Genomic DNA, 230,686 nt, shown 5'->3' with positions numbered 1-230,686 from the left:
TATCAAAATGGACAAGTTTCAATATAACCGAAGTTAGAATCGTGATGTATAAAGCCCCTAAGTACTTTTGTATTTGTTCGTTTGAATAGATGGTTGTTAGTTTTGCTCCTAGCTGAGTACCAACTAATGCTCCCAAGATTAAGAGGATGCCAAGTTTGTAATCGAGCTGAATGGATGCCGCGTACGTTAAGAACCCTGCGGTTACGATCAAGAAAACGCTGACCAAGCTTGTGCCGACTGCTTTTCTGGAAGGGAAGTTCATCATTGAAATCAGCAATGGCACCATTACAAAGCCTCCGCCAACACCTAGAGTGGTAGAAATAAAACCTCCTGTAAATCCAATGAAAACCGCTTTCACTAAAGAAAAAGAAATTTGCTTTTCACCTGATTCAATACTTTTGTTGTGTTTTGATTGTTTATAAAGCAGGGAAAGTGCAAAGTATGCAAGAAGCAAAATATAGAAAACCGGGATGATTGTATCGTCATAACCCATTTTCTCAAGCCATACAACAAGCGGATGAGCTACCTGTGTCGCTAATACACCAACAAAACCGATGACAGCAGCTGTTTTCCAGATAATATTCTTATAACGCAGGTGAGCAGCTACTCCTGATACACTCGTTCCGATCGAATACATCAAACTCGTTCCAATTGCAGAGAGTGGAGGAATACCAACCAAAATAAGAACCGGTGTCAGAATAAATCCTCCGCCAATGCCGAAGAATCCAGAGAAAATACCAATGCACAATCCAAGTAATATATAGAAAAATTCCAATTTAAAAAGCATCTCCTTTTGGGGACACACTTACAATTTCCCCGAAACCGTTGATTCAGCTGATGGGAAATGGGGTCAGACCCCAAACAATTTATTTCCCAACAAGCGCCTGCCTTTAAGTATACCACTTAGAATTCTTTCCAGAAACTTCTGCGAATATTTGTTCGTAATTATTAGGTTTTTGGAACGGTGCTGTGCTATAATTTGAGTAACCAGAAATTAGGAACGGAGGTTCGGTTTTAGTGAGTCAAAGTCAAATGTTTGAAATCAAATCTGATTATCAGCCACAAGGAGATCAGCCCGCAGCGATCAAACACCTTGTGAACAATATTAATGCAGGAAAAAAGAGCATGACATTGCTCGGTGCGACAGGAACAGGGAAGACGTTTACCGTGTCGAATGTCATTCAGGAAGTGAACAAACCGACTCTTGTCATTGCGCATAACAAAACATTAGCCGGCCAGCTTTACAGCGAGCTGAAGGAATTTTTCCCTAACAATGCGGTTGAATATTTTGTATCGTACTACGATTACTATCAGCCTGAAGCATACATCGCTCATTCAGACACTTACATCGAAAAAGATGCCAGCATCAACGATGAGATCGATAAACTTCGTCACTCCGCAACCTCTTCTCTTTTTGAACGAAAAGACGTTATTATTGTTGCCAGTGTTTCTTGTATCTACGGTCTAGGTTCTCCAGACGAATACCGAGACATGGTAATCTCGCTCAGAGAAGGAATGGAAAGAGACCGTGATCAGCTTTTACGTGATTTGGTAGATATTCAGTACAATCGAAACGATATCAATTTCACTCGTGGTACGTTCCGTGTTCGCGGTGATGTTGTGGAAATCTTCCCGGCTTCACGTGACGAACATTGCTTGCGAGTGGAGTTTTTTGGTGATGAGATCGACAGAATTACAGAAGTAGATGCACTTACAGGCGAAATTTTAGGTGAACGTAAACACGTTGCTATTTTCCCGGCATCTCACTTCGTAACCCGTGAAGAAAAGATGAAGCTTGCGATCAAAAGAATTGAAGCTGAACTTGAGGACCGCCTTAAAGAGCTTAATGAAGCAGGGAAGCTGCTTGAAGCACAGAGGCTGGAACAGCGTACCCGCTACGATCTTGAGATGATGGCTGAAATGGGTTTCTGTTCAGGCATTGAGAACTATTCGGTTCATCTAACACTTCGTCCTTTAGGATCGACTCCATATACATTGCTGGACTACTTTCCAGATGATTCATTAATCGTTATCGATGAGTCGCATGTTACACTTCCGCAGATTCGTGGAATGTTTAATGGAGACCAGGCGAGAAAAAGTGTTCTTGTCGATCATGGTTTCCGTCTGCCTTCAGCAAAAGACAACCGTCCTTTAACGTTTGATGAATTTAAAAGATATACAAAATTTCAGCACATCTATGTATCAGCAACACCGGGACCATACGAGCTTGAACACGCACCTGACCCTGTTGAGCAGATTATTCGTCCAACAGGGCTGCTTGATCCTACATTAGAAGTGCGTCCTATTAAAGGACAGATCGACGACTTGCTTGGTGAGATTAACGAGAGAATTGAACGAAATGAAAGAGTGCTAGTTACTACATTAACAAAAAAAATGTCCGAGGACTTAACCGATTATTTTGTTGAGCTCGGAATAAAAGTCCGTTATCTTCACTCAGAAATCAAAACTCTTGAGCGGATACAGATCATTCGTGATCTGCGGCTTGGTGTCTTTGATGTTCTTGTCGGGATCAACCTTTTAAGAGAAGGACTTGATATTCCTGAGGTATCACTTGTTGCTATTTTAGATGCAGATAAAGAAGGTTTCCTGCGTTCAGAGCGTTCACTTATTCAGACGATCGGACGGGCAGCGCGTAACTCAAACGGACACGTTATTATGTATGGAGATAAAATTACAAAATCCATGCAGATTGCGATCGATGAAACACAGCGCAGACGACAAAAGCAGATGGAACATAATGAAAAGCACGGCATCACACCGACTACAATTAAGAAAGAAGTTCGTGATGTCATTCGAGCAACACAAGCTGCTGAAGAAACTGAAACATATACAGGCGCACAAGCTCCAAAGCAAAAGATGAGCAAGAAAGATCGCGAAGCCTTTATCGAGCGTATGGAAAAAGAGATGAAGGACGCTGCCAAGAATCTTCAGTTCGAACGAGCAGCAGAGCTTCGTGACCTCATACTTGAGTTAAAAGCGGAAGGATGATTGCAGTTGGCAACCAATCAAAACATTATTGTTAAGGGTGCAAGAGCCCATAATCTAAAGAATATAGATATTACGATCCCGCGTGATAAGCTGGTTGTCTTAACCGGCTTATCTGGTTCGGGTAAATCTTCACTTGCGTTTGACACGATCTATGCAGAAGGTCAGCGCCGTTACGTTGAATCTCTATCTGCTTATGCCCGTCAGTTCCTTGGACAGATGGACAAACCAGATGTAGATTCTATCGAAGGACTATCACCGGCTATCTCAATCGATCAGAAGACGACAAGCCGAAATCCTCGTTCAACGGTTGGAACCGTTACGGAAATTTATGATTATCTGCGTCTTTTATTCGCACGAATCGGGCGTCCGGTTTGCCCCGTTCACAACGTGGAGATTACATCTCAAACGATTGAACAAATGGTGGACCGAATTTTAGAATATCCAGAACGAACGAAGCTGCAAATTTTATCACCAGTCGTTTCTGGACGAAAAGGCGAACACGTGAAAGCCTTAGAAGACATAAAAAAGCAAGGATATGTCCGTGTTCGTGTCGATGGAGAAATGCGGGAAGTTTCAGAAGAAATTAAGCTCGAAAAAAATAAAAAACACTCTATTGAAATTGTAATTGACCGAATCGTAGTTAAAGAGGGAATTGCAACTCGTTTAGCAGACTCTCTTGAAGCTGCTCTTAATCTTGGAGGCGGCAGTGTTGTCGTTGATGTAATAGGAGAAGAAGAACTTTTATTCTCTCAAAATCACGCCTGTCCACATTGCGGATTTTCTATCGGCGAACTGGAGCCCCGTCTGTTTTCTTTTAACAGTCCTTTTGGCGCTTGTTCATCATGTGATGGACTTGGCGTTAAGCTTGAAGTAGATCCAGACCTTGTCGTTCCTGACTGGAGCCGTACTTTGCGTGAAAACGCAATTGCCCCTTGGGAACCAATCAGTTCACAATATTATCCGCAGCTTCTGGAGAGCATCTGCAACCATTTCGGCATTGATATGGATGTACCCGTAGAAAATCTCTCTAAAGACCAAATGGATAAAATCTTAAATGGAAGCAAAGAGTATCTTACTTTCCGCTATAAAAACGACTTTGGACAAGTCCGTAAAAATGAGATTCAGTTTGAAGGCGTATTAGGTAATATTCAGCGCCGATACAGAGAGACAAGCTCTGATTACATTCGTGAACAGATGGAAGGTTACATGGCACAAAAACCGTGCCCTACATGTAAAGGACATCGTCTGAAAAAAGAAGCATTGTCAGTCTTAATTAACGGAAGACACATTGGAGAAACAACGTCTCTTTCGATTACGGAGGCAAAACAATTTTTCGATAACCTTGACCTGACAGAAAAAGAGCAAGCCATTGCAAAATTAATCTTACGAGAAATCGTAGACCGTTCTGGTTTCCTAATTAACGTTGGACTCGATTATCTGACTCTCAGCCGATCAGCTGGAACGTTGTCAGGCGGGGAAGCACAGCGTATTCGTCTTGCTACACAAGTGGGTTCACGTTTAATGGGTGTTCTCTATATTCTGGATGAGCCTTCTATCGGTCTTCATCAGCGTGATAACGACAGGCTGATCCGCACACTGGAAGAAATGCGTTCACTTGGAAACACGCTGATCGTAGTTGAGCATGATGAAGATACGATGCTTGCCGCGGATTACATCATTGATATTGGTCCTGGTGCGGGTGCTCACGGCGGTGTAATCACTTCACAAGGTACACCGCAGGAGATTATGGAAGACCCTGAATCACTTACAGGTCAGTATCTGTCTGGAAAGAAGTTTATCCCTCTTCCGAAGAAAAGACGTAAACCGGATGGCCGTTACATCGAGGTGAAGGGCGCGACAGAAAACAACCTGAAAAATGTATCTGCTAAAATTCCTCTAGGATTGTTCACTGGCGTTACGGGTGTTTCTGGCTCAGGAAAAAGTACACTTGTAAATGAGATCCTTCATAAAGCGCTAGCGCAAAAACTTCACCGTGCAAAAGATAAGCCAGGCGCGCACAAGTCGATCAAGGGTCTAGAGTATATCGATAAAGTTATTGATATCGATCAGTCACCGATTGGGCGTACACCACGTTCGAATCCGGCAACTTACACAGGCGTTTTTGATGATATTCGTGATGTGTTTGCATCTACGAACGAAGCCAAAGTCCGCGGATATAAAAAAGGCCGTTTCTCTTTCAATGTGAAGGGCGGTCGTTGTGAAGCTTGCCGCGGAGACGGAATCATTAAAATCGAGATGCACTTTTTACCGGATGTATATGTACCATGTGAAGTGTGTCATGGTAAGCGATATAACCGAGAAACGCTTGAAGTGAAATACAAAGGGAAGAACATCGCAGACATTCTTGATATGACTGTTGAGGATTCTGTTGAGTTCTTTGCGAATATCCCTAAGATAAAACGCAAGCTTCAAACCATTCTTGATGTTGGACTTGGCTATATCAAACTAGGTCAGTCAGCAACAACATTATCTGGCGGGGAAGCGCAGCGTGTAAAATTAGCTTCGCAGCTCCATAAACGATCCACCGGCAAAACCATTTACATTCTCGATGAACCTACCACTGGACTTCATGTGGATGATATTTCACGTTTGCTCGTTGTCCTTCAGCGCCTCGTTGACAATGGAGATTCTGTTCTAGTCATTGAGCATAACCTTGATGTCATCAAACAGTGTGATCACCTTGTCGATTTAGGACCAGAAGGCGGGGACAAGGGAGGCATGATCGTTGGAGCAGGAACTCCTGAAGAACTTGCTGAGGTTGAAGAATCCCATACAGGCCGTTACCTTGCACCAATCTTAAAACGAGATAAGAAGCGCATGTCGGGTAAAATCAAAGAAAAAGAAAAGTTAGCTAAATAAGCACACCGAAGAGATCAAATCATAAACAGATGGTTTGGTCTCTTTTTTAATGTTCTACTTAAAAGATTGATGCCTTTAAGTTTTTTTCTCATCGATGCAAGTTGATTGGAGTGTAAGGTGCGAGACTCCTACGGGACGAGCGGTCAGGTGTAGACTCCTAATGGCGCAAAGCGGAAGGAGGCTCACCGGACGCCCCGTGGAAAGCGAGCAACCTGGAGTGGAAATCAACTACTTTCAAGAGCAACAGTTTTTGCTAAAACAGGTTTTGATTTAAACAACAAAAAACAGCGCCTCGTTTAAGCAAGGCACTGTTTCTTTTATTACTTGTATTTCTTCTCACTGGACGAAGAATCTTTCGTCCCCTTCTTATCTTTTTCTTCTCGCTTTTCTTGCTTCAGATCCTCCATCGGAATAGGATCTACATTTTTTTCGCTTTCAAATTTATCAAATAGGCTTTCTTTATCTGTGTCGTATTGTTCAGGATTGTCCATTTTTCCTCTTTGTTTCTTCTTTTCTTCAGACATTAGACATCACTCCTGTTCTCGTTTATACGTATCATTCCCTTTTTTACTCGAAATTCAAACAATTTCTCCTCAAATCGACAATTTTCATATAAAATAGATGAGTGAATTATTTCCATATCCTAGAAAGAAATTTGTATACTACATAATTTATTGCTGCAGCAATAATCGAGCCGATCACACCGGCAAGGATTCGATCAGCTACACCTAAATTCCTATCATTCTCAGCCATGACACCGTATACAATGCTAGTGATCATTAGCATGGTTAATACTATAAAAAGTACCTTTAATGTTTTTATGTTTTTCAAAATGGAAGACGCTCCCTTTGGGGTTTTTGTCATTATCATACGGAATTTTAGAAGTTATGTCGAATGGGTATAGGGAAAAAGGAAGTTTGTTTCATGAGGTCGAAGTAAAAAAAGGCACATGCCTTTTGCTTGCATTCATGTTCGGTTTTCGTTTTTCATTCAGAGCAGGAGGTCATGTTATGAAAGAGGGCACGAAAAAAGCAGTTTCTGCTATATGTTATTTTAGTTTGTTCTTTGCACCGTTTCTGTTTCCGATCGTCGTCTACTTAGTTGTAGATGATTCTGAAGTAATGGAGCATGCAAAAAAATCATTCTTATCGCACTTATTACCAATCGTCGCAGTACCGCTAGGAATTATTATCGTTTTTGAAACACAATATCATTTAGCTGCAATTATAATTAGCGCACTCATTTTTGGTACTTTGACATTAATTGTGACCATCTGGAATATTGTTAAAGGGATAAAGGTTATTCTCTCATAAATCGTACAAGTAATACCGGAAACGTATCGGACACCTTAGAATCAGCCGGCGCCGGTGACGGAATCCAAAAGGGAGGCGTCAATGCATGGAAGAACGGAAAATGATTTTAAATATGCTGAACGAAGGGAAAATTTCAGCGGAAGAGGCTGAAAAGTTGCTATATGCCTTAAATGACAAGAAGAAAACGCAAATCAGCTCACTAAGTCCGATCAGTCTAAAAAAGAAAGCCGTGAACGGAGCCACGGCTGTGAAACTACCGTCATCCGGTTACAAAGTGGCAAAGTTTTTTGACCGAGTTGTAAAACGAATTAAGACCGTTGATTTTGACTTAAACTTTGGGCCATCAGAACCCGTGCAGTATGTTTTTCAAGACAGTCATGTAATGTTTCAGGAGATGGACATCGAAGTCTATAATGGATCAGTTACGATTGTGCCATGGGATCGAAAGGATGTCCAAGTGGAATGTGATGCCCACGTTTACAAGGTGCCTGAAGGATCTTCAGCAAAAACAAAGTTCAGAAATGAGACGTTCTACGATTGTGACGCTACAAAAATGCGTTTTTATTCTAGAAACAAACATCAAAAAGTGAACGCTGTTATCTCGGTTCCAAGAGATTCATATGAAGTAATCAAGATTACGACTTTTAATGGTCCTGTTAAAATCAGTGATTGCCAGGCAAAAACACTTACAGTAAAAACAACAGTTGGTGCTATTGCCGTTAATCATTGTTCGGGAGAAGCAGTAAAAGCAACAGCTGCAAATGGTTCATTAACACTTAAGGATTGTGCGTACAGAGATGTTGAAGCAGACACGATGAATGGGCCAGTCAGGCTTACAGTTGATGCAACACAGGTACGTTCTGAAACCATTAACGGGTCAATCTACTGCCGTTTTGCTTCACCTGTTGAAGGGTATGCATCTTTTAAAACGGTGACGGGAAAAATAGAAACTGAATTCCCGGAAACACTAGAACTTGATGCGGTGCTGAAAACAATTGTTGGAGGATTTATTTGTGACTTTGATTCGGTAGAAGTTAGAGAAGAGAAAAAAGAAGTCACGCGTAAGTTCCTTTCTTTTATCGCGAATAAAGGAGCAGCATGGCCGCCGTTCAAGCTTGAAGCTGAAGCGAAAACAGGTTCAGTTGCGGTGTTAAAAGCCAAATAGAGGTGATTTTATTTTATGAAAAAGCTTAAACGGTCTAATGATGCGAAAATTGCTGGAGTTTGCGGCGGACTCGCTGAATATATGAATGTTGATCCGACTGTTGTACGACTCGGAACCGTAGCTCTTGCTATTTTTACAGCTGTCATTCCTGTAGGACTATCCTACATTATCGCTATGGCAGTAATGCCTGAAGAAAGCGACGTTTAAATGAAAAGCTGGCTGGCTTCCTTACTTATTAATACGATTGCTTTAATGGTTGTCGCTGGGTATTTCGACGGATTTCATATCGAAAACATCAGTGCTGCACTATTAGCCAGCGTATTGTTGTCGCTATTTAACGTTTTCTTAAAACCGATCTTAGTACTATTGACGCTGCCGGTAACCATTATTTCTTTAGGATTATTTCTTATCGTCATTAATGCTGCACTTCTATCACTGACAGCAGAATTAATGGGTGATTCCTTTGATATCGATGGGTTTGGGATGGCACTCCTTGCAGCAATTATCATCTCTTTGCTCAATATGTTCCTGACAAACTTTATCCTGGAGCCTATGAAAAAAAGAAAAAAGAAAAGAAGATAATGATTCGACACCTCTCATTGCAGAGGTGTTTTTATTTTGGGGAAAAAGCAATGTTTTTAATGTAAAAATAAGTATAAAGAACTAGTTCAAAACGCACAAATTGTTCTTTTTATAGTACAAAAGACCAATTTAAAATGATGGATAATATGGTAAATTTTAATAGCAAAACAAATCTGAATATTAATACTATTCAATCAGGAGGGGTAGTTATTCATGGGGAAGAACAATAGGTCTTGGGGGAAAGCCCTGCTTGCTACAAGTTTGTCGCTTGGACTAGCTTCGTCATCTTTGTTCGCGGGGTCAGTGGATGTTAAAGCACAAACAGCATTAGATAAAGTATTGAAAGGAAAGCACAGTCATTCGCATTCTAGCCTTGATCTAGCTATCGTTAACGAAGATAGATTACTAGAATCGCTTATCAAAAGAGGGATTGTTTCTAAGGACGCTTCAGCGAAACAAAAAGAAACCGCTCTACATAATTACCTTGAACATAAAGGGAAAGAAACTGGAGCAGAAGCATCTGGAAAGGACCCGCTTGCTCCAAAAGTAAAAGCATCTAATGCTGCAAAATTAAGTGAATTTAATAATGGTTTTATGAAGGGAAAAGGGAATAAGAATGGTCACTCTGTTAAAGAGAAAAAGTATAAAGGAGAAGTAAGAAAAGATAACGTACTAGTTCTAGCGGTAGAGTATTCTGATTTTGCACATAATAATATCCAGTCAGGGGAAACAGATAACTATTATAAAGATTACACTCTGCAACATTATGAAGATATGATTTTTGGTGACAAAGGTGTTGAAGGCCCAAATGGGGAAGACCTTGTATCTATGAAACAATACTATGAACAGCAATCTGGGGGAACATATTCTGTTAAAGGTAAAGCTTATGGCTGGTTGAAAGTTCCTGGAACAGCTGCATATTATGGAGCTGATAAAGCCACAGGCGGACATGATAATGTAAATCCTGGTGGATCTAAGCAACTTGTTGTGGATGCTTATAGAGCAGCTGTTGCAGCCGGCGTCCCTCTTGAAAATTATGATGTAGAAGATCCTCATGATTTTGATGGAGACGGTAATAAACTTGAGCCAGACGGTCTTGTGGATCACTTAATGATTATCCACTCTGGAGTTGGTCAAGAAGCGGGCGGCGGTTCACTTGGAGATAATGCAATTTGGTCTCACCGTTCTGCTAAATTCATTGACGATGATGGTTTTGATGGTACATTCCAAAATCCTATAGGTAAGCCTGGTTTCTATGATTACACAATGATGCCTGAGGACGGTGCAGTCGGGGTATTTGCACACGAATACGGACATGATCTTGGCTATCCAGATGAGTATGACACAATTTACTCTGGTGCAGGTGAAGCTGTAGCATACTGGTCAATCATGGCTAGTGGTTCATGGGCAGGGAAGATTCCTGGTTCTGAACCAACTGGATTTTCACCTTTAGCAAAATCATATTTCCAATCTACTTTAGGTGGGAATTGGACAACTCCAACTGCTGTTGAATGGGAAGAAGTATCTTCTAAAGGAACACAATTTTTACTTGATCAGGCAAACTCACCAAACGGAAAAAATAATCAAGCAATCCAGGTGAAACTGCCTCAAAAAGCAACATTTATTACTGCTCCAGCTGAAGGCTCTTATCAATATTGGGGTGGGCAACAGGATGAAATTGATACTAATATGGTAACGGATGTTGATTTGACAGGTAAATCCTCAGCAACATTAACATTTGATTCTTGGTACGATATTGAAGAACAATGGGATTTTGCGTTTGTACAAGTATCTACAGACGGTACTACGTGGAAATCTCTAGGAAACACAAATACCCGTTCTGACGTAGTAAGTAATGGATATCCAACAATTATCAACTCAATGCCAGGCTTCACTGGAACTTCAAATGGATGGGAAGCACAATCATTTGATCTATCTGAATTTGCAGGAGAAAAAATTAAGCTTCGTCTACGTTATGCAACAGACTGGGGAACAAGTCAAAAAGGTTTCTTTGCAGATAATATAAATGTAGTTGCGGATGGGCAATCAGTAGTTGAAGATGGTGCAGAAACTGAAACTTCTCCATTTACATTCAATGGTTTCGAAAAGAACGATGGGAACAAGTATAGTGACCATTATTACTTGTTAGAGTGGAGAAACCATGCAGGTGTGGATATGGGACTTAAACATATCAAACGTGGTAATTCTATTATGAGTTATGATGGTGGATTAGTAGTCTGGTATGTTGATCCAACATACACAGATAACTGGACGGGTGAGCACCCAGGTGAAGGATTCATAGGTGTCGTTGATTCACACGTGAATTATGACCTAAATTGGAGCACAGGTGTAAAAGCAAGCTCGCGTTACCACATTGCTGATGCTGCATTCGGTTTAAATCCAACATCAGGATTAGATTTAATCTATCCTACCCAAACATTATCGCTTGCAAGCCAGCCGGCTGTCTCACTATTTGATGACAGCAAGTCATTTGAGAATCCATTCATGCCTGACGCTGGACGCAAACTAGGAAACTACGGCTTAAAGGTTCGTGTAAACGGACAAGCAAAAGACAAATCCGTTGGATCTGTAGTCATCTACAAATAATATCTAATGCCTCTCGCCAAAAGCGGGAGGTATTTTTATTTCCATTGTAACTAATCTGTTTGAAAGAAAGGAACTCAGTGACCTGTATGCCAACATTTAATCTGTAATGGAAAACAATTGGATCGCTTCTCAGCCGTTAAAAAACAACGTGTTTTTGACCACGGGAGAAGTCTGTCTACATCCCATTACAGAGGAAATACAGCAACTGCAGTCTGTTGCGTTTTTTAACGATGCGTTCCGAGCCCTCCTTGTATAGGGGGGCTTTTTTTCGTTCTGCAAGATCTTCAAATAGAAGTTGTATTCCCTCGCTACTATTACGAGGTGAATTTATAATGCAAACTAAAAAATACTCTTTATTGCTTCTTAAAAAACAAGAAAGAGACACAGTGAAAAAACAATGTAAGATGTGTGGAAAGGTCACGATTTTTACAGATACGACGATACGGAGACATAACGCGAACGGTAAAAACATTTATCAGTTTGCTATTTATAAGTGCCCGAAGAATCATTCGTGGAACAAAAAACTCGATATTTATAAATCGTTTACCAATCACGTCGATCCTCAGACACTTGTTCCTTCTGAGTTTAAGGCGATAGAAGATGGTGAAAAATTATCACTTTCAGCCGGCATCGAATCCTATGAAATTAGCATTACAGGAGCTGAAGGGAACTTCCGCTTAGACCGTACGCTTGCTGATCATATCGAAGGATGGAGCCGAACAGAAATAGCTCAAAAGATTAAAAGCGGCACTATTCTTTTAAACAATTGTTTAACGAAACCGAGTCAAAAGCTAGCTGTTCATGATAGAATTTCAATAACTATAAAAAAATAAGGCTGTTTTCATAAACTTTGTTGCAATTGGAAGTGTTGATTCCGTTCCAAGTGCTCGCTTTCCGCGGGGCAGGCAGTGAGCCACATTCGTACGTTTCACTCTTAAGTGTCTCACCTGCTCGGCTCAAGGAAGTATCCTTGCTCCTACGTCTACAAGTTAATGCTACTGCAGTTAGCTTCCTCGTCGCATGCCTTGCGAGATGCTTCTCAAGTGGTAGGCACGCACCTTCTACTCCAATCAAATGTCATAGAAAAAAATAAAAAAGAGGTTTGAAAGCAACATTCTTTTAGAAAGGAACCAAAAAAAACAACAAATCCAAGGCCGTTTGTACTTTTCAAACGGTCTTTGTTTTTAAAAGGGGCAAACCAAAATGGAAACAGAACGTCTTCAATTCAGGTGCTACACACATGATGATTTTCCTTTTTTTGCCTCATTATGGGCTGATTCTGAGGTTGTCCAATTTATCGGAAAAGGTGTGACAAGGTCGACAGAGGAAGCTCAAAAAAGTTTTCAAGAATGGCTTCTGCCAGGCTATCGGGAAGGAAGAGGTCTGTACCTTATCCTTCACAAAGAAACCGGGCAGCCTATAGGGCATGCCGGAGTGATTCAGCAAGCGGTAGATGGGAAGAAAGAATTCGAAATCGGTTATTGGCTCGCCAAAGAACATTGGGGAAACGGTTATGCAACAGAAGCAGCAGTGTTCTTTAAACAGTATGCATCTCAACAACTAGGATTAAAAAGAATTATCTGCCTCATTCAGCAGCAAAATAAACGGTCCATCAGTGTTGCCCTTAAACTTGGTATGGTACATGAGAAAAACACAACATTTAATACGATTCCTGTAAATGTTTATGCGTGGACGTCTGACCAATAATTTTCAGACGCTTGCCTTTGGTTAATACCGTTATGAAGTGATACAATAGAATCATTGGAAAATGTCAAGGAGGACCCTATGGCGAAGGTACATATTCATGAATTAATCAATAAGTTTCAACTTGAGCTCGTCAGCGGTGAGGAAGGCATCCACCGCACGATTCGTACGAGCGATATTTCACGTCCTGGTCTTGAGATGGCTGGGTATTTTACTTTTTATCCGGGAGAGCGTCTTCAATTATTAGGAAAAACAGAGCTGTCGTTCATTTCAGAGTTGGATCCTGAAACGCGCATGGAAAGATTGAGCCTGCTGTGTACAGATGAAACACCTGGAATCATCGTTTCACGAGATATCGAGGTGCCAAAAGAGCTATTAAAGGCTTCACACAAAACAGGGGTGCCGATCATGCGCTCACCTGTAACGACTACACGTCTTTCAAGCCGTATCACGAACTTTCTTGAGAGCCGTCTCGCACCAACGACTGCGAAGCATGGTGTGCTTGTCGATATATATGGTATTGGTGTGCTGATTACCGGCAACTCCGGAGTTGGTAAAAGTGAAACGGCGCTTGAACTTGTAAAGCGCGGCCACAGACTCGTTGCTGATGATTCTGTGGAAATCCGCCAGGAAGATGAAGATACGCTGATTGGGAGTGCACCTGAACTGATTCAGCATCTTTTAGAAATTAGAGGTCTTGGAATCATTAATGTGATGACGCTGTTTGGTGCTGGAGCGATCCGCAACTATAAAAAGATCTCAATTGTTATGAACCTTGAAGCTTGGGATTCTAAAAAGGTGTATGACCGACTAGGATTGGAAGAGGAGACAACAAAAATCATCGATACAGAGATACCAATCCTGACGATTCCTGTTCGTCCTGGACGGAACTTAGCGGTAATTATTGAAGTAGCAGCTATGAACTTCCGATTGAAGAGAATGGGCATGAACGCTGCACAGCAATTTTCCGAGAGGCTGACGGATGTAATCGAAGCCGGAGACGATGACGATCTATAAGAACTAAAAGGAAGTGGAGAATGTGGAACAAACGATTCAGCCATTGGACCGTGTAGCGCTCGAGTTAGGCCCTATTACGATCTATTGGTACGGACTTATTATTGGTTTAGGTGCGATGCTCGGGCTATGGCTCGCAGTAAGAGAATCAGAGCGCCGGGGGCTTTCGAAAGACACATTTGTAGATGTGGTTATGATTGCTGTTCCTGTTGCGATTCTTTGTGCAAGACTTTATTATGTTGCGTTTGAATGGGATTTTTACAAAGATAATCCGGGTAAGATTCTTGCAGTATGGGAAGGCGGCATCGCCATTCATGGTGCATTGATCGGTTCTTTCTTAACTGGGCTTATTTTCTGTAAAAGAAAAGGGATCTCGTTTTGGAAGCTTGTTGATATTGCGGCACCTAGCATTCTGCTCGGTCAGGCGATCGGCCGCTGGGGCAATTTTATGAACCAGGAGGCTCACGGCGGACCTGTCACAAGAGATTTCTTGGAGTCTTTGATGCTGCCTGACTTTATCATCAATCAGATGTACATTGATGGAACATATTATCACCCGACATTTTTATATGAATCTCTTTGGAGTTTCGCAGGTGTTATTATTCTTCTTTATTTACGCAGAGTAAACCTTCACAGAGGGGAACTGTTCTTAACTTATATCATCTGGTACTCAATCGGCCGATTCTTTGTGGAAGGGTTGCGTACAGACAGTTTGATTGTGTGGGATACTTCTCTTCGAATCGCTCAAGTCATGAGCTTGATCTGGATTGCTGCTGCAGTTATCATCTGGATTTATAGAAGAAAAGCGGGCTTGGCTGAAAAAAGATATTTAGAGAGCTAAGGGAGGCGAATGAAAAGTGGAGACACTAAAAAAAGGCACACTTGCAGGCTTGAAAACCACTTGGACGCTTGGGAAAATCATATTCCCTGTAACACTGATCATTACATTATTAAGCCATACACCTGTGCTCGATTGGCTCATTTCAGCAATCGCACCAGCGATGAAGTGGATTGGGCTGCCTGGTGAAGCGGCTATCCCGCTCGTACTAGGGAATTTCCTTAATCTTTACGCGGGTATCGGAGGGATTTTAACTCTTGATACTTTAACGGTTCAGGATGTTTTTATCCTGGCTGTCATGCTCTCATTTTCTCATAACCTATTTATCGAATCAGGTGTTGCAGCGAGTGTCGGCATTAAGTTATGGGTAATCTTGCTTGTCCGAGTCGGTTTGGCTCTATTTTCCGCATTTATGATCAATCTTTTTTGGGATGGCGGAACGGAAAAGGCTCAGTATGGTTTTATCTCAAAGCCTGAAGCTGCACCGAACGGATGGGGAGAAATCACCTTAACTGCTCTTGAAAAAGCGTCACTGGGCATTCTTCAATTAGCCCTTATCGTGATTCCGCTTATGATTGTCATGCAATATCTGAAAGACAAAGGCTGGCTGAACCGGTTCTCGAACTGGATGGCGCCCGCTATGAAACTTTTAGGTATGAAAGAAAACACGTCGATGACGATGGCAGCAGGACTGACAATCGGTCTGGCTTATGGAGCAGGCGTAATGATGCAGGCGGCTAAAGAAGACGGAGTTTCGAAAAAAGATCTCTATCTAGCATTTATATTTCTAGTAAGCTGTCATGCTGTTGTTGAGGATACATTAGTTTTTGTTCCGCTTGGTATCCCGGTGTTACCACTTCTGATTATCAGGGTTGTAACAGCTGTTGTTCTTACCATTCTGGTCGCATTTATTTGGAACAAGCTAGAGCGGAAAAATAGTTTAAGAAAAGAGGAACTGCAACATGAAACGAGACACCATACTATTTGATCTGGACGGAACGTTGATCAACACGAATGAGCTGATCATCGCTTCTTTTCTATATACGCTTGATAAATATTTTCCTGAACAGTACAACCGTGAGCACATCCTGCCATTGATGGGAACTCCGCTTGTCGAAACGATGGAACTATTTGATAAGGAACGTGTTCAAGATCTCGTTCAAACCTACAGAGAGCATAACATTGCACATCATGATGTGCTTGTAACCGAGTTTAAAGGAGTTTTTGAAACAGTAGAACAATTGTATAAAAAAGGCTACAAATTGGGCATTGTAACAACTAAAATGAGGAACACGGTTAAGATGGGTCTTAAGCTTACAGGGCTTGATCAATTCTTTCAAACGGTTGTGACGCTTGATGATGTTGAAAAAGCGAAGCCTGACCCAGAGCCGGTTCAAAAAGCGTTAGCGTTGCTTCAATCCACTCCAGACCGTGCCATCATGGTAGGTGACAGCAAGTACGATATTCTTGCTGGCCAGAATGCCGGCACACAGACTGCAGGCGTTTCGTGGACGATTCGAGGCAATGATTATTTGCAGCAGTTTAATCCGGATTACATGCTGAATGAAATGACGGATTTGCTGGATGTTTTAGGGGAGAGATAAGTGCGTGATACAGAGCGTTATCCTGTAAAAGGCAAGAACTCGTTATATCAGGTATATGACACGGTTCCATTTTGGAAAGTCGTGAAAAATTTTGTTGCCATTCAAGCTGCTAGATACACTCCCTTTTTGCCGATGAAAAATTGGCTGTACCGCACTTTTTTAAGAATGAAAGTCGGTGAGGGAACAGCTTTTGCCTTAATGGTGATGCCGGACATCATGTACCCTGAGCGGATTACGGTCGGCAAGAACTGCGTGATCGGCTATAATACAACGATTCTTGCTCATGAGTATTTAATAAAAGAATATCGCCTCGGCGATGTGATCATCGGAGACGAAGTGATGATTGGAGCTAATTCAACAATCCTTCCGGGCATTACGATAGGTGACGGAGCGATTGTATCGGCCGGCACGCTTGTTCACAAAAGCGTCCCTGAAGGTTCATTTGTCGGAGGCAATCCGATGCAAGTGATTTATACAAAAGAAGAGCGATCCAAGAGGGAAGCGGAAAACATCTAAATTTGTCGGATGTTCCCCTCTTGGGTTTTCTGAAATTTCGTCGTATACTTAAATTAGGCAAAAAAGCGAAAGCTGGAGGCGCATACTATGAGAAGGAAATCATTCTCGATCGTTTATATGAAGAATTCATTTAAGATTGGACACCTAGTAGAAGACAGTTGCCAGTCTCAGCATGCACCGAAAGCAGCACATCCGCAAAACAAGGCCGAACAATTAGCAGCCCGTGATACGTATCGTTTCCGCACGGCTGTTTCCAAAATGAAAGGCGCGGGCCTCGTTAAGCACTATGAACTTCAAAGCACACGTGCAAAGCTGGTCTTTTACGGCGATTATTCTACCTGCAAGCGTTACGTACCCCATACTTCGCTTACTCGCGAACATTTTCAACACTACTTTGGTTCAGAAGATTTAATCTGTGAATTTCTCCTTGATACTTCTATTTATTTATTTAAAGAACTCCATTTTTTAAACGAGATTCAACTTGATATTCCGAGTCGCGGCAAACTATACACAGTTGAGCTGACTCGACAAGAGATGGATCACTACATGAACTGTGAACTCACTGAGATGAAGGATGGTCATCATCATCGTTTTTTCTATATCTATCGCGATCAGGAGCTGGATCAGTTCACAAATCAATTTGTAAAAGTGAAACGTTTAAGACGTAAAAAGCTATAATAGAATTCTTGCGAAAACTGGCGCCCAAACGCCTTATGACTGGGTGCCGGTTTTTTTGTTGTTTTTTGTAAGATGGTGGGTAGCAATGATAGCAAGCTGGAGAGCGGCGAAGTTTGTCGAGGATTGTAGACTCGTGGATAAGCAGCCAAAACTTTTGGATTCGGCATCAAAACTTTTGGATTCAACACCAAAATTTTTGGATTCACAGCCGAATCTCGTGGATTGATTAATCCTTTAGAGGATTATAGTTAACTAGCCTTCTGTTTGCCCTCTCGCACACACTCCCTAACCGATGATTTGAACCTTGGCGACCGCCAAGTCTTCTTATTGCGTTCGATTTCGTCGCAATTTCACTCAGAAATTAATGTTTTTCCCCTATCAAGCACCAATGTAATCCATTTCCAAAAAAATTATATTCCTTTTGTCGAAAAATGTATTTATAATAAAAATGTTCCTTTTTCTAATTTTTAAAAAATTGAAAGCGTTTTAACAACATGTGAGGGCAGGAGGAAAAATGAATATGGATTATGGTGTTATTTTTTCTATCAGTGTTTATATGATCGGGATGCTGCTGATCGGTTTGTATGCTTATCGCAAGACGGATAACCTTACCGATTACATGCTCGGAGGAAGAAACCTCGGACCAGCTGTAACAGCGCTTAGTGCAGGGGCTTCTGATATGAGCGGATGGCTGTTGATGGGTCTGCCGGGTGCGATGTATATGTCGGGTTTAAGCAGCGGATGGATCGTTGTTGGTTTGAGTGTAGGGGCATATTTAAACTGGCTGTACGTTGCTCCGCGATTAAGAACGTATACGGAAGTCGCAAATAACTCTATTACGATTCCTGATTATTTTGAGAACCGATTCAAAGATACTTCCCGAATCTTAAGAATCACTTCAGCTTTAGTTATCGTTATCTTTTTTACGTTTTACTCTTCTTCCGGAATGGTAGCAGGAGGCCAGCTTTTTGAAACAGCATTTAAGCTGGATTATATGTGGGGAATCTTGCTTACAGCAGGTGTCGTAATCATTTATACATTATTTGGCGGATTTTTAGCTGTAAGTTACACAGACTTTGTTCAAGGTGCGATCATGTTCGCAGCACTCATACTTGTTCCATTGGTAGCGATTATGAAAGTTGGCGGCTGGGATACAACGTTTAACGAGATTGAAAGTGTAAGCCCTGCTTTATTGGATGCATTTACAGGGACAAGCTTAATCGGCATCATCTCTTTACTAGCTTGGGGACTTGGTTATTTCGGCCAGCCTCATATTATCGTTCGTTTTATGGCGATCACTTCCGTAAAAGAAATGAAGAGTGCGAGACGAATCGGAATGGGCTGGATGATCTTCTCGATCGTTGGCGCGATGTTCACTGGTTTAGTTGGTATCGCTTATTTCAATCAGACAGGCGCGCCTTTAAATAAGTCAAATGCTGAAACTGTATTTATTTTATTATCAGATGTATTGTTCCACCCGATTATCACGGGCTTCTTGCTGGCTGCGATTCTTGCGGCAGTTATGAGCACGATCTCGTCTCAGTTGCTTGTTACTTCAAGTGCACTGACAGAAGACTTTTACAAAGCGTTCGTAAAACGTTCAGCTTCTGATAAGGAACTTGTTTTTGTAGGGCGTTTAGCCGTCCTAATCGTTTCAGTGATCGCTTTTGTTTTGGCGTTAAATCCAAGTGAAACGATCTTAAATCTAGTAGGTTATGCATGGGCAGGATTTGGAGCTGCGTTTGGTCCAGTCGTATTGTTAAGTTTATATTGGAAACGCATGACGAAATGGGCTGCTTTTGCAGGTATCGTAGTTGGTGCTGTTACGGTTATTGTTTGGGAGCTGATCCCAGCGTTTGCAGATGTCTATGAGATCATTCCAGGTTTCATTGCATGTACGATTACAATCGTAGTAGTAAGTCTAATGACAAAGGAACCGAGTGAAGTCATCAAGCGCGAATTTGAGGAATCTAAAAGATTAGTAAATGAATAAAATATAGGAATCTCTCTTTTTTAAAAGAGAGGTTCTTTGTTTTATATGAAAGGGGTTGTTGTCATGGAGGTTAAGTACATGCTTTTTGATACGATACCTGATGAAGAGGCTATTTTAGAGGGAATTATAGATTTGCATAAACGTATCTTCGGAGAATCAGATGATCTGGTTAAAAAGATGGAAAGTAAGCCTCAAATAATAGTAAACGTTGCATTGAACAACAGCCAAGTCATCGGTTATAAGATTGGCTATGAACTCGATAAAAGAAAATTTTATAGCTGGCTAGGCGGAGTGGACCCTCAATTTAGAGGTCATGGTGTCGCTTCAAAACTAATGGAACAACAGCATTATTATTTAAAGGAGAACGGATATCATATTGTTCAAACGAAGACCATGAATAAGTGGCGAAGCATGCTGATCTTAAATATCAAATCAGGGTTTGAAGTCATTAGTACTTACACGAACAAAAAAGGATTACATAAAATTATTTTAGAAAAAAATTTGCTTGAGTAAATCAGATGTAACATTCAGCAACGCCCGCATATGATGAAATAAGCGAGGTGGGTGACATGGGTATAAAAGAAAAAGTAAAGCAGTGGTTTTTAGGGCCGCTTTATACGCAGGAGTCATTAATACCAATCGAAAATCGAGAGCAGTTCACGCAAAGTTTGAATCTTGGCTGTCCAGTTATTTTTAGGATGAGAGACGGATACGGGCTGATTTTGTTCGAGGAAAAAGATCAGCTAGGCATCGTTTACGTAAAAGACGTTTTCGGAGTCAATGAGGATTATCGCAATTATTTTACACTGCCTGACCTCATCACCTTCTTCAAAGATCATATAAGTGAAGGAATTTCATTTTATGCGTGGAATAACTAAACTATAAAATGTGCAGCACCTCACTTTGTGGGGTGTTGTTTTTGAATCAAATGAAAGTGAGAGATTGCAATGCCAGTTATTACGCATCAGGAATACATAAAAGCCCCCATCGAAGTTTGTTTTGATCTTGCTAGAAACATAGACGTACATACAAAAACTACTTCTCATACAAAGGAAAGAGCAGTCGGCGGAGTTACGACAGGATTAATAAACGAGGGGGAATCAGTGACTTGGGAAGCCGTTCATTTAGGGGTAAAACAACGGCTGACTGCCAGAATCATCGAAATGGACAGACCTTATCGATTTGTTGATGTGATGGTAAGAGGAGCTTTTAAGTCCTTCACACATACGCATACATTCGAGCTGAAAAATGAGGCAACTTTGATGACAGACCATTTTGATTATAAATCGCCATTCGGCGTGATTGGAAAAGTAGCAGACCGGCTTTTCTTAGAAAAATATATGACAGATTTTCTTGTAAGACGAGCTAAAGCCTTAAAAGAGATAGCGGAAAATCAACAAAAAAATAGATAGAGGACAGCGGGTGGAAAAATGAAAATTGGATTAGTCAGGCATTTTAAAGTAACAAGGGGATATCCTACCGAAAAATGGATCACTCCTTCAGAATTTGATCAATGGATGAGGGAATATGAAGAATCTGATGTGGAAGAATCCGAAGTGGACTTAGGCGGAATTGAATGGCGGAAATGCTATGTTAGTACCGTTCGGCGAGCAACGATTACGGCTGAAAAAATCTATCAAGGAGAACTGATCAGGACTGATGAGCTCCGCGAAATTGCAGTATATCCTTTTTTTAAGCGGGACATCAAAATCCCGATGATTCTGTACCCTCTTTGCATCCGCACCGCTTGGTTCTTTAACCACAAATCACAGCTGGAACGCAGAACAGATGTGGAGAAGCGTATTTCTAAAATTATCGACCGAATTTTAGATGAGAGTGAAGAGAACGCTTTGGTCGTCAGCCACGGGGCACTTATGATGTTTATGCGAAAAGAACTGATCCGCCGCGGATTTAAAGGACCGAAGCTTGGACGGCCGGAGAATGCAAAGCTTTATTTGTTTGAGAAGATATAGGGCACATAGTCGAGCTTTGTCGACTCGTGGTTTTATTGTTTTTAACGTGGGATTATTTCATTTAGCGTGGGATTCTTAAATTAAGAGAGCACTTTTGCTGCAAAAGCTGGTTCCTGCGCCTTAAAAAGGCGATGGAGAACCAGCTTTCTTTATTCCTTATTAAAAATGTACACGTTTGTTTTACATACGCTCCTTATTTGATCTCTTTTCATTGCGCTGCCTTCACAAACTCCTCCATCATCTCGTAGCTCATCGGACCGATGTGCTTTTCGCGAATGATTCCTTTTTTATCTACAATGAAAGTGGTCGGGATGGATACGGTTTTGTACAAATCACCGACTTTGCCTTCAGTATCTAGCAGTATAGGGAAGTTAATCTTATATTCATCGGCAAACTGTTTCACTTCTTTTTCTGAATCACTATCAGTCAGGTTTACTGCGAGAATTTCAATTTTTTCTGATGAGTGTTCATTATAATAGCGCACCATCTCAGGCATTTCTGCCCGGCATGGCGGACACCATGTTGCCCAAAGGTTAATAAACACGACATTTCCTTTTAAATCAGAAAGCCGTATCGTTTCTCCATCGATCGTTTTAAGGTCAAAATCGGGTGCTTTGTTTCCTGGCTTTATACCAGTAGCAACTGTTTCAACAGCCGCCGTGTCTTCTTTTTTGCCGCCGAGCGGAGTATTGTTAATGACTGAAAAGAAAAGGGCAGTCACAAGCATAGAAAGGACGGTTTTTTTGAGCTGAAAGGATCCATATGTGTAAAGATAAAAAGATAGAATCATAAAAAATAAAGAGATCAGACCGTCTGCTGCTGCTTTTTCAGATGCAAAATGAGCACCGTAATAAACCGCAAAGAATATCGTCAGACCTAAAATACCGCTATAAAAAATGCGATTTCGATCAAGCTCTCTTTTTCCTGCTGCTCGTAATAAATAGAGAACAGATGCAATAATGCCAAGAACGACACCTGTTTCACCGCCGTTAAAATACAAAAGATTAAACGGATGTTTAACAGTGAGAATCGGGTGGAAGAGCACATAGCTGATTTTCCATACAAACCAGCAGATTACAATGGCATTGGTTAAAACATCGAGAATCTGCTTTTTATCAGGTTCTTTTCTTAATTTAAATGACAGTATTCCATAAGCGATCAAAGCAGAGCCAAGAATCGCAAGCCAAACCATTTTTACAGGAAAAGATCCAATTGAAATGTAGTTCTCCATCATCGCACCATCCCTAAACTTGTCCTTATTTTAAACTTTATCAAACTGGCCACCTTTTTATTCCTAATTTGCTCAAAAGAAAAACGGCAAAGGATTAAATCCTCCGCCGCCAGTGGTTTCAATTTATAGAAGATAAAATCCAACACCCATGATAAGGTAGGCTGCTAACAAGGTCAGACCCTCGAACCAGTTCGTGTCGCCATCGTTAGTTAAGGAGATCGTTAAGAATACGGCGAGAACCATCGCTACGAGTTCGGGAAGCGTGAACACGAGCGCCATCGATTTCTCAAAGAAAAGAGAGATCAATACGAGAACTGGAGCAACGAACATGGCGATCTGCAGAGTAGAGCCGATCGCGATTTCGACAGCTACATTCATTTTGTTTTTATAAGCCATAATGATCGCGGATGCGTGTTCTGCGGCATTCCCGACGATCGCGACTATGATTACCCCGATGAATACTTCACTCCAGCCGAGTGTTTCACCAACCTCTTCGAATGTATGAACCAATTTTTCAGAAACATAAGCAACAGCAACAGTGGATAGGGCAAGAATAATAAGTGCCTTCATCTTGCTCCATTCTGCCGTCTCGTGTTCATGTCCCTCATCATGCTCTGTTTGATAAACACCTCTATGCGTAACAAGCTTAAACAAAAGAGCTGCGATATATAAAACAATCATGATTACAGATACCCAAACGCTTAAAGTGAGTGAATCGGCATCGTTCAGTTTATAGGAAAACACCTCAGGGAAAACAAAAGCGACAACGACTCCAAAAATGAGCAATCCAGCGTTATGCCGGGCGTCATAAACATTGAACTTTTGCTGTTTGAACTTTAGCCCTCCGACAAAAAAAGACAGTCCTCCTACGAGTAAAAGGTTTCCTAGTACGGAACCTGTTAATGATGCCAATACTACACTTATGAGTCCTGCTTTTAAGGCAAAAATAGAAATGATAAGTTCAACGGCATTTCCGAATGTGGCGTTTAAGAGTCCGCCGATCCGCGGCCCGGCAACAATCGCCAAACTTTCTGTTGCGCGGCCCATATAACCCGCCAGTGCAACGATGGTAGCACAATAGATAACAAATAAAATAACGGCTGGCCAGTGCTGCATGCTGCCGAAAACAGATAGCGGAACACCGATTATGATGGCAAGAAAAAAGATGCGATTAAACATGGTGCATTCCATCCTTTCATATGTATGTATTTTATTTTTACATACTATTCCCTGAAATCGATTTTCTTAACTATAAGATTTTCAGGTAAATCGGTTGACATGTTTCGAGGGTACGTGTAGACTAACAACTAAATCTTTATCATGGTAGTATATTAGCGAACTAAAGTGTTTGAGCGTTTTTTCTTGAATTGCTTCCATGTTTTGTTGATTGGAGCGTAAGGTGCGAGACTCCTGCGGGATCAGCGGGACAGGAGAGACTCCTAAAGGCGCAAAGCGCGAGGAGGCTCACCGCCCGCCCCGCGGAAAGCGAGCATCCTGGAGCGGAGATCAACCACTTCCAAAACAACAACATTTACGAAACTGCCTATAAAAAATAACTTCACATATAAAGGATGAAGGAAAATGTCTAAACCATTTGTTTTCGAAAAGCCTGCAGGCATGCGGGATACACTCCCTGCTTTTTATCAAAAAAATGAAGATATAAAAAATACAATAAAAAAAGAGATGGAGTCTTGGGGCTATCAGTTCATCCAGACCCCAACACTGGAGTATCACGAGACGGTTGGAGAAGCTTCAGCTATATTGGATCAGCAGCTGTTTAAACTTCTCGACATGGAAGGGAAAACACTTGTATTAAGACCCGACATGACGGCACCTATAGCCCGTGTAGTTTCTTCGAGCATGAAAAATGTAGCCTATCCGCTTCGCTTGGCCTATAGTTCTCCTGTTTTCCGCGCTCAGCAGCGTGAAGGAGGAAGACCGGCTGAATTTGAACAAGTAGGGATCGAACTGATCGGTGAGGGAACATCCAGTGCAGAAGCTGAAGCTCTAGCTTTAATGACGGAAGTAATAAAAAAGAGCGGAATCCAAGCTTTTACGGTAGCTGTAGGTCACATCGGCTTCGTTCAAGAGCTTTTAGCAGATATTTTAGGAAACGATAACAGAGCTGCGGAACTTCTTCGCTACCTTAATGAGAAAAATTATGTGGGGTATACATCTCATGTAAAAGAGCTTCCGTTATCTTCTATTGATTCACAACGCTTGTTAAAACTTCTAGATTTAAGAGGTGGAATCGAAGTGCTGGGTGAAGCTTCTGCACTGACTCCCAATATCAAAGGTCAGCAAGCATTAGAAGAACTCAAAACGTTATATAAGCTTCTGCAGGATTATGATGCAGCACAAAATATCGTTTTTGATTTCACACTGTTCAGCCATATGAGCTATTACACAGGTATTGTCTTTGAAGGATATGCGGCAGGAATCGGTGCACCAATCGCAAGCGGAGGCAGATACGACGACCTTTTGAGCCGTTTTGACCGCAAAGCGCCAGCAATCGGTTTTGCGATTCGAATGGATTATTTTATAGAAGCATTAGGCAGTAAAAATGATTCAATTAAAAAGGATTGCATTTTATTTACACCAGAACGCAGAAAAGAAGCGCTGCTGCTAGCAAAATCAAAAAGATCAGAAGGCGGCAATGTGGTGATGCAAGATCTATCTGGTGTTAGAAATGTCGATGAGTTCAGCAAACGTTTCGATGAAATTCATTATTTGATCGGAAGTCAGCAAGGAGAGGACTTGTAATGAGCACAGTTTTAACGATGGCGATGCCTAAAGGAAGAATATTTGAAGAAGCAGTCGACCTGTTAAGACAAGCAGGATATCCGCTGCCTCCTGAATTTGAAGAGTCACGTAAACTGATTATCGATGCACCAGAAGCTGGTCTTCGTTTCATTCTCGCAAAGCCGATGGATGTTCCTACATATGTGGAGCACGGGGTTGCAGATATCGGAATCGCGGGTAAAGACGTCATGCTCGAAGAAGAGCGGGATGTTTATGAGGTTCTTGATCTGAAGATTTCCGAATGTTACTTGGCTGTAGCAGGTTTGCCAGGTGGGAACTATCAAAAAGTCGCTCCAAAAATTGCTTCAAAGTATCCGAATGTTGCTTCTCATTACTTTCGGGAGCAAGGTCAGCAGGTGGAAGTGATCAAACTGAACGGATCCATTGAGCTTGCGCCGTTAATTGGACTTGCAGACCGCATTGTAGATATTGTTTCCACGGGACGAACGCTTAAAGAAAATGGTTTGGTCGAACTTGAAAAAATTGCAGACATTACATCGAGGCTCATTGTAAACCCGGCAAGCTACAGACTTCATGCGTTGAGAATAAACGAACTGGTGGAACGTATGCGCAAACTCGTAGATAACAAGGGGGATGTTAAGTGAAAATCCAGCCTTTATCTGAACTGAAAACGTTAGAAAGAAGTGTTGAACAAAATACAGAAGAACAGCGAAAAGCGGTTTTGGAAATTTTGAAGAATGTAAAACTTGAAGGTGACAAAGCACTTTTAAACTATACGGAAAAGTTTGATGGTGTTTCGCTCAGTTCTCTTGAGGTAACAAAAGATGAAATTGATGAAGCCGTTGCATCTCTTGACCAAGAGATGATCGATATCATTTCTGAAGCGGCTTTAAACATCCACGAATATCACGAAAAACAGAAGCGCCAGTCTTGGTTTTTTACAAGAGAAGATGGAACGATGTTGGGACAAAAAGTAACCTCTTTAGATTCTGTGGGAGTATACGTGCCTGGCGGAACTGCGGCATATCCTTCTTCTGTATTGATGGGTGTCATTCCGGCAGCTGTAGCTGGTGTTGAAGAAATCATTCTTGTATCTCCACCTGGGAAAGACGGTAAGCTTCCTGCAGCCGTTTTAGCAGCAGCATCTATCGCTGGCGTTAAACGGATGTTTAAAATAGGCGGCGCTCAAGCGATCGGTGCACTCGCATACGGAACCGGAACCGTTCCAAAAACAGATAAAATCGTGGGTCCGGGAAACATTTATGTAGCACTCGCAAAACGTGAAGTGTTCGGAGTTTGTGATATTGATATGATCGCGGGTCCTAGTGAAATTGCAGTACTTGCAGATGAAACAGGAAACGCTAAGTATATTGCAGCTGATTTGCTTTCACAAGCGGAACACGATCCTCGTTCTGCAGCATTTTTAGTAACGACTTCAAAAGATCTTGCGGAAAAAGTAGCAGCAGAAGTAGAAAGCCAGCTTAACGACCTTCCGAGAAAAGAAATTGCTGCTCAAGCGGTACGAGATTACGGGGCTATTTATATCGTTGATTCGCTCCCTGAAGGTGCCGAAGTCATAAACCGAATTGCACCGGAACACTTAGAGATAATGACGAAAGATCCGATGAGCCTGCTCGGTAAAATCAGGCATGCTGGAGCGATTTTTCTTGGTGAATACAGCTCTGAACCTGTAGGTGATTATTTTGCAGGAAGTAACCATGTACTTCCTACAAGCGGAACAGCACGTTTTTCAAGCCCGCTGAACGTAGATGATTTTACGAAAAAATCTAGTGTGATCCGCTATAGTGAACAAGCAATGAAAGAAAACGGCCATAAAATTTCTGCATTTGCACGCTTAGAAGGACTTGAAGCCCACGCGAGAGCGATCGATTACCGACTGGAGGATAAATAAATGGAAAATAGACGTCAGCATGCGATCGAACGAAACACGAAAGAAACACAAATAAGCTTATCACTCGATATTGATGGAGAAGGGCAAGCTGACATCCAGACGCCTGTACCATTTTTAAACCACATGCTCGATGCGATTGCGCGTCACGGGCATTTCGATCTGACGGTAAACGCAGCTGGTGATGTCGAAATTGATGACCATCATACGACTGAAGACGTGGGTATCTGTCTTGGACAAGCTATTCAAGGTGCATTAGGTGATAAAAGAGGAATCAAGCGTTACGGAAACGCCTTTGTACCGATGGATGAAACTCTTGCTCAAGTGGTTATCGATCTTTCAAACCGTCCGCATTTAGAGTTTCGTGCAGAGTTTCCAAGTCAAAAGGTCGGTTCTTTTGATACAGAACTCGTCCATGAATTCTTTTGGAAACTGGCGTTAGAAGCGAGAATGAACCTGCATGTGATCATCCATTACGGAACGAATACACATCATATGATCGAAGCGGTTTTTAAAGCTTTTACAAAAGCATTGGACGAAGCCACACAGATCGATCCGCGAGTTAAAGGAGTGCCTTCAACGAAAGGAATGTTATAGATGATCGGAATTATTGATTATGGAATGGGCAACCTTCACTCGGTCTGTTCCGCATTAAAAAGAATCGAACAGCCGTACATTCTTTCTGGCAATCCAGAGGAACTTCATGAAACAGATGGCTTGCTGCTTCCTGGGGTTGGATCTTTTAAAGATGCGATGAATGAGCTTAAAGAAACAGGTCTTATCGATTTTATAAAAAAAGAAACTGAGAACGGAAAACCGCTTATGGGAATCTGTTTAGGCATGCAGCTTCTGTTTGAAGAAAGCACAGAGAACGGGTTAACAAAAGGACTCGGACTTTTGCCGGGGAGAGTAGATCGTTTTAGTGGTGTTACTGCTGAAGGCAAAGCCTATAAAGTCCCGCATATGGGCTGGAACAACCTTCACTTTTTACAAAAAGAGCAGCCTTTGTTAAAAGGGCTGAATGAAGGCTACGTATATTTCGTTCATTCATTTGTGGTGCAAACAGACGACAGAAATGTCTTAGCTGCGGCCGCACATTATGAAGATGTGGAAGTGCCAGCAGTTGTTGGACGCGATCATATCATGGGTACGCAGTTCCACCCTGAAAAAAGTTCAGAGACTGGCATGGGGATGCTGAAAAATTTTTGCCGTTTCGTTGAGGAGGGAAAACAAAGATGAGTTCATTCACACTATATCCTGCGATTGATATGCGGGGCGGAAAATGTGTAAGACTTTTGCAGGGTGACTACAACCAGGAGACTGTCTATGGCGATTCACCGTTTGATATGGCAAAACAGTTCGCAGATCAAGGTGCCGAGTGGATTCATATGGTAGACCTCGATGGTGCTAAGGACGGCAAAAAAGTGAATCATGAACATGTTATTCGTGTGGCAAAAGAGCTGCCTGCAAAAGTGCAGATCGGCGGAGGTATCCGATCGATGGATGACGTTTCGTATTATTTAGATGCAGGTGTTGACCGTGTTATTTTAGGGAGTGCTGCCGTTTCCAATCCTGATTTTGTGAGAGAAGCATTAAGGAAATACGGCGGTTCTAGAGTTGCGATCGGACTTGATGTGAGAGATTGCTTTGTTGCGACTGAAGGCTGGCTTGAAACTTCTCACATCATGGCAGTTGATCTTGCAAAAAGACTAGTAGAAGAAGGCGCTGAAACATTTATTTTTACGGATATCTCAAAAGATGGCATGTTGCAGGGTCCAAATGTAGAAGCGATCGGTGAACTCGCACGTATTACTGGAAAAGAAGTGATTGCATCAGGCGGTGTCAGCTCGATTGATGACCTAGTGAGCTTAAAGAAAGATGGACGGAACATTGCAGGTGCAATTATAGGAAAAGCCCTCTACACGGGACGATTTACTCTTTCAGATGCGTTAGGAAGTGTGAAGTAATGCTGACAAAACGAATTATACCTTGTTTAGATGTAAAAGAAGGCCGGGTTGTAAAAGGCATTCAGTTTTTAAACTTAGTAGATGCAGGAGATCCCGTCGAGCTTGCCAGGTTTTACGATAAAGCAGGCGCCGATGAACTTGTTTTTCTAGATATTTCAGCCAGCCACGAAGGCCGGGATACGATGGTTGAAGTGGTGGAACGCGTTGCGGCAGAACTCGCCATCCCTTTTACAGTCGGAGGCGGCATTAACAAATTAGAAGATATGAAAAGAGTCTTAAGAGCAGGTGCTGACAAAGTTTCCGTAAACACAGCTGCATTATTAAGACCCGAACTCATTACAGAAGGATCTGATTACTTTGGCGCCCAATGTATCGTCGTTGCGATTGATGCTAAGTATGATGAAGAGCTTGGCTCATGGCGTGTATACACTCATGGGGGGCGCAAACCCACTCAGTGGGAAGTCACTGAATGGGCGCAAGAGGCAGTTAAGCGAGGTGCTGGAGAAATTCTTCTAACCAGCATGGACAAGGATGGAGAAAAATCTGGATTTAACCTTGCTCTTACAAAAGCAGTCAGTGAAACAGTGACTGTTCCTGTAATTGCATCAGGCGGCGCCGGAAACGCTAATCATTTTTATGATGCGTTCACAGAAGGTAAAGCAGATGCGGGTCTTGCCGCTAGCATTTTTCATTATAAAGAAACATCAATCGGAGAGCTAAAGTCAGAATTGCAAAAGTTGGGGGTGTTTGTACGTTGAAATGGGAAAACTTGAAATTTGACGAAAACGGGCTGATCCCTGCTGTGGTGCAGGATTATCAGTCAAAAGAGATTTTGACGGTCGCATACATGAGTGAAAAGTCGCTCGAAAAAACGGTCGAAATCGGCGAAACTGTATTTTTTTCAAGATCACGAAAAAAATTGTGGCACAAAGGTGAAACGTCCGGAAATACACAAAAAGTGAAGAGCATAAGGTATGACTGTGACCAGGACGCACTAGTGGTTTTAGTGGAGCCCAAAGGACCTGCCTGCCATACAGGAACGTACAGCTGTTTTTCAGAAACTATTTATAGTGCTGATGATAAGAATGATGGACCGAGCTCTGACCGATACGCGATATTAAATGAGCTGCAGGAAATTATCGCGCAGCGGAAGCATGAGATGCCAGAAGGTGCATACACAACGTATCTTTTTGAACATGGCGTCGATAAGATTTTGAAAAAGGTAGGGGAAGAAGCGGGAGAAGTCATCATCGCAGCGAAAAATCGAGACCCCGAAGAGCTGAAGTGGGAAGTTTCCGATCTCTTTTATCACGTATTGGTGCTTTTGCAGGAGCAAAAGGTACCATTGGACGATGTTTTAGCAACATTGAAGGAAAGACATACAAAAAAGGACAACTGAGGAGTAATTTCTCGGTTGTTTTTTTGTTTTGATAACGGATATGCGCGCTCACAGTGGGTTAATGCGCGTTTGTCGGGATTTATGCGCGCTCGCCGGGGGTTTATGAGCGTTCGTCGGAATTTATGTGCGCCCCGCGGGATTTATGCTCGCTTACGGAATGTGCGCTAATCTGCTGTAAGCCCGTCCTTCATATCTATATCATCCTTCAATCATTTTTTGTCGAAAGTTTCCTGCACATTATTTACAGTCAAAGGGGTGTTAGTATTTTTAGCCTGTGTTATAATTTTTGGGTTGAAAACTTTGTGAACTGAACGATAAAGAAGTAAAGAGTTTACATAGTAGATGGGGGAACTAATATATGTATAAAAGAAATAGGGCCACTGAAGCAGGCGGCCGCGTTCTTCCCTTTATTCAGGATGGGGACTATTTTTTTGAAAAAGGAATTAAAGCCTACAACAGGCGTGATTTATATACAGCAAAAAAAATGTTTGAGCGGGCCGTTACCTTCCAGCCGGAAGAGCCCTCTTTTTTATGTCAGCTGGCGTCAACGCTTGCTGAGATAGGTGAATATGAAGAATCTAACAGGCATCTATTGAACGTAATCGAGAATGGATCTGATATGTCAGAATGTCATTTCTTCCTTGCGAACAATTTTGCTCATTTAGGCATGTATTCTGATGCAGAAGAACATGCTTTGTTATACATTCAATACGATCCAGACGGTGAATTTGTCGATGACACGCAGGAACTGCTTGATCTGATCAGTCTTGAAACAGGCAGCAAGTCAGCAAACGGTCTGCCTCTTTCGACAGAAGAAGAGCTGATCAAATCTCATGATGAGGCAAGACAATCGATCGAGCGCGGAGATCTTCCTCTTGCACAAGAGCAGCTTCGTGATATTATCGAAAATCACCCGAAGTTTTGGGCAGCATACAATAATCTAGCTCTTACGCATTTTTATAAAAGCGAATTTGATGAAGCAATGGATGTTCTTCAGGATGTATTGGATAAGAATCCTGGTAATTTGAACGCTTTATGTAATTTAGCGATCTTTTTATTCCATTTAGGAATGGACGAACCTGGCGGAAAGCTTGTAGAACGGCTTAAAATGGTGCACCCTATGCACCCAGAGCACAGATACAAGCTCGGAAACACGTTTGGTCTTCTAGAAGAACATGTTTATGCGAATAAATGGCTGCAGACATTACGAAAATCTTCGTTCGTCTATGATCCTGTAACGACTCACATGCTTGCCGTTTCTTATTACGCGCTCGGACATAAAGAGCTCTCTTTAAAAACGTGGAAAAAGGTACTCGAATTAGATCCAGAAGGCAATGTTGCACCATTTTATATAGAAAAAGCACAAAACGGTGATCTGACGGTTTCAGGCGGAGACTATCAGTACCGCATTCCTGCGAACAATCAGAACAAGCCGAAAAAAGACCGTCAGATTAAAGCGCTGGAACATATCCAGCATGTACGTAAAGGACTGGAAAAAAACAAAATCACGCATTTATTTTTACTTAGAGGGAATAAAAATGAAGAGGCCTACGAGACTCTTCGTGATTTTTGCATGCGCAAAGAAGAATCTCTTTTCGTAAAAGAAATTGCTGCAAACATCATGCTTGAGCATCATCCGGAGCTCCCGGTTAAACTAGCACATGAAGAAGCACTCGTAGAAGTAGGGAGTCCTTCTGCTCTATTAATTCAGGCACTGGATGTTCTTCAGATTGTTAAAGAAAGCGGCTCTGCAATCGATGAGCAAGTTCTTTTTTACTGGTCAGAAGCTATAAAACTGTCAGAAGTTAACGGCGAAAAAATCTTTGATAACGAAAAAGCAATCGCTGCGGCAATCGATCACTTAGCACGTAAGCAAAGAGGGAAATCGACTCAAAAAGCAATCGCTGAATTGTACGAAGTTTCGGTTTCCGTCCTCTCCTTAAGAATTAAAAAGCTGATCAGCTGGGTAAATCGTAACGTATGAGCAGAATCTTGGACTTTGCTCCTATGAGCCGATAGGATAGACGTATAGTAAATAAGAATTTCCTTATATAAGGAGTGTACTTTAATGAGTGAAGAAAAAATTTATGATGTAGCAATACTAGGTGCGGGACCAGCAGGTATGACTGCTGCGGTTTACACATCCCGTGCGAATTTGGACACAATTATGATTGAACGCGGAATTCCTGGCGGACAGATGGCAAATACAGAGGACGTTGAGAACTATCCTGGATTTGACCATATTTTAGGACCGGAACTTTCAAACAAAATGTTTGAGCACGCAAAAAAGTTCGGTGCTGAATACGCGTATGGCGATGTAAAAGAAATTATCGACGATGAAGAATATAAGACGATCAAAGCAGGAAGCAAAACATACAAAGCCCGCTCGATCATTATTTCTACAGGTGCAGAATATAAAAAGCTTGGAATACCTGGTGAAAAAGAACTATCAGGCCGCGGTGTATCGTATTGTGCGGTATGTGACGGAGCGTTCTTTAAAGGCCGTGAACTAGTTGTTGTCGGCGGTGGAGACTCTGCAGTTGAGGAAGGCGTGTACTTAACACGTTTTGCGACAAAAGTAACGATCGTTCATAGACGTGATAAGCTTCGAGCTCAAAAGATTCTTCAGCAGCGTGCGTTTGACAACGACAAGATCGAATTCATCTGGAATCATTCTGTAAAAGAAATCCACGCTGAAAATAACAAAGTGGGCAACGTAACCCTTGTGAATACTGAAACAGGGGAAGAGTCAGACTTTAAAACAGACGGTGTATTCATTTATATCGGAATGCTTCCGCTAAATGCAGCGTTCAAAGACTTAGGTATCACGAATGAGAACGGGTATGTAGAAACGAACGAACAGATGGAAACGAAGATCCCAGGCATCTTTGCTGCTGGTGATATTCGTGAAAAAACTCTTCGTCAAATCGTTACCGCAACAGGTGATGGAAGTATCGCCGCACAGGCTGCACAGCACTATGTGGAAAATTTGGCTGAAAAGTTAAAAAACGTAACTTCTAATTAATCAACTTGTAACAGTGGTGAAACAATTGTGGGGTAATATAAAAATAAGAAATTGACCCCCTTTTTATAAAGGCAAGACTTTGACACGGAGCTATGCTTCGTGTCCTTTTTTTATGTGTTCTGTTTTCGTAATTTTTGTTGCTTTGGAAGTGGTTGATTTCCGCTCCAGGATGCTCGCTTTCCGCGGGGCGAGCGGTGAGCCTCCTCGGCGGATTTCCGCCTGCGGGGTCTCACCTGACCGCTTGTCCCGCAGGAGTCTCGCACCTTGCGCTTCAATCAAAGCACAAAATTACTCTAAAGCTACAATCTTTTTGAAAAGAACCTTTAGAAGAGTAGCTTTTTTATTTATCAGATTTTTTCACATAATAAAACAAAAACGATACTTTAAAAATAAGAATACTAAATACGATAAACCCTTGAGGCGTCAGTATTGTGAGGGGTTACATAATTTAGTATACTAAACGATATAGACAAAGCCCTGAGGTGAAATAAGTGCAAAGAGTAACAAACTGTGTGTTAATCAAAGATAATCAAGTGCTTTTGCTTCAAAAGCCTAGACGGGGCTGGTGGGTAGCACCCGGAGGTAAAATGGAGTCTGAAGAGTCGATTCGTGACACTGTTATCCGGGAATACCGGGAAGAAACAGGTATTTATTTAAAGAACCCGCAATTAAAGGGTGTTTTTAATTTTATTATTAAACAAGGTGACAAAATCGTATCGGAATGGATGATGTTTACCTTTTTAGCAACAGATTCAGAAGGTGAAGCGCTAGAAGAATGTGAAGAAGGAAAATTAGCCTGGAAGCCGGTTGATGAAGTAAGAGAACTGCCGATGGCACCAGGGGATCATCACATTTTGGATTATGTGACAAAAGGAAGCAATATGATTTTTGGTACATTCACATATACACCTGACTTTGAATTGCTTTCTTATCGATTAGATCCGGCATAAAATAGAGCCGACGCATAATTATTGAACATAGTTACAGGGGGGATACGGCATGGAAAGACAAGACGTACAAATGGTGATTATTACAGGAATGTCAGGAGCCGGAAAAACGGTGGCCATGCAGAGCTTCGAGGATTTAGGCTTCTTCTGTGTAGATAATCTGCCGCCTGCACTACTCCCTAAATTTGTAGAATTGATGCAAGAATCTGCCGGTAAGCTGAACAAGGTTGCGCTCGTGATGGACCTTCGCGGCCGTGAATTTTTTGATCAGCTGTTTTCAACGTTGGATCAGCTCGCGGTCTCATCAGACATTCAGCCGCAGATTTTATATTTAGACTGCAAGGATGCTACACTTGTCCGCAGATATAAGGAAACGCGCCGTTCGCATCCGCTGGCGAAAAGCGGGAATCCTCTTCAAGGGATTACGCAGGAACGTGAAATGCTGGAAGAGTTAAAGGGAAGAGCTCAGCAAGTGCTTGACACATCAGACCTTAAACCGCTGCAATTGCGTGAGCGTATCATTCAGCGCTATTCTGCAAACGCTGCTCATCCGTTTACGATCAATGTCATGTCATTCGGTTTTAAATATGGCATGCCAATCGATGCTGACTTGGTGTTTGATGTTCGTTTCTTACCGAATCCTCATTACATTGAGCATATGAGACCGAGAACAGGACTCGAGCCGGACATTTCTGAATATGTTTTAAAGTGGCCGGAAACGAACAAATTCTTAGAAAAGCTGCTCGATCTTCTTCATTTCATGGTTCCGCAATACAAACGAGAAGGAAAGAGCCAGCTTATTATCGGAATAGGCTGTACGGGCGGAAAGCACCGTTCTGTAGCCCTTGCTGAATATATTGGAAACACGCTATCAAAAGAGTACGTTACTTTTAGCAGCCACAGAGATATGGGAAAGGATAAAGTATAGATGAAGAAGCAGCCGAAAGTGGTAGTGCTTGGCGGAGGAACCGGTCTTTCCGTTCTCCTTCGCGGTTTGAAGCACTATCCTGTAGATATTACTGCTATCGTTACGGTTGCAGATGACGGCGGCAGCTCAGGAAGACTGAGGAGAGATTATGACATGCCTCCTCCTGGCGATGTCAGAAACGTGATTGCCGCGCTTTCTGAAGTAGAGCCGCTGGTAGAAAAAATGTTTCAGCACCGGTTCAAGGTGGGTGACGGAATAACCGGCCACTCGCTCGGGAACCTTCTTTTAGCTGCTATGCATGATATTACGGGAGACTTTTTAACAGGAATCCGGGAACTTTCCCGCGTTTTAAACGTAAGAGGTCAAGTACTGCCTGCAGCGAAGAACAGTATTATTTTAAGTGCTGAATTAGAAGATGGGACGATTGTACAGGGGGAATCTAAAATTCCGCTGTCGAATAAAAAGATTAGAAGAGTTTTCTTAAATGATGAACTTATCGAACCGCTTCGTGAAAGTGTTAAGGCAATTCAAGAAGCCGATCTGATTGTTATCGGACCTGGAAGTCTTTATACGAGTATTCTGCCGAATCTTCTCGTTGGCGGAATTTCAAAGGCTATCCGCGAGGCAACGGCACCTAGAGTGTATGTATGCAACGTCATGACACAGCCAGGTGAGACAACGGATTACACAGCAGGAGATCACATTCAGGCTTTAATTGACCATGTAGGGCATAAATTTATAGATGTTGTCATCGTAAATAACGAAACGATACCTTCAGAGTTTTTGGATCTTTATCTGGAAGAAGGTGCGTCACAAGTTTTATTTGATGAGGAGCGTCTAAAGTCGTTCGGCATCGGATTGGTTTGCGATAATATCATCCAGTACGGGACCCTCGTCAGACATGATGCAAGACGAGTATCTGATCTGCTGTTAGGACTTATTGAGAAATAGTTAAGGAACAAAAGAGAGGTGGTGAAGCAGATGTCATTCGCTGCAGATACAAAGAAAGAATTAACGCAGCTTGAACTGAAGGACTGCTGTAAAAAAGCAGAGCTGGCTGCATTGATTCGAATGAATGGCTCCATCTCTTTCAGCAACAGAAAGCTGATTCTAGATATTCCAACTGAGAACGCTGCAATTGCAAGAAGAATTTATACGCTGATCAAGCGTGTGTATCCTTATCACGTTGAGCTGTTAGTACGAAAAAAAATGCGCTTGAAAAAGAACAACGTTTACATCGTACGTGTTTCAGAAGAATCGAGAGCATTGTTGGAAGATTTGAAGATTATTGACGGGTCGTTCACGTTTACCCGCAACATTGCAGAGGAATTTAATAAAAAAAGCTGCTGCCGCCGTGCATATATGAGAGGCGCTTTTCTAGCAGGTGGTTCAGTGAACCATCCTGAGACAAGCTATCATCTTGAGATTTTTTCCATGTACGAAGAGCATACGGTTGCATTGGCTGAACTGATGAATAAGTTTAAGCTGAAAGCCAAGGTGCTAGAGCGTAAAAAAGGGTATATCATTTATTTAAAAGACGGTGAGAAAATTTCAGAGTTTTTAACACTGATCGGCGCTCACCATGCTGTTCTATTCTTTGAAGATATTCGTATTTTAAAAGATATGCGAAATTCGGTTAACCGCCTGGTAAACTGCGAAACGGCAAACTTGAACAAAACCGTCGGAGCAGCTATGAGACAAGTGGAAAATATTAAGTACATCGATGATCAAGTAGGACTAGAAGTGCTTCCTAACAAGCTGCGGGAAATCGCACAGCTGCGTGTAACCCATCAGGAAATCACGCTGAAAGAGCTGGGAGAAATGGTATCATCCGGCCCTGTCAGCAAATCCGGTGTAAATCACCGATTACGAAAAATTGATGAAATTGCAGAAAAACTTAGAACAGGTCAACCCATCAATTGATGTTTCGATATAAAGAGAAGAAGGCTAGAGGAGGTAGAATAGAATGGTTGAGAAAAAAGTAACTGTGCAGTTGAAAAGCGGACTTCAGGCACGTCCGGCAGCACTTTTCGTTCAAGAAGCAAACCGATTCACTTCAGATGTGTTCGTTGAAAAAGAAGGCAAGAAGGTAAATGCAAAAAGCATCATGGGTATTATGAGCTTAGCCGTCGGCTCTGGATCTGAGCTTGTGTTAGCAGTGAATGGCCCTGATGAAAATGAGGCGATCGAAGCCCTCGCAGATTTTGTTTCAAAAACTGAGTAGGGGTCTGACCCCAGACAAATACAAACCGCCGTTTTGTCCATATCAGGAGGACAAACGTGCGGTTTTTTTATTTTATAGGGTTGGCCATACACCGTTTCTTAATATAGTGATATAGAGGAAAGGGAGGCGATTGCTTTGGAGCATACGAGTATTATGTATGACTGGTCGTTTGCCGCTGGTTTAACAATAGTGAATATCCTCTTAACCCTTTATATCCTTAAACCTAAGAAGAGCACGCTGAGGAGAATCTATTGGGTGTTCATGCTGACTTTTATTATCATCTATCCTCTCGCATTGCTCAGTTATTCATTTGCAGATCCCTCAAACCCAGGTCTATTCTTAAGCCTTGCTTTCGGAATTACCGCAACCTTCAGCATCCTATTATTTTTCAGTGTGTGCTGGATCTGGGTCATCAGGCATTCCTTTTATCGCTGAAATCCGTTCAAAGTACTGCAAACAGTTGACAGACAAAGGTCTAGCCTTTATATTAATCACTAATCAGGAGAATAGCAGTTAGTTGAGATGAGTGGAGAGAAGAGAGCATAGCTTGAGCTGAGTTGAGAGTATTTAATCCTGGATTAAACCTCTTTCTTAGTTTATTAATGTTGCATTTAAACAAGCCTCCGCTGTAACAAGCGCGAGGCTTTTATTATTTGAAAGAGGTGGTTGAAAATGTTTACCCCATCAATAGAGGACGTCGTATCTCTTATAAAACAAAATTATAATGTTATTCCGGTCGGTTTTACGTACCTTTCCGATCATGAAACGTGCATCTCACAATTTGAAAAGGTGCGTCATGAAAATTATTCGTTTTTACTCGAAAGTGTAGAAGGCGGGGAACGCTGGGCAAGGTACTCTTATATTGGCAGGAAGCCTTTCCTAGTAATCTCCTCAAAAGGGTATGATGTGAATCTAACCTACTTAAATGATAATGAAGACAAAACAATTCATGAACACGGTTCTCCTCTAGATATAGTAAAAAAACACATATCACGCTACAAATCTCCCAAACTCTCTGAACTGCCGCCATTTACAGGAGGTGCTGTCGGATTCTTCGGCTATGATCTTATTCATACTTTTGAAAATGTCCCTTCACCGCCAACCCCATCCAATCAGTCGAATGAAATGGAATTTTTATTTACAGATGAAATGATCGTTTTTGATCACCTTAAGCAAAAAACAACGATTCTCTGCAATATGCACATTGATCCTGAAGATCAAGAAGACACCATTCAAAAGAAATACGAACAAGTTTGCGAAAACATCCGTAAAACCTATCGGGAATTGCAGGAGCCTTCAAAAAAGACTTCAATAAAAAGCGATTTTGCATTTGAAAATAATAAGCAAACCGGAAATGTCCGTTCTTCCCATTCGAAAGAAGAGTTCTGCTCAATGGTGGAAAAAGCAAAGGAATATATCCAAACAGGTGATATCTTTCAAGTCGTTCTGTCACAGCGGTTCGAGCAGGAAACAGAAGCAGATCCCTTTGATGTGTACAGACTGCTTCGTTCGATGAACCCTTCACCGTATATGTACTATTACAAATCGAAAGATACCTTTATCGTCGGGGCGTCACCTGAACTTCTTGTAAAAGTGGATAACGGCTGCATTGAAAACCGGCCGATCGCAGGAACACGACCTAGAGGAAAAACAAGAGAAGAAGACTTAGCGTTTGAAAAAGACCTTTTGGCAGACGAAAAAGAACGCGCAGAACATGTGATGCTTGTTGACTTAGGCCGGAACGATGTTGGCCGGGTGAGCGAATTTGGCACAGTGGAACTTGATTCATATATGGAAATCGAACGCTATTCCCATGTGATGCACATCGTTTCGCATGTAAAAGGAAAAATGCGAGAAGATAAAGATTTCTTTGATGCGCTTCGCTCATGTATGCCAGCAGGTACCGTATCTGGTGCTCCAAAGGTAAGAGCGATGCAGATTATCTCAGAGCTTGAAAAAGAAGCACGTGGCGTCTATGGAGGTGCGATTGGGTATCTAGGTTTCAATGGCCAAATGGACTCATGTATCGCCATTCGGACAATCGTTTTCCAAGACGGTAAAGCGTATGTCCAAGCTGGGGCAGGAGTCGTAGCAGACTCTGTACCCGAGCGTGAATACGAAGAAACCGTCAACAAAGCCAAAGCCATGCTCAAAGCAATCGAAAGGGGGACAGACCCCGCACAAATACAAATCCCCAGTTTGTCCATTCGGTGAGGACACCGTTCAATTAATGCTCTGAGCATTTTTCTACTCGCTTGCTAGGAAAATGGATATACTGTCCCTTGTATCAATTTTTCAATTAACTATTTTTAATCATAAAGGGGACTTATATATATGAAAGCTTTACTGCTTGAAGATAAAAATATGTGGCGTGAAATGAAGGTAAGCGAGACGGAGAAACCTGCTCCAGGATCAGGTGAAGTCCTTGTAAAGATAAAAGCTGCGGGTCTTAATCCGGTAGACTACAAGACTGCAACCAATGGCAATCCAAATTGGTCATATCCACACATTCTGGGAGTGGATGCAGCAGGCGTTATTGAAGAAATAGGAGAAGATGTGACAGGTTTTCAAAAGGGAGACCGTGTATTTTATCATGGCAATCTGACGAAAAAAGGCGGATTTGCAGAATTTGCTGTAACAACTGCTCACACTGTTGCAAGAATACCTGATGAGTTATCTTTTGAAGAGGCTGCTGCTCTTCCTTGTGCAGGTATGACAGCTTATCAAGCATTAATCCGCAAAATGAACCTTCAGAGTGGAGAAACGATCCTTATTCATGGCGGAGCAGGTGGAGTTGGCGGATTTGCCATTCAACTCGCTAAAAATATCGGTGCAAAAGTAATTACAACATGTTCTCCTGAAAATGAAGAGTACGTGAAAGAGCTCGGCGCAGATTACGTAATCTTTTATAAAACAGAAGATGTTCATGCTCGTATTTTGGAAATAACAAAGAATACAGGTGTGAACGCAGTACTTGATACAGTAAGCCGTGATAATGCTACACAATCACTTCAAAGCATAGCGTTTAATGGCAGAATCGCTTTCATTGCCGGTAATCCAGATTATTCTTCTGTAAAACCCTTTAGCCAGGCTCTGTCTTTCCATGAAATCGCACTTGGCGCAGCTCATTTTTCGAACAATTGGGAAGCGCAAAAGGATTTAGCAACAATGAATGAAGAGTTAGCTAATCTCGTTGTTGAAGGTGAGCTATCTAGTATGATTTCTGAAAAAGTAACGTTAGAAGAAGTGCCCGTTGCGCTTATCAAACTTTCAGAAAGACATGTTAAAGGAAAAATTGTAGCTGTCATCTAAATATTTGCAAACAAAAAACAGGATCGCCTTAGCGGTCCTGTTTTTTTAAACGCTTATTTTTTAATATCTGTGCTGTCTACTGAAGTGATGAGCTTATCAACTAATCCGTATTTAACAGCATCTTCTGCAAGCAAGAAATTATCACGGTCTGTATCGCGCTCGATAACTTCAAGCGGCTGGCCAGTTTTTTCAGCCAAAATTTTGTTTAGCTGTTCACGCATCTGGATAATGCGGCGAGCGTGGATTTCGATGTCGCTCGCTTGACCTCGAGTTCCGCCAAGCGGCTGGTGAATCATTACTTCTGAGTTTGGAAGAACATAACGTTTTCCTTTTTCACCTGCAGCAAGCAAGAATGCACCCATAGATGCAGCCATCCCGATACAGATTGTTGATACATGCGGCTTAATGAAGTTCATCGTATCATAGATCGCCATACCAGCTGTGATGGATCCACCTGGGCTGTTTATGTATAACGAGATGTCTTTATCAGGATCTTCAGCGGCTAGGAATAAAAGCTGTGCAACGATAGAGTTTGAAACGTTATCATCAATCGCACTGCCAAGCATAATAATCCGGTCTTTTAATAATCGGGAGTAGATATCGTAAGCGCGCTCCCCACGGTTCGTTTGTTCAATTACTGTTGGAATTAAGTTCATGGAAATCCTCCTTCTCCTTTTTCACTTTAAACTGTACTGTCATCATACAAAAAAGGTCAAACAAGGTCAAACGATATGCTGTTTAACTTTTCATTTCGCCAACTCATGCTTAATATCCTTCTTAAACCTTATGTATGGGCTATCATCATAATGCCCGCGAGGAGTAGGATTTTAAACCTCTGGATGTGAAAACATTACCCTTTTTCTTATATAAGTAAGCTTAATTTTGATTTTTAATTTCGATATAAGCCATTTCTAAATTACGGATACGGCGAACGATCTCGCTGTTTTTATTCAAGTTGTCGTTGATCAGTGTGCCAACTATAGAGCGGTAATAGGCGTTCATCGCGTGTGTTTTTGTAAAAACATCTTTATTTCTTTCTATAAATTGCTGAAAGTTTTCTTTAAAATAAGGAACTGAAAATGCTTCGCTCATGTTTATCCTCCTAAATTTAAATGGAAAGTAAATATCATGTATATAAAACCCTTAACTATCATAGCCTATTCTTGTGCCTAATTAAAATTAAATGAGAAAAATCATCCCTTGTTTTGACAATTGAATTTGGGCATGTTATAGTTTATTTAACCATTTACGGTGTGAATATTTGTGGATTTAAAGCGGTCGTACTTTTTGAATAAGAAGTGGAACACTTAAATCCGCTTCTGATTATTCAGATGAGTACGCATTTTTTTATGTCTTTTTATTTACATAGTAATACGGTTAAAAGAGTTAAAACGCGAACACTCGCGTTTGTAAGGAGGAAACACCCATGCAAAATGGTAAAGTAAAATGGTTTAACGCTGAGAAAGGTTTCGGCTTCATCGAAGTTGAAGGCGGAAACGACGTATTCGTTCACTTTTCTGCGATTCAATCAGAAGGCTTCAAGTCTCTTGAAGAAGGACAAGAAGTATCTTTCGAAATCGTTGATGGCGAGCGTGGACCACAAGCTGCTAACGTAACAAAACTTTAATAGTAAAGTTTAGAATGCCAGACTGCCCCCGGGTGGTGCTGGCATTTTTTTGTGCCCTAAATGTATTATAAATTGTGTGAGAATTGACTGGGGTCTGTCCCGGGACAGACCCCAGTCAATTCTCATGTCAAGTTATTTCTTCGCCAAATTTTGTAGGATGTATAGCGCTTACATCTATAGTATTATGAATAGGGGGAGGGATACAAAATGGAAATGGGTTTGTACCAACAGCAGAGCATGAATCTAGTCATGACAACTGAACTACGCCAGGCCATCGCCATTTTACAAGTTCCTAGTTATGAACTTACTTCCTATCTGCAAGAGCAGGCGCTAGAAAATCCGTTAATCGAAATTTCTGAGCCAAAAGGCATGTTTACAACGCTGAAAAAAAGCGGACGAAAAAATGGAGTCAGCAGTCAATCAGAAGATAAACAGAGTTACGACCATCTGATCATCGAACAGGAAACACTGTATGACTATCTATATAAACAAGCCATCCTGCTTCCTCTTCTGGGACAGGACCGCAAAATATTTAATTATCTTTTATTAAGCTTGAATGAAAGCGGTTATCTGACTGTAACTGCGCAAGAAACGGCAGCACGATTTACAGTCTCCATAGAGAAGTGTGAAGAACTTATATCGATGCTGCAAAAGTTAGAGCCGACTGGCATCGGTGCCCGCAGTTTAAGAGAATGCCTTTTGATCCAGCTTTCTGAACAAAAACTCGAACACACATTAAGCTACATAATTGCAGATCAGCACTTAGAACTTCTAGGAGAAAGGAAAATCAAAACCTTATCTGAATTGCTTAATGTCCTGCCGCAGCAGATTGAAGAAGCGGCAGATTTTCTGCAGACATTAGATCCACGGCCAGGGGCAGCTTTTTCACCAGCAGATGAGCAGTCTTATTTATATCCGGATGTGTCCGTGTCAATGGAAAACAGGAAACTTCATATTTCGATCAACGAACAATATTCACCAGTCATGAAGCTGAATGACAGCTATGCATCCCTTTTAAAAGATAAAAATAAAACGTCAAAATTTATACATGAATCGTATCAAAAGTTTAACTGGCTTAAAAAAGCTTTAGAACAAAGAAAAGAAACCCTTCTCAAAATTACATCTGAGATTGTTAGGGTCCAAGAGAGATATTTTTATACGTTCGAGAAAAAGGACCTCATACCTTTAACGTTAAAAGATGTAGCTGATCAAATAGGCGTGCATGAATCTACTGTTAGCCGTGCGGTGAAGAATAAAGTTTTGCAGACTACGAAAGGCGCAGTTGAGCTAAAGTCTTTTTTCTCAGCAAAAATATATACACAAGATGGCGGGAGTGCTTCAGCAACATCAGCTAAAACAGAAATAAAAAAGCTGGTAGAAAGCGAGAACAAACTGAAGCCATTGTCTGATCAAGTTCTTGCAGCTCTATTAGAACAAAACAGCGGACTAAGCATCTCGCGAAGAACAGTTGCAAAATATAGGGAAGAATTAAACATTCCGTCCTCTTCAAAAAGAAAACGCTACTCTTCATAAATGTGAGCCAAGATCTTTTCCAGACGGAAGAGGTCTTTTTCTTTGATTCATCGAAAGATTATTGCTCAGTACATTTTCTATTGAGTAGTCTTCTTTGACTAGTTGATTGAAGCTCAAGGTGTGAGACTCCTAATAGCGCAAAGCGGCAGGAGTCTCACCGCACGCCCCGTGGAAGCGAGCAACCTGGAGCGGAAAACAACCACAATCAAGAGCAATAGTAAATACGAAAGCAGCCTTTCCTAAAGGATAAGATTTTTATTCTTTTTATATAAGTTCTGCTATCATCTAAGTTAAACAATCGTTTAAAAAGGAGAACCAAAAATGGGCGCAAAAAACTTGATTTTTTATACAAAAGAACATTGTCCACTCTGCGATAAGGCGCATAAACTATTACAAGACCTGCAAAAGGAAATACCGTTCACAATTGAAACTGTAGATATTTATAAAGACGACGTACTTCTTGAAAAATACGGATTAATGATTCCTGTAATAGAAGTGGAGGGCGTACAAATCGATTACGGTATGATCTCCATTGATAAAGTAAAGAAAGCGCTTACTAATTTTTAATAAGTAAAAGTTGTTGAAATCTAGTGAAAGTATTTGATAATATAAACTTGCCAGAAGGAAATTTGACTTTTTTATGACAAAAAGCAGTTTCTGGCACGTTTGAAATTCATGCGATCAGGGAATTATACAAATGGCAATAACATACTTGGGTAACACCAAGTTATTTTCTTACGCTAATGGGACAAAAAATGACTAACCGGGACGAAATTTGTCCATAGAGACATTTTTTTACCCCACATGAACAAAAAGTACCGTAATCCCATTGGATCAGGAGAATGTGCAATGAAGAATCTATTAGATGTTCAAAAGAAATTGCTGCCAGACCTTCTGGAAACGATGCGGAAACGTTACAACGTTTTAAATGTGGTAAGAATTCATGAGCCCATTGGCAGAAGAAGCTTAGCTTCGACCCTGAACATGACAGAACGGGTTTTGCGTTCTGAGGTTTCCTTCCTAAAAGATCAAGGGCTTCTGACCATTCAGACGTCTGGCATGTCATTAACTTCAGAGGGACATGATATTTTAATAGAACTCTCTGAGATGATGAAAGAATTGTCAGGTTTGCATGTTTTAGAATCAGATCTTAAGGAAATGTTAATTCTGTCTGAAGTCATCGTTGTACCAGGTGACAGTGATCAAGATCTGTGGATTAAGAACGACATGGGTAAAGCTGCGGCTGACAGGCTAAAACGTCAGCTGTCAACGAAAAACATCATTGCCGTAACTGGAGGGACAACTCTTGCCTCTGTTGCAGAGATGATGACACCAATCCAAAAAGGCCAGCAATTGCTGTTTGTTCCAGCTCGCGGAGGACTTGGGGAGAAAGTTGAAAACCAGGCAAACACGATCTGCTCAACAATGGCTCAAAAAGCCAACGGCGAATACAGGCTGCTTCATTTGCCTGATCAGCTTAGCAAAGAAACCTATCTTTCTTTAATGGCTGAACCTGGTGTGAAAGAAGTGATGGAGCTCATACACTCCGCTGGTATAGTGCTGCACGGGATTGGTGATGCTAAAACAATGGCAGAACGCAGGAATTCCAACCCATCCCTATTAGAAAAACTGGATGAAGAAAAAGCCGTCGCTGAAGCGTTTGGCTACTACTTTAACCAGCAAGGGGAAGTCGTTCATCGCGTCCGTACGATCGGACTGCAGCTTGATGAGCTTCACAAAAGTGATTTCATCATGGCAGTAGCAGGCGGTTCATCTAAAGCAGATGCGATTGCAGCTTTTATGAAACATGGTCCAAAAAAGGTACTCATTACAGACGAGGGAGCTGCCCGAAATCTATTGGGTCGCCCGTAAGTCTATTTTCATTATGTTATTAAGGGGTTTTCCCTTTATATAAAAAATAAATTCTCTCTTAAATCAAGGAGGTCATTTTACATGGCAACAAAGATTGGTATTAACGGTTTCGGTCGTATCGGCCGTAATGTATTCCGCGCAGCATTCAACAACCCTGAGGTAGAAGTTGTAGCTGTAAACGACTTAACAGATGCAGACACTCTTGCTTTCCTTTTAAAGCATGACACTGTTCATGGCAAGTTCGCTGGTTCTGTAGAAGTTAAGGAAAATGCACTAATTGTAGATGGCAAAGAAATCAAAGTTTTAGCTGAACGCGATCCAGCACAACTTGGCTGGGGAGATCTTGGTGTAGAAGTTGTTGTTGAATCAACTGGACGTTTCACAAAGCGTGCTGACGCTGCTAAACACTTAGAAGCTGGCGCTAAAAAAGTAATCATTTCTGCTCCTGCTTCAGATGAGGATATCACTGTAGTTCTTGGTGTTAACGAAGACAAGTACGATGCTGCTAACCACGATGTTATCTCTAACGCATCTTGTACAACTAACTGTCTTGCACCATTTGCAAAAGTTCTTCACGAGAAATTCGGCGTGAAGCGCGGTATGATGACAACTGTTCACTCATACACTAACGATCAGCAAATTCTAGACCTTCCACATAAAGATCTTCGTCGTGCTCGTGCGGCTGCTGAGAACATCATTCCTACTTCAACTGGTGCTGCAAAAGCGGTATCTCTAGTGCTTCCTGAACTTAAAGGAAAGCTTAACGGTATGGCAATGCGCGTTCCAACTCCAAACGTATCTCTAGTTGACTTAGTTGTTGAATTAGACAAAGAAGTTACAGTTGACGAAGTGAACAATGCACTTAAAGCTGAAGCTGAAGGCAATCTAAAAGGAATCCTTGGCTACTCTGAAGAGCCGCTTGTATCAACTGACTACAATGGCGACACTCATTCTTCTACAATCGATGCTCTTTCTACAATGGTTATGGAAGGAAACATGGTTAAAGTTGTATCTTGGTATGACAACGAAACTGGATACTCAAATCGTGTTGTAGATTTAATTGACTATATCGCTAAAAAAGGACTTTAATAGATAGAGAAGAACAATAAGGAGGGGGAGAAGTCATTTTTCAGGGCTTCTACTCCTCTTTCCCATGTATAATCTGGGATTGTCATTCTTTTAATCTTTTTGACTGTCAGGAGGTTTCATGTACTTATGAACAAAAAAAGTGTTCGCGACATCGATCTAAAAGGCAAAGTCGTTTTTTGCCGCGTTGATTTCAACGTGCCGATGAAAGATGGAAACATTACGGATGAAACGCGTATTAACGCTGCTCTTCCAACCATCAAATACTTAACAGAGCAAGGTGCAAAAGTTCTTTTAGCAAGCCACTTAGGACGTCCAAAAGGACAAGTTGTGGAAGAGCTTCGTTTAGATCCAGTTGCACAGCGTTTAAGCGATCTTCTTGGAAAAGAAGTTGTGAAAACGGATGAAGCATACGGGGAAGAAGTAGAAAAAGCATTAGCAAGCCTAGACGAAGGCGGCGTAATCTTATTAGAAAACGTGCGTTTTTACCCAGGTGAGGAAAAGAACGATCCTGAACTAGCAGAAAAATTCGCAGCTTTGGCTGATGTTTATGTTAACGATGCTTTCGGAGCAGCACACCGTGCACATGCTTCAACAGAAGGGATCGCAAAACATCTTCCTGCTGTATCAGGCTTGTTAATGGAAAAAGAACTTGAAGTGCTTGGGAAAGCTCTATCAAACCCTGACCGTCCTTTCACTGCGATTATTGGCGGTGCAAAAGTTAAGGACAAGATTGATGTAATTGACAATCTTTTAGACAAAGTAGACAACTTGATCATCGGCGGTGGCCTTGGCTACACATTCATTAAGGCTCTTGGCCATGACGTAGGGAAGTCTCTTTTAGAAGAAGATAAGATCGAAACTGCAAAAACATTTATGGAAAAAGCAAAGAAAAACGGTGTAAACCTTTTGATTGCTGAAGATGTTTTAGTAGCAGACGATTTTTCAAATGATGCTAACACAAAGAATGTAGACATCGATTCCATCCCTTCAGATTGGGAAGGTCTTGATATCGGTACGAAAACAATCGAAAAGTACGTAAAGGTTATTAAAGAATCGAAGCTTGTAATATGGAACGGACCTATGGGTGTGTTCGAAATTGACGCATTTGCAAATGGTACTCGTTCTGTAGCAAACGCACTTGCGGAAGCAACTGATACTTACAGTGTAATCGGCGGCGGAGATTCAGCAGCAGCTGTTGAAAAGTTTGGTCTAGCTGACAAGATGAGCCACATCTCAACAGGCGGCGGAGCTTCTCTTGAGTTCATGGAAGGTAAGGCACTTCCAGGCGTCGAAGCACTTAACGACCGTTAGAAAAACGATTAGAGGCGAACTTCTTTTTTGCCTCTTTGACAAGTTGATTGGAGCGTAGGGTGCGAGACTCCTGCGGGATCAGTGTGACAGGTGAGACCCCCCAGCGCAAAGCGATAGGGAGGCTCACCGCACACCCCGCGGAAAGCGAGCACCCGGAGCGTAAATCAACTACTTGCAAGAACTACAGTAAAAAGTATGAAAACTCTTTAAAGAGGTGAATTTGAATGCGTAAACCTATTATTGCAGGTAACTGGAAAATGAATAAGACGTTAGCGGAAGCTCGCAGTTTCGTAGAAGAAGTGAAAGGTCTTGTGCCTTCAGCTGAAGCTGTTGATTCTGTAATCTGTGCTCCTGCTCTTTTCCTTGATTGTTTAGCAGACGAAGCAGAGGGGACACCTCTTGCGATTGGTGCTCAAAACATGCACTTCGAGGAGAGCGGTGCTTTCACAGGTGAGATCAGCCCTGTTATGCTAAAAGATCTAAACGTTCAATATGTTATTCTTGGACATTCTGAACGCCGTGAACTTTTTGGAGAAACAGACGAATTGGTTAACCAAAAAACACAAGCTGCATTCAAACACGGATTAACTCCGATCGTTTGTGTGGGTGAAACACTGGATCAGCGTGAAGCTGACAAAACAAAAGATGTTGTTAAAGAACAGACGGAAAAAGGTCTTCAAGGTCTTTCAGATGATCAGATGAAACAAACGGTTATCGCTTATGAGCCAGTTTGGGCAATCGGAACTGGTAAGACTGCATCTTCTGAAGATGCAAATGAAGTTTGTGCTTACATCCGCAGCGTTGTTGCAGAACAATTCTCACAAGATGTAGCAGATGCTGTTCGTATTCAATACGGCGGCAGTGTAAAACCTGACAATATTAAAGAATTAATGGGCATGTCTGACATCGATGGCGCATTAGTCGGCGGTGCAAGCCTTGAGCCAAAATCTTACCTTCAGCTTTTGGAGGGCGTTAGCCGATGAGTAAAAAACCGGTAGCTTTAATCATCTTAGACGGCTTTGCTTGCCGTAATGAAGACAAAGGTAATGCTGTCGCACAAGCGAAAAAGCCCAACTTTGACCGCTACTGGGAAACGTATCCGCATGCACAACTAACTGCTAGTGGGGAAGCTGTTGGACTTCCTGATGGTCAAATGGGAAATTCAGAAGTGGGTCACTTAAACATCGGTGCAGGACGTATCGTGTATCAAAGTTTGACTCGCGTGAATTTATCCATTAAAGAAGGCGATTTTTACGAAAATCAAACCTTTATCGAAGCTATGGACCATGTGAAGAAGGAAGGAAAAGCACTTCATATCTTTGGGTTGCTATCTGATGGCGGAATCCACAGCCATATCGAACACATCTTATCTTTGCTTGAACTTGCTAAAAAGCAGAATGTAGAAAAGGTATATCTGCACGGATTCTTGGACGGGCGTGATGTACCGCCTCAATCTGCAAAGAGCTATATTCAAACAACAGTCGATAAGATAAATGAACTTGGTATTGGTGAGATTGCAACATTATCAGGCCGCTATTATTCAATGGACCGTGACAAGCGCTGGGATCGTGTAGAAAAATCGTACCGCGCGATGGTTTATGGTGACGGCCCTGATTACACAGATCCGTTCGAGGTCGTAGAAGACTCTTACAGGAACGGAATTCATGACGAGTTCGTGTTGCCGTCTGTTTTGAAAAAAGAAAATGGCGAGCCAGTAGCGACTATTCAAGATGGAGATGCAGTCATCTTCTGTAACTTCCGTCCTGACCGTGCCATTCAAATCTCGCAAGTGTTTACGAATGAAGACTTCCGTGGTTTCGACCGCGGTGAAGCGTTCCCTAAAAACCTTCACTTTGTATGCTTAACACATTTTAGTGAAACAGTAGATGGTGATGTGGCGTTTAAGCCGACTAACTTGGACAATACGCTTGGAGAGGTTTTATCACAGCAAAACTTCAGACAGCTTCGTATTGCCGAAACAGAAAAATACCCGCATGTTACGTTCTTCTTCAGCGGAGGACGTGAAGCTGAGTTTCCTGGTGAAACACGTATCTTAATCAATTCGCCGAAAGTCGCAACGTATGACTTAAAGCCTGAAATGAGTGCTTATGAAGTGACGGATGCACTTTTAGGAGAAATTGAAGCGGACAAGCATGACGCAATCATCTTAAACTTTGCCAACCCTGATATGGTAGGTCACTCTGGAATGCTTGAACCTACGATTAAAGCAGTTGAAACAGTTGATGAATGTTTAGGAAAAGTAGTAGATGCAATTATTGCAAAAGGTGGAGCAGCGATCATTACAGCTGACCATGGTAACGCCGATGAGGTTATTACGATGGAAGGCAACCCGATGACAGCTCATACCACAAATCCTGTACCGGTAATTGTTACCCAAGAGGGAGTAGACCTTCGCCAGGACGGAATCTTGGCCGACCTTGCACCAACGGTTCTAGCTCTTTTAGGAGGCAATCAGCCGAAAGAAATGACAGGTAAAACGTTAATTAAATAGGGCAGCTTAGGTGCATAACGCTGCAAAGGGCCCTTGTACGTCTGGATTAGTTGTGGAAGCAGTTTATTTCCGCTCCAGGTGTTCGCTTTCCACGGGGCGTGCGGTGAGCCTCCTTGCGCTTTGCGCCTTTAGGAGTCTCACCTGTCCCGCTGATCCCGTAGGAGTCTCACACCTTGGGCTCCAATCAACTTTCCTTAGAAGCGTACTCATGCTTCAAAGCAAGAACCTTTTTGAAATGAGCCTTTACATTAAACTTTTTATTAAAAGGAGAGAATTTTATGTCAACGATTATTGAAATTTATGCTCGCGAAGTCCTCGACTCTCGTGGTAATCCAACAGTTGAAGTAGAAGTTTACACTGAATCAGGCGCTTTCGGTCGTGCAATCGTTCCATCTGGTGCTTCTACTGGTGAATACGAAGCAGTTGAGCTTCGTGATGGCGACAAAGAGCGCTACCTTGGAAAAGGTGTTATGAACGCAGTAAACAACGTAAACGAAAACATCGCTCCCGAGCTAATCGGCTTCGATGTTTTAGACCAAGTTGGAATTGACCAAACATTGATCGAACTTGATGGTACTGAAAACAAAGGCAAGCTTGGTGCTAACGCAATCCTTGGTGTTTCCATGGCTGTTGCTCACGCTGCTGCTGATTTCTTAAACGTGCCTCTTTACATGTACCTTGGCGGATTCAACTCTAAAACTCTTCCAGTACCAATGATGAACATTCTTAACGGTGGAGAGCACGCTGACAATAACGTTGATATTCAAGAATTCATGGTTATGCCTGTTGGTGCTGAAAGCTTCCCTGAAGCACTTCGCATGGGAACTGAAATCTTCCACAGCTTAAAAGCCGTTCTTAAAGAAAAAGGCTTAAACACAGCTGTTGGTGACGAAGGCGGATTCGCTCCTAACCTTGGTTCAAATGAAGAAGCTCTTCAAACGATCATGGAAGCAATCGAAAAAGCTGGCTACAAGCCAGGTGAAGAAGTACGTCTTGCAATGGACGTTGCTGCTTCTGAATTGTTCAAGAAAGAAGACGGCAAATACCACCTTTCTGGTGAAGGTGTTGTTAAATCATCTGAAGAGATGGTTGCATTCTACGAAGAGCTTGTTAACAAGTATCCGATCGTTTCAATCGAAGATGGACTTGATGAAAACGACTGGGATGGCTTCAAGCTGTTAACAGAGCGCATCGGTGACCGCGTTCAACTAGTTGGTGACGACTTGTTCGTTACAAACACAACAAAGCTTTCTGAAGGTATCGAAAAAGGAATCGGTAACTCAATCCTTATCAAAGTTAACCAAATCGGTACGCTGACTGAAACATTTGACGCGATCGAAATGGCTAAGCGTGCAGGCTACACTGCTGTAATCTCTCACCGTTCTGGTGAATCAGAAGACAGCACAATCGCTGACATCGCAGTTGCGACAAACGCTGGTCAGATCAAGACTGGTGCTCCTTCACGTACAGACCGTGTTGCGAAGTACAACCAGCTTCTTCGCATCGAAGACGAGCTAGGCAACCTTGCTGTATATCCAGGAATGAACGCATTCTACAACCTAAAGAAGTAAATAGTACAAAAGTAGGGGTCTGACCCCAAACAAAGACAAACCGCCATTTTGTCTTTCTGACAAAGACAGCCCCCGGATAGGCGCCTCAGAGCCGCATCCGGGGGCTGTCTTCATTTAAAACTGCGAAACTGGCACAAGCTGTTTAACAAACGAAAAATCCTGCTGTTTATCGAGAGCGGCCGTTAGAATGAAGGATAGTAACAATGAGCATTGAGAAACTAATCATCAGTGACATCGTTTCAAAAACAGTCATTTTTGATCCCTCCAATCTTGTTACCTTTAAGATTTGTAAAAGCAGGGTTGTCCTATACGGTACAAACTAAAAATTTTAAAAATATTTATAAAATTTATAACTGTAAAGAAATGATTTACATCATAATAAAGAAAATGCCCCAAAAGCAAAAACTTTCGGGGCACCTTCATTCAAAAAAATTAGAACCTAACGGCGATGTTCAACAAGGTCAATTACACCAAGTACGACGTGAGCAAGACCAAAACCAAAGATTGTATTGGCAACCATCTTGTTCGTACCGCGTGACTGTTTTAGCGCATAACCAGTAGCGGTTACTGCTGTTCCTAAAGTTGCAGGAATGAAGCCTTCACGAATATTCATCGTAATATCCCTCCGACATCTTGAGTTGTAGGTTCTGCGGTATCATTAAGACACCATTGTTATTGTTGCCATGTCGGAATAAAGGATACTATCATTTTTTCCATATCCTTATTTCTTCTAATTTGAGTCATTATCATATAAAATGCTAGTAACAAGTTATTGTTTTTGTACGGGGGAATTAATATGAAACAAAGCTTATACATACGAATAGAAGCGGGAGACCCTTATGATACGGGGAGCTTGATTCCGCTAAAGTCTGAAGGTGAGTTTTTAACCTTTGGAAGGTCATCACATACCAATGAAACAGATATATCATTGCTAAGTCCATATGTTTCACGCAATCACGCTGAAATTTTTATACAAGATGGTCAGCCTTTTATTCGTGACTTGGATTCCAAACACGGGACTGAGCTAAATAATGTAAAGCTGGCGAATGTACCCAAACAGCTGCAATCAGGTGATGTAATCAGCTTGGCAAAAGGTGTTGTTCTGCTAACCTACTTAAATACCGAAACAGCAGAAACAGACTTAACGATGGAGTTTACATCACCAATTGAACCCACTGAAAAGAAAATCACGAACGGTCTGCACATCATACCTGAACGGCGCCAGATCTCGATCGATGGTGAACCTTTATTTTTATCAGGAAAACATACGGATCTGCTTGTTTTTCTCTACAGAAAAAAGAATCAGGCTGTGAGCAGCGACGAAATTAAGATTCAAATCTGGCCGGAGAGAATGGTAGCAGGGTCTAATACGCTGCCTGATGTAGGGAACGATGAGATTAATGCTCTTGTATATCGTTTGCGAAAGAAGTTAGGACCTTATGGTGATTCTATTGTTACCGTTCCAAGATACGGCTATATGCTGCAAATTAAATAAATTCCGACCACTTAGAAACCTGCACAAGTTTTAAACTCATGCAGGTTTTTTTAATTAGTCACGTCGACTCATTAAACATTTGTTTAATTTTCAGAAACTTATCATGTTCGTATGAGAGAAGAATCATGTAAAAGCCATTTTAGAGTTGATGAAAAGAGAGTAAATTAATTAAAAGGAAAAAACTCCTTAATTATCGATGTTTCTTCCAAATAGGTGTGGTGAAGTAAAAATGAGGGTAGAGGAAACTGTACAGCATCGAAGAGACAGGGCATTTCGTTTTCAGCTATATTTTGGATTTATTATTCTTTTATTTATTATTTTGATTCTGAGAACCTATGACCTGCAGATTACAAATGGTGAAAAAGCCCGTTTGAAATCAGAAAACTATGAAGATGTTGTTATAAAAAAATCCATATTCAACGACAACTACTATTCCTCACAGAAGGACACACCATTAGAAACAGACATAAAACAACCAAAAGATCAGTAAAATGAATATGGGGGATGTCCCCATAATGCGAAGAGGGGATGTTTATGATGCAGCCACTTAAACAAGAATCTTCGGATGGTGCAGAAATCAAACAAGAAAAATTGAATCCAATCAGCTTTGTTGGAAAAGTGAAAGAAGCAAAAGGAAGTATGTTTACGATTCATCATAAAAAAACGATGATGAGAGTACAGCTGGACTCCACAACAGAGTTCCTTGACGGAGATAAGACACTTGATATTGCGCCAGATGAAGCAGTTCAGTCTGGAGTTACGGTTCAAATTGTGGGGCTACTGAATAAAAGGCTTAACGTAATAAAAGCTGTCAGGCTTTATATCTTTCATAAGGAATTTAATCTCAACTACTCTGGAACAAATTAAAGAAGGTTCAGAAAAAAACTTTGCCTCGTCCCTTCCACTATGATACATTTATAGTAATGTAACGTGGAACGGTGGAGGTGTAACATTCATGCTAACAGCAGCAAAAATCCTTCTTATTTTAGTATCATTATCTTTAATTGTTGTCGTTGTTCTTCAGTCAGGTCGTTCGGCCGGATTATCTGGAGCGATTACAGGTGGGGCTGAGCAGCTTTTTGGTAAACAAAAAGCACGCGGTATTGATGCATTGCTTAGTAAACTTACAGTGATTCTTGCAGTATTATTTTTCATTTTGACAATTTCAGTAGCGTATTTCTTACCTACAAATTAATCAGTACTTAAGAACAGCAGGCGAAACAATCGCTTGTTGTTTTTTTATGCGCAAAAACCGTGGCTCACCATTTCTTATATTGGTTGTGATATGATTTGATACGTACATAAAAGGGTAATCTAAAGTCAAAAAGGTGGTAGCATGATCGGTTGTCTTTGTTTGCATGGCTTTACCGGAGGACCCTATGAAATCGAGCCCATCACAGAATATCTGCAGAAAAATACCGATTGGATACTTTCTGTTCCGACTTATCCCGGACATGGGACTGAGCTTTCATTAAAGGGCAGAACACACAAAGAATGGCTGCAAGAAGCGGAAAACGCATATCTGGAACTTCGAAAAAAAGCCGATAAAATCTACATTGTCGGGTTTTCAATGGGCGGAATAATCGCAGGTTATCTGGCATCCAAATATGGCTGCGATAAATTAATCCTTTTGAATGCAAGTGCGTATTATTTTAATCCCGGACAGATGATTAAAGATATCGCAAATATGATGATCTCAGGGTTCAATGGGCAGTTAAAAGACCATGAACTCTATAAAAGATACAGAAAAAAGCTGCTTGATACCCCTTTAAGTGCAACAAGGGAATTTCGAAAGCTAGTGAAGATGCTTAAACCAGAATTAGCACAGATCTCAGCACCTACGCTGATTGTACAAGGAGAGTGTGACGGACTTGTACCAAGAAAAAGTGCCGAGTTTTTATATGGGACGATCGCGGCATCCAATAAACGAATTTGCTACTTTAAAGAATCGAAGCACATGATCTGCCATGATGTTGAAAAAGATCAGCTTATTGATGAGGTTTATCAATTTTTAATGAGTGAATAGGAGAGAAACAGCATGAAAATTACAGCACCAAAACCGTTTTTCTTTGAAGGAGGAAAGCGGGCAGTCCTCATGCTGCACGGATTTACCGGCAGTTCAGCGGACGTTAGAATGATGGGGAGATTCCTTCAAAAGAAAGGCTACACGTGTCACGCACCTCAATACAAAGGACACGCGGTCCCGCCCGAGGAGTTAGTTCACACTGGTCCGGATGACTGGTGGGAAGATGTAATCGGCGGATACAATCACTTAAAAGAAAAAGGGTATGACGAAATTGCAGTAGTCGGACTTTCCCTTGGAGGCGTATTTTCACTTAAACTGGCAACTGAACACCCTGTAAAAGCGGTTTTACCCATGTGTGCACCTATGTACATCAAAAGCGAGGAAGTCATGTATAAAGGGGTTTGCGAGTACGCCGAAGAATATAAAAAGCGGGAACAAAAAACTCCTGAACAAATTAAACAAGAAATGGAAGAGTTCAAGAAAACACCGATGAATACGCTAAAAGCACTTCAAGAGCTCCTTCAAAGCGTAAGAAATTCAGTTGACCTTGTATACGCACCTACGTTTGTGGTGCAGGCTAGACATGATGAAATGATTAACACAGATTCTGCAAATATTATTTATAACGAAGTTGAAAGTGAAAAGAAAGATTTAAAATGGTACGAAAATTCAACACACGTCATTACATTAGACAAGGAAAAAGAACAATTGCATGAAGATGTATATGCATTCCTAGAAGACCTGGATTGGTCTGAATAGAACCTTTTCCTTAAAAAAGGAGGTCAGTTTTTGGATAAACTGCAAATACTCCAGCTCATGAAAGAATCGGAAAAGCCGATGACAGTAACCGAGATTGAAGAAGCACTTCAACTCTCGGACGCTGAAGCTTTCAAAGAACTGGTTTTAACATTAAACCAACTAGAAGATGAAGGTTCCGTAGTCAGAACACGAACGAACCGCTACGGTCTTCCAGAAAAAATGAGTCTTATTAAAGGGCGTGTTCAAGGACATGCCAAAGGTTTTGCTTTTTTAATCCCTGAAGACAGCGAACAAAAAGATGTTTATATCTCACAATCAGACATGAATGGCGCGATGAGCGGTGATACCGTTCTAGTCCGTTTAAACAATACCTCTTCAGGATCACGTCCTGAAGGAACGATTATCCGAATTTTAGAACGCGGTGTTACTGAAGTAGTCGGTACATTCCAGGAAAGCCGCAGGTTCGGTTTTGTTGTGGCTGACGACAAACGAATCCCGAACGACATCTTCATTCCAGCAGACGGCGTGAATGGTGCTGTAGAAGGACATAAAGTTGTTGTAAAAATAACGAAATACCCTGAAGGCCGAAACAGTGCTGAAGGGGAGATCATCCATATTATCGGACATAAAAACGATCCGGGTGTGGACATTATTTCTGTTATTTTTAAGCACGGTCTGCCAAGAGAGTTCCCTGAAGAAGCATTAGAACAAGCACACAATACCCCAGACGAAATCGATCCGAAAGACATTGAAGGACGCCGCGATCTGCGAAATGAAACGATCGTAACGATTGATGGTGCTGACGCAAAAGACTTGGATGACGCGGTTCATGTAATAAAACTGCCAAACGGTCATTATAAGCTTGGCGTTCACATTGCTGATGTTACTCACTATGTAACGGAAGAGTCAGCAATTGATAAAGAAGCACGCGAACGCGGAACGAGTGTGTACTTAGTAGATAGGGTTATACCGATGATTCCGCACCGTCTATCAAATGGAATCTGTTCATTGAATCCGAAAGTTGACCGCTTGACGATCTCTTGTGAGATGGAAATCAATCATGACGGTGAAGTCATCAAACACGATATCTTCCCGAGTGTCATTAAAACAACAGAACGAATGACCTATACAGATGTGCGGAAAATTTTACAGGACGAAGATGAAGAAGTTTCGAAGCGCTACGAGCCCTTAATTCCATTCTTTAAACTCATGGGTGAGCTGGCAGAAGTTTTGCGTAAAAAGCGTTTTGCCCGCGGTGCGATTGACTTTGATTTTTCAGAAGCAAAAGTTCTCGTAGATGAAAACAGCGATCCGCAAGATGTCGTTCTGCGTGAGCGTTCAGTTGCTGAAAAGCTGATCGAGGAATTTATGCTTTGTGCTAACGAAACCGTTGCTCAGCATTTCCACGAGCTGGAGCTTCCGTTCATGTATCGTATCCACGAAGACCCAGACGAAGGCAAGCTTGAACGTTTCTTGGAATTCATCGGGATGTTCGGTTACGCGCTAAAGGGTACTGCAAGTGACATCCATCCGCGCAGTCTTCAGCAGCTTTTGGAAACCGTTAGAGGCGAACCAGAAGAGATGGTTATCAGCAAGATCATGCTCCGATCAATGAAACAAGCGAAATACGATCATATGTCACTCGGTCACTATGGCTTAGCTACTGAATTCTATACCCACTTCACATCGCCGATCCGACGTTATCCGGATTTGATCGTTCACAGGCTGATCCGAACATATCTGTTTCAAAAAGATACCGGCCCAAAAACGGTAAGCCACTGGAAAGCAGAGCTGCCAGGGATCGCTAAACACTCTTCAGCCATGGAACGCCGCGCAGTTGATGCAGAGCGTGAAACGGACGAGCTGAAAAAAGCCCAGTTTATGCTTGATAAAGTTGGGGAAGAGTTTGATGGTGTAATCAGTTCCGTTACGAATTTCGGGCTTTTTGTAGAGCTGCCTAATACAATTGAAGGTCTTGTGCACGTCAGCTACTTAACAGACGATTATTATCGTTTTGATGAGAAGTTTATGGCCATGATCGGAGAGCGAACAGGTAACGTGTTCCGAATCGGTGATGAGATTTCAATCCGGGTTGTGAACGTTAACGTTGATGAACGTGCGATTGATTTTGAAATCGTCGGTATGAAAGGAACACCGCGCAAGCGTCATAAAGATCGCCAGCAAGTTATCGATATCGGCGATACACCTAAAAGCGGACGAGGAAGACGCAGCAAGAGCCGCAAAAGCGAGTCTGATCGTTCCAGCGGACCTCAGGATTCCAAAAAGGGCAAGAAAAAGCCGTTTTATAAGCCTGTGGCTAAAAAGAAGGGCAAGAAAAAGAAGAAATAAAAGATATGATGATCAAGGTTCATCAAAAATGGTGAACCTTGACGTTATTTGACCAAATTGTTATAATTATAGTTCACTTGCTGTGGGGAGGATTGAGTTTACATGCCAAAAGGAGAAGGGAAAGTAGTCGCACAAAATAAAAAAGCGCGGCACGATTACCACGTCGAAGAAACATTTGAAGCTGGAATTGTCCTTCAGGGCACGGAGATAAAATCCATTCGCGCAGGACGTGCAAACCTTAAAGATTCATTTGCCCGTGTACAAAACGGCGAGTTGTTTCTGCACAATATGCATATCAGCACGTACGAACAAGGAAACCGTTACAACCACGATCCGCTTCGTACACGAAAGCTGCTTTTGCATCGCAAGGAAATAAATAAGCTTTTAGGCGCAACAAAAGAACAAGGGTATTCCATAGTTCCTTTGAAGATGTATCTTAAAAATGGTTTTGCCAAGCTTTTGATAGGTCTAGCTAAAGGTAAAAAGCATTATGACAAACGAGATGATCTTAAGAAGAAAGATGCAAAGCGGGAAATCGAGCGCGCCTTCCGCGATCGTCAAAAAGTCTAAATTGGCTGTTCTTACAGGAACTTACAATTGAGACGTTGTAGTAAAAATGTTATACTGAGTACACAAGTGAATAAGAGCAAATAAGCTTTTATCTCTTTCCGTGGTTCGGCAGAATTAAGTTTCTGCACACCATTTTATAATGGGGACGTTACGGATTCGACAGGGGTAGTTTGAGCTTAAGTTGCGAGTCGAGGGGGTCGGCCTCGTTAAAACGCCAAAGCCAATAACTGGCAAAACAAACAACAACTTAGCTTTAGCTGCGTAATAGCACTTTAGCTGTTCCTCCCTCCATCGCCCATGTGGTAGGGTAAGGGACTCACTCTTAGTGGGCTACGCCGGTTGTCCTCCGCCTGAGGACGATGGAAGAGAATAATCAGGCTAGCGATCTGGACGCCTGTCGGCTGGCAGATGGATTCGCGAAACGCGAATAAACCGACTACACTCGTAGAAGCTTAAGTGCCAATATCTTTGGACGTGGGTTCGATTAGGATTAGTCGCCTTATGTGGTAACACATAAGTGAAAATCCGGCTTTATCGGTGAAACCTAACCAGTGGAAATTCCGCTGTAAGGCAATGCCGAGTGGTATGTGGAGTAATCCAACAGCCATGTATCGACTTATAGGCTGCCAGAGTTTTTGGTAGTACTAGGATACGAAATTCTGCTTGGATACAAGTAAATTTATATTTCGTATAATACGCCGGGGGACCTGAATAACAGGTTCAAGATATAGTCAGTGCCATGACGAAAGCATGGAACAACATGTCCCACCGTCTCCACCAATACATAGGTGGATACAGACCAACATTTATTTGTTGGTCTTTTTTATATGTCAAAAAAAGCTTTTTCAAATAGCAACTTTGCTTTTAACATTTCGGGTGTGTATTTTCCATTACGTGGAGTAACTATATTGTAATTATTAAGAATCCATTTTGTTCGTTTTATTTTTCTTTCAATTTTTAAATAAGGTAATATTTTTGATAATACGAACATAACAGATTCTTTTCTCTTAATAGTTAAAGTATAAGAATTTTTATGCTTATCTGGATAATAATTTTTTTTATAGTTTATTCTGCTACTAACCATTGAATTAATATAAGAAAGAAGCTCTAAGTCAGTAGAAGCAATAGAAATACAAGGACGTCGAAATTCATTTCTATGCATTCTTGTTAACGTAATACTGCCTTCTCCATCAATAATCCCAGCTAAATAAGCAGCCTCCACGTTTTCCATTTTATCCTCCCTTACATAAATAACATTCTTACTAAATTATAACATAAATAAGAACACTTGTTCTAATTTATGTCTTATTTCCTAAAAAAAATATACGTATATTTTTATTTTCCTTTTTTTATAAACAATCGTGCACTGTAGCCAATTTTTTAATAAAAACAAATCATATGACTTAAAAAATTGAAATATAGACAAGTAACTATGCCTTTTAACGCGGTGCTACATATAATACATGGACAAGAGATGTCAATAATATTTTCAGGAGGAAATTTTTTGAGTTGCAAAAAAAATACACTCTCGGCTCGAGAGGTAGCACAGTTTTTATGTAAGCGTGTCATAGCCAACGAAGGGTTTGATGACATTGAAATAGAGGGTAAGCTTGTCTGTGTTGGAAGAGATTTTATCGCGATCAAAACAGACGACAGAGAAGTATTCTATTTGCCGTTAAACAATGTTAGAAACATTTCAGTTGTATCTGACAAAAGTTGCTGTCACAACGATCGTAAAAGAGTATGTAATGATACTTTCCGTGGTATTTTAAGGAAGTTAATCAATTGCAAAGTAAAGGTTAACGATGGTGGCGATGAAGAAATTGAAGGCGTTCTTACAGCTGTTAACCGCACATCTATTCAAATCGTTGAAGAAGAAAGCTTAAATATTGTTACGATTCCGATTGGTTCCATTAACTTTATTGCTCAAGCTGGCGAACTTAGCGACCACGAAAGCAGCAATTGCAGAATTTTATGCTGTAAAAAAGAAGATCCTTGCGGGAAAAAGAAAGACGATTGCAAGAAGAAACACGATTGTAAAAAAGAATCTTCTTCCTCTTCTTCTTCTAAATGTAAAAAGAAAGAATCCTCTTCTAGCTCAGTCGAGTTTTGGTGTAAAAAAGAATCTTCATCATCAAGTTCATCTTCTAGTTCATCCTCACTTTGGTGTAAAGAAGTATCCTCTTCTTCAAGCCAAGATCATTGGAAGAAAAAGAAAAAACAACACAAGAAAAGAAATTGTGCTGATTTAGAATCTAGAGGCTGGTTTAAACTTTAATATGTGTATGCCCTGTTTTTCGTAAACAGGGTATTCTTTTACATATCTTTTTATTCATAAGTAATAATTTACTAATTTTTCTCCATCCTATACCTATAGGACGGTGATTAAGGTGGATTTATTAAAAGAGTTAACAGAAACGAATGGAGCACCAGGTTTTGAAAAAGCAATAAGAGCAATTATGAAACGGGAAATTGAAAAAACGGGAGCCCATCTGGTTACTGATAACTTAGGCAGTGTTTTTGGGGAGAAAAAAGGATCCGGCGATGATGGTCCAAAAATTCTTCTTGCCGGGCACATGGATGAAGTCGGGTTCATGGTAAGCGAGATTACGGAGAATGGCTACCTTCGCTTCGTTCCACTAGGCGGCTGGTGGTCTCAAGTTCTGCTTGCACAGCGTGTGCATGTACAGACAAAAGATAAAACATTCACAGGGGTCGTTGGTTCAAAGGCTCCTCATATTCTTCAGCCAGAAGAACGAAATAAAGTTTATCCGATGAAAGAAATGTTTATTGATATTGGGGCGAATGATAAAGATCAAGTAAAAGAGTGGGGAATTAAAGTGGGTGACCCTATTCTTCCAATTTGTCCATTTGAGCTGATGCCCAATAATGACACGATTCTTGCAAAAGCTCTCGATAATCGAGCAGGATGCTATACCGCACTGACCGTACTTAAACAGCTTCAAGAAGCAGAACATCCAAACACCGTATATAGCGGTGCAACGGTACAAGAAGAAGTTGGCTTAAGAGGAGCAATTACAGCACCTTATATTATGGAACCAGATGTTGCCATTGCACTTGATGTAGGGGTGGCTGAGGATGGGCCAGGGGGCAATACTAATAAAGCAAAGCTAGGAAAAGGTCCGCTGATTACGTTCCTGGATTCATCCATGATTCCGCACACCGCTTTTCGTGATCTTATTATTGAGGTTGCGGAGAAAAATAATATTCCATATCAAGTAGATGTTATGCTTGGCGGAGGTACAGACGCTGGTAAATTCCATCTGTTCAAAAAAGGTATTCCAAGTATCGTAGTAGGTGTTGCTGCCCGTTACATACACAGCCATACTTCGATGATCAGTAAAAATGATTTGGAAAACAGCGCAAAACTAGTAGTAGAACTTGTTAAGGTACTAAATAAAGATAAACTTAATTCGCTGCTGGATTATTAACAGCAAAAAACCCCGCCAGATAAATATCTGACGGGGTTTGTCCTATCTTTTAATACTGTCCGAATCTGCGGTGCCAGTCATCGTACTCACGTTCCGCATCTTCTCTTGTTTTTCCGTGTCTTTCCTGAATCTTTCCGATCATTTTCTCACGATCGCCTTGCGCTTGATCGTAATCGTCATCGGTTAAATTTCCCCACTGTTTCTTAGCTTCGCCTTTGAGTTGTTTCCACTTGCCTTCCATTGTATCGTTTTTCATCTTTAATCATCCTCCATTCTAATATTTATTGGAATAAGAATCTTCATAACGATGAGCATTTGTAGAACGATACGTACGGAATGTATCGTTTACTTGTCTGTGACGATCAATTTCACTGGCATCAACAAGTACGAGAATATCACCGCCTTCAACGGCTTCTTCATATTCTTTCGCTTCTTTCTCAGGAATACCTAAGCCTACAAGAGCTCCTACGATTCCTCCAGCACCTGCACCAACTGCAGCACCGCCTAGAGCAGCTGCGATTGGTCCAGCAGCTACAATCGGTCCGATTCCCGGAATAGCAAGTGCTCCTGCTCCAAGAAGCAATCCGCCTAAGCCTCCGAGAACTCCGCCTGTAGCCATTCCAGTGGCAGCCCCTTGTGGAGCCTTCGTGCCTGTTTCTTCATGAATTTGTTTAACTTCCTTTTTATCCTTTGCAATTACCGAGATGTCATTTTCGTTATACCCTTGCGCTCTTAATTCTTTGATTGCGTCAATTGCATCATCTTCTGTACGGAAAACGCCTACTACTTTGTTATGCTTATCCATTGACTTCCTCCTTTGTGAGATGATTACTACATAAGTTTTGTTCCCAAAGACGGATGCAATGAAACGTTTTAGTACCTTTTTGAGTCGAAGTTACCACGAATTATTCCATCAAATGTAAACTAGCATAACGAAATGGTTATTATTTACATCTTAATGTGTATTGTCTTTATTTACATTTTATGGTTTGATGTCTATATTAAGGTAATTTTAAATAACTCTTAGACAATAAATAGTGAATTGGTGATTGAGAAATGGATATTTTTATTGGCAGACAGCCTATTTTAGATAGAGATGAGAATGTTGTAGCTTACGAACTTTTATATCGAAACAGTACTGCGAACAGGTATGAAGGCTTAGACCATGACAGTGCCACGGTGGATGTTATGGTTAACAGCTTTGCTGGAATCGGAATAAAGGAAGTCGGGGATCGCAAAAAGTGTTTTATTAATTTTACAGAGAACCTTTTATTAAATCGGGTACCTACTTATATTTCACCAGAGTATATTGTGGTGGAAATCTTGGAAACTGTGAATCTGACACAAGAAATTTTAAACGTTTGCAAAGAGCTGAAAAGCAAAGGATATATCATTGCATTAGATGATGTAGCTTTTAAACGGAATCTTTCACCGCTTCTTCCGTACATTGATATCATTAAGATTGATTATTTAGCAATGAGCCGGGAAGATATTAAAGATATGGTTGAGACATATAAACATAAAGTAACTTTCCTTGCCGAGAAGATTGAGAGCAGGGAGGAGTATGAAGAAGCCAAAGCTATGGGGTTTGAGTACTTTCAAGGGTATTTCTTCAGTAAGCCCATCATTCTCCATGGGAAAGATATTAACCCAATCCCAACAAATTATTTGCAGCTGTTGAATAAATTAAGTTCATCCGATCCGGATATTGATGAAATCAGCAACATTATTCAGCAAGATTTATCCCTTTCATATAAGCTGTTGAAGGTAATGAATTCAGGAACGTTTTTCTTTAAGAGTAAAGTAACCTCCATTAAGCAGGCTGTGGTGCTTCTAGGGCTTTTTGAGATCAAAAAATTGATTATGATCCTTATGATGTCCAGCATGAAAAAAGCAGACAATCAGACAGAACTTTTGAAAATGAGCTTAACGAGAGCTTCTTTCTTTGAGCGAACATCACGTATTTTTGGATTAAACAAAAACCAGCTTTATATGTTCGGTATGTTTTCATTGATCGACACGATCCTTAACAAAAATATGAAAGATATCATTGAAGATCTTCCGATAACTAATGAGCTGGCTGAAGCTTTAGTTGGTAACAATGAAAAGTATAATTTGGCTCTTTCTGCAGTAAAGTCTATTGAGCACGGGGAGTGGGACGAATTACAAACACTATGCCGCCCACTTCAGACATCAGGTGCTGAATTGCTGATGAATTATCAAGCAAGCACTTTATCAGCAGATCAATTTATTCAGGCACACACGGAAAGTACAGTTCAATAAATTTTAAAAGGGACTTCCGTTACTGGAGGTCCCTTTTAGGTTACTTAAATATGCCGACTGCTCTTTGGGGATCTGCAGGTCCTTCATAATCGAGTGCATCAAAGACAAAATGAAAAGCAAGTGGATCTTGAGCAATGTTCTGATGCTCAATCTGATCATATGGGTAATAATCCTGAATGGTGATATTAGTGATCTTCTCTTCCTCTCCTTTTAAAAAGGCTGAGGTGAAAGGAACAACAATTTCATCATTTCGGGTTGTGACCACTGTGTATGAGACATCACCAGGTGTTTCGTCATATTCATTCAGCTTCAGTAGAAAATCCGATCCAGCTGCTTGCTGCTGGCACGCTGTGCAAGATGCAAGATCTGCTCCTGTTGATGTAAGCTTCGTAAGACCTGCAACACCTTCCGTTCCATGATTTGATGGTACAAGCCCGATCAAATCCTCTACTTTTTCAGCTCCACCTAGGTTCTTCATATAATAACGCGGCATCATTCCACCTTGGCTATGTCCGACGATAGAAACTTTTTGGGCTCCTGTTAAGTTCAAAACGTTATCTATAAAAGTCTTAAGTTCGGCAGCTGAATCCTCAATAGGACCAGATGCAGGTACAGCACCGGTATACCCGTAATTTAAGGAATAAACACAATATCCTTTTTCTTTTAACAGGGGCGCTAGATTAACAAAGTTTCTTTCCATCGTTTCAAATGTTCCGGGGACGAGGATAACAGGTTCTGGATGCTCGGCACTCGGCTTGCAGGAAGCATCATTGGCGCCAGGAGGAGGAAGTCCTTCTTCTGTCAAGAATCCACTGGCAGATGAATCATTTGCTATCGCTGTTGTTTGGCTGCCACTTATCGATAGAATTGAAACGAGTATTACGGTAAAAATTATACTTAACCACTTTGACATTACACATCCCTCATTTCTAATTTTTAATAAAAAAAGACATCGCAAACTTCTCTCATACGGGATTGATTCGTGTCTCCAGATTCCTGCATAATCTAATAATTAACTTAGATAACATTAAACTAGAGTATGTAAGCGTTGTCAACGGTAAAAATATAGTTTTTGACGTAAAATACTAGTTAACAAAACGAAGGAAGGGAGGAGTTATTATGAAATTATCGATATTAGATCAATCACCAATTTCTTACGGTCATACTCCTCAACAAGCATTAATTGCCTCCATGGAATTGGCTAAAGCAGGTGAACGATTAGGCTATGAAAGATATTGGATTGCTGAACATCATAACTACTCTGGATTGACCTGTTCAGCTCCCGAAGTGATGCTAGGGGTGATCGGCACCAGCACAAAATCAATAAGAATCGGTGCTGGTGCCGTTTTGTTGCCTCATTACAGGCCATACCGCGTTGCCGAAACGTATAACATGCTGGCTACTCTTTACCCAGGCAGGATCGATCTTGGAATCGGACGAGCTCCTGGAGGTTCAGCTGAAGCAACGATGGCTTTATCAGATAATTATCTGGAACAAGTACGTCGAATGCCCGCATCTATTAAAGAACTTCTTCATTTTCTTTATAACGACTTTCCAACGGATCATATGTTTTCTAAAGTCTCGGCATCTCCTGTTCCAAAAATTCCACCTGATCCCTGGATTCTGGGTACAAGTGAAAAGAGTGCTATTTCAGCTGCTAAAAATGGTGTAGCATACGCCTTCGGTCACTTTATGAGTGATAAGCCAGGACAACAAATAGTAGAAACATATCGAAAACATTTCCAATCAGGGAGGGTTCTAAAAACACCTAAATTGATTATTGCAGTTTCAGTTATTTGTGCAGAAACAGCAGAAAAAGCTAAGGAATTAGCTTTGCCCGCGCTTTTTTGGAGAATACAAAATAACAAGGGTGAAGAAGGCAAAGGAGTACCCTCTATTGAAGCAGCAAAGAGTTACTATTCAATGGAAAAATGGTCACAGATCATCAATGAATCAAGTGACAAGATGATAATTGGCACTCCTAATCATGTGAAAAAAGAGCTTTGTAAACTGAAAGAACGGTATAAGACCGATGAGATAATGGTCGTTACCATTACACATCGATATGAGGATCGAATTCGTTCTTATGAGCTGCTGGCAGAAGAAATGATCACTAAACATAATTGAACGTAAGCATTATTTTTTATATCACAAACGTATCTTGTTATACTAATAGCAATTATTAAAATATAGTAGCTAATTTTTCGTTGCTTTATATAAAAGGAGGACGCAAAAATGTCCAAACACAAAAAGAGTATGAGTGATATTCCATTTTCTGTATTAGACTTGGCTCCTTTAGTCGAAGGTGGAACGGCATCAGATTCTTTTAATAATACGTTAGATCTTGCTCAGCATGCTGAGAAATGGGGATACAATCGGTATTGGCTTGCTGAACATCACAATATGCCAGGAATTGCGAGTTCCGCTACATCGGTCGTAATCGGCTATGTGGCTGGGGGAACATCAAAGATTCGTGTAGGGTCAGGTGGAATTATGCTTCCGAACCATGCACCGCTCGTCATAGCTGAACAGTTTGGAACTTTAGAGTCCATGTATCCTGGCCGGATTGACCTAGGGCTTGGACGTGCTCCAGGAACGGACCAGCTGACAGCACATGCTTTGCGCCGTGAACTTAGCATGAGCGGCGATGAATTTCCGATGCAGCTTGATGAATTGCGTACGTACTTGAATCCGGAATTGGCTGAAGGAAGTATGAAGGTAAGAGCAATACCGGGAGAAGGACTTAATATTCCAATCTGGCTGCTCGGTTCAAGTGGATTCAGTGCAAGACTTGCTGGAAGGCTTGGTCTTCCTTTTGCATTTGCGAGTCACTTTTCACCGGAAAATACGTTGCCTGCACTAGAGCTGTACAGAAATACCTTCACACCATCAGAAGTATTGGATGAACCATATGCGATGGTGGGAGCGAATGTAGTAGCTGCAGATACGGATGAAGAAGCAAAGTGGCTTGCGACTTCACTGCAGCAGCAGTTTTTGAATTTAATCCGAGGTACTCCGACGCCTCTTAAACCGCCTGTAGAAAGTATGGAAGGTTTTTGGAGTCCATTTGAAAAAGCTACAATAGACAAGCAGCTGCGTACAACGTTTGTTGGCAATAAAGAGACAGTAAAAGAGAAATTACAATCGTTTCTTGATGAAACAGAGGCAGATGAAATTATAATTAACAGCCAGATTTATGATCACCAAGCACGGCTTCGTTCGTTTGAATTTTTATCAAGTGTTTTAAAAGAAAAGTAAAAGAAAAGCGTACGCCGTAAATGTCTATGGTGTACGCTTTTTCGTGTTTTCTTATGCTTTTTGATAATTTAGATCCCATGAAATCCCAAAGCGGTCTTTCACTTTGCCATACTTTGCACCCCAAAATGTATCTTGCAGCTCCATTAATACAGTCCCGTTTTGGCTTAGTTTTTCATAAAGATTTTGAATTTCTTCTTCACTATCAGCCTCTAGAACGAGTGAGATGTTATTACCCTCTGTAATTTCATGGCCAGGAAAGCTGTCAGAGGCCATCAAGAAAAGATTCCCTTTTTTGAATTTTGCATGCATAACACGGTTATCTGCCTCTGGAGGATTAGGGAAATCAGCTTCTCCAAATGTTTGAATTTCTGTGATTTCACCGTTAAAAACGTCTTTGTAAAAATTCAAAGCGTCTTTTGCATTGCCGTTAAATGATAAATAAGGAACAGCTTGATTTTTCACGAGAAACACTCCTCTTTTAATCTTTAGTCAAATTACATGTTCATCTTACTATAAGCTATAATTAAGAACAAGAACATTTGTTCGACAAATCTCTATTTTATGAAAGGAGATTAACTAATAGTTATAGAATTTATGAGTGGTTACTATTTTGCTTTTTTAAAATTATAGGAGGTCAGGAAATGGATAAAACGGTACAGCTGCAAAAGTTTAATGTATGGGCAAATGATAAGGTATTCGAACATTTGAAAACTCTTCCATTAGAAATCTACCGTAAGGAAACTCAGAGTGTATTTCCATCGGTTTCAGCAGTGCTTATACATATGTATCAAGTCGATTATGTTTGGCTTAAGGCAATAAAAGGAGAAGATTTTAATGATATTGTTGCAACGCTTGGACAGCTAACGGATGATTTACAGGCTGCAAGTTTGGATGAACTAGAATTTAAATTTAAAGAATTGAGCAGAAAATACGACTCTTTTATTTCGGGTCAAACGGATATAACCTCACAAACAACGATTCGTCATCCTCATTTTGGAACACTTGAATCTAATTATGCTGAACTCATCCAGCATGTTGTAAATCACGGAACCTATCATCGCGGTCATATCTCAGCAATAATAAATCAGCTGGGACACAAAGGTGTATCAATTGATTATATTTTTTATCTATACTCACTCCAGCATCAATAGAAAACGAAGTAGAGACCACCACACTAGGAGGTCTCTATTTTTATTTCTCTAAACTTTCATTGACAATGAGAATCGTTCTCTATTATAATGACTTTGGCAAATGAAAATGATTATCATTACATATCACAGGGGGATATAAGAAATGTCAGTTAAATGGACTGCTTTAGCATTATCACTTTCAACAGCACTTATTTTTGCAGGGTGTTCAAATTCTGCAGACACAAATAAAGAGGAAACACAAAAGAAAGAGCAAACCGAAGAAAAAGTGGAGAACGAATCAGCTGAAAAAGAAACAGCTTCTCCAGAGTCATCTGTTCAAGCATACAAAGATGCTGTTGCTGAACTTGAAAAAGCAAAAGAAGGCAAAGAAGTCGATTTCGATAAAGTAACAAAAATTTATGAAGAACAGCTTCAAGAACTGGTAAAACAGCGTGATGCTGAGTTTGATGAGCAGATCGATCCTGCGATTACAACTGCATTAGCTGCAGGTAAGAACAAAGAGATGGACGCAGTTATTGTTAAACAATTGTTTGATAAATTGATGCAAAAGGAATTCTTCCAAACGATGCGCCATGAGTTCGCTGAAATTGACGAGCATTGGGGCGACAAAGAAGAAGTAATGGAAGAATATGAGGAAGCTCAAGCTTTTTATACGGCTGTACAAGGAACAGTACAAAAGCGTGATGCTGCATACGGAACAAAAATGGAAGACGCGATCGCTGGCGGCTTCAGTGAAATGAAAGATGCGATTGAAAAAGAAGATAAACTTGCGTTTGGTTTAGGCAAGCAAGTTGTTGATAAGACCTTGATGAAGACATTTTATCTAGCTGCTGGAGCGAAACCGCACGGATATGCAACAAAGCTATCTGAAGCTGCTAAAACAGATGCAGAAAAAGCAAAAGTGGAACAAGCTGAAGGATGGGCATTCTATCAATCTGTTTATCCTTATTTGAAAAAGAATGCACCAGAAGAAGCTGACGTTATTTTAAAGCAATTCGATCTTGAAACAGATGTAAAATCAGTAGATCCTGAAGCGGTTAACAAAGCATTCGTTCGCGGATTTGCGAAAATTGCACTTCATGAATATGAAGAAAGCACGGAGAACTTCGGTAAAGAAAAAGGTCCTATTTATGCAATTGAAGGTGCGCTATTCATCAACATGATCGAAAGTGACCTGAAAGAAATTATAGGCGAAAAAGAAACAACTGATCTTTCTGCTGCAGCTCAAAGCTACTTAGAAGCAGTGAAAGCAAATAATAAAGAAGAAGCAGATAAAATTCTTCCGCAACTTGAAGAAACGCTTAATAAAGTTGTAGAACAAGCAAAATAAGTTTTACGAAAGAACCTTGTCCCTTGGAATGAGGTTCTTTTTTATGAATTTTTTGTGTTTTTTAAGTCAAGATTAAACATGAAGGCAAAGTTCGTATTGACAACGACATTGATAATCATTATCATTATCAATGGGTAAGGAGGAATTTATAATAATGAAGAAGATCATAACCATAATGACACTAACACTGTTAACATTCTTTTCGTTACATAACACAGCTAACGCCTATTCTTACGGTGATCCGAATGAAGAAAAGATCGCTGAAGCTTATAAGAAGATGGTGGTCCAGCTTGATAAAAAACCTCCTAACTTTACCGAGACTGAAAAGATTTATAACACCGTAAAAGAAGAAATTGACCAGCATATGGGTCCAGAACCTTCTAAACTGATCAAGGAAAATCTTGAGAAGGAAGAAAAAGAAGAACTGATTGAAAATATGCAAAAAATATTAGCATTGAATATTGACCGCCGTTTATCTGGCGTAGATAAAAATTTTGAAGACTATGAAACAAGTAAGCGTTTGCTCGCAAAGGGGCATGCTACATACCAATCGTTATCTCCTGTTATAGCTGAAAAAGATCCTGAAATGGATAAGCAGATTAAAGCAGAGTTTGATAAAGCATTAGAAGCTTTAGGAAATCCGGGACTTTTTGGTGTCGGCAAAAAAGAAGCAAACAAAGAAGCTTTTAAACAAAGCAAAAAGATTATTATTGATGATCTGCAAAAAGAGTTTCAAACACAAAACTTTGAATTGGGTCATTTTAACGTAGATCAAGAGGAAGAGAGCACAGCTTCTGAAAAAACGGAATGGACCGATCTTTCAAACATTAAAAACTGGCTGCCGCTTATCGTTATTATCGCGATTATTGCCGGAGTAGTCATCTACGTTATTAGAAAAAGAAGATAGATAAGGTATAGGGGAGGGAACAAAGTGCAATTACAAGCTTTTCTTATTACGTTTCGTGAAGTGTTGGAAGCATTGCTAATAGTAGGAATCATTACGACATACTTAAAACGTACGGATAACAAGAAATTTGTTAAGTTTGTCTGGCTCGGGGCCGGAATGGCAGTTGCAGCTAGTTACCTGGTAGCTTTATTGTTTCAGGTTGTTTTTACAGGCTTCTCAGCCATGGGAACTGAAATGTACTTAAAGATCTCGATTATCTTTATCTCTTCACTTCTATTAACGCAAATGGTGTTCTGGATGGCAGAGCACAGCAAGAATATTAAATCGAATGTCGAAGGTAAAATCAGCAAATATATCTCAACAGGAAGCATCATCGGAATGATAATCCACTCTTTCCTTGTCGTTATGAGAGAGGGGATTGAAACAGTATTTTTCTTTGCAGCGATTACTGGCGGAAACATTGGGGCTGCATTAACAGGATGGGGTGCAATTTCCGGATTGATCGCAGCCTCTGTAGTAAGCTACTTGTTCTTTAAGGGAACAATGCGCATTTCACTCAAAGCATTTTTTAGAACGACTGGTGCGTTTATTGTCCTTATTGCAGCCGGTTTAATGGTTCAAGGTGTATCGATGATGCAGGATTTGAAGATCTTAGGAAGTGTCGTTCCACACCTTTACGATATAACTTGGTTCCTGCCTGAGCATCCGATCGATTATGCGCATTACGTGCGTGATCATGGGGTAGCACCGCTTCTTTCAGGGGATGTCGGAATCTTCCTGAAAGCATTCTTAGGCTATTCATCCATGCCGTCTATTGAGGAAGTTCTCGTTTATCTTGGTTATTTCGCTGTAATTTATATGCTGATCTTTTTAAAGAAACCAGCTCGGAAAATTGAAAAAGTGGAAAAACCGAAACAAAGTCAAAAACAACCGTGGAAGCAAACAGTCGCTTCAGCTAATGAATAAAAGTACAAGGCGGATGCCTTGTGCTTTTTCTTTACATAGGAATAAAAGGAGAAATTCGGAGAAAGGGATAGACAATGTTTAATAAAAATAAACTTTTATCAGCAACTGTCATAATATTATTCTTCTATACCTTTTTCATTCGGTTTATGTATAGCGTTTCTTTTCCGAGCACTTGGGATCAGGTGGATTTTGTTTTAGCTCTGGACCGTTATGATTTACTAGCCATGCAGCCGCATTTTCCGGGCTATCCGATTTTCATTTTTGGAGGGATGCTAGTTTATCTCTTTATAGAAAACCCATCATTATCGCTATCTGTTTTTAATGGCATTATAACGGTTTCAGCTGCTGTACCGATGTATTTATTAGCTAGAAAGTATGTTAATAGCGTTTCAGCTCTTACAGTTACACTTGTTCTTCAGTCCAGTGTCTATTTCATGATACTTGTCAGCCAGCCGATGTCTGAAGGCTCTGCAATTGGGGTCTTATGGTGGTTCCTTTGGAGCTTGTTTATAGGTCTTCACAATAATAAAATTCGTTATCAGCTTTTGCCCTTAATCCTATTTTCAATTCTGATGGGAATCAGGCTGTCGTATCTTCCCTTTGGATTTGGGTTGCTTTTCTTATGGTGGTTTGATTATAAAAGAAACAGAGATTCAATACGTTTAGCAGGCTTTATTTTCTTAGCTGTTTTATTTCAGATGATTTGGGTTGTAGCTCTCATTATGACTGAAGGGAGCTTGAAAGGGTTTATTAAACTCTCCATGGCTTTCGTTTCGGGTCATTTCACATCTTGGGGAGGAACAGTTGTTGATACTCATGAACCATTCTTTACGAGGCTGTACGAGCTTGTCATAAATAATATCATTTATGTAGGAATGTTTGCGAAGTCAACAATTCTTCTTATAGGTTTTGTGGGGATTTCTATTGTTGCTTTGCTGAAAAATAAAAAAGAAGAGGCAGGGATCTTCCTAAAAAAACACTATGTGATGCTGACGCTTCTATTAAGTTATTTTTTATGGAATCTGTTTGCACAAAATGTGGAGAAACCAAGACATTCTTACCCGATAACACTTATGCTTCTTTTCTTATGGCTCGTGTCAATTGCAGGGAAACACACACTTTTAAAGTGGGCGTGTATGGGTCTTGCTGTTATGCAGCTAGTCATCGGTTTCCCAATCCTAAAAGAACAGACGAAAAAAAATCCGGCTGTCTACCAGACTGCAAACTATCTCGCTCAAAAAGATGAAGAGACCGTTGTATACACGTGGGAAGAAACCCGTGTCTTTCAGTACTTGGATGTTCCTTTTGAACATAAGCGGTTTTACACGTATGATTTGTTCTTACAGGACAAGAAGTACAATGAAAATAAGAAGATATATGTTACGAATCATCTAATTGAAGGGTTTAAGGAACAAGGGATAGATGTATCAGATCATCTTGAGGAAGTTAAAACGTTCAAATCCAATGAACTCTTTGATCCTGTGTATGATGAAATCACCTTGTATCAGTGGGAAGAAAAATAAGGTTTTTTGGAAGTGGTTGATCTCCGCTCCAGGATGCTCGCTTTCCGCGGGGCGTGCGGTGAGCCTCCTCTGCGCTTTGCGCCGTTAGGAGTCTCACCTGTCCCGCTGATCCCGCAGGAGTCTCGCACCTTGCGCTCCAATCAACTTGTCAACGATGAACTTTACAAAAACCATCCAAAAACAATCTTTTAGAAATAGCAACAAAGATTGAAAAGGACAAATCCAGTTCGGATTTGTCCTTTTATTCCTTATTGTTCTTTTGAATTTCTTCTTTCAGCTTATTAATATAATTCTGCTTTTCCTTTTCGTCCTTTAAACTGTCAGGTCCAGGTGCTTTATCTTTTAAGTATTTTTGAAGAGCTTTAGTGATCTCCTCTTGTGAAGCATCTTCAGGTATTTCTCCTTTTTTCTTTAACATCTCTATGATCTTTTCATCGTTAGCTATCATATTGATCGCCTCGTTTGTTGGTTCTTTGTCAACGGGTTGTTCACTTTTAGAGTCTTCTGTGTTCGAACAAGCTGTAATTGCAACTGTTAATAGAACAGCTACTAGCAGCGTCAGCCATTGTTTCATAGGATCTCCCCTATACGCTTGTTTATTATTTATTATGACACAAAACCCAATTGCGTAGGAGCAATTGGGTTTAGCTGATGTACTATTTATCTGCGAGAAATCTTAATTTTTCCTACTGAATCGTCCTTGCTGGAACCAACTACTTCAAATTGAAGTCCGTAAGTCGGTACATTACGGCCAGCATGTGGATTACCAGGGTTGCTGTAATCTTGTTTATCGTTAAACTTAGGGTTTGGACTAACGTTCTTATCTGTCATTGTTAACCCAAGCAATTCACGATAATCAAGGAACATTTTTTCGCTCTTTTTCTTGCTGAACGCTGCATCATGTACGAGGTAACGAGCGGATGCTACAGAGTTGTCGCTCCATTTAAGTGTCTCCTGATTTGCATCAACGACTCCTAAGAATCCTTCACCAGGGTGGATGCCTGTCCAGTTATCGCTATAGCTATCATCAACATACCAAACTACCAATCCGCCATCGTATTCCATCAAGCTGTCGCCACGGCGGATATGTGCTAAACCTTCGTCAACGCCTTCATGATTTCTCCACTCTAATAGATAGTAGTGATCAGAAAAGAATTTACCTTGGTCTTTCTTAAAACCTTCTAAAGTAAACACAGGCTCACCTTCAGCATCATCAAACAGTGTTTGAGTGCCATCAACATTAACTGCTACGTCATCTACATAAAAACCAGGTTCAACAGCAGCAACATCTGTCCAGTAGTTTAGTTTTACATTGATCTTTTTGCCTTTATAAGATGAAAGATCAAATGTTCCGTCAACCCATCCATCAGAGTTACCCGTAATACCATGTCCTGGATTCTGGTCATGAGGATCAGTTTCTGTAGTTAAATTACCAGGGAGTGAAACCCAAGTGTCAGTGCCTTCTTCTTGTACTTGAACGGATGCATAATCCCAATCTTGTTCAATTTGATACCAAGTTTTAAAAGTAAGCTCTGCAGATGTTGCATTTGTTAAATCTAGAGAAGTTACCATTGAGTTATTCAGGTTGTTGCCTTTTCCACTATGGTACTCATAATCACCGCTGAAAGGAGTATTAACGACCGTTTCCTTTTGAGGTAGATCTACTCGAACAGCGTCGTTATTCGTTCCTTTTGTATTGGCTTGATCTAAGAGTATTTCAGTACCTTTAGAATTTAAATCATCAAGATGATACGTTTCACCTGTTAACCAGTTAGATTCAGTCATACTGGATTGTAAAAATTCTTTCGACCATGCACTGAATCCAGTAGGCTCAGTTCCAGGAATATCCCCAGCCCAGCTTCCGCTAGACATGATCGACCAATATGCTACAGGCTCACCAGATCCAGAGTATTGTGTGTCATATTCATCAGGAAGCCCTAAATCGTGGCCATATTCATGTGCGAATACGCCAGCTGCTCCGTCAGCAGGTTCAATTGTATAGTCGTAAGCATACATTGTATCTGCTCCCCAGTAGTCAACTTCCGGAGATGGAGATTCTGGAATAGAGAAGATACCTCCTAGATTCCATCGGTGGCTCCATACTGCATCGCCACCTAGAGAACCTCCGCCAGCTTCTTCACCAACACTGGAGTGAACGATCATCAAGTGATCTACTAATCCATCTGGTTCACGAAGGTCGCCATCTTCGTCTAAGTCATAGCGGTCTTCTTGGTCGAACTCACTTAAATCAATCTCTGGGTCATTAGCTGCAGCAGTTAATGCCTCTTTAACCAGATCACGCGGCTTAGCGTCACTTCCGTCTGGATCAGGAACGTTTCCGCCATAGTAAGCTGCAGGATGTTGTGCCTGGTACCAGCCGCCGACTTTACCTGTGATCGAATAGCTGCCGCCTGATTGCTGTTCATAATACTCTTTTACTGAGACTAGATCTTCTCCATTTGGACCTTCATATCCATCTTCACCGAAAATCATATCTTCATAGTGTTCTTTTAAGTATTCATCATAATGCATATCTGTTTCTTCAGGTGCAATATCTTTTGCCTTAAAGTCAGGATACTCTACAAGAAGTACAAGTACGTTATCAATACGCTTGCCGCCCGTCCATTTTTCTTCTTCAACCGGCTTGATGTCTTTGCCTTTACCTTTCTTGCCATGCTTTAATCCATCTTTTTTATGCTTCTTGTGTCCTTTTTCATCCTTTTTAGCATGCTCGTCTTCAAGCTCTCCTTTTGGAAGAGATTCAGCATGCTCTTGTTTGTTCTTCAAAAACTGCTGAAGCTTTGCTTGTGCCTGTGCTTCACTTGCATTCTTTGAAATTTGTCCGTTCTTCTTGAGCATTTCTATTAATCTTTCATCGTTGGCCACTGCTAAATCGAATGGACCTCCCGTGTGTTTATGGCTTTTTTCCTCGAATGATGATGCCTTGACATCTGACAGAACTTTGACTGGTGCGGCGCTTACGCTCGCAAAAGTGCTGCAGCTTAACATCGCTGCAAGGGCTGCTGAAACCCATTTTCCCTTTTTCACTAAAATCCCCCCTAGAAGTAATTTCACGGCTGGAAATCAACATTGATTATTGTCGAATAATTCCGCATATTCAAAATGTTACCACGTGATGTCGAATACTAGAATAGGAGATATATCCCTTGTTTTCTTTCTGTAATGGGTAATTTTTACTATTAAAAGGACTATTTTTTTGTAGTCGAAAATTGGGAAAAAATATATAAAAAGCTAATTTAATGCTATTTTATGATAGGTCTTTAGAATCACAGAAATGAGACGAAAATAATTTAATATTAACTGATTATAAAGATGTTTTATTTTTATAATGTAGGGAAAATAGTTAGTTAGAGTATTGAAATATACATAAACAGAGCCTATTCATGAAAGGTCGGTCAAGACATTGTCAATTTCTATTCACCCTAAATCAGTAAAGAATTTTGAGGAAGCAACGGAAAATATCCTTAATTTTATGAGTAAGCTGATTAATATCAACACGTTGTTTATTGCAAAAAACGATCAAAAAGTGAACGAAATTAAAAAAGTAATCAATAAAGAACAAACATTATTAGAAGAAGGATCCACTCTGCCTTTTCATGAAACCTTTTGTAAAGTTAGTGTAGATCAAGGCAAGGAAATCTTGCTTATTGAAGATATCTTGGAGAATGAGCATACTAAACATCTGAATGTTACAGCTAGTTTAGGAAGCGGGAGTTTTATAGCAATCCCCATTTATTACGAGGACGGAGAAAATTACGGTACAATTTGCGGGCTTGATACAAATCGCTTTGAGTTTACTGAACAGCATGCGGAGCTCTTCCAGACGATGTCTTCACTCTTAACTTATGTTTTAGAACTGGACAAAGCCAACAAAGAAATTAAAGATTTATCAGTGCCTATTGTTCCTCTTACAAAGGGTATTGCCATTTTGCCGATCATTGGTCATATAAGCGAATACCGAGCTGATATCATCATACAAAATACATTAAACAGCAGCATGAACTTAAATTTAGAGTACATGATCATCGATCTATCTGGTATTAGTCAGATAAATAATTCGGTCAGCAGCTACCTTCTTAATATCGTAAAGCTTTTAAAACTAATTGGTGTAACGCCGATTCTTACTGGGTTTAGACCTGATCTGGCTATAAAAACGATGAAGGTAGATGTGGATTTTCACGATATCATCATTACGAGTAACTTAGAGAGCGCGCTCTCTCATATAGGTTTTGTATTAAACAAAAAATAATAGAGATGTAAAGCTGGGGCCGTGAATAAAAAAGTGGTCCTTTTTTTAGTTTTAATTAGTCTAAATTTTCTTTTTACTTTATAATGTATATTATAAACTTATCAGTCGTTTTTATTTGAACCAACTGGAGGGGAAAAAAATGAAGTCATTTGAAGAAAAATTAGATCAATACGCTGAACTTGTTGTAAAAGTTGGATTAAGCATGCAAGAGGGACAGAAGCTATTAATTAGTTCTCCGATCGAAGCTGCAGAATTTACTCGTAAAGTAACAAAACACGCCTATGAGAATGGTTGTAAAAGAGTGATGGTGGACTGGGTTGATACCCAAACCAACCGAATTCATTATACGAGCGCGAAAGAAGAAGTACTGAAAGATGACCTTCAATCTTGGGAGATCGAAAAATATAACAGTCTTGTAGAAAATCACGATTGTTTTTTGATGGTAACAGGAAATGACCCGAACGCTTACAAAGGTGTTCCTTCTGAGCGTATGATGTTTGTTCAAAAGAACAGAGGCGAAAAGCTGCAGGCCTTTTCTGCAGGCCAGCTTAGAGGGGATATGCACTGGGCGATTGCTGGTGCACCGACAGCAGGCTGGGCAAAATCCGTGTTCCCTGAAAAAAGTGAAGAAGAAGCAGTTGATGCATTATGGGAAGCGATTTTCAAAACGGTTCGTGTAGATCAGGCGGATCCAGTTGCGGCATGGGAAGAGCATGTTAAAACACTTTCAGAAAAAGTGGATTACTTAAACGAGCAGAGATTTAAAACACTGCATTATAAATCAGAAGGAACAAATTTAAGCATTGATTTGCATCCTGACCATACATGGATTGGGGGAGGACATAATTCTACTTTCGGTACTTACTACATTCCGAACCTGCCAACAGAAGAAGTGTTCACTACACCTAGAAAATATGGTGTAAATGGAAAAGTATCAAGTTCGAAGCCGCTGTCAGCTATGGGCAACCTTATCGATAATTTCAGCTTAACGTTTAAAGACGGAAAAGTAGTTGAATTTACAGCTGAAGAGGGATACGACACACTGAAACAGCTGCTTAGCATCGATGACGGTATGGGGTATTTAGGAGAAGTAGCTTTAGTGCCTTATGACTCACCAATCTCAAACTCGGGCATCATTTTTAACAATACACTGTATGATGAAAATGCTTCTTGTCACTTGGCAATAGGTACTTCGATCACAATGTCTGTTAAAGAAGCAGGAAACCTTACACCTGAACAGATGGAAGAAAGAGAAATTAACCACAGCCGCGGTCATACTGATTTCATGATTGGTTCTGCTGATCTTGAAATTGAAGCAGAATATGAAGATGGCAAACGCATTCCGCTATTCAAAAAGGGGAACTGGGCTATCTAAATACGAAAAGACTCCAATGACTGGAGTCTTTTTTTACGGACAATTTACGAATGCGTTAGGCAGACCTCAATCAACAGGATACCAAATTTTTGAAAAACAGTCTATTTCTTTTTTGATTTTCTCCGTATATTTTTTATAGCTAGAAATTAAGGAGGTTGTATAATGAATGCTTTTTTTGATCAATCGTCATATGAGATTAAAGTAGAGTGGGGAATAAGAGGAGCAAGGGAAGCGGCAAAAAGAGAGGAAATCTTAATTATCGTTGATGTGTTAAGTTTTTCTTCAACTGTAATAGCCGCTATGGAAAACGAAGCGCTTATCTATCCTTTTCCTCCTCCTATTAATGAGAAGGCGAACAAGTACGCAGATCAGCTCGATGCTGAGCTTGTTGTCGGGAGAGAAAAGGCGTTTAAAACGGGGAAGCATTCACTCTCACCGAACTCTTTCACTGCAGTTGATCGGGGGAAATCGTATGTACTTTGTTCCCTAAATGGTGCGGCGTGTGTAGAAGCAGCTAAAAAAATTCCTGCACTACTGTTGGGTTCTTTACGAAACGCCGAAGCTGTTGCAGAAGCCGCTTTAGAATTGAAAAAGAAGACTGGAAAACCGATCACGATTATCGCTTGCGGTGAACGCTGGGAAAAAGCCTCTGGTAATGAAAATGAACTAAGGCCGGCTATAGAAGATTATTTAGGCGCAGGAGCCATTATCTCATCATTCGAAGGCTCGTTATCTCCGGAAGCTTTCGTTTGCAAACAAGCATTTCAAGGATCAGAGCATATACTATCTAGTTTGATAAGAAATTGCGGAAGCGGCAGAGAATTAGCAGAACGCGGCTTTGCGAAGGATGTAGATTATTGCCTGCAATTGAATGTCAGTTCTATTGTGCCCGTTTTATCTGGAAATAAATTCATCAGCTTTGAACCATCTTTGACCCTTTTTTGAACTTCGTTGAAGTTGATTGGAGCGTAAGGTGCGGGACTCCAGCGTGCCAGCAACATGAACGTACCTCTTGCAAGGCATGCGACGAGGAATAAACTTCGATGCTTTTTTCTTGCAGTCGCAGGAGCACATATCCTACCTTGAAGGTGACTCCAACGCACATAGCGCGAGGAGGCTCACCGCACGCCCCGCGGAAAGCGAGCATCCTGGAGCGGAATCAACCATTTTCAAATACTACAAAGTTTACGAAAGCAGCCTTTCTTTTAAAATAAGTAAGAATATTACTGACCTCCTCATGGAAAAATAACGAAAACAGAGGAGGTTTATGTATGAAAAAATTAGTCGCGCTCTTTGCGGCGGTCACGATTATACTTGCCGGCTGCGGCGGAGGCTCTAATGAAATGAAAGAGAGTGAAGCTGCACCGAAGAATATGAACAATGAAACAAGAGAAAGTCCTCGGCTTGAACAGATTAATTCACCTAAAAAGACACAGCAGGATACTTCAAAAGCTGAGATCAAACACGGAAAAACAAAGATTGAAACACTTGGTTTTTTAGAGCCGCTTGAAGCGAAACAATCGGTTAAAGATGTTAAAGAAGCAGAAAACGACCTTACTTATATTGCTTTTTTCAGCTACCAAGTCAACAAGAACGGTACATTAAAACCGATCAAGGACTGGGCTGCACTTAAAGAGATCAAAAAGACACGTGCGATGCCTATGATGGTCTTAACGAACTTCGCAGAAGGAAACTTTTCTCCGGAGATCGCACATAACATTTTTACTGATAAACAAGCGTCCAAAACACTTATTGGCAGTGTGATCAGCACGATGAAGCAGAAAGGCTACAAAGCGCTAAACATTGATTTTGAACATATTAAAGAAAAAGATCGCGAGCTATACAATGGATTTTTAGAAACGATCATCCCTCAGGTACAGAAAGAAGGATTCAAGGTTTCAACAGCACTTGCTCCTAAAACAAGTGATGAACAAAAAGGACCTTGGCATGGAGCTCATGATTACAAGCGACATGGAGAACTGGCTGATTTTGTTGTACTTATGACTTACGAGTGGGGCTGGTCTGGCGGACCTCCAATGGCTGTAGCACCTGTGCCTCTAGTAAAGAAAGTTGTTGATTACGCGGTTTCTGTAATACCGCCTGAAAAGATTATAATGGGTGCACCGCTTTATGGCTATGACTGGACACTTCCATATAAAAAAGGTAACAAATTTGCCAAGCGTATTGCTCCAGCAGAGGCACACGACCTAGCCTTAAAAGAAAAAGCCACAGTAAAATATGATAACGAAGCACAAGCTCCGTTCTTCAACTATAAAGACGACAATGGAAAAGAACACGTTGTCTGGTTTGAAAATGAACAAAGTGCCGAGGCGAAAAATAAGCTCGTAAAACAATATAAGCTTAGAGGTCTTGCCTATTGGGTACTTGGGGAACCATTCCCGGAAAACTGGACACTACTGCGAGACGAATTCCAGATCGCAAAAAAACAATAACGAAAAGGGCCGACTAAAGTTTTAGTCGGCCTTATTCTATATGATGAGGTCATTTAGGCGGGAATCCAAAAGTTTTGACTTTGAATCCAAAAATTTCGGGCTCGAATCCAAATATATTGGTCTAGAATCCACGAGATTTACCCATCAATCCACATTTCTTTTCCTGCATGAACATTTGAGAATCCTCATCTTTTCTGAGTATCAATCATCCGGTTCTGTTCATTTGGAATCCGCTTCGTCTGATCATACTTTGCTTGTTCTTTTTCCTGTCTCTTTTTTTCCTGCTCTTTGAAACTTTCTTTAACCTCTTCATTCTTTTCTTCCGTCACTTTTATCCCTCCTAATGGATTTGATATAGTCCTTTACCACGCTGTTGTGAAACGAAACGCGATCTGAAGGAAAAGTATCGTAAGTCCTATAAAGCAGCTGCAGATAAAGACTTATTTACCACTACGCCTTTTCTGTCAGGGAAAACCGTTTCGAAAAGGTAGTCTGGATACAAATATGAAAGCTGTTCTGTTATAGAAGCTGCTTTTTGATGAGGTGTAAAGAATACGATCGCAGGACCAGACCCGCTGATCGCTGCACCATATGCTCCGAGCGAGACAGCCTTCTCTTTTAGTTCAAAATAAAACGGGATGTTCTTTGTCCTGAATGGTTCATGAAACAGATCACGGTTCATCATATCTGCAGCCTTTTTCCAATCGTTTTTAATTAAAGCTCCAACAAGTACATTGCTGATTGCACTTGCTTCAACCGCTTTATTAAAAGGAAGAAGATTCGGTAACGACTTTCGTGACTCTTTTGTATGGAGTACCTCATCAGGAATCGCGACAATCATTTCAACAGCAACATCAGGAACATGGACCGTTTCGACATCTTTTCCATTAAAAAAGCTGATTGTCAGCCCGCCATAAATAGCAGGTATCACGTTGTCAGGATGCTTTTCTAACGAGCATGCCAAAAGTGCTTTTTCTTTATTTGAAAGCTGCAGATTTAAAAGGGTATCAGCCAGTTCTATACCTGCAACGATTGCTGATGCGGAACTTCCCATTCCCTTTGAAAGCGGGAACTCGCTCTCAACTTCCAACCTGCAAGGAGGTAGATCTTTATCATAAGACTCCGCTGTATAGTGAGCTGCTTGAACGATTAAATTCTTTTCTTCACCATTTAAAGATTGCAGTTCTTTGCCATAAAAAACTGTTTTCCATTCTGAAGCCGGCTGGACATGAACAGATAAGTAACGATTCAGTGCGAGCCCTACAGAGTCAAAACCCGGACCAAGATTTGCAGTGCTGGCGGGTACATGAATAGAAAAAGCATCAAGCTTCATTTATACTGCACATCCTTTCAGCTGCTGACGTAATTGATCAAGATCATTTGGAATCACAACAGGTTCTTGTGCAACAGTTTTTAATGCGATGTCAGGATCTTTCAATCCATTGCCTGTTAATACTGCAACGATAGAAGCTCCTTTTGGCAAGAGTCCTTGCTTATGCTGTTTATATAATCCTGCGATTGTACTGCAGGAAGCGGGTTCTGCAAATACACCTTCTTTTGAAGCGAGCATCTGATACGCTTCTAAAATTTCTTCATCTGTTACACTGTCGATGATGCCTCCTGACTCCTCTAGAGCCGCAGTGGCTAGCTGCCAGCTTGCCGGGTTGCCGATTCGGATAGCTGTAGCGATCGTATCTGGATTCTTAACGGCGCTGCCATTTACAATGGGCGCAGCACCGGCTGCTTGAAAGCCATGTATCCTTGGCAGACCTGAAGCTTTAACCGAATCGTATTCTTTAAACCCTTTCCAGTAAGCACTTATGTTGCCGGCGTTTCCAACAGGGATCGCAAGAATGTCTGGCGCTTTTTCGAGTGTATCAACAAGTTCAAACGCAGCTGTTTTTTGACCTTCTAACCGGTATGGATTTACCGAATTAACAAGTGTATAGCCTTCTTCTTCACTCATTTGTTTTACCATTTCAAGCGCTTCATCAAAATTACCTTGAATAGCAAAAATTTCAGCTCCGTACATTTTGGCTTGTGCAAGCTTGCCTTGCGCGATTTTTCCGTCTGGGATCACGACGATACAGCGCAAACCTGCGCGGGCTCCATATGCTGCCGCAGCTGCTGAAGTATTGCCTGTTGATGCGCAGATAATCGCATTGCTGCCAGCTTCTTTCGCTTTGGCAACTGCAAGCACCATACCGCGATCTTTAAATGAACCCGTTGGATTGGCACCTTCATATTTCGCGTATAGCTTGATGCCCCATTCCTTTGATAGATGATCCAGTGGAATGAGGGGAGTATGACCTTCGTTTAAAGAAAGCAGGGGAGTGGCGTCAATTACAGGCAAGTATTCTTTATATTGCTGCAGCAATCCATTCCAGTTCATATCAAGCACCCTCCACTCTATAATGACTTTTAATTTCCTGAACAACATCTGAATCACGCAGCAAGTTGTATACGTGGTTATCTTGCTGCTTGTTTGTGCCATGAGTAACGATTACGACTTCCGCTAAACCCTTTTCATCAACGGGACTCTGAATCAATTTTTCCAATGAGATCTCATGAAGGGCGAAGAGGGAAGTGATCGCAGAGAAAGCGCCAGCCTCATCTTTAATGTGCAGTCTGTAAAAGAACTTTCCATCGATCTCTTCAGGCAGCTTTAATTGTTTATCAAATTGCGGAGCAACCGCGCTTTTACCGTTAACACCTAAACGCATATTTTTGACTACAGCAACTAGATCTGACACGACGGATGTAGCTGTAGGAAGCTGGCCGGCGCCAGGTCCGAAAAACATCGTCTCACCGACAGATTCTCCGTATACATAAACAGCATTATATTCATTCTGCACACTTGCTAATGGATGCGAATCCGGCAGCAAAGTAGGTTCTACACTGATCTCCACTTTTCCGTTATCCTTTTTTGCGTTGCCGATGAGCTTAAGGGTATAGCCAAACTGTCTCGCGTATTCGAGATCTTCTTGTGTCACTCTTGATATACCCGTTACATCTACATCATCCAGGTGAATATGCATTGAAAACCCGAGCGTTGAAAGAATAGCCATCTTCCTTGCCGCATCAATTCCTTCAACATCGGAAGTTGGATCGGCTTCTGCATATCCGAGTGATTGTGCTTCTTTTAAAACCTCTTCATAATTTCGCTGCTGCTTATCCATTTTAGTAAGGATATAATTTGTTGTACCGTTTACGATCCCCATCATTTTAGTGATGCGGTCAGATGCAAGTCCGTCGACGAGAGAACGGATAATCGGAATACCACCTGCAACACTTGCTTCATAGAAAAGGTCGCATCCATTTTCTTGAGCAACTTGCAGAAGTTCAGCCCCATGAAGTGCCATGAGATCCTTATTCGCTGTAATGACATGTTTTTTGTTTTGCAGAGCAAGCGTGATATATTCACGGGCAAGTTCGATGCCTCCCATTACTTCAATAACAACATGAATATCGGGGTTTTCAAGTACTTCCTGCGGCTGCTGTGTCAGCCAATCATTTTTGATTGCAACCAAACGTTCTTTTTCGGTGTTTTGAACTAAGATTTTTTCAATATAAACCGGACAGCCAACACGATGCTGAAGTTCTTCACGGTTTCCTTCAATCATTCTAACGACACCGCTGCCCACTGTACCTAATCCTAAAAGTCCTACAGAAACATGATTTACCATTTGCTCCACCCCTTATGTTTTTCTGAGAAATACACTTGTATGTTTGATAGGGACATTTTACATGGTGTTAAGAATAGTTACAATAGATATCTTTGTAAAGATTAAGAGAGCGCTTACATATTGAGTGGAATGTGCTGGGAAACTTGAGAATATAGAGGAAATCTATAGAAGATTTTGTCGAACTCCGATATGATATATACAGGAATGAGAGAAGGGGAGCTTTTATGGTTTACCATTTAGAGGATACCATTACAGATACACTTAATTGTTTAGAGGAAAAAATTTTTATTATAGATTTAGACTACAAGGTTGCATGGATGAATGATTCAGCAAAAGGATTCATTGAATCTCTTAAGACCTATTTTAGGCTGGATAAAGCGGAAGATCTGATCGGCACTCCAATTGCCCGGTTTCATAAAAATCCTTCTTATCAAGAAGAAATGCTTCAAAAAGGTGATTTTCCAATTGATATGCAGCTTGTTCTATTTAACAAATTTATTGCCCGACTGGTCGTAAAAGAACTCATTGTCAAAGAAGAAAAACTTGGTTTTATCTTGACATGGAGAGACATTACCGAACGTGAAAAAGAAAAAGAAAAAACAAAAGCGATCATTAATGAATTATCTACTCCCATATTGCCGACGATCGCCGAAAATACACTTCTCGTACCGCTTATCGGTGAGCTGACATTAGAGAGAATGGAAAACCTAACAACTAAATTGTTAAACGAATGTTTAAATTATCAAGCTGAATATGTCATTATAGACTTTTCAGGAATTACTACGGTAGAAGATCCTGACTTAGGCCAGGAAATTCAGAAACTGACAACTACGGTTGAACTAATGGGGGCTGAAGTCCTTTATTGCGGATTTAAGCAAGACATGGTTAAGAACATGGTGACACTCGGAATTGATACAAATCAGAAAACCTTTGTGTCATTCCGTAATGCGATACGATACGTTGTCTCTAAATTAGGAAAACCTTCATAAATAAACATGAAAAAGCAGCTGTTAATCATAACGGCTGCTTAGTTTTTTTAATATTTTTGATTGCTTCTTTATAAGAAAGAGGGCTTAATTCTTCTGTATGTACGAACTCCCACACCCAATCTGGATTTACCTTTGCGTATTCCCGTAATGCCCACCCGATGCCTTTACGAATAAAAAAGTCTTGTTCATATTTCGTCTCTTTAATAATATATGCTAACAGTTCTTTATCGGTCTTTTCCTTATACCCCAATTGAAACAGGATAGCTGACCTCATCAGCCAAATATTTTTAGATGCGATCCATCGCTCAGTTACAGGGTGTATTTCTTCAGGAAACTTTTTAAAATAATAGCCCGCTATGTTTTTAGCTATGTGATCGATGGTGTCCCACCAGCTTTTATTTACAATGGTATATTCAATCCACTCGATATCACTTTTCTTCATATGCTTTTTTAGCTTGTCAGCAACCGCTAGTCCTGCATATTGCATTTCTCGTTCTGGCTTAGACCAGATTTGTTTTAAAAATGAAGGAAGGTCTTCGGGCAGAGGCAGTCCGTTTTCTTTTATGAAAACATTAAAGTGTTCATTTAAAACAGGAGAGCGCAAACCAAAGAATTCAAACTGATCTCTCATATATTTTTGCATAGGTATAGCATCCTCTTTGTTGGCATGTTTTTCCAAATGTATCCACAAATCTTCTGTATACATATATCCCATCCTCTCATTAACAAAATTATACAAAAAATCGTTAACAAACTGAAACTTTTTATTTAGGTATCCGTAAATTAACATATAAAACTAATATTGGAAATTTTGACACCGTCGACAAAATTTTACATTTTTTTCATTATCTTTTTGATATGGTTAAAGAAATTCGACATGGGGGGCTTGTTATCTAAAAATAATAGTTCAATAAATGGATAGGGAGAGATGACCTTGGAACTGTTCGGGTATCCGTTATCAACCATATACTTAGGAAGTTTCATCGTTTTTGGATGTATCACGTTTGTTTATATTCTTTTTGGTGACATGCTTGATGCAGCAATGGAATTTTTGCATCCGGCACTTATTCTTTCCTTCTTTACAATCGGCAGCGCTTCAGGTTATCTGCTGGAGGTCATGACAGGCATCAACAGCTGGTTCATCCTCGTGTTCAGCTGTCTGCTTTCTCTATTACTCGTCACCCTTTTAAATGTTTTTGTTTTAACACCTATTCGATCAGCAGAAGAATCATTGGCTTATCGCGATGAGGATTTAAAAGGAAGAGTGGGAACAGTCATTACGTCAGTTCCGGCTGATGGTTTTGGAGAAATATTAATAGAGGGAATAAGCGGTAGAATCTCAAAAACAGCAATAAGTATGGATAACAAACCGATTCAGCAAGGGGAAAAAATCTTAATTATTGATATCCAAAAAGGTGTCGTTTCGGTTATGCGGTATGAGCAAGTAGAACAAACATATTTTCATTAATCTGGAGGGGATTTCATGACTTTTTCACCATTATTTATTGTGATTGGGATTGCGGTTTTTTTGCTAGCAGCACTTATTAGTGTTTTTATAACAAAGTACCGAACTGCAAGTCCTGATGAAGCATTAATCGTTACAGGAAGCTTCTTAGGAAGCAAAAATGTGAATATCGATGAATCAGGCAATAGAATCAAAATTGTACGCGGAGGCGGTACGTTCGTTCTGCCGGTATTCCAGCAAGCAAAGCCTCTAAGCTTATTAACGAGCAAGCTCGATGTTCAAACGCCAGAAGTGTATACAGAACAAGGTGTTCCTGTTATGGCTGATGGAACGGCGATCATCAAAGTCGGAAGCTCAATCGGTGAAATTGCGACTGCAGCTGAACAGTTTTTAGGGAAGTTAAAAGAAGATCGTGAAAACGAAGCACGTGAAGTATTAGAAGGACATTTACGTTCGATTCTAGGTTCCATGACTGTTGAAGAAATCTATAAAAACCGAGAAAAATTTTCTCAAGAAGTTCAGCGTGTGGCTTCACAGGATCTAGCAAAAATGGGATTAATCATCGTTTCATTTACCATTAAAGACCTGCGTGACAAAAACGGCTATCTCGATGCACTCGGTAAGCCGCGTATTGCACAAATCAAGCGTGATGCTGATATGGCAATGGCAGAGGCCGAAAAAGAAACTCGCATCAAACGCGCAGAAGCAGATAAAGAAGCTAAACAATCCGAGTTAGGACGCGCGACAGAAGTAGCGGAAGCTGAAAAGATGAACCAGCTGAAGGTAGCCGAATTCCGTCGTGAACAAGATGTTGCGAAGGCGCGTGCTGACCAGGCTTATCATTTAGAAGAAGCCATCGCTAAACAACAAGTTACAGAAGAACAGATGCAGATTAAGATCATCGAGCGTCAAAAGCAGATTGAGCTTGAAGAAAAAGAAATTCTGCGCCGTGAAAAACAGTACGATTCAGAAGTGAAAAAGAAAGCTGACGCAGACAGATACGCAGTTGAACAATCAGCAGAAGCGGAAAAGCGCAAGCAGGTCGCTGAAGCTGATGCACATAAGTACCGTGTAGAAGCAATGGCAAAAGCGGAAGCAGAAAAGGTTCGACTCGACGGTCTTTCTAGAGCAGAAGCAGAACGTGCTAAAGGGGAAACTGAAGCTGAAGTTATCCGCCTAAAAGGTCTTGCAGAAGCAGAGGCGAAACAGAAGATCGCCGAAGCATTCGAGCTATACGGTCAGGCAGCCATGATGGATATGATGATCAAGATGCTTCCGGAATATGCGAAACAAGTTGCAGCACCGCTATCTAATATTGACAAGATCACTGTCGTAGATACAGGCGGCGGTGAAAACGGCGGAGCCAACCGCATAACTGGCTATGCAACAAACTTGATGTCCACATTGCAAGAATCCTTGAAAGCCTCCTCTGGGATTGATGTAAAAGAAATGCTGGAAAACTTCTCAGGTAAAGGGAACGTTCGTCAAAGCATTGACGACCTTCGCATCGAATTTGCTAAAAAAGAACCAAGCGCTGCAGGAACAAAAGAAAAAGCAGAAGTAACTTCTACTAAAGGAGAATAATAGAAGAAAAGCTTACTCTAGCGGGCTGAAATGCCAGTCGAGAGTAAGCTTTTTTCTGAATATGACGTTGTTATGCCCGGTCGTGAAGGTTTTATGCGCGCTCGCGGGGTCTTTCTGCGCGTTCGCAGAGATTTATGCGCGTTCGCAGAGATTTATGCGCGCTCGCAGAGATTTATTCGCGCTCGCAGAGATTTATGCGCGCTCACGGAGATTTATGCGCGCTCGCTGGGAAATTATGCGCGCTCACGGAGATTTATGCTCGTTCAGCGGAGTTTATGATCGCTGAACGAGTGGTTCCTGGGATTTACGAGCGGTTCAGCTGCTCCTCAACCGCTTGCAGTTTACCTACCATCGTCGATTTTTTATCTCGGCGGTCATCGATGCGGATGTTTGTAGCAACACGTTGAATGCCATTTGTAAATGGAACTTCGTGAAGCTGCTGGATCACGTCGAAGAGGTCGGAAAGCTCACCTTCAATCAATGTGCTCATCGGTGTGAGCTGATATTTTACTTTACCTTCATTTTGCTGAAGTACCTTTTGAATTTCTGCCACATAAGAACTTACACTTGGTGTTTCGGTGCCGATTGGAATAATGGTAATATCTGCGATAGGCATATTCTCACTCCTATTCTTTTTTATTATTGTAGCAAAAGTGAGAGAAAGAACAAAAATGAAAAAAGGAAAACAATGAAAATAGTAAGGGCGTAAAAGACAGATTTGGAAAATATCGTTTTATTGGATAAAGAAATGATAGGAACCGACCGAAGAAAAGAAGAAATAGGAGAAGCGGTCGTACAGAGGAGATGTTTGCTAGTCTTTCAGGAATCAGAGCTGGCAGGTTTTCTAATCTACCACATCTTCTTTTTTGAATGCTGTTTTATTTCACTGATCATGATTAAGCCTTTTTTCCAAAGAAGGGTACTTGCGGGTGCACTGCTGAAACATATGGCTGATATTTCACCGACTGAGAAGCTTTTCTCATCTACTAATCAATCAAACGATGCAATGCATAATGTGTTTCAAACTAGCGGCTTTACCAAAAGCTGTTTTATAGACAATCTCGATGAAGGGGATCCTGAAGTTATTTATTTTACGGAAAAGAGGAGAGCAAATTAAATGACACAACTGCAAAAAATAGATGAAGCGATTGATAGGCTTTTTCGGTATAGAGAAATAGGCAAAGACCCAGCGTTCAGCCGTTTTATTCCAATGGTCTATGATCCTATTAAATACAACTGGCGTGAAGAATTCGAACCGGAATTTAATCAGTTGTTTAATGGATTTATGTTAAAAGGTGAAGAGGAAGTGGGGCGCATATTCTTAGCTGTTTTTCCAACTGACGAAGTACTCCAACGGTTTAATGAAGAAAGCCATCCAGGAGATCTTCTCTTTATGCATCATCCGCTTGTGATGGAATGCGGGGATCCTCAAGGGAAATGGGGGAGAGGATTTCTGCCTATCAACCCAGATTTAATCTCACAAATGAAAGAAAAGCGATTATCTGTGTTTACCCTTCACGTTCCGCTGGATTATTCGAGAACGATCAGTACAAGTGATGCGATGGCAGAAGCATATGGTGCGAAGGTTGTGGGTGAGTTTTTTAAAGATGAAAAAGGAGCATGCGGAGTTATTTGTGAAATCCCACCTGCAACAACTAAGAATCTCATTGAGAAATCCAAAGAAATCTTTCAAATCCCCTATGCAGACGTAGAAGGACTGATGCACAAATCTATTACGAAAGTTGCCATTGCTGCCGGATGCGGCGATAAAGTTTATGCGATGAAAGAAGCTGAGAAGCTCGGAGCACAAGCTTACATAACGGGTGAAGTGCATTGCCATATAGATAATGAATACGGCAAGAAAAAATTTGATGAAATGAAAGAATACTGCCAATCCACGACGATGAGTTTAATAGGTGTTTCACATGCGGCATCAGAATATTTAGTTCATGCCACACAGCTGAAAACATGGTTTGAGGAACATTTTAAGTTGTCAGTTACCTTGATTCCTCAAGATAAGTGGTGGATTTAGAAATGCATATTCGTCATGCTGAAGTAAAAGATGCAGCGAAAATAGCGGAAGTTCAAGTACGAAGCTGGCAGACATCATATAAGGGAATAGTTGATTCTAATTATCTGGCGGAAATGTCAATCGACGAAAGGACCTTTAGATGGAAAGAATGGCTTTTGCAAGGTCCGTCTTATATCGTTTTAGTCATGGAAAATGATAAAAAAGACATTTGCGGTTTTATATCAGGAGGGTGTATTCGTTCTGATCATCCTTATGATAGTGAGATTTATGCTTTCTATCTTCTTAAAGAAGTTCAGAAAAAAGGTTATGGAACTAAAATGATTAAAAGATTCGGTCAGCAACTCGCAAAACAAGGGAAAAAGAGTATGATCGTATGGGTTTTAAAAGATAATCCCGCAAAAAAAGCATATATTTCACTTGGCGGGATAAAGATAGATGAAGAATTGATTACAGTTGGAAATCAGAAACTTTCTGAGGAATGTTATGCATGGAGAGATATGTCGTTAATTTTAGATTAGTGGCCATCTCGTCCAAATTAGCATATGTTAAGATAGACACATATTCTTAACAATTTTTGTTTTCCTCTTTCCAAATACCCTATATTATCGTTACAATGGTAGAAGGTGTAAAAAAAGAAGTTGGTGACGTCATGGAATTTGACTTAATAAATATTATTTATCAATATAGCTATTTCGGTATTTTCCTTTTATTAGCTTTAGGCATAATCGGATTGCCGATTCCGGATGAGATTCTTTTAGCTACGGTCGGCTATTTTATATTTGCTGGTGACCTGCCTATGGTGCCTGCTGTATTAAGTGCATTTTTGGGAGCGCTAACAGGTATTACAGGAAGCTATTATTTCGGGAGCATATGCGGAAGACCATTGTTGTACAAAGTTGGTCCTAAAATCGGAATCTCTGATGAAAAAATAAATAAAACGCAGCGTTTCTTTACGAAATACGGAAAAACAGCTTTGTTCTTTGGCTATTTCGTTCCTGGCGTCAGGCATCTCACTGCTTATTTCGCAGGCATGTATTCTTTAAAATTTAGACATTTTGCTATCTACGCATATTGCGGAGCTGTTTTTTGGTGTTCATTCTTTATTTTAATTGGATATCAGCTTGCAGGACGCTGGTACATTGTGATGGATGTTATTCATAAAATCAGTATTTACGCATTCTCTCTGCTTGCACTATGTTTAATTGCTTGGCTGATCTTCAAGCCGAAAAATAAAAGCACATACTCAAATGAATGGTTTAAATAATACGCTTCCTTAATGGTAGCGTTTTTTTATTCGATTTTATTTACTGTTAAAACTTTTCGTCATGTATATTTTCTCTCATCCCTACAAATTTTATAGATGACAGTCAAAAAAATTAACAAAGGAGTGTCATCTTAAAATGAAAAAGACAATTTTGGTTACTTCTATGGCCGTTATTCTGTCTTCTTTCCTTGGAGCTTGCGGGATGAATAACAACGATAAAGACATGGGTGAAGAAGCACGCGATAACATGACGGAAGTAAACTACGACAATCGTGCAGACCGTGACATGGACATGGATATGAACATGGGTACGGACAATCAATACGACGAGAACGCACGTATGGATGTTGCAGATGAAGCTGCAAATAAAGTAACCGACCTTAAAGAAGTTGAGGATGCTACTGTTATCGTGACTGATAACAACGCTTATGTAGCAGCTAAGCTTGAAGGCGGCGAAAGCATGAAGCTTACAAAAGAGACAGAAGAAAAGATTGGGGATGCTGTCCGAAATACAGATCCCGATATTAATGACGTTTTTGTTTCTACAAACCCTGACTTCATCGACCGTATGAATGGCTGGGCAGATGACATAAACCAAGGTAATCCAGTTTCAGGATTCATTAATGAATTCAATGATATGATCCGTCGCATCTTCCCAACCAACCGTTAATAGCTAATAAAAAGGGCTGAGAATTCTCAGTCCTTAACTCTTGTTAGAATTTGTTAGAAAATTCATTATATCTGAATATTGACTCCAATCGCTAATCGTGATACAAATACATATGGTATTTAAATAATTTCGACATTTTTCGATATAAATAGATATTTTTCAAAGCCACAGAGGAGGAACACTACATGGAGAAACGAACACTCTCGGTGGGGTTAATGTTATTTGCATTGTTTTTTGGAGCAGGAAATTTAATTTTTCCGCCGGCATTAGGTCAGGCATCAGGGGAAATGGTCTGGCAGTCAATGGCTGGCTTTTTCATAACTGGAGTGGGTCTGCCGCTTTTAGGTGTTATCGCACTGGCAAGAGCAGGCGGGGGACTGCAAACTCTTACTGAGCGCGTTAATCCCTTATTTGGATCAGTTTTTGCAATTATATTATATTTAGCGATCGGACCGTTCTTTGGAATTCCAAGAACCGGTACAGTAGCATTTGAAATGGCTGCATTGCCATTCCTTCCTGAAGGAATGAATTCTGGACTGGCATTATTTATCTTTACCGTTGTATTTTTCGTGATTACGTATTGGCTGGCGTTAAATCCCTCTAAACTAGTGGATCGAATCGGAAATATTTTAACGCCGCTATTGCTGTTTATTATTGGTTCAGTACTTGTAAAAGCACTAATTACACCAGTCGGAAAACTTGGACAGGCTTCACCAGCATACGAGAGCAGCCCATTAGTTAAAGGATTCATGGATGGTTATTTAACGATGGATACGCTTGGTGCTCTGGCTTTTGGAATCGTAGTAATTTCTGCCGTGAAAAAACCGGGCATGAAAAAAGAAAATGTAACGAAGATGGTTATAAAAGCTGGTGTCATTGCAGCTCTATGCTTAGCAAGCGTTTATGGCATCCTTGCATATCTTGGCGCAACAAGCCAGACTCTTGGTAAATCGGAGAATGGCGGACAGATTCTGACGAATGTGGTTTTCCAGCTATTTGGAGAGCCGGGGAACCTGTTACTCGGTGTAGCAGTGGCACTCGCATGTTTGACAACATCTGTAGGACTTGTAACAGCTACGGGCGAGTTTGCTCATAAAATGTTTCCGAAGCTGCCTTATAAACTTGTCATTCTTGTATTAAGTATTTTTAGTGCAGGAGTAGCGAATGTTGGTCTTAGCCAGTTGATCACCATATCTGTTCCAGTCCTAACAGCAATCTATCCAGTAGCCATTGTGCTAATCATCTTATCGTTTTTCCATGACGCATTCTCAGGGCGCCAGGAAGTATATCTCGGTTCAATAATTGCAACTGCATTAGTATCGATCGCAGATGGATTAAAAGCGTTTGGTATGAACTTAGGGGCGATCGATCAAATTTACTCCTATATTCCTTTGTATGCCGATGGGATCGGATGGCTTATTCCAGCAATTATAGGAGCTGTTGTTGGTTTTATCATTGCTTTGATCAGAGGAAGAATTGCCATATTTTCAACATAAATAAACAAACACGATGCAGAGGGAGTTATCCTTCTTGCATCGTGTTTTTTGTTTACACCATAGCCGGCACTTTTTCTTTTAACTTGGCAGCAACATTTTGAGCAATCCATACACCGCAAGCACTTGCTTGGGCAAGACCGCGTGTGATTCCTGCTCCGTCTCCGCCAACATATAATCCACCGATTTCAGATTCAAACTTATCATCAAGCTTTGGACGTGCTGAATAGAATTTAGCTTCTACACCATAAAAAAGCGTATGTTCCGATGCAATTCCGGGGGTTACTTTGTCTAGAGCTTCGGTCATCTCAATCAGGCTTTTCATTGTGTTGTAAGGAAGTACAAGACCGAGGTCTCCAGGCACTGCTTCTTTTAAAGTAGGACGCAGAAAACCTTCTTTGATCCGTTTTTCAGTTGAACGGCGGCCTTTTAGAATGTCCCCATACTTTTGTACAACGAGACCGCCCATTGAAAGCTTATTGGCTAATTTTGATACCTCATGCGCATATTCTGTTGGCTGGTCAAAAGGTTCAGCAAACTGATGCGATACAAGCAAAGCAAAGTTTGTATTCTCGCTTCCAAGCTTAGGGTCTTTATATGCATGGCCGTTTGCAAGCATGACCCCTGAATGGTTTTCAACAACAACATGTCCAGAAGGGTTGGAGCAAAATGTTCGGACTTTTGTTCCCACAGAAGTATTGAAAACAAACTTTCCTTCGTATAAATGCTCATTGATCTCTTCCATCACAAGGTTTGATGTTTCTACACGTACACCAATATCCACTTGGTTAGCAGTCATTTTAATGCGGCGCTTCTTTAAAATCTTTGTCAGCCATGAAGATCCGTCACGTCCTGGTACAATTACTGTTTTTTCAGCAGTCAGCGAAGTCCCATCCTTTAAAAGAATGCCTTTTGAGGTATATCCCGACTCTGTTCGCTCGGTAAGGATATCTTCAACTTCTGCTTTGTATCTCATATCAATTTTTGTTTTTAAATACTCATATATACTTTTAAGAATCTCTAAGTTTTGTTCAGTTCCTAAATGACGGACTTGTGCACGCAATAGCTTTAAGCCTGCAGCATAGCCGCGTTTTTCAATATCTTTTACTTCTGATGTAAGAGGATCAGTAATGGAATCCGTTGCACCGTGATCTAGATTAATTTCATCAACATATTTAATCAGTTCCACTACTTTATCTTCTGAAAGATAATCTGTCATCCAGCCGCCGAACTCGGAAGTAATGTTAAACTTCCCATCTGAATAAGCACCGGCACCGCCGAAACCATTTGTAATAGAGCAAGCAGGCAGACAGCCAGCGAATTCTTTTCTTCCAGCTGCAGGCGGACATTTTTTAATTTTCTTTTCTAAGATAGGACATGATCTTGCATAAATATCGTGACCTTTATCAATCAATAAAATTTTGGCTTCTGGCAGTTGTCTTGTTAGTTCATAACTCGTAAATATCCCTGCTGGACCTGCTCCAACAACGATCACATCATAATGGGTATTCATAATATCCCCCTTGGAAAAATAGATGAATTCTTTAAATTGTTTTATCCCTTGGTAAATATAACAATTATTCGATTGGATTTCAACTAAAAACCGAACAATTAACGATAAAATTTATAAATTATTCGTATTCATGAAAAAGGGACTGCCAAAAGTAAGTTTACCTTCCTTTTGGGACAGTCCCGTTAGTACTTAATCTTTATAATTTTCCATCCATCTGTCATGGATTTGCGCTCTAAAGAGAATTTATAAACCTTATTATGCTTACCATCCTCATCATAATGTTTAACATTTGCAGCGATCTCAGTACGAACGATAGGCGGGTATCTTGTACTCTTTTTCTTAATTTCGTATTGCATACTTGTTATACCTTTAAATAGGTCCTTAATCTGAGCGTTGTTTAACAAAGCTGAACTCAATATTGGCTTGGCGATTTTAATATCCTGCTGTTTCATGCCGACAAGGAACATTGATACTGCTTGCTTTGCACTTGCGCCTGAAGCATATTGATTCAGCTGGTCACCAGCTTTTAAAATCATCAGTTGATGAGAGGGGTCAATATTTCTCGAGCGATGTGTTGAACTTCCTGAAAAATGAATGCAAAAGTGTCCAGGAAAGCCGTTCTCTAGCGCACCAGCTCCATGAGGCATACCGTGCATGCTTCCCGCAATCATTCTCCCTTTCACGGGAATCAATACAGCCCTGCGGTTCCAACTCCATTTTCCGTTATATAGATGCTTTAAAACGGCAGTATCATCATGTGTTAAAGGCTGAACATCTGCATGCTGATTTCCGGCTCTTCGCTGTACTCGAAAATAAAAACCAGTTTCCAGATCAATTACTTTAAAAGTTGAACCTTTTGGAATTAGTTCGCTTACTTTGTTCCATTGCAGGACCTCACCCTTTTTTACGATCGGAAAATAAGTTAACGGTTCTTTAGCAAAGTAGGGTTCAGGGTACATAAATAGACTGCTGGTAAGTAAAATTCCTATAACAGTTTTCTTCCACATATCGAATCCTCGATTCCATAGTTTCTCTTCCTTAATATGGGTTGTTTTTTCGTTTTTATCCTTCTATTGGAAAAAGTGATGAATGATTTTCAGCAGGCTAATCGTCTATAAAAGTAACAGGGAGGAGGAGTGTAATGAAAATAGCAAAAAAATTGCTATTACAGCTTTTGTTAACTTTTTTATCCATCATTTTGATAAGCGGTTTACCCGAACTTATCATGAATAAAAACGCATCAGCTTATTTTGAAAAAGTTAAGGCTGTATTCATAGAAATGCTTAGCTTGCATGAAATGACCTATCTTAATCAAGGCATAAAACGTCCATTCCTAGAAGATATATGGGAACCTTACTTCTATTCACTTACTATTCTTTTTGGTGCATTATTCATTGCTTTTTGCTTCGCTCAGGTTCTAACATGGGGCACTTTGATGCTGCCAAACTTCTTAAGAAAAATAATAAAAAATATCCTTACTTTTTTGGAGTCTCTACCCGATCTGCTAGTATTTGCACTTGTACAAATGGGCATTGTTCTGATCTATAAGAAGACAGGTGTATTGGGATCAAATGTAGCTTCATTAGGTGCAGAAGACAGAATTTATATCGTTCCTATAACCTGTCTCATGTTATTGCCTTTCGTATACTTTTACAAAATGATGATTCTGATGACAGAAGAGGAAATGGGAAAGCAGTATGTTGAAACCAGTTTAGCTAAAGGCATGAAGAGGCTGTATGTCCTTATTTTCCACGTAACGAGAAACACGAGCGAGGGAATATTCCATTTTTCTAAATCAGTGCTTTGGTTTATGATTTCAAATCTTCTGCTCGTAGAAATCATCTTTAATATTCACGGCATCACGCACTATATGTATCATGATTTTAGACCGGAAATGCTTGCAGCCTGCTTGATTTTTTTAGTCATTCCCTTTTTTCTTATCTTCGCATTTTTCGAGTGGACCATTATAAGATATTCGAAAAGGAGTGAGGCATTATAATTAAAAGTTATAAATTTTGGGTTGGGTTTTTTATGATCGCAGGCTTAATAGTGGCAAGTCTGATTTTCGCTTTCTTCTTCGACAGCACAATCCGGCAAGTGCAGATTCTTTATGACGATGATATGAATATGATTGGTGCGGCACCATTCAATCCCTCACTTATGTTTCCGATGGGCACGGATGCTCTAGGGTATGATACAACGATGAAAGTGCTGCAGGGAGCAAAGTTTACGCTGATCAGTGTAATTGCAATCGGGCTGCTGCGCGTATGTACGGCCTTCTTATTCGCTATACCGCTGGCAATGTATACACCGGATCGTCTAAGAAAAAATTTAGAACAGCTGCTGAGCTCATTTTATTTTGTACCGTTAACAATCGTAGCCGTTTTCATACTAACTCCTGTTCTCTGGGAGCAATTAAGGATGCCTGGCTGGGAAGAGTATTTTCTTTATTCTTATAAAGCAAGGATCGGAATCGAGATCCTTGTGTTGACATTGCTGGTTGTCCCGCTGCTCGGATCTTTAATTGCAAATTTGATTGTTTCTTCTTTAAAGGAAGATTTTATCGAAGGGGCTAAAGTGCTCGGAGCAAGTAAATGGAGAGTATTTTCCAAACATATTATGCCGCATGTACTGCCCAAACTGGTAATCGTATTCTGCCAGCAATGTGTTCAGGTGCTCGTTATTTTTATTCATCTTGGTTACTTTAAACTGTTCTTTGGAGGGACTGATGTTGATTACAACCCTTATGAGGCTGACCCTCCATTATCAACAACAAACGAATGGTCTGGCTTGATTGGTGATTATTATAATCTGCTGCATGCGAATCCAGCTATTGCACTTGGACCTATATTCATGTTTGGGATATGTATTTATGCCTTCCAACTGATGGCAGAAGGTTTTCAGCATCATCTTGATACAAGAAATGTTATGGGAATGAAGAGAAGTAAGATTAAACAAGATGATTTTGCCGAGCGAGCCCGAATAAATATGAAATTTGAATTCCTCTCTAAAAGAGGTGATTATATTGATAAAAACTTTTATTGAAAGAACGAACATGAACAGGCGGGAATGAGGATTCTATCGGCGAAAGTTTGTCGACTACCGGCAGAAACAAACAATCTATAGGCGTAAACTCCACTTTTATCGGAAAACGTGTAACAGACAAAATAGTGGCACTTAAAAAACACCAACTTTCTTCCTTTGCCATAGTATGTAATATCCTGTGCAGACAGGGGGGAGAGAATTGATATTTGTTAATGGCTATTCAGTAGATACTGCTCAAATCTCTGGTTTCAACAAGCTTACAGCTACCCAGAAACAGATCGGCCAAAAGCTTAAAAATTCTGGGGAATCGTTTTATTACAGAAGTCCTCACCAATTCCTGTTTGAAGTGATTATGCGTTCGAATATTGTTGCTGCCGCTTACGCCATGCGTGACAGCGGTGCTGGATTTTCCACTTTTGTAAATGCACGCTGTAACCCTCGATATTGGAGGCGTACAGCATATGGCGGATTTTTACTCCGGCCTGATGTCAATCCGTCTGATGCCATAACGGATATTTTCATTAATGGAAAAAGGTATGGCTTTGAATGTACAACTGCTATCATGATTATGTTCTATAAGGCAGTGCTTGAGACAATTGGAACGAAAATGTTTAATCAATTGTTTAATGGATTGCTTCTATTTAGTACAGAACATGATGCGGATCTGCAGATAATTGCCGTGCCATCCGGAGATTCATTGCCAGGTGATGTAAGGTACGTTAAGAACCCTGAACATCATCCAAATACGCCGCAATGGCAAGGTGAAAATGTGATTGACCTTGGGAACGGCCAAGTGTTCGGACATGGAATTGGAACGGGTACGATCGCTGAGATTATTGATGTACTTAACAAAAAAAGAATTCCTGGTGCAACAATACCGGCATTCCTCACAGCTGAAATTATCCGGCCGAACTACCGCTTGATGTCAGAGTACACCCGGCATCCGGTCCGCCGCCTTCTCGGGGGGGTCATTTGAAAAAGACGCAGAGAGTCAAATATCTCTGCGTCTTTATTGTTTTATTATTGAATATACGGTCTTGGGTCAACCGCGTTTGATTTTGAATCATTCCATGGCCCTTTATGAAGCTCAAAGTGAAGATGCTGACCGCGTGAAGCGCCAGTGTTTCCTTGATAGCCTAAGAACGTACCTTGAGAAACAGATTGTCCTGATCTTACAGCAGGAGTTGATCTCATATGCGCGTAAATCGTTGTATATAATTGACCGTTAATATAGTGAGTAATATAAACAACATTTCCGTAACTACTTGAATAATAAGCCTTTGATACTGTTCCTGAAGCTGCTGCTACAATCGGTACAGTGCTTCCGCCTTTAGCGATATCCATTCCATAGTGCATGCCAGAGCTTCTGTATCCAAAGTTAGACGTGATTATCCCTTGTGATGGGAAAATGAAGTCACGGTATACAGGAGCAGGAGCAGGTGTTGGTGCAGGCGGTGGTGACACTGGTCTTGAAGAACCAGAGTTTGAAGAGCTCTTCGCTCTTGCTGCTGCTTCAGCTTTTGCTTTAGCTGCCGCTGCTTCTGCCGCCGCTCTTGCAGCTGCTTCTCTCTTTTTGCGCTCTTCTTCTTCTTTCTTCGCACGTGCAATTTCTGCCTTAATCGCAGCTTCTTGAGCAGAGAGCAAGTCGTTCTTTTCATCTAGTTTCATGATGTGGTCATGTAAATGTTCTTCTTCTTTTTCCAACTGTGCAAGAAGAGCATTTTTTTGTTTTTTCTGAGCAGTCAGTTTCTGATTAAGTCCTTCAAGCTCTTTTAAATCTTTATTAAGGGATGTAAGTTCACTTTCAACTTTCCCTTTTTTCTCTTCAACAGCCGCTTTATCTTGTTTGTGCTCTTCTAAGATTGCTTTATCTTGCTCGGCGATTACGTTAAGAGCAAATACTCGATCCAGGAAATCACCGAAATCTTTTGCCCCTAATAAAACATCAAGGTAATTTACTGCTCCGCCGCTTTCATACATAGAACTTACGCGTTCTTTTAAAAGCTCGTCACGCTCCTTGATTCTTTTTTCGAGAACTTGAATTTCTTCCTTCAGCTTTTCAATGGAAGCTTTCGTTTCTTTAATAGATTCTTTTTTGTTACCGATCTGACTTAGAGTTTTATCAATGGAAGACTCTAAATCTTCTATTTGTTTAACCATATAATCTTGCTGGTTTTGATTTTCTTTTAATTCGCTCTTTGTTTGATTCTGTTCAGAGCGGTTTTGTTCTTTCTTTTCCTTTATAGAAGACAGGGTTTCTGCCGATACCGTATATGTACTAAAAGCTAGACTGAGAGACAGTGTAGCCATCACAAGCTTGCGTTTCAAAATGGGTACTCCTCCTTGTAAGTGCAAATGTTGCCAATTTCTTTACAAAAGTGATTATAACATTCTTCGGGGGTCAATTATCGCGAAATAATATTACATTTATATTTCAAAATGTTACACAATGAAACATAATTCGACTTAACTGTGTAATGATTTGTATTTTAATGGGATTAAAATGGTATATTTAGATTGATAGATTAATATAAAAAGTAGGTATAACTATGGAAGTTACATTACAAAAAAGTCAAACTTTAAATAAGGTTCACCGTGAATCTCTTTATCCTCTTTTTGAACAGGTCTTCGGCATTCCATCTCATATGCTGCAAGACTACTATGACAGGGGTTTTTGGAATCCTCATTATTGTCCCTATACCCTTTTTAAAGAAAACCGTGCAATAGCTAATGTTTCAGTCATTCCAATGAGTTGGATAATAGACGGTGAGCCCGTTGCGGCAGCTGGGATACAATCCGTTATGACCTTGCCTTCTGAAAGAGGTAAAGGGTATATGAAGAAATTGATGAATCTGGTATTAGAGGACCTAACTAACCATTACTCTTCTATATTTTTGCAGACAGAGATCCCAGCTCTTTATGAAAAGTATGGGTTTAAGAAAGTAGAGGAACATATATTTGTTACTGAAGCGTTTCAAAATCCAAGTATAAGAAACAGCTCCCTTAAGAAACTGGATTTTTTAAATAAAAGAGATGCCGAGATCATCCATTCGTGTTTTGCCAGCCAGCATCCCAACTCTCATGTTATTACACCATTAAACTATGAACATTCATTGTACTTGAATCTTTACAACCCATTTTTTTCTGAGATATTGTTTTACAGTGAATTTTTGGAAACACTGCTAGTTTACGAGGTTAAGGGTCAAGTATTAAAACTCTATGATGTGGTCTCAAAAAGTTCTATAGGTCTTGCTGACATTTACCGTGCCATTCCTGAAGTTTTCGAAAGTATAGAAATCCATTTTACGCCTGACCAATTGATACATACAAAGGACCTTAAAACCAAAGAAAAGGAAGGGACTTTAATGGTAAAAGGGACGCTGCCAATGAACGGCCATCCAATCGCGTTCCCTGTTACTGCATCTTTTTGAAAGTTTATTTTAGTAAACTCTGATGCTAGAAGCAGTTGATTTCCGCTCGTGGATGTTCGCTTTCCGCGGGGCGTGCGGTGAGCCTCCTCTGCGCTATGCGCCGTTAGGAGTCTCAACTGTCCCGCTGATGGAAGTATCCTTGCTCCTACGTCTACAAGTAAATGCTGCCGATGTAAGCTTCCTCGTCGCATGCCTTGCGAGAGGCATCTCATGTGGTAGGCACGCACCTTGCGCTCCAATCAACTTGTCAATGAAGCGGATGGACAATAACCCTGAGCAACAATCTTTTGAAATGACAATAAAAAATGAATAAAAACGATACGTACAATCGTCTAATTATTATGTAAGGGTGGAAAGGGGGAGAGGGCTTGAAAATGATACGCACTAGTAGCGAACAAGAGCTTTTTTCACAAGGGCTCAGTCAAGAAGAATGGCTGATCCAGATCATGGAACTGTATGAAGACAAAGTGATCAGACTTGCTTATACTTATGTTAAAGACAGAAAACTTGCAGAAGACTTGGCTCAAGAAGTGTTCGTTAAATGCTTTGTCCATAAAGATAATTTTCGGAGTGAATCATCTGTTAAGACGTGGGTTTATGCGATTACCGTGAACATCTGTAAAGACTACTTAAGAAGCGGCTGGAAAAAGTACATTCATATTATTGACCGCTTAGGAAAATCTAAACAGTCCTCTGCTTTAACGCCAGAACTTACGATTGTACAAAAAAGTGAACACGAAGCTTTAGCAGATGAAGTTTTAAAACTGCCTCTCAAATACCGGGAAGTCATACTTCTCTTCTATTATAAAGAACTATCCGTCAGTGAAATCAGCCAGATTTTACATAAAAAAGAGCCGACGATCCGAACATTGCTTCAGCGCGGACGAGAAATGCTGCGGCGAAAATTGGAGAAGGGGAGATGAAATCATGGAAGATCCTCTAAAGCAGCTGCCTGAAATATTAAACAATGGCCGAATGAAAAATATTACGTTTAAAGAAGAACATAGGCAGAAGGTTTTGCAGAAGACCCGTGATCTAAACAGACCTCCTGCTCCAAAAAACTGGTTATATCATTGGTTTCACCAAAGTCTGAGTTTGGCACTTGGAGTAGCCTTCATTTTTATATTTATTCAGTTCGCCCAAAGCACACCGTCAAATGTGGAGCAAAAGGAAGCTGAACAGATGGTGAAGATTCCCTATGCGAATCAGGCTATCTTGACAAAAGCAAGGCACGATATGAGAAATCATCATGATGTAACAGGTATAGATGCTTACCAAAAAGGTGATACACTATCGGTACACATTATTTTTCCCGACAATTTGACGCGAGATGAACAGATCAACTTGACGAAATCCTACTTGAAAGAAGTGTCCCATCTAACATTGAATGAACCATACGAAGCACAAGAATACTTGGGAGAGCTTTGGAATTATGTTAATGTAAAAGTCTATACAGCTGGAGAAACCGAAGATGACATGCTTGCTGAAAGACTTCAGATTGAATTCGGTTTTGACTGGCTTGGTTCAATTGACAAAAAAGAAGGTATACTGAAGTGGGAACAAATTTCTGATAAACAACCATACACGGGAACAGGAAATATTCATTAAGAATAGAAGATACTAAGGAAACAAACAAAAGCGGTGAAAAGCATGAAAAATACACATATTACTTTCTTTACTGATATAGGAGCTCAAAAACCTAACAGCATTAAGAACAGAGAAACTCCTTGTCCTTTTTGCCGGATCGATGAGCTGGAAGAAGTCCTCGATCATAGCGGTTCAATTATTTTAGTAAAAAATAAATATACAGTGCTCGATCAAGCCTTTCAAACCGTTCTGATCGAAACAGACGAGTGCGAAGGGGAATTATCTGAGTACACAAAGGATCACCTCTATAAAGTCTTGAATTTTGGAATCGAACATTGGGAGCGGATGATTCAAAGCGGAAAATACCGTTCCGTCATGTTTTTTAAAAACCATGGTCCATTATCAGGAGGAACAATTAGGCATCCTCATATGCAGATCATTGGGTTGAACGAGGTTGATTGTCAGCATGACTTTTCAGAGAGTCAGTTTGAAGGTATACCTGTCTTAGAAAAGGAAGGCGTCAGATTGACCGTTTCAAATAAGCCGCGTGTAGGTTTTTATGAGCTTAATGTGATCTGGGAAAAAGATGCCGAGCTTTCGCTATTTGCTGACTGCATACAAGCGTGCACGCATTTTTTGCTGAATCATTTTCATAGGAACTGTACAAGTTACAATTTATTTTTCTATAAAAATAACGAAACAACGTACTGCAAGATTATGCCGCGCTTTGTTACTTCACCTCTATACATGGGATATGGCGTCCAGCAGGTTGCAAACAATATAGAAAAGATCGCAAATAAAATCAAAGAAATCTATTTTTCCGCATAATAAAACCAGATCTGTTGATTGCAGATCTGGTTTTTGATTTTACTATGCTATAAACGGTTCATTAATTTCTGCTGCTGTTCTCAAACAATGTTTCCATGGCATAAACGATCAAAGGATGAGTTTCATCCATCACTCTATTAATCTCAATCCGTTCGGTCCATTGATGAGCATCCTTCCCGAGAGGGCCAATGTTGATTACCGGTATGTCGATCTCTCTCATGTCATCAAACGGAATGTTATACCTGGATCCTAATAGAGGAAAATTGCTTGTGAACGAGGACAGGTCACTTGAATCTCCTTTAAAACCGATGTAACTCAAATCAGATAAGCCGCTGAAATAATGCACGTTCACCAGATTGCTGTTGAACTTTTCCTGAGCATGCTGTACCACTTTTTCGGTAGTGTGTTTAATCAATGGATGGTCGCTTGAACATACAGCCGGATAAAAAGGCGGTGTATAGAATAGTACCGTCATTGGCGCTAAGTCCCTGCAGAGGCTGGCAAGTTCGAACACATATTGAATGGTTAATTCTCTTTCGTCTGCGTTAGGATTGTTGCTCTGAAGCATGTTTTCTCTTCGATCGAGCTCTTCCTGACCGTACTTTTCAACCGCATGTTCATAAAGTTCATTAAATGTTATTACTTTGATCCTCTCTTTTTTAGGTGTAAAAGGAATGATCTTAGAGACTTGCTGGCTTTTTTTATACAGTCTGTTCTCAAGCGATGAGGCTGCTTTTTGTGCACTTTTAATGAGCATATTCGTAATCTCAGAAAGCGGTCTGTTGAACAACATTAAATTAAAAAGCGTCACAGCTGCGTGAGGTATTTGCACAGAATAATGATCTTTTAAATCTTTTTGAATGAGATTAGCGGGTACTGGAGTTGCTTCATCACGAAAGGTTTCAACATAATCAACGTTCCATTCTAGTTCTCTCGTAATTTCAGCTGCCATCGCATTTCCGTTCATACCGGCAAGAGGTTCTCCAACATGCGTTTCCTTTCCGTAGCAAAGAAAACCAGGCAAAATCTTGCCTGTAGAACCGGTATACATATAAGGAGAGGTATCTCCAGGGAATTTTGTGAAACTCGGTTCGCCGTTTAAACATGCGATATATTTCATATCATATTCTTCTTGAAGCTGACGTAAAACACTGACCCCTGCCAGCATCCCCGCTGAATGAACTTCTTCATCTGGAACAGAAATCATCAGTACATTTCCTTTGAAATGACCAGTTGCCGCTTTTTCAATCATCGATATATGAAGAGCAACTCCTGCTTTCATGTCCATTGTTCCGCGACCGAACAGCCACTCGCCAGAGTTTAAATCATCCTGCACAAAAGGATGGAGAAGCTTTTTGTTCTCTATTATCTTTTCAGTCAATTCATCAGGACGAAAAGCTAGGTGCTTCCATTCGCCAAAGTCTTCAACTGCAACAACGTCAAAATGACTTAAGAGAATGATCGTTTCTTTTACAGAAGGATCATTCTGAACGAAAGCTGTTATCAATTTCCGCCCATCAGGGGTCGGGTGATGACGAAGGTGATCCGGGTTCTTCGTAAAATATTGAAGAGAAGAAAGAGTATGGTAGAGATGCTCGGCCATAAACATTTCTCCGTCTTGGTTTGTAATGCTCGGAATAGATACAAGGTCTTTTAATAGTTTCGTATAACCCTCTTTAGACTGCCACTTTAACATGTATGTCCCTCCTTGATGTATGCCTTTGTTTACTATACTACTCTTTCCCTTTAAATCCTTTTTTAAAAAAGGGTGACTGTGAAATTTAAGGTGCAGGATGTTTGTGAGAGTTGTTGATCTCCGTTTCGGGATGTTTATGAGAGTGGTTGATTTCCGTTCAACAATTTTTTATGAAGAGCCTTTTTTTTAAAAAAAAATTTGGAATGTATTGACAGTTAATGGGCATACATGGTATATGTGTATTATACTAAATAGTACACTTAATACATAAGGGGTGGGGAAATGATTTCTGTTAGCAATTTATCTTATGCTTTTAAGATCGGAAAGAAAGGAAAAGAAAATATTGTTCCTGTACTGCATGATGTTAATCTTCAAGTTGCAGAAGGTGAAATTGTTGCTGTTGTGGGTAGAAGTGGCTCTGGTAAATCAACACTATTAAACTTGATCTCTGGTTTTATCCAGCCAGAGGTAGGAAACATCACGATCAATAGAACAAATCTAAGCAAGTTCTCTGAATCAAAATGGGCAGAGTTTCGTCTGAACCATCTTGGTTTTATCTTTCAAAGTTTTCAGCTGATCCCATCTATGTCAGCTTTCGAAAACGTGGAACTCCCGCTTGTTTTAAAAGGAGTAAGCGTGCCCGAAAGAAAAGTGAGAACCGAAGAAATGTTAAAACGTGTAGGTCTTGAATCTTTCAAAAATCATTACCCAGGGGAGTTGTCAGGCGGACAGCAGCAGCGTGTAAGTATTGCTAGAGCATTAATCTTGAATCCCCCTCTTATTTTGGCGGACGAACCTACTGGAAGCTTAGATTCGGAAAATGAAAAACAGCTATTATCTTTTATAAAAGAACTTAATGAAAAATACGGAATCACATTCTTAATGATTACACATGACCATGAGGTAGCTTCCATCGCTCATCGCAAAGTTGAAATCATTGATGGGTACTTAAGAGAGGGGAGAATGCTTCATGAAGTTCAAAGATAAACACAGGTTTGTAAGAAGCAATATGAAGAAAAACAGAACACGTGTCTGGATGACGATCCTAGCATCAACAATCGGATGTGCTTTCCTAATCATGCTGGCATCCATCGGATTTGCAATTCATAAAACAGCTGTAGATGATGTGATGAGCTTTCGCATGGTAAACGAAATTCAAGTTCAAAAAGAAAGCGGCATGATGACAGAAAACGATGTGAAGAAGCTTGAACAGATTGAAGGAGTTAAAGCGGTAACGAGGAAAAAATATACGCCGGCAAACCAGTTATCGATAGGTGAATATAATACATTTGCAAACGTGATAAGTGCTCATATGCCTTCTGAAGAAAAAGCGGGTTTCGAACTTGATAAAGGCCGCATGCCCAAGAATAAAAATGAAATTGTTGTTGGCTATCATTTTGCAGAGGAATTGCGAAAAGATCAGCCGGAAAACGCTTTGGAAGGTTTAAGTGAAGAAGAAGCTCAAAAAAGGATGAAGGAACTTTCCTATAAAGGGAATTTGTTGAACGAAACGCTGAAGTATCACTTGAAGACAGATAATCCTGAAATAAAGATTGAGGGACCTGTACAAACTGTTGATGTTAAAATCGTCGGAATCGGAAAAAAACCAACACGAGATTGGGCACATGATAATTCCGTATTTATCACAGAGGATTTATATAATGAAGTAATTTCAATTTTAGGAAAACAAGATCCGAAAATCGCATCAGCTGATGAATTAAAAAACTATGGTGATGTAAAAGCGTTCACTGCATCAGCGGATGATGTAAAAGAAGTAACAGATCGAATCGAAAAGCTGGATTATATGACGTATTCCATTATCAAAGAGTTAAAACAGATGAACGTTTACTTCACCTTATTTAAAGCAGGACTGATATTTATCGGTGCCATTGCAGTTTTAATCGCTTCTATTGGTATTTTTAATACGATGACGATGGCGGTTACGGAAAGGTCGCAGGACATCGGAATCATGAAAGCGATCGGAGCTACTCCGAAAACAGTTAAACGAATCTTTCTATTAGAAAGCGCCTATATCGGATTGTGGGGTGTAGGATTAGGAACACTTTTAGCTTACATCACCAGTTATGGTGTGAACTTTGCTCTTCCCATTATTATTGAACAGTTCGTTAATGAAACACCTCCGGAAGGATTCATGCTGTCTTATATTCCTTGGAGCCTGACAGCAATAGCGGTAACAATCTGTATGGGCGTTACCTTGCTTTCTGGATGGCGGCCGGCTGCGAAAGCTACAACGGTAGATGTTCTAAAAGCTTTAAGAAGAGATGTTTAAAGGTGGACACCAGCCTGTAGCGGCTGGTGTTTTCTTTTTAGAGGATGTGTCTGTCTGAGGCGTACATTTTCAGTCGGAAAAAGTAAAAGTTTCAATATATCATGTGATTTAGTCAAATTAACGTAGATGTTTGTCAAATTATCCATCCTTTCTTTCAAATTATTGACTTCTTTCTTCAAATTATTATCATTCTGTTTTTTCTAGAAAGATAGAAAGCTTGATTAAAGAGGAATTAAACGAAAGATAAGCGAAACAGTAGAAAAGGAGCTGAAAACAACATGAAACAGATTATCGCAATGGGTGGCGGAGGATTTCCGATGGAACCTGAGAACAAAAAGCTCGATCATTATATACTTTCGCAATCAAAAGCTGAAAAACCTCATATTTGTTTCATTCCGACTGCAAGCGGAGACTCAGAAGGCTATATCGAACGCTTTTATAAAGCATTTGAGTCGGAAAACTGTGTGCCAGGACACCTTTCTTTGTTCTCTCCTCCTCAAAACTTAGAAGAGTTTGTTATGAAGCAGGATGTTTTTTATGTAGGCGGAGGAAACACGAAGAACTTACTTGCACTCTGGAGGGAATGGGGGTTGGATCAGCTGCTCAAAAAAGCATACGAAGAAGGAAAAATCTTAGCAGGTTTAAGTGCAGGGTCTCTTTGCTGGTTTGAAGAAGGGGTAACAGATTCCTTTGGACCGCTCCGAGGACTTTCATGTTTAGGGTTTATCAAAGGAAGTCACTGTCCTCATTATGACGGAGAAGAAGAAAGAAGACCCGCTTACCACCGTCTAATAAAAGAAGGATTAAAAGATGGATATGCAGCGGATGATGGGGCGGCGCTGCATTTTATTAACGGAAAACTGAACAAGGCTGTGAGTTCCCGAGAAAATGCTAAAGCCTATTATGTACAACTAAATAACGGAGAAGTTGCAGAAGCAGTACTTGAAACCCATTTTCTTTAAAATGATGTTTAAAGTTCTGATGATTGGGCGGAGAATAGAATATCGCTAATCATCAGGAGGGAAATACTTTTGAAAAAAATATTAAAAATCATGATGCTTATGGTATTAGTAACCATACTAGCATCATGCGGAAACAAAAAAGAAGATGAGCATAAAGATCATGAAATGGAAGAGTCGCAAGCTGCATCCAGCAAAGTAAAGGGTGGATCGTACATTGTGAATCTAGTAGACACGAAAGGGAAAAAAGCGGGTGAAGCAACGCTGACCCAGACAGTGGAAGGCGTCAATGTAGAAGTAAATGCCACTGGTCTAAAGCCAGGTGAACACGGAATTCACTTTCATGAAAAAGCTATATGCACACCACCAGATTTCAAGTCAGCAGGTGCCCATTTTAACCCGACGGGTAAAAAGCATGGTTTTTTAAATCCAAAAGGGCCGCATGTTGGAGATATTCACAATATCACTGCTGACGAAAGCGGTGTCGTTCACGGAGAAGTTCTTTCAACTATGGTTTCACTTGCTGAAGGAAAATCAAACTCGCTGTTTTCAAACGGCGGGACGGCGCTCGTCATCCACGCTGACGCAGATGATTATAAAACAGATCCAGCTGGAAACTCGGGGGACCGCGTTTTGTGCGGAGCAATTAAAAAATAAAAGGCTGTTTTCGTATACTTTGTTGCTCTTCGATAGTAGTTGATTTCCGCTCCAGGAATGTTCGCTTTCCACGGGGCGTGCGGTGAGCCTCCTGCCGCTTTGCGCCGTTAGGAGTCTCCACCTGACCGCTTCATGGGAGTATCCTTGCCCCTGCGTCTATAAGTAAACTCTACCGATCTGAGCTTCCTCGTCGCATGCCTATCTAGAAGCTTCTCAGGTGGTAGGCACGCACCTTGCGCTCCAATCAACTTGCATAGGAGAAAAAGAAAACATCCAAAACCAACAATCTTCTAGAAAAACAGCCCGAAAAAAGAAGCTGGCTTCATTATCCGCTTAAAGAGACGGATAAAAGCCAGCTTTTTTCTTAACTTCCTGTACTCGTAAAGGCTTTAAGCCCTCGATTCCAAAACCAATAGGCTAAAGCACACGATACGATTGCAGCAACAGGTGTCAGCAATGCAAGATTTTCAAATCCAGAACCTTTTATAAAATATGCGGCAGGATAAAAAGCTGTAAATCCATAAGGAATGACCCAAGTTAATAAATGTCTGATTCCTTTATGGTAGATCGTAAGCGGATAGCGTGCAAAATCGCTTAAATTAAAAATCGTCCACACGATTGGAAGGCTATCAACCATCCAGAAAGACAATGTTGCAAAAAAGAGATTCACCGCTACGAAAATAAAACCAGAAGCAATGATCATAATGACAAGAATAAAATATTCCATGAAGCCCCAATAAAGATCTAAGTGCGGCATCGCCGTTCCGAGAACGATAATTCCGATAAAAAGCTGGCCGAACCCGTCTTGCTGAAGGCGGTCTGCGATAAAATGAAATAGCGGATTGACCGGCCGTATTAGAACGCGGTCAAACTTTCCTGGCCGTATGTATTGCCAGCCGAGTGTCCACAGGTTATCAAAAAAATATGGTGAATCGATCTTCCTGTAGCTGCGATACCATAAATGAATAAAATCTCATAAAACGTCCAGCCGTTCAGTTCGTGAATATGGTCAAAAACGATTTTCACAAAGAATATACCGGCAAATTGCTGAAGCATAACAGACAATACGCCGAGCAGAAAATCCATTCGGTATTCCATCATAACTTTCAGATTCTGTTTACAAAACAAGTAATATAACTTCATGTACCGTATCAAGAATGTCCCCTCCTATCCTCCAAAGATCGTTACTTTCTTCATCGCCACCGACCATAAAACTCTAAGTAAACCAAATAATAAAATGGCCCATATTAACTGTGATCCCAATGCAAGCCAAGCTTCTGTTCCAGTCAAAATTCCAGTGTAGATTGCTACGGGCACATACACCATAGCCTGAAACGGCAAGAAGAGACTTATTGTCTGAAACCAGTCTGGAAACAAAATAAGAGGAACGAGTGCACCAGAGAAAAAAGAAACAACGGCTTCTTTCATAACTTCCAGTCCCCATAGATTAATTGTCCAAAAAGCAAGAATAGCGATTAAGAGATCAAAGAATGTTCCGATCCAGATTCCCATTAGTGCACTAAGTAAAAATAAGATTCCAGATTGCCAGGTTGAAGGCATTGTTACATCCATAAATACAAATGCGAGTATTCCTAAAGGCAATGCACCACGGATAAAATAGATTACTTTATCGCCTATATCCATAGCTATCAGGCGGGTGATCAAATGGTAAGGGCGCATAAGTTCAATAGCTACGTTACCATCTTTAATCGTATGAGCAAGTTCCCGGCCGACACCAGAAACGAACATTTGCAGAAACATCGCGATAATGATGTAGGTGATCATTCCATCAAAAGACATGCCTTCAATTTCTGAACGGTTGCTATACACTGCCTTCCAGAAGAAATAGATAACAAGCATTCTTAACAGAACGGAAAATGTATTTGCCCAAAACCATGCAGAATAGGCCGCATGAACTTGCATCTGAACACGGGCGAACTCAATGTACTTCCTCATTCTGCACCTCCTTTGTCATCCCTTTGCCGTATATTTCTTCAACGATTGTTTCGATTTTTGGATCTGCAATCGTAAGGTCGGCAATGGTATAATGATTCATCATAATACTGATCAATTCTGCTCCAGATAGGTCTCTGCTGCTGAAAGTGATCGAAATTTTGTGCAGATCTTCTTCTTCACGAGGCTGGACCTGAGCAACATTTGCAAGTTCTCGGGGCAAAGTAAAATCATCTGAGTTTTCTAGTTCAAAATGAATAACGCGCTTATCGCCGAATTGCGATTTGATATTTTGAATAGACCCGTCATAAATAACCCTTCCATCATCGATGATGATAATTCGCTGACAGATCTCTTCTATGTCCTGCATGTCATGAGTCGTTAAAAGTACAGTCGTCCCATATCTAGAGTTCATCTGTTTAATAAAACTGCGGATTCTTACTTTTACCGCAACATCCAGTCCGATTGTCGGCTCATCGAGATAGACCACTTTTGGACGGTGCAAAAAGGCAGCTGCAAGCTCACATCGCATCTTTTGTCCTAATGAGAGCTGCCTGACGGGTATGCCAAGCAATGGTTCGAGATGAAGCACTTCAACAAATTCAGCAAGTGTTTCTTCATATTGTTTTTGAGGAATCTCGTAAATATGCTTTAACAGCTCATAGCTTTCCCTAACAGGTATATCCCAGAACAATTGAGTACGCTGGCCAAACACAGCACCTATGTGAGAAGCATTTTGTTTACGATTTTCATAAGGTATGATGCCGTTTACTTTTACTTCACCTGAGGTAGGGGTTAGGATACCAGTAAGCATCTTGATCGTTGTCGATTTTCCAGCTCCGTTTGCACCGATATACCCTACCATTTCACCTGCTTCAATATGCAGATTAATTCCTTTAACCGCTTCTTTTGTTTCATATTTTCTATAAAACAATGATTTAACAGCACCGCGGAGACCCGGGTCACGTTTTGCAATTTTATAATGTTTTGCAAGATTATTAACTTCGATCATATGTGTCACTCCTTAAAAATGGGCACAAAAAAACCACAGACAAATTCCTGCGGGCATGTGTGCATATTAAATTTTTGCTCACGATGAGGCGTCAGGTCATAAAGGGATATGAAATTACTTTGAGTCTATGTATAAAGTCCACATTTAATCCCTCTCCTTTTGTAAACGTTTGCACTAGGCAATAATCGTATTATATCTGAATCATTAAAAATTGTAAAATATATCCTCTTGTCAGTTTTTTAAGTATGTAGTTTAACTGATAATCGCAATGGGAAAGTAGAGCTTATGAAGAGATATTTATATCAAGCATAAAAGGAGGAAGAAAATGTACGATTACAATGGAGTAACTGATTCTTGGATGGCGTATTTAGGTAGATTGCCAGATTTGCTTCTAGCTATTCTTGTTTTATTAATTGGCTGGCTGATCGCCTCATTAGTCTCAAAAGCAGTGAAAAAAGCACTGCATAAAACAGAATTTGATAATAAAGTAGCAAGATGGATGAAACCTGACACAGATGGTGAGCATACAGAAAAAACGAGGTCCAGTAAATATTCCCCAGAAGAAATCATAAGTAAAGTGGTCTTCTGGATTCTTATGGCTGTTGCTATTGTTATGTTCTTGAACATGCTTAGTCTTCCATATGTAGCTGAGCCGATTTCAAATGCTCTTGGTGTTATTGCAGCTGCAATTCCAAATCTATTAAAAGCAGCGTTAATTGCAGCGGTTGCTTGGCTGATTGCTTCTGGATTATCTATCTTAGTAAAAAAACTAGGTCAGAATACAGCTTTTGAAAGACTTCTTAATCGCTGGAAACTGACTCGTGAACCGGGTCAGTCTAACAAAGCCGTACTTTCTGCATCAAAAGCAGTATTCTATCTTACACTTCTCTTGTTCTTGCCCGCAGTATTAGCTGCGCTAGGTATTGATGCCATTTCAGAACCTCTAGAAGGAATGCTCTCTGGATTCTTTGCATTCTTACCTAAACTTCTAGGAGCTGCTATTATCCTGTTTGTTGGCTGGATTGTAGCAAAGGTTGTAAAAGAGATCTTAGTAAACTTTTTACAAAGTATCGGTACAGATCGCTTAGCATCAAAATTAGGTGCTGAACGTGCTTTAGATAAAACATCATTATCACAGATCATTGGTACGATTGTTTACGTATTTATTTTAATTCCTGTCGTGATCTCAGCGCTTGAGACGCTTGATATTAATGGAATTTCTGGACCTGCTATCGGAATGCTTGGACAGATCATGGATATGATTCCAAATATCATCGTTGCAATCATTCTTGTCGCAGCAGGGCTATGGATTGGTAAATGGGTAAAGAATGCAGTAACTTCCTTATTGGAACGTGTTGGCTTTAACGGCATCTTCCATAAGATGGGTCTTGGATCTCTTCATAAGAGCGATCAAACACTTACCATTTCACAAATTATTGGTTACGCTGCACAAATTTTAGTAGTATTGTTATTTACAATTGAAGCACTTCAGCTTGTTAACCTTGAAAGCTTAGTAAGTATCTTATCAGTTGTTCTTGCGTATATCCCAATGGTGTTAACTGCCGTTCTTGTCCTTGGAATCGGATTCTATGCAGGAGACCTTGTGAAACGCGTGGTTATGAGCATGGTAAAACAACAAACAGAGGGCAAGCTGCTTGGCAACATTGCGAAATATACGATCATTACGCTTGCGTTCTTCATGGCACTTGACCAGCTTGGTGTTGCGAAGACCATAGTAAACGCTGCGTTTATCCTGATCTTAGGCGGATTCACCATTGCGTTTGGACTTGCTTTCGGATTAGGCGGACGTGAAGCAGCAGGACGCACGCTGAATAAATTAAGCAGAAGAATGGAGCAGACAACGATTCAAAGTCCCGACCCGGCCGAGTGGAAAGATAAAACAAGCTTAAAAGATTTCCGCACGGACAGCTCTAAGACTGAAAATGAGTCTGGGAACGTTGATTTAGAAAAACCTCATACGATCGCACGTGATCGTCAATTTAACCATTTAAATACGCCAAGTGATGAATTTGGCATTAATAAAAACAACGATCCTAAACGAAACGACTTTTAAAAGCATAACTTCGAATAGTGGATGTGCCCTTAGCATATCCACTATTCTTTTATATCTTTGTATAGAAAAAATGCGATTAGGAAATGGTGATAAAAAAAGAGAGGGGATGAAGCATGCTGCAAGCCGCCTTTTGGGGAGGTATAGCAGGTTCTGCTGTATTGCTGGGAAGCTTTACAGGACTTGCCTTTCCTATTCCTAAAAAATGGACAGCTTGGATCATGGCGTTTGGAACAGGTATTTTAATCGGTGCTGTTTCATTCGAACTGCTGGTTGAAGCTGTTGAACAAAGCAACTTAAAGGTAACGGCGATAGGTTTTATTCTTGGGGCTGCCATTTTTACTATTATAAATAGTATTCTTGCAAAAAAGGGTGGTCATGAAAGAAAGATGTCAGGCATTAAAAAGGCAAAAGGAGTAGGCATGGCCATTTTCTTTGGCACTCTGTTAGATGCTATTCCTGAATCTGTTTTAATCGGTGCTAGTTTGATTGAACAAAGCAAAGTAAGCTGGCTGCTCGTGATAGCCATTTTTTTAAGTAATTTTCCAGAAGGATTGTCCAGCTCGATCGGATTGTTAAAAGAGGGTTTTTCCAAAAAGAAAATTATAGGAATGTGGATATCCGTCTTCATTATTTCTGCTATTGCGGCTCTGCTTGGCTTCGTGTTATTAGAGGGAGCGTCTGTAGCGTTTCTTTCATTAATTGGTGCATTTGCAGGTGGAGCAATCATGGCAATGGTAGCCTCGACGATGCTGCCAGAAGCACATGAAGATGCAGGAGCTGCAGTTGGTTTGATCACATCATTAGGTCTGTTAAGCTCATTAGTCTTGACCCATTTTTCATGAAAAAAACTTCGTCGATACGAAGTTTTTTTTACATTAAGGAAGGTGAAGAGTTTTAATGTGCTGGATATTAAGAAATACATTCTTATTTCTTTCGATGGTAAGCTGCAGTTGGCCATTATCCATCTTAACTAATTTGCCAATTTTGTTTGGATCTTTTCCTAAATCGAAAATAACAAGCTTACCTTCGTATTTTTTACATTGTTCGGTAAATGTTCTGGCCAATGTCATGTTGAAAGGAACTAATGGCAGCTCTTCGTTTGACAGAGTATAAGGCCTCTCACTTTCTTTATAAGGGATCAGCCACTTTAAATGCTGCATAGGAATAAGCATCATCTTATAGACGGGAGAATAAAAGATAAAGTAATCATTCATAATGTTTGTGATATATCCATGAATAGATTGATTACTTGTGATAAACACCTCGGAAAACAGCCCTTTTGCGTTCATCAAAATCTTTCTGAAAGAAATGGTTTCCTCTTCAAAGTTAATAGGTACACTTTTAGGCTTTTCGATCTCTGCATCATTATCTGTACTGTTGCTGATAAGGTGAATGTGCATTTTAGGTATATATATAAATTGCTCTCCGTCATAAACAACTATGATATCTGAACCAATATCGATCACTATTCCTGTAATACTCTTTTTACCGCTGATTGAAAGCTCAACCGTTTCACCAATAAATCTGTTGAAAATACTCAAAACGATCCTCCTGTCATTTAAGGATTTCTAGAAAAAATAACATCTAAATAGACAGCCTTTAAATAAAGCAAATAAATGTCCTGTTTTTATACAAAAACAGGACTATTCATTCTTACAGTCTGAACCAGCCTTGTTGCTGATCAAGACCTGCTAATCTTGGCTGTTTAGAGCGCTTTTTTGATTTCTTTTTTTTCTTCCAATGGTGGCTGGATGAAGAAGAAGATTCACATTTTTTTATGAGAAGACTCTTTCTTGTGAGAAGACTCTTTCTTGTGAGAAGATTCTTTCTTGTGAGAAGATTCTTTCTTATGGGAGGACTCTTTCTTATGAGAGGATTCTTTCTTGTGAGAAGACTCCTTCTTATGAGAAGATGATTCACACCATGAAGATGAAGAAGATTCCTTTTTGTCATTAGAGGATTCTTTTTTATGAGAAGACTCTTTTTTGCTAGAGGACTCTTTCTTATGGCTGCTTTCTTCACGACATCCGCCGATTTGGCTAAAGCTCTTAATATGGAAGATTGCGATGATAATAACTTCGTCGCCTTTAATTACTTCAATCGTGTTGTGGTTAACAGCTACAAGAACTCCCTCTACGCTATCTGGACCTCCGCGATTAATTTTCACCTTATGGTTGATGAAATGCTTTAACACATTGTGGAACGTATCGTTAGTGCATTTTTTCTTGTTAGTCCATTTGCAGCAGATTTCATCCGCTTCTAAAACGATTGCTTTTACATGGAAAAGCTGATAGAAGATTAACTCTTTATCGTGTTTTCCGTCTTTGCCTCTGCCCTTCCCTTTCCCTTTACCATCTTTATCGAATGATTCGATGGCTAGGAAGTCTAAGCCTACACAGACTAATCTTCCAACTCTTGATTCTGGACCGCCAGTATTAACTTTGATCTTTTGGCCCAATAATTTGCATAGCTCTCTTTGAGAGAGTACGGGTTTATGTTTATCCAAAAATGTTTCCTCCTGATAATGATTTTGACTACTCTTGTCCATGCATTATATGTATCCCTTTATGGAAAAGGCATAGGTAACCTGTCTATATTTCGTAAAAATGGTCAAACGTTTAATAAAAAATTCATATGGCGAGTTATATTTAAATTTCACTTACACAAGCTGGTAAGTATATAATGGAAGAAGAAAAAAGAGGAGGCGGATTCTGATGGTTCTTGTACAAAAAATAGTGCAGCAAAATTTAAAGATCCGCCGACTTTACCGTGAAAGAACAGATGACTTATTCATTGTCATTTGTTCTTTTTTTATATAGAGGAGGAGAAGAAGATGCGTTATAGACGGGTTTTAATTAAACTAAGCGGCGGAGCCCTTGCTGGGAATCAGGGAACAGGGTTTGACCATCTATCTTTAAATCACATTGCAAAAGAAGTTTTATCCGTCATTGAAAAAGGGATTGAAGTGGCAATAGTCGTTGGAGGAGGCAATATATTCAGAGGGAATTTAGCGGAATATTGGGGAATTGAAAGAGTAGAAGCAGATCAGATTGGTACATTGGGAACAGTTATTAACAGTTTAATGTTAAGAGGGGTTTTGAAGAGCAAGATGGACCGGGAAGTAAGAGTGATGAGTTCTGTTCCAATAAGTGCAGTTGCGGAACCTTATATCAGGCTGAGAGCTGTTCATCATTTAGATAAAGGTTATGTCCTTATCTTTGCAGGCGGCAATGGTCAGCCTTATGTAACAACCGATTATCCTGCTGTTCAAAGGGCCCTAGAAATGAACTGTGATGCCATTCTTTGTGCAAAACAAGGCGTTGACGGGGTGTACGACAGCGATCCAAACCGATTTAAAGAAGCGAGGAAATATGCTACGCTTCACTATGATGAAGCGATAAGAAATAATTTAAAAGTTATGGATCAATCCGCACTTATTTTGGCAAGAGACTACGGTTTGCCGATCCACCTTTTTGATTTTAACCAAGAGGGCTCATTTTTGAAAATATGCAGTGGTGAAGATATCGGGACGTTTATCAGCAATAACATAGAAACAGCACTTGTTTAAACAAGTGTTTGAAAAGGCATTCTGGCGCTAGCCCTGGAATGCCTTTTTGTATATTTACTCAATCCTTTTCTCATATTAAGGAAGAGAAAAGAGGTGACGGACATCATGATGAAATGGCTGAAAAAAAAGCCAAAAGAGCAGAGCCATACAATTGACTTGTCAAACAATACATATGCAAATATTGTGGAGCTTATTGATAATGCGAAAGACTCGGCAGACTTTATTCATTATCCTCAGAAAACGGTTCATCACAATGTGTATATCTCTTATTATAAAGCTATGATTGACGGTGAACTGCTGCATCGTGATTTTCTTCCTTACCTTATTCACAGCAAGGATTTCAAGGCTTTAAAAGACTTAAAAGATATTTTGCCGATTGAAAGTGTAACGATCACAAATGATATAAAAGAAATTCAGAACAAGCTTCTGCGAGGATTTATTGTCGTACAGTTCGGTGAATATGATGAAGAATGTGCTATTGTACGCGCTGAAAATTTTTCTACTAACCGTCCAGTGTCTGTTTCAGAAATTGAGTTTTCCGTTATCGGACCAAAAGAAGCTTTCATAGAAAACTTGGATAGCAACATCTATTTAATTAGAAGAAGACTGCCGGTACCCGAGCTTCGATTTAAAGAAATAATAATTGGCAAGTTTTCAAAAACCCGTGTAATTATTGCTTATTTAGAAGGAATAGCAGATAAAGAAAATATCAATACTGTCACTCAAAGGATAAAAGATATTGAGGCTGAAGTGATTCCAGACAGCTCATATTTGGAACAAATGATCTCTGACAACACAAAATCAGTATTCCCGCAACTTGTTACCACAGAACGTCCAGACCGGGTTGTTGCTATGCTGAATTATGGACAGGTAGCCATCCTTTCAGAAGGCTCACCTCAAGCATTGCTTGGTCCGACAGGAATTACAGAGTATTTTGTATCACCTGAAGATTATTATTTATCGTGGGTGCTTGGTTCACTCTTCCGGTTCATCCGGTTTATTTCTGTTATTTTTTCTACCTTCGCCACGCCTATTTACGTTGCTGTGTTAACGTTTCATTATCAGATGATTCCTAAAGATCTTCTTGCTCCTTTAATTTCATCACGTGTAAATATTCCATTTCCTCCCATATTAGAGGTATTATTTCTCGAGTTGACCATTGAGTTACTGAGGGAGGCGGGTGCACGTTTACCGACTAAGGTTGGTCAGACACTTGGTATTGTAGGAGGTATTGTAATCGGACAGGCATCGGTTGAGGCTGGATTGACAAGTAACATCTTGTTAATCATTGTATCGTTATCAGCTCTTGCTTCATTTACTACACCTATCTATAAAATGGCTAATACAATCCGTATATTGCGTTTCCCATTTATCTTTCTTGCAGCAATGTGGGGCGGGGTTGGGATCGTTCTTGCGATGAGTTTTATACTGGTTCACCTGTTAAGACTAGAATCACTCGGAAGACCATACATGGCACCGCTCTATCCGCCACGGCTTTTAGACATGACAGACACAGTAATCAGGCTTCCTTACAATAGGCTGTTAAAACGGCCAATAAGCCTAGGTACTCAGCTTCTGTCTAAAGACAAGATAAAAGAAATGAGAAAAAAGAAGGACATCGATGAATGATGAAAATAAAGAGTCTTTTCATAGTTTCTATTCTTTTTTTATTAATTGGCTGCGTACCAAAACAAATCATTGATGAAGTACAGCTCATTCATGCTATTGGCTTTGATGAGCTTTCTAATCAAAATATTAAAGGAACGATCACCTATCCTATCTTTGATCCAGATGGTACGGTTCGAGTTGAATCACTTTCAGATGTTTCACATACTAGCCGGTTTATTCGTTCAAAGCTAAACACAAAATCACCCAAAACGCTGTCTACAGGACAATTAAGAATCGTACTCTTTAACCACAAATTCGCAAAAAAAGGAATATTGGATATCGTTAACTCTCTTTACCGTGATCCTAACGTAGGGAATCGTTTATATTTATCAGTTGTTGAAGGCAGTGCCAACGAATTATTAACAACAAAATATACGGCTACACCTCTTCCTTCCATATATCTTATGGATTTGATCGAGCAAAATATTGAAAGTGAAAATCTCCCGAAAACAAATTTGCACGTTTTTCTCTACAGTTATTATGGAGAAGGAATTGATCCGTTTTTGCCAATCGTTAAAACAGAAAAAAAGGCAATGCGTCTAGAGGGCATCGCTCTTTTTAAGGATGATAAATATGCAGGCAAAATTAGCCACATTGAGTCTTTTGTATTTAAAGTTTTGGTCGATGGATCAAAAACCGGAAACTATGAAGTTGAACTGAAAAAAGGAAAACAAAAAGGCCATGCTGTTGTTCGCAATATTAAAGGAACTACCTCCTATAAAGTAAGAAAAGTAAATGGAGTCCCTGAATTCGATGTTAAGCTAAAAATTTTAGGGGAGATCCACGAATATCCTCCTTGGTTAAACTTAGAAGAGAAGCCGAATATAGACCTTGTTGAAAACACATTTAAAAAACATATTAATAAAGACGCCAAAAAAATAATCGCTAAGTTTCAAAGGTTAAATGTTGACCCGCTAGGATTTGGGGACCAGGTGAGACGGCGGGAAAAGAATTGGGATTTTAAAAGATTTCAGAAACAATACCCAGATATGAAGATAACCGTATCAACAGAAGTTGAAATCGTTGAATCGGGAGTAATTGAATAATGGAATTTGGTCAGCAGCTGTTTGTGACGCTGGTTTTCATTTTTTAAGGGTCTCTCATTCTCTTCTTTGACAAGTTGATTGAAGTGTAAGGTGCGAGACTCCTGCATGCCAACTACCTGAAAATACTTCTCGCAAATTACTACAAAGAGCATTTGAGAAATTCTTCATTGAATAGTTTATTGGAGCGGAAAGGCGAGACTCCAGCAGGATGAGTGGGACAGGTGAGACCATTCAATGTCGCGAGGCGACGAATGGGCTCACCGCACACCCTGCAAAAAGCGAGTTTAGATGCGGAAATAAACCTCTTTCAAAAGCATCAAGTATAGGAAAACAGCCTTTTAAAAACGCGGACAAAAAAACAGATCTCTTGCGAATAGTTATAAAGTTATTCCTATATAGAGATATAGAATAGCGAGAGTTTAAAGGGGGGCAATAACTTTGAAAATTACAGATGAGAAAATTAAACTTCGCAATCATTGGTTTAAAATTATTTTAATCAGTCTTTTTTCAATGGTCTTTATGTACAAAATTGCTGTAACTAAATTCACGTTTCATTTTTCTGATTTGCTGGCGTTTATTCTAGCCATCTTTGCAATCGGGATCTGCAGCATGTTTTATGTGAAAATAAATGAAGCACTTCAGGCTTTTTCAGCAGCCGGAAAATCATTACTGCCTGTTATGCATAAGAGCGTGACAGAAGAAGCAGAAGAGATGGCTGAACCAGAAGTTACATTAAATGAATCAGACAAAGAAGAGATGGAGCATCAATTATTAACGTTAGAAGAACAAGTGAAACGAATGAAACAAGTACAAAAAGAAATTACGAACAGATTAATTGATGAAGATCTTCATGAAGATGATAAGCGAGACTATATTGAATATCTCTTACAGAAAGAAAAAGAAATCATGCTGGCAAAACAAGAGATCGTACGAATTACTTCGTTGCTAGAACCAGAAGAAATGATTGAGGAAGAAGAATACGAAAATGATGAGCAGCAGCTGGAAGATATTCAAGACGAACAGTCGGTTCATACGGCCACTGCTAAAGATGTAGTACAGCTTTTAGGAAAAGAATTTGTCTTGAATGCAAGTCTGGAACAGTTCAACCATAAGATGAGAGAGATCCAGCATTCGATTACTTTAGAAACTGCTAACCACCTGAAGGAAGAGGGATTGATTGATCCATACTTTAATGTAACACGCAAAGGTTTAAAAGAATTTAGACGTGCTGCAAAGAAATTTAGTTATGAAGACGGTGTAAAGTTTCTATCGAAAGTCGTTCAAAGAGGAAATAGATAAATAAGAGCTGATTCATTAAAAAGCTGTTTTGCTTGAGTGAATCAGCTTTTTATTATGAATTCGCTATATTGTCAATCTTATTTTTTCGTCTTTTTCCAATCCCTGCTACAATAGATATAGATTTGTTGTGAAGGAGTTTATTTGTATGTTCATAGTTGCTAAGGCCATGCTGTATTTGTGTTTTTCTATTCTGATTGGTACATTTATACTTTATTCTGTCCAAAAAACAAAACGGCCTGAAGTTTATATAAAAAAACCATGGCTGCTGATGCTTATAGCCTTAGTACCTGTTTTCGGCATCGGAGAGCTTATGAGGCTTACTATTCATTTAGGAGAGGGGATCGGTTATTGGCTTACCTTTCAAAATATCGTTTTTAGTTTTGAAATAGGAAAAGGATGGCTTTTTTTAACCGGCATTTCGATATTATTATTTTTCATGGTCATGTTTAACGATGTAGGTGAAGAACGGTTCTTTGCAGGACTTTCTTTAATATTGTTAACAGGGATGGCACTATCCATCGGTTATGCAAGCCATGCGGCAAGTTTAGACTCATTAGGTATTTTTGCGCATTCTCTTCATTTCTTAGCTGTTACTGCATGGTCAGGTACCCTTCTTGCAGTTGGTTTTTTTAGCAAGGATAAGGGACCAGGGTTATCTTTTTATAAATGGTTTACACCTTTCGCGCTTGTTTGCCTTTTCATCGTAATCGGGGCTGGAATATGGCTGATGTCTTACATCGTACCTGAATATGTGAACGGGTATTTGCTGAATTATGGGCAAGCGTTATTGATAAAGCATATTTTGCTTTTTGTTGTTATCTTTTATAGTCTGATTAACGGTGTGTGGCTAAAAAAGAAGCTTAAAGATGGGGACGGCTCTTTTTCCTTAAAGAAATGGATCAGAGCAGAAGGCATCCTGTTGTTCTTTGTATTTGCAGCTACAGCTGTGATGAGTCAGCAGACTCCTCCGCATGATGTAGCGGAAACTCTCAAAATGGAGAAACCTTCGCCATTATTTTCGTTTATTACTGAATTGAATCCTGGGGACAATCCAATGTTGAGAATCGAAATGTCGCTGCTGAGCCTTGGATGGCTGTTTGCTTGTTTGATTCTTTTAACAGGAGTATTCATTGGCATTAAAAGAAAAATAGGGTTCCTGCCCGTGTTCGGCGGTTCTATTTTGGCTGCATGTTCACTTTACTTAGCGGTGATGTCATCACTATCCCTATAAAGAGAAAGTGAGGAGTTAATCTTGGATAAAAAACTTCAATCTCAGCTTGACGGGCTGATTGAAAAATATGCTGAACTTTTGATCGGCAAGACAGAACCAGAGCATGTTGAAATGGTAAAAGCTTATGTGTTGTATTCTAGTATTGCTAAAAGTATGCCGCCGCTAGCCAAGCACTGGAATGAGAGTTATCCTGATGCGAAAGAAGCGATGAAGGAATTGATCAGCGAAATTAAAAAGTTGAATGAAGAGCATCGTGAAACGAAAAATAAATAAGGAGGAAAACAGCAGTCATTTAGGCTGCTTTTTCTTTTGTCTTTTAAAAAATTTAAATTTTGCAAAATCGACAAACTTTGCAAAAAGAATGATATATTTAAAGCGGTTACATTGAAAATGAAATTAACCAAATTTATATAAATTAGAATGTGTAATAGGGGGCAATTAGATTGGAACAAGCAATGCGTAATTTTTTCTTATTTTTAGCTAAAAACAAGTCTATGACGAGCTTGGCTAAAAAGTATGGTCTGCGTTTTGGAGCAGCACGTTTTGTAGCAGGAGCAACACTTGAAAGCTCGATTTCAGCAATTAAAAAACTAAATGAAAAAGGTATGCCTGTTACGATCGATCATTTAGGTGAATTTGTAGATAGTGAACGTGAAGCTGCTGAAATGACAGAACACTGTATTCAAGCGATCAAAGCGATCGCAAAAGAGAAGCTTGATTCACAGCTTTCATTAAAAATGACTTCGATGGGATTAGACATCAGCGATGAACTGGTTCTTAGCAACATGAAAAAAATCATGGATGCAGCTGTAAAGCATAATGTATTTATCACGATTGATATGGAAGATTATTCTCGCTGTGAAAAAACATTGCAGATCTTTAAGCAGCTTAAAAAAGAATACGATAATATCTCAACTGTAATTCAGGCGTACCTTTACCGCTCATTAGAGGATGTTCAAAACCTTAATGAATATCAGCCTAACCTGCGTCTTGTTAAAGGTGCTTATAAAGAATCTCCTAAAGTGGCTTATCCTGAAAAAAGTGACGTGGATAACAACTTTAAAAAATTGATTGAGACTCATCTTTTAAACGGAAATTATACGGCAGTTGCCACTCATGATGATGAGATCATTCAGTATACAAAAGAACTTGTTGATAAGCACAACATTCCTTATGATCAATTCGAATTCCAGATGCTTTACGGTATTCGTGTTGAACGTCAGGATCAGCTGATGCAAGAAGGCTACAAGATGCGTATTTACGTACCTTACGGAAATGACTGGTATGGCTATTTCATGAGAAGACTTGCAGAAAGACCAGCAAACGTTATGTTTGTGCTAAAAGGTGTGTTCGGAAAGTAATTTAGTAAAATAGATTGTAAAAGAACTCTCTAAATGGGAGTTCTTTTTTTGTAAAGACTTTGTTGCTATTGATAGTAATTGATTTCCGTTCCAGGATGCTCGCTTTCCGCGGGGCGGGCGGTGAGCTAGATGATGTGATGCTGAAATGACAGGGGTCTGTCCCGGGACAGACCCCTGTCATTTTAGAAACTATTTAAAGAAATAGTTCAGAACTATTGCTAAAATTCTGAATATATTTTATATTGAATATAGGCTAATTAATTTTTTTATGGATAAAAAATGAATGAGTATTCATTCAATAAAGGGGGAAGTCTATTTTGTCTCGTCAAATCCGAAAAGCCGCTGTACTGGGTTCTGGTGTAATGGGATCGGGCATTGCTGCTCATCTAGCCAACGTCGGAATCCCAACCTTGTTATTGGATATTGTCCCGCCTTCTTTAAGTGAAGAAGAAAAAGCAAAGGGAATCACGGAAGATCACCCGGCATTCCGAAACAAATTTACCTTAACAGCAACACAAAAATTACTTAAACAAAAACCAGCCCCGCTTGCGGTGAAAGAAAACCTTGATTTAATTACAATTGGAAATTTAACAGACGATCTAGAGAAGCTGAAAGATGTAGACTGGATCATTGAGGTTGTCGTCGAACGTCTCGATGTTAAGCAAAAGCTTTTTGAAAAGGTTGACCTATACCGTAAGCCTGGAAGCATCGTAACATCTAATACATCTGGTATCTCCATTCATTCGATGGCTGAAGGCCGATCAGAAGATTTTAGATCTCATTTTTTAGGAACTCATTTTTTCAATCCTCCAAGATATTTAAAGTTGCTGGAGATCATTCCTACTGAAGACACAAAACCAGAAATCGTACAGTTTATTAGAAATTTTGGTGAGAACGTTCTTGGAAAAGGTGTAGTTGAAGCAAAAGATACACCGAACTTTATCGCGAACCGCATCGGCACATATGGACTTATGGTAACGATGCAAGAAATGATGAAACAAGGCTACACTGTCGGTGAAGTGGATTCTGTAACTGGACCTCTTATCGGCCGTCCAAAATCTGCAACGTTCAGAACGCTGGATGTCGTTGGTCTAGATACATTCCTTCATGTAGCAAGAAACGTTTACGAACAAGTGGACGGCAAGGAAAAAGAAGTTTTTGAGATTCCTGATTTTCTAAATGAAATGGTTGATAAAGGGTGGACAGGGAGCAAGAATGGCCAGGGCTTCTATTTAAAGCAAAGAAGCAAAACAGGCAGCGAAATTCTAGAGCTTGACCCTAAAACACTTGAATACAAGCCGCGTTCAAAGATGAAAACTGCAACCCTTGAAGCTGCTAAACAAATGAAAACAACGAACCAGAAAGTGAAAGCGCTTTTATATAGTGAAGACCGTGCAGGCAAGCTCCTTTGGGACATCATTAAACCTGTTCTTCTATATTCGGCAGAAAAATGCTATGAAATCGCGGACGATCTTGTAGCGATCGACCAGGCGATGAAATGGGGATTCGGCTGGGAACACGGACCGTTTGAGATTTGGGATGCAATCGGGCTCCCCGAATCAGTAGAAAGAATGAAATCTGAAGGAGAGACGATTCCGCAATGGGTGGAAGAACTGCTTCAATCAGAGAAAACATCATTCTACTCAAAAGCTGAAGGTGATGTGTCGTACTACCACAATGGAACTTATTTGCCTGTAGAAGAAAATAAGAAAGTAATTCACTTAAGCCGTCTTAAAGAAAAGGGCAATGTGATCACGAAAAATGGCGGAGCTACCTTGATCGATTTAGGAGATGATGTAGCGGGCTTAGAATTTACATCACCGAATAATGCGATCGGACCTGAAATCATAATGATGCTTCATCAGGCGATCGACGAAGTAGAGAAAAACTACAAAGGGCTTGTTATCGGAAACCAAGGGAAGAACTTCTGTGTTGGCGCAAATCTCATGCTCATTTTAATGGAAGCACAAGATGATAACTTCTTTGAACTCGATATGATGGTTCGCCAGTTCCAGCAAGCGATGGCAAGAGTGAGATACAGTTCAAAGCCTGTTATAGCTGCTAACTTCGGAATGACGCTCGGCGGCGGAGTTGAAGTATCATTGCCTGCTGCAAGATTGCAGATGTCTTCTGAAACTTACATGGGTCTCGTTGAAACTGGAGTCGGACTCATTCCTGGGGGAGGCGGAAACAAGGAGCTCTATATCCGTCTATTAGAACAGCTTCCGGAAGGTGCAAGAGGCGATTTGCAAAAGGTAGCGAATCAGGCATTTGAAACAATCGCGATGGCGAAAGTTTCAACATCAGCCCAAGAAGCTCGAAAACTAGGATTCTTAAGAAACGAAGACAATATCTCAGTTAATGGCGATCATCTTTTACATGATGCGAAAAGTCAGGTTATTGCACTTTCAGACCTTGGCTACAAAGCGCCTGTTAAAAAGAAGATTCCAGTGGTTGGGGAAGCTGGATATGCAACGCTTGCACTCGGTGCACAAACGATGCATTTCAGCCAGTACATTTCTGAACATGATTTAAAGATTGCTAAGAAACTAGCATTTGTTTTAGCAGGAGGAAGGGTGCCTGAAGGAACATTTTTAGATGAACAATATCTGCTTGATCTTGAAAGAGAAGCATTTTTAAGCCTTGCAGGGGAACCGAAGAGCCAGGCGAGAATGCAGCACATGCTTGTAAAAGGCAAGCCGTTAAGGAACTAAAGGGGGGAAGAAACGGATGTTAAAAGATGCAGTCATAGTAGCAGGTGCACGAACAGCTGTCGGGAAAGCGAAAAAAGGATCTTTTGCACATATGAGGCCGGATGAATTAGCGGCAGTAACGATTAAAGAAACACTGCAGCGTGCTGGAAATTACAATGGTCCGATCGATGACCTGATCATTGGATGTGCTGTTCCTGAAGCAGAACAAGGAATGAACATGGCTCGTTTGATCGGAGCACGTGCTGGTCTGCCTGAAACGGTACCGGCTATTACAATCAACCGGTTCTGTTCTTCGGGTCTGCAAAGTATTGCTTATGGGGCAGAAAAGATTATGCTTGGCGCTGCTGACGCTATCATTGCAGGCGGAGCAGAATCTATGAGTCTTGTACCTGTTGTTGGGCACGTCGTTAAACCAAATCCTTATTTGGTAGAAACAGTTCCTCAATATTATATGGGAATGGGACACACCGCTGAAGAAGTGGCTAGAAGATTCGGCGTTTCGCGTCAGGATCAGGATGAATTTGCAGTAAGAAGCCACCAAAAAGCTGCAGCGGCAATTAAAGAAGGAAAATTTAATGACGAGATCGTTCCGGTTTCCGTAATGAAGCGCTGGCTGGATGAACAATCGAAACTTGTTGAAAAAGAAATCGCGGTTTCTGTCGACGAAGGTGTTCGTCCTGATACTTCTTTAGAAGTGTTAGGCAAACTGCGCCCGGCATTTACTCCGACTGGTTCTGTAACAGCAGGAAACTCTTCGCAGACAAGTGATGGAGCAGCCTCTGTGTTAGTAATGAACAGAGAAAAAGCGATTGCAGAAGGATTAACACCTCTGCTGAAATTTCGTTCTTTTGCGGTGGCTGGTGTAGCACCGGACATTATGGGAGTCGGTCCTGTTGCTGCTATTCCAAAAGCATTGAAGATGGCAGGTCTGGAGCTATCAGATATTGGATTGTTTGAATTAAATGAAGCTTTTGCCTCGCAGGCCGTTCAGGTGATCCGTGAACTTAATCTGGATGAAAGCAAAGTAAACGTGAATGGCGGAGCAATTGCGCTTGGACATCCGCTTGGTTGCTCCGGAACGAAACTTACACTTACATTGCTTCACGAAATGAAGCGCCGAAATGAGCAGTTCGGTATTGTGACAATGTGTATCGGCGGCGGAATGGGTGCAGCAGGCGTATTTGAACTTGTTGGATAAAAAAGGAGGAGAATAATGATGTCAAACACAGCGGAAAAAGAGATTATCGGCGGAAGTTTTTTAATCGAAGACCTTGCTGCAGCAGATATTTACACACCGGAAGATTTTTCAGAAGAACACTTGATGATCGCAAAGACAACAGAAGACTTCGTTGCAAAAGAAGTGGTGCCGCAGCTTGAAAAGATGGAAGACCATGATTTTGAAGTATCACGCAAATTGCTTACAAAAGCAGGTGAACTTGGCCTTTTAGGAGCAGATGTCCCGGAAGAATACGGCGGACTTGGTCTAGATAAGATTTCATCATCACTGATCACTGAAAAATTTGCTCGTGGACGCGGGTTTTCAATTAGTTATGGAGCTCATGTAGGGATCGGTTCTCTTCCTATTGTTCTTTTTGGAAACGAAGAACAAAAGAATAAGTATCTGCCAGAGTTAGCAACTGGAGAAAAGATTGCAGCTTATGCTTTAACAGAGCCTGGTTCAGGGTCTGATGCGCTTGGTGCTAGAACAACGGCGAAGCTTAATGCTGAAGGTACTCACTATATTTTAAACGGTGAAAAGCAATGGATCACGAACTCTGCATTTGCTGATGTTTTCGTTGTATATGCTAAGATCGACGGCGAAAAATTCTCTGCTTTTATCGTTGAAAGAGGGTTCGAAGGCGTCTCTACTGGACCTGAAGAAAAGAAAATGGGTATCAAGAGTTCATCTACACGTACATTAATTTTGGAAGATGTGGCTGTACCAAAGGAAAATCTTTTATGGGAAGCTGGAAAAGGCCATTTGATCGCATTTAACATTCTAAATATCGGCCGATACAAGCTAGCTTTAGGTTGTGTAGGAGCTGCCAAACGTGCATTCGAAGTTTCTGTAAAATATGCAAACGAACGCCAGCAGTTCAAACGCAAGATCAGTTCTTTCAGCTTGATTCAAGAAAAGCTTGCAAACATGGCGATTTCGACTTTCGCATCTGAAAGCTCTGTTTACAGAACAGTAGGTCTTTTCGAAAACCGCTTAGGTGCACTTTCAGATGAGAAGCAAAAGGACGGACGTGAACTTGCAAAAGCAATTGCTGAATACGCGATCGAATGTTCACTGAATAAAGTATTTGCTTCTGAAACACTGGATTACGTAGTTGATGAAGGCGTTCAAATCCATGGCGGATACGGCTTCATGTCAGAATACGAGATCGAGGGAGCATACCGTGATTCCCGTATTAACCGTATTTTTGAGGGAACAAACGAGATCAACCGCTTGCTTGTTCCAGGTACACTCGTTAAAAAGGCGATGAAGAATGAACTGCCATTGATTCAAAAAGCAACTGCTCTTCAGCAAGAACTGATGATGCTTATGCCTGTAGAAGTCGGTACTGAACCACTGGATCAAGAAAAGTACTTAGTCTCTATGGCTAAGAAAATTTTCTTGATGACTGCTGGTCTTGCTGTCCAAAAATTTGGTCCTAAGCTTGAGCAGGAGCAAGAAGTATTAGCGAATCTTGCGGATATTATCAGCGAGATTTACAGCATGGAATCTGTACTGCTGCGTACGGAAAAAGCCATCAGTAAGTTTGGAGCAGAAAAGGCAAAACAAAAGCTTCTTTACACTGAAGTGTATTGCCAGGAAGCCTTCAACCGCATTGAAGCACATGCGAAGGAATCCATCATTGCTGTTGAAGAAGGGGATATGCTGCGCATGATGCTTTCTGCATTAAAGAAGCTGACACGCCATACGCCTGTGAATGTGATCAAGAAGAAGCGCGAAATCGCTGTATTGCTTCTTGAAGAAGAACGCTACGTTGTTTAATTAATTTTTATTTACGCCAACCTTCAAAAAAACCTTTTCCCTCTTGCTTTGCAGGAGGGACTTTTTTTATTTAAGGCTTTTTCGGTAAAGAAGTGGTTGATTTCCGCTCCAATTTTTAGTGGAAATGAGGTGATTCTACAAAAAACTAATTATATCAGGTTGACACAGCGTAAAGCGCTCAAATCAGGTACACTTTAGGGTGCCGAAACTGTTTTCAAATGATACCTACTAGGGTATTCAATCAAATCTAAGAGGGCGATTCCAGAAAAAATCAGCATCAATCCAGAAATTCGTTCAGTTTATCCACGAGATTTAGGTCGCAATCCAAAAATTTAAGGTATTTATCCGCGAGTTTACAACCATCGACAAATTCTGCGCCTCCATATACCCTCGCCCAATAATGGAACCCACCAAGAAAGCCACTCTGCTTCATGGTAGGGAAAGACTTATTATAGAATGAGTTTAAGTTGTGTAAAATTTCTTGTTTTATTGGTGACACTAGTTTGTGGTACTATGAAAAGGGGTGATATAATGCTACTGACAGTATACGAATATCCAAAATGCTCAACATGCCAAAAAGCAAAAAAATGGCTTAAAGAAAATGAAGTAGCCTTTCAGCCTGTACATATCGTGGACAACCCTCCGTCAAAGGAAGAACTTAAAGATTTAGTTCAAAAGAGCGGGTTGGAGATTAAAAAATTCTTTAATACAAGCGGCATGAAGTACCGTGAATTAGGTATGAAAGAGAAAATGAAAACGGCTTCAGATGACGAACTTCTTGAACTATTAGCATCTGATGGCATGCTGATCAAAAGGCCGATTGCAACAGATGGAAAAAATGTAACAGTGGGCTTTAAGGAAGAACAGTACGAAAACACTTGGAAAAAGTAAAATTGTTGCTGACTATGATAAAAATATTTATTGTAGTTACTATAAAAACAAAGAAAAGCTGGAGGGATTACACATGGAATTTCCAAAAGAGTTACGCTATTCAGAAGAGCACGAGTGGACTAAAACAGAAGACGGCAATAAAGTTCGTATCGGTATTACGGCATTTGCACAAGACGAACTTGGAGATATCGTGTTTGTTGAGCTTCCTGAAGTTGGAGATGAGCTTACAGCGGACGAGCCTTTCGGCAGTGTAGAATCTGTAAAAACAGTTTCTGAGCTATATGCTCCTGTATCAGGAAAAGTTGTAGAAGTAAATGCAGACCTTGATGACAGCCCAGAATTAGTTAACGAATCTCCATATGAGAAAGCATGGATGGTAGTTGTTGAACTTTCAGATTCCTCTGAGCTTGAAAAATTAATGACAGCTGAACAATATGAGGAATTAATTAAAGAAGATTAATGAAATTAATCTCTTCAGGAAAGAATAGGCTTATTGCTCATTTCTTTTTTGGAGGGATTTTTTTATGAACGATAGAAGAGATGTAACTTCACGAGTATTTGGCAAAATGAAGGGCGGCTCAATGTCGCTTTACCTCGATCAAAATGAGATCGGTCAGATTCGATTTACGAACCAAGGGAATATGTATGAAATGGCTGAGGGTTTTGAATTCGATGCAGACAAAATCTATAAACGCGAAAAGCCAGCTGAAATTCCTAATCCAACAAAATATGTAGACGAGTGCGATAAAGGCTGGTGCTAGCAAACGGATAGGATGATATTGAAATCATCCTCTTCTTTTGTTAAGGCTGTTTTCGCAAACTTTGTTGCTCTTTTAAGTAGTTGATTTCCGCTCCAGGTTGCTTCGCTTTCCGCGGGGCGTGCGGTGAGCCCCTTGCCGCTTTGCGCCATTAAGGGTCTCACCCGACCGCTCGTCCCGCAGGAGTCTTGCACCTTCCACTCCAATCAATTTTTCAATGATGAGAAAGAACAAAATTACTTAAAAGCAACAATTTTTTAGAAAAGAGCCTTTGTTAAAAATAGATTGGTGAAATTAAAGAGTAATTTGGTGAAATTAATGAGCGATTAGGCGAAATTAATTGTGCAATTCGTCAAATTATCCAAGAAAGTGGTCAAATTATCAGTACCTACCTTCAAATTAATTCAAAAAATCCCACGATTGAACCGTGACTAGACATTTACCGCCCAGCGGTTCCGCCTTTGGCACCGATGTTTTGATAAAAGCTCTTGTCATGGGTTTTCGAGGTGGCTTGTCCGCCTTTTTGTCCGATTTTTTGATAAAAATCTTTGTTATGTGATAGGGAAGTTGATTTCCCGCCTTTTCTGCCGATTTCTTGATAAAATGCTTCCTGATGAGTTTCTGCGGTTGATCTTCCCCCTTTTTTACCGATCTGCTGGTAAAATTCCTTGCCATGTGATTTTGAAGTCTTTTTTCCACCAAGACGTCCTGCCTCTGCTCTAGTCATTTTTTCTGTCATAGCCATTGGTAATCTCCTCCTTTTATACGAATTAAATTTCTCGATGTATTCCTTGATTAGCCTTTATGGAAGAGATTAAAACGCGATTGCACGCAATTAGGCCGATTAGCATACTGCTGTAAATTTGGGGTAGTAATATAGTAAAAAGGGGAATAGTAATAAAGAACATCTCTTGCAGGATTTTAATAATATAAAGCAAATATATATTTAAGCGATGCATTCATTTAATAGTTCTTCAATGTATAGGAGAGATGAGTAATGAATGGAAGCATGAATAAAGTAATCATTGTCGAAGGGAAATCAGATAAGGATAAGCTTTCTGCAATCTTAGATGAACCGGTTGAAATTATTTGTACGAATGGCACGTTAGGTTTAGATAAATTAGAAGAGCTTGCATTAGCAATTGAAGATCGAGATGTTTATATACTTGTGGATGCCGATGAAGCAGGTCATAAATTACGAAAACAGCTTCAGCGAGAGCTCCCGAATGCAGAGCATTTATATATTAATAAGATGTACAGAGAAGTTGCAACAACACCTCTTATGTACTTGGCGAAAGTATTAGTTGGTGCTCATTTTAATATTCACAAAAATTGTTTAGGATGAAATGATGCTATCTTCACATGAATTAAATATATCTTTGCAAATTAACTCCTCCCGAAAAGAAATTGACAAAAAAGGGAGGCTTGTTTCAATAGGTTGTAGGAAATCCTCTTATCCCCCATGCGTTTTCAACGTGTTTATTATAAAGGGAAAGGAGGATTTCTTTTTTAATTACAGGATTTAAAAAGGTGAAGTGATTCTTAAAAATGACACAAAAACAAAGCAAGCCGTTAACCATCATCTAAGAATTCGTGATATCCTTATTTCAGAATCGAAATAAAAATCACAATTGATGGAAGAAGGCGGCCATCTGGTGAAGATGATAGGCTGCTTCATACCATTTTATAAATAACGAGGTTATATATGAAAGAAATCAATAGAACGAATTGGGAACATATTATCGAGCAATCCATACATAAACCTTTCTTTCTCTACTTGGAAACACCATTATGCGGTACATGCAAGATGGGTAAAAAAATGATGGAAGTAGCCATAGAGACTGTTCGAGCTCAAAGAGGAATCAACCTGCAGACTGGAGTATGCAATATAAATGAGATGCCGGAACTTGCAGACCAATATGGAATCACGAGTGTCCCTTGTTTAATGGTTTTATCGAGAGGGATGGCAGTAAAAAAGATTTATGCTCTTCAATCGGCCGGAAATATTTATCATATGATGATGGATTTCTTAAATAAGGAAAAATAATTTGTAATAAAATGTGGGAAAAGCCCCATATTTCATTAAGGTTCTCTTAATTCTTTTGAAAAATGATTTTTTAGGGGGTTTTTCCTTAAGAAAAATATGGTAAATGAATGTCTCCTGCACACTTCTCTGTAACATAAAGAAGTGTGTATTTTTAATTCGAAAAATTAGTCAGACCTTGTCGGAATAAGGGGTTTTTAAGTTAGAGAGTTAGTTATCAGTTTTTTTCGTCTATTCAGTTATTTAACAAGAAAGTCACAAATGTTACGAGCCTTGTAATATTGTTATAGAACTGTATCCTACAAATGTCAAAAGTCGTGGTATAAATGAATAGGAGAGCTTGTTACATGTTTGCTCCCGAACGATTAGTGGTAAATAAGAATGATTTTACGAAAACAAAAAAAACGAAGACGAATGAAAGCAGAAGTAATTTTTTTAGCAGGGGTGATTGATAATCATGGCATCTTTAAATTTAAATGCAGTATTTCCTATAGCAAAGAACAAAATGACAAGCATAGAAGATAAAGTATTAACGATCCAGGAAAGAAATGATGAAAAATTAAGAAATGAACTGATTGGCGATTACCAGCCATTCATTAAAAAAGTTACATCAAAAGTGTGCAGTCAATATATAGATCGAACAATGGATGAGTTTAGTGTAGGTCTTTTTGCCTTTAATGAAGCGATAGATCAATATCAAGAAGGACAAGGAAGCCGCTTCTTATCCTTTGCAGATATGGTTATTAGACGACGTGTCATTGATTACATCCGTAAAGAAGTTCGTCAAAATCGATTAATTTTTCTTCAGCCGGATGAAGAAGACGAAGAAGGCCGTTTAGAAGAAAGCTATGCTGAACAAAAAGCAGCAATGGATCATTTTGAAGATCAGATCCAAGTAGAAAACCGTGTTTATGAAATAGAAGAATATCAAAAACTTTTAAAAACTTTTGGACTAAACTTTAAAGTTCTAAGCAAACATTGTCCAAAGCATGTGGACGCACGTGAAAATGCAAAAGAAATTGCTCGTCTTTTAGCAGAAAATGAAGAACTTGCCGCATTTTTAAAGGAAAAAAAGCAATTGCCGATAAAAGATTTATTAAATATGGTATCCTGTAGTCGTAAAACCATAGAGAGAAATCGAAAGTATATAATAGCGGTATCATTAATATATTTAGGCGATTTCCAAGCGCTGAAATCTTACATTCAGCCTTAAGGTGAGGTATACATGATTACACGGCAGGGGAATTACTCCTCTTGCCTGTAATTACTACTGATCCTGCAACTAGCGGGAGGGATACAATTGAAAAGCGGCAGCGGCATTGTAATAGAGGTTAACAACAGAAAAGCAACTTTGCTTATGAAAGATGGAACATTTGTAACATTACGAGTACCAGCAGGCAAAAATCCATCAGTGGGCAGAGAGTATCAGGCTTCTTATTTTTCGGAAAACAGAAAAAGAAGTCTTTTTGTGTTGCCATCCGTAGCCGCGATACTTGCTGTTGTTCTTTTATCAGGATTGATCCCGACTGGAACCCAGTCAGCAGCAGCGGCCTATGTAAGCTTTGATATTAATCCGAGCTTAGAAGTAGGCGTTAATGAGGAAATGCAGGTTATCCAAATAGATGCATTTAATGACGAAGCCAGAAACATCATAAAAAAATATAATTTGAATGTTGATAGGGATTTTTCATTTGAGAACTTTGCTGATCAACTAATAACAGCTTACGAAAAAGAAGGCTATATGAAAACCGAACACTCGATGCTCATTACAACAATTTCAAGTGAAGAAGGCAATGATAAAACTGAAGCAGCACTTGATAAAGCCGTAAATTCAATCGTGAAAAAAACTGTTGTAAAATACCCAGTCGCAATTACGGTATCAGAGTCTGATTCTGACACTCGTGAAAAAGCAAAAAAGCTTGGAGTGTCTCCAGGAAAATATAAAGCATTCCAAACCGCAAACATAAACGGCAAGACTTTAAAAGAAGAAAAAATAAAAGAAGTCAATTTCCAAGAGCTTAAAGTGAATACTTTATCCTCTAATGACATAAAAAGCATACCACATCCAAGAAAAATTAAAACTGACGCTAATGAAAGTAAGAAGGAATTAAAGATAGCTGTGCCTAAAAAAGCAGTCAGTAAACAAAAAGAAGTTAAAAAGCTCAAAGAGAATCATCACAATCAAGACAATCACCACAACAAGAAACAAGAAAAATTAGTACAGCCTAAAGAAAAAAAGTTAAATAACGATGGTAAAAAGCATCAAAATCGTCCTTTTAACAGCAATAAACAAAAGAATAATGGACAACATAACCGAAACCCGGACAAACATCACAAGAAAAATCAGCAGGATCGCAATAAACAGGGTAATAATAAACAGGATCGCGACAAACATAGAAACAAACATTAGCACTAAATATGGTTTATAGTGTCGGAAATACAAAAACGAATTTTCCAGACTGTCGAACACTTTATAAAGGTAAACAATAAGCTCCTCTCGAAAAAGGTGAAGTAACAACCTATTCGGGGGGATTTTATATGCTGGATGTCACCTTCTTTGAAAGACAGATTGGAAAAAGTCCATATTTGCCATTGTATAACATTCCGGTTAAACCTAGATTTAGTTTAAATGATGAAACCACATTGAGGATCGATTACAGTGAAGGTGAACGTAATCGCATCGTCGTTTTCAAAGGGAATCCTAAGTATCTGTCAATGATGCTAGAGGGGAAAATGAAGCTTACAACACTCCTTCGACAAGAGATGATCGAATTTCACGGAACGTTAAGGCAGCGGCTGAAATGGGAAGCTATATTTTACTTAAGTTCTCATTGGGAACAAATATCTGCAGGCATATTGATTAAAAGTGTTAAAAATGTTTGACACGAATCGACAGTGGTGATATTATTCTTCACAGTGATTCAAAAAAAATGCAACGCTTTAACTTAATAACGCAACGCTTTAACTTATCACGAGAGGTGGAGGGACTGGCCCTATGAAACCCGGCAACCGCTAGTTGTATGTGTCGTACATACTGACTAGAAAGGTGCCAATTCCTGCAAGGCATTAAATGTCTTGGGAGATGAGGAGAACGAGCATAGAATATTATATGCCTTTCTGCTCATATTGAAGCAGAAGGGCATTTTTTATTTAGCTGTTTTCGTAAACTTTGTTGCTTTTGAAAGTAGTTGATTTCCGTTTCAGGATGCTCGCTTTCCGAGGGGCGTGCGGTGAGCCTCCTTTACGCTTTGCGAAATTAGGAGTCTCACCTGTCCCGATGATCCCGCAGGAGTCTCGCACCTTGCACTCCAATCAACTGGTCAATGAAGAGCCATTAAGCGACAACTTTTTGAAAAGAGGCTTTAATATAACGAATTACGTACTAGGAAATGAGGTTAGTTCTTTGATTAATTTACATTCAGTCCGTAAAGTCTTTCAAACCAAAGATGGTGAAGTTAAGGCTGTTGATACGGTAGATTTAAACATAAAACAAGGTGAAATTTACGGCATTATTGGGTACAGCGGAGCAGGTAAAAGTACTCTGATCCGAATTCTCAATATGCTGGAAAGACCGACAAGCGGTACGGTTACCATCGGCGGAAAAAATATGTCTGAGCTATCTTCAAAAAAACTAAGAGAAGCTAGACAGGAAATAAGTATGATATTTCAGCACTTCAACCTTTTATGGTCAAGAACCGTTAGAGAGAACATTGCTTTCCCGTTAGAAATTGCAGGATATCCGAAAGACAAAATTAAGAAGCGTGTGGACGAGCTGATTGATCTAGTCGGATTAGAAGGCAGAGGCGGCTCGTACCCTTCACAGCTCAGCGGAGGTCAAAAACAGCGTGTTGGTATTGCGAGAGCACTTGCTAATAATCCGAAAGTTTTATTATGTGATGAAGCGACTTCAGCACTTGATCCAAAAACAACGGACAGCATTTTAGATCTTTTAGTAGAAATTAATCAGAAGTTAGGTTTAACCATTGTGTTGATCACTCATGAAATGCATGTTATACGAAAGATCTGTCACCGCGTTGCGGTAATGGAAAAAGGAAAAGTTGTTGAAGAAGGCGATGTGCTGAACGTCTTTAAAAATCCTAAAGAATCCATTACGAAGGATTTTGTAAAACAGGTTACAGAACCAGAAGAAACAGTGGATACAATTAAGCAGTTTATAGAGGAGTTCCCTGAGGGCAGAATTGTTCAGCTTACATTTGTGGGAGGGCGTGCTGGCCAGCCTTTAATCACAGAGCTGATTCGTAATTTTGAAGTGGATGTTAATATCCTGCAGGGTAAAATTACTCAAACTCAAAATGGTCCATACGGTACGTTGTTTATCCAAATTAAAGGTTCTGAAGCGGCACTTTCTAACGCTATGGAATTTTTAAATAGTGTTCAGGTAGAAGTTGAGGTGATTCATAATGCTTAGTTCATGGTTCACAAACGTTCAGTGGGATGTTGTTTTAGAAGCAACGAAAGAGACTTTATATATGTCAGCTATTTCAGTACTTGTAACATTCGTTTTAGGTCTCGCTCTTGGGCTTGCATTATATTTAACAGCTCCCGGCAACCTATGGGAAAACAAATTCTTAAATAGCATCATTGCAATTATTGTAAATGTGTTCCGGTCTATTCCGTTTATTATATTAATCATTTTGCTGATTCCTTTTACGCGCTTTATTGTAGGAACAATGCTTGGAGCAGAAGCAGCATTGCCGGCTTTAATTGTCGGAGCAGCTCCGTTTTACGCACGTATGGTTGAGATTGCTTTGAGAGAAATTAATAAAGGAGTAATTGAAGCAGCGAAATCAATGGGTGCCACAAACACTCAAATAATTTTTAAAGTCCTTATTCCTGAAAGCACTCCAGCACTTGTTTCTGGTATTACCGTCACTGCGATTGCTCTTGTAAGCTACACAGCAATGGCTGGTGTAGTTGGAGCAGGTGGACTTGGAAACCTTGCTTATATGGAAGGCTACCAGCGGGATAATGCAGATGTAACTTTAGTTTCAACTGTTCTGATCTTGGTCATCGTATTTGTTATTCAATGGATAGGAGATCGATTCACAACAGCTTTAGATAAAAGATAAGCACAAACAACAAGGAGGAAATCACATGAAAAAAGTATTTTCTATTATTTTGCTTGCTGTAGTTGTTGCAGCTCTAGCAGCTTGCGGCAATAAAACTGAAGGCGGCATCAGCGACGAAAAACTGATCGTCGGGGCATCAAACGTACCACATGCTGAAATTCTTGAAGAAGCAAAACCACTTCTTAAAGAAAAAGGTGTAGAGCTTGAGATTAAAACGTTCCAGGATTATGTACTTCCAAACAAATCTTTAGATGAAAAAGAAATCGGAGCAAACTACTTCCAGCACGTTCCTTATTTAGAATCACAAATGAAAGACCATGGCTATAAATTTGAAAACGCAGGCGGCATCCACATTGAGCCGATCGGTGTTTATTCTAAAAAGTATAAGTCACTAGATGAATTGCCAGAAGGCGCTACAATCATCATGTCTAACTCAGTAGCTGACCATGGGCGTATGCTTGGTCTTTTAGAAAAAGAAGGCTTAATTAAGGTAAAAGAAGGCGCTGGTACTGAAGCGCAAGTTAAAGATATTGTAGAAAATCCAAAAAAATTAAAGTTTAAAGCAGACGTTGATGCAGGAATGCTTCCAAAAGCATATAAAAACGGTGAAGGCGATGCAGTACTGATCAACACTAACTATGCGATTGATGCAGGTCTTAATCCTCAAAAAGACGCTATTGCAATTGAAGGCTCAGATTCTCCATTCGTAAACATCATTGCAGTGCGTGAAGGAGATAAAGATAAGAAATCTATTAAAGCTCTAGTTGAAGTATTGCGTTCAAAAGAAATTCAAGATTTCATTGAAAAGAAATACGAAGGTGCAGTAGTGCCTGTAACTAAATAAATGAATGAAGGGTGTCTCCGCATGAGTAGGCACTCTTTTTGTTTTGTCTTTTTCAGACGGCCCTATAAATGGATTAAAATGGAAAGATGTGTGATGAAGACGTATTTTTATGTGATCGTGTATTTCTTTAAAGAATCCTTTCTCCTTACATATCAGCCACAAAAATAACCCATACTAATCCTGTTTACTAAAACGTGACAGGAGTGTAGCGACGACATGAAACAAGAAGACCAACAGATGCCAGGATCAAACTCTGCACAGTACCACCTTATCCGGTATAAAGAAGGTTTAGGAAAATATAACGAAAATATGCCTGAATTAACGCATGCATACAATGAATTTACGCGCCACTGTTTCAAGGAAGGCGAAATTTCCGAAAAATATAAACAGCTTATTGCACTGGGAATCAGTATTTATTCTCAAGATGAGTATTGCATCATTTATCATACAAAGGGATGTCTGGATCAAGGATGTTCTGAAAATGAAATCTTGGAAGCTGTAGGCGTTTCTGCCGCATTTGGCGGTGGAGCAGCTATGAGCCAGGGAGTAACCCTTGTTCAGGAATGTATTAAAGAGCTAAATAAACCACGCCATTAAATTTTCCATACATTAACAGGTTTTATTCATGTTTAAAAAGGTAATGGAAGTAATGTAGCGGATTCAGCAGGATTCTAAAGGGATGTTTATAGTCTATAGATGAAAGCACGCATTACCCTTTCACAAAACTTTGCATTGCATCACATGCAGGTTGTGGATCTGATGAGTTGCTGATAAGCTATAACTATCTAAACTCGAAAGGATTGATTCATTATCCACCCCATAAAAATAAAGCATACATCTGAAATGGAAAAAGCAATGCACCAATCACATGGTTGCGGTTTTGCAGAGTATGAAAGGGACTTGGAGAAGCGGTTAGATGTTGAGAAAGACCGTGAAAAGGAATATAAAAAAGGTTTAGAAGTAGCGGCTGATGCAACTAGAAATCATACGCCGTAAAGATAGGGAATAAAAACAAAAGGCTGACTCAAAAGGTGAAATTATGCCTAATGAGTTAGCCTTTTTTCGAATTTCACAACTAAACAAGGTATTATATGAACACAATGTTAAAGTTCATGGCTCGTTCCCTTGAACATACTTTTCATTTGTTATAAGATTAGAATGAGAATAAATTGAGAATGGCTATTTGATGCCTTACTTCAAAAATCTTAAGAATGATTTCTTAATGGAGGTTGTATTATGTCAGCACCTAATTTAAAGATTGAAGATCTTCGTGTATCGATTGAAGATAAAGAGATTATTAAAGGTTTAGATCTCGAAATAAATGGTGGAGAAATCCATGCAATCATGGGGCCGAACGGAACAGGTAAGTCTACTCTTTCTGCAGCGTTAATGGGGCACCCGAAATACGAAGTAACATCAGGGAAGGTTACATTCAATGGTGAAGACCTTTTAGAAATGGAAGTTGATGAGCGTGCACAAGCTGGTCTATTCCTAGCTATGCAATATCCATCAGAAGTAAGCGGTATTACGAATGCAGACTTCCTTCGTTCTGCAATTAATGCAAAGCGTGAAGAAGGCGACGAAATTTCACTAATGAAGTTCATCCGTGAGTTAGACAAGAAGATGGATCACCTTGAAATGGATAACGCTTTCGCTCACCGTTACTTAAACGAAGGATTCTCTGGCGGAGAAAAGAAGCGTAACGAAATTCTGCAAATGATGATGCTTGAGCCGAAATTAGCAATCCTTGATGAAATCGACTCAGGACTAGATATCGATGCTCTTAAAGTAGTAGCAAAAGGTGTTAATGAAATGCGCAGTCCTGATTTCGGATGCTTAATCATTACTCACTACCAGCGTTTATTGAACTACATTACACCAGACAAAGTACACGTAATGATGCAAGGCCGTATTGTGAAATCTGGAGGACCTGAACTCGCTCAGCGCCTTGAAGCTGAAGGTTATGACTGGATTAAAGAAGAGTTAGGTATTAAAGACGAAACTGTCGGTCAAGAAGCGTAAGCAATAAGGGGGACTATACATGTCAGTTGATACGAGCCTAAGATTTGATAAGGACTACGTAAACGGTTTTTCAAGCAGCAGACAGGAACCCGCTTGGCTGCAGGAGCTTCGTTTGCAGGCATTGGAATTGGCTCAAAATCTGCCAATGCCTAAACCGGATAAAACAAAGATTGATAAATGGAACTTTACAGATTTCAAACATGAAGCAACGGGAAATGCTGTAGCTTTCAATGAACTTCCAGAAGACGTTAAAGCATTGATTGGTTCTGAAGAAGATGCGAAAAACGTTCTTGTTATCCATAACGGTACACCAGTGTATTTTGCATTGGAGCAAGAAGTTAAAGACCAAGGAGTTATTTACACGGATCTCTTAACAGCTGCAAAAGAACATGAAGACTTAGTTAAAAAGTACATCATGAAAGCAGTTGCTGTTGATGAAAACCGTTTAACAGCATTGCATGCAACATTATTTTTGAACGGTGCGTTTCTTTACGTTCCTAAAAATGTAGAACTGTCTGCACCGATTCAAGCTGTTTATTATCAAGATAATGAAGCAGCACTGTTTAACCATGTAATTCTTGCAGCAGAAGATAACAGCTCAGTAACTTATGTAGAAAATTACCTTTCTACTAACGATAATACGGAGTCAGCAGCAAACATCGTTTCTGAAGTATATGCAGGCGCTGGTGCGAAAGTGGTTTATGGAGCAGTGGATAACCTTGCAAAAGGAATGACAACTTACGTGAACCGCAGAGGCAGTGCAGAAAAAGATGCTCGAATCGAGTGGGCGCTCGGTCAGTTTAATGACGGAAATACCGTTTCTGATAACACGACACACCTTATTGGAGATGGATCATTTACTGATACGAAAACTGTTACGATTGGACGCGGAGATCAAAAGCAAAACTTCGTTGCGCAAATCTTTAACCACGGAAAACATTCTGAAGGTTACATTTTGACTCACGGGGTAATGAAAGATAATGCAAGCTCTATTTTTAACGGTATTACAAAAATTGAGCACGGCGCTACAAAATCTCATGGTGAGCAGACAGAACGTGTTCTTATGTTAAGTGAAAAAGCACGCGGTGATGCTAATCCGATTCTTTTAATTGATGAAGATGACGTTACAGCAGGGCATGCTGCATCTGTAGGCCGAATCGATCCGCTGCAAATGTTTTATCTAATGAGCCGCGGAATTTCGAAAGCGGAAGCAGAACGTCTTATCATTCATGGATTCTTGGCACCAGTTGTTAGCCAAATGCCTTTAGAATCTGTTAAAAATCGTCTAGTAGAGGTTATTGAAAGGAAAGTGCGCTAACATGAGTGCAAAGGAATGGAGAAAGCTGTTTCCTATCCTCGATCAGGAAGTTAACGGCAAACCTCTTGTCTACCTTGACAGCGCAGCCACTTCACAAAAACCGATACAAGTTATAGAAGCTTTAGATAAGTACTATAAGGAATATAATTCGAATGTTCACCGCGGTGTGCATACTCTTGGAACTCGTGCAACTGATGGATACGAAGGAGCACGTGAAAAAGTTCGCCGTTTTATCGGTGCTAAATCAACGCAAGAGATTATTTTCACACGCGGAACAACTACCGCAATAAATACTGTTGCAAGAAGCTATGGAATGGCAAACCTTTCAGAAGGTGATGAGATTGTGATTACTCCCATGGAGCATCACAGCAACATCATCCCATGGCAGCAAGTTGCGAAAGTGACTGGAGCAACGCTAAAATACATTCCTTTACAGCCAGATGGGACGATTGATCTCCAAGATGTTGAAAAAACGGTAACAGAGCATACTAAAATTGTCTCAGTTATGCAGGTTTCTAACGTGTTGGGAACAATCAATCCAATTAAAGAGATCGCAGCGATCGCTCATAAGAACGGTGCTGTGATGGTAGTTGACGGTGCTCAAAGTGCTCCGCATATGAAAGTGGATGTCCAAGATCTTGACTGTGATTTCTTTGCTTTCTCTGCTCACAAAATGTGCGGACCAACAGGCATTGGTGTTCTATACGGGAAAAAAGCACTTCTTAATAAAATGGAACCAGTGGAATTCGGCGGAGAGATGATCGATTTTGTTGGTTTGCAGGAATCAACGTGGAAAGAGCTTCCTTGGAAGTTTGAAGGCGGTACTCCTATTATCGCAGGCGCGATTGGGTTAGGTGCAGCAATCGATTTTCTCGAAGACATCGGATTGGATAACATTTTAAAACTAGAGCATGAACTGGCTGATTATGCGATGGAACGATTATCTGAACTTGATGGAGTTACGATTTTTGGACCTAAGCATCGCGCTGGTCTTGTAACCTTTAACCTGGACGATGTGCATCCGCATGATGTAGCTACAGTCCTTGATTCGGAAGGGATTGCTGTCCGTGCCGGCCACCATTGTGCACAGCCGCTTATGAAATGGCTTGATGTAACAGCGACAGCTCGTGCAAGCTTTTACCTGTATAACACTGAAGATGACGTCGATGCTTTCATAAAAGGACTCACAACAGCAAAGGAGTATTTCGGTCATGTCTTCTAATTTAGATCAGCTTTACCGGCAAGTCATTATGGACCATTACAAAAATCCCCGCAATAAAGGGATTTTAGAAGATGGTGCCTTAAACATTAATATGAATAACCCGACATGCGGCGACCGTATCCAGCTTACTTTAAAAGTAGAAGATGGAAAGATCGAGTCTGCTAAATTTGACGGTGAAGGATGTTCCATCAGTCTGGCATCAGCATCAATGATGACGCAAGCAGTAAAAGGACTTCCAGTCGAAGATGCTTTAAAACTTGCTAAGGTCTTTTATGATATGATGTTAGGGAACGACTATGACGATGCATCCTATGATCTAGGTGACATCGAGGCTCTTCAAGGAGTTTCAAAATTTCCTGCCCGCATTAAGTGTGCTACACTCGCATGGAAGGCGATGGAACAGGGAGTAGGAAAAAAAGAGGAAGAGTAAGTTTCTCTTGATATTGAGAATTAGAGTGCCAATCCAGTAAGGAGGGATTCTGCAATGGCTAAGAAAATGCCGGATATCGGCGAATATAAATATGGTTTTAGAGATAAAGACGTATCCATTTTCAGATCTAAGCGTGGTTTGACAAAAGAGATCGTTGAAGAAATTTCACGCATAAAGAGTGAACCAGAGTGGATGCTTGAATTCCGTTTGAAGTCATTAGAGCAGTTCTACAAAATGCCGATGCCGCAATGGGGCGGAGACATGAAGGACTTAAATTTTGATGATATTACGTATTACGTTAAGCCATCTGAAAAATCCGAGAAATCTTGGGATGAAGTACCTGCTGAAATCAAGGCTACTTTTGACAAGCTTGGAATTCCAGAAGCTGAACAAAAATATCTTGCAGGTGTATCTGCACAATATGAATCTGAAGTTGTTTATCACAACATGAAAGAAGACCTTTCTGATTTAGGGATTCTTTTCACAGATACAGATACAGCTTTAAAAGAGCACGAAGAGATCTTCCGTGAGCATTTCGGAACGATTATTCCGCCATCTGATAATAAGTTCTCAGCACTAAACTCTGCAGTATGGTCTGGTGGATCTTTCATTTACGTACCTAAAGGCGTAAAATGTGATACTCCGCTTCAAGCATACTTCCGAATCAACTCTGAAAACATGGGTCAGTTCGAGCGTACGCTTATCATTGCAGATGAAGACAGCTCAGTACACTACGTAGAAGGTTGTACAGCGCCAGTTTATTCGACAAACTCACTTCATAGTGCAGTAGTTGAAATAATCGTTAAAAAGAACGCTTATTGCCGTTACACGACGATTCAAAACTGGGCGAACAACATCTACAACCTAGTTACAAAGCGTGCTGTAGCTGAAGAGAACGCAACGATGGAATGGGTTGATGGAAACATCGGATCTCGTCTAACGATGAAATATCCAGCTGTTATCATGAAAGGCCGTGGTGCGAAAGGTACTATTCTATCGATCGCAATCGCTGGTAAAGGACAGCATCAGGATGCAGGGGCAAAAGTATTGCACCTTGCACCAGACTGTTCGTCTACAATCGTATCGAAGTCGATCTCTAAGCATGGCGGTAAAGTAACTTACCGTGGTATTGCTCACTTCGGACGTAAATCTGACGGATCTAAATCAAACATTAAGTGTGACACGCTTATCATGGATAACCAATCCACATCAGATACGATTCCGTACAACGAGATTTTAAACAACAACATTACGCTTGAGCACGAAGCAACTGTATCTAAGGTTTCAGAAGATCAGTTATTCTACCTCATGAGCCGTGGTGTTTCTGAACAGGAAGCAACAGAAATGATCGTAATGGGCTTCATCGAGCCTTTTACAAAAGAGCTTCCAATGGAATATGCAGTTGAAATGAACCGTCTTATCAAGTTCGAGATGGAAGGTTCAATCGGATAAAGTCTGAAAAGCCTTGGTATATAAGGAATATACCAAGGCTTTTTTGTGTGTAAATTAGTGTCGTGCCCCAATTTGAAATCTTTTTTTGCTTTTTAAGTTTAAAAAATCTTCTTATTCAACAATGCCAGTAATAGAAGGTCAATAGATAAGCCTAAAAAAGTTTAAAACGATATGTTGCAATAAAAATGAACAAACTAAATAAGCTTCAAACTTGAATTTTAATTTATTGTAATTAAAGGAATTTATTAGTTTGGTTTATTTATACTTTAAATGCATTTTTACGATGTAATGATGCATAAATTCAATGGATAAGCTTGTATGCACAAGCAATAATAGCCGCTTTATGTGGTTTTCCTTCTTCGCGCTTTTTAAGTTCTTAGTTTTGGATTGCGATTTCTCCTCTTTTGTTTTAGCCGGCAGTCCCTTATCCTAACTGATAGTTTCATAGCTTCGCTTTTTATACGGGATCACGGTCCCAACCAGCCTCAAACTTGTTTCTACAAGTAGGTGGTGAACAGTATTACGGACGGGATCTTGGTCCCACGGGCCAGACCCTTGAAGCACAGTTGAAGTACTTATGACCAATATCTGAAAACTCACCTTTCATTGCAATCGTTCTAAAAAAAGGGGATTAAAAACCACAAGTTGTGGTCTTTTTATTTGCAATGATCCAGTGCATAAAGGAAATAAAGGAGTACAATCTGGAAAAAGGTGAATAATATTCCTGTGTTGTAAAGGATTTTAGCCGAACTGTTTTATAGTAAGGAATCAAGAATAATACCTATTTAAAGGTGAGATGATGAAAAAATTTGTTGAGTATGTTTTTTTAACTTTGGGGGCGTCAATTGTTGCTATGGGATTAGAAACGATGTTAGCACCAAACGGGCTAGTAGATGGTGGTGTAACAGCGTTATCAATTATGGCCAATGCTTTATGGGGAATCCCAATTTATGTTGTATTTTTGGGCTTAAATATTCCTATCTTAATTTTTACAGCTAAAGAAGTGGGTAAAACCTTTGTCATAAGAACTCTATATGCAAATATCATTACTACCGTTGGTTTAGTACTATTTAAATCGATTCCTCCTATTACTCAATCTGAAGTATTAATTGTTTTATACGGTGGGGTAATCTTAGGAGTTGGGATAGGAATCGTTGTAAAGTTTGGCGGTGCAATAGATGGCACTGAAATGCTGGCGATTTGGTTTAACAAACACTATCGATTTCCGATTGCCTCATTTTTATTAGTCGTGAATGCTTTCATATTTACGATTGCAGCGCTTGTCTATTCATTGGAACAGGCCATGCTTTCTCTGGCGGTTTTTTATATAGTGACGAAAATGATTAATTATGTTTTAGATGGATTAAATCGTGGGAAATCTGTCATGATCATTTCAGAAAAACCGGATGAAGTTGGAGATAATATTATCAATCATTTAAATATCAGCATCACATTTTTATATGGAGAAGGCGGTTTTTTAGGGGAAAGAAAGAAGGTTATTTATTGTATAACGAACAGGTTTATTTTTTCCAAATTACAAAGTGTCGTTTTAGCAGCAGATCCATCAGCTATTATGGAGGCATCCTATGTTTGTGAAACATCTGGTATAGATAGGTCGCTTATATTACCGAAAGCCCCCCCTTCTAACAATAAATCGTAATATTTGCTTACATTAGTTAGCATCCTATTTGATACTAGAGATTAGAAAGTTTGTATATTATATATGAATAAAGGAGGTTATGACGTTGTCATTAAAAGGAAAAAGAGTGGTTGTTTTAGGAGGTACATCTGGTATTGGTTTAGCGGCTGCTAAGGCGTTTCTCGATGAATCCGCTCAAGTCATTATTGCTAGCCGTTCTGCTTCAAAATTATCTGACGCAAAAATGAAGCTTGGTGGTAACGTAGAGGGCTATGAAATCGACTTTCGCAGCGAGGAAAAGGTTGCAGACTTTTTCAAGAAGGTTGGGAAATTTGATCACCTGGTGGTTACTGCAGGTGAAGGCGCTATGGGTCACTTTAGCGAACTGCCTGTTGCAACCGTAAGAGAGGCTTTTGATAGTAAGTTCTGGGGCCAGTATATTTCGGTTCGTGCTGCTCTTCCATACTTAAATAATGAAAGTTCTATTACATTAACTTCTGGTGTATATGGTGTTCGTCCTCCTCAAGGTGCAACGACTCTAGCTTCCATTAATTCAGCAATCGATGGATTAGTACGAGGACTTTCGGTAGACCTGGCACCTATTAGAGTAAACGTGGTATCACCTGGTATCGTTGACACTCCTCTTTACGGCGGAATGCCAGAAGATCAAAGACAAGATATGTACCAGGGGATTGCTAAGCAATTACCTGTCGGACGTGTTGCTCAACCTAAAGATATTGCTGAAACCTATGTTTACCTAGTGAAAAATGGGTTTACAACTGGCTCATCGATACTTATCGATGGAGGAGCTCATCTGATCTAATCCATTTGATATCAAAGTCGATTGATAAATTGGTTTAGAATAGAAGTGGTAAGGATGACTCAAAGTGTCAGACACTTATAGGCCATCCTCACTTCTTTGTTTTTTAGCACAGACGTAAGCAGAAATGGCCATAAAATGAAACAAAGAAGGATTTCTTTGGTTGTGGAAATTCTAAATTTATGCGTACTTTATTCGAAGAGACGTTAACATTCTACTTCTATGATACCCAAATACATAAAAGAAAGGGTCAGCCTAATGGATGAAAAGAAAAGAGCGGAAATTAAATATGCATTAGCCAAACACGTGGTAACCCTGCCTGACGGCACTTCTTTACCTAGTTTAGGACAAGGAACATGGTACATGGGGGAAAATCCCCAAGTGAGAGACAAAGAAATAAAAGCCTTGCAGCTTGGCTTAGAATTGGGTATGAAACTTATTGACACTGCTGAAATGTACGGAAATGGCGACTCTGAACGCTTAGTTGGCGAAGCCATTAAAGGACGCAGAAATGAAGTCTATTTAGTCTCAAAAGTGTATCCCCATCATGCAGGTTTAGATAAGATTTCAAAAGCATGTGAAAATAGCTTAAAACGACTCGGAACAGACCACTTGGACTTATATCTTCTCCACTGGAGAGGACGTGTTCCTTTAGAGGAAACAATTGAAGGAATGGAAAAACTACGTGAAGAAGGGAAAATTTTAAGATGGGGCGTCTCTAATTTTGACACGGTTGATATGGAAGAGCTATGGAAAACTAAGAATGGAAAAAATTGTGTGACGAACCAAGTGCTATACCATTTAGGTTCAAGAGGAATCGACTTCGATCTCTTACCATGGCAGCATGAACATAACATGCCAATCATGGCCTACAGTCCCCTTGCTCAAGGAGGCTCATTAAGAAGACAGCTTTTAAACGATCCAACCATTCATGATATTGCTGACAAATACAATGTCCAACCATTACAAATCGCTCTTGCTTGGACCATCCGTTCGAATAACGTCATCGCTATTCCAAAAGCGGTTCAAGAGGAACATGTTTTAGCAAATGCTGAAGCAGCAACAATTGAGTTTACTGAAGAAGATCTCAATAGAATTGATCAAGTATTTCCTAAACCTACTAGAAAAATGCCATTGGATATTATTTGAAAATTCACTTTTAAAAAGGACTCTTGTTGGAGTTGCTGACAATCTAATAGGATTTTAGAAAAACTGTGTAGAATTTATTCCATACAGTTTTTTTCTCTTTATTTTATTGGCAAAAAAGACCCGATTTTTTGTATTTATCAAATTGAACTTTTACGAACGGTTTATACATTCCAATTTTATATTAAGGCCTTTAATGAATTCTGTCGATGATTCCTCATCTCATCCCAAATGAAAGGGACTTTTTTACAGCACCCTCTGTAATAGTAAACTTGTTAGGCAAAAGCATATTTGAATATAAATTTCACCATAATATAGATAACCATGAATGGCTCTTAATGATGAGGTGATTATATGTCCTTCAAACAACAGTTCTTAAATAAAATTTTAATTAAAATCAAGGATGAAGGGGTAGGAATAGGGGAGGAATAAGATTTATTTAACATATTATGTGGGAAAACTATCCTATACTGACTTTGAGGAGTGAGAGGATGTTCGTAAAAGGGAACATTATTGCAGGTGAATTTGATTCGACTATCAATGAATTTTCCTTACAGAAAGTTAAGAATTTCGAAACAGAGTCGGTCCTTAATGAAAACCAGTTAAATAATATCTATCATTATTTAATAAAACATCAGCATGAAGAGGATGGACAAATTATTACTTTATACGATCAAATGCTTGTACGCTTAGCACAGAATGAAGTTAACCAGTTAATTGTTGATTTAGAGAAAGTAATGTCCTTGTATCACTGATACATATAAGAGTATTTTGTACGAACTAAAGAAGCAGACCCAACTGGATCTGCTTCGTTTTATGATGGATTTGTTGACCATAATCCAGCTGTTTTAACGAATACTCTTGGATTAAATTTCAAACTAGCCACGACTAATTCTGCAAGGTCTTCTGGGTGCATCACATTTTCTTCATTGCCTTTAACAAGATTTGAATCAATGGCTAAATCTGTAACGACTGTACTTGGTGTTAAAGCAGTAACACGGACATTATGTTTTCTTACTTCTAGCATAAGTGATTCTGTTAGCCCTAAAACAGCGAATTTAGAAGCACTATATGCACTTGTAACAGGAGCACCTTTTTGGCCAGCAGATGAAGAGATATTGATGATATCTCCTGATTTTCTTTCGATCATTCCTGGTAATACTGCTCTTGTTACATTATACACACCCATTAAATTGACTTGGATGATTTTTTTCCATTCTTCTGGTGTTAGATCAAGGAACCCTCCAAATTTAGCAACACCAGCATTGTTGATTAAGATATCAATTGGGCCTAAGTCTGATTTGATATGCTCAACAGCATGGGTAACGGATTCAAGGTCGGTCACATCTGCTGTTGCTGCAGAAACCTTTACATCAAATTGTGCTAGTTCAGCAGTTACCTTTTCTAGATTGGACATATTTAAGCCGATTAGGCCTAAATGAACGCCTTCTTTTGCTAAGGCAATAGCAGTAGCACGTCCAATGCCTCTTCCTGCGCCAGTAACTATTGCAGTTTTTCCATTTAAAGAAATCATTTTATCACTCCTAAAATTATTACAAATTGAAGTAGTTCATTCTAACAGAAAGACCACAATCTTGCATTGAAACAGCTTGCGGTCTTTCATATTTAGAACTCGAGGAATAATATGTTTATTTTGTTGGCGTGTCTACCGTACATTTTATTGATTTCCAAACCTTTTTTCTCCATGAACCGAAGAATCACAGCGTCGTAAAATAGTAAAAGTGTTTGCTCAAATAATGAGCACATTGGTTGAATCGTCTTCAAATCACTTTCCGACTGGTATTTTTGATTCAAGAATCCCATTAACTAATATTTCAGCTTCATCATTCGAAATTAAATCTACGGAGCGATTTAACTCTTTTATGATTTCAGCAAGTATTGAGTTGTATTCATGATCTGAATTACCCTTGATTAATCATTTGTTGCATTTTGGCAGCAACAGCCTTTTTATCAGCTTGTCCAGTAATTCCGCCACCAACAATGACAAGGTCTGGTTGTACTTTGATGACTTCTGGAAGTGTGTCTAACTTAATACCACCTGCGATTGCAGTTTTGGCATTTTTTACAACACCTTTGATGGTTTGTAAATCTTCAAAAGAGTTCTTTCCAACTGCTTGAAGATCGTAGCCAGTATGAACACAAATATAATCAACGCCCATAGCGTCCACTTCTTTTGCACGTCCAGCAAGGTCATTTACAGCAATCATATCAACAAGGATTTTTTTACCTTGTTTTTTCGCTTCTTCAACAGCACCTTTGATTGACATATCTTCAGCAGTTCCAAGAATTGTGACGATATCTGCACCTGCTTCAGAAGCTTTCATTACTTCATAACCAGCTGCATCCATGATTTTTAGGTCTGCTAATACCTTTAAGTTAGGGAATGCTTTTTTAACTGCTTTTACAGCATGAAGACCTTCATTGATTACAACCGGTGTACCGATTTCAACGATATCAATGTGCTCCTCCACTTCTTTAACTAACTCAATTGCTTCTGGGATATTTACTAAATCTAATGCTAATTGTAATTTCATTTATATTCACTCCTATAATTTTTTTATTGTTATACACTGATAAAGTCTCCAAAGTGTAATAATACTTTTTCAGTAATATAATCCTTTAAGCTTTATCTGTGCCTGCGATCAATAAGGAATATCATGTCCTCTCGCTGAACAATTGCAAGTATACAACGTATGATTCAACATTAAAAGTACGCACTTTTATTTTACATAGTGTTAAAAAGTATACTATAAGACAAACTGCTTATAATATTAACTTTAGAAGAAACAATGCACTATTCCGCATGGTCTATTTTCTGTATAAGTTGCTTGATAATTGCCCAATTGTCATTGTTGATGTTGTTTATAAAAATCTCTTATTAATAAAGACATTTCTAGCTCGGGGATTGAATAATAAATTTTTGATTATATTCTTTTAACAGTAGGAGCGGCTATTGTAGCAATGGGGTTAGAAATGATATTAGCGCCAAGATGATGGGGTAACTGCCTTATCAATTATGCAAATGCCATGTGGGACTTACCAATATTTGCACTTCTTTTAGGTTTAAATATCCCTATCTTACCCTTTACAGCTAAAGAAGTCGGAAAAACATTTGTGATTAGAACATTGTATGCAAACATCATTACTTCTTTTAGATTATTTCTTTTTGAATCCATGCCTGTTATTACACAATCGGATGGGTTAATTGTAATTTACGGCGGAGTAATTTTAGGTGTAGGGGTAGGAATTGTTGTAATTTGTGAAAGGATAGTCACAGAATTGAATATGAGTATTACCTATTTATATGGTGAAGGTGGATTTTTAAGTAAAAAGTAGAAAATAATCTATTGTACAAACCAATCCATTTATTTATTCGAAATTAAAAAGGCTCTTCTTCTTGATGCAGATAATTTTCTAATTCGTAAGCAACGCGTTATTCCTGGAACAGGAACATTGAACGATAAAAGTGAATAGATGAATAACAGAAAGCAGACGAAACAATCCGTCTGCTTTTCTAACTCTATTGTAATGCAAACTCCCTTACTGCTTCCTCAGGAATCGCTCCTGTTACTCGGTCAATTTCGTTGCCATCTTTAAATAAAATCATCGTGGGAATACTCATTACTCCAAATTGTTTAGGAAGATTAGGTGATTCATCAACATCCACGCTGTAAAAATCAATTTGATTTAAATCCTCTGAGACACTGCTTACAACTGGACCCAGTTGTTTACAGCCTGGTCACCAATCTGCTGTGAATTTTAAGACAACGGGTTTTTCTGAATTTTTAACTGTTGTATCAAAATCTTTTTCATTTAAGTTCTTTAACAAATATAAAACCTCCTTGCTTCAAACTATTTTTTTATTATTTCCTGAAGCTAAAAAAATAAACATGAATTAGTCTTAATCGTATTTTATTAAAAAATATTTTAAAGGAAGCCTGAAGTAGAACCGACATGGGAAGATACTTCGAAATTCATAGTTTTGACCTATTTTAGCTGAGTAATTTCTGCCAATATTTCATAGGAATGGAGGCGGGCCTTATGATCGTAAACCTGGGCGATTGCCATGATTTCATCGGCTTGACTTTCATCCTGAAACTTTTCTAGCTTTTCTTTTACGGTTTGAGGACTGCCGACAATCGAAGTTCCTAATTGATTCTCAAGGGCAGCTATTTCATAGTCGCTCGCTATATCATTAATATTATCCACTGGCGGCTGCAATGGGACTTCCTTCCCGCGCATCAAATTCAAGAACTGCTGCTGCAATGTTGTAGCGAGCCGCTCAGCTTCTTGATCTGTGTCGGCCGCAATGATGTTTAGCCCTACCATTGCATGCGGCTTGTCCAGTACTTTAGAAGGCTTAAACGAACGGCGATACAGCTGGATAGCCGGCAGTGTGTTATGTGGCGAGAAATGGCTCGCAAATGCAAACGGCAGTCCAAGCTCTCCTGCCAGCTGGGCACTGTATCCGCTTGAACCTAACAGCCAAATAGGTATATTTAATCCCTCACCCGGAATTGCTTTAACATGACTATATCCTTGTGCCAGGGAAGGGTCGAAGTAATTCCGGAGCTCAGCCAGCTGCTCAGGGAAATCTTCTCCTGAACTTCTCAAGTCACGTCTTAATGCACGTGCGGTAAGTTGATCAGTGCCTGGAGCACGGCCCAAGCCAAGATCAATACGTCCTGGGTATAATGATTCCAAAGTACCAAATTGCTCAGCAATAACAAGAGGTGCATGATTTGGCAGCATAATGCCGCCTGAACCTACCCGGATTTTTGATGTACCTGCTGCAACATGGGAAATGACTACCGATGTGGCAGAGCTGGCGATAAATGGCATATTATGATGCTCAGCGAGCCAATATCGGTTATACCCCAGGTTTTCAACAAGCCGGGCCAGCTCCAAAGTATTGCGAAAAGAATCTGCCGGCGTACTTCTATCTGCAATTGGAGAGAGATCCAAGACCGAGAATGGAATATCTGTAATTTGTTTTGTATCATTTTTAGGCATATGCTCATCTTCTTTCTTTAAAAATTTCGTTTCAATCCTATAAAAGAAATTACAGGTTGTTTTCTTTGTCATCTTTTACTGCTTCAATCTAAATCACATTAATATAACCCGTTAAATATCTGCAGAAAATACATCCTTCATTAGACTAGACACTGTTTAATTTACTGCAGCCTGAGCCAAAATTTCATAAAATCGCTCAGCCGCGAAAAGATGAAAATAATAGTAAGCAGCATTGCGCCATTCAATACGGATTTTTTCCATGACAGAGGCTGCTCGTCCAACTAGAATCGGGGTGACTAAACTCGCCATTCCTGCCCAAATATGATGTTCAGCAAGCCAAAACGTTTTTATCTCCATGCTCTGATTTCTTTGCGTAGATCAAGCATGTTTTGAAGGGAAAGTTCTTTTTTCTTTGTCATAATTCTTCTTGCTTATACAATTGAATTTTTAAAGCTGGCCTGTACCTTTATGGGTTGGAAAGCAGGGTAAAACAAATTCTCCAAGTTCCTGGATTACTTCCTCTGGAGAGCGCTTGGAAAAATACAGAACAAAAGCCAAATGGTTAACACCAATCGCTTGAAATTGATGAAGTAGGTCAACTAAACGGTTTCTTCCCACGGAATAACCTAAAGGTATGGGGACAGGTATTTCATCGGGATTTTCCGATAAATCGATGAATAAACTTTGAGAGAAGGGTTTAAAATCTCCTGGAGCATGAACTTCAGTTAAAGCACGATAATCCTGGATAATCTGCTCCTGTTGAATAATGCTTCTTGGGTATTGAATCCACCCATCCCCATTCCTGGCTATCCAATTGATAGACTGATTGCCAAATCCAGTCATCATGGTCGGAATGGAAGATACGGGCTTTGGAATTAACCTCATATCTGTACCATCGATCAGCCCGGTGTGGCTGTGGATTGTCGGCTGATCCTCTTTTAAAAGCCGGTCGAGAATTTCGAAATTTTCTTTAAATAACAGACCGCTTTCTTGCTTGGATATCCCCAAAGCTGTAAAGTCTTTTTCCCTGTCCCCGGATCCCACTCCCATAATCAATCGACCTGGAAACAATTGATCGATTGATGCAGCTTCCTTGGCTACCCTGACGGGGTGGCGCAAAGGGAGAACTACACTTCCTGTCACTAACGCAATGTGCTTCGTATAGGCAGCAAGATACGTCAAATAAATCCATAAATCGTACTTTTGGCCGTTATCATCAATATTCAAATTCTGCATCGTAATATCACGGAGCCATAATGAAGCAAAGCCATATTCCTCAATTTTACGGGCAAGCTCCAGCTGATTCTCCATAATCGGATTTTTAGACATCCTGGCAGTCGGGAGGACAAATCCGAGTGTCATTTTGTCTTTCTGGTACATGCTGCTATAAGCACGGTGATTTTGAAAACTCACTGTTGGTCCTCCTTAAAAGGTTATATTTTTAAGCCTATATACTTTTCAAACTGTTTAATCGTTTTTTCATTGCGTCGATAATAAGTCCATTGTCCGATTCGTTTCATTTCCACCAGCTCGCTTTGCAATAGGATAGACAAGTACTGGGAGGTAGTGGACTGTGATAGTCCTACTTTGCTGCAAATATCACTAACACAAACCCCGCCATCAAAGCCTTTACCTTTGATGACATGGGCCTGCGGGGAAAAATTATTATCTGGTTCTTTCAACATTTGCAGAATATTTACTCTTATTTGATTTGACAGAGCCTTGAAAATATCAACCGCCTGTTCGTCATTTATCATATTTGATTCCCGATTCAACGGTACCCGCCCCTTTCTGATTTTATTAAAAGCTATTTTGCTTGGAATGCGTATAAACTAATCGAACAAAAGGATATTGATAATTTGCGATATCTCTATATTATTTTCCTTTATACCCAAAATCAAATTTTATGCTTTAGACAGACTAGGAAACGGCTTTTAAGGAACTACACAAATTAGCTTAGAGGTTATGTTTTTCGGTGTCATCCAAAAACACGTTTTGATTTCAAACAGATGTCATTGATCATAGATGAAGCTTCTAAATTAGGAGATAAATCTTCGGAAGTATTGCTATATGCCACTTATCCTACTCTTATAACCAAATCTAAACATTTTAAAAGTATAACAGAAACTAATATAGACAGGGGTCCTACCAGTAATATTGGTGATAACCCAAATAAGGCTCATAATGTGAGTGATGGCTAAATTATTGGCTGTGCTCTACCAATATTGATCTCAATCCGGCCAAAGAAGGGACTGAATTAGTGGCTATTTTTTATTTCCTGTATGGGCTGTGTTATTTGTAATGCATTAAAGACCGCAATTCATAAAAGAAATGAATGCGGTCTTTATGATGTTTCCATATTTTATAAAGTGTACTATTCGAGATTGGCATGTTTGCCGTACATTTTAGTAGAGTCTAAGCCTTTTTTTTCCATGAAACGCAAGATCAATGCATCATAAAATAATAACATCGTTTGCTCAAAAAGTGACCCCATTGGCTGTATGGTCTTATATTCACTATCAGATTGATCTTTCGGTGATCCAGGCAATTTAATGATAATATCAGCTATTTTTCCAATCGTGGAGTCAGGGGAAATCGTTACAGCTGCGACCGTCCCACCTAAACTTTTTGCTTTTTCAGCGATTGAAACTAAGGTTTTCGTTTCACCTGAACCTGAACCGATGATCAACAAATCATCTTTTTCTAAATTTGCTGTTACAGTTTCACCGACTACATAAGCATCGATCCCCATGTGCATCATTCTCATCACGAAAGATTTGCCCATAAATCCAGATCTGCCCGCACCTGCAACAAAGATTTTTTTAGATTCCAGAATCTTATTAACCAACTTCTCTGCTTCTTCGTCAGAGATTAAGTCGACTGTACGACTTAATTCTTGAACGACTTCAGCTAAATATTGAGTAGTTTTCATAGTTATAATTAACCTTTTTTAATCAATTCTTGCATTTTTGCTGCAACTGCTTTTTTATCGTCTTTGCTTGTGATACCGCCACCTACGATGATAAGATCTGGTTGTACTTTAATCACATCTGGAAGTGTTTCTAATTTGATTCCGCCTGCAATAGCCGTTTTCGCATTTTTTACAACGCTCTTAATGGTTGCAAGGTCTTCGAAAGAATTTTTTCCTACAGCTTGAAGATCATAACCTGTGTGAACGCAGATATAATCTACTCCAAGTTCATCCAGTTTTTTCGCACGACCTTCAATGTCTTTAACTGCGATCATATCAGCAAGGATTTGTTTACCTTGTTTTTTTGCTTCTTCTACAGCACCTTTAATGGACTCGTCCTCAGCTGTACCAAGAATGGTGATGATGTCAGCGCCTGCTGCAGATGCTTGGCTAACTTCATATCCAGCTGCATCCATGATTTTAAGATCAGCTAATACAGTTAAGTTAGGGAAGGCAGCTTTCATTTCCTTTACTGCTTTAAGGCCTTCATTAATCACAACCGGCGTGCCTATTTCTACAACATCTATATGATTTTCCACTTCTTTCACCAATTCAATGGCTCCTGGAATATCTACAAGATCTAATGCTAATTGTAATTTCATATATTACTCGCTCCTTATATAATCTTATAATTGTGCTTATATAGTTTTAGTTTGCACGGTGTTATTGTATCCGATTGATAGCTATTTACTAACGGAACGATACTCAGTATACTGGGTATGTTGATAAATTAAAAGTATGCACTTTTTTATCATATAGTAACAAAAAGTATACTATGGGACATAATAAGAATTGGAGGTGAAAATAAATGCCGAATCTTGGAGAAAAAGTGTTTAATTGTGAAAAAGAATTGACTCTTTCGATTATTGGCGGAAAATGGAAAATGCTGGTATTGTGGCATCTAGGAAAAGAAGGAACCAAACGTTTTGGTGAACTAAAGGCCCTCATGCCTGGTATCACTCAAAGAATGCTTGTTAATCAATTGCGTGAACTTGAAGACCATTTGATTGTTCATCGTGAAGTCTATCCTGTCGTTCCGCCAAAAGTTGAATATTCACTCACTGAGTATGGAAGAAGTCTGATGCCTATTCTGGCTGCTATGTATGACTGGGGTAAAGATTATATTGAGAATGTATTGGAAAAAGAAACAGAAAAATAATTGTCTATCCAGTAAAAAAAAGAGTTTCTCTTAGGGCTTCGAAAAAGTGTAAACTCTGCACGATATAATGATTTAGTTGCCAACGCAGTAATATTCCAAAATGTATGTGACATAACACTTATTTTGTGGGAACCTTCTAAAGAAGGCTATGTATTTTCAAAAGAAGATATTGTCATGCTTAGCCCATATTTGACTAGGCATATAAAACATGCCGGAGACTTTATGAACTCATTGTTACAGGAGTTGCGGTAGAAGCACTCGAGGTTTTTTATCCTTATTACCGTTGTTTAGAGGAGGGGTATGATGTAACGATTGCTTCTCCTGCAGTCAAGAAGCTGCATACGGTTGTCCATGAATTTATAGAGGGAATGGAGACGTTTGTGGAAAAACCAGCTTATGATCTTAAATCTCATGCCGCATTTACTGATATTAGCCCAGAGGAATTTGATGGCCTGATTATTCCAGGAGGTCGCGCACCTGAATATATTCGTATGAATGAAGCTGTAACACCTATTATCAGTCACTTTTTTCGGGAAAATAAGCCTGTTGGAGCAATTTGTCATGTGGCTCAGTTATTGACTGTTATTCCTGAATTGATGCAATGGCGAGAATATACAGCTTACCCTTCTTGTAGACCTGATGTGTTGGCCTGTGGAGCAAAGTACATCGACGAACAGATACATATACATCAAAACCTTGTATCGGGTCAAGCTTGGCCGGATCTACAGGATTTATGCGGGAATTTCTTAGTTTACTGAAATAGGTGTCCATATTCAATTGAATATGGAGAACAAATTAATAGACGTAATGGGTTTCCTGACCCCAACAGACTTCATACTTTAACCGTAAAGCTTTTGCTCTGCGGTTCTATATTTTATCTAAGTTCACGATAGGCATCTGTATAACTTAATCACTATGCCATTTTAATTTCTTCAAACACTTTACGCTCATCCTAGAAGCTCAATACCTTGACATCCGTTTTTGGTGAAACTAAAATGGTTACATCGAGAGGGTGAAAGATATGAAAAAAATTAGCAGTCGTTTTTCCGTCGCTGTTCACATTCTATCTCTTCTCGCATTAAGCCCATCTCCATGTACATCCGAGTTTATTGCAGAAAGCGTCAAGACAAATCCAGTTATCATTCGTAGGATTATCGGGAAGCTGAAAAAAGCTGGATTAGTCAATGTACGACCTGGAGCTGGAGGGGCATACTTAACGAAAGAGAAGGATGAAATAACGTTGCTTGATGTGTATCGGGCAGTCGAAGTGGTCGAGGAGGATGAACTCTTTCATTTTCATGAGAATCCCAATCCTGAATGTCCAGTAGGTGCTAATATCGAATCTGTATTTCGATCCAAGATGCTTCAAGCCCAAATGGTCTTAGAAAGGGAATTAGCTAACGTTACTCTTGGTCAAATGGTAACGGAAATAAGCAAAAAAACTAGCTCATTAGAGAGCTAATTTTTTCATATGTGTTGTAACCACTTTGGTTATAGTGAAATTTTTTTAAGTTCGTTGTAACCATTTCGGTTATACTACCATCTCTTGAAACCATTTTTTTAAAGAAGGGAAGGATTTACGAATGTCAATCGTTGTAACTGGTGCAACTGGATTATTAGGAAATCTTGTAATTCAACACTTACTAAAAAAAGTGCCTGCCAATCAGATAGTGGCAAGTGTTCGAAATGTAGAAAAAGCTTCCGATTTAGAAAAGCTTGGAGTTGAAGTTCGTCATGGAGATTATATGGATTTTGAATCGATGAAAAAATCCTTTGACGGAGCATCGAAGCTATTATTCATCTCTAGCCCAGACATGGATGATACTCTTCGTGTACGACAGCATGCCAATGTTGTCCAAGCAGCAAGAGATGCAGGTGCCAAACATATAGCTTACACTGGATATGCTTTTGGTGAAGAGTCTAAGATACCGCTAGCACTTGTCCATATGGCTACAGAATATGCCATCCGTACAACAGGCATACCCTTTACTTTCCTGCGTAATGCTCTTTACACAGAGGTATTCGTCAACCCAGGACTTGGTGGTGCCGTAGAGCGAGGAGAACTCGTAACAAATGCTGGAACAGGAGTCCTTAATGCTGTGACTCGGAATGACCTTGCTTTGGCAGCTGCAACAGCTCTGACGGAGGATGGCCATGTAAATAACACCTATAATCTAGTAAATTCAGAGCCTTGGAGCTTCGATAAGCTTGCACAAGTTCTTACTGAAGTCTCAGGTAAAAAGGTTGTTCACCGCCCTGTTTCCTATGATGAAATGAAAGATTATCTTATCAATGTAGGTTTGCCAAAACCAGTGGTTGAAATGTCGGCCGGTATTTATCAAGCAGTTTCTGAAGGGGAGACCTCCAGAACGTCTGAAGATTTGCAAAAACTGATCGGTACACCAACTTCACTAGAAGATTTGGTAAAACAAGCTCTACAAGCTTGATGATTTTTACAAAAAAAAGATCACAGTAGGATTTTGGTTCATTCAAGTGGTCTGTTTTTACTTATATTTTGCTTTAATATGGTTATGTATAAAAAGATATGATGATTGTAATAAAGACTGGTATAGAAAGAGAGATCCCATATGTGATTAAGTATTTTAGATCAATCCCCTGATTTTTATGGCAAAACCGCTCATAATTATAGAGTGTTAAGCCTTTTCACAAAAGGAACACTCAATCCAGGAATGCGGAAATAGCCTCTATAGCCGGCAAAATTTTATTTAAGAGATTGTCATGAAAGAAGGTCATTTTAATGAAACTGAGTGTACTCGATCAATCTGTCATAAGTAATGCACAAAATGCAAATATTGCCCTACAAAATACAGTACGATTGGCTAAAATTACAGAGGAATTGGGATACACTCGATTTTGGGTAGCTGAGCATCATAATTCAAATGGAATCGCGGGTACATCACCAGAGGTGCTGATTTCAAGTATTGCTTCACATACAAATAAGATACGTGTAGGTTCAGGTGGGGTTTTGCTTCCACAATATAGTCCTTTTAAAGTAGCAGAAAATTTCAAGGTTCTCGATGCATTGTATCCAAATAGAATTGACTTGGGAATCGGGCGTTCACCCGGAGGTTCTTCATCGACTCGGTTAGCCCTCACAGACGGATTGCGAAAAAGTATGAATGAATTCCCAAGACAAGTCACTGACCTACAAGGCTTTATTTATGATCAATTACCCGATTCACACCCTTATCATGATGTGATTGCTTATCCTTCTGTTGAAACAAAACTGCAATTATGGCTTTTAGGTGTCACACATCGAGGGGCAAGATTAGCTGCTGAGAAGGGAACAGCTTTTACCTATGGTCATTTTATCAATCCAATTAATGGGAAAAGAACGATGGAAACCTATAGGAATAACTTCCAACCGTCTAGATCTTTAGCTAAACCAAAAACAATCGTGTGTATATTTGTGGTATGTGCTCCAACACAAGAACAAGCAGAAGAAATGGCGCTTAGCCAGGACCTGTGGCTGTTAGCAGTTGAAAAGGGGAGGGATACCCAAATTCCCTCTAAGCGTGAGTCAAAGAGTATATCATTATCAAAAGAAGACCAGGCAAAAGTAATCGAAAATCGGAATCGAATGGTAATCGGAACTCCTGAGAAGGTAAGAGAGGAACTCCTTCGATTAAGTGAATTTTATCAAACAGACGAATTCATGATCCTGACTAATGTCTATGATTTTCAAGACAAGATTCAATCTTACTCCTTACTGGCGGAAGCATTTCTTTAAAGACTTAAAAAGTTTATCTTCTTTCCTTGCAAAACGTTGAATCCATATTAAAAGACTTTATGCTATGGTATATGAGGATATCAAAAAATAAACACCTAATTGTTTGGAGTGAGGACAGTGTTTATACAACAACCATTTGATGAATTCTTAGGTCTTCAATATGAAAGAATTGACGAAAAAAGCGTTAGAGTGGTTTTACCTATTAAACGACTATATTTAAATAGTTTAGGAGTGGTACATGGGGGTATCATATCATCACTCGCTGATGTCGCGATGTGCAATACAATTGATGCTGATGAAAACAATATACAAAAAGTAGTGACAGTAGACCTTAATGTAACCTTTTTAAAAGGCGCAAAAGGGGATTGTTTACTCGCGCATGCACATGTAGTTAAGGAAGGGAGAAACCTTACGCATGCTGATTGTTTAATTTATGATGAGGAGGACCAATTGATTGCAAAAGCTAAGGGAGTGTTTTTCAATAATTCTTAAAACAGCTTAATTACGAACTTACAACAGAACTCTATGAAAAAATAAACCCCTTCAGGACTGACCAAGGTTGGTATTCGGATACATCCGACCTAAAGATAAAGGTTTTGGTTAAAAAAGAAAAAGGGACGATAAACCGCTAAAATACTTGGCGGTTTTTTTGGTTCTTATGTCATTTTCTTATGTGTAAATTGTCTGAATCTGAACATAATAACAAAGATTTATATACATTATCTTATTAGGAGATTGATGTTTATGTTTAGGAAGAGGAAGTGTATAGGGGTAGGAAAACGAATGGAAAACAGCACAGGGAAAGCCCAAAATACTTCTATCACCCTAGAGGTTCTCCGTAAACGCGTAGACAATATGGAAGACGCTGAAGTAATCGAATATCAAACCCAAAACAATAAGATATTTGTATTGATATTTATAGGAACATTGATTGATAAAGCAAGGTTGAATGAAGCTGTAATTGAACCTTTACGGCTCTGCAATTATGAAAATATTTCAGCTTGCATTTCTGTCTCTAAAATTACTGATATTTCAACGTTGGAAGAGGCTGAAAAGAAATTGATGCTGGGAGCCATCCTTCTTTTTGACACCATTGAAAATCAATGGTGTTCCGTCGATCTGAAAGATCCAACGGGACGTGGGATAGAAACTTCTGAAACAGAAACAATCCTTTATGGCGCCAAAGACAGTTTCAGTGAAAACTTAGATCAAAATATTACATTGATCCGTAGAAGGCTACCACTAACAGCCTTAAAATCAGAGAAATTCACGGTAGGATCACTAACTAAAACAAAAATTGTATTAATGTATATTGAGGGTTTAACGAATCCTGATTTCATTTCAATTGCTAGGGAAAAAATCAAGAGTGTCGACTTTGATCAGATTCTTGACTCCTCCCAATTAGCAGCGTTTATGGAAGATCATAATCATAGTGTATTTCCACAATTTCAACATACTGACCGTCCCGATGTGTGTGCATACGCACTAGGTGTAGGCAAACTTACCATTCTAGTGGATAATACACCGTTTGCCCTGAATGCTCCAATCAACTTTTTCCATTTATTCCAATCACCCGAGGATTATATTAATCGCTGGATCGTTGCAAGCTTCTTGCGGATCATAAGATATTTAAGTTTCATGCTCTCCTTGCTGATGATTCCACTATATGTTGCTTTAACGACACATCATTATCAGATGATTCCCTTGCAAATTCTATTCGTCCTTGTGGAAACGAGAAGTCAATTGCCACTAACTCCGTTTTGGGAATCGCTCATTATGTTGGTAACACTTGAGGTCATTAAAGAAGCAAGTCTAAGAATGCCTACGAAATCTGGCCAAACGTTAGGAGTGATCGGTGGTATTGTCGTTGGACAAGCTGCTGTAGAAGCAGGATTCGCTAGTCAAGTTCTGATTGTTTTGGTTGGTATTTCTGCTATTGCTTCGTTTCTTGTGCCGAATTACTTGATGACCAAAGCGACCACATTGATACAGTTTGTGCTATTGATCCTTGCTTCATTTCTTGGAGTAATGGGCATCTTTATGGGCATCATTTTACTTTTTGTCCATTTGAATGCACTTACTTCCTTGAAACAACCATATTTTACCCCTATTTCACCTTTTTATGGGAAAGATTGGCTTGATCTATTTATCCGTGGACCATTGCAATGGATGAAAGCAAGGCCAGAGGCTCTTCATCCTTTACAGAAATGGCGTTATAGCCGAAGGAGATGATACCTTGCCTGATTTTTCATTGTTCGAGAAAACCTCTTCGTATCAGGGTATTTATATGACTTTAATGGTCAATAGGATACAAATGTTATATTTTGCGATCATCATGCCCGTTTTTCTTATATATCCCTATATGATATGGATGATTATCATTGTAGGAATATTATCGCAAATCAGTATATTCATGTTATCGAAATGGTTTAATTCCATGTATGCATCTAAAGGCTACGAAGGTTTTGTAGAAATTTTCGGTGAACGTATGGTACGGTTACTAGCTTTCTTCGGAATCGGTTTCATATTATTAAAAGTAATTGTAATTATACTCGGATATATAGAAGTAGCACAACAATTCATCTTCCCTTCAGTGAATACGAATTGGATGCTTCTGTTCATTTTGCTTATTTGCTGGTATGTTGCTTCACTAGGGATGGCCAATACGATCCGTTTCATCGTCATTGCCTTTTTATGTACAGCTTGGATGCTATTGCTATTATTGAAATTCCCTTTTCAGCCTTTTGCTACTATACATGATCTATTTCCGTTAATACCATATGAATGGACGATGAAATCATGGAAAGGTGTGCTATTCATCTGGTCAGCCTTTTCGGGTCCGGAATATTTGGTTCTACTTGCGCCTTGGTTCAATAAGAGAGAAAAAATCCTGAAATACATGACAATTGGAAATGCATTTACCATTTTTGAATATCTGTATTTATTTATTGCATCTTTGTTTTTTTTCGGATCACATTATCTTGGAGAAAACAAATTACCGGTGATGGAAATGATACGTTACTTGCAGTCTCCAGTGTTTGAGCGAATCGATATAATTTTAATCTCTGTATATTTATTTCACTTTGTATTCGCCATATCAATCTTCCTGCTACTTTTTTATGGTGCAACTCGTATCACTTTTAAGAAATCGAAAGATCAAACGACTCGATTAGGGTTTGCACTATGTTGTGCTATTTTCTTCATTTGTATAATGATGAGTAATGAATTGTTGTGGGAAAAGGCAGCTAATCAAAATATTTTGTTAGAGCTAGAGATATGGGCAGGTGCACTCACTTACTTATTCGTACCATTGATTCTTTTCATCTCTTTAAAGCGAAAGGGCCGTTCCTAGTATGAAACATAAACATACCAAAATACTTTTGGTCATTTTTGTTAATATGATCGTTTTATCTGGCTGTTCACCGATTAAAGAAAAAAATCTGATTGAAGAAATTGCACCTGTGACGTTTTGGTCGATTCAGAAAGGGGAGGATGAGAACTTCCGAATGAGCACTTTAATACCTCCCCTTGTAAAAGAAAAGAAACGCCTTTTGAATGTTCAAGTCGACTTGTTAAAAGAAGGTATGAAGGGTTTCAATTTAAAGTATTATAGAGAATTGAAAGTTGGGCAACTCCGGATGCTGTTGATCAGTGAAGAAATTGCAAAAGAAGGGATCAGTCCATTGATTGATACGATTTTGACAGATCCTGATATTTCTAAACGTTTATATCTAGCCGTTGTCAGAGGGAATTTCGATGAGTACATCAATAATCAACTGAAAATGCAAGAAGACCTAGATTATTATCTCTATCGGATGTTCAAGCATTACGATAATCAGGGGAAGTTGACAATTATAAATTTGCATCAATTCATGAAGACACTTCATTCACCAGCGCATTCTCCCGTAGTGCCTGTATTTGAAGCGAGTGAGGAAAATTTCCAATACCTAGGTACTGGCATATTTAAAAATGACAAATTGATCGAAGCCACGAACAACATGGAAGAGCAAATATACCAGCTTATCGACAACGATCACTTTTTAAAATATTTTGCGATCCGTGACTTATCTATTGTTCTAGGCCATGTGAAAGCCAATGTCCACTTGAATATGGATAACACATATTCTGAACTAAAGCTGAACGTTCAATTGAACGGGCGGCTTGACGAGATTGCCAGGGAACATAAATTGCTCACCCGGGATGAACTTTCAAGATTCGAGTCGGAAATTGAATTGTATTTAGAAAAACAGACTACCAAGTTTTTAAAAAAGCTTCAGAAGAATAATGTTGACCCTTTACAATTAAGAAAGTATACCTTGAGACCTTTCTCAAAACCTCTGAATGGGAGAGAATGGTCCAACAGATGGGAGCGGATGGAGGTCAAAGTCGATTATGACCTTAAAATCCAACCACTAACAGATACCAAAAACTGATTAACCCATCTCTTCCCGTGCAACGGATGAACAGGTGTGGTTAATATACGAAGAGAATGGAGACTTATTACTATTTGAAGATGATGGAGACTATCCTTTTTACTACCTGTTTGGCCAAGTCGAAGCTTTTCTAAAATGGAAGCTGCCAATTTGGAAGAGACATAAGAAGGAATTCAACCTACCACTTTCGATTTTTTTACTAGTTGATAATGAAAATGACGGTAATAGCTTATTTACACATGCAATGACGGCTACTCGAAAGGGTTTACCTTCCCCTTACGCATTCAGGATTTTTAAATGGAGAATCGAGAGACAAGCATGAAGATGCCTGGCCATTAGTGCTCGAACATCTAGACAAATGAATGTTAAGCAGTTCCTGAATTATCCTTGAATTCTATATGTCATTTCAAAGCAATCCAAATCCTTGGGTTCGCTTTTTTGCTTTGAAAAAGTATATAATGCAATCAATAATTACTATTTTATAAAGGAGCCTACAACATGAATGAAGTGATAGAGACTATATTAGCTCACAAATCAATTCGTAAATTTAAAGACAAATCAATAAGTGAAGAAATGATCACGACACTTGTTGAATGTGCACAGGCTGCCTCAACATCAAGCTATCAGCAGGTATGCACCATAATCGGGATTGAAGATCAAGAAAAGAAACAAAAACTTGCAGAGCTTGCAGGCAATCAGTCTTATGTTGCTGACAACGGCTATTTCTTTGTTTTTTGTTTAGATTATAACCGTCATAAGGTTGCTGCTGAAATGCTGGACAAGAATATTAACGATACCATTCAATCAACAGAAGCTTTTATCGTAGGTACAGTTGATGCTTCCCTTGCTGCACAAAATGTGGCGGTTGCAGCTGAATCCCTAGGACTGGGAATCGTATACATAGGCGGAATCCGAAACAATCTTAAAGAAGTCTCCGAATTGCTCGATTGCCCTGAACATGTGCTGCCTCTGTTTGGCATGGCAATAGGATATCCAGATGCCGATCCAGGTAAGAAACCTCGTTTACCTATGCCGGCTTTTTTTCATAAAAACGGGTATAAGAAGAATGAGGAAACGAAAAAACTTTTAATGCAATATGAAAAAGAAACAGCTGAATATTATACGAAGCGCACTGGGGGCAAACGCACGGAAGGTTGGGTGACACAAATCACCACTTCAATGTCATCGCCGAAGCGTGCTTATATGAAAGAATTTGTTCGTGAAAAGGGATTAAATAAAACGTAAAAACTTACAGGCAGGTGAGTTTAAAGAATGATTAAAATAGGTGTAACAGGATGGGGAGATCATGATTCTCTATATCCGGATGGTACTCCTGCTAGAGATAAACTGGCTGTTTACAGCGGTCATTTTCCAGTTGTCGAAGTGGATTCTTCTTTTTATGCGGTTCAGCCTGTAAAAAACTATGAAAAGTGGGTTGCTGCCACTCCGAAAGACTTCTCATTTGTTGTAAAGGCGTATCAAGGAATGACCGGTCATTCAAGAGGGAAACTTCCTTTTGATTCTGTTAAACAAATGTTTGAAGCGTTCCTACAATCAATCCAGCCGGTGATCGCTTCAGGAAAACTGGAGATGGTCCTTTTTCAGTATCCGCCATGGTTTGACTGTAAAAAAGAGAATGTTCAGGTCCTTCGATATGCAAAAGAGATGATGGGTGATGTTCCACTAGCTTTAGAGTTTCGGAATCAGACATGGTTTAGTGAAGAAATGAATGAGAAAACACTCCGGTTCATAGATGAAGAAGGATGGATACACACAGTTTGTGATGAACCGCAGGCTGGGAGCGGATCAATACCGATTGTTATGCACACCACATCCGAGAAAACACTGATTCGCCTGCATGGCAGAAACGTATATGGATGGAACAACTCAGGGCAGCCAAACTGGCGAGAAGTGCGATATTTATACCGTTATAATCAAGCAGAACTGCTGGAGTGGAAAGAGCGTATTCAGACGTTAGCATCCGAGACTAAGAATCTTACAATCTTGTTTAACAACAATTCAGGCGGGGATGCAGCTGATAATGCAAAGGAAATGATCGATCTTTTAAATATACATTACGATTTTCTGGCACCGCGCCAGCTCGATTTATTTTAGTATTCATTTCCTTATATTACAAATTAGTTTCAAAAAGTAATAAATGATTCAATTTACGAAATAGCCTGATATACTATTAAGGTGAATTAAATAACGTGAGCTGGATGAAGAAAGTGGGGATCACCTTGGATTTCAAAAAATTGATTCAGATGATGTACTACTTACAGATTGCCTTTGTCGTCAGTGGCGTTTATTTGCTGTTTATCTACATATTTACCAACAACTCTGAACGGATTCAATTTCTGACACTGGTGTTATGTATTAATTTGGTTTCATTAAAAGTCACCAGAGACCGTTTTAAAACATAAAGAAAACTGCGCGCTCCTGCGCAGTTTTTTATTATTAAAGCATCTTTAAAAGTGCTTTTCTCCCTTGCATACCAACCTCAATACCTTTTTCCCTAGCTTCAAGTGTAATAGATTCTAAAGGTGCATCCAGCAGCTGTTCAATCGTTCTAACTCCTACAGCGCGCCCTGCAATAATTTTACGGTCTGCTAACTTTTCGTTCAATAAGGCTACATCTAAAGCTCCGCACATGATATATCCATTCTCGTTAAAAACAGCCATAAAATTTGTTTTTGGCAAACGAAGGGTGACAGCGGTAAACGGATGTCCTTCTATCAAAATCGGGTTCATCTCTAACATGCTTCCACTCCTTTCTCCTTACTATTTTTATGTGCAAAAAAGGAAAAAGTGTTAGGTATTGACGCTAATTTTAAGGCGAAATAATGAACAAAAAAGATATTTCACCTGAAGATTGGACAGGACTGCCGTCTGTGATACGATAAAAAGAAATGGTGGATTTGTAATGGGTTATTGGAAGAAGTTAATTTCCGTTCCAGGATGCTCGCTTTCCGCGGGGCGTGCGGTGAGCCTCCTGCCGCTTCGCGCCATTAGGAGTCTCCACCTGACCGCTCGTCCCGCAGGAGTCTCGCACCTTGCACTCCAATCAACTAAACAATGAAGCCTAATCCACAAAAGAATGTTCAAGAACAACAATCTATTTAATGAATCTAAGAAAATTAAGGAGGCGATAAAGATGAAACAATACTTGGATTTTCTTCAAGATATTTTACATAATGGCACGAAAAAAGAAGATCGGACAGGCACTGGAACGGTCTCAGTCTTTGGCCGTCAAATGAGATTCGATTTAGAGGAAGGTTTTCCTCTCGTGACAACGAAAAAGCTTCATCTAAAATCAATCATTCATGAACTTTTATGGTTCTTAAAAGGTGATACAAATATCGCCTATCTAAAAGAAAACAAAGTTCGAATCTGGGATGAATGGGCAGATGAAGAGGGAAATTTAGGACCAGTTTATGGCCATCAGTGGCGTTCATGGTCCGCTCCAAACGGTGAAACAATCGATCAAATCTCAAACGTTATTGAAGACATAAAAAATAACCCTGATTCCAGAAGGTTGATTGTATCGGCATGGAATCCTGCAGATGTGCCGAATATGGCTTTGCCACCATGTCATTTGCTGTTTCAGTTTTACGTTGCAGACGGTAAACTTTCATGTCAGTTATACCAGCGCTCTGCTGACAGCTTCCTGGGTGTTCCATTCAATATTGCTTCTTATGCCTTATTAACAATGATGGTTGCTCAGGTGACAGGTTTAAAGCCTGGAGAATTCGTTCATACAATAGGTGATGCTCATATCTACCTGAATCACATTGAGCAGGTTGAGCTACAGCTGACACGTGAGCCTAAGCCATTGCCTAAAATGAAATTGAATCCAGCTGTCACGGATATCTTTGATTTTACCTTTGATGACTTTGAACTCATAGATTATGAAGCGCATCCTCATATTAAAGGTGAGGTGAGTGTATGATTTCTTTTGTCGTAGCGATGGATGAGAACCGGGCAATCGGAAAAGATAATGATTTGCCTTGGTACCTTCCTAATGATTTAAAGCATTTCAAGAAAACAACGATGGGTAAGCCAATCATTATGGGCAGAAAAACATATGAATCGATCGGCAAGCCGCTGCCTGGACGAGAAAATATCGTAGTTACCCGAGATCAAAGTTATGAAGCAGAAGGGACAACGATTGTTCATTCTGTAGATGAAGTTCTTAAAATGAATGCTGAAGAAATATGTGTTATAGGCGGTTCAGAGATCTTCAAGCAGTTCCTTCCTGTTGCAGACCGCTTATATATTACTGAGATTCATCATACGTTTGATGCTGATACTTATTTTCCAAAGCTAAACGATGATGAGTGGAAAGAAGTATCGCGAACAGCTGGTATTATAGATGAGAAAAATAAATACCCGCACGATTTTGTTGTTTACAAAAAAATAAACAGGTAAAACTCGAATGAGCCCCCCTCTTGTCTGCATACATTGTAGGAAAGGGGGGTTACCTTTTGTTGAAACGAAAAAAAATGAGACTTCGAAAAGGGCCGCTTCCGTTTCGATACGTTGTGCTGATTTCTTTTACTCTTTTTGTACTTATCACACTTCAAGGATTGTGGCTGGTAGACCGGGGAATCGAGCCTACTTTGATACATGTCGCTCAAAGAAAAACAGAAGAGATCGCATCCTTGGCGATAAATGAAGCCATTATTAATAAATTGTTCGATTCTATTGATATGCAGGATATTCTAATCTCTAAAGAAGACAAGGATGGCAATATTGTTTATGCCGGAGTAAACCAAAAAATAGTTAACAACGTTCAAAACCAATCGGCAATCGTTGTCCAAGAGTTTTTAAAAGAAATCGAAAAAGGACGTATCCCTGAGAGTATTGCTGCATCAGAAGATCTTAATCTGAAAACCAGTCACTCTAATGAACCAGGAGTAATTATGGAAATACCTTTAGGGCAAGCCACTGAAAACTCCCTGCTCGCTAACCTGGGTCCTAAGATTCCGATTAAGTTTACGATCGTTGGCGATGTAAACACAGACATTGAAGAGAAAATTGAAACGGTGGGCATCAATAATACGTGGATCTCCATTAATATCATCGTAACGGTAAAGGCCAAAGTAGTTATTCCGTTTGCTACTGAAACAGCTACAGTGACGAGACCCATTCAGATCATGGGGCAGTTTATTCCTGGAGAAGTACCGATTTACTATAATCAATCAGGAGATCCTATTCAGCCGGCACTCCCGATCGATCCTAATATTAAGGAAAAGGAAGATGCTAAAAAGAAGAAGGAAGATAGTGCAGAGGCAGTAGAGGAAACTGCTGCAGATGATGTTGCAGAAGAATCAGCTGAATAAAAGTTTTCCTTAAATTAACAACTCCTTTCAGGGTTGACCAATAAGTGAACTTTGTTATAATGAAAAGTGAATTTTAAATTTTATATGTCTTTAAGCCTATCACCGATGGGGTAGAGGAGCGGATTTTAAGAGTACTTTTTCAGAGAGTGACGTCTGTGAAGAAAAAGGAAAGGAACTTCCGCCGAAGCAAAATAAAACGGTCTGTTTATTTTTGCTGGGTTTACACTAAACAAGTGTAAAACTGTCACTGCGAGGGTAACTACGCAGTGGAGGACTACTGATCGATGAGGAAAACCATAAATTACTTAAGTGATTGATAGCAGGTTATTTCCTTGTCTATTGATCGCTTTTTATTTTGTCTTTTTTTCCTCAGCGTCCTGTATAAACTCCTCAAATGGATGGCTAAATACAAGAAGGAGGAACATTATGGAATTTGAGAATTCGATTTATTCATTAATACCGCCAGTGTTAGCCATATTAATGGTTATTTTAACTAGGCAAGTACTTATCTCGCTTGGGGCGGGGATTGTTGCAGGTGCATTACTGCTTCATGACTTTAATTTTGGAGCAACATTGAAAGAGATTGGAACGATTATTAAAGGGCATTTTATTTCAGATGGAGCCCTGAACGAATGGAACGTCTATATTTTATTGTTCCTATTGATCTTAGGAATGATGACTAGCATTATCTCCATGGCCGGCGGAAGCCGTGCATTTGGAGAATGGGCGATCTCGAGAGTTAAGACTAGACGAGGGGCTCAAATTTTGACAGTAGTTTTTGGTCTAGTCATTTTTATCGATGACTATTTCAACTCATTAGCTGTCGGAAATGTAAGCAGACCTATTACGGATCGCCACAGAATTTCACGTGCTAAGCTTGCTTATTACTTAGATTCAACGGCTGCACCTGTTTGTGTCATCTCTCCGGTATCAAGCTGGGGCGCTTATATTATCGGTATTATTGGAACGATTTTAGCAACTCATGAGATCACAAATATTTCAGCTTTTAGTGCTTTTATTCAAATGATTCCAATGAATTTTTATGCAGTTTTTGCACTTATTTTAGTTTTTGCAGTTGCTTATTTTCAATTGGATTTTGGTCCAATGAAACAACATGAACAGCGTGCTCTAGCTACTGGAGAAGTCATTGATCCAGAGAAAAAAGGAGCAATTGGTGAAGGCATTAAGCTTGAAGAAAGTGATAAAGGAAAAGTTGGTGACCTTGTGTGGCCGATCGTTCTTTTAATTGTTGCAACAGTTGGTTTTATGTTCTATACAGGGATTGAAAATGTAAAAGGTCTAGAAGAACCTACTAAGGTTACTCTCCTATCCATTTTTGAAAATACAGATGTACCAAAATCACTGCTTTATGGGGGATTAATCGGTTTAGCAGCTGCGATCCTTTTCTTCTTGCCTAAAAAGATGGGTGCTTCTGCTTTAGGAAGAGGATTGGGCAGAGGTATTCAATCAATGATGGGTGCTGTAACGATTTTAATTTTTGCGTGGACGATTATTTCAGTCATCGATGGTCTCGGAACAGGAAAATATTTAGCTGGATTAGTGGATCAGCATATGAACCTTGCTTATCTGCCACTTGTATTATTTGTTTTATCAGGTCTTATGGCCTTTGCGACAGGTACATCTTGGGGAACATTCGGTGTAATGCTTCCTATTGCTGCAGAGATTGCAGCTTCTACAAATGTCGAACTAATGCTGCCTGTATTAGCTGCAGTACTTGCTGGATCAGTATTTGGAGACCATTGTTCACCAATTTCAGATACGACCATTCTTTCATCAACCGGAGCAGGAAGCCATCATATTGATCACGTGATGACGCAGCTTCCTTATAGCTTGTTGGCTGCAGGAATCTCGGCTATTGGTTATTTGGCTCTTGGTTTAACTGAGAGTGTCTGGATAGGATTATTAGCTTCAACAGCGGTATTTGCTGTTGCATTAGTCCTACTAAAGAAATGGTTGGGTAAAAATCATGTAAATGAGAATACATTTAAAGCTTAAAATGGAAGTGCCCGGTTTTAAACCGGGCATTTTTTCTTATATTTATACGACTTGTTTCCCTATATTACGACAAAATTACTAAAAACACTTTGACAGGATTCATTTAATTGTAATATACTAAACCCAGAATAGTCAGAAAAAAGTAACAATTGTAAAATTTTTGACTTTATCAAAAAGGGGGAAACAACGATGGAAGATCGGCAACAATGGGGAAGCCGCTACGGTTTTATTTTAGCAGCGGTTGGTTCCGCGATCGGATTGGGTAACATCTGGAGATTTCCAGCTGTTGCTTATGAAAATGGTGGAGGAGCATTCTTTATCCCTTACTTAGTAGCACTATTAACGGCAGGTATTCCCTTATTGATCCTGGAGTTTACACTAGGACATAAGTATAGAGGATCGGCACCGCTTTCTTACTTCCGTCTTCACAAGAATGCGGAATGGCTTGGATGGTGGCAAGTTTTTGTAGCATTTGTCATTTCAACTTATTATGCGGTTATTATCGCATGGGCTTTAAAGTACTCCATCTACGGCTTGAATTTATCTTGGGGAGAAAAGCCATCTGACTTTTTCTACGGTGAGGTAATTAAGCTGAGTGCAACGCCTGGTGACATCGGCGGTTTGGTACCAGGAGTAGTGATTGCTCTCTTAATCGTCTGGGTTGTCACACTATTAGTACTTTATAAAGGTGTTTCCAAAGGTATTGAAAGGTTCAATAAAATTTTTATTCCTGCTTTAGTTATTATGTTTTTACTAATTGTTATCCGTGCAGTAACTCTTGATGGAGCTGCACAAGGATTGAACACTTTCTTCACACCAGATTGGAGTATGATCAATAACGGTAAGGTATGGGTAGCGGCTTACGGTCAAATTTTCTTCTCGTTATCTATTGCATTTGCAATCATGGTGACGTATTCAAGCTATCTTCCTAAAAAATCAGATATTAATAACAATGCTTTTATAACAGGTTTTGCAAACTCAGGTTTTGAACTTCTTGCAGGTATCGGAGTTTTCGCTGCATTAGGATTTATGGCTATGCAGCAAGGATTGCCAGTTGCAGACGTTGTAAAAGGCGGAATCGGACTAGCATTCGAAGTATTCCCTGCGATTATTAATGAGTTCCCGGGCGGTAATGCCTTCTTTGGTACAATGTTCTTCTTAACGCTTGTATTTGCGGGTATGACATCTCTAATCTCGATCGTAGAAACGTATGTTGCAGCATTACAAGATAAGTTTGGTATCTCCAGAACAAAAGCTGTCCTTATGGGCGGTGGTGTAGCCTCTGTTATTTCATTGCTTTTCGCTACAAAAGGCGGATTATATATGCTTGATATCACAGACTACTTTATCAACAACTTCGGTATTACATTGGCAGGTCTTGCAGAAGTAGTTCTTATAGCTTGGTTCTTCAAGCAGCTTAAGGGACTTCAGGACCATGCGAACGGTATTTCTGATCTAAGAACTGGCATGTGGTGGAAAGTTTGTCTTGGTGTTATTACACCGATCCTTCTTGGCTACATGATGTATGATAACATCAGACAAAATATTGCTGAAAACTATGGCGGATATCCTACTGGATTAGTCGTAACATATGGTTTAGCAGTTGCTGTTGGCGTTATCGTCCTCGGATTCCTGCTAAGTTTAGTGAAATGGAAAACAAATGCTGTACAAGAGAAAAGGGAGGTCAGCTGATATGACAGGCAGTGCGATTGCAATGATGGTTATCGGCATGGTGATCCTTTGGGGTGGCTTGCTGGCTAGTATAGCAAATGTGGTACGTGTTTCTAGAAAAAAATAAGAAAAAAAGCTGATTTCTCGTATGAGGAATCAGCTTTTTTACATATTAAGATCATAAATCAGAGCGAAGCTCGAGATTTATGCTCGCCATACGGAATTTATGATGTGTTCAACTGAACGAAAAAGAAGCTGCCCCCAGCTTCTTTTTTACCTTCTTCTGCTATCTATTCTTTCCTGTCGTTCCCATGCTTTTAAATAAGGATACGGATCAAATGCCCACTCGGTAACCCCGTTATCTCGGTACATCCCAAAATGAAGATGTGGCGGAAACTTTCCGGACGTCCCTGGAGGACCGTATCCCGTACTGCCTACGTAGCCAAGTACTGTACCCGGTTCTACGATCGAACCTTTTTCAATGCTTTTATTAAAACTCCCTAAATGTGCGTAGTAATGATACACGTTATTAATATCACGAATCCCGATTCTCCATCCGCCAAAGCGGTTCCATCCTTTAACTTCTACGACTCCATACGAGACAGCTTTTACAGGAACACCATAATCAGCAAAAATATCCGTTCCTTCATGGATACGAAGTCCGCCAAAACCACGGCGGTCACCCCAAGTGCTTCGATAGCTGTAGTTGGATCTTAAAGGCACAATAAAGCTATGTTTATCTAAAGAAACAGTACCATATGTCTCATAGATCTTTGCGTTTTCCATAATGATATCCACGGCTTTGTCTCTTTGATAATAACTCCAAAGCCCGATTCGGAAATTTTCAATATCGTGACCATGTTCTTGGATGATATCAGCGAATGTAAACAGAATATCTTCATCGTTGTTACGATCAGCAATTCCATCATTGTTGCCGTCTTTTCCTATTCCCCCAAACATGGCAATTCGCTCAGGGTTTGTATCATCCATTATTGGATTGATTGGTCCTGACCATTGAATAGGGGAAAAGTATATGCCCACAAGACCTTTTCTTGCCGGAAGGTCTCTTCTGGCTTTTCGGACGCTTCTTTCATACTGGTCGACACCGGCAAAATAATGCCATGGAATAAGTGTGACTGACTCCATCTTTTTATAAATGCTCAGCCTGTCAACATCTTCTTTTGTAAATCGCTCGGCTGCCTCGCTGCTTCTTTCGGGAAGAAAGGTCATTAGAAGGGCTGCCAGAGTGAGGAACAGGACTGTGAATTTCCTCATACGTCCCAAACCACTCCTTTCTCTCATTTACCATTAGTTTGTTGAACTTACAAAAAAACATGAAGGAAAAATGTTGGAAAAAACTCATGTTTGGACTTTTGGCTGTCATATGGTAGAGTATTGATGGGAATATTGTTTAAATCTAAACAAAAATGTGACTTTCAGACCAAGAAAATTTGGGGTGATGATGATGGCAAAGAAAGAAGAATATGTACGTAAACCGGAATGGTTGAAAATAAAGCTAAACACGAACGAGAATTATAAAGAACTTAAGAAGATGATGCGTGAAAAGAAGCTACATACCGTTTGTGAAGAAGCGAAATGTCCTAACATTCATGAGTGTTGGGCTGTCCGTAAAACAGCAACATTCATGATCTTAGGAGACATCTGTACCCGAGCTTGCCGTTTTTGTGCCGTGAAAACTGGCTTACCTACAGAATTAGATCTTCAAGAACCAGAACGTGTTGCTGAATCAGTAGAGCAAATGGGGCTTAAACACGTAGTTATAACGGCTGTTGCCCGTGATGATCTAAAAGACGGCGGAGCACATGTCTTCGCAGAAACTGTACGTGCAGTACGCGCACGAAATCCATTCTGTTCAATCGAAGTTCTTCCATCGGATATGCTGGGAGACATTGATGCACTGAAAACATTAATGGATGCAAAACCTGATATTATGAACCACAACATTGAAACAGTAAGACGACTTTCTCCAAGAGTTCGTGCACGTGCTACTTATGATCGAACAATGGAATTCTTGCGCCGCGCAAAAGAAATGAATGCAAACATTCCAACTAAATCAAGCCTTATGATCGGACTTGGTGAAACATGGGAAGAGATCATCGAAACAATGGATGATCTGCGTGCAAACAACGTGGATATCATGACTATCGGTCAATATTTACAGCCAACGAAGAAACATTTAAAAGTACAAAAGTATTATACACCTGAAGAGTTTAAAGAGCTTCGTGATATTGCCTTCAGCAAAGGATTTAAACATTGTGAATCCGGTCCGCTCGTGCGTTCTTCTTATCACGCGGATGAACAAGTAAATGCCGCAGCTCAAAACATCTAACACAAAAAGACCAGAAGCAAAAATCTGCTTCTGGTTTTTATTTTCCTTCCATTTCACCGCGCATTGGATTTGTTTCACCATTCATTTCTCCGTTTTCATTTTCTCCGTAGTTCCATTTCTTACCCTGTGGAGATTTCTTCATTTCCTGAATCAGGCGGTCGATGATTCCTTCAATGTCCTCTGTATCGTTATTTAAAGATTGATACTGTTCAATTTTATCAATCATGCCTTTTTCATCACTCACATATACGTGATAATATCTTGGAACAACAGAGAATCCAGTCATTTTAACCTGGTCAGCTGCAGCAACTCTGTCTTTGTTCGTCGTCTTATATCCGATTAATACTTCTTCATCCGTCACTAGGGTCCCTACATCTTTTATGTCAGGAAGCTGAAGAACCATGTCTGAGATCATATCTGCAAGTTTTTGACGATTTAAGTAAGGTACAGCATTTCCTGTTTTAACTCTGTCCCCGGACATATGGCGCATATATCCAAAATCCCCGTAATTCTTGTTGTTGCCAATCCGATTTTCATCTTTAACATTTGTTTTTGAAAATTTATATTCCTGACCCATTTTCTTTTGATCACCGCCGCCGCATGCAGAGAGAACGATGACTAAACATAAAAACACTCCTAATTTTTTCACAGGTGTTTTCACCTCCTTATTCTTTAGAATGACCTTAAACGTAAATAGTTTACAAAGAAATTGTTGGCTGTTAATGGGCGAAACATGGTAAAATAAGTATCAGGAAATGAGGTGAAGCATTTTTGATTACAGTTGGTAATTATTCCTATGAAGTGATTGAAGATGTACGGGAAGCCTTTAATGAGGAACAATTTAAAGCGCGCTATAGTGAAATTTTACATAAATACGATTATATTGTTGGTGACCTCGGTTACGAGCAACTTCGTTTGCGTGGTTTTTTTGAAGATAATCACGAAAAGGCTACGTTCGATACGAAAATCAGTACTTTGCCGGAATACATTTATGAGTATTGCAATTTCGGATGCCCGTATTTTGTGTTGAAAAAAGTAAACCCCTGAGAATTCAGGGGTTTTTTCTTTGCTTATGAGCCGCGAGAATCATCATAAGGCTGTTCAGAATGAGATTCTGGGTCATCGTGGGTTGGATGCGCGCCAGGATCATGTCTTTCAAGACCTTCGTGCAAGGTTTTATTTTCGTAGTTAAAAGCACTATAGTAACGCTGCTCTTCTCTCCACGGAGTTGATTTACCTAAAGCCCGCTTTATCGGGGAACCGTATGGACCTTCAGGCAAATCTTCAGGAAGCACATAGTTGCGACCGGTCTCTACATTCGAAAAATCAGTGTACTGCTCTTTCTCTTTTTCGAACAAAAAAACCATCCTCTCGGGCCAGTTTAGGATAAAGGAAATCTCTATCCTTACTTTAAAGTCTTTCCCGTAGAAGATGATTCTTGCTTGGTACATTTTGAGTAAAACCTTACTTGTGAAGTAGTTGATTTCCGTTCCAAGTTGCTCGCTTTCCACGGGGCGTGCGGTGAGCCTCCTGCCGCTTTGCGCCATCAGGAGTCTCCACCTGACCGCTCGTCCCGTAGGAGTCTCGCACTTTGCACTCCAATCAACTTGCATAGATGCTTTTTACAAAACTAAAAGCAACAACCTTTAATATAACTAAAGATGCTGCTTCAAGGTATTTAGTAATATTCTTCCTTGAAAAATTAATTGAAGAGGAAGGGCGAGACTCCTGCAGGATGAGTGGGACAGATGAGACCAATCAATGTCGCTAAGCGACGATTGGGCTCATCGCACACCCTGAGGAAAGCGAGCCCTGCAACGGAAATTAATCTCATTCAAGAGCAACAAAGATTCCCCAAAAAGTCTTTAAATAACCTCCGCTAAAAATTCACGGAGCTCCATAGCATCCTCTTCCGTTAAGTTAAAAGCATGCTCCAAATAGCCTTCTTCTTCTAAATCATCCTGTCCAATAATGGCAAAGTGACTGCCAAGCATATTCAGCACAAGTGATTTTCCGTAATGACGGCTTGTTTTCGTAATAGCTAAATCGAATCGTGTATTTTTCCCCATAAAGCTTACAAAGCGGGTTTCCGTTTTTTCTGTATCGTCATACAAGAAAAATCTTTCATCTGACATGTATGAAGCCTCCTCAAAGTTCTTAGCGATAATTTTCATTTTTAGGATAAATGAATTCTCTTCTTTTATGTTACACTTTACTTGAGAAACTTACAAAAGGTGATGACTATGTATTTTGTTGACCGCAAGAAAATCAACGAGCATTTAGTGTATATGAATGAATTAATAACAACATTTGAAACAATGTCTTTTCCAGAAAATCGTATTGAAGTTCTTGCTGTAGAACGAATGGGACATATGCTTATTGAATCCATGATGGACGTTGGAAATATGATCATCGACGGGTTTATTATGCGTGACCCAGGCAGCTTTGAAGACATCTTGGATATTCTTATTGATGAGAAAGTATTGCCGAATGAAGAAGCAGCTTCTTTAAAAAATGTAGTGAACCTGCGTAAATCGCTTGTTCAAGATTATCCGCAATCAGATGTTGAACTAACATACAATACGATAAAAAAATATATACCGGAACTGTCAGCTTTTCCAGCTCATGTTAAGCGTTATTTAGAAGAAGAATTAGGACCAGTGTCTGCATTTTTGCCGGAATAAATGAGAGAGAAAATAGTTTTTATACATTTTTATTTAAAAATGTACGTTTTCTACTATTTACGGTAAAATGGTAAAAAAGGATGGTGATGACTGTGAAGAATCACACCTCAACACGTGATGAGATCATCTATCTTTTAAAAAGAAATAAGCGGATGACTGTTACGGAAATGGCTAAATCCCTTGGAATTACAGAAATGGCTGTTAGACGGCACCTCAATACATTGGAGAGGGACCACGTTATTGAAACAACGCTTGTACGTCAAGCCATGGGAAGACCAATCCATTTTTATCATTTGACAGCAAGCGGTGATGAACAATTCCCGCGAAACTATTCCGGATTGACCGTTGAGTTTTTAAAAGATATCGAAGAGCTGAGTGGAGCTGAAACGGTAGATGGCTTGTTTAAAAGACGTGAAAACCGACTGCAGGATAAATATAAAGAACGTATGAACAGCCTGACTCAGTTTGAGCAAAAAGTAAACGAACTTGCTAACATTCAAAATGAAGCAGGTTATATGGTGGATTGGCAAAAAGGTGAGGATCCCGATACTTATGTGCTGACTGAGTATAATTGTCCGATCGCTATGGTAGCCAATGAATATCAGCAAGCTTGTTCATGTGAACTGTCTTTGTTTAAAAGAATGCTTCAAACTGATGACATTGAACGGAAGACATGTATGGCAAAAGGCGGCGATTATTGCTGTTATGTCATTAAAGAAAAAAGAGCTGCATCTGAAGTATAACCTGCTTCAGGTGTGTTTTTTTTGGGTAATGGGCAGAATGATAAATGTACATAAAGGAGAGAAATGAATGAAAGCATATAAAGGATTTTTGATTGATTTAGATGGCACGATGTACAGAGGAACGGAAAGAATCCATGAAGCGGTTGAATTTGTTAAGAAGCTGAACGAACTTAATCTGCCATATTTATTTGTTACGAATAACTCATCGAAAACCAAGAAGCAAGTTGCAGAAGTATTGAAAGATTTTGATATACCTGCTTCATCTGACCATGTTTTTACTTCGAGCATGGCAACAGCCAGCTATATATCTAATCTAAAAGAAAGTGCGACGGTTTATTGTATTGGTGAGGACGGCATTAGGGAAGCTCTTACGGAAAAGGGCTTAAAGCTAGTGGATGAAAATCCAGACTATGTTGTAACTGGCATCGATCGCTCTATAACATATGAGAAACTGGCTAAAGCTTGTCTTGCGGTTAGAAACGGGGCTATATTTATCTCAACCAATGGAGATATTGCGCTTCCTACAGAAAGAGGACTTCTGCCTGGCAATGGTTCACTGACTTCTGTTATCACGGTTTCAACGCAGACCGATCCTGTTTTTATCGGAAAACCAGAGCCGATTATTATGGAGATGGCACTTGAAACATTAGGAACTAAAAAAGAAGAAACACTCATGATCGGAGATAACTACCAAACCGATATTTTAGCAGGGATTCGGACAGGTCTGGACACCCTTCTCGTTCATACAGGGGTAACAACTAAAAAACACCTCGAAGATATCGATATCCATCCAACGTACACGGTTGATGGTTTAGATGAGTGGGAGATTAAATAAAAAAAGGCTTAAGGGCAAAAGAGTATCTCTCTTGTTCTTAAGCCTTATTATTATTCTGTGTTTGCAGCCCTGTGCGCGAGACGGCTGGATGCCGCTGCTGCGATTGCACCAACTATATCATCTAAAAACGTGTGAACTTTGCCAGTAGACTTATCGTTTAATTTTTCTAAAATTCCCGGTTTTTGTTTGTCGATGAACCCATAGTTCGTAAATCCGATCGATCCATATATATTTACTATAGAAAGTGCAATAATCTCATCAATTCCATAGAGACTTTCATCTCTAGCTAATATTTCTTGAAGAGGCTGTTCTAACTTCTTTTCTTCAGCAAGTACATCAAGTCCAATGCCTGTTAAAATAGCATTTTGAACTTCACGCTTTGCAATAACCCTTTCAACATTTTCTCTGCATACATCCATTTTTAAGTCAGGATGGTAGGGGACTTGGAGAAAATAAACGAGTTCAGCTATATCGTTTACCGTAACGCCCCGTTCATTCAGCAGTTTGCGTGCTGTTTCTTCGACATTTTCCACTTTTTTATTTTGCATCCCTGTACTCCTTTTCTCTGTAGTCTCCTTAGCTTTGTATAGTATATGTTTTGACGATAAAGTTATGAATTTATCAAAAAAAGCTAACCACTTCGCCTATATGGGCATACAATGGTGTATCCATATATGCGGATGTTATTGATCTTGCAGCCGCTGGAAAGCTGATAGGTGGGGGGATCGCCTTTGTTTGAAAGAGATATTTTTCATCATTATCAACTTGTTTGTGAAGACAGACGATCGGAAGCCGGGTACCGGACATTTACCTGCAAAGGAGACCAGTATATAGTTATTCCTCAGCAGCAGATGACATATGAAAAATTGCAGGAAATGATATTCATCAGTGATTTATTGCAGCAGCGTGGAGAGAGCAACTTGCCTGTACTCCATCCAACGATTTCAAACATGCCTAGTGCATATGTAGATGGAGAATCCGTAATTATTTTCAAAAAGTCTCATAAGAAAGAAGAACAGCGAAATGTTTCGTTAGGAATGGAACTGGCGGAATTTCACAAACGGGGTAAAGGACTCGAGCAATATTACCCGGTTCAGCAGGTTGCTTATGGGCAATGGCCGCTCTTATGGATGAACCGTGTGGATGAAATGCATAACACCTATGCTGAAGTGTCAGCAAGAAAACAAAAAAATGATTTTGACCATCTATTTTTAACGACTTTTCCTTATTATGAGGGACTTGCAGAGAATGCCATTCAGTACATCACAGATTATCAATTAGAGAGAGGACCAAAGGGAATCGGGTCAGCGGCAATCTGTTATGACCGTTTTAGTGAACGCTCCTGGCTGAGATCTTCAAATGGTTTTATTAAACTTCCTGTCGGCTGGGTGATTGACAGCCCGATGAGAGATGTAGCAGAATGCATCCGTGAAAAGATTTATCAGCCTGAGTTCAGAAGTGACGAAGTTTTAAATTTAATTGATGACTACGAAAAGGTAAAACCTCTGTCAAAAGGTGCATGGAGATTGTTGTATGGAAGACTCTTATTCCCTTCACAATATTTTGATACAGTTGAAGGCCATTATAAAAATGAGAGGGATATAGGAAAAGAATTATATGTACGCCGCTTTACTGACTTAATCTCGTATGAAAGACAGAATGAGTATTTTCTTAAAAGTTTTTTCAGGTCGATCGGTTTGCCTGTACGTGAATTAAATATTCCGATGGTTGATTGGCTCGTTCCAATGATCTGACGATAAAGGGCTCTCCTCAAGAGCTCTTTTTTGTTTTTTCTGTACTCACATGCGAAAATAAAAATAAGGAGTGAAAACGCATGCAAAAACCATATGTATATGTTACAAGAAAGCTGCCGGAAGAAACACTTAAGGCGTTAAAAGAAATTGCTGAAGTCGGTATGTGGCCGCATGAGGAGAAAGCCGTTCCTCGTGACGTACTTTTAAAGGAAGCACAAAAAGCTGAAGGGTTATTAACGATGTTGTCAGACAAAGTGGATGGTGAACTATTGGATAATGCCCCATCTTTGAAAGTTGTAGCTAACCTCGCAGTAGGCTATGACAATATTGATATCAACAAAGCAAAAGAGAATAACGTAACAGTATGCAATACACCAGATGTTCTGACCGAATCAACAGCTGATTTAGCCTTTTCATTAATCTTGGCGACAGCAAGACGTGTTGTGGAATCAGCCAACTACGTGAAAGAGGGAAAATGGAACAGTTGGGGTCCCTTATTGCTGGCAGGAGCTGATGTTCATCACAAGACGATCGGAATCGTAGGCATGGGGCGAATTGGTGAAGCGGTAGCGAGACGTGCAAAGGGATTCGATATGAACATCTTGTATCATAACCGAAATCGCAAACCTGAAGCCGAGAGAAATCTCGATGCCGAATATAAAGACTTTTACGATCTTTTGAAGGACTCTGATTTTGTTGTTTGTCTCGCTCCGCTTACCTTTGAGACGAAAGGCATGTTTAACAGGGAAGCATTTCAGGCGATGAAAAACAGCGCAATTTTTATTAATGCTGGACGTGGAGCATCAGTGGATGAAGAAGCATTGGTAGATGCTCTTCAAAACGGTACGATAGCTGGAGCTGGATTAGATGTTTTTGAAAAAGAACCAATTGCTTTGGATCATCCTCTCTTAAAGATGAATCAAGTTGTGGCTTTGCCTCACATTGGAAGTGCAAGTGTGGAAACGAGAATGAAGATGGCAGAGCTGGCTTGCCGCAACATCGCATCTATTTTAAATGGGAAAGCGGCTGAAACCCCTGTCAGCTAAGGAGGAAAACAAATGACAATCCGTCCTTTTGAAGGAAAAACAGCCATAATAACTGGAGCAAGCCGGTTGAATGGAATCGGGGCTGCAATCTGTTTACAGCTCGCTGAAAAAGGGGCAAATATCTTCTTTACTACATGGGGCACATATGACAAACAGATGCATGAAGGAAATTATCAAAGTGATCCAGATATTTTGGTTGAGAAGCTTCAAAATTTTGGCGTTCAAGCTGTATATAAAGAGATTGATCTAGCTGATTCGAACCAGTTTCCAAATCTCTTTAAATTGATCGAACAAAAACTTGGCTCGCCAAGTATTCTTGTTAATAATGCATGTTTTTCACAAAACCATTCTTGGGAAGAAACGACAAGCGAAATGCTGGACAAGCATTATGCCATAAATCTTCGCGCGACTTCCCTTTTAAGTGTGGAATTCGCAAAACGTTTTCAAGGAACAAAAGGAAGCATCATTCATCTGACTTCTGGCCAGTCAAAGGGTCCGATGACAGGTGAACTGGCGTATGCCGCTACTAAAGGTGCGATTGAAGCTTTAACGGTAACGATGGCTGCGGAACTAGGATCTAAAGGAATTACAGTCAATGCTGTTAATCCTGGACCGACCGATACCGGATGGATGACTGAGGACTTGCAAAAAGTCTTATTGCCGAAGTTTCCTTTAGGAAGAATCGGCAAACCAGAAGATGCAGCAAGGCTGATCGCATTTTTAGCTTCACCAGAAGGCGAATGGATTACCGGACAAATCATCCATTCTGAAGGCGGATTTTTAAGACAATAAAAGTATTTTAAGTAAAGCTGCTTAAGTTAGGTGTTAGATTACCTAACTTAAGCAGTTTTTTTATTATTGGAAACTGTACTTGGCGCAGCAACGAAAACACCCTCTTTTTACAGAAATAAAAAAGTGAATTTTATAATTAATTAAAAATTAATAAATATACTCTTGAATTAATTTTTATACAGTCCTATAATGAACCTTAACTTATTAAAGGAGTGATGTGGTTTGAGAGCTGGAATTATTGGAGTAACCGGATATGGTGGATTAGAATTGTTCCGGCTGTTAACCGCACATCCAGAAATCAAGGAGTTATTCTTATATTCATCCTCAAAACAAGGTCAATTACTTTCGGATGAAGCACCTCACCTGTTTGAAATTAACCAGGAAAAACTTCGCTCATTTGAGCAGATAGAGACAGATGGACTTGATGTACTGTTTTGTTCAGCTCCAAGCGGCATATCTTCAGAACTTCTTCCCCGTTTTCTTAACCAGAAGATGAAAGTAATCGATTTAGCAGGAGATTTTCGGTTAAAGGAGGCAGATTCATATCGAAAATGGTATGGGATGGAGCCTCCGAACAATTCATTTGTAAATAAAGCGGTATACGGGTTATCGGAATGGAACGAGAAGGAAATACAAGAAGCGGCTTTGATCGCTAACCCAGGGTGTTATCCTACTGCAGCACTGCTTGGAATATTACCTTTAATAAAAACAAAAATGATAAACCCGAAAACCCTGATTATTGATGCGAAAAGCGGACTATCAGGCGCTGGGGCTTCACCTCAAAAAGCATCTCATTTTACAAAAGCAAATGATAGTCTGAGTGTTTATAAGATGAACAAACATCAGCATATACCAGAGATAGAACAAACTTTGAAAACTCTTGCTGATACAGAAGTTAACATTACCTTTACGACTCATCTTATACCGATGACTAGAGGAATCATGGCTACTATGTATGCAGAGCTGGCGCACGATATCCAATCACATTCTGTTAGTGAGATTCTCAATGAATTCTATCATTCTAAACCTTTTGTTCGTGTTTTTAAGGAAAATACAGATCTCTTTACTAAGCAGGTGTACGGTTCAAACTATTGTGATGTAACATTTGCGATTGATGAACGGACAAATCGAATCACTGTTGTATCTGTAATCGACAATCTAATCAAAGGCGCTGCCGGGCAAGCAGTGCAAAATATGAATATCATGTTCGGCTTAAAAGAATCAGAGGGACTGCAACAATCACCATTGTTCCCATAAAAAGAGGAGGCAGGATAGATGCAGGCTACAAAACCATCCATACACAAGGTAACAGGAATAAACATCGCAACACCAAAGGGCTTTTACGCAAGCGGACTGCATTGCGGAGTAAAACATAAGAAGCTGGATCTAGGGCTGATATACAGCTTGAAACCTGCCAACGCAGCAGGAGTTTACACGACTAACCAAGTACAGGCGGCTCCGCTAAAAGTAACACAGGAGAGTATAAAACAAGAGGGGAAGCTTCAAGCAATTATCGTCAATTCCGGAAACGCCAATGCATGTACAGGTAAAAAAGGACAGGAAGATGCAAAAGAAATGCAGCTCCAAATAGCGAATAAGCTCGGCATTCCTCCACACCTTGTTGGAGTAGCGTCTACCGGAGTAATCGGTGAACACCTGCCGATGGATAAAATCACAGCCGGCATTCAAAATCTTGAGCTGGATTCCGAGCTGAAGGGATCTATTGATTTTTCTCAAGCCATTTTAACAACAGATACGGTATCTAAAAATACAGCTTATTCTTTTAAAATCAATGATAAAACGATTACGATCGCAGGTACTGCAAAAGGATCGGGGATGATTCATCCGAACATGGCGACAATGCTTGGATTTGTTACAACAGACGCAAACATTCATCAGGATGATCTTCACGAAGCGCTGTCCTATGCTGTAGAGCGGACATTTAACTGCATTACAGTAGATGGAGATACCTCAACAAATGATATGGTTCTTATGCTTGCCAACGGTATGGCTGAGAATGAGGAACTGAACAAAAACCACCCAGAATGGGATTTATTCTTGGATGCGCTTGTCCTTGTTTGTGAAGATTTAGGCAAACTTATTGCTAAAGATGGTGAAGGTGCGAGCAAACTTATTGAAGTAAGCGTAAGAGGTGCAAGAACTGAGAAAGAAGCTAGAATCATAGCCAAAACGGTTGTAGGATCACCCCTTGTTAAAACGGCTGTCTTTGGATGTGACGCGAACTGGGGAAGAATCCTTGCAGCTGCAGGATATAGCGGTGTGTCTTTTAACCCAGACCAAATGAAAATACTGATTGGCGATCATGAAGTAGTGGCTGATGGAGAGCCTGTTGTCTTCTCAGAAGAAGAGATTCGAAACTACTTAAAAGGCCAGGAGATTCATATCACAGTCATCTTGTCAGAAGGCTTCGGAAACGGAAGAGCCTGGGGATGCGATCTAACCTATGATTATGTGCAAATTAATGCCAGCTATCGAACGTAAAAGGATGTGAGAAATTTGTTGTCTGTATTAAAAATCGGCGGAAGCACGTTAGAAAACTTACAGCCAGCCTTTTTTAACAGTCTGCGCTGCAAGATTCATAATGGTGAAAAAGTAGTCATTGTTCATGGCGGGGGACCTGAAATAAATAAAAAGCTGCAAGAAAAAGGTTTGCCGATTCAAATGAAAGACGGAATAAGAATCACATCACAAGAAGCCCTTTCTTGCGTAAAAGCAGCATTAAAGGACACAGCAAATAAAAAGCTTGTAGAGAGATTAAATCAAGAAGGAATTCAAGCTGCAGGCTTATGCGGTTCAGAGAATACACTCATTCAATGTGATTTTTTAGACGAAGAGAAGTATGGGCGTGTCGGTAAAGTTAAAAAAGTGAACATAGACCTTTTAGAAAAATTACTGAAGTCAGGGAAGGTGCCGGTCATTGCTTCTCTAGGTGTTACCGAAAACGGGGATGAAGTGAACATCAATGCAGACACTGCAGCTGGTGAAACAGCAGCAGCACTTTCAGCCGTATCAGTCTGTTTCGTTACAGATATATCAGGAATTCAAGTTGAAGGACAGAAAGCCAAACAGTTAACCATTACTCAACTAAAGCGAGGCATAAATGACGGTCACATATACGGCGGAATGATACCAAAAGTTGAAGCAGCTGTGAAATGTCTAAACCTGAACATCGATGAAGTGTTAATAACGGACCAAACATTGTCAGGTACACGTTGCTATAAGGAGGTACTTGCGATATGAGTTTCTTGTTCCCTACGTATAAAAGAAAAGAGTTTCAGCTTCAAAAGGGAAGCGGGACATATGTATACGATGAAAACAACAATCGCTATCTAGATTTCACAAGCGGAATTGCTGTAACGAGCCTTGGTCATTGTCATCCGGAAGTCGTCTCGGCTATCAAGGATCAAAGTGAGAAAATATGGCATACATCAAATCTATTTAAAATCGAACAGCAGGAAGTTCTTGCTGAGACACTTGTAAAAAACACACTTTTAGATTTAGCTTTTTTTTGCAACAGCGGTGCTGAAGCCAATGAGGCAGCAATTAAACTTGCAAAAAAGTTTACTGGAAAAAATAAAATTATAACGTTTAAGGATTCTTTTCATGGGCGTACATTCGGTGCTATGTCCGCAACAGGACAGCAAAAGATTAAAGACGGGTACGGCCCGCTTGTTTCAGAGTTTGTACATCTGCCATGGAACGAAACCGAACAGCTAAAAAAAATCGCAGATGAGGATACTGCCGCGATCATGATGGAAGTTTTTCAAGGTGAAGGCGGAGTGCGCATGGCAGATCTTGCATTTTATAAGGAAATACAAAAGATATGTGATGAGTATCATATACTGCTGATTATTGATGAAGTACAGACAGGGATCGGAAGAACAGGGAAAAGGTATGCATTTAAACATTTCGATTTAAACCCAGACATCGTTACACTTGCAAAAGGGTTGGGAAATGGATTCCCGATTGGAGCAATGCTTGGCAAAGATAAATTAAAAACTGCATTTGGACCAGGAAGCCACGGAACAACATTTGGCGGCAGCCCTCTAGCTTGTGCAGTGAGCCAGTCGGTTCTTAATATCATTTTCCAGGATGACTTTTTAAAAGAAGTTGAACGTAAAGGAAATCAATTTAAGGAAACACTAAGAGACTCGCTGCAATCACATCCACTCGTGAAAGAGATCAGAGGCAAAGGTTTATTAATCGGGATAGAATGTGAGAGACCTGTGGGCAGATTGATAGAGTGGCTTGAAGAGCAAGGATTACTAACCGTTCCGGCAGGAGAGAAGGTCATTCGCCTGCTCCCGCCATTAACCGTTTCTGACGAAGAATTAGAAACAGCTGCAGCAATTATTAATGGATTGTTTAAACAGTTTCATACGGTATCAAACGCAAAGGACGAATAATCCTTATTTTTTATACGAATAAATGAATAAAAATACGAATAGATATAGGTTTTATACAAGGAGAGGAATTTACTATGAAAGGCTCTATAACATTAGCTAATGGGACTTCGTTTGCAGGAGACTGGCTCGGCGATCATCAGTATTGTTCTGGTGAAGTTGTATTTTATACAGGAATGACTGGATACGAACAAGTGCTGACAGATCCATCTTATCAGGGACAAATCGTTGTATTTTCGTACCCGTTTATCGGTAACTATGGCTTCATGCCGGAAAGTATGGAATCTGCTCAAATTCAAGTTTCAGGTGTTATTATGGCTGACTGCTATCCCTTTCAGCTCGAAGACGAACAACACTCATTAACAGCGTACCTTAATCATCATCAAATTCCTGCTTTAACAAATGTCGATACAAGAGCTCTCATTCAACAGATTCGTGAAAAGGGTTCAGTCCCTGCTGTTATGCATGCAAGTACAATACTTTCCGATTCTTTTCAATTAAAAGAATGCTGGCCGAAAACAGCACTTCAGAAATTCGGTACTGGTAAAACACACATTGTTCTTATTGATTTTGGCTATAAGAAATCGATTGCTAATGCACTTATAGATCAAGGCTGCACTGTCACAGTTGTTCCATACGACTATGAGTCTGCCGAAATAGAAAAATTGAATCCAGATGGTTTCGTGTTCTCAAATGGTGCAGGTGACCCTATGAGATTTTCAAAGTATTTTTCTCGTTATAAAAATATTGCTGTCCAATATCCCGTATTGGGAATTTGCCTTGGCCATCAAATACTGGCACTCGCATTTGGCGGAGAAACAATGAAACTAAAATTTGGTCATCGAGGAGCAAATCATCCTGTAATGAATGTGAAAACAGGAAAAGTATCGATGAGTTCACAAAATCATAGTTATGTTGTGAAAAAAGAGAGTTTGGATTCAACCGGATTTAACATTTGGTTTGAGAACGTAAACGATAAAAGTGTGGAGGGGCTTTGGCACAGCCAATACGATATTTCAAGTGTTCAATTTCATCCCGAGGCAGCACCTGGTCCTCAAGAACACGCACAAATTCTTCAAGATTTCATCCAGACTGTAAAGCATAAAGAGAAGGTGAGAAGCTATGCCTAAAGAATCCGACATCAAAAAAGTTCTTGTTATTGGTTCAGGTCCCATCGTTATCGGGCAGGCAGCTGAATTTGATTATTCAGGAACTCAAGCATGCAAAGCATTAAAAGAAGAAGGAATTCAAGTTGTATTAATCAACAACAATCCCGCAACCATCATGACGGATAAGACTTTTGCCGACGAGATTTACTTTGAACCATTAACCGTTGAATACGCAGAACAGATTATTCAAAAAGAAAAGCCTGATGGTCTGCTTGCGACAGTAGGAGGTCAAACAGGCTTAAACCTTGCGATGGATCTCTATGAAAATGGGATTTTACAAAAATACGGAGTTAAGCTTTTAGGTACAGATATCCAATCTATAAAAAAAGCAGAGGACCGAGAAGCGTTTCGTGCCCTTATGCACAAGCTTAGGGAGCCTGTACCCGAAAGTGAAATCGTATTTTCCGCAGAAGAAGCGATTGAATTTGCAGATGCAACAGGATATCCCGTTATTGTGCGTCCAGCTTACACGCTTGGCGGATTTGGAGGTGGAATTGCAGGTTCGAAAAAAGAGCTCACAAACCTCGTTAAACAAGGTCTTTCTGCAAGTCCTATCAAACAGTGTCTGATTGAAAAAAGTATTGCAGGCTACAAAGAAATTGAGTATGAAGTCATGCGTGATGAGAATGGCACATGCATCACGGTTTGTAATATGGAAAACGTGGATCCGGTTGGAGTCCATACTGGTGATTCTGTAGTTGTTGCACCAAGTCAGACACTGACAGATGACGAGTATCAGTCATTAAGAAAAGCTTCTCTTACGATTATAAATGCACTAGAAATCGTAGGAGGCTGCAATATTCAGTTTGCACTTCATCCGCATACTTCTGAATACTACTTAATAGAAGTTAATCCGCGAGTGAGCCGTTCATCAGCACTTGCCTCTAAAGCTACTGGTTATCCTATAGCTAAAATTGCGGCGAAGCTTGCACTTGGATACAACCTTCACGAACTGAAGAATCCAGTTACAGGAACGACATTCGCAAGTTTCGAGCCAGCTTTGGATTATGTAGCAGTTAAAATGCCTCGCTGGCCATTTGATAAATTTACTGACGCAGACCGAAAGCTTGGAACACAAATGAAAGCAACGGGAGAAGTAATGGCTTTAGAACGAAATATGGCATCTGCTTTCCAAAAAGCAATCCGTTCACTCGAGCTAAAAACAGAAGGCATGTTTTTAAAAGAACTTGCTGTTTTAGAAGAACAAACATTATTCAAACTAGCAGCTCATGCTGACGATCGCCGTTTCTTTGTTGTTCTTGAACTGCTTAAAAGAGATATTTCTGCTGAAAAAATTCATGAAGTGACCAAGATTTCGCCTTATTTCTTATCAATATTCAGCCAGATGGTTCAGATGAATGATGCGCTGCAAAAATATAACTTACAAACGATTGATGAATCACAGTTGAAGATGGCTAAAAAGTTTGGCTTTTCAGATCACGATCTTTCTAAAATGTGGTCTGTCACTGAAAAAGAGGTGAGAAGCAAACGGGAAGAGTGGCAAATCTTTCCTTCATACAAAATGGTTGATACGTGTGCTGCTGAATTTGAAGCGAAGACAACTTACTTTTATTCCAGCTGGAGCGGAGTAAGTGATAAAAAACCTGAACAAAAGAAAAAAGTCGCTGTTATTGGTTCGGGTCCCATACGAATAGGGCAAGGTGTTGAATTTGATTATTGCTGTGTACACAGTGCGTTAGCTCTAAACAGATTGGGTTATGAAGCCATATTGATCAACAACAATCCAGAAACGGTAAGTACCGATTATGAAGTGTCCGACTCCTTATATTTCGAACCATTAACGTTTGAGGATATTTATAATGTTTTACAGTTTGAAGGTATAACAGATGTTATCTTGCAGTTTGGCGGTCAGACTTCAATCAACTTAGCTGAAGATCTAGAGAATGCTGGCGTCCATGTGCTAGGGACTCCTGCGGATACTGTTGATCAGATGGAAGATCGAGATCGCTTTTATCAATTCTTAGATAAGATCGGTATTCCGAAGTTAAATGGATTCACGGCTCATGATAAACAAGAAACGAAAAACTTTGCCGTAAAACTGGGCTTCCCTATACTTGTCCGACCCTCTTATGTTATAGGGGGAAGCGGGATGAAAGTGTTTTATTCTGCAAAAGGACTTAATGACTTTTTGCTGAAAGAGGATGTTGTCTATCCCATTTTAATTGATACGTTCTTAGAAGGAAAAGAAGCAGAAGTAGATGTGCTAACAGATGGAAAAGACATATTTATACCGGGAATTTTTGAACATATCGAAGGAACCGGTGTACATTCGGGCGATAGCTTGACCGTAACCCCGCCGCAGTCCCTTACAGAAAGTGTTCAAAACCGTATAAACAGCTATTCGAGAAAAATTGCAAAGAACATGAATTATAAAGGGCTGTTCAATATACAATTTGCAGTAAAAGGTGAACAAGTTTATGTAATTGAAGTAAATCCAAGAGCTTCAAGAACAGCTCCCATCATGAGTAAAATTACTGCTGTGAATTTAGTACAAAAAGCAACAGAACTGATGCTTGGAACACCTTTAAATCAATTAAAGCTTGAACATGAGCATAATGGCCAGCCGTTTATTACCGTAAAAGCACCTGTTTATTCAACGATTAAACTGCCAGGAGTTTCACCCGTGCTTTCTCCGGTCATGACTTCAACAGGTGAAGTAATCGGAACAGACAGCGATTTTACGTCAGCACTGCTCAAAGCTTTAAAAGGTTCCAGCCTCCAATTAAGTGACCTTTGGAATTTTAAAGGAAGCATTTTTATAGAAGGTGAATCTGCACAAGATGATTTAGAAGCTTGGACGGAACTTGGATTTGAGCTTGTTACGGAAGACGATATGTCTTTTAATGATTGGATTCATACTGACAATAAAGCTGCTTATATAAATTTTACCGATGAGACAAACAGCTCTTCTGCAAAAATAGCCGTGCTGGAGAGGCTCCATGTTTTTACTCGTAAAGAGACTGCACAAGCTTACCTGCAAGCTGCGGTTTTATTAAAAAACTCAAGAAAGGAAGTGCTGATCTAATGTCAATCGTTCATCCTCTACGTACAACGAGAACTAAAAAAGATTTTCTGACTCTGCTCGATTATTCTGCAAATGAAATCATTGATTTGCTGAATCTGGCTAAAGACTTAAAGAAGCAGGGACCTTCCGCACCCCCTTTATTAAAAGGAAAAATCCTTGGTATGATATTTGAAAAGTCATCTACACGCACACGAGTGTCATTCGAAGCCGCTATGCTTAAGCTTGGAGGCCATGCCATCCATTTAAGTACTCGTGATATACAAATGGGAAGAGGGGAAACCGTTTCAGATACAGCAAAGGTATTGTCTGGCTATCTGGATGGACTTATGATTCGAACATTCCACCAGTCGACTGTTGAAGAGCTGGCACATAACAGTACAATTCCAGTCATCAATGGATTGACAGATGATTTCCACCCTTGCCAGGCACTTGCTGATCTATTAACGATCTTAGAATATAAGGGATCATTTAAAGGGAAGAAAGTTGCTTATATTGGTGATGGCAATAACGTTGCTCATTCATTGCTGATTGCTTCAGCTAAAGTCGGGATGGATTGTACGATTATTACACCAAAAAATTATGAGCCTAAAGCAGAAATCGTCTCTTATGCAAAAGAAATTGCTAAGCAAACAGGTGCTATCGTGGAAGTTACAAATGATCCGATAAGCGGCGTTAAGAACAGTGATGTTATCTATACAGATGTATGGGCGAGTATGGGGCAGGAGAGCGAAACGGAAGAGAGAATGGATCATTTTGAACCTTATCAAGTAAATCAGGAGCTTGTGTCATATGCAAAAAAAGATTACATTTTCATGCACTGTCTGCCTGCTCATCGCGGAGAGGAAGTGACAGCAGAAATCATTGATGGGCATCATTCAGTTGTTTTCCCAGAAGCTGAAAACCGTCTTCACGCACAAAAAGCGTTGCTTGTGCATTTGATGTCCTAATACTTGAAGGACTGTTTCAAAAGAGTGTTGGTGCGGTGATTTCCGCTTCAGGGTACATGCTTTCCGCGGGGCGGGTGGTGAGCCCCCTGCCGCTACGCGCCTTTAGTGGTCTCACCTGTCCCACTCGTCCCGCTGGAGTCAGTACCCTTCCGCTCCAATCACTACATGTTTGCATCATAAAACCAAAAAAGATTAAATCAACAGGCTTTTCAGTGGCCTCGCTATCAAGAAATGGTTTTTTGACTTCATTGACAAGTTGATTGGAGTGAAAGGTGCGAGACTCCTGGGGGATTAGCGGGACAGGTGAGACTCCTATAGCGCAAAGCGCCGAGGAGGCTCACCGCACGCCCCCCGGAAAGCGAGCATCCTGTAACGGAAATCAACTACTTCTAAGAGCAACAAAGAAACGAACAGTAAAAAAAAAGCCGCTCTTGAGGGAGCGGCTTCTTTATTAAAATACTTGTTCTAATTCAACTACACCAGGTACTTCTTCTAGAAGGGCACGTTCAATACCAGCTTTTAGTGTGATTGTTGAACTTGGGCAGCTTCCGCAAGCACCCATAAGGCGTACTTTTACTACACCTTCTTCAATATCCACTAATTCAACGTCTCCTCCGTCACGAAGAAGGAACGGACGCAATTTATCAAGAACTTCTTCTACTTGTTCACGCATCTCTAAGTTTTGAGTTTCAGCCATAACTATCAAGGCTCCTTTCTTAAAAAGAACTTACCTTTAGTATACGGGATATGGAATAAAAAATCCATGAGCAAGCATCATGATATTTGCTCCTTTTTCTTTCTCACAAAATAAGGTATGATGGAAGCAAATAAACGCATACATTGAGGTGATTCTTCATGAAAAATTCACTTATCATTAAAGTATACGGTGCCGAGCAGAAATGTGCGAGCTGTGTTCACCTTCCATCAGCTAAAGAAACTGCTGAATGGCTGGAAGCTGCAATCTCCAGGAAATTTCCGAACACTGTATTTCAGGTCCAATATATAGATATGGAAAAGCCGGAAAATGAAGCAGATCAAGCATTTTCAGTAAGAATTATAGAAGAAGACCTGTTTTATCCCGTTGTTGTGATTGACGGAGAGGTTGTTGCAGAAGGAAATCCGAATCTAAAGACAATCTATAGCATAATTGAACAAAATGGTTATGGCGCTGTAAGTTAAGCGCCTATTTTTTTTGAATTGGGTCTGTACACATACTTTGTCTCTTTTTTTAGAATATGATGTTATGGAAAAAAAGGAGGCAAATGCCATTGTTGAACCCTTCAAAAGGTAAACAGTTTAAAGATGAGTCTTCACATGCGGGGCATTATCACCATCATTATCATGATCTTTGTTTAAAATATATGGGACAGAACGTTACAATCGAATTGAATGATGGTAATGTATACCATGGTAAGCTTCACAGTTATGATCAGGATAATATGTATATGATCATGCCTGGTGAAAGTGAACAGCGTGACAGCCGTATCATTTTTGTTGGTCCATTCTTTCCGGGCTTCGGAATATTTGGATTTCCATTTTTCAGGATTCGCCGTTTCCGTCCTTACTTTTGGTGATTTTTTTTGTACCTTAGATACTTCAGTACGAACAAAAAATAAGCCGGCTAACTCAATTGTTAGCCGGCTTCTCTTTATACTTGATATTTATATAGCCATAAGATACCTGACTTTAATAAGCGTGGTACGCGGCCGATTAAAGCGGCGCTTCCCATCGTACCGAATCCGCTCTTCTTGCCAAGGGATCCCATAACACCTTTTAATTTGATCTCGTTCATTTCAGGAAGAGGCTGATTATTCCAGCGTGCTAGAAGAACTTGAGAAATCTGTTCTGCTTGCTCCTCCGCTAGCTGTGCGCTTGGTGCATAAGGAAGACTTGCGCAATCGCCAACTACATAAACATGTTCTTCAGAAGGCAGATGGTGATGTTCAGTTAGAACGACACGTCCCTGACTATCCTTTTCAACATCTAATCCGCGAACGATATGGCTTGGCTGAATGCCTGCTGTCCAAACGATAGCATCACATTCAACTTTCTCGTCATGGTTATAAAGTGCGCCTTCTTCGACTTTAGTTACATTAGAGTTATTGATTACTTCAACACCATGTTCTACAAACCAGTTTTGAACATAGTTGCTTAGTCTCTTTTTGTATCCTGAAAGAATGATGTCCCCGCGATCAAACAGCTTTATTGATAGATCCGGCCGGCTTTCGCGAAGTTCTGATGCTAGTTCAACACCAGAAAGTCCTGCTCCAACAACACCAACAACGGCATTAGCATGTAAGTTGTTAAGTACTTGATAGGTATGGCGAGACTTATCAATCGTTTGAATACTTAATGTGAATTGATCAGCCCCGGGCACATTGTGATACTTATCTTCACAACCAAGTCCGATAACTAGATCATCATAGGATACATCGTCCTGATCTTTTAAAAGTACTTTCTTTTCATTAATATCGATTCCTGTTACTTCACCATATTTAATATTTAGGCGAGGGTGATCTGGAAACGTTACCCGAACATGGTGATCAGATATTGTTCCAGCAGCTAATGCGTAATATTCAGTTTTCAAACAATGATATGGCACACGGTCGATGAGTGTAAGCTGAATGTTTTCAGGGAGGTCTGAGGAATTAAGAAGCCTCTTCAACACACGCATATTTCCATATCCTCCGCCAAGTAAAACGAGGTGCTTCATTTGTCATTTCCCCTTTTCTTTCAAGACAATTCTTATCTATTTTTATAGTAGTGTATATTAACCAATAACCTTAAAATACTTTAAGTAAACGATTTCACGTTTTTGACATGTTTAAGTATAGCACTTTGCAATAAATTCACAACTATTTTTGCGGAAAAATCAATGTGTTTACATTGACTAGCCTTCAATAAACCGTTAGGATGGATTCATTAAGAGGTGAAATGGAAGATGAGACCGATTATTGAGTTTTGTGTCAGTAACTTGGCAAGTGGTGCGCAAAAAGCACTTGAAGAATTGGAAAAAGATTATGATTTAGATGTGATTGAATATGGGTGTCTTGGTTATTGCGGACAATGTGCAAAATCACTTTTTGCACTCGTAAATGGGGATATTGTCCATGGAGAGACTCCAGAAGAACTCGTAAAGAATATTTATAATCATATAGATGAAAACTTCATGTTTTAGAAAACAGCTCCTCATTAATATTGAGTAGCTGTTTTTTTGTAGGATAGGGCATTATTTATTGGGAAAAATATCTTAGGTGTAAATATTAAAAAAGGGATTGCAATTTTGTCGAAATTTGTTACATTATTAAAGGGTCAGTCATTTGATGTCTGACAACTACTACTACATGAAAAGAAAGCGTTTACTTCTAACTTACAAAAGGGGTGTGCAATATGCAAATTTTATGGGGAATAGGTGGTATGCTTGTAATCCTAGTTATCGCATTCTTACTTTCTCAAAATAAGAAAGCGATTAACTGGCGCACAGTTCTAGGTGCACTAGCAATCCAAGTGTCATTCGCTTTAATCGTATTAAAGTGGGAAGCGGGTAAGAAAGCATTACAAGCTGTATCCCAAAAAGTGTCCAATGTTGTTGCTTATGCAAACGAAGGTGTGGACTTCTTATTCGGAAGTATGATTCCCGAAGAAGGAAAAGGATTTATCTTTGCATTTCAAGTTCTTACAGTAATTATTTTCTTCTCATCTTTGATCTCAGTTCTTTATTACTTAGGAATTATGCAATGGGTTGTTCGAATTTTAGGTGGAGCTTTATCAAAATTATTAGGAACAAGTAAAGCGGAATCAATGAGTGCTACAGCGAATATTTTCTTAGGTCAAACTGAAGCACCTCTTGTTATCCGTCCATATATGAATCGTTTAACGCAATCTGAACTTTTCGCTGTAATGGTTGGAGGACTTGCATCAGTAGCTGGTTCTGTACTTATTGGTTATTACCTCTTAGGTGTACCTCTTGAGTACTTGATCGCAGCAAGCTTTATGTGTGCTCCTGCAGGACTATTAGTTGCAAAAATCGTTGTTCCTGAAACAGAAGAGCCAGAAACAATGGGTGAAATTAAGCTTGAACGTGATAAAGATACAGTAAACGTTATTGATGCAGCTGCTAGAGGTGCTGGTGACGGTCTTCAAATCGCATTAAATGTTGGAGCTATGCTATTAGCATTCATCGCGTTGATTGCTCTTGTAAACGGTATCCTTGGCGGTATCGGCGGATGGTTCGGTTATGATATTACACTTCAGCAAATCTTAGGTTACCTATTTGCACCAATCGCATTTGTAATCGGTGTACCTTGGGATGAAGCAGTTAAAGCCGGTACTTTTATCGGGCAAAAAATTGTATTAAATGAATTTGTTGCTTATTCTTCATTCGCACCACAAATTCCTGATCTAATGCCAAAAACAGTAGCAGTTGTCAGCTTTGCACTTTGTGGTTTCGCAAACCTTTCATCTATTGCGATCCTACTAGGTGGTCTTGGAGCAATGGCGCCAAGCCGTCGTCCAGACATCGCAAGACTTGGAATGCGTGCAGTTATCGCTGCAACACTTGCAAACTTACTAAGCGGTGCAATCGCAGGTATGTTCATTCTATAAGTAATTCCTTTAAAAGATGCCCAAAAGCAAAAGCTTGGGCATCTTTTTTTGCGTATTTAAGATAAAAAGTTTTAAAAGGGAGGATGCACGACCATTTTGTATGGTATCTGTGCGATATAGTAAGTCGAATTTTTATATTCCCGCGACAAACATCATTAATCCCGCGAGTTTGAGTCATAATTCCGGGAATATTCACGTTAATCCCGCGAGTTTATATGTTATATCCGCGAGTTGACTTATTTCATGAAATTTGACATGGTTTGAACAACAAAAAACCGCTGCGTAACAATAACACAGCGGTTTTATCTATTATATTAAGCCTGCTGAGCGATTTGTTTCATCACCCAAGGCTTCATTCTGTTGTATAAAGCTAAAAACAATAAAGTAATAATCGTACCTTTTATTAAGTTAAAAGGCGTGATTCCTTTAAGGATTAGGTCCATCATCATCTGACTGGACATCGGCTCAGCTCCAAGGAACCATGTGTATGCCGGCAGGATGATCACATAATTAAGGAATCCCATCGTTAATGTCATTAAAGCTGTCCCTAGAATCAGACCGCCTGAAAGACGTTTAACCGTATGTTTTTTTCGGAATAAGTACGATACTGGCAAAATAAACAGTACACCTGCAATAAAATTAGCCAGCTGTCCAACTGGAACACCTGTAAAGCTTCCTACAATACCATAGTGAAGCGTGTTTTTAATTCCTTCAACCATGACTCCAGCAATTGGCCCAAAGATGATGGCCGCCAGCAGTGCTGGAACCTCACTAAAATCGATCTTTAAGAATGGCGGCAGCCCCGGAAATGGGAAGTCTAGCATCATCAGCACATATGCGATCGTACTGAGCATAGATACAGCTACCATTTGTTTAATTTTTCCCTTTTGCATTGAAATCTCTCCTCATTTGTCTTGCGCCATCTTATGATTTCAAATGCAGTACAGCCTGTATCACACAAAAAAACCTTAGCCAAAATTGTGGTCTAAGGGAGTTGTTGTATGAAGAACAGCATGTGAAAGAAGCATTTTTAAACTTTAAAATGCGTACTTAAACAAAGGGTTCAACTTTTGTAAAAATGAACCGCTGTACCAACATCTTCTCCCATCCAGACTATACTGTCGGCTCTGGAGTTACACCAGATCAGCATGAAAAATTCAATCCTGAACTTTTCCGCTCACGGGCTGATGAAGAGGGAATCTTCAATTACCGCCGGTCGGGAATTTCACCCTGCCCCGAAGATGGATCGCTATTGTATTTTGTTACATGACCTATTATACTTTAAAAAATGTTAGTTGTGAATGATAATGCATTTATCACACCTTCCAAATAGAGGATGAATCACATGAAAATAACCTTTGAATATACATGGCCTTATGAACGAATGATGAATGACATCTATATCGCAGAGTGTCCATTTTGTAAAAGTGACAACGTACTTACAAGCTTTAAAGAAGAGCAGTTGGAGCTTGCAAAAGAAGGCGTAAAGCAGCGGTTGATCATGCCGTGCTGTCATGGAAAGCTTACAATTCTTAATGCTGATGACGATTATTTTTATACAGATGAAAAATTAAGAGGTCCACAATAAGGAGCATTAACTAAAACATGAAGAAAATGAATTTCACAAAAATGCATGGACTCGGAAATAATTATATCTATGTGAACATGTTTGAAGAAACAATCGCTGAAGCTGACCTTGCAGATCTTGCTGTTGCCGTATCTAACCCCTATACAGGAATCGGGTCTGACGGAATGATATTAATCTGTCCGAGCGAAAAAGCACCGGTTAAAATGAGGATATTTAATAACGATGGTTCAGAAGCAAAAAATTGCGGAAACGGGCTGCGATGTGTAGCAAAGTATGCTTATGAAAATGGCATTGTTGAGGAAGATGAGTTCCAAATTGAAACACTTGGGGGACTCGTAACTGCAAAACTTATAGTTGATGAAAACCATCTAGTTAGTCAGGTAACCGTTAATATGGGTAACCCTATTCTCATTCCTGATCAAGTTCCTGTAAAAGGATTCTCAAACAAGAGCTCCGTTATCAATGAACCCGTTTCCTTTAAAGGAAACGATCTAAATATGACTGCAGTCTCAATGGGTAACCCGCACGCGATTTTCTTTGTAGATAACATTGAGGAAGCACCATTACACTCACTAGGACCCGTAATTGAAAAAGATCCAATATTTCCTGATTGGGTAAATGCAGAATTTGTAGAGATTGTTTCCGAACAGGAAATGCATTTTCGAGTCTGGGAAAGGGGTTCCGGCATTACACAAGCTTGTGGTACAGGAGCATGTGCGGCTGCAGTTGCAGCTGTTTTAAACAAAAAAGCTGAGAAAAACACGGATATTACCGTTCATTTAGCTGGTGGAGATCTAATTATTAATTGGCAGGATGAAGGTGATGTGTTAATGACCGGTCCAGCTGAAGTTATCTGTACCGGTGAATATTATATAAAATAAAATATTGCCATTCTGAGCGAAAGCCTGGCAATTTTGAGCGTACATGTAAAAAATATAAGAACACGTACCGTAAAAAAAATCATAAAAAAAACCCGACTATAAAAGGTAGTCGGGCTTTCTTCGTAAATTAATACTTTTTAATAATGTTATAGAATGTATCACGTTCAACAGGAACTTTGTTCGCAGTTTTGATTAAATGAACGAGTTCTTTACGGGTAATCCCGGCTGATGTTAAAGCACCAACAGCATGTGAGATGCGCTCTTCGATCAGTGTTCCATGGATATCATCGGATCCAAAAGTAAGAGCCATTTGTGTAAGCTGTACGCCGATATTAATCCAGTACGCCTTTATATGGTCAAAGTTATCAAGCATGAGACGGCTGATTGCCATCGTTCTCATATCATCGAAAGCAGATGTTCTTCTCGTTAAGCCCATCGATTGTGAACGTGGCTGCATCGCAAGTGGAATAAATACCATGAAACCGTTCGTTACATCTTGAAGCTGACGCAGCCGATCCATATGAATCAAGCGCTCTTCTTTCGTTTCAATGGAACCGTATAGCATTGTAGCGTGGGTTTTCAATCCTAAACCATGTGCGATTTCGTGAGCCTCAAGCCATTGATCAGTTGATGCTTTGTCAGGACTCATTTTTAAACGATAACGTTCAGTAAGAATTTCAGCTCCTCCGCCTGGCATCGTATCAAGACCAGCCTTGATAAGCTCCTGCAATGCGTCTTTCATTGAAATACCAGCGATTCTAGAGAAAAATTCAATTTCAGCCCCAGTATATGCTTTTACAGTTACTTGAGGATAGTGCTTTTTCAATGTGCTGATGGTATTTAAGTAGTAATCAAATGGTACTTCGTGATTGTGTCCGCCAACGATATGGAACTCACGAATATTATCATTCCAGCGTTTTTGAACATACTCTAGTAGCTGTTCATCGTTCATTGTATAGGCGCCTTCTTCTCCAGGCTTGCGTTTGAATCCGCAGAAACTGCAAGTTGCTTCACAAACGTTTGTTGGATTGATATAAAGGTTTTCGATGAAATAGACATGATCTCCGTTTTTTTGACTGTTCACTTCATTTGCGAGTGAAGCTACAGATAATAAATCATTAGTTTCATAAAGATACAACCCATCTTCTATTGTAAGACGTTCACCATGTTTAACTTTTTCTGCAATTGCTTCCATTCTAGTATCGTACGTTAAAATATTTGCCATGTTTTTATCCCCCTAATTTTCTAATGAAATGTTCGGATGATTTTTAAATTTTTTGGACCTTAGGAAGAGACTATGCTCTCCTTTTACAAAGACGATGCGAATACTATGTAAAATAAGGAATTAAAAAGATAATTCAATAAAACAAGCTTATTCAGGCATCAAGATGCTTTTTTCATTATAAGCCTAATCATACATTTGGACAAGGAAGTCACTTTTATAAAAAACTTTCCAATACAAAAAAATATGTATTTTTTACTAGGGGATTATTGTCTATTAATTGAAATAACTGTAAAATAGATATACCTTACTTGTCTTAAATTTAAGAGTGGAGTGACGAAAATGAAAGCCACATCAGCTGCCGCTAGATTAGAAAAAATTCAACAATTAGAAAGCCTTCGAAATAAAATGATACAAACAGCAAATACTTTTGGAATACAGCACCCTATGGTTTTAAAATATAGTAAAAAAATTGATGAAACTCATAATAAAATTATGCAGTTGCAGCTTAACGAAAAATAGTGTGCCAAAGCTGATACCTTGAGAGCTTAAAGCAGAAACGGTATACTTAAGCCATAATCCTTATTAAAAGGAGTGAAAGTGAATGATCATTGAGATTACAGAAAGTGCAGCAAGCAGGATCAAGGAAATGCTGGCTGATGAAGAAGATAAAAATCAATTTCTTCGCGTAGCGGTTAAAGGCGGAGGATGTACAGGACTGTCGTATGGAATGGGATTCGATAGTGACCTTGCCGATTCAGACCAAGAAGAAATGATTGAAGGTATTCGCGTCGTTGTAGATGAAGAAAGTGCGAAAGTGCTAAAAGGCACTGTTGTTGATTTTAAACAAAACATGATGGGCGGAGGGTTTACGATTACAAATCCAAATGCCATCGCATCATGCGGCTGCGGATCATCTTTCCGTACAGCAACAAATGCCGGTACTCCAGAAGAGTGCTAAACCATATTATGAAACCTCCTGAACAATTCGTTCAGGAGGTTTTTGTTATGTTAAGTATTTTTATATAAGTTTAAATATTAATGCAAGACCTATTAAATCCGAGAAAACGGATGCACCTATAAGCAGCATTTTGTTTTGTTTGCTTGTCTGTTTTAAACCAAGGGGCATTAAAACAGTTCCTAAAATAAAAAATACGATACCAAAAATCAAATTCATTTCCATTGATTGATCTCCTCGTCTAAAGAAGGATAAAAGAAAACCCGGCGCGCCAACACCGGGTAAAAAAACTAATTTGTCAGCGGCACTTGTCCGCCTCACAACCTATAATAACAAAGAATGACTCCTGAATCCAGAAGGAAATTATTCCAAGGTGTACTTTTCCAATTCACTTAAGAGTTCTTTTAGTCGAGGGACTTGAACTCTTGTTTCCTCCAAAAAGGATTCGTCAGTTATATGAAGCTGGGTTACGATTCTTTGGATTTCCTGCAAACAATCAGCAGCATGCATTTCTTCCTCCGTAAATTGTCTATTCAATTGATTTCCCTCCTTCATTAAATATGTAAAAAAGGCACCAGAACCATTGTCCGGCGCCTTTCTGGTTTTTAAAATAAACTTGTGCTGTGCATAGGCTGCGTTTTTGCATTAGGATCGATATATGTTTTCGCGTTATTTACTGCTGTTGGTGCTTCGCCAAAACCGGAAGCAATCAGCTTAACTTTGCCGTCATACGTACACACATCGCCTGCAGCATAGATGCCTTTAATGTTTGTTTCCATTTTAGAGTTAACAACAATCGAATTCTTTTGGATATCGAGACCCCACGTTTTAATCGGACCTAGAGAAGAAATGAATCCGTAGTTAACAATAACTGCATCTACTTCAATTGTTTCTTTCAAGTCTCCGTTTTCTAAAACGACAGCTGAAATGTTTTCACCGTCACCAATCAATTCGGTTACTTGATATGGAGTTTTAACAACAACTTTTGAGTTCATTAATTGTTCAACACTGTGCTCATGTGCACGGAACTTGTCACGTCTATGAGTCAGTGTCACTTCTGGTGAGATAGGCTCCAGCATCAACGACCAGTCCAGTGCTGAATCTCCGCCGCCGCAAACCAGAACTTTTTTGCCTGCAAATGCTTGAAGATCATCTACGAAATAGTGCAGGTTTTTACCTTCATATTGCTGTGCAGATGCTAATTCCAATCGGCGTGGCTGAAATGCACCAACACCTGCGGTAATCAGAACTGCTTTACTATAATGAACCGTTTTATCGGTAGTTAATTCGAAAATCTCTTCATCGTTTTTTTCAACGTTTTGAACAGACTCTTCTAAGACAACCGCAGGATTAAATTGCATAGCCTGCTCTTTTAAGTTGTTAACAAGATCTTGAGCCAGAACTTTTGGGAAGCCGGCAACATCGTATATGTATTTTTCAGGATATAATGCAGAAAGCTGACCGCCGAGCTGAGGCATACTTTCAATAATTTTAACCTTCATTTGACGCATGCCGCCGTAGAATGCAGCAAATAATCCAGATGGACCTCCACCAATAATCGTAATATCGTAAATTTCTTTTGCCATCACTTTCACCTCTTCTGTTTTCTATGACTGATGAACACGAAATATGTTCTGACCAGAACTCTTTGCTATCTCTCATAAACATTCTTTATGAAGGCAAAAAGTCCTCTTTTTTTACTAGTATATTTTGGCATAGAGTGATACTCCAAAAGACAACAATTCATAAAAGAATTGAATATTTATCATAACGAAAAAAGGGTTGAAAAAACAAGAAAAAAGGAATAAGATGAGTACGTATGAAAAAAAGATGTCGATATTTCGAACATTTTTTTGCATTTATTTTATCTTATTACGTGAAATATATCACAATCTATTCCTTTTCTTCATATTTAATGAATGAAAAGGTCAAACTAAAAAAAATGAGAACTGGAAGTGAAATTTATGAGTAAGCCAAAAATACTTATTCTAGGCGGCGGATATGGCGGTATCATGTCAGCTGTTCGTTTACAGAAAGAATTAGGATCAGATGAAGCAGAAGTAACACTGGTAAATAAACATAACTATCATTATCAAACAACATGGCTTCACGAAAATGCAGCAGGTACTTTGCATCACGATAAAACACGTATCATGATCGACAACATCATTGATATGAACAAAGTGAACTTTGTACAAGATACTGTTGTAGAAATTAAAAAAGATGAAAAGCGTGTTGTACTAGAAAACCAAGAGTTAACATATGACTATTTAGTTATTGCCCTAGGATCAGATCCAGAAACTTTTGGAATTCAAGGTCTTAAGGAAAATGCATTCAGCATCCGCAGCATTAACTCAGTACGTAAAATCCGTGAGCATATCGATTATTCTTTTGCTCGCTATAATAACGAAGGTCAAAAAGACGAGCTTATTACAATCGTAGTAGGTGGAGCTGGATTCACAGGCATCGAGTTCGTTGGTGAACTTGCTGACCGTGTACCTGAGCTTTGCCGCGAGTATGATATTCCACGTGAAAAAGTGCGTATCGTAAATATCGAGGCTGCTCCAACAGTACTTCCTGGATTTGATGAAGAGCTTGTTGAGTATGCAATCAATAACCTTGAGCGCCGCGGAATTGAGTTCCTTGTTAACACGCCGATCAAAGAGTGTAATACAGATGGCGTTGTTCTTGCGAATGGCGAAGAAATCAAAGCAAACACTATCGTTTGGACAGGCGGAGTACGCGGAAACCATCTAGTAGAAGAAGCTGGGTTTGAAACAATGCGCGGACGTGTAAAAGTTGATAAGGACCTTCGTATGCCAGGATTTGATTACATCTTTGTTGCAGGGGATTGCGCTCTTATCATCGACGAAGAAGCAAACCGTCCATACCCTCCAACTGCACAGATCGCAATTCAGCAAGCTTATACAATCGGCCGCAACATCAAAGCATTAATGAATGGCGGAAAGCTTGAAGAATTCAAACCTGACATTAAAGGTACTGTTGCATCACTTGGTAAAGGTGAAGCGATCGGTAAAGTAGGAAACAAGAAATTGTTCGGTGCTACAGCATCAGCAATGAAAAAAGTAATCGACAACCGTTACCTGTTCTTGCTTGGCGGGGTACCAATGGTTATTAAAAAAGGTAAATTAAAACTTTTCTAAATCGAATCGTGTAAACTAAGAACAGGAGCTAATGCTTCTGTTCTTTTTATATGCAGTTTTCGTTATACAGGGTTGTTTTTGAAAGTAGTTGATTTCCGCTTCAGGTTGCTCGCTTTCCATGGGGCGTGCGGTGAGCCTCCTGCCGCTTTGCGCCATTAGGAGTCTCCACCTGATCGCTCGTCCCATAGGAGTCTCACACCTTACGCTTCAATCAACTTATCAATGAAGCAAAGCAAAAACTACAGATGCAACATCTTATAGATTTCAGTTAAAAGAAGGGGACAAGCTAATGACTAAAAAAGACAGAGGAAAGATTTGGCTTGCAGCTGCTGGCCTTTTAATAGATAATGACGGGAAATGGCTCGTCGTAAAGAAGAAGTATGGTGGATTAAAAGGCAAATGGTCCATTCCCGCAGGATTTGTTGATGTAGGAGAAACCGTTGACGAAGCAGCAGTCAGAGAAGTCTTTGAAGAGACTGGTATTTTAGGAGAAGTGGTTTCAGTATTAGGTATTCGTTCAGGCGTAATCAAAGAAACCATCAGTGATAATATGATTGTTTTTCTGCTAAAAAAGAAGAGTGGGGCATTGTTTGCGGATGAAAACGAAATCGAAAGAGCTGCATTTTTGACTCCTGAGAATCTTAAGGAGGACCCGGCCACGTCCTTAATGGTTCATTATTTTATGAATGAAAACAATAAGCATATCGAGGATAAAATTAACCCGGGAGATATATTCGGCTACACTTCGTATAAAATTTTTGATTGTAGATAAAAATGTACGAAATATTCTGATAATTTAAGATTGTGCTCAATGTTTACGCTTACATCAGGTTATTTAGCCTTAAAACAGGTTTTTCAACTTCCAGATTCCTTGTTATTATTATCTGAAAATTTAAACTAAAACAAGGGAGTGTTACAACATGAGAAAACATGCGGTTCAGAAAAAACATGATCAATGTCAATATTGTGAAGGTAAAGGATATTTCCAGCTTTTGCTTGGAGGTTCTGAAACGTGTGTAGAATGCTGCGGAAGCGGAAAGAAAAGAGCTTAGCAAGGTAACGCTCTCAATGTAATTGACGGAAATCCCCCCATTTAGTAAACTAACGACAGATATATGGGGGTGTCAACATCATGGATTTGCTTTTACCACAGTTTTTTATTTCAATGCTGCTTTTCATGGTTCTCTTTTTTGGAATAGGCTTTTTGTTTAATATGCTTCTGCGCGCTACATGGTTTATGGTTATTCTTTATCCTCTAGTCGTCGTAATGATTGTGGATGATATAAGATTTTTTGAGTATTTTACTAAGCCAGGTTCAAGTTTTCAAAAGCTTGGAAGTGATTTAGTAAACTTATCTCCTTCAGATATAACAATATTAACTTTCGGACTGATCGGTGCTATATTAGCAGGTGTCGCGATCAAGATGCTACGTGTCCGCGGTTATCAGATGTTCTAAAAGACTCTCCTCTCTGGGGAGTCTTTTTTTTATTGTGGGGTATTCTCCTATCGGGAATTGTCGATGTTTGTCTTCTCGTGGTTATTTTTCATTTAACGTGGGATTATTTCAATTTAATGTTAGAAAAAAAGGAATTAACGTGGGATTAACTCCATTTACCGTGGGAATATTCTCTTTTATACCTTAAGGGGTATCTGCTAATAGATCGTTTCGCCCACCAAAACTGACATTATCTCCGTCGAAATCTCTTCTGTTTCTTACTAAACAACTATTCCGTATACAATTTTTCAAGTTTGGGAAGGAATAGAAAGGAGAGGAGTGGACATTTTTTGCTTAAATTAAGAAAAATTGCAAAAAGAACAGTGCTCACAATTTTATTTGTTTGTGCTATTTTCACCACGTTTCGTTCTGTTTCCGGGGTTCAGGCAGACGATATCGCGAGCTGGCTGGATGAAAAACAATCCAGTGATATTCCAATCGTAGACGCTGCTTTAAAAACATTGTCACAAACGTTAAAATCAATGCCATCATTTTATGCGCCAAACATGATGCTTTCTTCTGCTGAGGTAAACCCTCCAAAATCAATAGAGGATACGATTGATTTTTCGAAATATCCAGCAGTAAATGTAACGGCGACAGGTTATACTGCTGGTAAAGAGAGTACCGGAAAAGAAAAAACTCATCCTGCCTATGGAATAACGAAATCTGGAGTTAAAGTAAAAAGGGATTTATACTCAACAATTGCTGCCGATACAAGAATTTTTCCGATTGGAACCGTTCTATGGGTACCAGGATACGGCTATGGTGTCGTTGCTGATACGGGGTCTGCAATTAAAGGGCATAGAATTGACCTCTATTACAATACGGTAGAAGAAGTATATGAAAAATGGGGCAAGAAAACAATTAAAGTGTACGTTGTGCAGCGCGGTGATGGTGACATAACTGAAACAGAACTTAAGGCGATGAATGAAGATGAATCCATGCAAGTGTTTAGACAGCAGCTTATATATTGATATAAGCTACATAACTTAAGAAAGAGCTTCAGGTTATCTGATGATAACTTGAAGCTCTTTCATATACATTTCTTCTTGCTCAGGTAAAAAAGCAGGATAATCATATGGATGAATAAGTGCTGCAAGTCTTTTTAGACCGAAGATTAAACGCGGTGAAGGACGGCAAAATAATGATTCCTCAAGCTTTACAATCTCAGTTCCATGATCGCTTAATAAGTCCCAGCCTTCCCTCTTTTGTATATGAGAAGGATTCATTTTATCCGTCTTTACACCCACCCAAACCATACCGATCAGATCAGGTTTTCGACCCACAACATCTTCCCATGTTGTTTGCACGCTGGCGAGTTCTACATCTTCAAAAATATTCATACCACCGGCAAGACGTGAGATCTCTGTTAGCCAATTTATCTTTCCAGGTGTGAAAACAGGTTTTGGCCACCATTCGAAAAAGATTCTTTTACGATATAGTAGAGAGTCGCTAATTCTCTCATATTCTTCTATTTCATTTTTAATCCATTTAACAATATGACAAGCCTCTTCAGTTCTGTTTAGCCTTTTTCCTAAATCCAGCAGATCATTTTGAATATCTGTAAGAGATTGTGGGTCGTAGATGACATGAGGAATGTTTCGCTTGTTCAATTCTTCTATGTTTTTCTCCATTCCAGGCACACTTAAACTTGCTAAAACTAAATCTGGTTTTAAAGCTTCAAGCTTGTTCATATCAATGGATAAATCGGGTCCTAATCGGGGCAGTCGTTCCACGTCTGAAGGCCAGTCCGAAAAGTCGTCGATTCCAATCAGATCGGGAGTTGCTCCTAAGAAATGAAGAAGCTCTGTATTGCTCGGGCATATTGAGACCAGCTTCAAAACAAAGTACCTCCTATTATAAAATGAGCCACGATAGAATTAATGTTTGTGTTATTCCGAGAAGCCCGCCAAAAAATACTTCTTTAGGGCTGTGTCCCAAAAGCTCTTTTAATTCTTTTCTTTGCTCTTCGACATCTTTCTGCTCAAATTTTTTATTAGATTTCTTAACATGATCTCTGAATTCTTCTACTAAATCATTCAATACAGCGGCTTGTTCTCCTGCATGCCATCGAATACCTTTTGCATCATACATTACAATAATAGCGAACATTGCTGCAATAGCAAAAAGAGAAGAACCTAGACCATGCATGGCACCTACTGCAGTGGCAAGAGAGGTAACGGAAGCTGAATGTGAACTCGGCATTCCCCCTGTGCTTATAAATAGATCCCATTTGATTTTTTTTGTTTGGAAGTAGTGAATAGGGATTTTTAAGAATTGTGCAGAAAAAACGCCTAATAATGCTGCGATTAATGGAAAGTTAAAGAATAGATCAGACATAATTGGCTCCCTCTCATTGTGGTGGTTTATAGTATGGCTATTTTAGATAGTTGTTACCCGATTTGAATGATGTTCAATCTCTGGTAACATGAATTATGGAAGGGGTTTTTGAGATGGACTTTTTTCCTCAGGAGTATTACGAGTTTTTTGTTGTATTTAATGAAGGTGACTATTATACAGGGCATGACCTATTAGAGGAGATATGGCTGACAGACCGCAGCAACTTGTTCATTAAAGGCTTGCTGCAGATGACAGTCGCCTTATATCATTATGAGTACGGCAATGTCAAAGGTGCGCGAGAAATGATGAAAGCCGCGAAGTTCTACCTGACACCATACAAACCTCATTTCTGGAAATTAGATTTAGAACCTATTCTTCATTTTATCGAACAATGTCTAGATTTAATGCCTTTACATATAGACAGAGTTCCATTCACAGCATCAAACACTCTTCCTGTGCTGCCGAAATACTATATTAATTTAGAAGAATAAAACAAGATGAATTCGAAATATTCTAAAAGAAAGAGTATAATGAGTCTAGAAAGTAAGATTATGAATAAGGGGGAACTTTAACGTGTTTACAATAAAACATCCATGGAATGCTAAAGAACAAGAAGAAGTCCTACTGGTCGGTTTATTTCAAGAACCTAAACTTTCAGGAGTAATGGCAGATATAGATGAACAGCTTCTAGGTCATATTACCGAACTGATTAAAGACGGAGACCTTTCGAATAAATTAAAAAGTATAAATAAATTAAATACGCTGAATCAGATTGGTACAAAGCGCATTTATTTTGCTGGCTTAGGAAAACGAGAAGAGCTTACGTATGATAGAGTGAGAAATACGTTTGGAAGAGCCGTTCAAGAAATTTCAAAAGAGAAAAGAACTCATTTTTCAATCCTTTTAGATACATTTAAAAGTGATCAAATTTCAATGGAAAAACTTGCCCATGCTTTTAGTGAAGCGGCAGGGACTTCGGCTTACCAATTTGAGAACTATAAAAAGAAATCTAATGAACCCCAAAAAAGACTGGAGCAAGTTACGGTTTATACAGAAAATAGTGAAGTGGAAGCTGGATTAACAAGTGGATATGCATATGCGAAAGGTATTAATCTCGCACGAAATCTAGTTAACACGCCAGCTAACTTGCTGACCCCAACAGATCTTGCTGCTGAAGCCATCGATGTAGCACTAGAATACGGAATGGAGTACGAAATCTTAGAAAAAGAAGACATGGAAAAGCTGGGTATGGGAGGGATTCTTGCCGTAAGTCAAGGATCTGATCAACCGCCAAAGTTGATTACAGTAAAATACCAAGGACGAAAAACCTGGGATTCTGTGGTTGCATTAGTTGGTAAGGGCTTAACGTTTGATGCCGGCGGATACTCGATCAAACCAGCATTAAACATGCATGAGATGAAAAGTGATATGGGTGGTAGTGCCGCTGTGCTGGGTGCCATGGAAGCTATTGGCCGATTGAAGCCTGAAATAAACGTAATGTTTGTTATTCCGTCTTCAGAAAACCTTGTAAACGGATCTGCCATGAAGCCAGGTGACGTTATCACTTCATTAAGCGGCAAAACGATTGAAGTACGTAACACCGACGCTGAAGGACGCCTTATTCTTGGTGATGCCATTACTTACGCAAAAGAACAAGGGGCGGAATTCATCGTTGATGTTGCAACGTTAACAGGGGGCGTATTGGTAGCCCTTGGAGATTGCACAACAGGTGCCTTAACGAATGATGAAAACTTCTATGAGCATATTAAGCAATCAGCTTCAGATGAAGCAGAACTTTTGTGGCTGCTCCCTAGTTTCCAGCCATTTAAAGACATGTTGAAAACAAGTGATGTCGCTGATCTTAATAACGCCACTGGAAGACTGGGGCATGCGATCACAGGGGGATTATTTGTAGGTGAATTTGCAGAGAAAACACCTTGGGTACACTTAGATATTGCTGGAACAGCGTACTCATCAAGAGCATCTGAGCTTGGTCCTAAGGGTGCGACAGGAGTAATGGTCCGAACATTGACGACATTTGTTAGAAACTTTAAAGCGTAAAATAAAAAGGGGGCTGAATCTATCATGATTCAGTCTCCCTTTTTTTATTGACACAGTTCGACAAACATGTTAATTTGTTAAAGGTTTAACAAATTAGCGATTTAGCGAAATAAAGCAATAAAGCTTTCGAGGAGGAAATAAAGATGAATGCTGTGGTATTAGCAGTAGCAGTTATGCTGGTACTAAGCCTTTTACGTATACATGTAGTTGTTGCTTTACTAGTAGGTGCACTTACGGGCGGAGTTATCGCCGGAATGGGACTTACAGAAACGATAACCGTATTTACCGAAGGGTTAGGATCCAATGCAGTTATTGCACTAAGTTATGCGTTATTAGGAAGTTTTGCTGTGGCTCTGTCACGAACGGGACTTCCGGCTTTGATGGTTAACAAAGCCATCTTGCTAGTAGGGAAAGATGGAGAAACGAGAAAAAAATCTCTATCGAAAGTTCTTATTCTTTTTGTCATTTTAATGATTTCATCTTTTTCTCAAAACCTGATCCCTGTTCATATCGCCATTATTCCAATTTTCATTCCGCCGCTTCTGCATGTTTTGAATGAACTTCAGCTAGACAGACGTCTAGTAGCAACAGTTATCACATTTGGTTTGATAACTCCATATATGTGGTTCCCAGTAGGTTTTGGAGGCATATTTCATGAAATTCTTCAGACAAACATGAAGGATAGCGGATTAACCGTAAAAATGGATCAAATTCCAACAGCGATGACAATACCTTCACTAGGTATGATCGCAGGATTGTTGATTGCTGTTTTTATTACGTATCGAAAACCCCGCAGCTATGAAAATAAAGTTGTCGGCTCTTCTGTTTCGGAAGCAGCAGTTTATACTAAAAGATCAATTATTACAGCAGTTCTAGCAATTGCTGCAACTCTTTTCGTACAACTCCAGACTGATTCAATGATTTTCGGTGCTCTTTCAGGTATTGTGCTGCTCTATTTTAGCGGTCAATTAAAATTAAAATCTTCAGATGCTGTTCTAACTGAAGGTATGAAAATGATGTCTTACATCGGTTTCGTTATGATTTCTGCTGCAGGATTTGCTGCGGTAATGCGTGAGACAGGTGAAGTTGAGACATTGGTAAAAGAAAGTGCTGCATTTATTGGTAACTCTACAGCCCTTGGAGTGTTGCTAATGTTAGTGATTGGCTTGCTTGTAACAATGGGGATTGGTTCTTCATTCTCAACGATTCCTATCATAACAACGATATTTGTTCCGCTTGCAGGCGAGTTAGGTCTTAGTGTAATGGCGACAATCGCGTTGATTGGAACGGCTGCAGCACTAGGAGATGCAGGTTCACCAGCATCAGATAGTACACTTGGACCAACATCTGGTTTGAATGTAGATAATCAGCATAATCATATTTGGGATACGTGTGTTCCAACTTTTCTTCATTACAACTTGCCATTAATCGCATTTGGTTTCATCGCGGCGATGGTGTTATAAGTTAAAAGACAGGCTCTTTTAGAGTCTGTCTTTTATTTTGCCTCATTTCTAAAAGATTGTTGTTTCGGAAAGCAACCTCATCTAATAGCAACAATGTTTACGAAAACAGCCTTTATTTTTTTACAAAAGTACACATCCTATTTATAAGGAGGGATGTAACAATGGCGAAAAGAAAACATGCTTTAGATGCAGCGGCAAAAAACAATATGACACCGACAGAAAGTATGACAAACGTAGAATTTTCAGATGAAAAATTTGCAGACGAAATCCCAAAAAGAGATACACAAAGTCCGCGGTCTAAAGGAAAATAAGCAAAAGCTGGCTCAACTGAGCCAGCTTTTTTGCTTTATTCAAAGAAATTCAGTTCGGGTACCCAGTGCTTCATGTGTGACTTGATCTCGTCATAAGATTTTTTCATTTCAGGCAGATCTTTCATAGGATGGATAACGAAAGAACGATCCACATAAGTCGGAAGGAATTTAGGTTCCGCCAGACCGATTGTGATTTCTTCACCTTTTACATGTTTTGTTACAGTGAGTTGAACGATGCCGCCGATATCTTTAAAATTCCTTCTTTGACCAGATAGGAAATTCCCTAATGAATAGGCAACAAATGTTTTTGAGCCGTCACTTGCGGTTTCCCATTTTACTGGCTGAAGGACGTGAGGATGATGTCCGATAATAATGTCACCGCCAGCTTCTGTGACAACTTTAACGATTTCTTCTTGAAATTCATTAGGCATTCTCTCGTATTCGTTGCCAAAATGCAAAGACACAACAGATACTTCTGACAAATCTTTGGCTCTTTTTATGTCATTTTTAATTTTTTCTGCTTCGATTAAATTTACAAGATGATCTTTTCCAGCTGGTACAGGTATTCCGTTAGTGCCGTATGTATAGCTTAAAAAGGAAATCGTGATATCGTTCTTTTTCATGATCCTGATGTTCTGCTGATCGTCTTTTGAAATATATGCTCCTGTATACATAACTTCAATATCGTTCCAATAATTTAACGCGCTTAGAATAATCTTTTCTCCGCGGTCAAGTGTATGGTTATTTGCTAGCGTAACAATATCAACACCATTCTCTTTTAAGGCATCACCCACTTCGTGAGGAGAATTAAAAGATGGATAAGAAGATAACCCAAATTGTGTACCGCCTATCATCGTCTCTTGATTGGCCATTGTAATATCAGGCTGTGTCAGATAGGGTTTTACCGGTACAAAGTTTGGATTGAAATTATATGCGCCTGATTGCTGTTTGGCTTTATTATAAACAGTGTCATGAATTAAAATATCACCGACAGCAGCAAGTATAAGGCTCGTCGTTTTTTCGACTGGCTTTTCAACGGCAGGTTCAGGCTCTTTCTTTTTTGGCACGGCCGTATTTTCTTGTTTGGGTGCCTTTTTCTCTTCTATCGCCTGTAAATCTGCGTTATTATACATATATAAGAGTGCAATGGTAATAAAGAAAGCGGAAATTATTCCGGAAAACCACAAATAACGTTTCACTGGCAACACCCCCTTGGCTCTATCATAATGGAAGATGAGGGGAAAAGTATATGTCTTTTTACCTTGTATTGAAAACGGTTACAAGAACTAGTTGCAGGAGGAATTAACAAGATGACCCAAATCACAGCGGAAACAGTAGAACTTTTAGATCAGAATGATGAACTGGCTTCTTTTAAAAACGAGTTTTATGTGAAAAATGATTCGATATACTTAGACGGAAATTCTTTAGGTCTTTTGTCAGTACGAGCTGAACAGTCTTTATTGGACGTTCTTAACGATTGGAAAGAGCATGGAATTGACGGCTGGATGGGTGGGAAATACCCTTGGTTCACACTGAGTGAACAGCTAGCTGAAAAGTTAGCAGTATTAGTAGGTGCAGAAGCGAAGGAAGTAATCGTTACCGGATCAACAACAGTAAACCTGCATCAGCTGGTGGCTACATTTTTTGAGCCAAAAGCAAGCAAGACGAAGATTTTAGCAGATGAGCTGACTTTTCCGTCAGATATTTATGCACTTCAAAGCCAGCTGAAGCTTAAAGGACTTAACCCTGAAACAGAACTGGTTCAAGTAAAGAGCAAGAACGGTATGACTTTGGATGAGCAGGATATCATTGATGCGATGACAGATGACGTTGCTCTCATCGTGCTGCCTTCTGTTCTATACCGCAGCGGTCAATTGCTTGATATGGAACGATTGACAAAAGAGGCGCATAAACGAAATATCCCGATTGGATTTGATCTTTGTCATTCAATCGGTGCGATTCCTCATGACCTGTCTAAATGGGGCGTTGATTTCGCTTTATGGTGCAACTATAAATATGTAAATGCAGGGCCTGGGGGAGTAGGCGGTATTTATGTAAACAAAAAGCATTTCATAAGAACACCTGGACTTTCGGGATGGTTCGGAAGCAAAAAAGAATCGCAGTTTGATATGGATCATACTTTTGACTCAGAAGAATCTGCTGGCGGATTTCAAATTGGCACTCCGCATATGCTCAGTACAGCGCCTTTAATCGGTTCGCTTTCAATTTTCGAAGAAGCGAAGATTGAAAGGATCAGAAGTAAATCATTAAAACTCACAACATTATTAATGGATCTCTTAGATCAAGAGCTGAAAGATGTATTTAAAATTGTAAATCCGCTAGACGATGCAAGACGAGGCGGACATGTAGCATTAATGCATAACGATGCAGCTAGAATCTGTAAGGCGCTTAAAGATAATGGCATCGTTCCTGACTTCCGTGCTCCTAATGTGATCCGACTTGCTCCTGTTGCTCTTTACAATTCGTTCCGTGATGTTTATGATGCTGTCCACATTTTAGCTAAAATAATGAACACTCGTGAATATGAGAAATATGAAAATAAACGGGAAGTTATCGCATAAGGAGATTTGAAGAGTGAAGATATTTGATATTTCTATGCCGCTATATAATGGTGTTCCTGGCTGGCCAGGAGACACTCCTTATACATTTGATCTAGCTTGGACGAAAGAACATTCGGGATCTGTTAACGTAGGCAGACTTGAAATGAGTACTCATACTGGCACACATATCGATGCTCCTTTTCATTTTGATAATGAAGGGAAAAGAGTCATCGACCTGCCTCTTGATCTATACACAGGTCCCGCTTTGGTGATCGATGTTACTGGTGCTTTGGAGATTACAATTGAAAGTGTAGAAGGGAAACTTAAAAACGGCACAAAACGTGTGATTTTTAAGACGAGCTGCTGGAGTGACCGTACTAATTTCCCGGAACAAATCGTCCCTGTATCTCCAGAATTGGTTCCATTTTTAAAAAAGCATGGAGTAGGTCTGATTGGAGTGGACATGCCGTCAGTAGATCCGCTTGACAGCAAGGAATTGCAAGCACACCATGCGCTTCATCAGCATAACATTCATATTTTAGAAGGGCTTGTGCTCGATGACGTTCCAGAAGGCGAGTATGAACTGATCGCGCTGCCTCTTCCGTTACAAGATGGAGATGGCAGCCCTGTGCGCGCTATTCTCAAAGAAATATATTGATCTTTATGTCTCTTCTCTCAAAAAGATTGTTGATTTAGGTTCACTTTGTTCGTTCTCTTCATTGAAAAGTTGATTGGAGTGCCAGGTGCGTGCCTACTACTTGAAAAACTTCTAGCAAGGCATGCGACGAGGAAGCTCACTTCAGTAGCATTTTCTTGTAGACGCAGGAGCAGAACGCTTCCTTGAATGATTATCTTTTAAGGGGGCTCACCGCACGCCCCGCGGAAAGCGAGCATCCTGTAACGGAAATCAACCACTTTCAAAAAGCAACAAGTTTGTATTACAAAATGAGCCAAAAAAAATCCTTCTTTAAAAACAAGCACATTTTTATGTGTTTGTTTTTATGTTAAACAGCATTTTTTGAGATTTAGATGGATGTTCCTTATAATAGGAAAGAGATGCTTATTGGAGGAAAACTATGTTTAAGTATGGTTTTACAAATTATTTTGAAGGAAAACTAAACTTCACTGGCTATGAAATTAATCAGGTAGGACCATGGTTAAATGTTTATATCTCATTTGATATTGAAAATGTGGAAATTCTGCCTGAAGGATTAAATGATCCAAGTGCACTTGCCGTATATGATAAAGACGGTGAGCTTCAGGAAATCATTGCACATGATGAAGGTGTGGATTGTGAGTACAAGTTTACGGATAAAGAAAAAGAGCAGATAGCTAGCTTTTTACAATCAATAAATAAAAAAGAGTTGATGAGAGGGAGTGAATGATATTGAAGATCACAGGAATTGAACCAACGCCAAGCCCGAACTCCATGAAAATAAATTTAGATGAGACACTGCCAGGAACAGAGCGCCACAATTATACAAAAGACAATGATCAGAACGCACCTGAATTTATTCAGGAAATCTTGAAAGTAGAAGGGGTAAAGAGCATCTATCATGTTGCTGACTTTATGGCTCTCGACCGGAATCCCCGTTCGAAATGGGAAGATATTTTAGCCGGAGTACGAAAAGTATTTGGACAGGAAGAAGAAGCGGCTGCAGAACAAAGTGAGGAAAAGGAAGAAGAAATCACTGAAATTACAGTTCTTATTCAAATGTTCCGCGGCTTGCCGATGCAGATTAAGCTTAAGACGGAAAAAGAAGAAAAACGTGTTGGACTACCTGAACGTTTTGCAAAAGCAGCACTTGCAGCTCAAGATGCTTCAGATAACCTTGTAATGGAGCGGAAATGGGAAGAACAAGGTGTTCGTTATGGAACATTTGATCAAGTAGGAAATGAAGTAGCCGAAGAACTGTCAGCCGTTTATCCGCAAGAACGTCTTGATCAGTTAGTAGAACAAGCGTATAGCTCAAATGAGGACAAAGATGTAGAGGAAGAGGAAGTTTCCACTACCGAGGTTGCTGAGAAACTTCGTGACAGTGACTGGCAGACCCGGTATGCGGCACTCGAAAGAATGAATCCGACACTAGATGATGTAATGGTTTTGAAACAAGCTTTAAAGGATGAAAAGCCATCCATCAGACGTTTAGCAGTTGTCTATTTAGGAATGATTGAAGATGAAGCTGTTCTACCATTATTGTATCTTGCCTTGCAGGACAAAAATGTGTCTGTAAGACGAACAGCAGGTGATGCCTTGTCCGATCTGGGCAACCCAAAGGCCATTCCAGTAATGTGTGATGCACTCTCTGATAAAAACAAATTAGTTCGATGGCGTGCAGCACGTTTTCTTTTTGAAGTGGGAGATGAGACAGCAGTTTCAGCATTAAAAGCTGCTCAGGATGACCCGGAATTTGAAGTAGCTTTACAAGTGAAAATAGCTTTAGAGCGCATTCAAAGCGGTGAAGAAGCAGCAGGAACGGTTTGGCAGCAGATGACAAAGAGCCGTGAACAATAAAGTTTTTAAAAAATAAGAGGCTGACTTTTAAGTAAAAAGTCAGCCTCTTTTTATTTGGAAAATAAAAAATTCAGGCTGCCAAAAGTCAGTTCACCTGAGTTTTGGAAACAGCACATTATTGTGATATCCCAGATTCCGAAATTTTCAGGTTATATACAACCTGAATATCTGTATTTTGATATTGATCAAGCCATTTTTTAGAATTGAAGCCCCTTGTTTGTGAACGTACATGTTCCCCGATACCGAGTGGATCTATATTTAGATCTTGAAATTTACGGATTAACTCGCTGGCATTATTTTCAAGTTCTTTTTTTATGGTATTTTCTATTCCTTTTACTACTTTTGGATCACCCGCATTAACCTTTGTATACTCAGTTAAGCGGCCTTTTACATCTACTGCAATCATTACTTTCTGATGAGGTTTTTTGATAATTTTGTAGTGCAATTTACTTTTTAATATTTCGAGATTGCCTTTGTAATTCTTCGATTTGAACTGGTAGCTTCCTTCGTTAAATTTTTGATACAAAGTTTTAAAAATCAGGATTTGATGTTCATTTATTGTGCCGACCATCTTATCATTTTTAAAAAGAGCAAGCCCTGTAATCTTAACAGCATTGCTTTTCTTTGATAAATATGGCATCACAGGATCCATACAATCGGCAAAAAAAGCGTATAGGAATGTATGGAAATTTAAATACGGCAGATTAGAATAATTTTCATTTTGTTTGATCAAGTTGCTGAAATAGTTGCCGTCCAAGTTTATTTGATCATAATCATCGGATAAAACACTCTCAGCACTTTGTTTAGTGATACCCAGATAAATAGCTCTTCCTACACCGGGATCTCTTTGCAGCGTATCCAGTGTTTCCATGATTCCTTCCCGGGCAAGTTTCTCGCTGAACAACACCGTATTTAGCTTACCAACAAAGAGAGGTCTCGCTGTCATTTCATTTAGTTCGTTTCTAATTTCTTTTGACGTTTCTCCAGATGCAGATAAATATTTCATTTTAAAAGTTTGTTCGTTAATAAATATCGGATAATTGATTGTACCTTTTATTTCATTGTCTTTTGATGCTTTATCAAATCCAAGTGTTCTTACGATTGTAATGTCATCCAAAATCTCTCTTTCTGCACATCCACTTAATAAAAAACACATAAAAAGGAGAATTATCTTTTTCATTTGTTTGCTCCTTTTTTAAAAATACTTATTATAAAAAGCAGCGGTATATAGGCATAAAACAAATAATATCCCATTTTTCCTGTATAGTTATTTAGTTCATCTACTTGAAAGCGGGTTGTGAAAAATGCAGGAGCAAGAAGTAAAATAAGAGAAACGGGAAATACGGATATTCTGATCTTAATATCAAACACCCTGTTTAATCCGCGGCAAGAAGCCCAAAGTGCCAGTGCAAGGTTGATGAGGATAACAATACCGAAAAATGAAATTCCTATATATTCAAATCGCTCGATAAAAGGGAAGGTAACGATCTTCCATTCTTGAAGAGTCGGCCACGTTAACCCCTGCAGCTGCTTCGGACTGAAATACATCAGTGTTGAAATGGTTGTAATGAGATAAATAACCGTGGTAGATGCTGAACCAAAATGAGCCCATTTTTGTGCTTTTTTTGGATCTTGAATATGAGGATAATAGGCAAGTAAATATTCAAAGCCAATAAAACTTAAAACCATCACTTTAAACGCCTGATAAAAATCCCCTAACCCATGATCGAGAAAAGGCATTAGATTGATTACATGTCCATGTTTTATAGGGAAGTAGTGAGTAAACAAAATCCATACAGTTAAAACAAAGCTGAAAAACGCAATACCTGTAATAACGCGAAATCCTTTTGATACGATGTAATAAGCTAAACCTGCAAAAATCAGAGAAAGTGTCCACGTTGGTAAACCTGGAAACATCCAGTTTTGTACTGCTTCAATAAATGTGCGAAGAACTACAACCGCAGTAGCCAGGTAATACAGGGAAAGCATCATACTTAGCGGTATTGACAGCCATTTTCCAAAGAATTGATGGTGGATATTAAATATATCTCCGCCATGCTTGTTTAGAATGGAAAACATCATCCAAATAACGAGATGGATGCCTAAGCCTCCCACTATAACAACAAGCCAGCTGTCCTGATTAACAAACTTCGCTATATATCTAACAAAACCAAGGATTCCAACTCCAACTTGTGCACCAATAACTAAAAAGAAAACGAGTTCTGGTGCAATTTTGGCGTTTTCATGAACTTGAGGCGGAAATTTACTTTTATTCAAATTCATCAATATCCCTCTTTTTCCACCAGCTCATTTTTCGTTTTTCTTTGACCTTTAATTGTTTAGGTCTTTCTTTTTGCACATAAAAGGGCAATCTTACAAACGAATCCTTCCAATCAGAAAGTCTTGGAGGATATATAGGAGCAAGGTATGGTCTTCCTAATGATGTTAAAGCCAGCAAATGTGAAATAATCATCATTAATCCCAGTGTTAAACTTAGGAGTCCCCAAAACCCTGAAAGAATAATCATCGGAAAACGAACAAGCCGGATCGCATTGCTCATTCGATATACAGGAGTCGTAAAGGAAGCAAGTGCTGATAAAGCGACAATGATTAAAAGAACGTTACTAGTTAAACCTGCTTCAACAGAGGCTGTTCCAATTACGATCCCCCCAACGATACCGATCGTTTGGCCGACTTTTGTAGGCAAACGAGCTCCAGCTTCTCTTAATAATTCAATAGTCAGTTCCAGGAATAAGGCTTCAAGTACAGGTGGAAAAGGGATGTCTGTCCTTGAAGTTGTGAGCGTTGTTAAAAGATCATCTGGTATTAATTCAGGGTGATAGGTGATTACGGAAACATATAAAGGTGTTGCAAAAATGGAAAAAAATACGGCGACCATTCTCATTAAGCGGAAAAGAGAAGCAATATGCCAGGATACAAAGTAGTCATCAAATGCCGAAAAGAATTCTAAGATCGAGACAGGTCCATAAACACCATGGGGAGAACCTTGTGTTATGAATGCAACCTTGCCTTCAATTAAAGACGCAACAATTCTGTCAGGTCTTTCTGTATCAATAAATTGCGGAAAGATAGACATTTTATTGTCTTCGATCATTTGAATCAAATAAGAGCTATCCAAAATGTGATCATATTCTATTCCAGCTAACCGATCCTTCAATGTCTTAACATTTTGTTCGTTCGCAACATCCTTTAAATACAGAACAGCCACTTTTGTTTTAGTACGCAAACCGATTTCGATAAGCTCAATCTGCAGAGCAGAGGTTGGCAGCCTTTTTTGAATCAGCACCAAGTTTGTTTCTAAAGCCTCATTAAAAGCTTCTTTTGGGCCGATGACACTAAATTCTACTTCTGGGACACTTATGGCTCTGACGGTTTGTTCCTTCATTAGGTGAACGAAAATCATCCCTGTAGATGAACTTTTCTTTAGTGCGACACATCCCTGCAGAACCATGGCATTAATCGTTTTTTTATCAGGGTTTTCATTCCAATGTTTATTTCCAAATGGAAGCTGCTCATACATTTCTTTGCTTGAAAGCATCTTATGGTCTTGTAAGAAACGAAGCACCTCTTTATTAAAGCGTTCTTGTGAGATCAAAGACTCAATATAACCAGATTCCCAATCCGAAATACCAGTTTCTTGCCAAAGGATATTGTTATCTAACTGTTTATTTTCTTTTTTTTCTGCAATGGGGTGGGATTTTATTGACTTTCCTGTTTTAAAGAATCTCATGGCTTTGCCCCATTTGGCTGTTCGATAAAACGGAGAATTTCTTTTGTGATCTCTTCTGGTTTTTCTTCCATGACAAGATGGCCGCATTTTTCATAGACAATGAGTTCGGCGTTTGGGAGATCGTGTTTGAGCCTATAGCCAGTTTTCAAAGGAATAACTCGGTCTTCCTTACCCCAGATCATCAATACTGGCTGGGTTACCTCTTTTAATTCTTCTGAACTCATATCTCCTTCGCGGTGTCTTAAAAGCCGGATTAAACAATTGATAAAAGCCGCTTCACTTATAGGTTTGCTGTATCCGTCGATCATTTCTTGTGTGACTAATTTTGAATCATGCAAAACTGCCAATAGGTTTTGTTTCACATCTTTTTTTTGAATCCAGCTTTTCATTCCCCATGTAAACAAAGGTAAATAAGAGCATGCGATTAAAGAACGGCTCGCTCGTTTTACATAGGAACAGCAACCAAGGAGAATAAGCTTTTTAATTCGTTTAGGTGCTTTTCTTGCTGCATGCATGCTAATCTGACCGCCCATAGAATGACCGATTAATATCACATCTTGAATGTTAAGCTTGTCTAAAAAATCAATGATTAATTGTCCATAGTTACTAAGCTTATAGATAAAGCTTGTAGATTTTTCACTTTGACCGAACCCCGGCAGGTCAAGAGCAATCACTTTATATTCTTTTGTCAGATAGGGAAGTAATTTTCTGAAACTGATTGTAGACGATAAAAACCCATGAACCAGCACAATTACTTTTGCAGTAGGGCTTTCATGATCGAAGTATTCGTAATAGATTTCCACATTGTTTACATTTAACCGATATCCAGGAACAAATGGATGCTGTTTATTTACGGCCATGAACTTTCACCCTCCGTCCGCAAAAATCTTATACGTAGTTTTACCAAAGCTCCCTAAGATACAAGGTGTAATTATTTCCTTTATTTAAAGGTTGTTTTATCCCGGAATTCCAGCAGTCCAATCAAAATTTGTGCGTTTGTCTCTATTCCTCTTTACCTGCTTCGTACATATTTTAATAAGGAGTAAGAACGCATAAAGAAAAGAAATGAAGGAGGTAGCAGGATGGCATTTCCATATTATCCTTACTATTACCCGTATGCAGGTGGCTACGGTTATGGGGGCTATGGCTACGGTTGGATCTGGGCTGTAATAATAATCTTGTTTATTCTCATCTTGATATTTGGTGGCTGGTGGTGGTGGAACAACAGAGATTAACAGATTAAGGCTTGGAGGTAGGGTCTTCAGGCCTTTTTTTGCTTAAAGTATGAATGAAACGTTATGCGGGGATAATGAAGTAAAAAATGGAGAGATGATATGCACAGTCGTCAAACAGTTCGCTATATTTGTGAAGAGTATACTAGCGGAAACTGTTATTACTACAAAAGTGAAATTATTACACATGACAATTGGAAAAATCTTGACTCCCTTTCCTGGTCAAGGCCCCGTCCAATTTCAAAGAGAACCTTTTTGAAACAAAAAAAAGCGGGCTATAAGACAGAGCATAAGTTTATTAAAAAAGAACCTGCTGTAGTCATAGCGTTGCCTCAATTGTAAAACCGCCTTATTTATGGCGGTTTTGTTCTGTTCAAAAGGCTGTTTTTGTAACATATTGCTGTTAGAAGAAGTGCTTTGAGCGAAAAAGGAAGATTTGGAGCGAAACTAGAGGTAGTTTGAGTGAAATGAGAGGATCTTGAGCGTAAGTCGGCCTATTTGAGCGAAACTCAACGAATCTGAGCGAACGTGTAATAAATATAAAAACACGTACCGTGAAATTTCATCAGCAAAGGACAGGAGATTGAGGCTAAAACCTAAGCAAATATTAGAAAAAAGGATTACATATATTCAGCTGATGGGAATACAAGTCATAAGAGGCTATAAAAAGGAGTGAACGAAGTGGATAAATTTCGAATTGCCAAGGACACGTTGGGTGAAGTGAAAGTTCCAAAAGATGTTTATTACGGCGCCCAAACTCAGAGAGCGGTAAATAATTTTCCAATAAGCGGTCTTAGACTGCCTTTTTCTTTTATTAAAGCTCAAGGAATCATCAAAGCCAGTGCTGCTGCTGCCAATAAAGAATGCGGAGTTTTAGACACTAAAAAGGCTGACAGTATTATTGAGGCTGCTGAAGAAATCATCAATGGGAAATGGAACGACCAATTTGTTGTGGATGTGTACCAAGCAGGCGCCGGTACCTCGCAAAATATGAATGTTAATGAAGTCATCGCATCAAGAGCAGCTGAGATTCTAGGCGGAGAAAAAGGGGATTGGAGTCTCGTTCATCCAAACGATGATGTAAACATGTCACAGTCTACAAACGACACCATTCCAACAGCTATACATATCTCAATTGCAGGTCAGCTATATGAAACACTGTATCCCGCTATAGATCATTTACTAGAAGTCTTGGAAGAGAAAGAAAGAGAATTCCATTCTGTTGTTAAAGCAGGACGAACTCATTTGCAGGATGCGGTACCGATCAGGCTTGGAAGTGAATTTAAAGGGTATAAAGGAGCTGTTCTGTCTGTTAAA

General features: G+C 39.8%; 238 protein-coding genes, 1 other RNA gene, 5 pseudogenes and 3 riboswitches (2 of these 247 cut by a window edge). Of the genes and pseudogenes, 181 read left to right on the top strand and 63 right to left on the bottom strand.

Annotation, left to right across the window (positions count from 1 at the left end; genetic code table 11):
• Positions 1-775: the 5' portion of a sulfite exporter TauE/SafE family protein gene (locus UN64_RS03720; protein ID WP_077359827.1), read on the bottom strand. It extends 101 nt beyond the left edge of the window; the window shows 775 of its 876 coding nt (coding positions 1-775); it begins with the start codon at positions 773-775; the stop codon falls past the left edge of the window.
• A 257-nt stretch (positions 776-1,032) separates the two neighbouring features.
• Here UN64_RS03720 and uvrB point away from each other — a divergent pair, with 257 nt between their 5' ends.
• The gene (uvrB, locus tag UN64_RS03715; protein ID WP_077361122.1) at positions 1,033-3,009 is read left to right on the top strand and encodes an excinuclease ABC subunit UvrB; all 1,977 of its coding nucleotides are present in this window, start codon (positions 1,033-1,035) and stop codon (positions 3,007-3,009) included.
• Positions 3,010-3,015: 6 nt separating this feature from the next.
• Positions 3,016-5,889 carry an excinuclease ABC subunit UvrA gene (gene uvrA, locus UN64_RS03710; RefSeq protein ID WP_077359825.1) on the top strand — a complete coding sequence of 958 codons (2,874 nt, stop codon included), beginning with the start codon at positions 3,016-3,018 and terminating at the stop codon, positions 5,887-5,889.
• Between the two features lie 320 nt (positions 5,890-6,209).
• Here uvrA and UN64_RS03705 read toward each other — a convergent pair whose 3' ends face one another.
• Entirely contained in the window at positions 6,210-6,413 is a 204-nt protein-coding gene (locus tag UN64_RS03705; RefSeq protein WP_077359823.1) for a hypothetical protein, read from the bottom strand.
• Positions 6,414-6,899: 486 nt separating this feature from the next.
• Between UN64_RS03705 and UN64_RS03695 the strand changes: the two genes are divergently transcribed.
• The 18 genes from UN64_RS03695 (at position 6,900) to UN64_RS03610 (ending at position 21,876) form a co-directional block, all read left to right on the top strand.
• Positions 6,900-7,202, top strand: coding sequence for a magnetosome magnetite crystal formation protein family (locus UN64_RS03695; RefSeq protein WP_077361120.1), 303 nt, complete (start codon positions 6,900-6,902; stop codon positions 7,200-7,202).
• Between the two features lie 85 nt (positions 7,203-7,287).
• Positions 7,288-8,367, top strand: coding sequence for a DUF4097 family beta strand repeat-containing protein (locus UN64_RS03690; protein WP_077359819.1), 1,080 nt, complete (start codon positions 7,288-7,290; stop codon positions 8,365-8,367).
• Between the two features lie 15 nt (positions 8,368-8,382).
• Positions 8,383-8,574, top strand: coding sequence for a PspC domain-containing protein (locus UN64_RS03685; RefSeq protein WP_077359817.1), 192 nt, complete (start codon positions 8,383-8,385; stop codon positions 8,572-8,574).
• Positions 8,575-8,949 (top strand): phage holin family protein, encoded by a 375-nt coding sequence (locus UN64_RS03680; RefSeq protein ID WP_077359815.1) that lies wholly within the window; start codon positions 8,575-8,577, stop codon positions 8,947-8,949. It abuts the gene before it with no gap.
• A gap of 213 nt (positions 8,950-9,162) precedes the next feature.
• Entirely contained in the window at positions 9,163-11,556 is a 2,394-nt protein-coding gene (locus tag UN64_RS03675) for an immune inhibitor A domain-containing protein (RefSeq protein WP_077359813.1), read from the top strand.
• A 332-nt stretch (positions 11,557-11,888) separates the two neighbouring features.
• A complete protein-coding gene (locus UN64_RS03670) occupies positions 11,889-12,389 on the top strand; it encodes a DUF1062 domain-containing protein (RefSeq protein ID WP_077359811.1) in 501 nt (166 codons plus the stop codon).
• Between the two features lie 370 nt (positions 12,390-12,759).
• Complete coding sequence (locus tag UN64_RS03665; protein WP_077359809.1) at positions 12,760-13,263, top strand: GNAT family N-acetyltransferase; 504 nt, start codon at positions 12,760-12,762, stop codon at positions 13,261-13,263.
• A gap of 78 nt (positions 13,264-13,341) precedes the next feature.
• A complete protein-coding gene (gene hprK / locus UN64_RS03660; protein WP_066292637.1) occupies positions 13,342-14,277 on the top strand; it encodes an HPr(Ser) kinase/phosphatase in 936 nt (311 codons plus the stop codon).
• 22 nt (positions 14,278-14,299) lie between these two features.
• Positions 14,300-15,115 (top strand): prolipoprotein diacylglyceryl transferase, encoded by an 816-nt coding sequence (gene lgt, locus UN64_RS03655; RefSeq protein WP_077359807.1) that lies wholly within the window; start codon positions 14,300-14,302, stop codon positions 15,113-15,115.
• Between the two features lie 16 nt (positions 15,116-15,131).
• Entirely contained in the window at positions 15,132-16,100 is a 969-nt protein-coding gene (locus tag UN64_RS03650; protein ID WP_077359805.1) for a nucleoside recognition domain-containing protein, read from the top strand.
• Complete coding sequence (gene ppaX / locus UN64_RS03645) at positions 16,075-16,716, top strand: pyrophosphatase PpaX (protein WP_077359803.1); 642 nt, start codon at positions 16,075-16,077, stop codon at positions 16,714-16,716. The genes UN64_RS03650 and ppaX overlap by 26 nt, the downstream gene beginning before the upstream one ends.
• Positions 16,717-17,232 (top strand): acyltransferase, encoded by a 516-nt coding sequence (locus UN64_RS03640; protein ID WP_077359801.1) that lies wholly within the window; start codon positions 16,717-16,719, stop codon positions 17,230-17,232.
• A gap of 87 nt (positions 17,233-17,319) precedes the next feature.
• The gene (locus UN64_RS03635) at positions 17,320-17,910 is read left to right on the top strand and encodes a hypothetical protein (protein WP_077359799.1); all 591 of its coding nucleotides are present in this window, start codon (positions 17,320-17,322) and stop codon (positions 17,908-17,910) included.
• Positions 17,911-18,430: 520 nt separating this feature from the next.
• Positions 18,431-19,903: a sodium/proline symporter PutP gene (gene putP / locus UN64_RS03630; protein ID WP_077359797.1), complete on the top strand. Its 1,473-nt coding sequence runs from the start codon at positions 18,431-18,433 to the stop codon at positions 19,901-19,903.
• A 63-nt stretch (positions 19,904-19,966) separates the two neighbouring features.
• The gene (locus UN64_RS03625; protein ID WP_077359795.1) at positions 19,967-20,416 is read left to right on the top strand and encodes a GNAT family N-acetyltransferase; all 450 of its coding nucleotides are present in this window, start codon (positions 19,967-19,969) and stop codon (positions 20,414-20,416) included.
• 56 nt (positions 20,417-20,472) lie between these two features.
• Positions 20,473-20,781 (top strand): hypothetical protein, encoded by a 309-nt coding sequence (locus tag UN64_RS03620; RefSeq protein ID WP_077359793.1) that lies wholly within the window; start codon positions 20,473-20,475, stop codon positions 20,779-20,781.
• 69 nt (positions 20,782-20,850) lie between these two features.
• Positions 20,851-21,315 carry an SRPBCC family protein gene (locus UN64_RS03615; protein ID WP_077359791.1) on the top strand — a complete coding sequence of 155 codons (465 nt, stop codon included), beginning with the start codon at positions 20,851-20,853 and terminating at the stop codon, positions 21,313-21,315.
• A gap of 18 nt (positions 21,316-21,333) precedes the next feature.
• Entirely contained in the window at positions 21,334-21,876 is a 543-nt protein-coding gene (locus UN64_RS03610) for a histidine phosphatase family protein (RefSeq protein WP_077359789.1), read from the top strand.
• A gap of 208 nt (positions 21,877-22,084) precedes the next feature.
• Here the strand turns inward: UN64_RS03610 and UN64_RS03605 are convergent, their stop codons facing one another.
• Both UN64_RS03605 and cax read right to left on the bottom strand, forming a co-directional pair.
• Positions 22,085-23,107, bottom strand: coding sequence for a TlpA family protein disulfide reductase (locus UN64_RS03605; RefSeq protein WP_171978784.1), 1,023 nt, complete (start codon positions 23,105-23,107; stop codon positions 22,085-22,087).
• A 123-nt stretch (positions 23,108-23,230) separates the two neighbouring features.
• Positions 23,231-24,286: a calcium/proton exchanger gene (cax, locus tag UN64_RS03600; protein ID WP_066292610.1), complete on the bottom strand. Its 1,056-nt coding sequence runs from the start codon at positions 24,284-24,286 to the stop codon at positions 23,231-23,233.
• 402 nt (positions 24,287-24,688) lie between these two features.
• Here cax and UN64_RS03590 point away from each other — a divergent pair, with 402 nt between their 5' ends.
• The 18 genes from UN64_RS03590 to UN64_RS03500 all read left to right on the top strand — a co-directional run bounded on the left by UN64_RS03590 (position 24,689) and on the right by UN64_RS03500 (position 41,581).
• On the top strand, positions 24,689-25,870 hold the full coding sequence (locus UN64_RS03590; RefSeq protein WP_077359783.1) for an ATP phosphoribosyltransferase regulatory subunit: 1,182 nt from the start codon (positions 24,689-24,691) through the stop codon (positions 25,868-25,870).
• Positions 25,870-26,514, top strand: coding sequence for an ATP phosphoribosyltransferase (hisG, locus tag UN64_RS03585; RefSeq protein WP_077359781.1), 645 nt, complete (start codon positions 25,870-25,872; stop codon positions 26,512-26,514). The genes UN64_RS03590 and hisG overlap by 1 nt, the downstream gene beginning before the upstream one ends.
• Complete coding sequence (gene hisD, locus UN64_RS03580) at positions 26,511-27,782, top strand: histidinol dehydrogenase (RefSeq protein WP_077359779.1); 1,272 nt, start codon at positions 26,511-26,513, stop codon at positions 27,780-27,782. Before hisG ends, hisD begins: the two co-directional genes overlap by 4 nt.
• Positions 27,783-28,376, top strand: coding sequence for an imidazoleglycerol-phosphate dehydratase HisB (gene hisB, locus UN64_RS03575; protein WP_077359777.1), 594 nt, complete (start codon positions 27,783-27,785; stop codon positions 28,374-28,376). It begins immediately after the preceding gene.
• Positions 28,377-29,018 (top strand): imidazole glycerol phosphate synthase subunit HisH, encoded by a 642-nt coding sequence (gene hisH / locus UN64_RS03570; RefSeq protein ID WP_077359775.1) that lies wholly within the window; start codon positions 28,377-28,379, stop codon positions 29,016-29,018.
• Complete coding sequence (gene hisA, locus UN64_RS03565) at positions 29,015-29,746, top strand: 1-(5-phosphoribosyl)-5-[(5-phosphoribosylamino)methylideneamino]imidazole-4-carboxamide isomerase (protein WP_077359773.1); 732 nt, start codon at positions 29,015-29,017, stop codon at positions 29,744-29,746. The genes hisH and hisA overlap by 4 nt, the downstream gene beginning before the upstream one ends.
• Positions 29,746-30,504, top strand: a complete 759-nt coding sequence (gene hisF, locus UN64_RS03560) for an imidazole glycerol phosphate synthase subunit HisF (protein ID WP_077359771.1) — start codon at positions 29,746-29,748, stop codon at positions 30,502-30,504. Before hisA ends, hisF begins: the two co-directional genes overlap by 1 nt.
• On the top strand, positions 30,501-31,145 hold the full coding sequence (gene hisIE, locus UN64_RS03555; RefSeq protein ID WP_077359769.1) for a bifunctional phosphoribosyl-AMP cyclohydrolase/phosphoribosyl-ATP diphosphatase HisIE: 645 nt from the start codon (positions 30,501-30,503) through the stop codon (positions 31,143-31,145). Before hisF ends, hisIE begins: the two co-directional genes overlap by 4 nt.
• Positions 31,146-31,503: 358 nt before the next feature.
• Complete coding sequence (locus UN64_RS03550) at positions 31,504-33,129, top strand: tetratricopeptide repeat protein (RefSeq protein ID WP_077359767.1); 1,626 nt, start codon at positions 31,504-31,506, stop codon at positions 33,127-33,129.
• Between the two features lie 84 nt (positions 33,130-33,213).
• Positions 33,214-34,170 carry a thioredoxin-disulfide reductase gene (trxB, locus tag UN64_RS03545; RefSeq protein WP_077359765.1) on the top strand — a complete coding sequence of 319 codons (957 nt, stop codon included), beginning with the start codon at positions 33,214-33,216 and terminating at the stop codon, positions 34,168-34,170.
• Between the two features lie 491 nt (positions 34,171-34,661).
• Positions 34,662-35,120: an NUDIX hydrolase gene (locus UN64_RS03535; protein WP_066292588.1), complete on the top strand. Its 459-nt coding sequence runs from the start codon at positions 34,662-34,664 to the stop codon at positions 35,118-35,120.
• A gap of 49 nt (positions 35,121-35,169) precedes the next feature.
• Positions 35,170-36,045, top strand: coding sequence for an RNase adapter RapZ (rapZ, locus tag UN64_RS03530; RefSeq protein ID WP_077359761.1), 876 nt, complete (start codon positions 35,170-35,172; stop codon positions 36,043-36,045).
• Positions 36,046-36,996 (top strand): gluconeogenesis factor YvcK family protein, encoded by a 951-nt coding sequence (locus UN64_RS03525; protein WP_077359759.1) that lies wholly within the window; start codon positions 36,046-36,048, stop codon positions 36,994-36,996.
• A 30-nt stretch (positions 36,997-37,026) separates the two neighbouring features.
• The gene (gene whiA / locus UN64_RS03520) at positions 37,027-37,968 is read left to right on the top strand and encodes a DNA-binding protein WhiA (RefSeq protein ID WP_077359757.1); all 942 of its coding nucleotides are present in this window, start codon (positions 37,027-37,029) and stop codon (positions 37,966-37,968) included.
• 43 nt (positions 37,969-38,011) lie between these two features.
• Positions 38,012-38,269, top strand: coding sequence for an HPr family phosphocarrier protein (locus UN64_RS03515; RefSeq protein WP_077359755.1), 258 nt, complete (start codon positions 38,012-38,014; stop codon positions 38,267-38,269).
• A 135-nt stretch (positions 38,270-38,404) separates the two neighbouring features.
• Positions 38,405-38,704: a hypothetical protein gene (locus UN64_RS03510; protein ID WP_077359753.1), complete on the top strand. Its 300-nt coding sequence runs from the start codon at positions 38,405-38,407 to the stop codon at positions 38,702-38,704.
• A 237-nt stretch (positions 38,705-38,941) separates the two neighbouring features.
• Positions 38,942-40,483 (top strand): anthranilate synthase component I, encoded by a 1,542-nt coding sequence (trpE, locus tag UN64_RS03505; RefSeq protein ID WP_077359751.1) that lies wholly within the window; start codon positions 38,942-38,944, stop codon positions 40,481-40,483.
• A gap of 120 nt (positions 40,484-40,603) precedes the next feature.
• The gene (locus tag UN64_RS03500; RefSeq protein WP_077359749.1) at positions 40,604-41,581 is read left to right on the top strand and encodes a zinc-binding dehydrogenase; all 978 of its coding nucleotides are present in this window, start codon (positions 40,604-40,606) and stop codon (positions 41,579-41,581) included.
• Positions 41,582-41,634: 53 nt separating this feature from the next.
• Here UN64_RS03500 and clpP read toward each other — a convergent pair whose 3' ends face one another.
• Positions 41,635-42,237 carry an ATP-dependent Clp endopeptidase proteolytic subunit ClpP gene (clpP, locus tag UN64_RS03495; protein WP_077359747.1) on the bottom strand — a complete coding sequence of 201 codons (603 nt, stop codon included), beginning with the start codon at positions 42,235-42,237 and terminating at the stop codon, positions 41,635-41,637.
• Between the two features lie 220 nt (positions 42,238-42,457).
• Positions 42,458-42,673, bottom strand: coding sequence for a protein YvfG (yvfG, locus tag UN64_RS03490; RefSeq protein ID WP_077359745.1), 216 nt, complete (start codon positions 42,671-42,673; stop codon positions 42,458-42,460).
• A 334-nt stretch (positions 42,674-43,007) separates the two neighbouring features.
• On the opposite strand from yvfG, the gene cspD reads away from it, so the two are divergent.
• Together cspD and rpoN are read left to right on the top strand one after the other, a co-directional pair.
• The gene (gene cspD / locus UN64_RS03485) at positions 43,008-43,208 is read left to right on the top strand and encodes a cold-shock protein CspD (RefSeq protein ID WP_066245685.1); all 201 of its coding nucleotides are present in this window, start codon (positions 43,008-43,010) and stop codon (positions 43,206-43,208) included.
• Positions 43,209-43,415: 207 nt separating this feature from the next.
• The gene (rpoN, locus tag UN64_RS03480; protein ID WP_077359743.1) at positions 43,416-44,741 is read left to right on the top strand and encodes an RNA polymerase factor sigma-54; all 1,326 of its coding nucleotides are present in this window, start codon (positions 43,416-43,418) and stop codon (positions 44,739-44,741) included.
• On the opposite strand, the gene UN64_RS21345 is transcribed toward rpoN, so the two are convergent.
• Positions 44,736-44,858 carry a hypothetical protein gene (locus UN64_RS21345; RefSeq protein ID WP_281249321.1) on the bottom strand — a complete coding sequence of 41 codons (123 nt, stop codon included), beginning with the start codon at positions 44,856-44,858 and terminating at the stop codon, positions 44,736-44,738. The two genes, rpoN and UN64_RS21345, sit on opposite strands and share 6 nt — an antisense overlap.
• A 204-nt stretch (positions 44,859-45,062) precedes the next feature.
• On the opposite strand from UN64_RS21345, the gene UN64_RS03475 reads away from it, so the two are divergent.
• The 7 genes from UN64_RS03475 (at position 45,063) to eno (ending at position 53,096) form a co-directional block, all read left to right on the top strand.
• Entirely contained in the window at positions 45,063-45,308 is a 246-nt protein-coding gene (locus UN64_RS03475; RefSeq protein WP_077359741.1) for a glutaredoxin family protein, read from the top strand.
• 282 nt (positions 45,309-45,590) lie between these two features.
• Positions 45,591-46,613 (top strand): sugar-binding transcriptional regulator, encoded by a 1,023-nt coding sequence (locus UN64_RS03470; RefSeq protein WP_077359739.1) that lies wholly within the window; start codon positions 45,591-45,593, stop codon positions 46,611-46,613.
• An 81-nt stretch (positions 46,614-46,694) separates the two neighbouring features.
• Positions 46,695-47,702 (top strand): type I glyceraldehyde-3-phosphate dehydrogenase, encoded by a 1,008-nt coding sequence (gap, locus tag UN64_RS03465; RefSeq protein WP_077359737.1) that lies wholly within the window; start codon positions 46,695-46,697, stop codon positions 47,700-47,702.
• A 126-nt stretch (positions 47,703-47,828) separates the two neighbouring features.
• Entirely contained in the window at positions 47,829-49,013 is a 1,185-nt protein-coding gene (locus UN64_RS03460; protein ID WP_077359735.1) for a phosphoglycerate kinase, read from the top strand.
• Between the two features lie 224 nt (positions 49,014-49,237).
• Positions 49,238-49,996 (top strand): triose-phosphate isomerase, encoded by a 759-nt coding sequence (tpiA, locus tag UN64_RS03455; protein WP_077359733.1) that lies wholly within the window; start codon positions 49,238-49,240, stop codon positions 49,994-49,996.
• Entirely contained in the window at positions 49,993-51,525 is a 1,533-nt protein-coding gene (gene gpmI / locus UN64_RS03450) for a 2,3-bisphosphoglycerate-independent phosphoglycerate mutase (protein ID WP_077359731.1), read from the top strand. The genes tpiA and gpmI overlap by 4 nt, the downstream gene beginning before the upstream one ends.
• Positions 51,526-51,803: 278 nt before the next feature.
• Positions 51,804-53,096, top strand: a complete 1,293-nt coding sequence (gene eno, locus UN64_RS03445) for a phosphopyruvate hydratase (protein ID WP_077359729.1) — start codon at positions 51,804-51,806, stop codon at positions 53,094-53,096.
• Positions 53,097-53,262: 166 nt separating this feature from the next.
• On the opposite strand, the gene UN64_RS21465 is transcribed toward eno, so the two are convergent.
• Together UN64_RS21465 and UN64_RS03440 are read right to left on the bottom strand one after the other, a co-directional pair.
• Complete coding sequence (locus UN64_RS21465; protein WP_226536389.1) at positions 53,263-53,349, bottom strand: putative holin-like toxin; 87 nt, start codon at positions 53,347-53,349, stop codon at positions 53,263-53,265.
• 186 nt (positions 53,350-53,535) lie between these two features.
• A complete protein-coding gene (locus tag UN64_RS03440) occupies positions 53,536-53,709 on the bottom strand; it encodes an asparagine synthase (RefSeq protein WP_077359727.1) in 174 nt (57 codons plus the stop codon).
• Positions 53,710-53,892: 183 nt separating this feature from the next.
• Between UN64_RS03440 and UN64_RS03435 the strand changes: the two genes are divergently transcribed.
• The 9 genes from UN64_RS03435 to ssrA all read left to right on the top strand — a co-directional run bounded on the left by UN64_RS03435 (position 53,893) and on the right by ssrA (position 60,782).
• Complete coding sequence (locus UN64_RS03435; RefSeq protein WP_077359725.1) at positions 53,893-54,591, top strand: FHA domain-containing protein; 699 nt, start codon at positions 53,893-53,895, stop codon at positions 54,589-54,591.
• A gap of 229 nt (positions 54,592-54,820) precedes the next feature.
• A complete protein-coding gene (locus tag UN64_RS03430) occupies positions 54,821-55,081 on the top strand; it encodes a hypothetical protein (RefSeq protein WP_077359723.1) in 261 nt (86 codons plus the stop codon).
• Between the two features lie 44 nt (positions 55,082-55,125).
• Positions 55,126-55,458 carry a hypothetical protein gene (locus UN64_RS03425; RefSeq protein WP_077359721.1) on the top strand — a complete coding sequence of 111 codons (333 nt, stop codon included), beginning with the start codon at positions 55,126-55,128 and terminating at the stop codon, positions 55,456-55,458.
• Positions 55,459-55,546: 88 nt separating this feature from the next.
• A complete protein-coding gene (gene secG / locus UN64_RS03420) occupies positions 55,547-55,786 on the top strand; it encodes a preprotein translocase subunit SecG (RefSeq protein ID WP_077359719.1) in 240 nt (79 codons plus the stop codon).
• Between the two features lie 141 nt (positions 55,787-55,927).
• On the top strand, positions 55,928-56,617 hold the full coding sequence (locus UN64_RS03415) for an alpha/beta hydrolase (protein ID WP_077359717.1): 690 nt from the start codon (positions 55,928-55,930) through the stop codon (positions 56,615-56,617).
• Between the two features lie 12 nt (positions 56,618-56,629).
• The gene (locus tag UN64_RS03410) at positions 56,630-57,376 is read left to right on the top strand and encodes an alpha/beta hydrolase (RefSeq protein WP_077359715.1); all 747 of its coding nucleotides are present in this window, start codon (positions 56,630-56,632) and stop codon (positions 57,374-57,376) included.
• Between the two features lie 30 nt (positions 57,377-57,406).
• A complete protein-coding gene (rnr, locus tag UN64_RS03405; protein WP_281249320.1) occupies positions 57,407-59,725 on the top strand; it encodes a ribonuclease R in 2,319 nt (772 codons plus the stop codon).
• 102 nt (positions 59,726-59,827) lie between these two features.
• On the top strand, positions 59,828-60,295 hold the full coding sequence (gene smpB, locus UN64_RS03400) for an SsrA-binding protein SmpB (protein WP_066292503.1): 468 nt from the start codon (positions 59,828-59,830) through the stop codon (positions 60,293-60,295).
• A 149-nt stretch (positions 60,296-60,444) separates the two neighbouring features.
• Positions 60,445-60,782, top strand: a transfer-messenger RNA (tmRNA) gene (gene ssrA, locus UN64_RS03395).
• A gap of 336 nt (positions 60,783-61,118) precedes the next feature.
• On the opposite strand, the gene UN64_RS03390 is transcribed toward ssrA, so the two are convergent.
• Positions 61,119-61,526: an LAGLIDADG family homing endonuclease gene (locus UN64_RS03390; RefSeq protein ID WP_077359713.1), complete on the bottom strand. Its 408-nt coding sequence runs from the start codon at positions 61,524-61,526 to the stop codon at positions 61,119-61,121.
• Positions 61,527-61,799: 273 nt separating this feature from the next.
• On the opposite strand from UN64_RS03390, the gene UN64_RS03385 reads away from it, so the two are divergent.
• Both UN64_RS03385 and UN64_RS03380 read left to right on the top strand, forming a co-directional pair.
• A complete protein-coding gene (locus UN64_RS03385; RefSeq protein ID WP_077359711.1) occupies positions 61,800-62,573 on the top strand; it encodes a hypothetical protein in 774 nt (257 codons plus the stop codon).
• 112 nt (positions 62,574-62,685) lie between these two features.
• Entirely contained in the window at positions 62,686-63,747 is a 1,062-nt protein-coding gene (locus tag UN64_RS03380; protein ID WP_139343007.1) for a M42 family metallopeptidase, read from the top strand.
• A 49-nt stretch (positions 63,748-63,796) separates the two neighbouring features.
• Here UN64_RS03380 and UN64_RS03375 read toward each other — a convergent pair whose 3' ends face one another.
• Together UN64_RS03375 and UN64_RS03370 are read right to left on the bottom strand one after the other, a co-directional pair.
• Positions 63,797-64,003, bottom strand: a complete 207-nt coding sequence (locus UN64_RS03375) for a CsbD family protein (protein WP_066292496.1) — start codon at positions 64,001-64,003, stop codon at positions 63,797-63,799.
• An 18-nt stretch (positions 64,004-64,021) separates the two neighbouring features.
• Positions 64,022-64,552 carry a YflT domain-containing protein gene (locus UN64_RS03370; protein WP_077359709.1) on the bottom strand — a complete coding sequence of 177 codons (531 nt, stop codon included), beginning with the start codon at positions 64,550-64,552 and terminating at the stop codon, positions 64,022-64,024.
• Positions 64,553-64,803: 251 nt separating this feature from the next.
• On the opposite strand from UN64_RS03370, the gene UN64_RS03365 reads away from it, so the two are divergent.
• The gene (locus UN64_RS03365) at positions 64,804-66,030 is read left to right on the top strand and encodes an EAL and HDOD domain-containing protein (RefSeq protein WP_077359707.1); all 1,227 of its coding nucleotides are present in this window, start codon (positions 64,804-64,806) and stop codon (positions 66,028-66,030) included.
• 40 nt (positions 66,031-66,070) lie between these two features.
• Here UN64_RS03365 and UN64_RS03360 read toward each other — a convergent pair whose 3' ends face one another.
• The gene (locus tag UN64_RS03360) at positions 66,071-66,943 is read right to left on the bottom strand and encodes an esterase/lipase family protein (RefSeq protein WP_077359705.1); all 873 of its coding nucleotides are present in this window, start codon (positions 66,941-66,943) and stop codon (positions 66,071-66,073) included.
• Between the two features lie 206 nt (positions 66,944-67,149).
• Between UN64_RS03360 and UN64_RS03355 the strand changes: the two genes are divergently transcribed.
• Entirely contained in the window at positions 67,150-68,157 is a 1,008-nt protein-coding gene (locus tag UN64_RS03355; protein WP_077359703.1) for an LLM class flavin-dependent oxidoreductase, read from the top strand.
• 108 nt (positions 68,158-68,265) lie between these two features.
• The gene (locus UN64_RS03350; RefSeq protein WP_077359701.1) at positions 68,266-69,288 is read left to right on the top strand and encodes an LLM class flavin-dependent oxidoreductase; all 1,023 of its coding nucleotides are present in this window, start codon (positions 68,266-68,268) and stop codon (positions 69,286-69,288) included.
• Between the two features lie 51 nt (positions 69,289-69,339).
• Here UN64_RS03350 and UN64_RS03345 read toward each other — a convergent pair whose 3' ends face one another.
• Entirely contained in the window at positions 69,340-69,750 is a 411-nt protein-coding gene (locus tag UN64_RS03345) for a VOC family protein (protein WP_077359699.1), read from the bottom strand.
• Positions 69,751-69,929: 179 nt separating this feature from the next.
• On the opposite strand from UN64_RS03345, the gene UN64_RS03340 reads away from it, so the two are divergent.
• The 5 genes from UN64_RS03340 to UN64_RS03320 all read left to right on the top strand — a co-directional run bounded on the left by UN64_RS03340 (position 69,930) and on the right by UN64_RS03320 (position 75,165).
• A complete protein-coding gene (locus UN64_RS03340) occupies positions 69,930-70,439 on the top strand; it encodes a DinB family protein (RefSeq protein ID WP_077359697.1) in 510 nt (169 codons plus the stop codon).
• A gap of 142 nt (positions 70,440-70,581) precedes the next feature.
• On the top strand, positions 70,582-71,769 hold the full coding sequence (locus UN64_RS03335) for a hypothetical protein (protein ID WP_077359695.1): 1,188 nt from the start codon (positions 70,582-70,584) through the stop codon (positions 71,767-71,769).
• A gap of 154 nt (positions 71,770-71,923) precedes the next feature.
• Positions 71,924-72,676 carry a hypothetical protein gene (locus UN64_RS03330; RefSeq protein WP_077359693.1) on the top strand — a complete coding sequence of 251 codons (753 nt, stop codon included), beginning with the start codon at positions 71,924-71,926 and terminating at the stop codon, positions 72,674-72,676.
• A 24-nt stretch (positions 72,677-72,700) separates the two neighbouring features.
• Positions 72,701-73,642, top strand: a complete 942-nt coding sequence (locus tag UN64_RS03325; protein ID WP_077359691.1) for an FTR1 family iron permease — start codon at positions 72,701-72,703, stop codon at positions 73,640-73,642.
• Between the two features lie 74 nt (positions 73,643-73,716).
• Positions 73,717-75,165, top strand: coding sequence for a hypothetical protein (locus UN64_RS03320; RefSeq protein ID WP_245801949.1), 1,449 nt, complete (start codon positions 73,717-73,719; stop codon positions 75,163-75,165).
• A 241-nt stretch (positions 75,166-75,406) separates the two neighbouring features.
• Here UN64_RS03320 and UN64_RS03315 read toward each other — a convergent pair whose 3' ends face one another.
• On the bottom strand, positions 75,407-75,739 hold the full coding sequence (locus UN64_RS03315; RefSeq protein WP_077359689.1) for a hypothetical protein: 333 nt from the start codon (positions 75,737-75,739) through the stop codon (positions 75,407-75,409).
• An 86-nt stretch (positions 75,740-75,825) separates the two neighbouring features.
• Positions 75,826-78,213: an immune inhibitor A domain-containing protein gene (locus UN64_RS03310; RefSeq protein ID WP_171978783.1), complete on the bottom strand. Its 2,388-nt coding sequence runs from the start codon at positions 78,211-78,213 to the stop codon at positions 75,826-75,828.
• A 376-nt stretch (positions 78,214-78,589) separates the two neighbouring features.
• Between UN64_RS03310 and UN64_RS03305 the strand changes: the two genes are divergently transcribed.
• The 4 genes from UN64_RS03305 to UN64_RS03290 all read left to right on the top strand — a co-directional run bounded on the left by UN64_RS03305 (position 78,590) and on the right by UN64_RS03290 (position 83,263).
• Entirely contained in the window at positions 78,590-79,435 is an 846-nt protein-coding gene (locus tag UN64_RS03305; protein ID WP_245801948.1) for a GAF domain-containing protein, read from the top strand.
• Between the two features lie 139 nt (positions 79,436-79,574).
• Complete coding sequence (locus UN64_RS03300) at positions 79,575-80,810, top strand: aminopeptidase (protein WP_077359687.1); 1,236 nt, start codon at positions 79,575-79,577, stop codon at positions 80,808-80,810.
• A gap of 162 nt (positions 80,811-80,972) precedes the next feature.
• Entirely contained in the window at positions 80,973-81,755 is a 783-nt protein-coding gene (locus UN64_RS03295) for a 2-phosphosulfolactate phosphatase (RefSeq protein ID WP_077359685.1), read from the top strand.
• A 326-nt stretch (positions 81,756-82,081) separates the two neighbouring features.
• The gene (locus tag UN64_RS03290; RefSeq protein WP_077359683.1) at positions 82,082-83,263 is read left to right on the top strand and encodes a glycosyl hydrolase family 18 protein; all 1,182 of its coding nucleotides are present in this window, start codon (positions 82,082-82,084) and stop codon (positions 83,261-83,263) included.
• Positions 83,264-83,448: 185 nt separating this feature from the next.
• Here the strand turns inward: UN64_RS03290 and UN64_RS20765 are convergent, their stop codons facing one another.
• From UN64_RS20765 to UN64_RS03275, 4 genes are all read right to left on the bottom strand, one after another.
• On the bottom strand, positions 83,449-83,592 hold the full coding sequence (locus UN64_RS20765) for a hypothetical protein (RefSeq protein ID WP_171978782.1): 144 nt from the start codon (positions 83,590-83,592) through the stop codon (positions 83,449-83,451).
• An 86-nt stretch (positions 83,593-83,678) separates the two neighbouring features.
• The gene (gene thrB / locus UN64_RS03285) at positions 83,679-84,596 is read right to left on the bottom strand and encodes a homoserine kinase (protein WP_077359681.1); all 918 of its coding nucleotides are present in this window, start codon (positions 84,594-84,596) and stop codon (positions 83,679-83,681) included.
• Positions 84,597-85,655 (bottom strand): threonine synthase, encoded by a 1,059-nt coding sequence (gene thrC, locus UN64_RS03280; protein ID WP_077359679.1) that lies wholly within the window; start codon positions 85,653-85,655, stop codon positions 84,597-84,599. It lies immediately after the preceding gene.
• A 1-nt stretch (position 85,656) separates the two neighbouring features.
• Complete coding sequence (locus tag UN64_RS03275) at positions 85,657-86,949, bottom strand: homoserine dehydrogenase (protein ID WP_077359677.1); 1,293 nt, start codon at positions 86,947-86,949, stop codon at positions 85,657-85,659.
• 224 nt (positions 86,950-87,173) lie between these two features.
• Between UN64_RS03275 and UN64_RS03270 the strand changes: the two genes are divergently transcribed.
• Entirely contained in the window at positions 87,174-87,938 is a 765-nt protein-coding gene (locus UN64_RS03270) for an STAS domain-containing protein (RefSeq protein WP_077359675.1), read from the top strand.
• Between the two features lie 25 nt (positions 87,939-87,963).
• Here UN64_RS03270 and UN64_RS03265 read toward each other — a convergent pair whose 3' ends face one another.
• Positions 87,964-88,644 (bottom strand): DNA alkylation repair protein, encoded by a 681-nt coding sequence (locus UN64_RS03265; RefSeq protein ID WP_171978781.1) that lies wholly within the window; start codon positions 88,642-88,644, stop codon positions 87,964-87,966.
• A gap of 228 nt (positions 88,645-88,872) precedes the next feature.
• Here UN64_RS03265 and UN64_RS03260 point away from each other — a divergent pair, with 228 nt between their 5' ends.
• Together UN64_RS03260 and floT are read left to right on the top strand one after the other, a co-directional pair.
• Positions 88,873-89,406, top strand: a complete 534-nt coding sequence (locus tag UN64_RS03260) for an NfeD family protein (protein ID WP_139343006.1) — start codon at positions 88,873-88,875, stop codon at positions 89,404-89,406.
• Positions 89,407-89,421: 15 nt separating this feature from the next.
• Entirely contained in the window at positions 89,422-90,987 is a 1,566-nt protein-coding gene (floT, locus tag UN64_RS03255; RefSeq protein ID WP_077359669.1) for a flotillin lipid rafts scaffold protein FloT, read from the top strand.
• Positions 90,988-91,291: 304 nt separating this feature from the next.
• Here floT and UN64_RS03250 read toward each other — a convergent pair whose 3' ends face one another.
• Entirely contained in the window at positions 91,292-91,603 is a 312-nt protein-coding gene (locus UN64_RS03250) for an MTH1187 family thiamine-binding protein (RefSeq protein ID WP_077359667.1), read from the bottom strand.
• A gap of 102 nt (positions 91,604-91,705) precedes the next feature.
• Here UN64_RS03250 and UN64_RS03245 point away from each other — a divergent pair, with 102 nt between their 5' ends.
• From UN64_RS03245 to brnQ, 6 genes are all read left to right on the top strand, one after another.
• Positions 91,706-92,104 carry a GNAT family N-acetyltransferase gene (locus UN64_RS03245; RefSeq protein ID WP_077359665.1) on the top strand — a complete coding sequence of 133 codons (399 nt, stop codon included), beginning with the start codon at positions 91,706-91,708 and terminating at the stop codon, positions 92,102-92,104.
• Positions 92,105-93,019 (top strand): Nif3-like dinuclear metal center hexameric protein, encoded by a 915-nt coding sequence (locus UN64_RS03240; RefSeq protein ID WP_077359663.1) that lies wholly within the window; start codon positions 92,105-92,107, stop codon positions 93,017-93,019. It abuts the gene before it with no gap.
• Between the two features lie 2 nt (positions 93,020-93,021).
• Positions 93,022-93,537: a GNAT family N-acetyltransferase gene (locus UN64_RS03235; protein ID WP_077359661.1), complete on the top strand. Its 516-nt coding sequence runs from the start codon at positions 93,022-93,024 to the stop codon at positions 93,535-93,537.
• A gap of 131 nt (positions 93,538-93,668) precedes the next feature.
• Positions 93,669-94,283 carry a DedA family protein gene (locus tag UN64_RS03230; RefSeq protein ID WP_077359659.1) on the top strand — a complete coding sequence of 205 codons (615 nt, stop codon included), beginning with the start codon at positions 93,669-93,671 and terminating at the stop codon, positions 94,281-94,283.
• A gap of 136 nt (positions 94,284-94,419) precedes the next feature.
• Positions 94,420-94,953, top strand: a complete 534-nt coding sequence (locus UN64_RS03225; protein ID WP_077359657.1) for a YhcN/YlaJ family sporulation lipoprotein — start codon at positions 94,420-94,422, stop codon at positions 94,951-94,953.
• A 185-nt stretch (positions 94,954-95,138) separates the two neighbouring features.
• Positions 95,139-96,449, top strand: a complete 1,311-nt coding sequence (brnQ, locus tag UN64_RS03220; protein WP_077359655.1) for a branched-chain amino acid transport system II carrier protein — start codon at positions 95,139-95,141, stop codon at positions 96,447-96,449.
• A 52-nt stretch (positions 96,450-96,501) separates the two neighbouring features.
• Here brnQ and UN64_RS03215 read toward each other — a convergent pair whose 3' ends face one another.
• A complete protein-coding gene (locus UN64_RS03215) occupies positions 96,502-97,959 on the bottom strand; it encodes an NAD(P)/FAD-dependent oxidoreductase (RefSeq protein WP_077359653.1) in 1,458 nt (485 codons plus the stop codon).
• Between the two features lie 182 nt (positions 97,960-98,141).
• A complete protein-coding gene (locus UN64_RS03210; RefSeq protein ID WP_077359651.1) occupies positions 98,142-98,966 on the bottom strand; it encodes a hypothetical protein in 825 nt (274 codons plus the stop codon).
• A gap of 134 nt (positions 98,967-99,100) precedes the next feature.
• On the opposite strand from UN64_RS03210, the gene UN64_RS03205 reads away from it, so the two are divergent.
• From UN64_RS03205 to UN64_RS03195, 3 genes are all read left to right on the top strand, one after another.
• Complete coding sequence (locus UN64_RS03205) at positions 99,101-99,958, top strand: ABC transporter permease subunit (RefSeq protein WP_077359649.1); 858 nt, start codon at positions 99,101-99,103, stop codon at positions 99,956-99,958.
• 32 nt (positions 99,959-99,990) lie between these two features.
• On the top strand, positions 99,991-101,004 hold the full coding sequence (locus UN64_RS03200) for an ABC transporter permease subunit (RefSeq protein ID WP_077359646.1): 1,014 nt from the start codon (positions 99,991-99,993) through the stop codon (positions 101,002-101,004).
• A gap of 199 nt (positions 101,005-101,203) precedes the next feature.
• Positions 101,204-101,980: a protein-glutamine gamma-glutamyltransferase gene (locus UN64_RS03195; protein WP_077359644.1), complete on the top strand. Its 777-nt coding sequence runs from the start codon at positions 101,204-101,206 to the stop codon at positions 101,978-101,980.
• 44 nt (positions 101,981-102,024) lie between these two features.
• Here UN64_RS03195 and UN64_RS03190 read toward each other — a convergent pair whose 3' ends face one another.
• The gene (locus tag UN64_RS03190; protein ID WP_245801947.1) at positions 102,025-103,332 is read right to left on the bottom strand and encodes a murein hydrolase activator EnvC family protein; all 1,308 of its coding nucleotides are present in this window, start codon (positions 103,330-103,332) and stop codon (positions 102,025-102,027) included.
• Positions 103,333-103,553: 221 nt separating this feature from the next.
• Here UN64_RS03190 and UN64_RS03185 point away from each other — a divergent pair, with 221 nt between their 5' ends.
• From UN64_RS03185 to UN64_RS03170, 4 genes are all read left to right on the top strand, one after another.
• The gene (locus UN64_RS03185) at positions 103,554-104,435 is read left to right on the top strand and encodes a GNAT family N-acetyltransferase (protein ID WP_077359642.1); all 882 of its coding nucleotides are present in this window, start codon (positions 103,554-103,556) and stop codon (positions 104,433-104,435) included.
• A 374-nt stretch (positions 104,436-104,809) separates the two neighbouring features.
• The gene (locus UN64_RS03180) at positions 104,810-105,358 is read left to right on the top strand and encodes a sigma-70 family RNA polymerase sigma factor (protein WP_245801974.1); all 549 of its coding nucleotides are present in this window, start codon (positions 104,810-104,812) and stop codon (positions 105,356-105,358) included.
• A gap of 4 nt (positions 105,359-105,362) precedes the next feature.
• The gene (locus UN64_RS03175; RefSeq protein ID WP_077359637.1) at positions 105,363-106,043 is read left to right on the top strand and encodes a hypothetical protein; all 681 of its coding nucleotides are present in this window, start codon (positions 105,363-105,365) and stop codon (positions 106,041-106,043) included.
• Between the two features lie 42 nt (positions 106,044-106,085).
• Complete coding sequence (locus tag UN64_RS03170; RefSeq protein ID WP_077359635.1) at positions 106,086-106,850, top strand: DUF4931 domain-containing protein; 765 nt, start codon at positions 106,086-106,088, stop codon at positions 106,848-106,850.
• A 61-nt stretch (positions 106,851-106,911) separates the two neighbouring features.
• On the opposite strand, the gene UN64_RS03165 is transcribed toward UN64_RS03170, so the two are convergent.
• On the bottom strand, positions 106,912-108,546 hold the full coding sequence (locus UN64_RS03165) for a M20/M25/M40 family metallo-hydrolase (RefSeq protein WP_077359633.1): 1,635 nt from the start codon (positions 108,544-108,546) through the stop codon (positions 106,912-106,914).
• Positions 108,547-108,828: 282 nt separating this feature from the next.
• Between UN64_RS03165 and UN64_RS03160 the strand changes: the two genes are divergently transcribed.
• The 4 genes from UN64_RS03160 to UN64_RS03140 all read left to right on the top strand — a co-directional run bounded on the left by UN64_RS03160 (position 108,829) and on the right by UN64_RS03140 (position 112,452).
• Complete coding sequence (locus UN64_RS03160) at positions 108,829-109,533, top strand: ABC transporter ATP-binding protein (protein WP_077359632.1); 705 nt, start codon at positions 108,829-108,831, stop codon at positions 109,531-109,533.
• Positions 109,517-110,836, top strand: a complete 1,320-nt coding sequence (locus UN64_RS03155) for an ABC transporter permease (RefSeq protein ID WP_077359631.1) — start codon at positions 109,517-109,519, stop codon at positions 110,834-110,836. The genes UN64_RS03160 and UN64_RS03155 overlap by 17 nt, the downstream gene beginning before the upstream one ends.
• A 278-nt stretch (positions 110,837-111,114) precedes the next feature.
• Positions 111,115-111,798 (top strand): Type 1 glutamine amidotransferase-like domain-containing protein, encoded by a 684-nt coding sequence (locus UN64_RS03145; protein ID WP_077359629.1) that lies wholly within the window; start codon positions 111,115-111,117, stop codon positions 111,796-111,798.
• A 69-nt stretch (positions 111,799-111,867) separates the two neighbouring features.
• Complete coding sequence (locus tag UN64_RS03140) at positions 111,868-112,452, top strand: superoxide dismutase family protein (RefSeq protein WP_077359628.1); 585 nt, start codon at positions 111,868-111,870, stop codon at positions 112,450-112,452.
• A 364-nt stretch (positions 112,453-112,816) separates the two neighbouring features.
• On the opposite strand, the pseudogene UN64_RS03135 reads toward UN64_RS03140, so the two are convergent.
• The 3 genes and pseudogenes from UN64_RS03135 to UN64_RS03125 all read right to left on the bottom strand — a co-directional run bounded on the left by UN64_RS03135 (position 112,817) and on the right by UN64_RS03125 (position 115,417).
• Positions 112,817-113,508 (bottom strand): annotated as a pseudogene (locus tag UN64_RS03135) (ABC transporter permease).
• Between the two features lie 111 nt (positions 113,509-113,619).
• Positions 113,620-114,408 (bottom strand): ABC transporter permease, encoded by a 789-nt coding sequence (locus UN64_RS03130; protein ID WP_077359627.1) that lies wholly within the window; start codon positions 114,406-114,408, stop codon positions 113,620-113,622.
• Positions 114,392-115,417, bottom strand: a complete 1,026-nt coding sequence (locus UN64_RS03125) for an ABC transporter ATP-binding protein (protein ID WP_077359626.1) — start codon at positions 115,415-115,417, stop codon at positions 114,392-114,394. The genes UN64_RS03130 and UN64_RS03125 overlap by 17 nt, the downstream gene beginning before the upstream one ends.
• 325 nt (positions 115,418-115,742) lie before the next feature.
• Between UN64_RS03125 and UN64_RS03120 the strand changes: the two genes are divergently transcribed.
• On the top strand, positions 115,743-117,491 hold the full coding sequence (locus tag UN64_RS03120; RefSeq protein WP_077359625.1) for a mechanosensitive ion channel: 1,749 nt from the start codon (positions 115,743-115,745) through the stop codon (positions 117,489-117,491).
• A gap of 113 nt (positions 117,492-117,604) precedes the next feature.
• A complete protein-coding gene (locus tag UN64_RS03115; protein WP_077359624.1) occupies positions 117,605-118,333 on the top strand; it encodes a ZIP family metal transporter in 729 nt (242 codons plus the stop codon).
• Between the two features lie 33 nt (positions 118,334-118,366).
• Here the strand turns inward: UN64_RS03115 and UN64_RS03110 are convergent, their stop codons facing one another.
• Together UN64_RS03110 and UN64_RS03105 are read right to left on the bottom strand one after the other, a co-directional pair.
• Positions 118,367-119,032 carry a DUF2642 domain-containing protein gene (locus UN64_RS03110; protein ID WP_077359623.1) on the bottom strand — a complete coding sequence of 222 codons (666 nt, stop codon included), beginning with the start codon at positions 119,030-119,032 and terminating at the stop codon, positions 118,367-118,369.
• Between the two features lie 224 nt (positions 119,033-119,256).
• Entirely contained in the window at positions 119,257-119,997 is a 741-nt protein-coding gene (locus tag UN64_RS03105; RefSeq protein ID WP_077359622.1) for a hypothetical protein, read from the bottom strand.
• A 327-nt stretch (positions 119,998-120,324) separates the two neighbouring features.
• On the opposite strand from UN64_RS03105, the gene pyrH reads away from it, so the two are divergent.
• The 13 genes from pyrH (at position 120,325) to UN64_RS03035 (ending at position 135,031) form a co-directional block, all read left to right on the top strand.
• Positions 120,325-121,059 carry a UMP kinase gene (gene pyrH, locus UN64_RS03100; protein ID WP_077359621.1) on the top strand — a complete coding sequence of 245 codons (735 nt, stop codon included), beginning with the start codon at positions 120,325-120,327 and terminating at the stop codon, positions 121,057-121,059.
• Between the two features lie 105 nt (positions 121,060-121,164).
• Positions 121,165-122,688, top strand: a complete 1,524-nt coding sequence (locus UN64_RS03095; protein WP_077359620.1) for a spore germination protein — start codon at positions 121,165-121,167, stop codon at positions 122,686-122,688.
• Positions 122,685-123,773, top strand: coding sequence for a Ger(x)C family spore germination protein (locus UN64_RS03090; protein ID WP_077359619.1), 1,089 nt, complete (start codon positions 122,685-122,687; stop codon positions 123,771-123,773). The genes UN64_RS03095 and UN64_RS03090 overlap by 4 nt, the downstream gene beginning before the upstream one ends.
• Before the next feature lie 438 nt (positions 123,774-124,211).
• Positions 124,212-125,072, top strand: coding sequence for a hypothetical protein (locus UN64_RS03080; RefSeq protein ID WP_077359617.1), 861 nt, complete (start codon positions 124,212-124,214; stop codon positions 125,070-125,072).
• Between the two features lie 145 nt (positions 125,073-125,217).
• The gene (locus tag UN64_RS03075) at positions 125,218-126,303 is read left to right on the top strand and encodes a copper resistance D family protein (protein WP_077359616.1); all 1,086 of its coding nucleotides are present in this window, start codon (positions 125,218-125,220) and stop codon (positions 126,301-126,303) included.
• 21 nt (positions 126,304-126,324) lie between these two features.
• On the top strand, positions 126,325-126,576 hold the full coding sequence (locus UN64_RS03070) for a DUF2573 family protein (protein WP_077359615.1): 252 nt from the start codon (positions 126,325-126,327) through the stop codon (positions 126,574-126,576).
• A 170-nt stretch (positions 126,577-126,746) separates the two neighbouring features.
• The gene (locus UN64_RS03065; RefSeq protein WP_077359614.1) at positions 126,747-127,664 is read left to right on the top strand and encodes a proline dehydrogenase family protein; all 918 of its coding nucleotides are present in this window, start codon (positions 126,747-126,749) and stop codon (positions 127,662-127,664) included.
• A gap of 317 nt (positions 127,665-127,981) precedes the next feature.
• Positions 127,982-130,378, top strand: a complete 2,397-nt coding sequence (locus UN64_RS03060; RefSeq protein WP_077359613.1) for a 3-hydroxyacyl-CoA dehydrogenase NAD-binding domain-containing protein — start codon at positions 127,982-127,984, stop codon at positions 130,376-130,378.
• A gap of 16 nt (positions 130,379-130,394) precedes the next feature.
• Positions 130,395-131,576: an acetyl-CoA C-acetyltransferase gene (locus UN64_RS03055; protein ID WP_077359612.1), complete on the top strand. Its 1,182-nt coding sequence runs from the start codon at positions 130,395-130,397 to the stop codon at positions 131,574-131,576.
• An 18-nt stretch (positions 131,577-131,594) separates the two neighbouring features.
• Complete coding sequence (locus tag UN64_RS03050; RefSeq protein ID WP_077359611.1) at positions 131,595-133,379, top strand: acyl-CoA dehydrogenase family protein; 1,785 nt, start codon at positions 131,595-131,597, stop codon at positions 133,377-133,379.
• Positions 133,380-133,910: 531 nt separating this feature from the next.
• Positions 133,911-134,270, top strand: coding sequence for an arsenate reductase family protein (locus UN64_RS03045; protein ID WP_077359610.1), 360 nt, complete (start codon positions 133,911-133,913; stop codon positions 134,268-134,270).
• A 73-nt stretch (positions 134,271-134,343) separates the two neighbouring features.
• Positions 134,344-134,730 carry a glycine cleavage system protein GcvH gene (gene gcvH, locus UN64_RS03040; protein WP_077359609.1) on the top strand — a complete coding sequence of 129 codons (387 nt, stop codon included), beginning with the start codon at positions 134,344-134,346 and terminating at the stop codon, positions 134,728-134,730.
• A 64-nt stretch (positions 134,731-134,794) separates the two neighbouring features.
• On the top strand, positions 134,795-135,031 hold the full coding sequence (locus UN64_RS03035; protein ID WP_077359608.1) for a YusG family protein: 237 nt from the start codon (positions 134,795-134,797) through the stop codon (positions 135,029-135,031).
• On the opposite strand, the gene UN64_RS20760 is transcribed toward UN64_RS03035, so the two are convergent.
• Positions 135,028-135,180 (bottom strand): hypothetical protein, encoded by a 153-nt coding sequence (locus UN64_RS20760; protein WP_171978780.1) that lies wholly within the window; start codon positions 135,178-135,180, stop codon positions 135,028-135,030. The two genes, UN64_RS03035 and UN64_RS20760, sit on opposite strands and share 4 nt — an antisense overlap.
• 296 nt (positions 135,181-135,476) lie before the next feature.
• Positions 135,477-135,773: pseudogene (locus tag UN64_RS03030) on the bottom strand (KGG domain-containing protein); the annotation flags it as partial.
• Positions 135,774-136,025: 252 nt separating this feature from the next.
• Here UN64_RS03030 and UN64_RS03025 point away from each other — a divergent pair.
• From UN64_RS03025 to UN64_RS02940, 19 genes are all read left to right on the top strand, one after another.
• On the top strand, positions 136,026-136,373 hold the full coding sequence (locus tag UN64_RS03025; RefSeq protein ID WP_226535665.1) for a toprim domain-containing protein: 348 nt from the start codon (positions 136,026-136,028) through the stop codon (positions 136,371-136,373).
• Between the two features lie 360 nt (positions 136,374-136,733).
• A complete protein-coding gene (locus UN64_RS03020; RefSeq protein ID WP_077359606.1) occupies positions 136,734-137,075 on the top strand; it encodes a thioredoxin family protein in 342 nt (113 codons plus the stop codon).
• Positions 137,076-137,529: 454 nt separating this feature from the next.
• The gene (gene sigI, locus UN64_RS03015) at positions 137,530-138,285 is read left to right on the top strand and encodes an RNA polymerase sigma-I factor (RefSeq protein WP_226535661.1); all 756 of its coding nucleotides are present in this window, start codon (positions 137,530-137,532) and stop codon (positions 138,283-138,285) included.
• 87 nt (positions 138,286-138,372) lie between these two features.
• On the top strand, positions 138,373-139,482 hold the full coding sequence (locus tag UN64_RS03010; RefSeq protein ID WP_077359605.1) for an anti-sigma-I factor RsgI family protein: 1,110 nt from the start codon (positions 138,373-138,375) through the stop codon (positions 139,480-139,482).
• Between the two features lie 128 nt (positions 139,483-139,610).
• Positions 139,611-139,955: a hypothetical protein gene (locus UN64_RS03005; RefSeq protein WP_077359604.1), complete on the top strand. Its 345-nt coding sequence runs from the start codon at positions 139,611-139,613 to the stop codon at positions 139,953-139,955.
• A gap of 80 nt (positions 139,956-140,035) precedes the next feature.
• A riboswitch (SAM riboswitch) is annotated at positions 140,036-140,161 on the top strand.
• A 314-nt stretch (positions 140,162-140,475) separates the two neighbouring features.
• Positions 140,476-141,501, top strand: a complete 1,026-nt coding sequence (locus UN64_RS03000; protein WP_077361101.1) for a methionine ABC transporter ATP-binding protein — start codon at positions 140,476-140,478, stop codon at positions 141,499-141,501.
• A complete protein-coding gene (locus tag UN64_RS02995) occupies positions 141,494-142,162 on the top strand; it encodes a methionine ABC transporter permease (protein WP_077359603.1) in 669 nt (222 codons plus the stop codon). Before UN64_RS03000 ends, UN64_RS02995 begins: the two co-directional genes overlap by 8 nt.
• 25 nt (positions 142,163-142,187) lie before the next feature.
• Complete coding sequence (locus UN64_RS02990; protein WP_077359602.1) at positions 142,188-143,006, top strand: MetQ/NlpA family ABC transporter substrate-binding protein; 819 nt, start codon at positions 142,188-142,190, stop codon at positions 143,004-143,006.
• A 216-nt stretch (positions 143,007-143,222) separates the two neighbouring features.
• Entirely contained in the window at positions 143,223-143,603 is a 381-nt protein-coding gene (locus UN64_RS02985) for a carboxymuconolactone decarboxylase family protein (RefSeq protein ID WP_077359601.1), read from the top strand.
• A 246-nt stretch (positions 143,604-143,849) separates the two neighbouring features.
• Positions 143,850-144,002, top strand: coding sequence for a YuzK family famiily protein (locus UN64_RS20755; RefSeq protein WP_165389351.1), 153 nt, complete (start codon positions 143,850-143,852; stop codon positions 144,000-144,002).
• A gap of 240 nt (positions 144,003-144,242) precedes the next feature.
• On the top strand, positions 144,243-145,028 hold the full coding sequence (gene sufC, locus UN64_RS02980) for a Fe-S cluster assembly ATPase SufC (RefSeq protein ID WP_077359600.1): 786 nt from the start codon (positions 144,243-144,245) through the stop codon (positions 145,026-145,028).
• 19 nt (positions 145,029-145,047) lie between these two features.
• Entirely contained in the window at positions 145,048-146,346 is a 1,299-nt protein-coding gene (gene sufD / locus UN64_RS02975; RefSeq protein ID WP_077359599.1) for a Fe-S cluster assembly protein SufD, read from the top strand.
• Position 146,347: 1 nt separating this feature from the next.
• Positions 146,348-147,568: a cysteine desulfurase gene (locus UN64_RS02970; RefSeq protein ID WP_077359598.1), complete on the top strand. Its 1,221-nt coding sequence runs from the start codon at positions 146,348-146,350 to the stop codon at positions 147,566-147,568.
• Positions 147,558-147,998 (top strand): Fe-S cluster assembly sulfur transfer protein SufU, encoded by a 441-nt coding sequence (gene sufU, locus UN64_RS02965; RefSeq protein ID WP_077359597.1) that lies wholly within the window; start codon positions 147,558-147,560, stop codon positions 147,996-147,998. The genes UN64_RS02970 and sufU overlap by 11 nt, the downstream gene beginning before the upstream one ends.
• A gap of 54 nt (positions 147,999-148,052) precedes the next feature.
• Entirely contained in the window at positions 148,053-149,450 is a 1,398-nt protein-coding gene (gene sufB, locus UN64_RS02960; RefSeq protein ID WP_077359596.1) for a Fe-S cluster assembly protein SufB, read from the top strand.
• Between the two features lie 799 nt (positions 149,451-150,249).
• Positions 150,250-151,110: a YitT family protein gene (locus UN64_RS02955; protein ID WP_077359595.1), complete on the top strand. Its 861-nt coding sequence runs from the start codon at positions 150,250-150,252 to the stop codon at positions 151,108-151,110.
• A gap of 85 nt (positions 151,111-151,195) precedes the next feature.
• Positions 151,196-151,912, top strand: coding sequence for an SDR family oxidoreductase (locus UN64_RS02950; protein WP_077359594.1), 717 nt, complete (start codon positions 151,196-151,198; stop codon positions 151,910-151,912).
• 255 nt (positions 151,913-152,167) lie between these two features.
• Positions 152,168-153,058 (top strand): aldo/keto reductase, encoded by an 891-nt coding sequence (locus UN64_RS02945; RefSeq protein ID WP_139343005.1) that lies wholly within the window; start codon positions 152,168-152,170, stop codon positions 153,056-153,058.
• A gap of 488 nt (positions 153,059-153,546) precedes the next feature.
• Positions 153,547-153,810, top strand: coding sequence for a hypothetical protein (locus UN64_RS02940; protein ID WP_077359592.1), 264 nt, complete (start codon positions 153,547-153,549; stop codon positions 153,808-153,810).
• A 59-nt stretch (positions 153,811-153,869) separates the two neighbouring features.
• On the opposite strand, the gene UN64_RS02935 is transcribed toward UN64_RS02940, so the two are convergent.
• The 3 genes and pseudogenes from UN64_RS02935 to hxlA (UN64_RS02925) all read right to left on the bottom strand — a co-directional run bounded on the left by UN64_RS02935 (position 153,870) and on the right by hxlA (UN64_RS02925) (position 155,610).
• The gene (locus UN64_RS02935; RefSeq protein ID WP_077359591.1) at positions 153,870-154,589 is read right to left on the bottom strand and encodes a 3-ketoacyl-ACP reductase; all 720 of its coding nucleotides are present in this window, start codon (positions 154,587-154,589) and stop codon (positions 153,870-153,872) included.
• A 92-nt stretch (positions 154,590-154,681) separates the two neighbouring features.
• A pseudogene (locus UN64_RS21990) lies at positions 154,682-154,861 on the bottom strand (hypothetical protein); the annotation flags it as partial.
• A 116-nt stretch (positions 154,862-154,977) separates the two neighbouring features.
• Positions 154,978-155,610 (bottom strand): 3-hexulose-6-phosphate synthase, encoded by a 633-nt coding sequence (hxlA, locus tag UN64_RS02925; protein WP_077359590.1) that lies wholly within the window; start codon positions 155,608-155,610, stop codon positions 154,978-154,980.
• 493 nt (positions 155,611-156,103) lie between these two features.
• Here hxlA (UN64_RS02925) and UN64_RS21220 point away from each other — a divergent pair, with 493 nt between their 5' ends.
• Entirely contained in the window at positions 156,104-156,412 is a 309-nt protein-coding gene (locus UN64_RS21220; protein ID WP_245801946.1) for a YitT family protein, read from the top strand.
• Positions 156,413-156,596: 184 nt separating this feature from the next.
• Here UN64_RS21220 and UN64_RS21215 read toward each other — a convergent pair.
• From UN64_RS21215 to hxlA (UN64_RS02885), 7 genes and pseudogenes are all read right to left on the bottom strand, one after another.
• A pseudogene (locus UN64_RS21215) lies at positions 156,597-156,803 on the bottom strand (thioredoxin family protein); the annotation flags it as partial.
• Between the two features lie 260 nt (positions 156,804-157,063).
• Positions 157,064-158,089, bottom strand: a complete 1,026-nt coding sequence (locus tag UN64_RS02910; RefSeq protein ID WP_077361099.1) for an LLM class flavin-dependent oxidoreductase — start codon at positions 158,087-158,089, stop codon at positions 157,064-157,066.
• A gap of 156 nt (positions 158,090-158,245) precedes the next feature.
• Positions 158,246-158,446, bottom strand: coding sequence for a hypothetical protein (locus tag UN64_RS02905; protein WP_077359588.1), 201 nt, complete (start codon positions 158,444-158,446; stop codon positions 158,246-158,248).
• A gap of 90 nt (positions 158,447-158,536) precedes the next feature.
• A complete protein-coding gene (locus UN64_RS02900) occupies positions 158,537-159,502 on the bottom strand; it encodes a TIGR03571 family LLM class oxidoreductase (protein ID WP_077359587.1) in 966 nt (321 codons plus the stop codon).
• 20 nt (positions 159,503-159,522) lie between these two features.
• Positions 159,523-159,846: an ArsR/SmtB family transcription factor gene (locus tag UN64_RS02895; RefSeq protein WP_077361097.1), complete on the bottom strand. Its 324-nt coding sequence runs from the start codon at positions 159,844-159,846 to the stop codon at positions 159,523-159,525.
• A 617-nt stretch (positions 159,847-160,463) separates the two neighbouring features.
• The gene (hxlB, locus tag UN64_RS02890) at positions 160,464-161,021 is read right to left on the bottom strand and encodes a 6-phospho-3-hexuloisomerase (protein WP_077359586.1); all 558 of its coding nucleotides are present in this window, start codon (positions 161,019-161,021) and stop codon (positions 160,464-160,466) included.
• A gap of 8 nt (positions 161,022-161,029) precedes the next feature.
• Complete coding sequence (gene hxlA / locus UN64_RS02885) at positions 161,030-161,662, bottom strand: 3-hexulose-6-phosphate synthase (protein ID WP_077359585.1); 633 nt, start codon at positions 161,660-161,662, stop codon at positions 161,030-161,032.
• A 206-nt stretch (positions 161,663-161,868) separates the two neighbouring features.
• Here hxlA (UN64_RS02885) and UN64_RS02880 point away from each other — a divergent pair, with 206 nt between their 5' ends.
• From UN64_RS02880 to UN64_RS02820, 12 genes and pseudogenes are all read left to right on the top strand, one after another.
• The gene (locus UN64_RS02880) at positions 161,869-162,219 is read left to right on the top strand and encodes a winged helix-turn-helix transcriptional regulator (protein ID WP_077359584.1); all 351 of its coding nucleotides are present in this window, start codon (positions 161,869-161,871) and stop codon (positions 162,217-162,219) included.
• Positions 162,220-162,279: 60 nt separating this feature from the next.
• A pseudogene (locus tag UN64_RS02875) lies at positions 162,280-162,471 on the top strand (Tn3 family transposase); the annotation flags it as partial.
• Entirely contained in the window at positions 162,450-162,977 is a 528-nt protein-coding gene (locus UN64_RS02870; RefSeq protein ID WP_077359583.1) for a DJ-1/PfpI family protein, read from the top strand. The pseudogene UN64_RS02875 and the gene UN64_RS02870, both read left to right, overlap by 22 nt.
• Positions 162,978-163,240: 263 nt before the next feature.
• A complete protein-coding gene (locus tag UN64_RS02865) occupies positions 163,241-163,681 on the top strand; it encodes an Rrf2 family transcriptional regulator (RefSeq protein ID WP_066238972.1) in 441 nt (146 codons plus the stop codon).
• A 121-nt stretch (positions 163,682-163,802) separates the two neighbouring features.
• Entirely contained in the window at positions 163,803-164,666 is an 864-nt protein-coding gene (locus tag UN64_RS02860) for an SDR family oxidoreductase (protein ID WP_077359582.1), read from the top strand.
• A 311-nt stretch (positions 164,667-164,977) separates the two neighbouring features.
• The gene (locus UN64_RS02855; protein WP_077359581.1) at positions 164,978-165,970 is read left to right on the top strand and encodes an LLM class flavin-dependent oxidoreductase; all 993 of its coding nucleotides are present in this window, start codon (positions 164,978-164,980) and stop codon (positions 165,968-165,970) included.
• Positions 165,971-166,087: 117 nt separating this feature from the next.
• Positions 166,088-166,462, top strand: a complete 375-nt coding sequence (locus UN64_RS02850; protein ID WP_077359580.1) for a PaaI family thioesterase — start codon at positions 166,088-166,090, stop codon at positions 166,460-166,462.
• Positions 166,463-166,753: 291 nt separating this feature from the next.
• Complete coding sequence (locus tag UN64_RS02845) at positions 166,754-168,202, top strand: spore germination protein (protein ID WP_245801945.1); 1,449 nt, start codon at positions 166,754-166,756, stop codon at positions 168,200-168,202.
• Between the two features lie 4 nt (positions 168,203-168,206).
• Positions 168,207-169,322: a GerAB/ArcD/ProY family transporter gene (locus tag UN64_RS02840; protein ID WP_077359578.1), complete on the top strand. Its 1,116-nt coding sequence runs from the start codon at positions 168,207-168,209 to the stop codon at positions 169,320-169,322.
• A gap of 1 nt (position 169,323) precedes the next feature.
• Positions 169,324-170,403 carry a Ger(x)C family spore germination protein gene (locus tag UN64_RS02835; RefSeq protein ID WP_077359577.1) on the top strand — a complete coding sequence of 360 codons (1,080 nt, stop codon included), beginning with the start codon at positions 169,324-169,326 and terminating at the stop codon, positions 170,401-170,403.
• 498 nt (positions 170,404-170,901) lie between these two features.
• Positions 170,902-171,648 carry an oxygen-insensitive NADPH nitroreductase gene (gene nfsA, locus UN64_RS02825; protein ID WP_077359575.1) on the top strand — a complete coding sequence of 249 codons (747 nt, stop codon included), beginning with the start codon at positions 170,902-170,904 and terminating at the stop codon, positions 171,646-171,648.
• A gap of 27 nt (positions 171,649-171,675) precedes the next feature.
• Positions 171,676-172,518, top strand: coding sequence for a DUF72 domain-containing protein (locus UN64_RS02820; protein WP_077359574.1), 843 nt, complete (start codon positions 171,676-171,678; stop codon positions 172,516-172,518).
• Positions 172,519-172,860: 342 nt separating this feature from the next.
• Here UN64_RS02820 and UN64_RS02815 read toward each other — a convergent pair whose 3' ends face one another.
• Positions 172,861-173,163 (bottom strand): YunC family protein, encoded by a 303-nt coding sequence (locus UN64_RS02815; RefSeq protein WP_066292272.1) that lies wholly within the window; start codon positions 173,161-173,163, stop codon positions 172,861-172,863.
• A 394-nt stretch (positions 173,164-173,557) separates the two neighbouring features.
• On the opposite strand from UN64_RS02815, the gene UN64_RS02810 reads away from it, so the two are divergent.
• The 6 genes from UN64_RS02810 to UN64_RS20420 all read left to right on the top strand — a co-directional run bounded on the left by UN64_RS02810 (position 173,558) and on the right by UN64_RS20420 (position 179,559).
• Positions 173,558-174,352: a thymidylate synthase gene (locus UN64_RS02810; RefSeq protein WP_077359573.1), complete on the top strand. Its 795-nt coding sequence runs from the start codon at positions 173,558-173,560 to the stop codon at positions 174,350-174,352.
• Entirely contained in the window at positions 174,349-174,831 is a 483-nt protein-coding gene (locus UN64_RS02805; protein WP_077359572.1) for a dihydrofolate reductase, read from the top strand. The genes UN64_RS02810 and UN64_RS02805 overlap by 4 nt, the downstream gene beginning before the upstream one ends.
• A 56-nt stretch (positions 174,832-174,887) precedes the next feature.
• Entirely contained in the window at positions 174,888-175,745 is an 858-nt protein-coding gene (yunB, locus tag UN64_RS02800; RefSeq protein WP_077359571.1) for a sporulation protein YunB, read from the top strand.
• 103 nt (positions 175,746-175,848) lie between these two features.
• A riboswitch (Lysine riboswitch) is annotated at positions 175,849-176,030 on the top strand.
• A 141-nt stretch (positions 176,031-176,171) separates the two neighbouring features.
• A complete protein-coding gene (locus tag UN64_RS02795; RefSeq protein WP_139343004.1) occupies positions 176,172-177,761 on the top strand; it encodes a Na+/H+ antiporter NhaC family protein in 1,590 nt (529 codons plus the stop codon).
• A 189-nt stretch (positions 177,762-177,950) separates the two neighbouring features.
• Entirely contained in the window at positions 177,951-179,453 is a 1,503-nt protein-coding gene (locus UN64_RS02790; protein ID WP_077359570.1) for a sodium-dependent transporter, read from the top strand.
• 1 nt (position 179,454) lies between these two features.
• On the top strand, positions 179,455-179,559 hold the full coding sequence (locus UN64_RS20420; RefSeq protein WP_130294114.1) for a methionine/alanine import family NSS transporter small subunit: 105 nt from the start codon (positions 179,455-179,457) through the stop codon (positions 179,557-179,559).
• A 146-nt stretch (positions 179,560-179,705) separates the two neighbouring features.
• Here UN64_RS20420 and UN64_RS02785 read toward each other — a convergent pair whose 3' ends face one another.
• The gene (locus UN64_RS02785) at positions 179,706-180,707 is read right to left on the bottom strand and encodes a M23 family metallopeptidase (RefSeq protein ID WP_077359569.1); all 1,002 of its coding nucleotides are present in this window, start codon (positions 180,705-180,707) and stop codon (positions 179,706-179,708) included.
• A gap of 190 nt (positions 180,708-180,897) precedes the next feature.
• On the opposite strand from UN64_RS02785, the gene lipA reads away from it, so the two are divergent.
• The gene (lipA, locus tag UN64_RS02780) at positions 180,898-181,782 is read left to right on the top strand and encodes a lipoyl synthase (RefSeq protein ID WP_077359568.1); all 885 of its coding nucleotides are present in this window, start codon (positions 180,898-180,900) and stop codon (positions 181,780-181,782) included.
• 37 nt (positions 181,783-181,819) lie between these two features.
• Here lipA and UN64_RS02775 read toward each other — a convergent pair whose 3' ends face one another.
• Complete coding sequence (locus UN64_RS02775) at positions 181,820-182,431, bottom strand: YhcN/YlaJ family sporulation lipoprotein (RefSeq protein ID WP_077359567.1); 612 nt, start codon at positions 182,429-182,431, stop codon at positions 181,820-181,822.
• A 122-nt stretch (positions 182,432-182,553) separates the two neighbouring features.
• Here UN64_RS02775 and UN64_RS02770 point away from each other — a divergent pair, with 122 nt between their 5' ends.
• The gene (locus UN64_RS02770) at positions 182,554-182,829 is read left to right on the top strand and encodes a YutD family protein (RefSeq protein ID WP_077359566.1); all 276 of its coding nucleotides are present in this window, start codon (positions 182,554-182,556) and stop codon (positions 182,827-182,829) included.
• A gap of 23 nt (positions 182,830-182,852) precedes the next feature.
• Here the strand turns inward: UN64_RS02770 and UN64_RS02765 are convergent, their stop codons facing one another.
• Together UN64_RS02765 and UN64_RS02760 are read right to left on the bottom strand one after the other, a co-directional pair.
• Positions 182,853-183,149, bottom strand: a complete 297-nt coding sequence (locus UN64_RS02765) for a hypothetical protein (RefSeq protein WP_171978818.1) — start codon at positions 183,147-183,149, stop codon at positions 182,853-182,855.
• A 498-nt stretch (positions 183,150-183,647) separates the two neighbouring features.
• Entirely contained in the window at positions 183,648-183,917 is a 270-nt protein-coding gene (locus UN64_RS02760) for a DUF3055 domain-containing protein (RefSeq protein ID WP_077359565.1), read from the bottom strand.
• A gap of 108 nt (positions 183,918-184,025) precedes the next feature.
• Between UN64_RS02760 and UN64_RS02755 the strand changes: the two genes are divergently transcribed.
• The 3 genes from UN64_RS02755 (at position 184,026) to UN64_RS02745 (ending at position 186,044) form a co-directional block, all read left to right on the top strand.
• Entirely contained in the window at positions 184,026-184,466 is a 441-nt protein-coding gene (locus UN64_RS02755; protein WP_077359564.1) for a DUF86 domain-containing protein, read from the top strand.
• Between the two features lie 86 nt (positions 184,467-184,552).
• Entirely contained in the window at positions 184,553-185,209 is a 657-nt protein-coding gene (locus tag UN64_RS02750) for a helix-turn-helix transcriptional regulator (protein ID WP_245801944.1), read from the top strand.
• A 67-nt stretch (positions 185,210-185,276) separates the two neighbouring features.
• Positions 185,277-186,044, top strand: coding sequence for a TIGR01457 family HAD-type hydrolase (locus tag UN64_RS02745; protein WP_077359562.1), 768 nt, complete (start codon positions 185,277-185,279; stop codon positions 186,042-186,044).
• Between the two features lie 50 nt (positions 186,045-186,094).
• On the opposite strand, the gene UN64_RS02740 is transcribed toward UN64_RS02745, so the two are convergent.
• Positions 186,095-186,592 carry a phosphatidylglycerophosphatase A family protein gene (locus UN64_RS02740; RefSeq protein WP_171978779.1) on the bottom strand — a complete coding sequence of 166 codons (498 nt, stop codon included), beginning with the start codon at positions 186,590-186,592 and terminating at the stop codon, positions 186,095-186,097.
• A 183-nt stretch (positions 186,593-186,775) separates the two neighbouring features.
• Here UN64_RS02740 and yutH point away from each other — a divergent pair, with 183 nt between their 5' ends.
• From yutH to argF, 10 genes are all read left to right on the top strand, one after another.
• On the top strand, positions 186,776-187,798 hold the full coding sequence (gene yutH / locus UN64_RS02735) for a spore coat putative kinase YutH (RefSeq protein ID WP_171978778.1): 1,023 nt from the start codon (positions 186,776-186,778) through the stop codon (positions 187,796-187,798).
• Positions 187,799-187,878: 80 nt separating this feature from the next.
• Positions 187,879-188,844, top strand: coding sequence for a 2-hydroxyacid dehydrogenase (locus tag UN64_RS02730; protein ID WP_077359560.1), 966 nt, complete (start codon positions 187,879-187,881; stop codon positions 188,842-188,844).
• 12 nt (positions 188,845-188,856) lie between these two features.
• The gene (locus UN64_RS02725) at positions 188,857-189,636 is read left to right on the top strand and encodes an SDR family oxidoreductase (protein WP_077359559.1); all 780 of its coding nucleotides are present in this window, start codon (positions 188,857-188,859) and stop codon (positions 189,634-189,636) included.
• Positions 189,637-189,858: 222 nt separating this feature from the next.
• Complete coding sequence (gene argC, locus UN64_RS02720) at positions 189,859-190,893, top strand: N-acetyl-gamma-glutamyl-phosphate reductase (protein WP_077359558.1); 1,035 nt, start codon at positions 189,859-189,861, stop codon at positions 190,891-190,893.
• 18 nt (positions 190,894-190,911) lie between these two features.
• A complete protein-coding gene (gene argJ / locus UN64_RS02715) occupies positions 190,912-192,138 on the top strand; it encodes a bifunctional ornithine acetyltransferase/N-acetylglutamate synthase (protein WP_077359557.1) in 1,227 nt (408 codons plus the stop codon).
• Between the two features lie 18 nt (positions 192,139-192,156).
• A complete protein-coding gene (gene argB, locus UN64_RS02710) occupies positions 192,157-192,897 on the top strand; it encodes an acetylglutamate kinase (RefSeq protein WP_171978777.1) in 741 nt (246 codons plus the stop codon).
• Entirely contained in the window at positions 192,894-194,063 is a 1,170-nt protein-coding gene (gene argD / locus UN64_RS02705) for an acetylornithine transaminase (RefSeq protein ID WP_077359555.1), read from the top strand. The genes argB and argD overlap by 4 nt, the downstream gene beginning before the upstream one ends.
• A gap of 74 nt (positions 194,064-194,137) precedes the next feature.
• Positions 194,138-195,190: a carbamoyl phosphate synthase small subunit gene (locus UN64_RS02700; protein ID WP_077359554.1), complete on the top strand. Its 1,053-nt coding sequence runs from the start codon at positions 194,138-194,140 to the stop codon at positions 195,188-195,190.
• Positions 195,183-198,275 (top strand): carbamoyl-phosphate synthase (glutamine-hydrolyzing) large subunit, encoded by a 3,093-nt coding sequence (gene carB / locus UN64_RS02695; protein WP_077359553.1) that lies wholly within the window; start codon positions 195,183-195,185, stop codon positions 198,273-198,275. The genes UN64_RS02700 and carB overlap by 8 nt, the downstream gene beginning before the upstream one ends.
• On the top strand, positions 198,275-199,222 hold the full coding sequence (gene argF, locus UN64_RS02690; protein WP_077359552.1) for an ornithine carbamoyltransferase: 948 nt from the start codon (positions 198,275-198,277) through the stop codon (positions 199,220-199,222). The genes carB and argF overlap by 1 nt, the downstream gene beginning before the upstream one ends.
• Positions 199,223-199,673: 451 nt before the next feature.
• On the opposite strand, the gene UN64_RS02680 is transcribed toward argF, so the two are convergent.
• The gene (locus UN64_RS02680) at positions 199,674-199,919 is read right to left on the bottom strand and encodes a NifU family protein (RefSeq protein ID WP_066238880.1); all 246 of its coding nucleotides are present in this window, start codon (positions 199,917-199,919) and stop codon (positions 199,674-199,676) included.
• A gap of 158 nt (positions 199,920-200,077) precedes the next feature.
• Between UN64_RS02680 and UN64_RS02675 the strand changes: the two genes are divergently transcribed.
• Together UN64_RS02675 and UN64_RS02670 are read left to right on the top strand one after the other, a co-directional pair.
• On the top strand, positions 200,078-200,401 hold the full coding sequence (locus UN64_RS02675; protein WP_077359550.1) for a YuzD family protein: 324 nt from the start codon (positions 200,078-200,080) through the stop codon (positions 200,399-200,401).
• 89 nt (positions 200,402-200,490) lie between these two features.
• Entirely contained in the window at positions 200,491-200,796 is a 306-nt protein-coding gene (locus tag UN64_RS02670) for an LSM domain-containing protein (protein WP_077359549.1), read from the top strand.
• A gap of 74 nt (positions 200,797-200,870) precedes the next feature.
• Here the strand turns inward: UN64_RS02670 and UN64_RS02665 are convergent, their stop codons facing one another.
• Positions 200,871-201,935, bottom strand: coding sequence for an NAD(P)/FAD-dependent oxidoreductase (locus tag UN64_RS02665; RefSeq protein WP_077359548.1), 1,065 nt, complete (start codon positions 201,933-201,935; stop codon positions 200,871-200,873).
• A gap of 228 nt (positions 201,936-202,163) precedes the next feature.
• Here UN64_RS02665 and UN64_RS02660 point away from each other — a divergent pair, with 228 nt between their 5' ends.
• Positions 202,164-202,400 (top strand): YuzB family protein, encoded by a 237-nt coding sequence (locus tag UN64_RS02660; protein ID WP_077359547.1) that lies wholly within the window; start codon positions 202,164-202,166, stop codon positions 202,398-202,400.
• 212 nt (positions 202,401-202,612) lie between these two features.
• Positions 202,613-203,827, top strand: coding sequence for a NupC/NupG family nucleoside CNT transporter (locus tag UN64_RS02655; protein ID WP_077359546.1), 1,215 nt, complete (start codon positions 202,613-202,615; stop codon positions 203,825-203,827).
• Between the two features lie 314 nt (positions 203,828-204,141).
• Here the strand turns inward: UN64_RS02655 and UN64_RS02650 are convergent, their stop codons facing one another.
• The gene (locus UN64_RS02650) at positions 204,142-204,720 is read right to left on the bottom strand and encodes an ECF transporter S component (protein WP_245801943.1); all 579 of its coding nucleotides are present in this window, start codon (positions 204,718-204,720) and stop codon (positions 204,142-204,144) included.
• Positions 204,721-204,919: 199 nt separating this feature from the next.
• Positions 204,920-205,074, bottom strand: a riboswitch (FMN riboswitch).
• Between the two features lie 98 nt (positions 205,075-205,172).
• Between UN64_RS02650 and UN64_RS02645 the strand changes: the two genes are divergently transcribed.
• A complete protein-coding gene (locus UN64_RS02645) occupies positions 205,173-205,415 on the top strand; it encodes a hypothetical protein (protein WP_077359545.1) in 243 nt (80 codons plus the stop codon).
• Between the two features lie 17 nt (positions 205,416-205,432).
• Positions 205,433-206,296 (top strand): diaminopimelate epimerase, encoded by an 864-nt coding sequence (gene dapF / locus UN64_RS02640; RefSeq protein WP_077359544.1) that lies wholly within the window; start codon positions 205,433-205,435, stop codon positions 206,294-206,296.
• A gap of 127 nt (positions 206,297-206,423) precedes the next feature.
• Here the strand turns inward: dapF and mqnE are convergent, their stop codons facing one another.
• Positions 206,424-207,521, bottom strand: a complete 1,098-nt coding sequence (gene mqnE, locus UN64_RS02635; RefSeq protein ID WP_077359543.1) for an aminofutalosine synthase MqnE — start codon at positions 207,519-207,521, stop codon at positions 206,424-206,426.
• 339 nt (positions 207,522-207,860) lie between these two features.
• On the opposite strand from mqnE, the gene UN64_RS02630 reads away from it, so the two are divergent.
• Complete coding sequence (locus UN64_RS02630; protein WP_077359542.1) at positions 207,861-208,040, top strand: aspartyl-phosphate phosphatase Spo0E family protein; 180 nt, start codon at positions 207,861-207,863, stop codon at positions 208,038-208,040.
• A gap of 82 nt (positions 208,041-208,122) precedes the next feature.
• Complete coding sequence (locus tag UN64_RS02625) at positions 208,123-208,479, top strand: HesB/IscA family protein (RefSeq protein WP_077359541.1); 357 nt, start codon at positions 208,123-208,125, stop codon at positions 208,477-208,479.
• A gap of 60 nt (positions 208,480-208,539) precedes the next feature.
• On the opposite strand, the gene UN64_RS20750 is transcribed toward UN64_RS02625, so the two are convergent.
• The 3 genes from UN64_RS20750 to UN64_RS02620 all read right to left on the bottom strand — a co-directional run bounded on the left by UN64_RS20750 (position 208,540) and on the right by UN64_RS02620 (position 210,062).
• Positions 208,540-208,701, bottom strand: coding sequence for a hypothetical protein (locus UN64_RS20750; RefSeq protein WP_165389355.1), 162 nt, complete (start codon positions 208,699-208,701; stop codon positions 208,540-208,542).
• Between the two features lie 138 nt (positions 208,702-208,839).
• Positions 208,840-209,013, bottom strand: coding sequence for a hypothetical protein (locus UN64_RS20745; RefSeq protein WP_165389356.1), 174 nt, complete (start codon positions 209,011-209,013; stop codon positions 208,840-208,842).
• 68 nt (positions 209,014-209,081) lie between these two features.
• A complete protein-coding gene (locus UN64_RS02620; protein WP_077359540.1) occupies positions 209,082-210,062 on the bottom strand; it encodes an NAD(P)/FAD-dependent oxidoreductase in 981 nt (326 codons plus the stop codon).
• Between the two features lie 378 nt (positions 210,063-210,440).
• Between UN64_RS02620 and UN64_RS02615 the strand changes: the two genes are divergently transcribed.
• From UN64_RS02615 to UN64_RS02600, 5 genes are all read left to right on the top strand, one after another.
• Positions 210,441-211,640 (top strand): NAD(P)/FAD-dependent oxidoreductase, encoded by a 1,200-nt coding sequence (locus tag UN64_RS02615; RefSeq protein ID WP_077359539.1) that lies wholly within the window; start codon positions 210,441-210,443, stop codon positions 211,638-211,640.
• A 289-nt stretch (positions 211,641-211,929) separates the two neighbouring features.
• A complete protein-coding gene (locus UN64_RS02610) occupies positions 211,930-212,412 on the top strand; it encodes an NUDIX domain-containing protein (protein WP_077359538.1) in 483 nt (160 codons plus the stop codon).
• Positions 212,413-212,560: 148 nt separating this feature from the next.
• Positions 212,561-212,692, top strand: a complete 132-nt coding sequence (locus tag UN64_RS20740; RefSeq protein ID WP_165389357.1) for a YuiA family protein — start codon at positions 212,561-212,563, stop codon at positions 212,690-212,692.
• An 80-nt stretch (positions 212,693-212,772) separates the two neighbouring features.
• Complete coding sequence (locus UN64_RS02605; protein WP_077359537.1) at positions 212,773-213,096, top strand: YuiB family protein; 324 nt, start codon at positions 212,773-212,775, stop codon at positions 213,094-213,096.
• Positions 213,097-213,425: 329 nt separating this feature from the next.
• Positions 213,426-214,109: a 3D domain-containing protein gene (locus UN64_RS02600; protein ID WP_077359536.1), complete on the top strand. Its 684-nt coding sequence runs from the start codon at positions 213,426-213,428 to the stop codon at positions 214,107-214,109.
• A gap of 33 nt (positions 214,110-214,142) precedes the next feature.
• Here the strand turns inward: UN64_RS02600 and UN64_RS02595 are convergent, their stop codons facing one another.
• Positions 214,143-214,976, bottom strand: coding sequence for a cobalamin-binding protein (locus UN64_RS02595; protein WP_077359535.1), 834 nt, complete (start codon positions 214,974-214,976; stop codon positions 214,143-214,145).
• Between the two features lie 16 nt (positions 214,977-214,992).
• Positions 214,993-215,475 (bottom strand): divergent PAP2 family protein, encoded by a 483-nt coding sequence (locus UN64_RS02590; RefSeq protein ID WP_077359534.1) that lies wholly within the window; start codon positions 215,473-215,475, stop codon positions 214,993-214,995.
• 113 nt (positions 215,476-215,588) lie between these two features.
• On the opposite strand from UN64_RS02590, the gene UN64_RS02585 reads away from it, so the two are divergent.
• The 4 genes from UN64_RS02585 (at position 215,589) to UN64_RS20735 (ending at position 219,310) form a co-directional block, all read left to right on the top strand.
• Entirely contained in the window at positions 215,589-215,966 is a 378-nt protein-coding gene (locus UN64_RS02585; protein ID WP_077359533.1) for a DUF309 domain-containing protein, read from the top strand.
• A gap of 82 nt (positions 215,967-216,048) precedes the next feature.
• Entirely contained in the window at positions 216,049-217,536 is a 1,488-nt protein-coding gene (locus tag UN64_RS02580) for a leucyl aminopeptidase (protein WP_077359532.1), read from the top strand.
• 143 nt (positions 217,537-217,679) lie between these two features.
• A complete protein-coding gene (locus UN64_RS02575) occupies positions 217,680-218,999 on the top strand; it encodes a Na+/H+ antiporter family protein (RefSeq protein ID WP_077359531.1) in 1,320 nt (439 codons plus the stop codon).
• A 161-nt stretch (positions 219,000-219,160) separates the two neighbouring features.
• Complete coding sequence (locus UN64_RS20735) at positions 219,161-219,310, top strand: hypothetical protein (protein WP_171978776.1); 150 nt, start codon at positions 219,161-219,163, stop codon at positions 219,308-219,310.
• Between the two features lie 35 nt (positions 219,311-219,345).
• Here UN64_RS20735 and UN64_RS02570 read toward each other — a convergent pair whose 3' ends face one another.
• Positions 219,346-220,515, bottom strand: coding sequence for a CapA family protein (locus tag UN64_RS02570; RefSeq protein ID WP_425590085.1), 1,170 nt, complete (start codon positions 220,513-220,515; stop codon positions 219,346-219,348).
• 105 nt (positions 220,516-220,620) lie between these two features.
• On the opposite strand from UN64_RS02570, the gene kynU reads away from it, so the two are divergent.
• The 4 genes from kynU to UN64_RS02550 all read left to right on the top strand — a co-directional run bounded on the left by kynU (position 220,621) and on the right by UN64_RS02550 (position 224,386).
• Positions 220,621-221,892, top strand: coding sequence for a kynureninase (kynU, locus tag UN64_RS02565; RefSeq protein ID WP_077359530.1), 1,272 nt, complete (start codon positions 220,621-220,623; stop codon positions 221,890-221,892).
• Positions 221,893-221,905: 13 nt separating this feature from the next.
• On the top strand, positions 221,906-222,529 hold the full coding sequence (gene kynB / locus UN64_RS02560) for an arylformamidase (protein WP_077359529.1): 624 nt from the start codon (positions 221,906-221,908) through the stop codon (positions 222,527-222,529).
• Positions 222,530-222,947: 418 nt separating this feature from the next.
• A complete protein-coding gene (locus UN64_RS02555) occupies positions 222,948-223,256 on the top strand; it encodes a hypothetical protein (protein ID WP_077359528.1) in 309 nt (102 codons plus the stop codon).
• 2 nt (positions 223,257-223,258) lie between these two features.
• Positions 223,259-224,386, top strand: coding sequence for a conserved virulence factor C family protein (locus UN64_RS02550; protein ID WP_077361087.1), 1,128 nt, complete (start codon positions 223,259-223,261; stop codon positions 224,384-224,386).
• A 115-nt stretch (positions 224,387-224,501) separates the two neighbouring features.
• On the opposite strand, the gene UN64_RS02545 is transcribed toward UN64_RS02550, so the two are convergent.
• Genes UN64_RS02545 through UN64_RS02530 form a run of 4 tightly spaced genes read right to left on the bottom strand, consistent with a single transcriptional unit; the run spans position 224,502 to position 228,997 of the window.
• Complete coding sequence (locus UN64_RS02545) at positions 224,502-225,566, bottom strand: Ger(x)C family spore germination protein (RefSeq protein ID WP_077359527.1); 1,065 nt, start codon at positions 225,564-225,566, stop codon at positions 224,502-224,504.
• Positions 225,563-226,669: a GerAB/ArcD/ProY family transporter gene (locus UN64_RS02540; protein ID WP_077359526.1), complete on the bottom strand. Its 1,107-nt coding sequence runs from the start codon at positions 226,667-226,669 to the stop codon at positions 225,563-225,565. The genes UN64_RS02545 and UN64_RS02540 overlap by 4 nt, the downstream gene beginning before the upstream one ends.
• Positions 226,656-228,137, bottom strand: a complete 1,482-nt coding sequence (locus UN64_RS02535; RefSeq protein ID WP_077359525.1) for a spore germination protein — start codon at positions 228,135-228,137, stop codon at positions 226,656-226,658. The genes UN64_RS02540 and UN64_RS02535 overlap by 14 nt, the downstream gene beginning before the upstream one ends.
• Entirely contained in the window at positions 228,134-228,997 is an 864-nt protein-coding gene (locus tag UN64_RS02530) for an alpha/beta fold hydrolase (RefSeq protein WP_077359524.1), read from the bottom strand. The genes UN64_RS02535 and UN64_RS02530 overlap by 4 nt, the downstream gene beginning before the upstream one ends.
• 222 nt (positions 228,998-229,219) lie before the next feature.
• Here UN64_RS02530 and UN64_RS02525 point away from each other — a divergent pair, with 222 nt between their 5' ends.
• Positions 229,220-229,372 carry a sporulation protein YjcZ gene (locus UN64_RS02525; RefSeq protein WP_077359523.1) on the top strand — a complete coding sequence of 51 codons (153 nt, stop codon included), beginning with the start codon at positions 229,220-229,222 and terminating at the stop codon, positions 229,370-229,372.
• Positions 229,373-230,050: 678 nt separating this feature from the next.
• On the top strand, positions 230,051-230,686 hold the start of the coding sequence (locus tag UN64_RS02515; protein ID WP_077359521.1) for a class II fumarate hydratase. 747 nt of this gene lie beyond the right edge of the window; the window shows 636 of its 1,383 coding nt (coding positions 1-636); it begins with the start codon at positions 230,051-230,053; its stop codon lies off the right edge, out of view.

The organism is Fictibacillus arsenicus (assembly GCF_001999465.1).
Lineage (GTDB): Bacteria > Bacillota > Bacilli > Bacillales > Fictibacillaceae > Fictibacillus > Fictibacillus arsenicus.
The sequence above is the reverse complement of the archived record's forward strand: the minus strand, read 5'-3'. Positions and strand labels throughout refer to the sequence as shown.

Excerpts from the sequence above, each read along its gene's own strand:
- cspD (WP_066245685.1), top strand. The coding sequence starts at position 43,008 with ATGCAAAATGGTAAAGTAAAATGGTTTAACGCTGAGAAAGGTTTCGGC.
- gpmI (WP_077359731.1), top strand. The coding sequence starts at position 49,993 with ATGAGTAAAAAACCGGTAGCTTTAATCATCTTAGACGGCTTTGCTTGC.
- UN64_RS03185 (WP_077359642.1), top strand. The coding sequence starts at position 103,554 with ATGGAAGTTACATTACAAAAAAGTCAAACTTTAAATAAGGTTCACCGT.
- UN64_RS03440 (WP_077359727.1), bottom strand. The coding sequence starts at position 53,709 with ATGAATATTCGTGAAGGCTTCATTCCTGCAACTTTAGGAACAGCAGTA.
- UN64_RS03515 (WP_077359755.1), top strand. The coding sequence starts at position 38,012 with ATGGTTGAGAAAAAAGTAACTGTGCAGTTGAAAAGCGGACTTCAGGCA.
- UN64_RS03615 (WP_077359791.1), top strand. The coding sequence starts at position 20,851 with ATGCCAGTTATTACGCATCAGGAATACATAAAAGCCCCCATCGAAGTT.
- UN64_RS03635 (WP_077359799.1), top strand. The coding sequence starts at position 17,320 with ATGAGAAGGAAATCATTCTCGATCGTTTATATGAAGAATTCATTTAAG.
- UN64_RS02535 (WP_077359525.1), bottom strand. The coding sequence starts at position 228,137 with ATGAGATTCTTTAAAACAGGAAAGTCAATAAAATCCCACCCCATTGCA.
- UN64_RS03375 (WP_066292496.1), bottom strand. The coding sequence starts at position 64,003 with ATGAAAAACGATACAATGGAAGGCAAGTGGAAACAACTCAAAGGCGAA.
- UN64_RS03435 (WP_077359725.1), top strand. The coding sequence starts at position 53,893 with ATGAAACAAAGCTTATACATACGAATAGAAGCGGGAGACCCTTATGAT.
- UN64_RS03390 (WP_077359713.1), bottom strand. The coding sequence starts at position 61,526 with ATGGAAAACGTGGAGGCTGCTTATTTAGCTGGGATTATTGATGGAGAA.
- UN64_RS02945 (WP_139343005.1), top strand. The coding sequence starts at position 152,168 with ATGGATGAAAAGAAAAGAGCGGAAATTAAATATGCATTAGCCAAACAC.
- secG (WP_077359719.1), top strand. The coding sequence starts at position 55,547 with ATGCTAACAGCAGCAAAAATCCTTCTTATTTTAGTATCATTATCTTTA.
- thrB (WP_077359681.1), bottom strand. The coding sequence starts at position 84,596 with ATGAAGCTTGATGCTTTTTCTATTCATGTACCCGCCAGCACTGCAAAT.
- sigI (WP_226535661.1), top strand. The coding sequence starts at position 137,530 with ATGGCATCTTTAAATTTAAATGCAGTATTTCCTATAGCAAAGAACAAA.
- UN64_RS02845 (WP_245801945.1), top strand. The coding sequence starts at position 166,754 with ATGGAAAACAGCACAGGGAAAGCCCAAAATACTTCTATCACCCTAGAG.
- hisH (WP_077359775.1), top strand. The coding sequence starts at position 28,377 with ATGATCGGAATTATTGATTATGGAATGGGCAACCTTCACTCGGTCTGT.
- UN64_RS03270 (WP_077359675.1), top strand. The coding sequence starts at position 87,174 with ATGGTTTACCATTTAGAGGATACCATTACAGATACACTTAATTGTTTA.
- UN64_RS02655 (WP_077359546.1), top strand. The coding sequence starts at position 202,613 with ATGCAAATTTTATGGGGAATAGGTGGTATGCTTGTAATCCTAGTTATC.
- UN64_RS03165 (WP_077359633.1), bottom strand. The coding sequence starts at position 108,546 with ATGTTAAAGTGGCAGTCTAAAGAGGGTTATACGAAACTATTAAAAGAC.
- UN64_RS02760 (WP_077359565.1), bottom strand. The coding sequence starts at position 183,917 with ATGTCAGATGAAAGATTTTTCTTGTATGACGATACAGAAAAAACGGAA.
- UN64_RS03415 (WP_077359717.1), top strand. The coding sequence starts at position 55,928 with ATGATCGGTTGTCTTTGTTTGCATGGCTTTACCGGAGGACCCTATGAA.
- UN64_RS02790 (WP_077359570.1), top strand. The coding sequence starts at position 177,951 with ATGGAAGATCGGCAACAATGGGGAAGCCGCTACGGTTTTATTTTAGCA.
- UN64_RS02970 (WP_077359598.1), top strand. The coding sequence starts at position 146,348 with ATGAGTGCAAAGGAATGGAGAAAGCTGTTTCCTATCCTCGATCAGGAA.
- eno (WP_077359729.1), top strand. The coding sequence starts at position 51,804 with ATGTCAACGATTATTGAAATTTATGCTCGCGAAGTCCTCGACTCTCGT.
- UN64_RS02755 (WP_077359564.1), top strand. The coding sequence starts at position 184,026 with ATGTATTTTGTTGACCGCAAGAAAATCAACGAGCATTTAGTGTATATG.
- UN64_RS02615 (WP_077359539.1), top strand. The coding sequence starts at position 210,441 with ATGAGTAAGCCAAAAATACTTATTCTAGGCGGCGGATATGGCGGTATC.
- UN64_RS02990 (WP_077359602.1), top strand. The coding sequence starts at position 142,188 with ATGAAAAAAGTATTTTCTATTATTTTGCTTGCTGTAGTTGTTGCAGCT.
- sufC (WP_077359600.1), top strand. The coding sequence starts at position 144,243 with ATGTCAGCACCTAATTTAAAGATTGAAGATCTTCGTGTATCGATTGAA.
- rpoN (WP_077359743.1), top strand. The coding sequence starts at position 43,416 with ATGGAAATGGGTTTGTACCAACAGCAGAGCATGAATCTAGTCATGACA.
- UN64_RS20735 (WP_171978776.1), top strand. The coding sequence starts at position 219,161 with ATGGCGAAAAGAAAACATGCTTTAGATGCAGCGGCAAAAAACAATATG.
- UN64_RS03680 (WP_077359815.1), top strand. The coding sequence starts at position 8,575 with ATGAAAAGCTGGCTGGCTTCCTTACTTATTAATACGATTGCTTTAATG.
- argF (WP_077359552.1), top strand. The coding sequence starts at position 198,275 with ATGTCAATCGTTCATCCTCTACGTACAACGAGAACTAAAAAAGATTTT.
- UN64_RS03685 (WP_077359817.1), top strand. The coding sequence starts at position 8,383 with ATGAAAAAGCTTAAACGGTCTAATGATGCGAAAATTGCTGGAGTTTGC.
- UN64_RS03350 (WP_077359701.1), top strand. The coding sequence starts at position 68,266 with ATGTCCAAACACAAAAAGAGTATGAGTGATATTCCATTTTCTGTATTA.
- UN64_RS03430 (WP_077359723.1), top strand. The coding sequence starts at position 54,821 with ATGAGGGTAGAGGAAACTGTACAGCATCGAAGAGACAGGGCATTTCGT.
- hxlA (WP_077359590.1), bottom strand. The coding sequence starts at position 155,610 with ATGAAATTACAATTAGCATTAGATTTAGTAAATATCCCAGAAGCAATT.
- UN64_RS02995 (WP_077359603.1), top strand. The coding sequence starts at position 141,494 with ATGCTTAGTTCATGGTTCACAAACGTTCAGTGGGATGTTGTTTTAGAA.
- UN64_RS03265 (WP_171978781.1), bottom strand. The coding sequence starts at position 88,644 with ATGTATACAGAAGATTTGTGGATACATTTGGAAAAACATGCCAACAAA.
- UN64_RS03250 (WP_077359667.1), bottom strand. The coding sequence starts at position 91,603 with ATGCCTATCGCAGATATTACCATTATTCCAATCGGCACCGAAACACCA.
- UN64_RS03055 (WP_077359612.1), top strand. The coding sequence starts at position 130,395 with ATGTTAAAAGATGCAGTCATAGTAGCAGGTGCACGAACAGCTGTCGGG.
- UN64_RS03130 (WP_077359627.1), bottom strand. The coding sequence starts at position 114,408 with ATGAGGAAGTACATTGAGTTCGCCCGTGTTCAGATGCAAGTTCATGCG.
- UN64_RS03095 (WP_077359620.1), top strand. The coding sequence starts at position 121,165 with ATGATGAAATGGCTGAAAAAAAAGCCAAAAGAGCAGAGCCATACAATT.
- UN64_RS02645 (WP_077359545.1), top strand. The coding sequence starts at position 205,173 with ATGAAAATAACCTTTGAATATACATGGCCTTATGAACGAATGATGAAT.
- UN64_RS02810 (WP_077359573.1), top strand. The coding sequence starts at position 173,558 with ATGAAACAATACTTGGATTTTCTTCAAGATATTTTACATAATGGCACG.
- UN64_RS02815 (WP_066292272.1), bottom strand. The coding sequence starts at position 173,163 with ATGTTAGAGATGAACCCGATTTTGATAGAAGGACATCCGTTTACCGCT.
- UN64_RS03610 (WP_077359789.1), top strand. The coding sequence starts at position 21,334 with ATGAAAATTGGATTAGTCAGGCATTTTAAAGTAACAAGGGGATATCCT.
- cax (WP_066292610.1), bottom strand. The coding sequence starts at position 24,286 with ATGTTTAATCGCATCTTTTTTCTTGCCATCATAATCGGTGTTCCGCTA.
- UN64_RS02725 (WP_077359559.1), top strand. The coding sequence starts at position 188,857 with ATGACAATCCGTCCTTTTGAAGGAAAAACAGCCATAATAACTGGAGCA.
- UN64_RS03355 (WP_077359703.1), top strand. The coding sequence starts at position 67,150 with ATGAAATTATCGATATTAGATCAATCACCAATTTCTTACGGTCATACT.
- UN64_RS03705 (WP_077359823.1), bottom strand. The coding sequence starts at position 6,413 with ATGTCTGAAGAAAAGAAGAAACAAAGAGGAAAAATGGACAATCCTGAA.
- UN64_RS03205 (WP_077359649.1), top strand. The coding sequence starts at position 99,101 with ATGAAAATAGCAAAAAAATTGCTATTACAGCTTTTGTTAACTTTTTTA.
- gap (WP_077359737.1), top strand. The coding sequence starts at position 46,695 with ATGGCAACAAAGATTGGTATTAACGGTTTCGGTCGTATCGGCCGTAAT.
- UN64_RS02835 (WP_077359577.1), top strand. The coding sequence starts at position 169,324 with ATGAAACATAAACATACCAAAATACTTTTGGTCATTTTTGTTAATATG.
- UN64_RS02610 (WP_077359538.1), top strand. The coding sequence starts at position 211,930 with ATGACTAAAAAAGACAGAGGAAAGATTTGGCTTGCAGCTGCTGGCCTT.
- sufU (WP_077359597.1), top strand. The coding sequence starts at position 147,558 with ATGTCTTCTAATTTAGATCAGCTTTACCGGCAAGTCATTATGGACCAT.
- UN64_RS03315 (WP_077359689.1), bottom strand. The coding sequence starts at position 75,739 with ATGAAACAATGGCTGACGCTGCTAGTAGCTGTTCTATTAACAGTTGCA.
- sufD (WP_077359599.1), top strand. The coding sequence starts at position 145,048 with ATGTCAGTTGATACGAGCCTAAGATTTGATAAGGACTACGTAAACGGT.
- trpE (WP_077359751.1), top strand. The coding sequence starts at position 38,942 with ATGTTTACCCCATCAATAGAGGACGTCGTATCTCTTATAAAACAAAAT.
- UN64_RS03470 (WP_077359739.1), top strand. The coding sequence starts at position 45,591 with ATGAAGAATCTATTAGATGTTCAAAAGAAATTGCTGCCAGACCTTCTG.
- UN64_RS02700 (WP_077359554.1), top strand. The coding sequence starts at position 194,138 with ATGAAAGGCTCTATAACATTAGCTAATGGGACTTCGTTTGCAGGAGAC.
- tpiA (WP_077359733.1), top strand. The coding sequence starts at position 49,238 with ATGCGTAAACCTATTATTGCAGGTAACTGGAAAATGAATAAGACGTTA.
- UN64_RS21465 (WP_226536389.1), bottom strand. The coding sequence starts at position 53,349 with ATGACTGTTTTTGAAACGATGTCACTGATGATTAGTTTCTCAATGCTC.
- UN64_RS20755 (WP_165389351.1), top strand. The coding sequence starts at position 143,850 with ATGGAAAAAGCAATGCACCAATCACATGGTTGCGGTTTTGCAGAGTAT.
- UN64_RS03275 (WP_077359677.1), bottom strand. The coding sequence starts at position 86,949 with ATGGTAAATCATGTTTCTGTAGGACTTTTAGGATTAGGTACAGTGGGC.
- UN64_RS03145 (WP_077359629.1), top strand. The coding sequence starts at position 111,115 with ATGAAACAGATTATCGCAATGGGTGGCGGAGGATTTCCGATGGAACCT.
- argJ (WP_077359557.1), top strand. The coding sequence starts at position 190,912 with ATGCAGGCTACAAAACCATCCATACACAAGGTAACAGGAATAAACATC.
- UN64_RS02740 (WP_171978779.1), bottom strand. The coding sequence starts at position 186,592 with ATGCAAAATAAAAAAGTGGAAAATGTCGAAGAAACAGCACGCAAACTG.
- UN64_RS03235 (WP_077359661.1), top strand. The coding sequence starts at position 93,022 with ATGCATATTCGTCATGCTGAAGTAAAAGATGCAGCGAAAATAGCGGAA.
- UN64_RS03460 (WP_077359735.1), top strand. The coding sequence starts at position 47,829 with ATGAACAAAAAAAGTGTTCGCGACATCGATCTAAAAGGCAAAGTCGTT.
- UN64_RS02880 (WP_077359584.1), top strand. The coding sequence starts at position 161,869 with ATGCCGAATCTTGGAGAAAAAGTGTTTAATTGTGAAAAAGAATTGACT.
- UN64_RS03625 (WP_077359795.1), top strand. The coding sequence starts at position 19,967 with ATGGAGGTTAAGTACATGCTTTTTGATACGATACCTGATGAAGAGGCT.
- thrC (WP_077359679.1), bottom strand. The coding sequence starts at position 85,655 with ATGAACTGGAATGGATTGCTGCAGCAATATAAAGAATACTTGCCTGTA.
- kynU (WP_077359530.1), top strand. The coding sequence starts at position 220,621 with ATGACCCAAATCACAGCGGAAACAGTAGAACTTTTAGATCAGAATGAT.
- hisA (WP_077359773.1), top strand. The coding sequence starts at position 29,015 with ATGAGTTCATTCACACTATATCCTGCGATTGATATGCGGGGCGGAAAA.
- UN64_RS03215 (WP_077359653.1), bottom strand. The coding sequence starts at position 97,959 with ATGAATACCCATTATGATGTGATCGTTGTTGGAGCAGGTCCAGCAGGG.
- UN64_RS03155 (WP_077359631.1), top strand. The coding sequence starts at position 109,517 with ATGAAGTTCAAAGATAAACACAGGTTTGTAAGAAGCAATATGAAGAAA.
- UN64_RS02665 (WP_077359548.1), bottom strand. The coding sequence starts at position 201,935 with ATGAAGCACCTCGTTTTACTTGGCGGAGGATATGGAAATATGCGTGTG.
- UN64_RS02765 (WP_171978818.1), bottom strand. The coding sequence starts at position 183,149 with ATGGTTTTTTTGTTCGAAAAAGAGAAAGAGCAGTACACTGATTTTTCG.
- UN64_RS03670 (WP_077359811.1), top strand. The coding sequence starts at position 11,889 with ATGCAAACTAAAAAATACTCTTTATTGCTTCTTAAAAAACAAGAAAGA.
- UN64_RS03360 (WP_077359705.1), bottom strand. The coding sequence starts at position 66,943 with ATGTCAAAGTGGTTAAGTATAATTTTTACCGTAATACTCGTTTCAATT.
- UN64_RS03115 (WP_077359624.1), top strand. The coding sequence starts at position 117,605 with ATGCTGCAAGCCGCCTTTTGGGGAGGTATAGCAGGTTCTGCTGTATTG.
- ppaX (WP_077359803.1), top strand. The coding sequence starts at position 16,075 with ATGAAACGAGACACCATACTATTTGATCTGGACGGAACGTTGATCAAC.
- UN64_RS03005 (WP_077359604.1), top strand. The coding sequence starts at position 139,611 with ATGCTGGATGTCACCTTCTTTGAAAGACAGATTGGAAAAAGTCCATAT.
- UN64_RS03330 (WP_077359693.1), top strand. The coding sequence starts at position 71,924 with ATGAAGAAGATCATAACCATAATGACACTAACACTGTTAACATTCTTT.
- UN64_RS03500 (WP_077359749.1), top strand. The coding sequence starts at position 40,604 with ATGAAAGCTTTACTGCTTGAAGATAAAAATATGTGGCGTGAAATGAAG.
- UN64_RS03605 (WP_171978784.1), bottom strand. The coding sequence starts at position 23,107 with ATGGAGAACTACATTTCAATTGGATCTTTTCCTGTAAAAATGGTTTGG.
- hxlA (WP_077359585.1), bottom strand. The coding sequence starts at position 161,662 with ATGAAATTACAATTAGCATTAGATCTTGTAGATATTCCAGGAGCCATT.
- UN64_RS02905 (WP_077359588.1), bottom strand. The coding sequence starts at position 158,446 with ATGGAGATAAAAACGTTTTGGCTTGCTGAACATCATATTTGGGCAGGA.
- UN64_RS03125 (WP_077359626.1), bottom strand. The coding sequence starts at position 115,417 with ATGATCGAAGTTAATAATCTTGCAAAACATTATAAAATTGCAAAACGT.
- UN64_RS02935 (WP_077359591.1), bottom strand. The coding sequence starts at position 154,589 with ATGATTTCTTTAAATGGAAAAACTGCAATAGTTACTGGCGCAGGAAGA.
- UN64_RS03160 (WP_077359632.1), top strand. The coding sequence starts at position 108,829 with ATGATTTCTGTTAGCAATTTATCTTATGCTTTTAAGATCGGAAAGAAA.
- gcvH (WP_077359609.1), top strand. The coding sequence starts at position 134,344 with ATGGAATTTCCAAAAGAGTTACGCTATTCAGAAGAGCACGAGTGGACT.
- UN64_RS02620 (WP_077359540.1), bottom strand. The coding sequence starts at position 210,062 with ATGGCAAAAGAAATTTACGATATTACGATTATTGGTGGAGGTCCATCT.
- UN64_RS03090 (WP_077359619.1), top strand. The coding sequence starts at position 122,685 with ATGATGAAAATAAAGAGTCTTTTCATAGTTTCTATTCTTTTTTTATTA.
- hprK (WP_066292637.1), top strand. The coding sequence starts at position 13,342 with ATGGCGAAGGTACATATTCATGAATTAATCAATAAGTTTCAACTTGAG.
- UN64_RS03075 (WP_077359616.1), top strand. The coding sequence starts at position 125,218 with ATGTTCATAGTTGCTAAGGCCATGCTGTATTTGTGTTTTTCTATTCTG.
- clpP (WP_077359747.1), bottom strand. The coding sequence starts at position 42,237 with ATGAACTTAATTCCAACAGTAATTGAACAAACGAACCGTGGGGAGCGC.
- UN64_RS03590 (WP_077359783.1), top strand. The coding sequence starts at position 24,689 with ATGTCTAAACCATTTGTTTTCGAAAAGCCTGCAGGCATGCGGGATACA.
- pyrH (WP_077359621.1), top strand. The coding sequence starts at position 120,325 with ATGCGTTATAGACGGGTTTTAATTAAACTAAGCGGCGGAGCCCTTGCT.
- UN64_RS03370 (WP_077359709.1), bottom strand. The coding sequence starts at position 64,552 with ATGGATAAGCATAACAAAGTAGTAGGCGTTTTCCGTACAGAAGATGAT.
- rapZ (WP_077359761.1), top strand. The coding sequence starts at position 35,170 with ATGGAAAGACAAGACGTACAAATGGTGATTATTACAGGAATGTCAGGA.
- UN64_RS02675 (WP_077359550.1), top strand. The coding sequence starts at position 200,078 with ATGAAAAATTCACTTATCATTAAAGTATACGGTGCCGAGCAGAAATGT.
- UN64_RS02545 (WP_077359527.1), bottom strand. The coding sequence starts at position 225,566 with ATGAAAAAGATAATTCTCCTTTTTATGTGTTTTTTATTAAGTGGATGT.
- UN64_RS02865 (WP_066238972.1), top strand. The coding sequence starts at position 163,241 with ATGAAAAAAATTAGCAGTCGTTTTTCCGTCGCTGTTCACATTCTATCT.
- whiA (WP_077359757.1), top strand. The coding sequence starts at position 37,027 with ATGTCATTCGCTGCAGATACAAAGAAAGAATTAACGCAGCTTGAACTG.
- UN64_RS02745 (WP_077359562.1), top strand. The coding sequence starts at position 185,277 with ATGAAAGCATATAAAGGATTTTTGATTGATTTAGATGGCACGATGTAC.
- UN64_RS02805 (WP_077359572.1), top strand. The coding sequence starts at position 174,349 with ATGATTTCTTTTGTCGTAGCGATGGATGAGAACCGGGCAATCGGAAAA.
- hisF (WP_077359771.1), top strand. The coding sequence starts at position 29,746 with ATGCTGACAAAACGAATTATACCTTGTTTAGATGTAAAAGAAGGCCGG.
- UN64_RS03365 (WP_077359707.1), top strand. The coding sequence starts at position 64,804 with ATGGATATTTTTATTGGCAGACAGCCTATTTTAGATAGAGATGAGAAT.
- UN64_RS02630 (WP_077359542.1), top strand. The coding sequence starts at position 207,861 with ATGAAAGCCACATCAGCTGCCGCTAGATTAGAAAAAATTCAACAATTA.
- argD (WP_077359555.1), top strand. The coding sequence starts at position 192,894 with ATGAGTTTCTTGTTCCCTACGTATAAAAGAAAAGAGTTTCAGCTTCAA.
- UN64_RS03020 (WP_077359606.1), top strand. The coding sequence starts at position 136,734 with ATGAAAGAAATCAATAGAACGAATTGGGAACATATTATCGAGCAATCC.
- yvfG (WP_077359745.1), bottom strand. The coding sequence starts at position 42,673 with ATGAGCGAAGCATTTTCAGTTCCTTATTTTAAAGAAAACTTTCAGCAA.
- UN64_RS03225 (WP_077359657.1), top strand. The coding sequence starts at position 94,420 with ATGAAAAAGACAATTTTGGTTACTTCTATGGCCGTTATTCTGTCTTCT.
- UN64_RS02660 (WP_077359547.1), top strand. The coding sequence starts at position 202,164 with ATGAGACCGATTATTGAGTTTTGTGTCAGTAACTTGGCAAGTGGTGCG.
- UN64_RS03025 (WP_226535665.1), top strand. The coding sequence starts at position 136,026 with ATGAATGGAAGCATGAATAAAGTAATCATTGTCGAAGGGAAATCAGAT.
- lipA (WP_077359568.1), top strand. The coding sequence starts at position 180,898 with ATGGCAAAGAAAGAAGAATATGTACGTAAACCGGAATGGTTGAAAATA.
- carB (WP_077359553.1), top strand. The coding sequence starts at position 195,183 with ATGCCTAAAGAATCCGACATCAAAAAAGTTCTTGTTATTGGTTCAGGT.
- UN64_RS03035 (WP_077359608.1), top strand. The coding sequence starts at position 134,795 with ATGAACGATAGAAGAGATGTAACTTCACGAGTATTTGGCAAAATGAAG.
- UN64_RS02650 (WP_245801943.1), bottom strand. The coding sequence starts at position 204,720 with ATGCAAAAGGGAAAAATTAAACAAATGGTAGCTGTATCTATGCTCAGT.
- smpB (WP_066292503.1), top strand. The coding sequence starts at position 59,828 with ATGCCAAAAGGAGAAGGGAAAGTAGTCGCACAAAATAAAAAAGCGCGG.
- UN64_RS03675 (WP_077359813.1), top strand. The coding sequence starts at position 9,163 with ATGGGGAAGAACAATAGGTCTTGGGGGAAAGCCCTGCTTGCTACAAGT.
- UN64_RS03335 (WP_077359695.1), top strand. The coding sequence starts at position 70,582 with ATGTCAGTTAAATGGACTGCTTTAGCATTATCACTTTCAACAGCACTT.
- putP (WP_077359797.1), top strand. The coding sequence starts at position 18,431 with ATGGATTATGGTGTTATTTTTTCTATCAGTGTTTATATGATCGGGATG.
- UN64_RS02575 (WP_077359531.1), top strand. The coding sequence starts at position 217,680 with ATGAATGCTGTGGTATTAGCAGTAGCAGTTATGCTGGTACTAAGCCTT.
- UN64_RS03550 (WP_077359767.1), top strand. The coding sequence starts at position 31,504 with ATGTATAAAAGAAATAGGGCCACTGAAGCAGGCGGCCGCGTTCTTCCC.
- dapF (WP_077359544.1), top strand. The coding sequence starts at position 205,433 with ATGAAGAAAATGAATTTCACAAAAATGCATGGACTCGGAAATAATTAT.
- sufB (WP_077359596.1), top strand. The coding sequence starts at position 148,053 with ATGGCTAAGAAAATGCCGGATATCGGCGAATATAAATATGGTTTTAGA.
- UN64_RS20420 (WP_130294114.1), top strand. The coding sequence starts at position 179,455 with ATGACAGGCAGTGCGATTGCAATGATGGTTATCGGCATGGTGATCCTT.
- UN64_RS03410 (WP_077359715.1), top strand. The coding sequence starts at position 56,630 with ATGAAAATTACAGCACCAAAACCGTTTTTCTTTGAAGGAGGAAAGCGG.
- UN64_RS03170 (WP_077359635.1), top strand. The coding sequence starts at position 106,086 with ATGAAAAATACACATATTACTTTCTTTACTGATATAGGAGCTCAAAAA.
- mqnE (WP_077359543.1), bottom strand. The coding sequence starts at position 207,521 with ATGGCAAATATTTTAACGTACGATACTAGAATGGAAGCAATTGCAGAA.
- UN64_RS03290 (WP_077359683.1), top strand. The coding sequence starts at position 82,082 with ATGAAAAAATTAGTCGCGCTCTTTGCGGCGGTCACGATTATACTTGCC.
- UN64_RS02985 (WP_077359601.1), top strand. The coding sequence starts at position 143,223 with ATGAAACAAGAAGACCAACAGATGCCAGGATCAAACTCTGCACAGTAC.
- UN64_RS03300 (WP_077359687.1), top strand. The coding sequence starts at position 79,575 with ATGAAGTCATTTGAAGAAAAATTAGATCAATACGCTGAACTTGTTGTA.
- hisG (WP_077359781.1), top strand. The coding sequence starts at position 25,870 with ATGAGCACAGTTTTAACGATGGCGATGCCTAAAGGAAGAATATTTGAA.
- hxlB (WP_077359586.1), bottom strand. The coding sequence starts at position 161,021 with ATGAAAACTACTCAATATTTAGCTGAAGTCGTTCAAGAATTAAGTCGT.
- UN64_RS02555 (WP_077359528.1), top strand. The coding sequence starts at position 222,948 with ATGTTTAAGTATGGTTTTACAAATTATTTTGAAGGAAAACTAAACTTC.
- hisB (WP_077359777.1), top strand. The coding sequence starts at position 27,783 with ATGGAAAATAGACGTCAGCATGCGATCGAACGAAACACGAAAGAAACA.
- UN64_RS02605 (WP_077359537.1), top strand. The coding sequence starts at position 212,773 with ATGGATTTGCTTTTACCACAGTTTTTTATTTCAATGCTGCTTTTCATG.
- UN64_RS03045 (WP_077359610.1), top strand. The coding sequence starts at position 133,911 with ATGCTACTGACAGTATACGAATATCCAAAATGCTCAACATGCCAAAAA.
- UN64_RS02730 (WP_077359560.1), top strand. The coding sequence starts at position 187,879 with ATGCAAAAACCATATGTATATGTTACAAGAAAGCTGCCGGAAGAAACA.
- floT (WP_077359669.1), top strand. The coding sequence starts at position 89,422 with ATGACTTTTTCACCATTATTTATTGTGATTGGGATTGCGGTTTTTTTG.
- UN64_RS03050 (WP_077359611.1), top strand. The coding sequence starts at position 131,595 with ATGTCAAACACAGCGGAAAAAGAGATTATCGGCGGAAGTTTTTTAATC.
- UN64_RS02540 (WP_077359526.1), bottom strand. The coding sequence starts at position 226,669 with ATGAATTTGAATAAAAGTAAATTTCCGCCTCAAGTTCATGAAAACGCC.
- UN64_RS03620 (WP_077359793.1), top strand. The coding sequence starts at position 20,473 with ATGGGTATAAAAGAAAAAGTAAAGCAGTGGTTTTTAGGGCCGCTTTAT.
- UN64_RS02585 (WP_077359533.1), top strand. The coding sequence starts at position 215,589 with ATGGACTTTTTTCCTCAGGAGTATTACGAGTTTTTTGTTGTATTTAAT.
- UN64_RS03120 (WP_077359625.1), top strand. The coding sequence starts at position 115,743 with ATGTACGATTACAATGGAGTAACTGATTCTTGGATGGCGTATTTAGGT.
- UN64_RS02590 (WP_077359534.1), bottom strand. The coding sequence starts at position 215,475 with ATGTCTGATCTATTCTTTAACTTTCCATTAATCGCAGCATTATTAGGC.
- UN64_RS02820 (WP_077359574.1), top strand. The coding sequence starts at position 171,676 with ATGATTAAAATAGGTGTAACAGGATGGGGAGATCATGATTCTCTATAT.
- UN64_RS02855 (WP_077359581.1), top strand. The coding sequence starts at position 164,978 with ATGAAACTGAGTGTACTCGATCAATCTGTCATAAGTAATGCACAAAAT.
- UN64_RS20740 (WP_165389357.1), top strand. The coding sequence starts at position 212,561 with ATGAGAAAACATGCGGTTCAGAAAAAACATGATCAATGTCAATATTGT.
- UN64_RS03340 (WP_077359697.1), top strand. The coding sequence starts at position 69,930 with ATGGATAAAACGGTACAGCTGCAAAAGTTTAATGTATGGGCAAATGAT.
- UN64_RS03200 (WP_077359646.1), top strand. The coding sequence starts at position 99,991 with ATGATCGCAGGCTTAATAGTGGCAAGTCTGATTTTCGCTTTCTTCTTC.
- trxB (WP_077359765.1), top strand. The coding sequence starts at position 33,214 with ATGAGTGAAGAAAAAATTTATGATGTAGCAATACTAGGTGCGGGACCA.
- UN64_RS02750 (WP_245801944.1), top strand. The coding sequence starts at position 184,553 with ATGACTGTGAAGAATCACACCTCAACACGTGATGAGATCATCTATCTT.
- UN64_RS20760 (WP_171978780.1), bottom strand. The coding sequence starts at position 135,180 with ATGGCGCAAAGCGGCAAGGGGCTCACCGCACGCCCCGCGGAAAGCGAA.
- UN64_RS02625 (WP_077359541.1), top strand. The coding sequence starts at position 208,123 with ATGATCATTGAGATTACAGAAAGTGCAGCAAGCAGGATCAAGGAAATG.
- uvrB (WP_077361122.1), top strand. The coding sequence starts at position 1,033 with ATGTTTGAAATCAAATCTGATTATCAGCCACAAGGAGATCAGCCCGCA.
- UN64_RS03695 (WP_077361120.1), top strand. The coding sequence starts at position 6,900 with ATGAAAGAGGGCACGAAAAAAGCAGTTTCTGCTATATGTTATTTTAGT.
- UN64_RS20750 (WP_165389355.1), bottom strand. The coding sequence starts at position 208,701 with ATGGAAATGAATTTGATTTTTGGTATCGTATTTTTTATTTTAGGAACT.
- UN64_RS02860 (WP_077359582.1), top strand. The coding sequence starts at position 163,803 with ATGTCAATCGTTGTAACTGGTGCAACTGGATTATTAGGAAATCTTGTA.
- UN64_RS03665 (WP_077359809.1), top strand. The coding sequence starts at position 12,760 with ATGGAAACAGAACGTCTTCAATTCAGGTGCTACACACATGATGATTTT.
- UN64_RS21220 (WP_245801946.1), top strand. The coding sequence starts at position 156,104 with ATGTGGGACTTACCAATATTTGCACTTCTTTTAGGTTTAAATATCCCT.
- UN64_RS03320 (WP_245801949.1), top strand. The coding sequence starts at position 73,717 with ATGTTTAATAAAAATAAACTTTTATCAGCAACTGTCATAATATTATTC.
- brnQ (WP_077359655.1), top strand. The coding sequence starts at position 95,139 with ATGGAGAAACGAACACTCTCGGTGGGGTTAATGTTATTTGCATTGTTT.
- nfsA (WP_077359575.1), top strand. The coding sequence starts at position 170,902 with ATGAATGAAGTGATAGAGACTATATTAGCTCACAAATCAATTCGTAAA.
- UN64_RS03240 (WP_077359663.1), top strand. The coding sequence starts at position 92,105 with ATGACACAACTGCAAAAAATAGATGAAGCGATTGATAGGCTTTTTCGG.
- UN64_RS03295 (WP_077359685.1), top strand. The coding sequence starts at position 80,973 with ATGAATGCTTTTTTTGATCAATCGTCATATGAGATTAAAGTAGAGTGG.
- UN64_RS03230 (WP_077359659.1), top strand. The coding sequence starts at position 93,669 with ATGGAATTTGACTTAATAAATATTATTTATCAATATAGCTATTTCGGT.
- UN64_RS03525 (WP_077359759.1), top strand. The coding sequence starts at position 36,046 with ATGAAGAAGCAGCCGAAAGTGGTAGTGCTTGGCGGAGGAACCGGTCTT.
- UN64_RS02895 (WP_077361097.1), bottom strand. The coding sequence starts at position 159,846 with ATGATAAATGACGAACAGGCGGTTGATATTTTCAAGGCTCTGTCAAAT.
- UN64_RS03425 (WP_077359721.1), top strand. The coding sequence starts at position 55,126 with ATGATGCAGCCACTTAAACAAGAATCTTCGGATGGTGCAGAAATCAAA.
- UN64_RS03475 (WP_077359741.1), top strand. The coding sequence starts at position 45,063 with ATGGGCGCAAAAAACTTGATTTTTTATACAAAAGAACATTGTCCACTC.
- UN64_RS02785 (WP_077359569.1), bottom strand. The coding sequence starts at position 180,707 with ATGAGGAAATTCACAGTCCTGTTCCTCACTCTGGCAGCCCTTCTAATG.
- UN64_RS02795 (WP_139343004.1), top strand. The coding sequence starts at position 176,172 with ATGGAATTTGAGAATTCGATTTATTCATTAATACCGCCAGTGTTAGCC.
- UN64_RS02940 (WP_077359592.1), top strand. The coding sequence starts at position 153,547 with ATGTTCGTAAAAGGGAACATTATTGCAGGTGAATTTGATTCGACTATC.
- UN64_RS03180 (WP_245801974.1), top strand. The coding sequence starts at position 104,810 with ATGATACGCACTAGTAGCGAACAAGAGCTTTTTTCACAAGGGCTCAGT.
- UN64_RS03175 (WP_077359637.1), top strand. The coding sequence starts at position 105,363 with ATGGAAGATCCTCTAAAGCAGCTGCCTGAAATATTAAACAATGGCCGA.
- UN64_RS03210 (WP_077359651.1), bottom strand. The coding sequence starts at position 98,966 with ATGTGGAAGAAAACTGTTATAGGAATTTTACTTACCAGCAGTCTATTT.
- UN64_RS02910 (WP_077361099.1), bottom strand. The coding sequence starts at position 158,089 with ATGCCTAAAAATGATACAAAACAAATTACAGATATTCCATTCTCGGTC.
- UN64_RS02525 (WP_077359523.1), top strand. The coding sequence starts at position 229,220 with ATGGCATTTCCATATTATCCTTACTATTACCCGTATGCAGGTGGCTAC.
- UN64_RS02530 (WP_077359524.1), bottom strand. The coding sequence starts at position 228,997 with ATGGCCGTAAATAAACAGCATCCATTTGTTCCTGGATATCGGTTAAAT.
- UN64_RS02680 (WP_066238880.1), bottom strand. The coding sequence starts at position 199,919 with ATGGCTGAAACTCAAAACTTAGAGATGCGTGAACAAGTAGAAGAAGTT.
- UN64_RS03690 (WP_077359819.1), top strand. The coding sequence starts at position 7,288 with ATGGAAGAACGGAAAATGATTTTAAATATGCTGAACGAAGGGAAAATT.
- UN64_RS02955 (WP_077359595.1), top strand. The coding sequence starts at position 150,250 with ATGAAAAAATTTGTTGAGTATGTTTTTTTAACTTTGGGGGCGTCAATT.